The following is a 229294-nucleotide window of genomic DNA, read 5'->3' as shown; positions in this document are numbered from 1 at the left end:
TGGAAACTGGACTTCAGCGGCAAGGCCGAGCCCAACAAGGACTTCTGCGAAGAGGTCAAGAGCGAAGTCAAAGATGGCAAGCAGACCATCACCATCAAGGTCAATGACAAAGCCACCTGGAACGATGGCACACCCATCGACGTGAAGACGTTCCAGAACACCTGGAACATGCTGAAGGGCGAGGACAAGGCCATCGACATCGTCACGGCGGGCAACTATGCCTTCGTTGACTCCGTCAAGGCAGGCGCCAATGACAAGGAAGTCATTGTCACCACCACCCAGCCCGTCTACCCGCTGGACTCACTCTTCTTCGGTCTGATCCACCCCTCCAACAACTCCGCGGAGACCTTCAACACCGGTTTTGCGGGCAACATGCACCCCGAGTGGATGGCCGGCCCGTTCAAGGTGGAGAACTACGACACCACCGCCAAGACCGTCACCATGGTTCCGAATGAGAAATGGTGGGGCCAGAAGCCGGTCCTCGAAAAGGTCATCTGGCGCCAGATGGAGCCGAGCGCAACCATCGCTGCTTTCAAGAACGGTGAAATCGACGCAGCCAACGGCCGCACCCTGGGCCGCTACAAGCAGCTCGAAGGTACCACCAACTCTGAGATCCGCCGCGGCCAGCGCCTGTTCGCCGGTGGCTTGAACCTGAACGCCAAGCGCCCGGCCCTCACCGACGTTGCCGTACGCAAGGCGATCTTCACCGCCGTCGACCGCAAGGCCATCCGCGACGTCCGCTTCAACGGCCTGAACTGGTCCGAAGAGAGCTCGGGCTCCATGATGCTCATGCCGTTCTCCGAGTACTACCAGGACAACTACCCCGTGAAGGACACCGGCGCCGAGGCTGCCAAGAAGGTCCTGACCGACGCTGGCTACGCAGCCAACGACAAGGGCATCATGGCGAAGGACGGCGTCCCCGTCTCCTTCAAGATCACCAACTTCGGTGATGACCCCACCGCAGCGGCAACCACCCAGACCCTGCAGAAGCAGCTCCAGGCCGCCGGCATGGATGTTGGCATCGATCAGCGCGGCGACGCTGACTTCGGCAAGGTTGTTGGCTCCCGCGAGTTCGATGTGACCATCTCCGGTTACACCGTGGGCCCGGATGCTACCGACGCTGTGAAGCAGTACTACGACTCCGAGACCAACGAAAACGGCCTCGGCGACGCTGAACTCGACGCTGAAATCAAGCGTCTCTCGTCCATCGCCGATAACGCCGAGCGCAACAAGGCCGCCATGGAGGTAGAGAAGAAGCACATGGAGAAGTACTTCTCCATGGGCGTCGTGATGAACGGTCCGGAGATCCAGTTCGTGCGCAAGGGTCTGGCCAACTACGGCCCGTCCCTGTTCCAGAGCCTCTCCAACGTTCCGGACTGGACCACCATCGGCTGGGAAAAGGGCGCCAAGAAGTAGCCCCTCAGCTGTAAATTCCCAAGAGTAGTTTCCTGAAGGCCGGGAGCTTCCCTGAACCCGTTGATCGGTTCGCGGAGGTTCCCGGCCTTCGCCGTCCCAACCATCTCTCACATCCCCGGGCGTTCACGCGTACGCTCTCGCAGGTCCCCCGGGCGTTCACGCGTACGCTCGCGCAGATCCCCGGGCGTTCACGCGTACGCTCTCTCACCGGTGATAGAGGGTGCGCGTGAAAGGGCTGTTACGTGAGAGAGGATCGGTAGCCTAGGGTCATGACTTCCCAGCCGATCCGTACCGCCGTTGCAGGTTTTGGCCTTTCGGGCAGCGTCTTTCACGCCCCCTTCATCGCCAGTAATCCCGCCTACGAACTATCCGTCATTGCCACCTCGGACGCCGGCAGGCAGGCGAAAGCAAAGGCGCGCTACCCGCAGGCCGCCATCGTCAACACGCCAGGGGACATCCTGGCCCTCGCTGATCAGTTGGATCTGATCGTCCTGGGCACACCGCCCGCAACGCATTTCCCGCTTGCCAAAGCCGCGCTGGAAGCCGGCCTCGACGTCGTCGTCGATAAGCCGTTCACGGTCCGCAGCACCGAGGGCGAGGAACTGATCCGATTGGCCGCACAACTTGGCCGTGTCCTCACCGTGTATCAAAACCGGCGCTGGGACGGCGACTCGCTCACCGTCAGGAAACTGCTCGACGCCGGGACGCTGGGGACAGTGACCCGGTGTGAGGTGGGCATGGAGCGCTGGGCTCCGGAGATCGCCAAAGCCTGGAAAGCCGGTGCTTCGGCGGAAGACGGTGGTGGCGTACTGTTCGACCTCGGCACCCACGTCCTGGACCTGTGCCTGCAGTTTTTTGGTCCCGCCACAGTCACCTACGCGGAAATCCAGGCGCGCCGTCCCCAGGAATCAGCCGACGACGACGTCTTCCTGGCACTCCAGCACCAGTCGGGCGTTATCAGTCACGTCCGCATCAACCTGACCAGCCACTTGCACGGGCCACGCTTCCGGATTCTGGGTACCGAAGGCGGCTTCGTGAAGTTCGGCAGCGACCCGCAGGAACCCTATGTGCTCGGCGGTGGGCTGCCGACGGATGCCGGGTACGGCGTCGAGCCTGCCGAAAACCACGGCACGCTGGAACTGAACGGGCAGCGCACCGCGGTGGCCACGGAGCGTGGCGCTTACCCCGAGTTTTACCGGATTCTGGCGGACAAACTCGACGACGGCGGCTCGGCCTCCGCGCTTCCCTTGCCGGTGGATCCAGCCGACCCGGTTGCTGTCCTGAAACTCATTGAGCAGACACGGTCTCTGGCATAACGTCAGCGCTGGCCACCACTGCGTAAATGGATTTGAGGTCCTGGTTGCCTTCAGTGGGTTGGCAACTGCCGGTCAGCTGGACAATGTCCGCAGCGGCTTCGTGGTGAACCACCGTCACGGCGGTGAATTGTGCCAGGGGTCCGGCCTGCGGGTGCGTGTAGCGGGCTTCGCGTACGTGCCAATCACGGCCATTGATCACCACCGGCTCTGTGCCCAGCAGAACAGCATCGGGCAACGCATCCAGGAATGAGTCCACGGACGCGGCGATGTCGGCGAGCTGGTAGCCGGGCAAGCGGCGTGACACGGAAATCACCACATTTGCTGTGTAGCGGCCTTCCACGGTGGGGGCCATCAGGGCACCCACCGCGTCCGGAACCACCTGGCGTGTCCAACCTGCGGGCGGATCGAGCTTTATTGCGGGGTAGGCGGGAAAAGCCTCGGAGGGGAAAACCTGGTGCGATGTCATGGGAGCCCTTTCGGAGCACTGTCAGTACAGGAAAGCTATTTGCTGAGGAAGTCGACGAACCCGGTCACGGAATCCACAAAGCCGGACGGGCTGATGGTGATCTGGCCCCCGGCTCCCAGGCCAAGCTCCGCGGTGATCTTGGCACCGGCGCCGAGGGTGAGTCCGTCTTCGTCCATGGAAGCTGTGAAGAAGTGGCTTTCGCCGGCTCCGGCAGCGACTGTTGCGTTGAGGGTCAGGGTCTGGCCCAGGACTTCTACGTAGCGGCTTCCGGTCAGTTCCGCTCCGGCGCCTGCGCTGAACGCCGTTCCGGTGGTCTCGCCGCCTTTGACGGTCACCTCTCCTTCGCCGGCACTGGCCCAGGCCCCTGCCCGTATTTCTCCGCCCTGCCCCAGGGAGAACAGGCCGCCTGCGAAGTCGGTCTTGTTATCCATGGTGAGCTTTTGACCGGCAAAGCCCTCACCACCGGCGGAGAACAGGAACGGGCTGCTGGCGTTGGCGTGGGCACTGGCCTCCACTCCCGTCATCATTCGGGTGGTTGAGGTGTTGGTGACCCATCCGTCGAAGAAGTCCGATCGGGTAGTGGTTACGTTCTCTGCGCCTGCGAATGCTTCGCCCGTGGCGTGGGCGTTGGGAAGTCCCAGCCCGAACGGCACGCTGGCCCCGAACTCACCCTCGGCCCGCGCGCCAACAAAGGTTTCGTTGGTGACAGTGGTTTTGACGGGCCCGAATTCGGACTCCGCCTTCCAGGTCATGTCCCCTCCAGTGGAAGCCTCTCCGGAACCTCCCACCTCGATCCCGCCCGGACCAAGCGAGCCGTGCGTTTCGCCCTTTGCCTGGCTGTCGAAGGAGCCACTGCCTTCCACGGTGACAGGGCCGTAGCTGGTGGGATCAAAAGTGAACCCAAGCCCGTCTGGAGTAAACCTGAAAGGACCGTCCGAGGGCCCTCCCTTGGTTGATCCTCCAGCGCCGCCTGTTGAGGCCTGCTCCTGCTGGTCTGCATTGCGCTTGAGGGCGCGGGCGTTGTCCTTGAGGCAAACCGCTGCGGCACTCAACCGGCCGTGGAGGTCGCTCTGCCACCTGCTGCGGAACTGCTCGGCGTCGTTCCCGCGCCAATACGTTCCGTTCTGAATCATTGCGGTGAGTTGCCGTTGAAGATCCGTGATCTTCTCTGCCTCAGCATCCATCACGGCCGATAGACGACGGAGGTCTCCGACATCTGCGCCAACCAATCCCTGTCCCATTAGGTACCCAGTCCCATCACGTATCCCCTGAGCGTAGTGACATACAAATGCCAGGAAACCAACGGCCCAAGCATTTTCCTGAGCATAGTTGGCTGCAGCCGGCCCGGCCATGGGGACATCTAGCCAGTGTGGACAACTGAGCGGGACGCCGCGCGCTGACAATCAGTTTCTGACAAGGCGTAACCTCGCCGCACCCAAGAACGATGTAAGGGGAGTGCGGGCCACACCCGCGCGCTGATCATCCGGCAGCGACCCAACCGCTGCCGGGGCAATCCCAAGTATTTTGTCGGAGGGTTTTATGTCCTTGTTCACTGTCCTCGCCACCAGCAAAGTCGCCGCGGGCGTCCTGGCCGCCGGAGCTGTAGCTGCCGGTGGAACCGGTGTAGCTGCCTTCAACGGTGCGCTTCCCACCGGAATCCAGCAGACCGCACATGACCTCGTTGGCGCGCCCGCTCCAGTTGACGGCAAGGCCGCTGAAGCAGCTGAGACCGCCCGGACCGCCACCACCAAGGCGACTGACGCCGTCGGGGCCGCGCAGGCAAAGGCGACAAAAGCCGCCGAAGCCGGCCAGGCAAAGGCTGCCGACGCTGTTTCCGCTGCGAACGCCACTGCCAACGAGGCCACATCGCCGGAGACTTTCGGACTGTGCACCGCGTTCCTCAACGGCGGCCTGAACTCTGATGCAAAGGTCCCGGGCTTCGAGTCCCTGACCATTGCTGCTGGCGGGGAAGCGAAAGTGGAGGCGCACTGCGAAGCAGTAGTTGACGCCGGCAAGGCCGCTAATGCGAAGGCGAACGGTTCGGCCCAGGCAGACGCCGACGCCGATGCTTCCGTGACGTCGGTACTCCCGTCAAGGCCGGCGGTACCGGCCGTCCCCGCCAAGCCTGCAGTGCCTGCGACGCCGGACGTGCCGGCCACCCCCGCAGTCCCGGCAAAGCCTGCTGCTCCGGGTCTCCCGTCGCAGGTTCCGAGCGACGTTCCGGCGGCACCGGGCGCGCCCCTCGATTCTGTCCGCTAAACGCGCAGCGGCTACGGTTTAACGGCGGGGTTCCTTGGCTTAGGGCAAGGAACCCCGCCCTCGTAACGCGGGATGGAGGCGTCCACGGGTGCTTGACCCTTTGGCTGACGAATATTTGCAGGCGGATCATGATGACCCCGCGCTGCTCTTTACGGCTGCCTACAACAGCTTCTCCGGGCCGGTCTTCGGCTATCTCCGGGCCCGCGGCGTGGATGATCCCGAAGCCGTTACCCAGGACGTGTTCCTGGCCTTGTATCCAAAGCTTGAAACCCTCCACGGCGGGCTTGAGGGTGCCAAGACGCTGCTGTTCTCCATCGCCCACGCCCGGATGGTGGACCACTACCGCAAACGCGAACGGACGCCTGACTCCACACCTTACGAGTCGGAACTGGATTCGCGGTGTGCGCCGTCGGCGGAAGAGCAAGCCTTCGGACGGGCCTCCGGTTTGGGTGTCACGGAACTCCTGAACGACCTCGCGGACGACTACCGGGAGGTCTTGGCCCTACGCGTCATCGCCGACCTGTCCGTGGAACAAACAGCGGACATCATGGGTAAATCCCAAGGCGCCGTGAAGCAGTTGCAGCGCCGGGCCTTGGGCGCACTAAAGAAACGTGCACAACGAACGAACGGCACATCATGAGCGAACACTTTCCGCCGCGCGGACCCAGACACCAGCAGGCAGCACACCAGCAGGCCGTAGACCGCCTGCTGTCCGACTCCGGTTTGGACGGCGAGGCCGAACTCCGGACAGAACTCCTGGAACTCCGTTCGCTGGCGGACACTGTCCCTGCGCCGTCCGAGGCTGTTCGTGCGCTCATGGTCAGCGGCCAGGTTGCAGCCACCCAGGAAATCACGACGACGGATGGCCCCGTTGCGTCGTCGGGCTCGCCGACGACGGTACTCGCCACGGTTGAAGACCCGGCCCGTGTGGCTGACCCGGCGCCTGCGTCCGATCCGGCGCCTGCCTTCGACCCCCCTGCCGACGAACTTGCTGCGCGGCGGCGGACAAAGCGACGCGCTGCTGTCGCAAGTCTTGTTGTTGTGGTGTCCGTGGCCGGTGGTGCTACTGCTGCGGCCGCGTCCGACGGCGGAATTCCGGGTACCTTCCAGCATCTGGGCGCAGCCATAGGCACCGTTGTCTCACAGCTCGCGCCTGGTCCCGGCAATGCTCCAAAGCAGGATGGCCCGACCGGTGCCACCCCGGCCCCGACTGTTGAGGAAAAGCCTGCAATTCCCGACCGGAACCAGCCCGCCCCGGCACCTGCTTCCCCGAATTCCGGCGGCAACCCCGTCCCGGATTCCCATCAGCCGCCCCGTGGGGGAGCATCGCCTCAACAACCCAAGGACCCGTTACCCCACGAACCTGGGAACGGCGGCATCCCCACGCCGGTCGTCCCCGTAACACCGCCGGGGATCGACCCCTCGGGGATTGATCCGGCCAAGCTCCGACCCTCGGACATCCCTGTGACTGTTCCTACCCATGTGGTTCCCTCGCCGCCGGCCAACCCCGGCATCCCCGCGAAGTGACAGTTAATGCCAATGTTTGACGGAAACATTGGCATTAACTGCCACATTGGCGCGGGTTAAACCACGACGGCGGGGTGCGGCTTCGTGTGGAAGCCTCACCCCGCCGTCGTGCTTGGCGGTTCAGGTTACGCGGTAACCAGGCTGTGCCAGTCGTTGACGAGGGGCAGGTTGTGCGCCTCGGAAACGGAGTGGTGTGCCACGTGGCCTGCGGCGATGTTGAGGCCGGCGGCGAGTGCGGGGTCGCGGTCGAAGGCTGCCTTGACGCCCAGGTTGGCCAGTGCCACGGCGTAGCGCAGGGTGACGTTGGTCAGTGCGTACGTGGAGGTGTTCGGCACGGCACCGGGCATGTTGGCAACGCAGTAGAAGATCGAGTTGTGGACCTTGTACGTCGGTTCCTGGTGCGTGGTGGGGTGCGTGTCCTCGAAGCAGCCGCCCTGGTCTACGGCGATGTCCACCAGGACCGAGCCGGGCTTCATGCGGGCGACGAGCTCGTTGGTGACCAGCTTGGGTGCCTTGGCGCCCGGGATCAGGACGGAGCCGATCACGAGATCTGCGTCGATAACCGACTTCTCGATCTCGTAGGCGTTGGAGGCAACGGTCTTCAGGCGGCCCTGGTAGAGGGCGTCGAGTTCGCGCAGCCGGTTGATGTTGATGTCCATGATGGTGACATCGGCACCGAGGCCCAAGGCCATGGCGGCGGCGTTGGTTCCGGCAACACCTGCGCCGAGGACAACAACCTTGGCCGGACGGACGCCCGGTACGCCGCCCAGGAGGACGCCCTTGCCGCCGGCGGGAGCCATGAGCGAGGAAGCGCCGACCACGACGGACAAGCGGCCTGCTACCTCGGACATCGGGGCGAGCAGGGGCAGGGTGCGGCCTTCCTGCACGGTTTCGTAGGCGATGGCCGTGACGCCGGAGTTGATGAGCTCTGCGGTGAGCTCGGGCTCTGCGGCGAGGTGCAGGTAGGTGAAGAGGATGAGGCCCTTGCGGAAGCGGTGGTATTCGGCCGCGATGGGTTCCTTGACCTTCATGACCATGTCCGCACGGCCCCAGACGTCGTCGGCCTCGTTGACGATTTCAGCGCCGGCGATGGAGTATTCCTCGTCGGTGATGCCCGAGCCGAGGCCTGCGCCGCGTTCAACCAGAACAGTGTGTCCGTGCGTGCGGAATTCGTGGACACCTGCGGCCGTGATGGCTACGCGGAATTCGTTGTTCTTGATTTCTTTGGGGACGCCGATGATCATCTGTGGGCTCCATCGTTAGCGGCCTCTTCGGCCGAAAAATGTGTTGCGGGCTGTGATTCCAGAATAAATCCGGCTGTGAGGCAGGCGACATGGGCTCCAAGGAGGGCGCAAGTAAAACTCCCGGAAATTCAAGGATCTGGTCTGTCGCAGCTCGACATTTGTCGAGCCCTGAAGCGTCAGGTGTCGCCTGCTGTTGGTACGCTTCAGTGATGCAGCAAGACGTGGAACAGATCGTCGAGCGGGTGGCGTTGAAGCTGGGCCGCGGCCTCTCCCTCGAGGACCTCGACGGCGTCCTCCTCGCCTACAGCTCCAACCAATCCCACGCCGACCGCGTCCGCGTGAACTTCCTGTTGAGCAAACGCGTCCCCGGCGACGTCAGCCTCTGGCAACTGTCCCACGGCATCGCCACCGCTGTGCGTCCCGTAGTGGTTCCCGCAAACGAGGAACTGGGGATGTTGGGCCGGGTCTGCGTCCCGCTCCTGGTGCGCGGATTCCGCGTGGGCTACTTGTGGGTCCAGCTGGACCTTGAAGAGCAAAGCGCGACGGCGATACTCGCCGAGTTGCCCGGCGTGCGTGACGAGCTGGACCTGTTGGCGGGGTTGCTCCTTGATTCCAACACGGCAGAGTCGGAGTTCCGGCGCAGGCGTGAACAGGAGTTCCTGGCGGCTTGCAGCGGTGAATCGAATGCCGTGGCTGCCGTGGCCGGGTGGAAGGAAATCCAGGGCCGGGGTCCGTGGCAACTGGTGACCATCCTGGACGCGGAAGGTGCGAGGTCCGACGTCGATCCTCTCGCCGCGACCCTGACCCACCGTTCGGCCGCCCTGCAGTCCACCATCGGTGTCAACGCCGCGTTGTTCAGCGCAGGAACCGAAACGCATTCAGTGGTGCTGTTCCGCGAGTCCGGTGGCCGGGCGGACCATGCGCAGGTGCTGGTGCACTACCAACTGGAACTCGCCAAACGCGCAGGACGGACTGTGGACCGCGTGATCCTGGGCATCAGCGAGCCGTTCCAAGTGATACGTCAACTGGCGGGGGCGTACCGGCAATCGAAGGTTGCGGCGCAGGCGGCAGCTGTGGACAAGCCTCTCGGCGAGCTCGTGGACAGCCGGAACGTGGGTGTCTACCAGCTTTTCGACCGGCTCCTGGCGCCCGGCGGCTGGGACGACACCGGCTCAGTGCACTTCCGGACCCTGGAGGACCAGGACAAGAACGGCGAACTCCTGCCCGTGCTGGAGCTCTTGTATGACAGCGATGGCTCAGTGCAGGACGTCGCGGCCAAACTTCACCTGCACAGGAGCAGCATCTACAACAGGCTGGGACGGATCCGCCAGCTGATCGGTGCTGACCCACTCAGCGGCTCGATCCGCCTCGAACTGCACGCCGCCTTGAAAGCCCGCCGATGGGCCGGCCGGCCAAGGATCTGAGCACTGAACGGGGCACTGAGCGCTGAACAAGGCACTGAACGCGATTGAGGCAGGCCCCCAATGTGGGTGCCTGCCTCAATGAACTGCGCTAAACCGTGCCCGTTACGAGCGCCTCAAGCGCTGGCAGCTCCAACGGCCCAACCGACGCCGGAACGTGGCCGTGCGGCTGCTGCTGCAGTACCGGCTGTGCCATCCGGCGTGGGTGGTGATGCGGGGCAGGCGCGTGCTCATTTGAGGGCGTCCTTTGCTGCGTCAAGGATCTCGTCGAGCGCAGACTGCGTGGGCGCCGGCGTGGACGCGCCGGGCTTGCCCGTTGGCTTGGGCTTGGAGGTCTGGGTAGGGGTTGGTGTTGGCGTGGGCGTCGAGGTAGCCGGAGGGGTGGTGGGTGCCGGGGTGGTCGGCGCAGGCGTGGCCGGCGGCGTAGTGATGGTGTCCGATGGCACGTCGGACGGTGCCGGTGCAGGCGCCGAGGGCGTGGGTACCTGACTGGTGCCCGGTGCCGCAGCGATGGTCGCCGGCACTGCGGATGGGACCCAGACGGGGTCAGCCAAGGAAACCTTAGGCGTGGGAACGGACGACGGCGACACTGGCGCAGGTGCCTCCGGAACCGTGGCCGGTTGGCCGGCCGCTGACGTCGCAGCAGCTGAGGCAGACGGAGAAGATGCCCTGGAGTAGGAAGCACTGGGGGCTGGTGATGCGGAACCCGAATTCCTGTCGGCACCGCTGGCTTCCTGGGCGGGCGCCTCCTGGCCGAAGAACGGCAACTCAAGGGCCTGCCCCACAGTGCCGGCCGTCAGGACCAGGCCGAGCGCGCCTGCCACTACGGCCATACGCTGGCTCATGTGCTTGACCGAAGCCGCCTTCTGCAGGACTGCCTGGGGCTCCCGGCCAAGCGGGGACCCGCCCAGCCCTGATCGTGAACCCTGCCCGGAGCGTGAACCCTGCCCGGAGCGTGAACCAGTGGTGACGCCGGACTGTTCCCTAACGTCCTTTCGGCTTGCCAGGGAAGCCGATGCCGTGGCTGCCGCAGCAACCCGCGCCGGGGATGTGGCGCGAGCCTGCAGAGCAGGTGCAGCCGAGACGGGTACAGGCACTGTGTGGGATTCGGGGGTGGCTTCAGGCGCCGGATCTGCGGACACCAGGGGAATGGCGGCTGTGGCCGGCTCCGGTGTGGTGGGCAGGGGGTTTGCCGGCTGCTTGGGAGCCTGGACGATCGGAATGGCGGCCGTCGGAGGCCCGGGCGTGGTGGATACGCGGGCTTCTGCTTGCGCGGCCCGTTCCCGCTCGGCTGCACGCGCAGCCGCCCGAGTTGTGGGCGTTGCGATGGTGGGGGCCGCCGCAGCGGTGGCGCCCGGCGTCGTGCCTGAAATTTCGGGTGCGGCAGTCCCGGGCGTGCCGGAATCCGGCTGCAGGCTGATATCGGCTCCGCTGGGTTGGGCCCGACGGCGTCCGGTTGGCTTGGTGCGCTCGCCGTCAATTCGGGCGCGGCGCGGCTGATCCATGGTTGGGGACATGGTGGTTGCCTCTCAACGCCTTCGAGGTTAGCTGTCGGGTTCGGACGAGGCCGTCCGGCCGCAGTAGCGGCTTCACCCCAAGGACTTGGAAAAGTCCGGGAACTTGTGGGTCCCCCGCCTCTGCCGCGGGTCTGGCGGATTCCGGAGTGCGGCAGAGCTCGGCGTCATTCCGGAAGCGGCCCAGCGGAGATACGGGTCGCCCTACGACGGTACATGAGCAGGAAAGTAAAGTCACATTAATATAACGGCCGGTAGGTCTCTGCCGGCGGGAGGGCCTTAGCCCTTAGGCTTCGGGGCCGGAGCGGGCGCCGGGAGTTCGTGCTGGATCCTTTGGATCTGGTGGGCCTGGTGCGTTTCCGGTCGGAAGATCTCGTCGGCGATTCCCAGCATCCCGTCGGCTGCGGCACGCCTGACACCCCGGCGGTTCTGCCGGGAAACCCAGTACCAAGCCATGGCCAGGAGGGCGGGAACTCCAAGTACGGCCGCCAACACGGCCAAGATATCCATCGCCTAAGACTAGCTTCGGCGTGCACCGGCAGGTAGACATTGTTTATGGACCTGCCCGTGATGCCACCCGTCTCGCCCATGCTTGCCAAATCCGTCCCCGCCATCCCGGACGTTGGGCACTACGAGCCCAAATGGGACGGCTTCAGGACCATCGTCTTCAAGGACGGGGATGAAATCGTCCTGGGCAGCCGCAACGAGAAGCCCATGACCCGCTATTTCCCTGAACTGGTGGAAGCCCTGCGGAAGAACCTCCCGGACAAATGCGTGATCGACGGCGAGATTGTCCTGATCGAGGGCAACCGGCTTGAGTTCGAGGTCCTGCAGCAACGGATCCATCCCGCGGACAGCCGGGTGAGGATGCTGGCCGAAAAGACTCCGGCGTCGATGGTTGCGTTCGACATCCTTTCCCTCGGCGACGACGATCTGATGGGCAGGCCGTTCTCGGAGCGTCGCGCCATCCTTGAGCGTGCGCTCAAGGCAGCAGAGCCGCCCGTTTACGTCACTCCCGCAGTCACGGACCTGGAGCGTGCGCAGGAGTGGTTCGTGCAATTGGAAGGCGCAGGCCTGGATGGCGTGCTGTCCAAGCCGTTGGATGGGACATACCAGCCCAACAAGCGCGTGATGTTCAAGACCAAGCACGAGCGCACCGCCGACTGCGTGGTGGCCGGATTCAGGTGGCATAAGACCGCTAAGGTCGTGGGGTCCATGCTGTTGGGTCTTTATAACGACGGCGGCAAACTCCAGCACGTCGGGGTGGTTGCCTCCTTCCCCATGGCGAGGAGGGAAAGCCTGGTGGCAGAGCTTGAGCCTTACCAGGTGGACCTCAGCGAGCACCCGTGGGGCGAGTGGGCCAGCCAGGGTGAAGGGGTTGCGGGATCCAGGATGCCGGGCGCCCAAAGCCGGTGGAGCGGAGGCAAGGATTTCTCCTTTGTGCCATTGCGTCCCGAACTGGTGATCGAGGTGGCGTACGACTACATGGAGGGGGACAGGTTCCGGCACACCACCCAGTTCCGCAGGTGGCGGCCGGACCGGACCCCCGAAAGCTGCACGTACTCACAGTTGGAAGAGCCGGTTGCGTACGACCTCGGGGAGATCCTGAGGTTGCCGTAGCTGGCCTGCCTGGCCGTCCCGCTTCGACTGCCGTAGCTGGCCTGCGTAGCCGACCTGCCTGGCCGTCCCCTGGTCGTTCAGCCGTGGCAATGCGTTACTCTTCGTGTCCTTGATCGCTGCTCATGCTGCCCTCGGCCGGCGGGGTTTCTCCCGGCGGCACTCCACCGCCGGGTTCCAGGCCGGTGACGTTCCCATCGAGGGGATCGGGGTTGGCAGAGGCGGCGGGATCGTCGTCCTCGTCCTGGCGCATGTCGGGATCCTCGTGGATGCTGTCGGCGTCGGCGGTCGTGTCGAACGGCCCTGTAGCGCCGGTTGCTCCGAAGCCCTGGGTTTCCTCATTTGAGTCTTTATCAGTCACAATCAGCCCTTTCGTAAGCAAACTTACTAATGCGCTTGCTTTGCCAGCCTAGCCGGGAGGAGCGGACTCAACAAGCAGGCCAAAGCCAGGCGCCGGCGTCGTGCGTTAGAGCATCAGCGCTTAGCGGTGCGGCGTTGTGGCGGCGACGAAACTCCGGATGGCGTCGGCCACGGCTTTGGGTCGCATGTGTTGGGCCACATGGCCGACGCCGGGAATCTCCACCAATCGCCCCTGCGCAACTGCCCTGGAAAGCCGGAGCGACCACTCCGGCCCAGCTACGTGGTCGCGGCTTCCCCGCAGGATCAGGACGGGCACCTTGATGCCGGCGAGCCGCTTCTCCGTGGGGTAACCCATCATGACCGGAAGCTCCGTGAGGTACCACCGCGGACCACACTTGAAGTAATCGGAGATCACAATCCAATTGGACGACGCGCTCTCGCGGAGCAGTCCGTCCAGGAAGAGCGCCAAGGACTGCCGGCGAACGTTCTTGTGCCGGGAATCCACCACCGGCCCCATGAGCACCACCTGCCGTGCCTGCTCAGGCGAGTGCAGCGCCGCTTCGATGGCAAACTGCACGCCCATGGAGTGCCCCACCAATACGTAGGAACTGATGCCGCAGGATGCCAAGGCCCCGGCGATGAAGGCGCCGTAGTCCTCCACGGAGAGCTGCCTCCCGGGCTTCGGAGTCCCGGCGAATCCGGGCAGGTCCAGCGAGTACGTGGGTGCATCCGCTGCCAGGACGGTGTGGAGCCGGGCCAAGTACCGGTGCGAAACTCCGATCCCATGGATCAGGATGTATGCGGGCGCGTCGGGACTGGACACGGGTCCGGTGCCTGCATCAAGCCCGGCGCCGGGAGGCGGTGTTCCCTTGGCCCAGAGGATCCGCCCCTTCAGGCCCAAAACCTCGACGTCGGCAGAGAGCAAAGCCTCCACAGTTGCGTGCGTTTTCATCAAGCCTGCCGCTGCAGGAATACCGGAGCGCCGGGGCCGCTGAGCTCGTCCGTCCCGATCGGGCGGCCGGACACGGCAAGCAGCAGGGCTATGGCTGGTCCTTCAACGGCCGGGCCGTCTCCATGATCGAAAGCTGCGTCAGTGGCCACCAGGCGCCAGCCTTCGGTCACTTCCTTGCCTCCGCCCATCTTGGTGCTGGTCCGCGCTTGGTATTCCAGGGCCGTGGCCACGTGCGCCGCCGGGTAATCGCGGCGCAGCCCCAACGGACGCCGAATGTCTTCGCCGTGGACGAATGCTTCCACCAGCCGGGTAGCCAGACCTGCGGGAGGCCCGGAAGTGCGGGAAACCACTGCCTGGAACTGGGCCAACGTGGTGCCGGGGTCAAGGGTCCGTTCGCGCTCAACTCCCACGGCGTTGTCGCGGTCGAAATCCATCCGGGCGGCAATCAGGCGGCGGATGAAGCCCAGTCGGGTGGTCTTGGCGCTGTCGATCACATGCGCCAGGACGTCATGGACGTCCCAGCCGGGGCAAAGGGATGGCGTCTTCCATTGGAAGGGCTGAAGTGGTTCGAGATCCCGGATCAGTGCACGACGTTCCTCGTGCACCACGGGCCACACGTCGGAGGGTGAGGTCAGGGCCATACCGCTATTGAACCCCATGGTCCGGTCTGCAGCTGCCTCTGTCCCCGGCGGTTCCAGGAAGCCGCGGTTCAGGGAAAACCCGGTCCCGGGAGGGCTTTCGGGAATACCGCAGCGCCCTGCCCAGCCCCACGAGGCTCCAGGCAAGGAACAACGCCATGGCTGCCGTGGCTGTCCATGTCACCGGATAACCGAGGAACGGAGAGGACTGGCAGGAATCGAATTCCCCGGTTCCCACCGCTTGGCCGCAGCCTCCGGTGTACATCCAGATCGTCCCGAGGAGCAGGCCGGTCGGAGCGATGAAAAGGAGCCAAGGCCAAGGGCGGTTCCAGGGCCACTCGGAGTACTTTGCGCTTTTCCCCGACGGCACAGGCTATTCCCTGGTGGCGTCGTCGGATTCGCTGGGGTCTGCCGCCGGCTGCGCAGCCTCAGGCGCGGCGGAAGCGTTGGCGGCGTCCCGGCGTCGTGCGATTTTTGATTCCGTCCACATGGCTACTGCCACGAAGACTGTGCAGGCAAACATGAAGGTTGCCACGAAGTTCAATCCCATGGCAGAGCCCAAGGGTGCGGCAAGGGCCATGGCGGCCAACCCGGCCACGATATGCCACCCCTTGAAATTGCCCACCGATCAAGCGTAACCCCGGCTTTAAGGGGTGCTGGTCCGTTGGCTGGGATCGTTGCTTGATCCTTATCACTCCGCAACCATCAGTCGGCGCTGGAGTCGTTCTCCCCGGGCTGGCCGGCTGCTGCTTCGGAGTGTTTCGCCTTCTGCGTTTCCAGCCACGCCATGATGGCCGCCTGCCGGATCCGTCGGTGCGTCCCGCGGTATTCCACGGGGATTTCGCCGCGATCGGTCATATTGCGCAGGTAGGTATGGGAGATGCCGGCGAGCTCCGCGGCTTGCGAAGTGGTGAGCATTTCCTCCACGCTGCTGACGGTCACGGTTTCGCCGCGGCCCAGCCGCGCAAGGAGGTCGACGACGGCGTCCCTCGCCTCATCGGGGAGGCGGTGGACCGTGCCGTCCACGAACACAGTGATGTCGTTGCTGTCCTGGAGGGAGCGCGCCAGGTTCCGGGCGTCGTCGGCGGGGAGCCCTGCTGTGATGCGGGGAGCTATCAATGCCATGGCAGAAGCCTAGCGTGCGTTGCCGCCCATTTCGGGGGTTCCCTGCTGACCATGCCGTGCGCGCGGCATTGCTGGCAGGGAACCATCGAAACGGGCGGCCCAGGGGCAGTAACGAGCCCCGCTACTCCGCGTCCAGGTCCGTCTCCAGGAGCTTCACCAGTGCGTCCAGCGCAGCGTCGGCACCGTCCCCCTCGGCCCGCAGCACCACGACGTCGCCCTTAGCGGCGCCGAGCGTCATGAGCGAAAGGATGCTGGCGGCATCGAGGGCGTCTTCGGCAGGTTCACCCTGCATGGCAATGGTGACTTCCACGGGCTGTTCGCCGGCGGCCTCGGCAAACAAGGCGGCCGGGCGGGCATGCAGTCCGGAGCGGCTGGCGATGGTGGCTGTGCGTTCGGGCATGGTTTCTCCTTCGACGGAAACAAACAAGAGGTTAGAGGCCGAGCTCTTCGAGCACGGGGAGCTTTGCGCGGACCCAATCGCGGGCCTCAAGAGCACTCGGCGCAGACAAAGCGAGCTGCGCGAGTTCCTGCGCCTGCTCCAACGTCACAGTCTTCAGCACAGTCCCGACCGCCGCCAACGAGCGAGCGGTCATGGACAAGGTGGTGACGCCCAAACCGGTAAGAACGACGGCGAGTGCCGGGTCCGCGGCTGCCTCACCACAGACACCAACGGGCTTCGCATCGCCTTCCCGGCCCGTGCTTTCCTGGGAAGCACCTTCAACAGTGAGCTGCACCAGCCGAAGCACGGCCGGCTGCCACGGCGTGTTGAGCTCGGCGAGGGGGCCGAGTTGGCGGTCGGCGGCCATGGCGTATTGCGTGAGGTCATTGGTTCCCAGCGAGGCAAACCCGACTTCCCGCAACACGGTGGCGGCAGTCAGTGCAGCGGAGGGAACTTCCACCATGACGCCGGGCGTCTGGATTCCAGCGGCGGCACACAGCGAGGCGAAACGTCCGGCTTCGGCAGCCGTGGAGATCATGGGGGCCATGACCCACACATCGGCCTCGGATTCCGAAGCAGCCCGGGCTATTGCCTCCAGCTGGCGTTCCAGGACGCCGGGCGTGGTGAAATCGGTGCGATAGCCGCGTACACCCAGTGCAGGGTTGGGTTCGGTGGCATCGGTGAGGAAGGGGAGGGGTTTGTCGGCGCCGGCGTCGAGGGTGCGCAGGACAACCTTCTTACCCGGGAATGCATCGAAAACGGCCTTGTAGGCTGCCGCTTGCTCATCCACTGACGGCTCGGTGTCGCGTTCCAGGAAGCAGAATTCCGTGCGGAACAGGCCCACTCCCTGGGCACCCAAACCGGCTGCGGCTACGGCATCCTTGGCTCCACCGACGTTGGCGAGCAGCGGCACCAGGTGGCCGTCCGCCGTCGTGCCGTTACCGTCGAAGGCTGCAAGGGTTGCGGACGTTTCCGCCCAGGCCGTAGCGGCAGTGCGGTGCTCTTCGGTGGGCGAGACGGCCACGAAGCCTGCCGCGCCGTCCACGTAGATCTCGGTTCCGTCCGCAATGTCATCAACACCGTGCGCCGCAACCACTGCGGGCAGGCCGAGTGAGCGCGCGATGATGGCTGTGTGGGACTGCGGGCCGCCTCCGGAGGTGACCAGTGCCTGAACCACCGCGGGGTTCAGCGTTGCGGTGTCGGCGGGGGCGAGGTCTTCGGCCACCAGGATGAAAGGCGTGTCCGAGGCAGGGATGCCGGGAGCAGGGACGCCGCGGAGTTCGGCCACGATCCGGGCGCGGACATCCAGGACGTCGGTGGCGCGCTCGGCCATGTAGCCACCAAGGTTGTGCAGCATCTCGGAGACCGAGGCGCCGGCTTCCCAGATGGCCCGCTCAGCCGAGGATCCGGCGTTGATGAGCTTGCTGGCCGATTTCAGGAGCATGGTGTCCTTGGCCATGAGCGCGGTGGCCTCGAGGACGGCTTTGCCGTCGCCCGAAGCGCTGTCCGCACGTGCCTTGAGCTCGTCATGGACGGACTGCGCGGCGGCTTTCAAGCCGGCGACGGCGTCCTCCGGACTGACGTCCGCACCCAACCGCTCGCCCGACGGCGGTTCGCTCACCGGCTTGGGCATCTGGCGGACGGAACCAATGATGCGGCCAGGGCTTACCCCTACTCCTTGGAAATTCTGCACTGAATCCTCTGTTCCTGCTTGTTGGTTCAGGCCCGCCGGCGACGGCACCGGGAGCCTCGAAAACTAGCCTACAAAATTCCTTTGTGAGCCACTTCATATAGCAACGCTATAGGTGCTAGGGTAGCGGTTATGAGTTTCGATGACCAGCTTCCGCCTAAAATTCGGTTGCTTCGCGCAGCTGCCGAGTTGCTGGCGAATTCGGAGGGGTCAGCGGTCTCAACGCGCCAGATCACCAAGCTTGCCGGGGTCACGGCGCCCACGCTCTACCACCACTTCGGAGACAAAGAGGGTTTGTTCGACGCCGTCGTATCAGCCGGATTTGAAGAGTATGTGGCGGGGGAGCGGGATTTTGCACCGTCCGGGGAGCCCTTGGAAGACGTCCGGCGGATGTGGGACAACCACGTCCAGTTCGGGCTGAGCCAACCCCATCTGTATCTGGTGATGTTCGGCAACATCAGGCCGGAAAGCCGCCCAGCGATCGTGGCCGATGCTGAAGCGCTTCTGGAAGAGATGCTGAACAAGGCCGCTATCTCGGGCCAGATCAACGTGCCGCCCCGCGAAGCGGCCCGCAGCATTCTGGCCGCCAACGTGGGCGTCACGCTCATGCTGATCGCTGAACCGGTGGAAGAAAGGAACCTCGAGCTCTCAACGATGACCCGGGATTCCATGATTTTTGCTGTCTCCACGGACACTGCCCGTGGCGCCGCGGCGGACGATTCCGGTAAATCGTCCGTGGTTGTTGCGGCAATCGCCCTGAATGCGGCACTGCAGGCCTCACATTCAGACCAACTTTCCAGCTCTGAATTGAAGCTGTTCCTTGAGTGGCTTCACCGCATTTCCAGCAGCTCCTAAGGCTGTTCTCTCTCGATCTATATCGACTGACCCCGCGCCGCAGCGGGACACACGTTAGGAATTCACATGGCAACAGAGACCGTTGCGAAGCCCCGCACCAGCGCCCGTGTTGGTGTCCAAAAGTTCGGGACATTCCTGTCCGGCATGATCATGCCGAACATTGGTGCCTTCATCGCCTGGGGCCTCATCACAGCCCTGTTCATCGAAAAGGGCTGGATTCCGGTCCCGGAGCTTGGCGGTTATGGGACCAACGCCGAAGGTGTTGCCCACGTGGGCCTTGTGGGCCCCATGGTCAACTACCTGCTTCCGCTCCTGATTGCCTACACCGGCGGCCGGATGGTCTACGACGTTCGCGGCGGCGTGGTGGGTGCCATCGCCACCATGGGCGTGATTGTCGGTACCGGCATCCCCATGTTCATTGGCGCCATGATCATGGGCCCGCTGGGCGGCTGGACCATGAAGAAGATCGACGCCATTTGGGACGGCAAGATCCGGCCCGGTTTTGAGATGCTGGTCAATAACTTCTCTGCCGGTATCTGGGGCGGAATCCTGACCCTGCTCGGGTTCTACGGGCTGACGCCCGTGGTCAAGGCCTTCACGGCCGGCGCCGGCTCCGTGGTCCAGTTCCTGGTGGACAACGGCCTCCTGCCGCTGACCAGCATTTTCATCGAACCTGCCAAGGTCCTCTTCCTCAACAACGCCATCAACCACGGCGTGCTGACTCCGCTGGGCATCCAGCAGTCGCTGGACCAGGGCAAGTCCATCCTGTTCCTGCTCGAGGCCAACCCCGGCCCGGGCCTGGGCATCCTGCTGGCGTACATGTTCTTCGGCCGTGGAGCTGCCCGTGCTTCGGCACCCGGTGCCGCGATCATCCACTTCCTCGGTGGTATCCACGAGATCTACTTCCCGTACGTCCTGATGAAGCCCATCCTCATCCTCGCCGCGATCGGCGGTGGCATGACGGGCATCGCCACCTTGGCCATCACCAACTCCGGACTCGTGGCACCTGCTGCTCCGGGTTCCATCATCGCGGTCATTGCCCAGACCTCCCGCGACAGCTACGTCGGCGTCATCCTGGCGGTTGTCCTGGCCACTGCCGTGTCCTTCCTGATCGCTTCGCTGATTCTGCGGACCTCCAAGAACAAGGGCGAGGATGACCTCTCCGCCGCCACATCCCGCATGGAGGCCATGAAGGGCAAGAAGAGCTCGGTCTCTTCAGCATTGGTAGGCGACAGGGCTGCAGCCCAGGGTGAGGGCACCGTCCTCACCCGCCCGGTTCAAAACATCGTGTTCGCTTGCGACGCCGGCATGGGTTCAAGTGCCATGGGCGCCTCGGTGCTGCGCAACAAGATCAAGGCGGCCGGCTTCCCGGACGTCAAAGTCACCAACTCGGCCATCGCGAACCTCAGCGACAGCTACGACGTTGTGGTCACCCACCAGGACCTGACCGAACGAGCCCAGCCGAGGACGGCCAGTGCCATCCACTACTCGGTGGACAACTTCATGAACAGCCCCGAGTATGACGACATTGTTGAGCTGGTCCGCAGCAGCAACACTGACGCCACAGCGTCAGGCACGACGGCGGAACCCGCCGCCGGGGCACAGCCCACCGAAGCTGCCACAACAGCAGCCCCCGCCCAGGGTGCGCATACCGCTGAACCGGCTGTCGGCGTCGGGGGTCAAGCAAACGGCGCTCAAGCAACAGGCGCTCAAGCTGAAGGCAAAGGTGTCCTGCTTCGCGAAAGCGTGGTCCTGAACGGAACCGCAACGGACCGTGATGCTGCGATCGACGAGGCGGGCAAGCTCCTGCTTGACCGCGGTGCCGTGGATGTGAGCTACGTCCACGCCATGCACGAGCGCGAGGAATCCGTGTCCACATACATGGGCAGCTTCCTGGCGATCCCGCACGGCACCAACGATGCCAAGGAGCACATCAACCACTCGGCCGTGTCCATCATCCGCTACCCGGAGGGCATCGACTGGGGTGGCAAGCAAGTGAAGTTCGTGGTTGGCGTGGCCGGCCTCAACAATGAACACCTCCACATCCTGTCTTCAATCGCCAAGATCTTCACCAACAAGGCCCAGGTGGCCCAGTTGGAGGAAGCAACCACGGTTGATGAAGTGTTGGAGCTGTTCGGAAAGGTCAACGCATAGTGAAGGCAGTCCATTTTGGGGCAGGCAACATCGGGCGTGGCTTCGTGGGGCTGCTGCTTCACGAAGCCGGCTATGAGGTGGTGTTCGCCGATGTCGCGGACGCGCTGATCAGCCAGCTCGCGGCGGCAAGCAGCTATGACGTCCACGAGGTTGGCGAGAACCCGGCGGTCAAGACCGTCACAGGTTTCCGCGCCCTTAACTCGGGTTCGCAGGAAGTCGCCGTTGTGGAGGAAATCTCGACGGCGGATGTGGTCACCACTGCGGTGGGTCCGCACATCCTGAAGTTCGTGGCACCGGTGATCGCCAGGGGACTGGCCGCCCGTTCCCCGGAGTTGCCGCCATTGCAGGTCATGGCCTGCGAGAACGCCATTAACGCTACGGATCTCCTGCACACGGAAATCCGTGCGGCCTGGGACGACTCCGCGGGCGACTTGGACGCGCTCGCAGTCTTTGCCAACACGGCGGTGGACCGCATTGTCCCCAACCAGGCGCCGGGCCAGGGCCTGGACGTCACCGTGGAGACGTTCTACGAGTGGGTCATTGACCGGACTCCGTTTGGTGGCAACGCGCCGGTGATCCCGGGCGCCACGTTCGTGGACGAGCTTGGTCCATACATTGAGCGCAAGCTGTTCACGGTCAATACCGGCCATGCTTCGGCCGCGTACTTCGGGTACCAGGCCGGGCTTGAGAAGATCTCCGATGCCATGGCGGATCCGTCTGTTGCAGCGAAGGTCCGCGCAGTGCTGGAGGAAACCAAGGAACTGCTGGTTGCCAAGCATGGGTTTGTTGAGGCGGAGCAGGAGGCCTATGTCCAGAAAATCCTTTCCCGCTTCACCAACCCGCATCTGCCGGACACGGTGAACCGCGTGGGCAGGGCGCCCTTGCGGAAGCTCAGCCGGCATGAGCGCTTTGTTGGTCCTGCTGCGGAGTTGGCCGAGCGTGGCGTGACACCGGTGGCACTTCTTGAGGCGATGTCTGCTGCCCTCCGCTTCGACGACGCTAACGACGACGAAGCCGTAGAGCTCGCAAAGCTGCTCTCGGCGCTGGACGCTGCGGCCGCCGTCGAACGCATCACGGAACTGACGGCCTCGCACCCACTGTTCGCTGCCGTCCAGAAGCTCGTGGAGGATCGGCAAGCAGAATCCTGATCCTGACGATCGAAAAGTAACAAAGGCTCTCCAGCGGGAGAAAAACGCGTGACTTCGGTCACTTTCAACCGCTGGAGGGCCTTTCGGTTTTGAAGTTAGCCTCACCTTACTAATAGAGTCAAAAGCAATTAGGCAACACATCTATGACTTATTAGTGAGTGGAGTACCGGCGTGAAAAAGAGGCTGTCGAGCTACATCGGGGCACTGGCTGCAGGCGCTGCCTTGCTGACCGTTACGGCATGTGGAGGCGGGGCGGCGGCGTCTTCCCAGCCCGGGGAAGCCGGCACCATCACGATTGAACACGCCCAAGGCTCCACCTCGAATGTTCCCGTGAACCCGGCCAAGGTGGTCACTTTCGATCTCGGCGTTTTGGATACCATGAACGCGCTCGGCGTGGAGCCCACCGGCGTTCCCGAAGCCAGCTACCCGGAAGCACTCAAGAAGTTCTCCGACGCCAAGTATGCCAAGGTGGGCTCGCTGAAGGAGCCCGATTTCGAAGCCGTCAGCTCCGCAGCTCCGGACCTCATCATCGTCTCCGGCCGCACCGCCGGCGCCTACGAGGAATTGAGCAAGATCGCCCCCACCATCGATCTCTCCGTTGACGCCGCCAAGCCGATGGAAAGCTTCAAGGCCCAGACCGAGAAGCTCGGCAAGATCTTCAAGAAGGAAGACGAAGTCGCCTCCAAGCTTGCAGAGGTAGACAAGAAGGTGGCTGAGACCAAGACCAAGGCCACCTCTGCCGGCAAGGGCCTGATCGTCCTGACCTCCGGTGGCGAAGTCACCGCGTACGGTGCGGGCTCACGCTTCGGCATCATCCACGACGTCCTGGGCGTCCCCACTGCGGCCGACGTCAAGGCCGAGGGCTCCCACGGCGAGGCTGTTTCCTTCGAATACATCAAGGAAACCAACCCGGACATCCTCTACGTCATCAACCGCGATACCGCGATCGGCACCCCCGGCTCCACAGCCAACCCCATCCTGGACAACGAGCTCGTGAAGTCCACCAACGCCGCCAAGAACAACAAGATCGTCAACCTCGATCCCGCCGGTTGGTACATCGTTGGCTACGGCCTGAACAACGTCCAGGCCATGGTCACCGCAGTGGCCGACTCCGTCGCCTGACCTTCCGCTTCACCTGAAATCCTGACGTGACAATTACAGCCGTGCGCCCCACGGCAGCAGCAAGCCGCAACCGGACTGGCGAAACCGCCCGCCTGGTTGCGGCTGCCGTCGTTGTGCTGGTGATTGCGGTTGGCAGTATCTTCGTCGGGGTCAGCGACGTTTCGTTGCCGGCCCTGCTGGCGAACGACGCCGGTGCTTGGGAGATCTTCTGGGTCTCCCGGGTGCCACGCACCTTGGCTGTGGTGCTGGCCGGGATGGCCGTCGCCGTTGCCGGGTTGATCATGCAGCTCATGGCCCGGAACCGCTTTGTTGAGCCGTCCACTGTGGGCACGGTGGAATCGGCCACTCTCGGCATCCTGGTGGTCACCGTGTTTGCCCCGGACTCACCGATTCTGACCAAGATGATCGTGGCATCCGTGTTCGCCGTCCTGGGCACAGCCCTGTTCCTGGCGATCCTCCGGAGGCTTCCGGCCCGGAATACCCTGCTGATTCCGCTGGTGGGCATCATGCTGGGCGGCATCATCGCGGCCGTCACTACGTTCTTCGCCTACCGTTTTGACCTGTTGCAGACGCTCAGCAACTGGATGATCGGCGACTTCTCCGGGGTGCTGCGCGGCCGGTACGAACTGCTGTGGATCGTGGCTGTCCTGGTGTTGGTGGGCCTCCTTGCTGCCGACCGCTTCACCGTGGCCGGCATGGGCCAGGACTTCACCACCAACCTTGGCCTGAACTACGCCCGCACCATGCGGCTCGGCCTGATGATCGTCTCGCTGATCTCGGCGGTTGTTGTTACCACTGTGGGCGCTGTGCCGTTCCTCGGCCTGGTGGTCCCCAACATTGTTTCCCTGCTGTTCGGCGACAATCTCCGCCGTGCCGTTCCCTGGACCGCGCTTTTCGGGGCGGCGTTCGTGCTGGTTTGCGACATCATTGGCCGGACCATTCGGTTCCCCTATGAGGTTCCTGTGGGCATGGTCATGTCCGTCCTGGGTGCCATCTTGTTTCTCTTCCTGCTGTTGAGGAAACGCAATGCCTGAAACTTCCGTGACGCCGGCACCCCTGAAGCCACTCGCGCCCGTTTCTGTGGTGGCCCGCCTGCGCGCAACCGTACGAAGCACCCCGCCGGGACTGGTGATCGCCATCCTGGCGATTGCCGCCGTCGTTCTTGTTGCTGTTTTCCTGACCATCGACCTCAAAGGCAACATCGCGTACATCCTGCCGCGCCGGGCCATCAAGGTCTCAGCGATGCTGCTGGTAGCCGTGGCGGTTGGAGTGTCCACGCTGCTTTTCCAGACCGTGACGGCCAACCGGATCCTGACGCCGTCCATTATGGGCTTCGACTCCCTGTACATCCTGGTGCAAACCGCGCTGGCTTTCATTGCCGGGGCCGCGACGTTGGCCACCGCTCCGTCGACGCTCAAGTTCGGTGTGGAGATCCTGCTGATGGTGGGATTCAGCGCGTTCCTTTACCGGTGGATGTTCACCGGGGCCACGAGGTCCCTGCATCTGCTGTTGCTCGTTGGGATTGTGCTTGGCACGCTGTTCCGTGGTTTCTCCTCGCTGTTGCAGAGGCTCATGGAACCGAGCGAATTCATCATCCTCCAGGACCTGTTCTTCGCCAGCTTCAACAACGTGGACCCGGGGCTGCTGGGTGTTTCCGCGGTGCTGGTTGCGCTGGTATGCGTCGGAGTGTGGCGCATGCGGCACACCTTGGACGTGCTGGCGCTTGGCCGGGAAGTGGCCATCAACGTCGGCGTGGACCACAAGCGCGTGGTGATGCGGGTGTTGCTTGCATGCTCGCTGCTGGTTGCCATCTCCACGGCCCTGGTGGGTCCCGTGACGTTCTTCGGGCTCCTGGTGGTGAGCCTCGGCTATCAGCTCTGCCGTGGTTTCCGGCATGCCTGGCTTCTGCCGATCGTGGTGTTGATCGGTGCCATTGCGTTGGTGGGCGGCCAGTTGCTGCTGGAGCGCGTGTTCGGCTTTGCCACTGCCCTGAGCGTCATCATCGAGTTCACCGGCGGCATCCTCTTCCTTTACCTGTTGCTGAAAGGCTCGCTGAAATGATTACCGTCCGGAACGTGACCAAGCGCTACGGCGGCACCACCGTGCTGGACGATGTGACCTGCGAGATTCCCCGCGGCGGCATCACGTCCATCATCGGCCCCAATGGCGCCGGCAAGTCGACGCTTCTCTCCCTGATCAGCCGGCTGCAGCCCATGGATGCCGGGGGAGTCTCAGTTGCCGGACTGGATGTCACGGCCACCCCCAGTAAGGAACTGGCCAAGACCATGGCCATCCTCCGTCAGGAAAACCACCTGACGATGCGGCTTACCGTGCGCGACCTCGTGGCTTTTGGGCGCTTTCCCCACAGTGGAGGCCGGCCCACCGTGGAGGATCTTGAGCACGTGGACGAGGCGATCCGCCAACTGGACCTCACATCCATGGCCGACAAGTTCGTTGACGAGCTCTCCGGCGGTCAGCGTCAGCGTGCCTACATCGCGATGGTCCTGGCGCAGGACACTGAATACCTGCTGCTGGATGAGCCCCTGAACAACCTGGACATGAAGCACTCGGTGGAGATGATGCGGTTGCTCCGGCGTTTGGCTGACGAACTGGGCAAGACCATCGTGCTGGTGGTCCACGACATCAATTTCGCGTCCTGCTACTCGGACACCATCCTGGCCATGAAGAACGGCAGGCTCATCCATCAGGGCACGCCGTCGGAAATCATGCGCGCGGGGATGCTGCACGACGTCTATGACATTGATATCCGGATTGAGGAGATCGACGGCAACCGCATCGGAGTGTACTTCGCCTGACGGGTTTCTGTCCCTGCTGCAAGAAGAGCGCGACGCCGGCACCCAAGCTGGGTACCGACGTCGGCCTCTGTTTGTTGGAAGTCAGCGCGCCTTAATGTGTTAGCGCGCTGCCACGGTTTCGGCTTCAGCCATCGCCTTCCATTCGGCCACGCGGGCCTGATGCAGGGGCGACCTGCGGACCACTGCGTAAGCGACGCCGAGGATGGCGAACCAGATGGGCGTTACCAGCAGGGCTGTGAGGGTGTCCGGCTGGGTGGTCAGCGCCCAAACCAGGAACGCGAAGAATGCGAAGACAATCCACACCATCGGGATGCCGCCGGGCATCTTGAAGGGTGAGGCCGCGTGCTGCTCGGGGCGGCGTTTGCGGTAAACGAGGTAGCTGGCCAGGATGATCGACCAGACGAACATGAAGCAGACCGCGGAAACGGTGGTCACCATGTCGAAGGCAACTCCAACGTCCTTGCCCGCATAAAGAAGCGCGACGCCGGCCAGCAGCAGGACGCAGGACAGGAACAGGGCGTTCTGGGGTACTTTGCGGCTGGAGAGCCGACCGAAGAGCTTGGGCGCATCGCCGTCGTTGGCCAGGCCGTAAACCATGCGGGACGTGGAGTAGATGCCCGAGTTGGCCGACGACATGGCCGAGGTGAGCACTACGAGGTTGACCACGGTGGCTGCCATTCCCAAACCGGCGAGGGAGAACATGGCGATGAAGGGGCTCTGGCCCGCCTTGAACTCGGTCCAAGGTGTGACCGACATGAGGATGATGAGGGCGCCGACGTAGAAGAGCATGACGCGCAGGGGGATGGCATTGATGGCGCGGGGGAGATTGTGCTCCGGGTTCTTGGTTTCAGCCGCTGCGGTGCCCACCAGTTCAATGCCCACGAAGGCGAACACGGCGATCTGGAAACCGGCCACGAAGCCCATGAATTCCTTGGGGAAGAAGCCGCCATGGCTCCAGAGATTGGTGAAGCTTGCGGTTCCCGCGTTGGACTGGAAGCCGGTGAAAATCATCACCAGGCCCACCACGATCAATGCCACGATGGCAACGATTTTGATCAGGGCGAACCAGAACTCTGTCTCACCGAAGGCCTTCACAGTGGGAAGGTTCAGGAGGAGCAGGATGATGATGGTTGCCAGGCCCGGGATCCAGAGCTGGATTCCCGGCCAAAGTTCGTCGGCGTAGCCCGCGATCGCGATGACGTCCGCCACGCCGGTGACCACCCAGCAGAACCAGTAGGTCCAACCGGTGAAGAAGCCCGCCCACGGGCCCAAGAGGTCGCCCGCGAAGTCGCTGAAGGACTTGTAGTTCAGGTTGGACAGCAGGAGCTGGCCCATGGCCCTCATGACGAAGAACAGCATGAAGCCGATGATCATGTACACAAAGATCACGGACGGGCCGGCGACGGAGATGGTCTTGCCGGAGCCCATGAACAGGCCGGTGCCGATTGCGCCGCCGATTGCCAGGAGCTGGATGTGGCGGTTGCTGAGCGAGCGTGACAGGTGGGGCTCGCTGTCCCTGCTGGAGGCGCGGAGCTGCCCCTGTGTTGTCTGATCGGACATTAGTTCAAGAACCCTTCGAAGGACCCGCCACAATAGTGACGGCCGTTACAAATGTGTTCGATAAAGCTATAGCCAATGCCTGACAAATGGCGAATCGGTCTGCATGGCGAAAGCTCCTCTTGTGGGAAAGAGGAGCTTAGGCCGTGGTTTGGTGCTGTTTCTGATGCTGTTTCTGATGCCGCGGCGCCTAGGCGATCTGGCGCTTGTAGGCTGCCGTGGCAAAGGCGTAGGAGACAACGAGGATCCCGAGGCACCAGGCCAAGGCCACCCAGATGTCGCCACCCACCGGACGCAGGGCGAACAGGTCCTGGATGGTGTTCACGATTGAGGTCACCGGCTGGTTTTCAGCGAACCAGCGCACCGGGCCGGGCATGGTTTCCGTGGGGACGAATGCCGAACTGATGAAAGGCAGGAAGATCAACGGGTAGGAGAATCCTCCCGCCCCGTCCACCGATTTTGCCGAGAGGCCGGCGATGATGGCAATCCACGTCAGCGCCAGGGTGAAGAGTGCCAAAATACCCGCCACGGCCAACCAGTCCAGCACATTGGCCGAGGTGCGGAAACCCATGAGGAGCGCCACCAGGACGATGATCACCAGCGAGAGGCCGTTAGCCACCAGCGAGGTCAGTACGTGGGCCCAAAGAACCGACGAACGTGCGATCGGCATGGACTGGAACCGCTCGAAGATCCCACTCTGCATGTCCGTAAACAAGCGGACGGCCGTGTAAGCGATGCCGGATGCGATCGCAATCAGCATGATGCCCGGGAGCAGGTAGTTGACGTAGTTGTCCGTGTCCGTCCTGATGGCCCCGCCGAAGACGTAGACGAACAGCAGCATCAGAGCGATCGGGGTGATCGCGGTGGTGATGATGGTGTCCACGCTCCGGAAGATGTGCCGCATGGAACGGCCCAGCAGGACAGAGGTGTCTGCGAAGAAGTGGGTGTTCATGACCTGTCCTTTACTGACTCGGGGCTGGCGGCTTGGGTGGCGGTGCCTGTGCCGGTGCCTGCGCTGGTGCTGGCGCCGGTGCCTACCAGTGCCAGGAAGATGTCCTCCAGGCTCGGCTGTTTCTCGACGTATTCGATTTTGGCCGGCGGCAACAGGCGCTTGAGTTCGGCCAGGGTTCCGTTGGCGATGATCCGCCCCTCATGGAGGATGGCAATCCGATCAGCAAGCTGTTCGGCTTCGTCCAGATACTGCGTGGTGAGGAGGACTGTGGTCCCCTGATGGGCGAGATTCTTGACGATCTGCCAGACCTCAAGGCGGGCTTCCGGGTCGAGGCCGGTGGTTGGCTCATCCAGGAAGATCACCTTCGGATCGCCGATCAGGCTCATGGCGATGTCGAGGCGGCGACGCATACCGCCCGAGTACGTTCCCACCTTGCGGGGACCGGCCTCGGTGAGGCTGAACCGGGCCAGCAGGTCATCTGCTATTCCGCCCGGATTCTTCAAGTGCCTGAGTTTCGCCACCAGGATCAGGTTCTCCTTGCCGGAGAGGACTTCATCCACTGCGGCGAACTGACCGGTGAGGCTGATGGACTGCCTCACCTGGAGCGACTCGGCGGCAACGTCAAAGCCTTCGACGGCGGCCGAGCCGGCGTCCGCTTTCAGCAGCGTAGAGAGGATTTTCACCATGGTGGTCTTGCCCGCTCCGTTGGAGCCCAGCAGGGCAAAGATGCTGCCGGGGGCTACCTCGAAATCGACTCCACGGAGTACATGAAGGTCCTTGTAGGACTTTTCGATGCCCTTTACTTGTATTGCCGCAGCAGTCATGATTCCGCTTCTTTCGCCTTGTCGATTGCCTTGTTCAGGCGCTCGCGTTCCTTGTCGATCCAGCGCTTGCCGCCGTACGCCTGGGCGAAGGTTTCGGCGAATTCGATCGGATCTTCGCCCACCATTTCGGTCACCGGCGTGCCTTCAATAGCAGCCCTTTCCCATAGGTCTGCCAGGTCCGTGAACATCTGGACCATGGTGTCGCCGTCGGTGACGCCGCCGTAGTACATCAGGTACCGGTTGAAGGCCGACGCTACGGTCCGGTAGGGCTCGGGCAGTGCATCCATGCGGCCCTTGGCTTGCTTGTACTGCTTCTTCTGCTCGAGTGATCCGGTGACCAGTTCGATCCATTTTGCTGCCATGGTTACTTTCCTTCCTTGCGGAGCTCTTCAATCCGTCCGGACAAGAAGCTCCAGGTGTTCCAGAATTCGTTCAGTTCTTTTTGGCCCTGCGCGTTGAGCGTGTAGACCTTGCGGGGCGGCCCTTTTTCGGACGGACGCTTCTCAACGTCCACTAGCCCCTTTTGCTCGATCCTGACCAGCAGCGCGTACACGGTGCCTTCAGCGATCTCGGTGAATCCCTGCTCACGGAGCAGCGTGGTGATCTCGTATCCATACGCTGCCTTGCCGGTCAGGAGGGCCAGGACTATGCCCTCCAATGTGCCTTTGAGCATCTCTGTCATCTGCTTGCCCATCGGACACCTCCCTCGCTACTCAGTATTACTAGCTACCACTACATAGTAAAACTAAGTACCGGTACTTAGCAACACTGAGTTCTGGAATTATTTTGCCAAGTGGCATGCTGGGGTGGTGACTACTCCATCCGGTACCGTGCCCGCCTTGTTCACCGCGGCCGTCGAGGGTGGAACCTTCACCCTTAGGCGGGCGCATAAAGGCGACCTGCCCCGGATCCTTGAACTGCTGGTGGACGATCAGTTGGGTGCCACCCGCGAAAACACTGAGGATCCAGTGCCCTACCAGCAGGCTTTTGACGCGATCGACGCCGATCCCGCCCACCTTCTGGTGGTGGGCGAACTCGCCGGCGAGGTGGTGGCCACGTTCCAGCTGAGCTACCTACCGGGCTTGTCGCGCAAGGGATCCTGGCGTGCGCAGATCGAAGCCGTCCGGGTGGCTGATGCCCTCCGGGGCCAAGGTGTTGGGGCGCTGATGATCCAGTGGGCCGTTGACCAGGCGCAGGAGCGGGGCTGCTCACTGGTGCAGCTGACCACGGACAAATCGAGGGTAGCGGCGCACCGTTTCTACGAGCGGTTGGGGTTTGTCGCCAGCCATGAGGGCATGAAGCTGACGCTGTGACCATCTGCGGCGCTTGCTTGTTTTCCACTGCTTGCTTTCCATGGTGCCCGTTTCCACACTTGCCCGTTTTCCACAGTGCTTGTTTTCCACATAGGGAGATTCCGCCCTTATGGTGCCGGAGGCCCGCTGGAAGGGTTGGGGCATGGAGAAGATTCGAGAGCGGCAAGGAGTGGACCCCGGTTCAATTGCCTCCGGGGTGGGGAACGAGGCCGGCGAATCGGTGCTCGGCGTCCCGGCCCTCATCGCACTGTTGGGAGGCATTCGTCTTGGTTCTTCCAGCGTTCAGCTGATTGATCAGCTGCGTGGGCTGGAGGACATGAAGTCTGCCATCGCCGGAGTCCAAGCCCGTGCAGCCGTGGCCTTCGACCTCGCTCAACGCCGTGAGCAGGCGCTTGCCGGTGTTCCTTCTTCGGAGCAGGGGCAGAGTTCAGGAGCCCAGATTGCCTTGGCGCGTCGTGAGTCGCCAAGCCGGGGATCCCGTCTCCTTGGCCTGGCGAACGCGCTGGTGACAGAAATGCCACGCACAATGGCCGCCTTGGAATCTGGCCAGCTCAACGAGTGGCGGGCCACTTTGCTTGTCAAAGAGACGGCGTGCCTCTCGGTGGAGGACCGGCGCTCCGTAGACGAGGAGCTCGCCGCTGACATGGGTACTTTCGAGGGCGCCGGCGACAAAGCCATCATCGCTGCCGCGAAAGCCGCCGCCTACCGGCGCGATCCCCGTTCTGTCGCCCAACGCGCAACTCAGGCTGCCACTGGGCGGATGGTCAGCCTCCGGCCGGCACAGGACGCCATGACCTACCTCACGGCACTGCTTCCCGTTGCCCAGGGGGTGGCCATCTGGGCCGCACTCAGTCGAAAAGCCGACTCTTCCCGCTCCGGTGGCGAGTCCCGGACCCGGGCCCAGGTTATGGCAGACGCCCTCGTTGAACGGGTCACAGGGAGGCGTGGTGGGATCGCCGGCGTCGACCTTGAGCTCATCATGACAGACCGCACCCTGTTGCAAGGTGACAGCGAGCCTGCCCGACTCAAGGGCTATGGGATAGTGCCGGCAGCCTGGGCCAGGGCCTTGGTTGGCGCAGGAGAAGCTGCTTCGGAAGCGGTAGGGGAAATGACGCGCGCGGCCAACGAAGGGCATGCAGCGCGGGCCAGTGAGCCGGGTGGCCGTGTGCTGCCACGCCGGACGGCACCCCCGGCCCAAGATGCGGAATTTAATGTGTGGGTCCGCCGCCTCTATACGGCTCCGTCCTCGGGTGAGCTGCTCACCATGGACTCGAAAGCTCGACTGTTCCCGCCGAGACTGAGGCGTTTCGTTGAAGTCCGCGATGACATATGCCGCACGCCCTACTGTGACGCTCCCATCCGGCACATCGATCACGTTGTCCCGTGGCATTCAGGAGGGACCACCACCGTGGGCAATGGCGCCGGGCTCTGTGAAGCCTGCAATCACACCAAGGAAAACCCTGGATGGATGGCAAAGCAGGTGTCCGGAGAAGTTCACACGTTGGAGGTCAGGACGCCCACCGGGCATGGGTATCGTTCATCGGCGCCGCCGCTCCCGGGGCACAGTGGGCCGCAGGGGTCGTAGTTTGATATTTAGGTACCCTAACTGTTAGGCTACCTAAATATGAACTCCTTTGATCCCCGGCTGCTGGAACTCGCGCAGGAATTCCGTGAGTCATTGCGGCTCGGCGTTTACATGTTCCGCCGCCTTGATCCTGAAGGTGACCTTACCGCTGCCCAACTCAGCCTGCTGTCCATGACTTCAGATGGCGGCCTCCGTGTTGGTGATATCGCCAAGAACCTGGGCATCAAAGTTCCCAGTGCTACCGAGCAGATCATCAAGCTCGAGCGTGCCGGCCTGGTCACCAGACAGCAGGATCCCGATGATTCCCGCGCAGTCCAGGTAGTGATCACCGAGGCAGGGACGGCCGCCGTCGGGTTTGCCAACCAGCGGCGCAACGCCATGGTGGCAGAACTGCTCAAAGGCCTTAGCGGCGACGAAATCGAGCATCTCGCCGCAGCATTGCCAGTCATCGCCAAGCTCAACAGTTCATTCCAGAACTGAGTAATCCATCACGACTAGAAAAACCCAGCACACAAGGAGCCATTGAATGTCACGCCAGTTGGCTGACGCTTCAGCAAGCGCCGAAACAACAATCGAAACCACGCTGGAGGCTGAGAAAGCTTCCTTCCTTAAGCAGCCGAAGGCCGTGTGGGCCACAGCGCTCGCGGCCGTCTTCGCGTTTATGGGCATCGGGCTCGTGGACCCCATCCTGCCCGCGATCGCCAAGAACCTTGAAGCGTCCACCAGCGAGGTATCCCTTCTCTTCACCAGTTACTTCCTGGTGACAGCCATTGCCATGCTGATCAGCGGCTTTGTCTCCTCAAGGATCGGCGGCAAGAAGACCCTGTTGATCGGGTTGGCCATCATCGTGGTGTTCGCGTCGTTGTCGGGGCTCTCCGGAAGCGTTGAACAATTGGTGGGCTTCCGCGCAGGGTGGGGTCTCGGCAACGCCCTGTTCGTGGCCACGGCCCTTGCCGTGATCGTTGGTGTAGCCAGCGGTGGGACCGGCACGGCCATCATCCTCTATGAAGCAGCCCTGGGCCTTGGCATCTCACTCGGCCCATTGCTGGGTGCGCTCCTTGGCGGCTGGCAGTGGAGGGCGCCCTTCTTCGGTACGGCAGTCCTCATGGCCGCTGCATTCATCGCCCTGCTGGCATTGTTGCCAAAAACGCCCGCTCCGGCCAAGAAGTCCCGTCTCCGGGATCCGCTCCTGGCGCTTGGACATAAGGGCCTTCGCACCACCGCAGCCAGCGCGCTTTTCTATAACTACGGCTTCTTCACCATCCTCGCTTTCACGCCCTTCATCCTGGGCATGGATGCCTACGGTATCGGGGGCGTGTTCTTTGGCTGGGGTGTGGCCGTGGCCGTCTTCTCGGTATTCGTTGCTCCCGTTCTGCAGAAGCGCTTCGGTGCTGTGAAGGTCCTGACGGGTACGTTGGCTGCCCTCATGCTCGACCTCGTGGGGTTGGGACTGGCCGCAGGGCACTCGGTGACTGCCGTCGTCGTGTTCGTCATCGTGGCCGGTGCCCTGCTGGGCATCAACAACACGGTCTACACAGAACTTGCCATGGGTGTCTCAGACTCACCGCGACCTGTTGCTTCCGCAGGCTACAACTTTGTGCGCTGGATGGGTGGAGCTTTGGCCCCGTTCGCTGCGGCGCAGCTCGGCGAGCACTTCGGACCCCAGGTTCCTTTCTTTGCCGGCGCTGTTGCCATGGTCATCGCCATCCTCATCGCTTTTGGAGGGCGGGCATACCTGAAATCGCACGAGCCGCACTTGGTGTGAGCACTGCGGTGAGGCCCTGCATCCCAAGCAGAACTTAGAACATAACCCCTTAAACAAAACGAAGCCCGGCGGAATCAATCCGCCGGGCTTCGTTTGCGCTACTTTGGTTCGTCGGAGGCTACCGGCAGCGGAGCAACAGGCGCCCCTTTGGGAACGAACAGTGTCTCGGCTTGCTCCAGGGACATGCCGTTGGTCTCGGGAACCTTGAACATCACGAAGAAGAACGACGCCGCCGCGAATGCCGCGTACATGGCGTACGTCAGTGGCAGCGAACCAGCCGCCATGATGGGGAAGCTAAGGGTGATGGCGAAGTTGGCGATCCACTGCGCAGCGGCCGCCAGGCCCAGGGCGCGGGCGCGAATGCGGGACGGGAAGATCTCGCCCAACAGAACCCATACGAGCGGACCCCATGAGGCGCCAAAGCTGATCACAAATACGTTGGCGGCCACCAAGGCAACAGGGCCCCAGGCGCCGGGAAGGGTGATTTCCGATCCCGTCCCGGTCGCAGACGAGAAAGCCAGCGCCATGACGCCAAGTGAAACGGCCATGCCGATGGATCCGGTGAGCAGGATGGGCCGTCGTCCGATGCGGTCTACCAGTGCGATGGCTACGAGAGTTACCAGGATATTGGTGACGGACGTGGCCACAGAGATGGTGAGTGAGTCCTTTTCCTGGAACCCGACAGCCTTCCACAGGGTGGTGGAGTAATAGAAGATGACGTTGATTCCAACGAACTGCTGCAAAACGGAAAGGATAATGCCGATCCAGACCACAGGCAGCAGGCCGAATCGGTTGCCACGCAAGGAGCCCTTCTTGGTGGACAACTTTTCCTGCTGGATGGATTCGCGGATCTCGCGGATGTGCCGTTCTATGTCGTCACCGGGGATGAGCTTGTTGAAGATGGTGCGGGCTTGGTCTTCCTTACCGTTGAGTACCAGGAAGTGAGGGGACTCGGGCAAGCGGAAGGCGATCCATCCGTACACTGCTGCAGGTACGGCGCAGGCGATGAACATCCAGCGCCACGCCTCGATGCCGAACCACAACATACCTCCCGCACCGCCGGCCGAGTTCGCCAGCACTGCATCGGAGAGGAGTGCGGCAAAAATACCGGTGGTGATCGCAAGCTGCTGGAGTGAAGCCAAGCGGCCGCGGACGTGTCGGGGCGAGATCTCGGAGATATAGGCGGGAGCAATGACAGAGGCGAGGCCGATGCCCAGGCCGCCGACGAGCCGCCAGAAGATCAGGTCCCACACGCTGAAGGCAAGGCCTGTGCCGATGGCGCTCACCAAGAAGAGCAGGGCGCCGATCTTCATGGCCGGGATGCGTCCGTAGCGGTCGGCAATCTTGCCGGCAAAGTAGGCACCGGCAGCACAGCCCAGCAGTGCGACAGCTACAGCAAATCCGGTCAGGGCCTCGCTCATGACGAATTCGTCCGCCATCGCATCAACGGCACCGTTGACCACAGAAGAATCGAAACCGAAGAGGAAGCCGCCCACCGCGCCGGCGACGGCCAGGCCGATCACCTTCCGTGAAACTGGGGGCGCGCCTTCGGTGCTGGAACTGGACATGGGTCTCCCTTGGGGAACGGTGGTGTGGGAGCGAAGTGCGGGACGTCGTCGGCTGTCCGACAGGGACGCCGGTGCACTCGCGCTACACAGTGTGGCACGTCATATCGCCACAGTTCCAGTCAAGTGACGGACGCTACATGCATTCAGGTTGTGAACACAACTGCGCCTGTTCGGCAGCTGAGAGCCGGCTGGGAGCCGACTGCAGCTCTTCGCCAAGGGAGGCAGCGAGCCCGTCGTGTAAGTACTTGAACGCAGAAGGGGTGCGACAAGCCAGGTGTGAAGACGGCAGGCAGCCCGAGGGCTGCCTGCCGTTGACTTCAGCACCGGAAAAGGCGCCGAGGGTAAATCGCTTTTAGTTTTGCTAGTGCGCCGGTACTGAATCCTTGGCTGCGGCCTTGGGATCCGTGAGCTTCTTGTTGGGCAACGCGAAGCTAATCAGGAACGCAATGATCATGAGACCAGCGGCTGTCAGCATGACCACATCGATGGCCTGCGCGAAGCCTTCCGTGATTGGCCGGGTGAGTGTGCTGTTCGCCGAGTGGAGCCAACTGGTGTCGTTCAGCGAATCGTTGTTGGCGCCGTTCTTGAAGAAGTCAAAGAGCTTGGCGTTGGCGGGGTCCGAAGCCACGGCAGGGTCACGCATGACCGCCTGGTAGTCCGGGCTGGCTGCTGCGGTCTTCATGCCGTCGGCGATCTTGTCAGCCGCGGTGCTGAACAGCATCGAGATGAACACGGCTGTGCCTACCGCGCCGCCCATGGAGCGGAAGAACGCAGCCGTGGAGGTGCCAACGCCCATGTCCTTCGGCGGAACGGAGACCTGCATGGCGAGCGTCAGGGGCTGCATGCAGAAGCCCAATCCGACGCCGAAGAATACAGCGATCAGGCCGGGGACCCACAAGCCTGTATCGACTCCCAGGACCAGCCCCATGACGGTAGCCGCGCCGGCCAGGATAGCCGTGCCCAGGATCGGGAAGATCCTGTAAACACCCGACGACGAGATGGTGCGGCCGGCAGAGATGGACCCGAACAGGATGCCCACAGTAAAGGTGATCATCATCAGGCCAGCCTCGGTGGGCGTGAGGCCCTTGACCAGCTGCAAGTACATGGGAAGCATGGCGATGGCGCCGAACATGCCGATGCCGATGATGAAGTTCAGCAGGGAAGAGAGCCCAAACGTGGTGTTCTTGAAGAGCCGCAACGGGATCAGCGCGTAGTCTCCGGCACGCTTCTCAGCGAGCAGGAATGACACGATGCCGATGACGCCCAGTCCGTAGCAGAGCCACGATCCGGCGGATGACCAACCCCAGGTCCGGCCCTGTTCTGCCACCAACAGCAGCGGAACAATAGCCAACGTAATTGCGGCAGCACCCCAGTAGTCGATCTTTTGCTTTACATGCCTAGCCGGCAGGTGCAGATACATGAAGACCACTACAAGGGCAGCCAGCCCGATGGGCAGGTTAATGAAGAACACCCAGCGCCAGCCGTCGAAGCCGAGGATATTGGAGGATCCTGCGAAGGCACCGCCGATCACCGGGCCGAGCACGGAAGAAATGCCGAACACCGACATGAAGTAGCCCTGGTACTTGGCCCTGTCCTTCAAAGCAACGATGTCGCCGATGATGGTCAACGCCAAGGCGAGCAAACCACCGGCGCCGAGTCCCTGGATGCCGCGGGCAATCGCCAACTCGGTCATGGAGTGGACCGATCCCGCGTAAAGGGAGCCTGCCAGGAAGATGACGATAGCCACGAGGTACAGCGGGCGACGACCGAAGATGTCGCTCAGCTTTCCGTATAGGGGCGTGCTCACTGTTGAAGTGATCAAGTACGCCGTGGTTGCCCATGCCTGAAGCGAAAGGCCATCGAGGTCGTTGGCAATGGTGTAGATGGACGTGGACACGATGGTCTGATCCAGCGAGGACAGGAACATGCCGAGCATGAGTCCCACCATGACGGTGAGTGTCTGACGATGGGTCAAGACCTCACCGGCGGCCCGAACGGGCGTGGTTTTGGACATATCTTCTCCAGAGGTGGCAGAAAAGTGGATTAAGCAGGATAGTTGCTTTCAGTAACTATCTTACTGCCAGGTTGATTCCCGCTGGGAGAATATTTCTTCAACTTTCCCTCTAAGTCGGAGACCGCGGAAGAGTCAGCGCTCGATCAGGATGCCGTCCGGATCGCAGTAGATCATCACGCCGGGTTGGATGCGGACGCGATCAATGATCAGCTCCACGTCCACCTCTCCAACGCCTGTCTTGGCACTCTTCTTGGGGTTGCTACCCAGTGCCTTGACGCCCAGTGGCAGGCGGGCGATGGCTTCCCGATCCCTGATGGCCCCGTTGATCACTACGCCGGACCAGCCGTTTTCTACAGCACTGGCGGCGATGAGGTCCCCCATAAGCGCCGTGCGGAGTGAAGCCTGGCCGTCAATGACCAGCACGGCCCCTTCGCCGGGGGTATTGAGGACGGTCTTCACCAAGGCATTGTCTTCGAAGCACCGGATAGTGCGCACCGGGCCACTGAAGTGGGTATGGCCACCCAGGTTCTGGAACTGGACCGCTATGGACTCCAGTTCCTCTCCGCGCTCGTCGTAGAGATCGGCTGTATTTACTTGATCACTCACGGTGCTTCTCCTCAATCGCTGTGAGGCCACACTAACGCTCCCCCGGGGGCTAAAGCAGGGCTTTACAGGCCTATGTGGATAAAGAGCCCGACGGCGACCCAGTGACGCTTTGCCGCGTTAGGCTGAATCCGAACATCCAAAATGAGGGGGAACCTGCCATGAGCTTGTCCGACTTGCCGGGTCCGGTGCCGGATCCTGCCGTCGTCCGTGGCGGTACCACTACGGCGCTTGCCGAACCAGTGGTACCAGTGCGGCCGCTCTGGGTCACAGGAGTGGTGCTGGTCAACCTCGGCATCAACGCTGCATTCTTCGGCCCCCTGCAGGTTCTGCTGGGCCAGCAGGCAGCCCACTTTGATGATGGCCAGAAGGAAGCGATCCTGGCATTGGTCACTGGCTGTGGTGCGGCAGTTTCCATGGTGGCAAACCCCTTGTTCGGCGCCTTCAGCGACCGCACTACTTCACGCTTCGGCCGCCGTGTGCCCTGGGTCCTGATGGGTGCCATCCTTGGAGCAGTCGCGCTGGTTGCCCTTGCAGGGGCTCCCAACGTTGCCGTCATGACATTGCTTTGGTGCCTGGTGCAGGCCGGAGCCAACGCCATGTACTCGGCAATTACGGCGGCCGTGCCGGACCGGGTTCCGGTTCCCCAGCGCGGAACCGTTGGCGGTTTGGCGGCCATGGGCCAGACAGTAGGTATCCTCGTCGGCGCAGTGATCGCTGCCGTCGTCGCAGGTAACTTCGCTGCTGGTTACTGGGTGTGCGCAGCAGCGCTGCTGGCCGGCGTCGTGCTTTATCTTTTCAAGAGCGATGACCAACCCCTGTCGCCAGGCGACCGCTCCGCGTTCAAGCTGGCTGAATTCCTCAAGGGCTTCTGGGTTTCGCCCAAACGTTATCCGGACTTCGCCTGGGCGTGGCTGACCAGGTTGTTGGTCAGTACGGGCAACCACATGGTCACGCTGTATCTGCTCTTCTTCCTCAGCGATGCTGTACATCTGGAGGAGACCGAGGGTATCAAGCCTGAGTTCGGCGTTCTCATTCTCACCGGCCTGTATGCAGTCACCGTCATCATCACCAGCGTTGTGGGTGGGCGGTTGAGCGACAGGATGGGCAAGCGGAAACCTTTGGTCATCGCCTCATCCGTCATCATCGCTGCAGCGTCGCTGATCCTCGCTTTTGCTCCCACTTGGATCGGCGGACTTGCCGGTGCGGCGGTGCTGGGAATCGGGTTCGGAGCCTACCTCGCCGTGGACTTCGCGCTGATCACACAGGTCCTGCCGACAGCATTGGACCGGGGCCGGGACCTGGGCATCATCAACATCGCGAACTCGCTGCCCCAAGTGATAGCCCCATTGATTGCGTTCCCATTTGTGGCTTACTGGGGCGGCTACATCTCGCTGTACGTAGCCGCCGCAGTCATCGGGCTTTTGGGTGCCGTGTTCGTGGTGAAGATCAAGAGCGTGGATTAGGCCTAGAACACGGCGGTGAAGCCACCCCAACCCCAGCCGACCGTGGATTGTCCATACCATCGGATCCAAGGTTGACCGCTGTTCAAGTAGTCGGAGCCTTTGCTGTAGTACATAGTGAGTCGTCCTGCGGTGTCGACGCTGTAAACATCCACGTTGCCGTCACCGTTGAAGTCGCCCGCCGAACCCACAAACGGGAAATCACCAAATCCCCAGCCAATGTCCGAAGTGCTGCCGTCCAACCGGCCACTCCGGCTCGCCTCGCGAAGCCTGAGGTAGCCATAATTGCGGGAGACGATCCCGAGGTTGTTCTTCCCGCCGAAGTGGCCCACGGTAAAGACCGGATCATTGTTAATCCAGTAGGTGTCCACGCCGTAGGCCTGAAGGAATCCGCCGTGGCCGTTGCCAGGGTAGAGGATGGCTTGATGCCATTGATCCACCACTATGAGGTCGTTACTTCCGTCTCCGTTGAAGTCTCCCGCAGCAGAGACGGTCTTGAAGCCCTGCCAGCCCTGGCCGATCTGGAATGACTTCTTCCAGCCACCTGTCCCGTTGCCTTGGTAGAGGAAAAGTCTTCCCTGGGAGTCACGACCTATGACATCCACGGTGCCGTCACCGTCAAAGTCGCCGGGAGAGAACAAGATATTGAAGACGTTCCATCCGGTACCAAGTATTTGGGCTGAACGCCAATTGCCCCGGCCATCAGTGGGATACAGAAGGAGTCGGCCCGCGGCGTCGCGGGCAAAGATATCCAAAGTGTCATCGCCATTGAATCCCCGGGCCCGGGGTTTCGCCGCAATTCGCAGCGGATAGTCTGCTTGCAGGGTGAGCCGGGATTCGGCGTCGTAGGAGACAGTGACAAAAACGGCGATCACGCGGCCGAGGTCCGCAGCTGTGGCCCGATATGTTGAGCCGGTGGCTCCGGGGACGGTTTGACCGTCCCGGGTCCATCTATAAGAGAAGGACGGCGTGCCACCCGCCGGAACAACAAATGGAGCGTACCCGCCTAGCTCCGCCTTCAGGAGGCCACCAACTGTGGGATCGCCATTGAGCTGCGGTTGTCCCATGTAAACCGGCCGGACCGCAGCCGAAAGCGCAGTCGATGCGCGGTCACCGGCATTCAAGGCGAGCGCAGCCTGGGCAGGGGCAGCGAGCATAGGAGCAGACATGACCGCTGCCAGCACCGTTGCGGTCACCATGCGCAGGAAACGCTGCTGGCGGCTGGCCTTGGACAGTGGAAGGGCAAGTGCAAGGTTCAAGATTCCCCCCGGGGACGGATAGTCGGTAAACGGGTTTAGAACACGGCGGTCAAGTAGCCCCAGCCGGTTCCGGGCTCTTGAGTTTGGCGGTAGTAGCTATATTGTTCCGTGGTCATTTGCTCGGTTTTGAAGACACCTTGGTCGGTGACGCTAAAGAAGTAATTAAAGCGATCGGACGAGTTGAAGCCGCCCAGACCGCCCATGAAAAGACTGGAGGCGTAGTTCCCCTGCAATACCTTCGAAGATAGCCAGCCCCCCTTGCCATCCGGGTAGTAGGCGAGCAGCCTGCCGTCCGTTGCGCGCCCAAGGAAGTCCGAGACGCCGTCTCCGTTGAAGTCGCCAGGGGTGAACACCTTGTTGAAGCCCTGCCATCCCTGACCCACCTGTGCCGCAGCCAGCCACCCGCCTCGTCCGTTGCCTGGGTAAAGGAAGAGCCGTCCTTGGGTGTCGCGGGCCAGGACGTCGCTGGTGCCGTCACCGTTGAAGTCACTGGCGGGGATGATTTCACTGAAACCGGCCCACCCGGTTCCAATGACCGAGGAACCAAGCCAGCCCCCGCGCCCGTCTCCCCGGTATAGCCATAGCTGTCCCGACTTGTCGCGGGCCATAACGTCCATGGCGCCGTCCCCGTCGAAGTCGCCAGGAGAAACCAATGAAGTGAAGCTTCCCCATCCCCAGCCCACGTCCTTGCTTCCGTTCTGGAAGGTGCCGTAAGAGCCACCGGAGAAGAGGGTGAGAGTCCCATTAGGTTTCCTGGTGAAAACATCGGGCTTCGCATCACCGTCGAAGTCCCTCATCAACGACTGGTACCTTACGGGCACCGGGTTGCCGCTGGGGGATATTCCTACAATGCTTCCGTCGTAACTGATGATCGCCGCGACCCCGAGTTGTTTGCCTGCGTCCGAGGGTTTAGGTGTGTACGTGGCTCCCGTCGCTCCAGGGATAGCTTCGGTATAGTTCAGCAGCCACTGATAGGTCACAGTCGGCTTAGCACCCGCTGGCAACCCTTGAATGGTGGTCGGGTCAAATACAGCCTTTGAGGTTGCCTTAACAGCGGGGAAGCCAACGATGGAGGGGCTTGCGGCCGATGCCAGGAAGAACGGCCTGCTCTCTACAGTTTCGGCATGATGGCCTTGCACCAATGCGGTCAGTTTCAGGGTCAGGCCCGAGCCCGTGCCGGCGAGGCCCCGGCTGACGTTGAACCAGCCGTTTATCCCCTCATAGGAACTGTCGAGGACACCGTCGCGGTACCAACTGAATACGTAGGAGGTAGGCTGGACCGCCCACGCCCCGTAGCCGACTTCATAATTCCATCTGTCAAACCCCGAGCCCTTCTGGATTCCAAGGGTTGGAAGCGAGATGTTGCTGTTCGGTGCCAGCTTCTTGACTGGATTGCTCACAGTGAAGTCAAGCGTTTCCCACGAAACGGGCAACTTGTAAGTGCCCGTGAAGTTCCGGGAGTAAGTCCACGACTCCGAACCGTAGGTGACACGGACCTCTTGGAGTTTGTGTGGTCCGTCGAAGAACGCATCTCCCGTGACTGTCAGCGAAGCTGTTGCGTTCAAAGTTCCGGCAGCCGGCGTTCCGGACCATTCGACGTCGTGTTTCGTCACCAACGATTCGTCCGAATAGGTGAAAACCACTCGCTGAGCCCGCTGTGACAGGGTGAAGTTGATCTGCACTTTGGCTCCTGGAACCACGGAGGCCGGAGACAGGGGCTTAATAGAGGTAAACAGCGGCACTGGCTCCTCGGCGGCGGCCGCCGGAGCAGCCGTCAGTGCAACTGTGGGTACAAGCATGGCTGCTGACATGGCCAATCCCATCAGCAGGGCAAGTAGCCGGCGCACTGTGCGCTTTCGTCCAGGCATGGCTGCCTTGGTTGTGATCAATTGGTCCCCCGGGGATGTGAAGTGAATATCAGCATGAGGTCGTTGCCTAGAAGACAGCAGTGAATGCATTCCAGCCCCAGCCAATGGTGGCCTGACGCTTCAATGCGATATGGCCTAAGCCATAGAACATGGTCAATCGCCCATCCGGGTGAATCCCGTACACCTCCGGGACCCCATCGCTGTCAAAATCCCCGGGTGCTCCGATGCGGCTGAAAGTCTCCCAGCCGTGGCCTGCGTAGGCACTGAAGGCATTCGGAGTCCAACTGTTGTCGTAGAAGTATCCGTTGCCGGATCCGCCGTAGGCTCTGAGCTCCCCGCGGTTGTCACGGGCAAAAATTGATCGTGACGACGGTGAGACAAAAGTATCGAACTCGCTCCAACCACCACTAAGCGTGTAGGGGGTCAGGAAGCCACCACGTCCGTTCCCGGGATACATCACCATCGTGTTCGAAGCATCCCGGGCAATCAGGTCTGCGGTGCCGTCACCGTTGAAGTCGCCCGGCGCCACGATATCCTTCATGCCACCCCAGCCTTGGCCGATCTGGAACGAGCGCAGCCAGCCACCCTGTCCGTTGCCTTGGTAGAGGTAGAGTCGCCCTGCTCCATCGCGCGCAATGACGTCCACGTTGCCATCCCCGTCAAAGTCGCCCGGTGAAAGAAGGGAGTTGAACCCGTTCCAGCCCTGACCTATTTTCTGCGCTGTCAGCCAGCCGCCTTGTCCATTGCTGGGATAAAGCCAGAGATTGCCGCCACCATCCCTGGCGAAGATATCCCCTGTGCCGTCCCCGTTAAAACCCTTTCCCCGCGTTTTATTTGCGAGTGTGCCAACCAGGTCCACCACCGAGCTGCCTGCAGAGCCGGCGTCGAACCGGGCAGTGACTCCGGCTGTGATGATGGTGCCCTTGTCGGCAAGGCTCGGTCTGTAATCCCGGGACGTCGCGCCAGGAATTGGGGTCCCGTTGCGCTTCCAGACATAGGTGTAGCTCGCTTGTCCTCCAACAGGGTCCACGCTGGCGGGGCCATGGTCCAGCCAAAGATGGCCTCCCACGGACGCATCACCGGTGATGTGCAGGTTCAATATCGAGACGTTTCGGGGCATCGGCCCGAAAGCATGGGTAGCGGCAGCCGTAGGCAGGTAGCCCGGGGCCCGTACCAACATGTTCGCCCAGATCATGTTTGCGGGATCGGAATACATGTTGGACTGGTACTCATCTTCGATTTCGTAATCGATGGGGGAACCGTTCCGGTACCACTGGAAGTTTGAAAAGGTTGGTTCGGCCGGCCAGGTGCCCCGTTGGATGCGGAGGACGGTGTTGGGAACCAGATCCCCCGATATACTCGGCGCTACCGTTGGGACCAGCTTCTGGAGTACCTTCGCTGGGTTGTTCACTGTGAAGTCACCGGTAGAAAGTGCCGCCCGCGCGGCGGTTCCTAACGGAACGGTCGAGGTCCGCTCCAGTGAGCCGTCACGTATGTAGCTGTCTTTAGCTAAACCGTCGAAGTAGGAAACCTCCACGCGCTCCAGGGTGTACTTACCGGATGCTTGGGCAGCAGTGACCGCTCCGGTAGCCGTGACGGTCTGGGGGCCCGGGGCGGGATTGCCTGCCCACGCGAGTTCAAAAGTAGTGACTTCGGAAGCGTCGCGGTAGATCAGCCGGACCGCCTGGGCAAGTTGGGAAAGCTTGACCTGGACTCCTGCAGTCTGTCCTGGGGCGAAGGTGGACTTTGCCGGCACCAAAGAGACAGGCACCGACGCCAGGTAGGGCAACATCGGGTTCTTGATCTTGAAGTCCTGTGTTGCTGGATCACCGAAGGGGGAGGTTCCTGTGCCAGGTGGGTAGACACTTCCGCCTCGGTAATAGACCTGCGACGCCCCTACGGTGGTGATCACCTGGACGTAGCTGACCTCGATCGTGCCATTGGGCCAAGAGGAGGCTGCAGCGACGCCCGCCACCGTGCCTGCTCTGGCACCCGCGGGAGCGGTCCACGCAAGAGTGTGCGTTCCCGCAGTACTCCGAAGCCCCACCTCAACGCGCTTGACCGCCACGGAAGTCGTGAAGTTGAAACTGACTGGCGCGCCGGCGTCGACCGTTGCAGGGGAGGTCCGCGCAAAAGTCGAGAGGACAGGCGTGGCCGCCACGGCGGGCGAAATGGGGGTCAAGACGACGAATGCCAACGTAAAAACCAGCGCCATGAGGAGCGCTCGCACCACCGAAGACGCAGCACGAAAGCGCAGAGCAGAATGAGACCCCAAAATTCCCCCAATTGGTGCAGACCAGAGCGGCCTGTCGAGGCCAATTGAGATGAGGATACAGCCCGGCCCCGCCGGGTACAGCTATTGGGATTGGATTATCGTTATTCGCTCAAATGTGTCGTGCGTCAAACCCCAAACTCAACCAATTTCGGCTTAGAACACCGCAGTGAACCCGCCCCAGCCCCAACCCACAACGCCGGCACCTTTCCAGCTGCCGCTGCCGTTGCCGTAGTACATGTTCAGTTGGCCGGCGGAGTCGATGGCCCAGACGTCGTTGACGCCGTCGCCATTGAAGTCGCCCGCACCGCCGATGCGCGGCATGACGTTCCAGCCGGTGCCGATGGCCCGCGCGGTGGTCCAGCCGCCGCTGCCGTTCCCGCCGTAGAGCCTGAGGTTGCCGGCACTGTCGCGGCCCATGACGTCGGGGTTGCCGTCGCCGTCGAAGTCGCCGGGGGAGAAGACCTGGCTGAGGGCATCCCAGCCTTGGCCCACTGCGCCCGGGGAACGGAAGCCGCCGGACCCGTTGCCGGGGTAGAGGACCAAAGCTCCTGCCGGTGTGCGTGCCAGGAGGTCGTTGGCGCCGTCTCCTGAGAAGTCACCTGCAGCGATGACGGAGTCGAAGACGTCCCAACCCCACCCGACTGCCTTGCGGGGAAGCCATCCGCCGGTACCGTTGCCCGGATAGAGGAAGAGCGTGCCTGCATCGTCGCGTGCCAGGACGTCGTTGAACCCGTCCCCGTTGAAGTCGCCGGCGTTGAGCACAAGATCGAAGACGTCCCAGCCGTATCCGATCGTTTTCGCCGTTTGCCAGCGTCCGGCGCCGTCCGTCGGGTACAGCAGAAGGTTCGCCGCGGCGTTCCGGGCGAACAGGTCAAAGGAGGTACCGGCGTCGAAACCTGCAGTGTGGGCCTTGTTCCGCACCACGGTCCGGCTGTACACGGTGAAGGGCCGCGTGGCAGTGGCCGGATTCCCGGCCTGGACCAGCGCACGGAAGCCGACGACGGCGCCACGGTCTGCCGCGGTCAACGTATAGGTTTTGGCGGTGGCCCCGTTAATGGGGGTACCGTTCCGCACCCATTCGTACTTGACGCTGGCGGTGCCGCCGGCTGTTCCGGTGGAGACGCTGGCCTCGTTGAAGACACCCGTGAGTTTCTCGCCGACGGTCAGCTTGCCCTGGAGCGTGGGGGCAGTGGCGGTGATGGGGGAGGTGGGCGTGAGCGGCAGGGAGGATGCCGATACAGCCCGGTAGCCTGCGCGGGTGGCTGTGACCCGCACGGACAGTGTCTGGTCCAGGTCGGCTTCGGCTACCCGGTAGCTGTTGGCGGTGGCGCCGGAGATGGGTTGGCCGTTCCGCAGCCACTGGTAGGCGAATCCTGTGGGAGGGTAGGTCCACGCGCCGTTGTCCGTGGTGAGAACCTGGTCGTAGCGGGCCACCCCGGATACCACTGGCGGCTTGGTGTTGGGGTTGTCCACGAGCGGGAATCCGGGGTTGTTGACGGCGAAGTCAACGCCGTCCAGGGCCCCCGGCCGCTGTGTCGGTGCTTCGAGGCCTTGGCTGATGGAGAGGATGTTGCCATCGCGGCCATAGCGCACGGAGCCCTGCCCGGCGGGAAGCACAATATTGACGCTGAGGAGCTTGTACCGGCCGGTTCGTTTAAAGGCACTTCCGTTGACCGGAACTTTGGCCTGTGCACTGTAGGGTCCTGGCGCCTGGCTGGTGGGGCCGTACAGGATGGCCTGCTCCAACGTGTCCTCGTTGACGTAGGCGAATCCCACTTCCTGGGCCGGCCCGCTGAGGGTGAAGGACAGGGAGATGATATTGCCGGGAACCACGGTTGCCGGTGATGTCCGCGTTACGACGGTGGGGAGGGGTGCCGGACCTGCTGCACGGGCACCCGGCGGCGGAACCGCTATGGCAAGGGCGGCGCACAGGAGTCCTGCCAGCAGGAGATGGAAACCACGCCGCATGGGGTGCTGTGAAGAAAGAACGGCAGAACGAAGTGTCATGGAATCCCCCAATCCTTAGAAGACTGCGTTGAACCCGCCCCAGCCCCAGCCGATGGCAGCGGCACCGTTCCAGCCGCCGTCGCCGTCACCGTAGTAGGCGAGCAGTTGACCCGAGCCGTCCACGGCGTAGACGTCTACGTTGCCGTTGCCGTCAATGTCGCCGGCCGCGCCGATGGTGGACATGGCGCCCCAGCCCTGGCCAACCACGGTCATGCCGGCCCAGCCGCCTGCCCCGTTGCCTTTGTAGAGGCGCAAGGCCCCGGCGGCGTCCCGTGCCAGGATGTCGACGTTGTGGTCGCCATTGAAGTCGCCGGGGGTGATGATGTTGTTGACGGCGTTCCAGCCGCTGCCCACCACGGAACGGCTGAGCCAGCCGCCCTTGCCGTTGCCCGGGTAGAGGTACAGGAGGCCGCTGGAGTCGCGGGCCAGGACGTCGTTGGTGCCGTCACCGTTGAAGTCGCCCGGTGCAACGATCGAGGTGAAGGCGTTCCAGCCGCTGCCTGCCTGGCGGCCGGCGAGGAAACCGCCGTCGCCGTTTCCTGCATAGAGGAAAAGGTTGCCTGCGGAGTCCTTGGCAAGAATGTCGTTGGCCCCGTCACCGGTGAAGTCACCAGGGGAGACCACGGTTCCAAAGCCGTTCCAGCCCGGCCCAACGGTGCGCGGGGCTTCCCAGGCATTGTTCAGGCGCGGATACATCATCAGGGTGCCGTCGGTGCGTCGGGCGAGCAGTTCGTAGGCGCCCCGCCCCGTGAAGCCGTTAGCCCTGTTGGAAGCGGAGATCGGGGCGGTCTCTTCGCTGGAGACTTCCAGCGGCTCGCACCCGTTCTGGCTGGCCACCACGTGGGCGGCGATGGTCTTGCCGCGATCGGATTCATCGAGCGTGTAAGTCCACCATGCCGGGTGGTCCTGGGCCCGAACGCCGTCGCGGGTCCAGTAAATGCCGTAGTCCGGGCCTGCGGCGGCGCCGCAACCACGGTAGGAGGCGGGGTCGATCTCAAGCGTGAGCGTTGAGCCGACAAACGGCGCTCCATGAATTACGGGATCCGAAGGGTCCATGGTTGCCATGGCTGGTGCCGGCGCGAAGGCGATTGCGGCGACGACCGCCGCTGCTATGCCAGCCACAACCCGGCGCACACCTGACGTAGGGCGCGTTGGTGCGTTCATGATGTCCTCCCCAGACTTTATGCGGCCAATTCTACCGCGGCTGGGATTTCTCTAGAAGATGGCTGTGAAAGCGCCCCAACCATTACCGACGACCTCGGAGGTCCGCCATCCTGTCCGCCCGTTGCCGTAGTAGATCACCAAACGGCCTTGCTGGTCCACGCCGTAGACATCGTTGAAACCGTCGTTGTCGAAGTCGCCGGCGGCACCCGCTGCTTTCAGCGCGTTCCATCCAACCCCGATCAGCCATGACCTGGTCCAGCCGCCGGCGCCATTGCCCCCATAGAAGTAGAGGTAACCGCTGCGGTCACGTGCCAGCACGTCCACGTTGCCATCGCCGTTGAAGTCTCCAGGGGTCAGCAGCGCGTCCATCATTTGCCAGCCCTGCCCGACGGCGGTCCTCGCCAACCAGCCTCCGGCGCCATTTCCCGGGTAGAGATACAGGGCGCCGCCCGGTTCACGGGCCAGGACGTCATTGTTGCCATCGCCGTTGAAGTCGCCGGGGCTGACGATGGTGTCGAAGACGTTCCATCCCTTGCCGATGGTTTGGGCCGGTTTCCAGCCGCCGGTTCCATCCCCGGCGTAAAGGTACAGGGTTCCCGCAGCGTCCCGTGCGATCACATCGCCCTTGCCGTCCCCGTCGAAGTCGCCCGGGGAGAACGTCAGGTTGAAGATGTTCCAGCCCCAGCCAACCGTCCGCGCCGCCTCCCAAGCGGTGCCCTTGCGGCCGTAAAGCTGCAACGCGCCGTCGGTGCCGCGGGCCAGCAGCTCATAGCTCCTGCCCGTGAACCCGGCTGCCCGGTTGGCCGCGCCGACGGGTTTGGTTTCGTCGCTGTGCAACGATTCGCCGCCGCAGGCCGTCTTGCTGGCGGTCACGTGGGCAGCCATCCGGGCGCCGGTGTCGTCGGGCTGGAGGGCATAGGTCCGTGCCGTCTCGCCGGCCACCAGGAATCCGTCCCGGGTCCAGTAGATCGTGAAGTCAGGGCCTTTCCCGCCCCCGCATCCGTAGAACGTGTACGGGCCGATGTCGGCGGTCAGCTTCTCGCCGACGAACGCTTTTCCGCTGAGGACGGGATCGGGACCGCTGTTTTGGGCGGCCGACGCCGGCAGGGGACCAAGTGCCATGGCCGCCACAGCGGCGGTCAGCAGCGCCGCTGCCATCCGGCGTCGAAATGTCCCCATATGTGCGTTCCTCCCGTGTGCGTGCCCGGTTGGGCTCCAGACCTGCATGCAGTGTATGTGCGTGGAGTGCCAATGGGCGGGAGCGGCGTGGGGGCTTTCGTGGGTGCCGGGCTCTCAGGAAACGATCATTTAGCTCCCGTATCATTGATGCGATCGGCCAGCCGCGGGTCCTTGACCCCAGCCGGCCGTTTCCTTGTCAGCCTGCCAGGAGATCGCCGGAAATGCCCGCCTCAAACTCACTGGAACCGTATTCCCTTGACCTGACCTCGGGGTTGCCCCGTATGGCTGCCGCGCCTACCACCCCGCGGCAGCAGCTGCGCTATGCCCGCATCCTGAAAACGGCGGAAGGGTTTGCCCAGCGGCAGTTTGATACCTTGAGCCTCTCCGACGTCGCGGCCCGGGCTGACATCCCCCTTGGCACGCTCTACCGCTACTTTCCCTCAACAGCCCATCTGATGCTGGCCGTGTACAGGCAGCAGTTGCGGGAGCTCCGGGATGGCGTCCGTCGCCGCGAAGGCAAAGGGCATGCGCTGGCCGGTTTGATGATGGAGATCTTCCACCTGAGGGTCATGCAGCCCGGTGTGGAGCACTGCCTCATCCGTCCTGCCGGCAAGGACGATGACACGGCGCAGCTTTTGCGGGAGATTGATGCGCTGTCCGAGGAAGTGGTGGGCTCGCTCAGCAAGGACCCCGGCAAGGACTCCGTGCGTGCCCGTATCCTGCTGCACCTGGTCAGCGGGTTGGTCCAAGCGGTGCGGTGCCGTCGCCTCTCCCTTTTTGAGGCTGAGAAGGATCTGAAGAAAGCCTGTTCCCTGCTGACCGGCGAATGAGGTCCGGCGCCTGCTGGTCTAGACCGGAGGTGCCAAGAACACGCTTTTTCGCATGACGTAGATCACATTTTGCGCTGGTTGAACGTTTTACTCTCGAATCGTCTCTCTTGGTATTGAATCTTGTACCCCTTCACGCTCCCTAGGCTGGAAACACCGAAGCGGCTAGCAGCCCCCTATCTGCAGAAGCAACGCCGGACCAGCCATCCTTGGTCCGCAACAGCAGTTCTGTTCCTGCCCGAACCATGCCGTGGGTCCACGGCTAGCCTGAGGAGACAAAGACGTGTCCATCGAGACAATTGCTACAGACAACGACGCCCTGGTACTGACCGAAGAAGAGATCTTCGCAGCCCACGAAGGCGGCAAGCTGACCATCTCCAGCACCGTACCGCTGAACAACAAGCGCGATCTTTCCATCGCCTACACCCCCGGAGTTGCCCAGGTCAGCCGGGCGATCCACGCAAATCCCGAGCTTGCCCGCACCCACACTTGGGCCGAGCGCCTGGTTGTTGTGGTCAGCGATGGCACCGCAGTTCTTGGCCTTGGCAACATTGGCCCGAGCGCCTCCCTTCCGGTCATGGAAGGCAAGTCCGCCCTGTTCAAGTCCTTCGGGGACCTCGACTCCATTCCGCTGGTGCTCAACACCACCAACGTGGACGAGATCATCGAAACCCTCGTCCGCCTGCGCCCCAGCTTCGGCGCCGTGAACCTCGAGGACATTTCGGCTCCGCGCTGCTTCGAACTCGAAGAGCGGCTCATCGAAGCCCTCGACTGCCCGGTCATGCACGATGACCAGCATGGCACTGCCGTCGTTGTTCTCGCAGCCCTGACCAACGCCGCCAAGGTCACGCAGCGCGAACTCGCCGGGCTCAAGGTTGTGGTGTCCGGCGCAGGTGCCGCGGGCATCGCCATTGCCGAGATTCTTCTTGCTGTTGGCGTCAAGGACGTCATCCTGCTCGACTCCAAGGGCGTGGTCAACGCTGACCGTGCAGACCTCGTGGCCGATCCCGGCAGCGTCAAGGCCCGCATGGCACAGCGCACCAACCCCCGTGGCGTCATCGGTGGCCCGGGTGAGGGACTGACGGGTGCCGACGTGTTTGTTGGTGTTTCCTCCTCCAAGCTGGACGAAGAACACTTGAAGCTCATGAACGATCAGTCGATCGTGTTCGCCCTGTCCAACCCGGACCCGGAAGTGCTTCCCGAGGTCGCCCGGAAGTACGCAGCCGTTGTTGCCACCGGCCGCAGCGACTTCCCGAACCAGATCAACAACGTGCTGGCCTTCCCCGGCATTTTCCGCGGCGCACTCGATGCCCGGGCCCGCCGCATCACGCCCGCCATGAAGATCGCCGCTGCCAACGCCATCGCTGAGCTGGCCGCGGAAGACCTCTCCGCCGATTACATCGTGCCGAGCCCGCTGGATGCCCGCGTGGCACCGGCGGTCACCGCGGCGGTTGCGGCCGCCGTCGCAGAATAGCGTTACTGGGTAGCGGCTACTACTGCTGGACCGACGACGGCGACGCCTCCCGTGCTGGGGAGCGTCGCCGTCGTTTGTGGTTAATGGGTGCGGAAGCAACCCGGGGTCACTACTGCGCCCCTGGGCGTTACTGCACCCCTGGGCGTGTCAAGGGGGCCACAAGTGACCCCGCGTTGCTGCTCATAGACTGGTGGACATGAATGCCGAACTTATCGTGACCATCCTGTGCGGCCTGGCCATTGCGGTAGGTGTTGCCGGGACCATCATTCCTGTACTCCCGGGCAGTATCCTCATCGGCGCGAGCCTGCTGGCCTGGGCCATTTGGGGTGGTGCAGGTCCGGTTGGCTGGGTGATCTTTGCCATCGGAATGTTGTTCGTGGTGGCGGGCATGGCAGCAAGTGCCGTACTTACCGGTCGGAAACTGAAGCAGCATGGCATCCCCAACCGGTCAGTGCTGATCGGCGTGGTGTTGGGCGTGGTGGGCATGTTCGTGATTCCCGTGGTGGGGCTCTTTGTGGGCTTCGCCGTCGGCCTCCTCCTCAGCGAGGTCCAGCGGACCCGCGACTTCCGCACTGCCGTCCGCTCAAGCGGCGCAGCGCTCAAAGCCACTGGTATTGGCATCCTGGTGGAGTTCGGGCTGGCGTGTGCCGCGGCGAGTACCTGGATCATCGGCGTCTGGATCAACGCCGTGAACGGCTAAGGCCGGTTGGCCCCTCCAGGCCTCTAAAACGCGTCACGGGATGGCAAAAGATGACAATCCCGGGCTCCGGGATTGTCATCTTTTGCCATCTGGGCGTGAAGCAGGGGAGCTAGTGACGGGCCGGGGCTCCAAGCGGGACCTGGACCCGTGCGGGGCGGAAGCTTGCGCCGGCGCCGGGGAACAGCGGGATGTCGATCCGTGCGTGCGTGTGGATTTCCTGCACGGTGTCCATGGTGTGTTGGGCAATGGAAGCCAGTGTGGTGACCCACATGCCGTCCAAATCCTTGACCCGCTCCATCAACTGTTCCAAGGCAACGGCACGGGATGGCCGGCCTGAGATGAACGGGTGGTTGGTCAGGACGAAGCAGCTTCCCTGCGAATGGTGGGCCTGTGCCTCCAAGGTCCACATTTCCAAGGCCTTGGCCGGGCTCTCGATGACCCCGCTGCCGGTGACTCCGGGGTAGAACCCGTACTGCTCCCAGTCATCGAGCGCCCAGTCCACGGGAATCTCCACGATGTCCCGGGAGTCATCCTCGGCCACCGACATGCGGTAGGGGGCGTCGCCGTCGAGCAGGCTTGAGTCGTAGAGGAAGCCGCGGTCCGCCAGCAGTGCCGGGGACTGCCAGTTCAGCTCCCACCAGGGCGCCCGGTAACCAACGGGCCGGACGCCCGCAACCTTCGCCAGGGCCTCGAGGCCCCGGTCAAGGTAGCTGGCTTCAGTGGCGGCGTCGATGCCCTGCATGGGCTCGTGAAGGTAGCCGTGGTGCGCGATCTCATGCCCGCCATCGGCGATCCTGCGTACGACGTCCGGGTAGCTTTCCGCCGTGAAGCCGGGAATGAAGAACGTTGCCTTGATGTCCTGGCGGTCAAGGATCTGAAGCAAACGCGGCACGGCAATCTTGGGACCGTATGACTGGTGGCTCATGAGGGACATGCGCTTGGTGCTGGAGGGATCATGGGCGATGGTGCAGGACTCGGCATCGACGTCGAAGGTGAAGGACGCAGCTGCCCGGTAGCCCTCGGGCCAGGTGATCGGGTGGAGCGAATCAGCGAAAGCGGGCTGGTTCATGCTGTGGTCCTTTCGGGAACTGCGGGTGCGGGTGCCGCCGGATCGGTGGCGACGGGGTCTGTGACGACGGGCATCGTGGCGGCGTCCGTGGCGGCGGGCGCCGTGGCGGAGACGTGGTTGGACTCGGCCAGGAGGTATTTCTTGTGGGCCCGTGGGCCGAGGATTGCGTAGGCGGCCGCGCTGGTGAGTCCGCCGGCCAGCCAGGAGAGGTCCCAGCCGCCCAGGGCCACGGCGATGGGTCCCTGCATGGCGGGAACAAGGCCGTACATGAACAACCAGGTGGAGAAGATGCCTACCAGCAGCGAGACGATTCCGGCCCAGTTGATGACGGGCAAGCGGCGTGTTCCTACTGGATCAAAGAGGCGGTCAACCTTGGCGGGCCAACGCTTTTCCAGCCAGAAGTAGTGGACCAGCATGACCCCGCCCCACGCCGCAACCCAGGCAACCAGACCGATCAGCCAGGCATCGAGTACGGCAGCGAAGTCCTCTTGGAAGATGAAGAACACGACGGCGATGAGCGAGAAGGCGCCCACGAACAGGTTCAGCTTTCGGCGGCTGATCTTGATGTCCAGGGCCTGTGTCGCCACGGAAAAGGTGTAGATGTTCAGGATGTTGGTGGCGATGGGGCCGTGCAGCACCATGAGCAGGACAGGCAGGGCCATGACGCCGAAGTTCTGGACGATCAGTTTTCCGGGGTCGATTTCGCCGCTGTTGGTGGCAAGGCTGGCACCGAGGACACCGAGCCACACCACCGGGATGAACTGGCCCAGGACCGAGGCAAGGTAGACCTTGCGCTTGGGAACGGAGGTGCTGACGAAGCGGGAGTAGTCGGCGGCGTAGGTGAACCAGGTGATTCCCCAGCCGATTCCGATGGCCGTCATCACAGCGCTCATGGCGGCAATGCGCTCGGAGCCTTCCAGGATGTTGCCGGCCGGTCCTGCGTAGCCCCAGTCGATCTTCATGCCGAACCAGGCCACGCAGGACATGACCGCCAGGATGATGATGGTGGGCGGGACGGTCCATTTTTCAAAGGCCGCTATGGCTTTGTAGCCGAACCAGGCGATGGCAACCTGTGCTGCCATGATGGCCGTGGCCACGCCGATCTTCCAAGCGTAATTCTTGGCGTCGGGATCCACCCAGCCAAGGGTGCCAAAGAGGGCCATGACCAGATCCAGGATGATCCAGGTGTTCACTGCGCACCAGCCGATCACCAGGAGGGCCTGGATGGCGGCCGGCAGGTAGTTGCCGCGGCGGCCAAAGGCGGCGCGGGCCAATACCATTCCGGTGGCGCCGGTCTTTTGGCCAAGGAGGACGAAGCAGCCGAACAGCAGCATGCCGATCAGGTTTCCCAGGACCAGCACAATCACTGTGTCAGCGAAGCCGAGGCCCAGATGGATGCCAAGGGCGCCGAGCACCCAGTTGATGGGGGCAAGGTTGGCGCCCGCCCAGATCCAGAACTGTCCGGATACTTTGCGCGTACGTTCTGCTTCGGGAATTGGTTGAAGCCAGGCTTCGCTGTCATGGGCCGGCTCCGTTGCCGGTTTTGACAGCGCTGGACTGGAAGGCGAAGGGGAGAGGTTGTCTTGCATGGGAGAGCCTCCGTGTATGAAAGGGACTCCTTCAGCGTATGTGCCTCAAATCACAGCGACAAGATACGATGTGTCTAAACAAATCCTCGAACACCGTACGGAGTGTCATGTCAATCCTGCTGGGTGCCGCTTTGGAGTACGAAAGCCTGAAAGCCGCTGATCCACGGCTGCTCAATCAGGTTCCGGAAGCCATGAACCGCGCGGTCCGCTGGGTCCACTCCAGCGAGGTCCTGGACATCGCCCCGCTCCTCAGTGGCGGTGAGTTGTTGTTGAGCGGTGGGCAGGCGATCGCAGGCGTAGCCCCTGAACGGCAGGCAGACTATGTCCGTGAACTGGCGGCCCGGGGGATTGCGGCGCTTGCGTTGGAAACCGGTCCTGCACTTCCGGAAATACCCGTCACCATGCTGGAGATAGCCGAGGCCGCCAGCCTGCCGGTCATCGAGTTGCGTCAGGTTGTCCCTTTTGTGGGGGTGATGCAGGAGATCAACTCGCTCCTGGTCAGTGAATCCGTGGAGCACCTGCAGCGCGGTGACCAAGCCAGCCATGCCATGGCCGCTGAACTTGCCCATGGTGGCGGGCTCGACCAACTCCTGGCTGTCCTGTCCGAAAAGACGGGCGCCGGCGTGCGCCTGGTCTCCCCGTCGGGGCTTACGCTGGGCGCTGCCGGCGGCGCGTTTCCGGCCGGCACCTCTCCCCTTGACGGCCGGGGCGCCTCTGCCCTCAACGGCCAGGGCACTGTCGCCACGGTGGACGTGCCGGTCCGCGGCGTTCTGGCGGCGCGTCTGGAACTGCACATATACGACGGCGTTGATGGTGGCCTCGCGCGGGTGGCCGGCGAGCGATCCGTGGACATCCTCGGCTTGGCGTTGTTGCAACGGATGCCGCCAGGGCTGAAGGAGTTGGCGGGCATTGAGCTCATGCGTGCCATCAATTCGGGGAGCCAGCGCTGGCAGCTGCAGCAACTCGGGCCGGCGTCGGGATTTCCTGTTAACGGCGCAGTGGCCGCAGTGGTGATCCGCTCAACGGGTGCGGGGCATTTGCGCCCGGCAGTGGATGCGCTGCTCCGCACCTGCGTGACGCACAGTGCGAGCTATGCCAACAATGCTGAGCTGATGGCCCTGGCCGCTTTAAGCGATGGAGCAGCCACGCGCCGTTTCCTTGTGGACGCACTGCGTGAGCTGGAAGTACCGGCCGGTTCGGTGGTGGCCGTGGGGCCGTTGGGTTCCGGAATCGATGATGCGCCGTGGTCCCTGGCCGAAGCGCGGCGGGCCCTGGACCTGCACCCCATAGCGGGGGAGGTGGTGGATGCTGAGACGTTGGCTGTTGAGCTCCTTGCGGAGGAATCGCTGGACCCGGCCACGCGGGAAGGGTTCGTGCAGCGGCAGCTGGGTGCCGTCGTCGAGCATGACCGCCTGAAGAAGTCCGAACTGATGCTGACGCTGGCCGTTTGGTTGGATACCGGCTGCAACACTGCCCAGGCCGCACGTGAGCTGCACTTAGAGCGGCAGTCCTTGCATCACCGGCTCCAGCGGATTTTTGAGTTGTGTGGCGGTGATCCACGGGGAACGGGACGGTTGGCTGCACTGCACCTGGCAACCCGGCTGGCTCGTTTGTAGGGCCCCCGTTAAACGCCAATTCGATGGTTCCCTGCACACGGTGCCGTTCGCAACGGCGCATACGCAGGGAACCATCGAAATGGTTGCTTTGCAGAGCCCTACTTCAACACGATCGTCCTGTTCCCATTCAGGATGATCCGCCCCTCGCAGTGCCAGCGAACGGCGTTGCTGAGGGCCTTGCATTCGGTGTCCCGGCCGGCGGCTACGAGATCGTCCGGCCCGAACGTGTGGTCCACTTCCACTACCTGCTGGGCGATGATGGGACCTTCGTCCAACTCGCCGTTGACGTAGTGGGCGGTGGCGCCCACAGTTTTCACCCCACGCGCGTAGGCCTGGTGGTAGGGCTTGGCGCCCTTGAAACTGGGCAGGAACGAGTGGTGGATGTTGATCGCGCGGCCGTCCAGCTTGCGGGCGAGGTCGTCGCTGAGAACTTGCATGTACCGGGCCAGGACAATGAGTTCCACGTCCAGTTCATCGATGATCTCCAGCAGGCGCCCCTCGGCAGCCGGCTTGGTAGCGGCGGTGACAGGAACGTGGAAGAACGGAATCCCGTGCCATTCCGCCAGGCCCTGGTGGTCGGTGTGGTTGGACACCACGCCCACCACGTTGATGGGCAGCTCGCCGATTCTTGCCCGGAACAGGAGGTCGTTCAGGCAGTGCCCGAACTTGGAGACCATGATCAACACGCGTCGCTTGTAGCCTTGGCGCTCCAGCTCCCAGTTCATGCTGTATTTCTTCCCCACCGGGGCGAAAGCTGTCCGCAATGCATCAACTGTCGAGGTGTCGCCGGACGAAGCGAAGTGCACCCGCATGAAGAAGTGGCCTTCGGCGCGGTCGCCGAACTGCTTGTTGTCGATGATGTCGCAGCCGTGCTCCAGCAGGAAGCCGGACACCGCGTGCACGATTCCCGGTCCTTCGGGGCAGTCGAGGGTGAGGACGTGTTCCACTGTGGTCTCAGGTGAGGAGACGGAAGTGGTTTCGGTTTGTATGGCAGTCATGGCTAGCACTCCACTACGTTGACGGCGAGGCCTCCACGGGAGGTCTCCTTGTACTTGGATTTCATGTCTGCGCCGGTCTCGCGCATGGTCTTGATGGCTTTGTCCAGCGATACTTTGTGGCTGCCATCGCCATGCAGGGCAAGGCGCGCGGCATTGATGGCCTTGACGCTGGCGATCGCATTGCGTTCGATGCAGGGAATCTGCACCAGCCCGCCCACGGGATCGCACGTGAGGCCGAGGTTGTGTTCGATGCCCACTTCAGCGGCATTCTCCACTTGCTCCGGCGTTCCACCCAGGACTTCGCAGAGCCCGGCGGCGGCCATCGAGCAGGCGGAGCCCACCTCGCCCTGGCAGCCCACTTCGGCGCCGGAGATGGAGGCGTTGATTTTGAACAGGATTCCGACGGCGGCCGCCGCCAGCAGGAACCGCACGACACCGTCGTCGTTGGCTCCCGGAACAAACTTGGTGTAATAGTGCAGCACGGCGGGCACAATCCCGGCGGCACCATTGGTGGGCGCGGTGACAATCCTGCCGCCCGCGGCGTTTTCCTCGTTCACGGCCAAGGCGAAGAGGTTGACCCATTCCATGGCCAGGAGGGGGTCCGCTGAACTTGCTCCGTTCAGCTCGGCGTCCGTCTCGGAAAGCTTCTTGAACAACGACGGCGCCCGTCGCCTGACCTTCAGGCCTCCCGGCAGGATTCCCTCGGCAGAGCAGCCGTTCTCCACGCATTCCTGCATGACAGCCCAAATGCTGAGCAGCCGTTCGCGGAGCTCGTCCTCAGTGCGCCAGACGAGTTCGTTGGCCAGCATGATGTCCGAGATCGACTTGCCTTCCCGGACGCAGATGGCCAGCAACTCGTCCGCCGTGGTGAAGGGGTAGGGCAGGACGGTGTCATCGGCTACTACTTTGTCGGCTCCGGAGACGTCCCCGTCCACCACGAAGCCGCCCCCGATGGAGTAGTAGCTGCGTTCCCGGAGCACGGTGCCCGTGTGGTCCAGGGCGCGGAAGGTCATGCCGTTGGGGTGGGCCGGCAACGACTTGCGGCGGTGCAGGACCACGTCCTCGTCCCAGTTGAAGTCCACCCGGTGGTTGCCGCCCAGCCGGAGTTCGGCGTCGAGGGCCGCGGCGGCCACCTGGTCATCGGCTGTGTGGGTGTTCACGGTTTCGGGTGAGTGGCCTTGCAGCCCCAGAATCACGGCTTTGTCTGAGCCGTGGCCCCGGCCGGTGGCGCCCAGGGAGCCGAAAAGCTCAGCCTGGACGCGCACCGTAGCCGGGAGCTGGCCGGAGGATTCAAGTCCGTCCGTGAACTGTTTTGCCGCGCGCATGGGGCCGACCGTGTGGGAAGAGGACGGCCCGATGCCAACAGAAAACAGGTCAAGCACACTCAGTGCCATCAGGGGACCTCTGGGGAGGCGTACTCCCGCATGGCGTCAAGGAGCCAGCGTCCCAGGAAGTCGGCAAAGGAAGCCCGGGGAAAGATCCGGTAGGACTCCTCCGAGGTCTTCCAGAGCATCACCGGAATGTGCGCGAGTTCAGTGGAGACGGCGGTTCCGGCCCTGAAGACGCGGGGGTGCAGGTCCAAGGCGCAGGTCTTCTCCAGCACTGCCCGGGCGTGGCTGCCGGAGAGCTCGAACGTGGTGCGGTTGGCGGACAGGTCCACCACCTGGCCTGCGTCGTTGCCCAATGCCGAGGTCAAGTCGCTGACCAGGGAACCACCCAGGGAATCGTGTGCTTCCTCCGGAGCTACCACCAGGAACTCGGTGGGGCCAAGCCATAGCGCGTTCACGGAACCGGCCCCCGTCACCTCACCGCAGGTGGCCGGCAAGCCGCCGGTCACGGACGCAACCCGGGTACCGGCGTCGGACGCTGGGTGAACCCGGACGCCCACCATGGTTTGGTACGGGATTTCGGTGAGAGTCACCGTGCCCGGCACGGAGCCGGAAGTGAAAGCGTCAGCCAGGTGTTGGGCCGGACTGCGGCGGGCACCCCGGACGCGGTTGACGTGTGCGGTTTCTGCTGGTGTTGCTGTTTCAGCCATCTTTGCGGGTCCCTTCAGCATCGAAAAGTACGGTTTCGCCAACAACCACGTCCACCAATTGGTCTCCCAGCGAGGCCACCAGGGTCTCGCCGACGCGGTTGCGGCCGTTTTGAATGAGGGCCAGGGCGAAGGAACGGCCCAGTGCGGCGCTGTGGTAGCTGGAGGTTACAAATCCCTCCATGGGGACGGGTCCGTTAGCCGGGTTGACCGGGATGCCCTTTTCCACCAGCTGCGTGCCTTCGGGCAACCGCAGCGAGTGGTCCACGGGAAGGACGCTCACCAGGTGCTTGCGGTCCTCGCGGCTTGCATCCTGCCGGAGGTAGGAGCGCTTGCCGATGAAGTCCTTGGCCTTGGAGACAATCCAATCCATGCCGGCGTCCTGCGGGGTGACCGTGCCATCGGTGTCCTGCCCCACGATCGGGTAGCCCTTCTCGGCGCGGAGGACGTGCATGGTTTCGGTGCCGTACGGGGTGATGTTGAACTCGGCACCTGCGGCGGCAACTGCTTCCCAGGTGTTGAGGCCGTACCAGGACGGGATGTTGATTTCATAGGCCAGTTCACCGGAGAAGGAGATCCGGCAAACGCGTGCCTGCACTCCGGACGCCAGGGTGGTCTCGCGGAACGTCATGAACGGGAAGTTTTCGGCATCCAGGCCACCGTTTTCGGCGAGCTGGGGAGCAACCTTCGCGATCACGGCGCGGGATTTCGGGCCGACGACGGCAATGGTGCTCCATTGTTCGGTGACGGACGTGCAGACCACATCGAGCTCGGGCCACTCCGTCTGGTGCCACTCTTCCAACCAGTCCAGCACCTTGGCTGCGCCGCCGGTGGTGGTGGTCATGAAGTAGCGGTCATCGTCCAGGCGCAGGGTCACGCCGTCGTCGAAGATCATGCCGTCCAAGGTGCACATGACGCCGTAGCGGGCGGATCCCGGGGCGAGCTTCTTGAACGCGTTGGTGTAAACCCGGTTCAGGAATTCTCCGGCGTCCTTGCCACGGATCTCGATCTTGCCCAGGGTGGTGGCGTCCATGAAGCCCACGGAGTCGCGGACGGCTGCGCATTCACGCAGGACGGCCGTGTCCATGTCTTCGCTGCCCTGCGGGTAGTACCAGGGGCGCTTCCACTGTCCAACATCTTCGAACAATGCGCCCTGGGCAACGTGCCACGGGTGGATGGAGGTGACGCGGGCGGGATCGAACAGTTCCCCACGCTGGCGGCCGGCCAATGCTGCGAAGGCCACGGGCGTGAACGGAGCACGGTATGCCGTGGTTCCGATCTCGCCAACACCGGGGATATTCTCTGCTCCGCCGAACTTCAGGGCTGCGGCGATCACACCGATTGCGTTGACGCCGGAGGTCTTGCCCTGATCATTGGCCGTGCTGATGGAGGTGTACCGCTTGACGTGCTCCACGGACCGCATGCCTGCGCCGGTGGAGCGGAGGACGTCGGCTACGGACTGGTCGCGCTGGAAGTCAACGAAGTGGTAGTGCCATTCGCCGGGCTCACCTGTTTGGCCGGGAACCAGCCACAGCTGGCGGCTCGGAGCGCTTGCCTTGGGTGCCTGGAGCTCCAACGGAGTGGTTTCGGATTCAAAGCCGGCGGCGATGGATGCTGCCGCTCCCGCCGAGATGCCCTCTGCCAGGCAGTCCTGGAGTTCAAAGCTGCCACGGCCTGCGCCCACAACCTGTTGGTCACGAACGGGAGCGGCGGGGATGAACGCTGCGAGCTCGTCATCCCAACGCAGCTTGCCCTGGCGCTGGCTGTGGAGGTGGACCACAGGGCTCCAACCACCGGAAACTGCAAGGAGATCGGCAGCCAGCTGTTCGACGCCCGAGGTGAGTTCGCCGTCGTCGTTGATACTGCGGACGGTCACCCCATTCAGGCGGCCGTTTTCATCCGCGGACGTATCAGCCACGGCGCTGCCGATCAGGACCCGGATACCGGACTCGACGGCGGCGGCGGCCTTCGCGCTGATCTGCGGACGGGCATCGACGACGGCGGCAACCGCCACGCCTGCTGCCTGCAGGTCCGCAGCCAGGGCGTAAGTGGAATCGTTCGTGGTGCTGATGACCACGCGCGAACCGGCTGCCACGGCGTAACGGTTGAGGTAGGTGCGGGCCGCTGAGGCGAGCATGATGCCGGGGCGGTCGTTGTTCTCGAACACCAGCGGACGCTCATGGGCGCCGGGAGCCAGGACAACCTGCTTGGCACGGATGTGCCAAATACGCTGGCGGGAGACGCCCGAAGCTGCCGGAACGCTCAGGTGGTCCGTGCGGTTCTGGGCGGCGATGAAGTAGTTGGAATCGTAGGAACCGAACGCAGTGGTGCGGTTCAGCACCGTGCATTCGCCGGCCGACACCAGCTCGGCTTCAACGTCGGCAACCCATTCCAGGGCCGGCTTGCCTTCGATCTGCTCTGCGAGTTCCGGGGCCGTGGAACCGGACAGCAGGGAGCCGCCAAGTTCAGGCTGATCGTCAATGAGGATGACGCGGGCACCGGTGCGGACAGCTTCGCGGGCTGCTGCCAGGCCGGCAACTCCGCCGCCAACTACCAGGACGTCGGTGTGGACGTACTTCTTGTCGTACTCGGCCTTGTCCTCGTTGGGATCCAGTTTGCCCAGTCCGGAGAGGAGCTCAATGTTCATGCCATCCACCAAGGAAACTGCGGTGGCCGGAAGCATGGACTCGGCAACGTGTCCGCGGAAACGGGGAGCGATCTTGACCAAGGCGTTGGACTCTTCCACGCCTGCGGCCATGATGCCGCGGGGGCGGTCCTCGTACAGGGAGTTGCCGGCGTTGATGTGGCCGTTGGCCAGAAGCGCCGAAGCGACGGTGTCACCCGGGTGGCCGGTGAATTCCCGGCCGTCCACCGTGAAGCGCCAGGAGATGCTGCGATCGATGCGTCCGCCGGTGGCGAGGCGTGCGTTCTTGCTGGTCACTTCTAGACTCCTTCCGAGGAGGTGGGTGCTGTGGAGCCGGAGATGGGGACGCCGGTGGTTGGGGCTCCGGGGGCGAGGCCGGGTTCGGTTTGGCCGAATTCCCCGGTCTGGGTGAACTCACCCGGCTGGGTGGTTTCACTCTTGCTGGTCCCGGCGCTTGGGATGTCCGGGCGGGCCTGGCCCATCCCGTAAATGGAGTGGATCTCGTAGCTCACGGTGTCGCGGAGCATGTTGAACCACTGACGGCAGCCGGTGCTGTGGACCCAGCGCTCGGCGAAGGTTCCCTTGGTGTTCTCACGGTAGAACAGGTATTCAGCCCATTCGCGGTCCGTGAGGTCGTTGGGGCTTTCGGGGTAGGCAACGTGTGCTTGGCCGCCGTAGTGGAATTCGGTTTCGTCGCGTGGCCCGCAGTTGGGGCATGAAATGAGGAGCATGTCTTGTCCTGTCCTGTCCTGGGTGGGCGCTAGTGGGCCACGGCTGCGGCGCCGTGTTCGTCGATCAAGGCGCCGGTCTCGAAGCGTTCCAGAGCAAAGGGCTTGTTCAGCTTGTGGGGTGCACCCGTTGCAATGGTGTGCGCGAAGGTCAGGCCCGCGGCCGGGGTGCCCTTGAAGCCGCCGGTTCCCCAACCACAGTTGACGAACATGTTCTCCACCGGGGACAGACCAACGATCGGCGAGGCATCCAAGGTGGTGTCCACGATGCCGCCCCAGGTCCGGAGCACATGGGCCCGGGCGAAGATCGGGAAGAGCTCCACGGCTGCTGCCATCTGCTCCTCGATCACATGGAATGAGCCACGCTGGCCGTAGCCGTTGTAGGAGTCGACGCCGGCGCCCATCACCAGTTCGCCCTTGTGGGCCTGGGAGACGTACACGTGGACGTGGTTGGACATGACCACCGTGGGGTGGACAGGTTCGTGAAGCTCGGACACCAAAGCCTGGAGCGGGTGGCTCTGGATCGGCAGGCGGAAGCCGGCCATTTCTGCCAGGACCGAGCTGTGCCCGGCGGCGCAGAGGCCCACCTTTTCGGTGTTGATGGTGCCGCGGGTGGTCTTGACGCCGGTGACCCGGTTGCCGTCCTTGATGAAGCCGGTGACTTCGCAGTTCTGGATGATGTCCACACCGAGTTCGTCGCACTTGCGGGCGAAGGCCCAGGCCACGTGGTCGTGCTTGGCGATGCCTGCACGCGGCTGGTACGTGGCGCCCATGACGGGGTAGCGGATGTTGTCGCTGATGTTCAGGATGGGGCAGAGTTCCTTGACCTGCTGCGGGTCCAGCCATTCTGCGTCCACGCCGTTGAGGCGGTTGGCTCCTACGCGGCGAACGCTTTCGCGGACGTCACCCAGGGTGTGTGCCAGGTTCATCACGCCGCGCTGGCTGAACAGGAAGTCGTACTCCAGCTCTTCCGGGAGGATCTCCCAGAGCTTGAGGGCGTGCTCGTAAATGGCAGCGCTCTCGTCCCAGAGGTAGTTGGAACGGATGATGGTGGTGTTGCGGGCCATGTTTCCACCGGCCAGCCAACCCTTTTCCAGGATGGCGATGTTGGTCATGCCGTGGTTTTTCGCCAGGAAGTACGCAGTGGCCAGGCCATGCCCGCCACCACCCACAATCACGGCGTCATAGCTTTTCTTCGGGTCCGGGTTACGCCAGAGGAAGTCCGGGTGTTCGGGGAGGTGGTCGGCACTCACTGGGCTGCTCCAATCAGTTCTGTTTCGTTTACGGCGCCATTGCCGTTGTTGTTCAGGTGGGGGTAAAGCGGGAACTTCTCCGCCAGGGCGGTTACGCGGCGGCGGAGCTCGACGGCGGTGGTTTCGTCCAGGGACACGTCGGCTTCGGTGCGGGCTGCTTCGGTGCCTGCCTCAGTGCCTGCTTTCGTGCCGTCGGCTTGGGTGCCGCTGTTCGCTGCGGCGATCAACGCCGTCGCAATGATGTCCGAGACTTCAGTGAAGTCCTCGGCACCGAAACCGCGGGCGGCGAGGGCGGGAGTGCCGATGCGCAGGCCGGAGGAAACCATGGGCGGGCGGGGGTCGAAGGGGACGGCATTGCGGTTGACTGTGATGCCGATCCGGTGCAGGGTGTCTTCTGCCTGCTGGCCGTTAAGGACGGAGTTGCGGAGGTCGGCCAGCACCAGGTGGACGTCGGTTCCGCCGCTGACAACGGAGATGCCGGCTGCAGCAACGTCGTCCTGGAGGAGGCGCTGGGCCAGGATCTTGGAGCCTTCAAGGACGCGGACCTGGCGTTCCTGGAATTCCGGCTCGGATGCCATCTTGAAAGCCACGGCCTTCGCGGCGATGACGTGCTCCAACGGACCGCCCTGCTGGCCCGGGAAGACGGCAGAGTCAACCTTCTTGGCGATGTCGGCGTCGTTGGTCAGGATCACACCGCCGCGGGGACCGCCGAGGGTCTTGTGGGTGGTGCTGGTGACGATGTGGGCGTGCGGCACCGGGCTCGGGTGGAGCCCTGCAGCGACGAGACCCGCGAAGTGGGCCATGTCCACCATCAGGTAGGCGCCCACCAGGTCCGCGATCCGGCGGAATTCAGCGAAGTCCAACTGGCGGGAGTAGGCCGACCAGCCGGCGACGATCAGTTGGGGCTTGCTCTCAAGTGCCAGGCGTTCAACTTCAGCCATGTCCACGGTGTGGGTGTCCTCGCGGACGCCATAGGGAACAACTTTGTACAACTTGCCGGAGAAGTTGATGCGCATGCCGTGGGTCAGGTGGCCGCCGTGGGCGAGGTTCAGGCCCATGATGGTGTCGCCCGGGGTGATCAGTGCGTGCATGGCCGAGGCATTGGCCTGGGCTCCGGAGTGGGGCTGGACGTTGGCGAACTCCGCGCCAAAGAGTGCCTTCAGACGATCAATGGCGAGCTGTTCGATCACATCAACGTGTTCGCAGCCGCCGTAGTAGCGCTTGCCGGGGTAGCCTTCGGCGTACTTGTTGGTCAGCACCGAGCCCTGGGCCTCCATGACGGCCGTGGGAGCGAAGTTCTCAGAGGCGATCATTTCCAGCGTGGACTGCTGGCGGATGAGTTCCTGGGCGATCGCCTGATCAACCTCCGGGTCCGCCTGTGCAAGCGGGCGGATCAGCGGTTCAACCATGGTGTTCTCCTTCAAAAGCTTGGCTAGTGGCCGACTGTTAGGCAACTGATATATTAGAACTATTGCCATAGTATGTTGGAGATCACATAGTCGTCAACAGGTCCGCCGTAACTCATCCATCAGGCTGGGAGTGCGACTACCGGGAGAGAGCAATGAGCGCAGCACTGGAAGCACTGGAATCAGCTCCACAGGGTACGTCCCTCGCGGAGAACGCCTACCTGCTGTTGCGCGACAGGCTCATCATGCTGGACATCAAGCCGGGCGACCCCATCAATGATGGCCAAATAGCCGCTGAGCTAGGCATTGGACGCACCCCTGTGCGCGAGGCCATCAAGCGCCTCGAAAGCGACCACCTCGTGGTGTCTTACCCCCGGCGAGGCACGTTCGCCACCGGCGTGGACATCACCCAGCTCGCCGAAGTCTCCGAAATCCGCGAGCTCCTGGAACCCCTGGCCTCCCGGAAAGCCGCCCGCATGGCCAGCCCTGCCATGCGCTCCGAACTGAGGGCCGTCGCTGCCGCCATTCGTGATCTCGAAGGCCAGGAGAATTCCTCGCAGGAACTCATGCGCTACGACATCCAGGTCCACAGGCTCATCTACAAAGCCTCCGCCAACGCCCACCTCGAAGACGTCCTGATCCGGTACGACAACCTCGCCACCCGAATCTGGTGCCACATGCTCGAGAAGATGCCCTCCGTCTCCGGCCACATCTCCGAGCACGCCGACCTCCTCACGGCCATAGCCGACGGCGACGAAGACCGCGCCGCCGACCTCGCCCTGCACCACGTAGTGAGCTTCGAAGAGACCATCCGCAAGGTCCTCTAAGCCCTCCTGCCCCACCCCCGACGCTCTTTCACATCCCCTTGGCTTGAGCGCGTCGCTCGCTCACTTCCCCCTGGCCTGAGCGCGATCTTCTCTCGTATCGCCCGATGGTGGCGTCATCCTCTGCGCGCTCGCTCGTTCCTCGCTTGGACGCGCGCTGCCGGATAACCCCACCCCCGACGCTCTTTCACATCCCCCTGGCTTGAGCGTGTCGCTCTCTCACATCCCCCTGGCTTGAGCGTGATCTTCTCTCGTGTCGCCCGGTGGGGGCGTCATCCTCTTCGCGCTCGCTCGTTCCTCGCTTGGACGCGCGCTGCCGGATAACCCCACCCCCTCCCGACGCTCTTTCACATCCCCTTGGCTTGGGCCCGACGCTCTTTCACATCCCATGGGCTTGAAAGCGCCGCCGACTGGACGGGGAATCCGCACTTCGTTTGCCCGCGGCCTTTCTACCGCGATCTCAAGGCGTGAGTCGGGCCGACCTTGGTGTCCGTACTGGAGACCCTTCGCGGTCAACTTTCTTCAAGGAAGTGAGAGGGCGACGCGGGGAAGGGGCGGGGGATGTGAGAGAGCGACGCGGGGAAGGGGCGGGGGATGTGAGAGAGCGACGCGGGGAAGGGGTGGGGGATGTGAGAGAGCGATCCCGTGGAGGGCGGGGGATGTGAGAGGGCGGCGCGGGGAAGGGGCGGGGGATGTGAGAGGGCGGCGCGGGGAAGGGGTGGGGGATGTGAGAGAGCGACGCGGGGAAGGGGTGGGGGATGTGAGAGAGCGATCCCGTGGAGGGCGGGGGATGTGAGAGAGCGACGCGGGGAAGGGGTGGGGATGTGAGCGAGCGATTCCGTGGAGGCCGGGGGATGTGAGAGAGCGATTCCATGGAGGGCGGGGGATGTGAGAGAGCGACATGGGGAAGCGGCGGGGATGTGAGAGAGCGATCCCGTGGAGGCCGGGGGATGTGAGAGAGCGACGGGTATTGAGCCGCTTCTGGCGCAACTGGGTCGCTGTGAATGCAACTTTGGGAATGTGGACCAGGGTGGCGATCAGATATCCAGGGACTCGCAGAACTCCGAAAGTAAAGTTTCCCCCGCCTCTTGACCGTGGCGCCGCTCACACATACTCTGGTGCAACAGCGTTGCGTTGAATGCAACCCCAATGATTTTGGTGGACACATGAGCAATGAATCCTCTGTGGCAGCCGAGCAAGGCACCTCATCCGCCTCCGGCTCCAACCACATCCCAGGCCCCAACACTTCAGTCAGCAAGGACACTCGACGGCGAGTGGTCACTGCCAGCTTCATCGGCAACTTTGTTGAGTGGTTCGACTACGCCGTCTACGGCTACTTGGCCGGCATCATCTCCACGGTCTTCTTCCCGGAGTCAGACCGGCAGACGGCCCTGCTTGCGACGTTCGGTGTCTTCGCCATCAGCTTCTTCGTGAGGCCCCTCGGCGGCTTCGTCTGGGGCCACATCGGCGATCGACTGGGACGAAAGCAGGCGCTGTCCCTCTCGATCGTGTTGATGTCGGTAGCCACTTTCTGCATCGCACTGATCCCGGGCTACGCCACCATCGGCGTGATGGCCCCTGTCCTGCTCCTCCTCGTACGCGTGGTTCAAGGATTCTCCGCTGCGGGGGAGTACGCCGGGGCGTCCGCTTTCCTGGTGGAGTATGCGCCGGCGAACCGCCGCGGACTGTATGCCGCCGTCGTGCCTGCAAGCACCGCAGCGGGACTGTTGCTGGGCTCCTTGCTGGCCGCCCTGCTGACTTCAGTACTCAGCGCGGAGCAGCTCAACGAGTGGGGCTGGCGGTTGCCGTTCCTGCTCGCCGCGCCCATGGGCCTGATCGGAAGGTACATCCGCACAAAACTGGAGGACACGCCGGCCTTCCGTGAACTCGCTGCCAAGGACAACAACGTCAAGGCACCGGCCCTGGCAATGTTCAGGACCTATCGGAAGCAGCTCATCATCGCCACGGGCGCTGTGTTGCTGAACGCCGTCGGCTTCTACGTGATCCTCAGCTATATGCCCACGTACCTGTCGGAGGAGTTGGGCTTCGGCGCCACGGAGTCGTTCCTGGCCACCACCATTGCCCTGGCCAGCTACATCGGGTTCATCTTCCTGACGGGCATCGCCTCGGACAAATTCGGCCGCAAACGCATGCTGATCACTGCATCGGTCCTCTTCATCCTGCTGACGGTGCCGGCGTTCATGCTCCTGGACACCCGCAATTTCCTGGTCATTGTCCTTGTGCAGATCCTGCTGGGCGGCATGCTCACCCTCAACGACGGCACGCTGCCCAGCTTCCTCGCCGAACTCTTCCCCACGAAGGTCCGGTACACGGGCTTCGCCGTCAGCTTCAACCTCTCCAATGCCCTGTTCGGCGGCACCGCTCCGTTCATGGCCACCCTCCTGATCGGCATGACCGCCAGCAAACTGGCCCCCGGCTGGTACCTCGTGGCCGCCGCCATAGTTTCCCTCATCGCAGTCCTGTTCGCTACGGAGACTTCCAAGAAGCCTCTGCTGCAGGACTAGTACAACCCACCCATTGAAAGGAACCACCATGACCATCACGCAGAACGAGGCCGTCAACGATGTCGCCAAGCTCGAGCGCACCAAAGTCCTCAACAACGGCGAAAAGGTCTCGCTGACCTTCTCCGACGCCGAGTTTGAACGCCGCCTCAGCGGCCTGCGCAGCATCATGGCCGAGAAAGACCTCGACGCCGTGGTCCTCACCAGCTACCACTCCATCAAGTACTACTCCGACTTCCTCTTCACCTACTTTGGCCGCTCCTACGGCATGGTGGTTACCAAGGACGACACGGTCACCATTACGGCAAATATCGACGCCGGGATGCCTTGGCGCCGCAGCTACGGCGACAACCTGGTGTACACGGACTGGCGCCGTGACAACTACATCCACGCCATCCAGGAAGTTCTGCGGACCCGCGGGATCAACCCGCGCCGTATCGGCGTCGAAGATGATTCGCTGCCGCTGGACAACCGCAACAAGATCCAGGCTGCCTTCTCCGGAGCAACGCTGGTGGACGTGGCGCAGGCTGCCATGCGGCAGAGGATGATCAAGTCGGCCGAGGAAATCGCGGTGATCAAGCACGGTGCCCGCATCGGTGACCTCGGTGGAGAAGCCATCCGCAACGCCATCACAGCCGGCATCACCGAGTATGAGGTTGCCCTGATCGGCACAGAAGCGATGGTGCACGAGATCGCCCGGACGTTCCCGGACTCCGAAATCCGCGACACCTGGGTGTGGTTCCAGTCCGGCATCAACACTGACGGCGCCCACAACTGGGCCACCACGCGCAAAATCCAGGAACACGACATCCTGTCGCTGAACTGCTTCCCCATGACCAGCGGTTACTACACCGCATTGGAACGGACCCTGTTCTACGGTGAACCGGACGCCCGTTCCTTGGAACTGTGGAACATCAACGTGGAGGTCCACAAGCGCGGCCTCGAACTCATCAAGCCCGGAGCCGTCTGCAAGGACATCGCCGCCGAGCTCAACGAGATCTACGTCAGCCACGGGCTCCTGGCCAATCGGACGTTCGGCTACGGCCACTCGTTCGGCGTGCTGAGCCACTACTACGGCCGTGAAGCTGGATTGGAACTCCGCGAGGACATCGACACCGTCCTGGAACCGGGCATGGTGGTTTCCATGGAACCGATGATCACCGTGCTGGACGGCCAGCCGGGTGCCGGCGGTTACCGCGAGCACGACATCCTGGTGGTGGGCGATGACGGCGCCGAGAACATCACCAAGTTCCCGTTCGGCCCTGAGTACAACATCATCGGAGCCTAGTGACCCGGCCGGTGGACACAGCGTGGTGTCCACCGGCCTTGGCCCTGTCCGAGGGATTGTCTCCAATCGAAATATAGTGAACCCATGACCCCCACTGAATCCGGCGAAACTCCTGAGAGCAGCAACAGCAACGGCAATGGTGACAGCAAAAGCACGTCGGTGATCGTCAATGCCATTGCAGTGCTGAGGAGTTTCACTGCTGAGGAGCCTCTCCTTGGAGTCACCGAAATCGCGGGGCGCATTGGTCTTCACAAGAGCACTGTCTCCCGCATGCTGGCGACGCTGGAACAGGAAAACCTGGTAGAGCGCGACGTCGATTCGCGCAGGTTCCGCTTGGGGCTGGGGATGATCGCCATGGCGGGCCCCCTCCTGGCGGAACTCGAAGAGCGCCGCGTGGCCTACCCCGTGCTGCGCGAACTTACAGAACGCACGGGGGAGACGAGCGCGCTCATGGTGTGGAACGGCAACGAGTCCATGTGCGTTGAGCAGATCCCCAGCCGGCACCAGGTCAAGCACTTGGCTCCGTTGGGTGCCCGCTACAACGAGGCCCTGAGTTCATCGGTGCAGGTGTTCCTCGGCGCGGAGGACAAAGATCGTGTGCGGCAGCTCCTGCGCAGCGGGTCGATCACCCTTCCAGGCCTGGACGGGGATGCCATTGAGGCGTACCTGGCCAGGGTTGAGGAATCCGTGGAGCGCGGCTGGGCAGTGAACTTTGGGGAGACGTCCATTGAAGAAGTCGGAGTGGCATCGCCCGTTTATGACCATCGTGGAGACATTGTGGCCTCGGTCCTGATTCCGGCTCCCAAGTTCCGGGTTTCCCAGGACACCTTGGACAGCCTTGGTGAAGCCTGTTCCGCAGCAGCAGCAAAGGTCACAACGCGGCTGGGTGGGCGCGCCCCGCGCTAAGGCGGGTACCCGCCGTCGAGCGCTTAAAACGCGCGCCGACATGGCAGCTGGTGACAATCCGGAGCGCAAACAATGCCCTTAATTGGCACCTAGGCGAGGCGCGGAATTCCTGGAGGATGATTGTGCTGGCTTTAAGGTGGAGATCGCCGGCGGAATCGGGTTTTGGTCCGATTCGCATCTAAGCCGTGGATACCCTGACTGGCATGGAACGAACACTGAGAGTTGTCCGGCATTGGGGCGCCCCCGCGGCGGCTGCCATCTTCTTTGTGCTGTGGTGTGTGGGGGAAGCTGGCCGGATGGGGCCGTGGCCGGGCTTCTATTGGCCAGGCGCCATACCGCTGCTTGTAATGACGGCAGCGATAGGAACTGCGACGTGGAAGCCCTACCTTTCTCTTGGATTGACGGCTGTCCTGCTGGTGGGACAACTCGTGCACATCGTCCCGGCCATGTTGTCAAACCATTGGGCGATCTACCTGGGGTCCTTTGTATCACTTGGGTTCATCATGTGGACGGGCAATAAGAGGCAGAGAATCCTGGCCGTCTCCGCTAATGTCCTCTTCGTTTTGGTCATGACCTACATGATGATCTCCGCCCGCTACGGCGACGGAGTTGGTTGGTTCAGGCCGATGTATTTGGGAGATGGTTTCGCTCTGCGGAACTACGGCGGGCAATTGTCGAGCGTTTTGTTGCTCGTTGCCGCCGCTTGCGGCACGCTCGGCATCCTTGCAGCCCTGTATGAAGACCGCCGGGCATTGTCCAAGGCGCAGGTGCTCACCCAGGCCAGCCTTAAGGAAACAGAAATCGAACTGGTCATTGAGCAGGAACGCACTCGGATCGCCCGCGATCTGCATGATGTCCTGGCTCATTCATTGGCAGTCATTACGGCCCAGGCTGATGGCACGCGGTATCTGAGCAAAGGTCAGCCGAAGCCTGTCCTGGACGCGTTGGAGAACATCGCCGTATCAGCCAGGCACGCATTGGTTGATGCCCAACGCGTCATCGAAGGCGTTAGGGACGATGGCATGGTTGCCCCACAACCCTTGATCAGCGACGTCGGACCGCTGATGGAACGCATGCGTCAGGGCAGCCTTGAGATTGAGCACAGTGAGAGCGGTGTACCCGTTGAACTGGGAGCAGGTCAGCAGCTGGCAGTGTTCAGAATCGTCCAGGAATGTCTCACCAACGCACTGAAGCATGGCGGCCGGGGAACCGCCGTGCGGGTGCATTTCGATTGGAGCGGCCCAGGGCTGACACTTCATGCTTCCTCCACGCTGCCGGCGTCCGTTCCGTTGGGGGAAACGGACGCCGGGCAGGCCAAGGAACGGTATGGACGAGGCGTTCCCGGTATGCGGGAGCGCGCGCATCTCGCCGGTGGTTGGCTGACTGTGGGCCCGGATGGCGAGCAGTTTCGGGTAACTGCCTTTCTTCCCTATGGAACCGCGAGTCTGCAGCCTACCTCCCATCCATCCGAGGCATTGACGGATCTGGGAGCACGGACCCCGGCGGGAGGAGCTGGTGGCCTTGGCTGAATCACCTACGCCGATCTCCGTGGCGCTGGTTGACGACCAGCCCTTGTTCCGGGCCGGTATCCGGATGTTGGTTCAAAGCCAGCCGGACATGCTGCTGGCGTGGGAGGCTGGCGACGGCAGCGAGGCGGTGGCGCGCGCCACAGAGCAGCCGCCTGACGTCTTGCTCATGGATCTCCGTATGCCGGTGATGGATGGGGTAACTGCCACCAAGCACCTCTGGGATGCTGCGTTGCGTGACGGGTTGGAGAAGCCGAAAATCATCGCCTTGACCACTTTCAACCGTGACCAGGCTGTGGTTGAGGCCGTCCAAGCGGGCGCAAGCGGGTATCTGCTAAAAAGCGCCGAACCGGAGTTTCTGTTGGCGGCTATCAGGACCGTTTATTCCGGGTACTCGGTCATCGCGCCAGGATCCGTGCATGACCTGTTTCAGCATGCTGCCCGGACAGTGCCGGTTGCGGGGCCGGATCTTTCCGTCCTGGCTCCTTTGTCTGTGCGCGAGCGGGAGGTCTTCCTCTTGGCAGCCAAGGGTTTGAGCAACGGTGCCATGGCAGAAAGCTTGTTCGTATCCGAGGCTACGGTCAAAACGCATCTGCGCAGTGTCCTCACAAAACTGGGCGTCGGGACGCGGCTTCAACTCGTGTCATTCGCTTACGAGCACCGGCTGCTCGGATAGCCGGGTACCCGCCGTCGAGCGCTTAAAACGCGCGCCGACATGGCAGTTGGTGACAATCCGGAGCGCAAACATTGCCATTAAGTGGCACCTGGGCGAGGCGGTGGCGAACAAAAAACGGCGGCCGTCCCCTCTGGGGAGGCGGTCGCCGTCGTTGATTCACCAAGGTGCGTGGAACCGTTACATCCTCCGTCGCGTCGTGGTTGTTTCGTCCATGGCATCCCTGCCCAGCCAAGCACCCAAGCCGATCATGGCAACACCGAGGATCAGGTGGAGCCAGTTGTCGGCGGTGTTGAACGGGACAAAGTTGGCGCCTGTTTCCTGGTTGATGACCAGGCCATAGATCCAAAGAACGATGTACACGGCGCCACCGCCCAACAGGAACAGGCGGGCCATGCGTGCGTTCCTTGCCATGGCCAAGCCGGCCACGCCAAACAGCAGGTGAACGATGTTGTGGAGTACGGACACTTGGAAGACTCCAAGCAGCATGGCGCCGGATTCATGTCCTGCAAAGGTCATGGCGCCGAAATTGGTGGTGATCCCCGGGATAAAGCCCAGGACGCCTACCAGCAGAAATACAATGCCAACGCCCATGGCGGTGTTGCGTAGCGTCAACCCCATCATGTGGTGGTGTTCGGCGGGGTGCGAAGCGGTGGTCATCAAGTCCTCCCTTTCACGCGGTTACCCGGCTCTTCTCATGGAGAGCCGACCTGCGGCAAGGGGTGTCGCAAAACCTTGCCGACGCCGCCATAATACTCCTGAAATGCCTCCGATAGCAGGGGATGTGCCCAGTTCAGCGGCGGTTAGCATGGGGTTATGAGCCAAGCTCCCAACGGCCGCGTGCACACGATTTTCCATGACACCCGGGACCTCACGCCTTTCCGCGAGGGTTACGTCCGTACCCCGGTTCGCGGGCTCACGGACGGCGTGAACGACGTACTTTCCGGGGTGCTGGGTGGGCGGGACCACGCGCGGTTGACTGTAACCGGCAATGTCCCGCGGTTGAGGATGCTCTCTTCCAAAACGGCCAAGGCGATGCACGACGCCGTGTTTACGTCCACGGAACCGGATCGCCTCCTGGCTTTCGGCCGCATGAACCCTGGATGGGCCGGCCTGTGCCACGTGATGGCGGGCTTGCTTGCTTACAAACACGGCGGGTTCCTGCGGGCTTCCGAGCTGCTGCAGCGCGGATTAACAACAAGGATCGACGACGACGCCAGCCAGTTCTCGGCTATCTACCTTGGGCAGGTGGTCACCAAGGTCGAGGTGGCTGAACGGATTGAGGTTCCGGTTTTGTTCAGCGAGGAATCGGTGTTCCTGGCGCTGGCCCATTGCTTGCGGGAGATGGGAATGACCGAGGCGGCGTTGGAAGCTGTGGTGACGTTGCCGCCGTCGTTGCCTTCTGCGTTGGCGCGCTGCACTGCGGCGTTTTCGTTGGAACGACACCGTGACGTGGTGCTGTGGACGGAAGGTTTGTTGAATACCGACGACCTCTCGGCGGCGCTCCTGTTGATCCGTGCCCGTTCGCAGCGCGCGAGGGGCGACTTCGAGGCCGCCCAAGCCGCGTTGAAGGAAGTCCTCCGGCGCCGAAAGACCAACTTGGCTTTGAAGAATGATGCTTTGACGGACCGCGCGCTCCTGGCGCTGGACCAAGGTCGCCGCACGTTGACTCCGCGGTCCAAGCGTCCGGCCCCGCCAGCGGAGCTGGAGACCTTGGAAGTTATCCGCAAGGACGCGGAGATGCGGCGTCTTTGGGAAAACGACTTCAGGCAACTGGGCGGCGAATAGAAAACCATTGTGCCTGCGGGGGTAGAAGCGTATTCTCTTAATCAACCAAGCAGTTGATCAATGTTTTGGTTGATTATGGAAGACGGTACGGCGATGGAACACGATGCTCAGGGGACAGAAACCCTGGACAAAGCCTTCATGGCGCTGGCAGATCCGGTGCGACGGGCCATTGTGGCCCGGCTGTCCCGGGGCGAGGCCACCGTCAATGAGCTTGCGGAACCTTTCGCCATCACCAAGCAGGCGGTTTCCAAGCACATTCAGGTCCTGGAAAACGCAGGACTGGTAACCCGCTCCCGCGATGCTCAACGGCGGCCCGTTCACCTGGACGCGGCAGCCTTGGAGCGCCTGACGGCATGGATCGACCAGTACCGACTGATTGCCGAGTCACGCTTCCGGCAGTTGGACGAGTTGCTGGGTACCTCCCCAAAGGCCGGCACCCACCCGGAAAAATGAACGAACAGCAATGAAGGAAGAACCCTCATGAGCAATCCAACAACGATCACTGCCAACGAAGGCGTCCCGTTCGTGGACACGGTCCGCGAATTCGATGCCCCGGTCAGCGCAGTTTTCAAAGCCCACGTAGACCCGGATCTCTTGGCCAAGTGGTTGGGCCCCCGCAGCACGCAGACGAAAATTACCGAGTACAACGCAACCACTGGCGGAAGCTGGCGCTACGAAAGCGGCGATGACAACGGCATGTACGGCTTCCGCGGTGTTTTCCACACCGTTGAATCCGATGCCCTGATCATCCAGACCGTCGAATTCGAGGGCGCACCCAACCAGGTGGTCATCAGCACCACCACGTTCGAGGAAATCGATGGCAGGACCCGGATGTCTGCCCACGAGGTCTACCCTTCGGTGGAAGCCCGCGACATGGCCGTGGCAACCGGGATGGACTACGGCGTGATCGAAGGATACGAGCGCCTGGACGAACTGCTCGCAGGTTAGCTGTTTGCCGCTTGTATCTGCAGCAGCAGTGGGAAGAGTTGCTCCGACAACAGCACTGTCCCGAGTCCGATCATGATGATCCCGCTGACCAGGGTTACAACCCGCGCGGCGCCGGGCCGGGAAGCCAGCAGCTTCCGGGACGTCAACGCCACAGCGGTGTACACCACCGCGGCCAGGATCACGAAGGTCAGGCCCAGCAAGCCTGACTGGACCGGAACGGGCAGTGCTGCCTCAGGGCTGACGAACTGCGGTACCAGCGCAACGAAGAACAGCAGGCCTTTGGGGTTAATGCCGCTGGTGCCCATGCCTTGGAAGAACGTGCGGAGCTGGTTTCCGGACTGTACGACGCCGGCTTCCGCACTGAAACTCGCGCCTCGCCATGAGCGCATGGTGGAGACGCCGAGATACAACAAGTAGCCCGCGCCGGCGATGGTCAGCCACCCCAGAAGGCCCGGAACTCCGGCCAGCAGGGCCGCCAGGCCTGCCACCATGAGCAAGGTGTGGATGACATATCCACTGCACAGGCCTGCGACGGCGGGGACGAAGCTGCGTTGCTTGAGTCCTGCCGAAATGGAATAGGCCCAGTCGACGCCTGGCGTGCAGGCCAGGCTGACGGCGACAACCATGAAGGCCAGGAACAGCTGCGGATTCACGTTTTCCCTCCAGGGCTAGATGCTGGGAAAACTCTAGGCAAAAACGGTCGATAAGTGCTCTTGTTTTTAGCTCGTCGTGCGCTGTTCTGAGTAAGATTATTGCGTGATTGATGGAATCGACAGAAGTATTTTGCGCCACCTCAAAGAGGATGGCCGAATGACGGCCACAGCCCTTGCCTCGCAGGTGGGTTTGACGGTTGCACCGTGCCATCGGAGGCTCCGGGACCTGGAGTCATCGGGCGTGATCCGGGGCTACCGTGCGGACATTGATCCGGCGGCGCTGGGGCTGGGATTCGAGGCCATCGTGTTTGTCACGCTCAAACAAGTGGAGCGCACCATCATGGCGGAGTTTGAGGATCGCGTTACGGCCAGCCCCAACATTGTGGAAGCCCAGCGGCTTTTCGGATCCCCTGACTATCTGCTCAAGGTCATCGCGGCCGACCTTCCGGCCTACCAGCATTTCTACGACGAGGAACTGGCGGCTCTCCCTGCCGTGGAGCGGCTGACGTCCACGTTGGTGATGAAGAACCTGAAAACCAACATCGGCCCACCCGTCTAGTCCCGGGCTGCCTGCCGGCTATTGAGCCAACAACCCGGTGGTCCGGTAAGGAATCACTTCGCGGAGGAACATGCTGGTGGACGTCCGGACAATTCCAGGGCACAGGCGAATTTCCTCGGAGACCCGGTATAGATCGTCCGGGCTCTTAGCCACCACCCTGATGATGAGGTCCGTATCCCCGGCCGGGGCATGGCATTCGAGGACTTCCGGGATCTCCCGGAGTGCGGCGATCGCTTCGTTCAAGTGGCTTTGGTCCAGCTCAGCGCTGACTGCCGCCGCTACGCCACGGCCCAGGGCCGAGGGCAGGACACGGCTGCTGTTGGGCCGCAGAGCTCCGGCCGCCGTCATCCGTTCCAAGCGGGATTGCACGGTACCGCGGGCGAGGTGGAGTTTCTGGGCCAACACCATGATGGGCACCCGGGGATCTTCATCGAGGGCAGCCAGGATTCGTCGGTCCGTTGCGTCGAGTTCCTGCAAAGTGACCACTTCCTGTCCAAGTATTCCGTGCTGACTGGTCAGATCGACCAATCTTTTCATTGTCCGTTGCACCAACTGTATGCGTTCTGCTCAAATGGTGACAACGAAGCAGGGCAAGGCTACCGCCGGACCCCGCAGGCACCAGGCATCCGGAACACCACCCGGTTCCCTGCATACGTTTCCCGCAAGGAAGCCGCCGCTGATTGACTCTTGTTCACAGCATTGTCATTCTGCACTCGCCCGTATCGTGCGGGCAGCACAGTAAGAGCCCCTGAGCCACCGGATCGTTGCGGTAGCTGAGGGGCTCTTGCGTTGCCGGGCGTCCGCCGCGTATAGCCGGGCGCCCGCCTTGCGTTGCCGGGCACCGGCCAGGCGTTAGCGGGCACCCGCCAGGATCGGCCGGCGCATAGGCTTGGACCATGACTTCAGCTGGCCGTTTCGCCCCGAGCCCTTCGGGCGAACTGCACGTCGGCAACCTCCGAACGGCCATTCTTGCCTGGCTGTTCGCGAAGTCCAGCGGCAGGGATTTCCTCTTGCGGGTGGAGGACCTTGACCGTGCCCGGTCCGGCGCGGAGGCGGAGCAGCTCCGCGATCTGGAGGCAATCGGCGTCAGTTGGGACGCCGCCGTCGTACGCCAGACTGAGCGCGCGGCGCTCTACGACGCAGCGATTGCGCGCCTTACCGCTGATGGCCGCACCTACGAATGCTTCTGTACCCGCCGGGAAATCCAGGAAGCGCCGTCCGCGCCCCATGCGCCGCAGGGCGCGTATCCGGGGACGTGCCGGCGGTTGTCGATTGCGGAACGGGAGATCCGGCGCGCGTCACGTCCGGCGTCGATCCGCTTGCGGGCGGACGTTTTGGAGTGGGCTGTTGAGGACCAGTTGCAGGGTAATTATGTGGGGGTCGTGGACGACTTTGTGCTGCGCCGGAATGACGGAGTGACCGCCTACAACCTGGCGGTGGTGGTGGATGATGCCGCCCAGGGGATCGACCAGGTGGTGCGCGGCGACGACCTCCTTCCGTCCACCCCTCGGCAGGCCTATTTGGCGACACTCTTGGGCGTGCAGATCCCCGAATACGCCCACGTTCCGCTGGTGGTGAACCACGACGGCGTGAGGCTGGCGAAGCGCGACGGCGCTGTCACGCTGGGTGACCTCGCCGCCGTCGGAATCCCTGCCGAACGGGTACGTCACCTGATCCTTGAATCACTGGGCCTGCCCGCGGGAACCCTTGCGCAGGTCCTGCCGCACTTCGATCCCCGGAAGCTGCCCAGGGACCCTTGGGTGTGGAAAACTCCCCGGCCCTGAGCTGCCCACCACGTAGGCTGTCTGGATGCATGCACAGGTGATCGCCCCAGGATTTGAACCCGTTGCCGAGCTCTTCGGCCGCTTCCTCGATCAGGACGCGGACTATTCTGCGCAGGTGGCGGCATACCACCGCGGGGTCAAAGTACTCGACCTCAGCGGCGGTCCCCACATCCGCCCCGACTCAGTCACGGGTGTTTTCTCCTGCTCCAAAGGCATGGCCGGGCTGGTGATGGCGTTGCTCGTCCAGGACGGCCAGCTGGATCTTGACGCTGAGGTGGTCAAGTATTGGCCGGAATTTGGAGTAGAGGGCAAGACGTCGATCACCGTGGCGCAGCTCCTCTCGCATCAGGCAGGGCTGCTGGGAGTCGAAGGGGGACTGACGCTGGACGAGGTCAATAACTCCGAGCTCGCAGCGGAAAAGCTCGCCGGACTGGCACCCTTGTGGAAACCTGGCGCAGCGTTCGGATACCACGCGCTGACCATCGGGATCTTCATGGAAGAGCTCTGCCGCCGCATCACCGGCTCAACCCTTCAGGATGTCTTTGAACAGCGGATCCGGGCTGTGACCGGGGCCCACTTTTTCCTGGGCCTGCCCGAGGCCGAAGAAGACCGCTTCGCACCCTTCCGTTGGGCGGCCGATCCTTCCTGGCCCTGGGTGGATCCAGCCAGCCATTTTGGGTTGGCGGCCAATTCTGCGGTGGGTGACATATTGGACCTGCCGAACATCCGGGAAGTGCGGGCTGCCGGGCTGAGTTCGGCCGCCGGCGTGGCCAGTGCCGAGGGCATGGCGAGGATTTACGCTGCTGCGCTGACGGGCTTGGCCGGCTCCGGGGATCCCGTGCCCCTCCTGACTGAAGAGACCATCCGGACTATGTCCGCCGAACAGGTCTTCGGGATCGACCGCGTCTTTGGTGAGGCAGGCTGCTTCGCAACGGTGTTCATGAAGTCCCACGCGCGGATGCCGTTCGGCAGCTACCGCGCGTTCGGGCACGACGGCGCCAGCGCATCTTTGGGGTTCGCGGACCCTGTCTATGAACTCGGCTTTGGGTACGTCCCGCAGCAGGCGGAGCCCGGGGGAGTGGGGTGCCGCAACTTCCAGCTCAGCTCCGCCGTACGGGAAGTCATCGCAGGGCTTCCGGCGTAGATGTGGATTAGCAGGGTTCGGGGGAGTTGGGCTGCCTAATCGAGCTGCGCCGCAGGGACGCCGGCGGCCATCCCTGCCCAGAGGGTGTCGGTGGCAGCCATGACCACGTCCTCCACGGAGTTGCCGTCCAGATGTCCGCCGGCCGCGAGGAGGGCTGTGCCGTGGAGGCTGACGAAGCACACCATGGCCAGCGTTTCCGTGTTGCCCGGAGCCAGGGCGCCGGCCTGCTGGGCCTCGGCGATCAGTGCCTGGGCAACCTGTATGCCTTGAGCGCCGGTGTTCCGCAGTTCCTCGCTGGAGTCCGGGTGGTGCTTGGTGGAGTACATGACCGTCAACAGGGCAGGGTGCTGAACGGCGAAGTCCACGTAGGACTTCCCAACACTGACGAAACGGCTGTGGAGGTCGTCGCCGGACCGGGCGGCGTCCTGAATGAGGCTGTTCATCGACTCGAAACCGGCCAGCGCCACGGCGTCGATGAGGGCTTGCTTATCGCGGAAGTGCTTGGCCGGGGCACCGTGGCTGACGTTGACGTCCCTGGCCAGCTGCCGCAGCGAGAGTCCCTCCACGCCGGCTTCTTCGATGGTGACCATGGCGCGTTCCAGGAGGGCTTCCCGGAGTTTTCCATGGTGGTAGGGCTGGTCAGTCATGCCACAAGTCTAAGCCAATGTAGTCATTGACAACAAAGTAGTCGCTGCCTACCATGTAGGCAGCGACTACATCAGTCTCCGACTCAACCGAAACGGGAATCCGCCATGACCATGACCTACGCAGGTACAACTGCCCTCATTACCGGCGCCAGCTCCGGACTGGGCGCTGAGTTCGCCGGACAATTCGCCGCACGGGGCTCCAACCTTGTCCTGGTAGCCAGGCGCGCATACCGTATGGAGGAGTTGGCTCAGGACCTGCGCTCGCGGCACGGCGTCACCGTGACAGTGCTCCCGTTGGACCTGGGCCGGGCAGGCGTGGGCCGGGAGCTTTTGAGCGAACTCTCCAGCCGCGGAATCACCGTGGACACTCTGATCAACAATGCCGGTTTCGCTACCCACGGCCCGCTGGCCGAGGAAGATCCGGACGTCATTGCGTCCGAGATTTCCCTGAACGTGGCGGCCCTCGTGGACATCACCCGGGCCTTCCTCCCAGGCCTGCTCGCCTCCGGGAAGGGTGCTCTGGTGAACATCGCCAGCACCGCAGCCTTCCAACCCATTCCAGGCATGGCCGTTTACGGCGCCACCAAGGCCTTCGTCCTGAGCTTCACTGAGGCCGTCGCCCACGAAACCAAGAACTCCGGACTCAGTGTCCTGGCCCTTTGCCCCGGTGCGACACGTACTGAGTTCTTCGAGGTCCTCGGTGGTGAATCCGCGGCAGTTGGCAAGATGCAGACCCCTGAGCAGGTGGTCGGCACTGCGCTCAAGGCACTCGATCGCAAGGACACGCCAGGCAGCGTGGTCTCGGGCTGGGTCAACAGGGTGACCGCCGGGTTCGCCCAGCGCATGCCGAGGGCTGTTACCGTCGCCATCGCCGCCCGCGCCGTACAGGACTGGTAGTCCGGGGCACTTGGCACGTACGTCTCCGTCACACCGGATAGCCTGAAGGGAGGACCGATCCCCGTCGGTCCCTCTTCAAGCCGGAGGCCAGCATGACCGAACCACGCTTCACCGTAGAAACAGCCCAGGTCCTGGCGGAGGTGGCCCACAACCGGCAAAAGGACAAGCTCAAGCGCCCGTACCGCGAGCATGTGCTGGCAGTGGGCGATGCCCTGGCCGACTTTGACGACGACATCCAGATCGCCGGCTACCTCCACGATATTGCCGAGGACACCCCCATCACCCGGCAGGCACTGCTGGACATGGGAGTGTCCCAGCGGGCTGTGGACATCATTGAACGCGTCACCCGGCGCTTCCATGACGACCCGGATGATTACGACGCCGGCATCCGTTACGTCGCGGAGGACCACGACGCCACGTTGGTGAAAATCGCGGACAACGCCCACAATTCCCTGCCGGAAAGGGTCAAGGCACTTGCGGAGAAGTGGCCGGACAAACCGCCGGTAACCCGCTACGCCGATGCCCGCCCTGTGTTGTACACGGCCGTTCCCCGCGAAGAAGTCCGGATGATCCTGGAGCGGATCAACCCTCACCTGCTCCGCGAATTGGATGAGATCGCTCCCGAGTAGCCCGCGCCCTCAGTTGTGGGGCCCGTTGTGCATGCTTTGTGCGGGGCTAAGGCTGCTAAGCGGGCCTCGCAACGCAGGGGTGGTGGGTTGTGGGGCCCGTTGTGCATGGTTTGCGCGGGGCTAAGGGTGGTTAGTGGGCCTCGCAACGCAGGGGTGGTGGGTTGTGGGGCCCGTTGTGCATGGTTTGCGCGGGGTTTTGGGTGGTTAGTGGGCCTCGCAACGCAGGGCAAACCTCACCCGGCAGCAGTTTCCAGCCGACGGAGAGCCGCTGCCCGGCCTTTGTGCCCGCGTCGTTCGTCGTACGCGATCGACAGGCCAAGGACCACCATCATCTCCAGCATGCAGATCGGCACGGAGGCTCCTGCTGCAGCCATGGCAACGCTTGCGGCCAAGCCCACGAGCACCAGGGCGGTGCCCCAAAGCTGTTCCCGGTCGCGGCCGAGCATGATGCTGTAAAGAGTGGTCAACGAGGCTTTAAAGAGAATGACCGGGATGGCAATGGACGCCACGGCAGCGGCCGCAGGAATGTGGGTTTCATGATCAATGAAGTACGCCGCAACATGCAGTCCTGCGCCGGTGGCGGCAATGGCAGCGAAGATCGGCATGTGCCCGTAGCCGAACACCCATGAGCGGTGCCGCTGGACGTGCAGGGCGGGACCAGCCGGCAGGATGAAATAGATCCACCACATGGCGAAGGCCAGTCCAGTGCCGCTGAGTCCAACCAAGGCCGCATCCATGGACCACTGATGCGTTGCCACAATCGCCCGCAGGGTTTCGATGGCGCCGATCAGGCATTCACCGAGGGCGATGATGGCCAGCAGGCCGTACCTTTCCGCGATGTGGTGTGCATGCCAAGGTGTCCGGATCTTCCGTTCTGCAAAGTAGGGGGCTGCCATTTCCAGGATGAACAGCGGAGCTGCCATCAGGAAGTTGGTCAGGACGTTCGCATCGACCACAAGAACAGCAACCCACCCGATTTGGACGATCGACACGTACTTCGCGTAGCGCAGGCAGGTTTCCCGGCGTTCGGGGTCCTGGCGCGCAGCCCGCAACCATTGGAAGATCAGTGCCACCCGCATGACGATGTAGCCGAGCACCATGGTGACGTTGTCCACGTGCTGGCCTTCGATAATGGAGTGGAACACCGGCTCGATGCCCATGGCCAGAATGAGGACGCCCACCATCTGCACCATAGTGACCACGCGGAACACCCAGTCATCGGTGTCGTAGGCGCTGGCAAACCAGGTGAAGTTGATCCACGCCCAGATCACCGCAAACATGGCGAAGGAGAAGGCCAAGAGCCCTGGCCAGAAGTGTGCCTCAGCCACGGCATGGGCGAACTGGTTTCCGGCAACACCGAAAGCGATGACGAAGGTCAGGTCGAAGAAAAGCTCCAGCGGGGTTGCCGTGCGGTGCTTTTCATGGGGATCACGGCCGCCCATGCGGGACAGGGCATGGCGAAGGGGATTCGAGGACATGGCTCAAAGATTACCGCTGCCCCTGCCTCTACGCCGAGATCGCTGAAATGCGTCGAGATCACCGGCAAGTTTCCAGCGGCCCCGCAGCGTTCCCGCGAACTCGGGCAAAAGGGAAACTAGACGCGCCCCAATGCGTCGAGATCACTGGGAAGTTTCCAGCGGCCCCGCAGCGTTCCCGCGAACTCGGGCAAAGGGAAACTAAACGCGGCCCAACACGTCGATGTCTTCGAGGAAGTCCTGGTGCACTTCGGCGCTGACAGTGGTCCGGGTATCGGCAATCGCGTCGAGATAGTCCTGGGTAACGGGCCCCTTACGTGTGTTGGCCCCGACCCCGGACCCAACCCCTGCCCCGGGCCCAACCTCTGCCCCGGACCCAGCCCCACCCCCGGCCGAACCGCTCGAAGCAGCACCGTCGTCGTATACGGCTTTTTCCAGTGCCCGCTGGGAGGCGCTGCGGGCCGCGAACTCGATGTCCGCGGGAGAGAAGCCCTCGGTCCGTTCCACCAACTGGGCGATATCCACCGAGTCCACCACCGTTGCGGGGATGAACCGTTGCCACATGGCTTCACGGGCGTGGACATCAGGAAGGCCGATGGGGATGACGTAGTCGAACCTGCCGTGGCGCAGGAACGCGGTGTCGAGGGCGCGGATGAAGTTGGTGGCACACACCAGCAAGCGGCCGGGCTGTTCACGGAAGGCCGGGATGATCTTGAGGAGCTCGTTGGTGACGCCCTGCAACGGCGACGGCGGATCACCGGCACGCTGGGACGCGATTTCTTCCACCTCGTCGATGAACACCACGGCGTGTTCCAGCTCGGCAATTTCCAGGAAGGTCTCCCGCAGTGCGCCCGCGAGTCCCTTGGGGTCGGCGGCCAGGCGCGACGGGAAGACTTCCACGAACGGCCACTCCAGCCGCGACGCGATGGCCTTGGCAAACGTGGTTTTTCCCGTACCCGGAGGCCCGAACAGCACCACGGCGCGCGGGGGCACCACGCCATATTCGTCGGCGAGGTCGGCCTCGGCCAAGGGCAGGACCAGCCGGCGTTCCAGCAGTTCCTTCTCGCGGCGCATGCCGGCCACGTTCTCCCAGAGATCGCGGGCAAGGATGCGCCCGCCCAAGAGCCCCAATGCTCCGAGTTCCTGCCGCTGCACGGGGATGGTCCGTTCGAAATATCGCAGGTTCTTCTTGACCACGAATCCCCGGCCCAGGAAAGCTTCCACGCGCGTTTCGGTCTCCGGCATGAGTGCCGAGAGTTTGTTGAGACCGTGCGGAGCCATGCGGTTCTCGACGGCGGACAGCAGCGAGGTGCCGATGCCGCGGCCCCGGAACTCGGTGAGCGTGGCCAGGAAGACGATCCAGCCTTGGTCGTGTGCGGCCCGTCCGACGGCGGCACCCACCACTTGCTCGCCCTGGACCGCAACCACCGCATGGTCCTTCTCGCAGGACGCCAGGACTTCGGACAACGCGTATACCGGTTCCACGCCGTCGGCCTTGAGGGACTCCCAGAGGTGCAGGATGCCGTCGAGGTCGGAGGAATGGAAGTCCCTGATGCGCCAGTTGCTCATGGGTGATGCTCCTGAGGTTGCTAAGTGAGTCGCCGTTGATCTCTAGGAGTGAGCATAGGCGAACCACCGCTGCAGGAGGTTGCGGGTCCGTTGCGTTACGAAACGTCCTACTGAACGCCGCCCTACTGAACGGGACGCAGCCGCAGGCCCTGCATGCCGCCGTCGACCGCCAGTGAGGTTCCCGAGGTCGAACCGGACAGAGGGCTGGCAAGGTACGCGACGGCGCCGGCCACCTCTGCGGCATCCACCAGCCTGCCGTGGGGCTGCCGGGCGGTGAGGGCGGCGCGCTCGGCGGCAGGGTCGGCAGCGGAGTCGAACAACCGTCCCACCCACGGGGTGTCCGCGGTGCCGGGGTTCACGCAGTTGACCCGGATGCCTTCACGGATGTGGTCGGCCGCCATCGCGAGCGTCAGGGACAGCACCGCACCCTTCGACGCCGAGTACAGCGCACGCTGCGGCAACCCCGCCGTTGCCGCGATGGAGCAGGTGTTCACGATCGCGGCTGCCGGCGACTCACGTAGATAGGGCAACGCGGCGCGGCTGACACGGGCGATTCCCACTACGTTGACGTTGAGGACACGCAGCCACTCGGCGTCGTCGTTCGCAGCGATGTCACCTTGGGCGCCGATGCCTGCGTTGTTGACCACGATGTCCAGACGGCCGAAATGCTTAAGGACAGTTTCGACGGCGGCGCGCACCGACGCGTCATCGGCCACGTCACACTGGACAGCCAAGTGGGGGCTGGTTTCCGGTGCGAGGTCCAGGACGGCCACCTTCGCACCGCCGGATGCGAGGCGGTCCGCGATGGCCGCCCCGATTCCGGAGGCACCGCCGGTTACCAAGGCTGCGAGACCCTCAAATTCGTTGCCCACGGCCATGTACCTAGGCGTTGGTTCCGGCGAAGGAAGCGGCGCCGCCCTGGACTGCCGTGCGCGTTGTGGCCCGGAAGTACTCCTGGCGCTGGCGTCCCAAGCCATCAATTTCCAGTTCCACCACGTCACCGGGCTGGATGAAGGGGAACCGCCCGGACATGGCCACTCCTTCGGGCGTGCCGGTGATGATGACGTCGCCGGGCTCCAGGACCATGTACTGGCTGAGGTGGTGGACGATCGTGGCGGGGTCGAAAATCATGTCCGAGGTACTGGAATCCTGGCGCGGCGCACCGTTGACCAAGGTCTGGAGGCGCAAATTGCCGGCATCGATGTCAGAGGCCGGAACCAGCCACGGGCCCAGGGGAGTGGAGCCGGGGAGGGATTTTCCCTTGGTCCACTGTCCCGCGGCCCCGGGGATTTGGTATTCGCGCTCGGAGAGGTCGTTGGCCACTGCGTAGCCGGCGATGCAGCCCCCGGCTTCTTCGGAGGAGGAAAGGTATGACGCTTCCTGGCCGATCACGATCGCCAATTCCACCTCCCAGTCGTACTTTTCCGACGACGGCGGGATGGGCGCGGCGTCGAATGGTCCGGCGATGGTGTTGGTGGGCTTGAGGAAGACCACGGGAACCTCGGGTGGCGTCGCCCCGGATTCGGCGGCGTGGGCGGTGTAGTTCAGGCCGACGGCCACCACTGCGCCCGGGCGGGCAACCGGGGCACCGATGCGCAGGCCCTCGGGGGAGATTTCGGGAAGTTCGCCGTTATCAAGGGCTTGGCGGGTGCGCTCGATACCGTCCGTGGCGAGGAAAGCGCCGTCGATGTCCTGCGTCAAGGGCGTGAGGCTGAAGTACTTTTCAGCACCCTGGGCGTCCTGGGCGATGACGGCCGGTTGTTCGTTTCCGGCCGTGCCCAGCCTGGCGAATTTCAAGGTCATGGCTTCCTCCGTGTTCGGGACTAACATCCGAGCTCTAGTGTGGTGTTTTCCCCCATAATACGGAAATGTGACCCATTGACAAGGGAGACATCGGATGTTTAGGCTCGGTGAAGAATCGTGACGCACTTTCAGGAGCCGCATGAGCACCATTACCGCCGTGGATACGTTCGATATCCGCTTCCCCACATCCCTTGAGCTGGACGGCTCTGACGCCATGAATCCGGACCCTGATTACTCCGCGGCCTATCTGATCATTGGCACGGACGCAGAGGACGGGCATGAGGGCCACGGCTTCGTGTTCACCATTGGACGCGGCAACGAGGTCGAAACGGCGGCAATCAACGCCCTTCGGGATCACCTCCTCGGCGCTGATGTTGAGGATCTGCTCGCTGACATGGGCGCCACGTGGAAGCTGCTGGCCCACGATTCGCAGCTGCGTTGGCTGGGGCCGGAGAAGGGTGTGATGCACATGGCGATCGGCGCCGTGGTCAATGCCCTCTGGGATCTGAAGGCCAAACGTGCCGGGCTGCCCCTCTGGGAGTTACTCGCAGGAATGAGCCCGGAAGAGCTCGTGGCACTGGTGGACTTCCGGTATCTCACCGACGCCCTCACTCCCGGGGAAGCGCTGGACATCCTGCGGACCGCCGAACCCGGCAGGGAAGCGCGGAAAGCGGCACTTCGGGCCGAAGGCTACCCCGCCTACACCACGACGCCGGGCTGGCTGGGATACAGCGACGCGAAACTGACGCGGCTGGCCAAGGAAGCTGTGGCCGACGGTTTCACCCAGATCAAGTTGAAGGTGGGTGCTTCCCTGGAGGACGACATACGCCGCGTCAAGGCTGCCCGCGCAGCCGTTGGCCCGGATATCAAGATCGCCGTGGACGCCAACCAGCGCTGGGACGTCCAGGAAGCCATCGAGTGGATGGCCCACCTGGCCCCCTATGACATTGCCTGGATCGAGGAGCCCACCAGCCCGGACGACATCCTGGGCCACGCCGCCATCGCCCGCGGTGTAGCCCCGATTCCCGTGGCCACCGGAGAGCACGTCCAGAACCGGGTGGTGTTCAAACAGATGTTGCAGGCAGGGTCCCTCCAGGTCCTGCAGATCGACGCCGCCCGCGTAGCAGGAGTCAACGAGAACATCGCCATCCTCCTGCTCGCCGCAAAATTCGGGGTCAGGGTGTGTCCGCACGCCGGGGGTGTTGGACTGTGCGAGGCGGTGCAGCACCTGTCGATGTTCGACTTCGTTGCCCTGTCCGGCAGCAAGGAAGGCCGGACCATCGAGTTCGTGGACCACCTCCATGAACACTTCCTCACACCTGTGGACGTCCACGACGGCGCTTACTGGCCGCCGTCGAACCCTGGCGCCGGAAACGAAATGCTCCGTGAAACACTGGCCGCGTACAGCTTTCCGAACGGCCCCGTATGGAAGGAATCCCGTTGATCCAGCACGCACCCTGGTTCGAGGAGGCACGCTTTGGCATGTTCGTGCATTGGGGCATCTATGCCCTGCCGGCACGCCACGAGTGGGTGATGAACAAGGAGGAAACAACGGTGGAGGAGTACGCCAAGTACTTCCGCCGTTTTGATCCGGACCTCTACGATCCCCGGGAATGGGCCCGGGCTGCACGTAACGCCGGAATGAAATACGTGGTCCTCACCACCAAGCACCACGACGGCTTCTGCTTGTGGGATTCCGCCCTGACGGACTACAAAGCCACCAATACTCCCGCGGGCCGGGATTTGATCGCCCCTTATGTGGAGGCACTCCGGGACGAAGGGCTGAAGGTCGGTTTCTACCACTCCCTCATCGACTGGCACCACCCCGACTTCACCGTGGACGGGGTACATCCCCAACGCAACGCGGCCGACGTCGAAAGCTTGAATGCAGGCCGGGATATGGACCGCTACCGCGAGTACCTGCATGGCCAGGTGCGCGAGCTCCTGAGTAACTACGGCACCATCGACTACCTGTTCTTCGACTTCTCCTACACAGGCGGACACCACGAAGAATATTGGGGAGGGAAAGGACGGAAAGACTGGGACTCCGAGGCCCTGCTTGCCATGGTGCGGGACCTCCAACCCACCATTGTGGTCAACGACCGGTTGGAAATCCCGGGAGACCTTGTCACGCCCGAGCAGTACCAGCCCGCCGGCCCCATGATGGTCGACGGCGAACCCGTCACCTGGGAGGCCTGCCAGACGTTGAACGGCAGCTGGGGTTATGACAGGGACAACCTGAACTACAAGCCCGTTGACCTGCTGATCCGCATGCTGGTGGATGGTGTCTCCAAGGGCGGCAACCTGTTGCTCAACGTAGGCCCCACTGGGAGGGGGAACCTGGACCCGAGGGCGCTGGATTCGCTGGAGGGCATCGGGGAATGGATGAAGCTGCACTCGCGTGCCATCTACGGTGCCGGCGCCTCGACCTTCACAGCGCCCACGGACACCCGCTACACGCAGCGCGGCGACAGGCTGTACGTCCACCTCTTTGCCTGGCCGTTCGAGTACGTCCACCTGCCCGGCCTCGCCGGCAAGGTGGAATATGCCCAGCTGCTCAATGACGCCTCTGAGGTGTTCCTGCGGGAACTGGACCCCGCGCAGCAGGCCATGAACATGACACCCGGCGGCCAGCCACCCGGGACGCTGACCATCAAGCTGCCCGTCCAAAAACCCGACGTCGCCGTGCCCGTGCTGGAACTGTTCCTCAAGCCATCTGCCAGCGGGGCGGAGGCCGTCCATGGCTGACAGCATCGCGCTTCACACCAAGCTCAAGCCAGGAACTGAAGCGGAGTATGCCGACGCACACGCGCACATCCCGTCCGAGCTGGTGGCGGCCCTCAAAGAAGCCGGTGTGACGAACTGGCGGATCTGGCGCAGCGGACTCGATCTCTTCCATGTGGTGGATGTCGAAAACTACCAGGCCATGCGGCATGCGCTCGCCGAGCACCCCGCCAATGTGCCGTGGCAGGCCCGGATGGCTGAACTTTTGGAGGTCCAGGACGATTACTCAGGGGAGGATGCGGGTATCCAGAAGGTATGGGAGCTGCCATGAACTCACTTGACCCCCGCACACCGCCGTTGAGCCTCGGCAGGCTTGGCTTCGGCGGTGCAGGCATAGGAAACCTGTACCGGGCCATCCCGGACGGGCAAGCGCTCGCCACGGTTCTCGCCGCGTGGGATGCCGGCATCCGCTACTTCGACACCGCGCCGCACTATGGGCTGGGACTCTCCGAACAAAGGCTTGGCGCGGTCCTCCGGGATAAGCCGCGGGATGAATTTGTCATCTCCACCAAAGTGGGCCGTGTGTTGGAACCGGATTCCGGCGGCGGCCAGGACCCCGAGGGCTTCGACGTTCCGGCTACCAGCCGACGCGTGTGGGACTTCTCCGAGGGCGGCATCCGGCGCAGCATCGAGGACTCCCTGGAACGGCTGGGCCTGGGCCACGTTGACATCGCCTACCTGCACGACCCCGATGTCCACGATCTCCAAGCCGGCATTTCCGAAGCCTTGCCTGTGCTCGAAAAGCTGCGGGCCGAAGGGCTGGTCAAGGCCATAGGTGTGGGCATCAACTCCGCAGAAGCGGCCCTGGAATGCGTCGAAGCTGCCGATCTGGACCTCGTGATGCTGGCAGGCCGCTACACCTTGCTTGAGCAGCCCGACGTTCCGCTGCTTGACCGCTGCCTGGAGCGAAGCACCGGCGTCGTCAGCGTTGGTGCCTACAACTCCGGCCTCCTGGCCCGGCCCGACGTCCCCGAAGACGCCCACTACAACTACGATCAGGCGCCGCCGGAGGTGCTGGAGCGGGCGCGGGCGCTCGCGGCCCTCTGCCGCGACTTCGGTGTGGAACTTCCGACGGCGGCACTCCAGTTCCCCCTGCGGCACCCCGCCGTGGTGAACGTGACAGCCGGTGCCACCTCCCCTGAACAGGTGGCCACCAACGCAGCACGCATGGAGGCGCCCGTGCCCGGGGAGCTCTGGGCAGCCTTGGAGGAACGCCGGGCGTGATTGACTCGCACCTGCACGTGTGGACCCTGGACACCTTTGTTACCGGGGGAGTGCGCCCCTATGGATGGCTGGGGCCGCAGCACGGTGCGCTCTTCCGGAGTTTCGGCGAGGACGAGGCGCGTGAGAGGTTGGAGGCAGCCGGGGTCCGGGGAGCGGTGCTGGTCCAGGCCGACGATACCGTTGCCGACACCGAGAGTATGTTGGCTGTGGCGTCGCGGAACCCCTGGGTTCTCGGCGTGGTGGGTTGGATCCGCCTGGACGCGCCATCCGAAGCCGCAGCGCAGTTGCACCGCTTCACGGCCCACCCGGTTTTCAAGGGAGTGCGGCACCTGATCCACGATGATCCCCGAAGCGACTTCCTGGATCTTCCGAATGTTCGGGAGTCCCTGGCATTGCTGGCCCGGCGGGGGCTTACCTTCGACATCCCCGATGCCTTCCCACGGCATCTGGGTTCCGCTGTTCGTCTGGCCCGTGAGATGCCGGAATTGACGGTCGTGCTGGATCACTTAGGGAAGCCGCCGCTGGCTGATCCTGGGCTTATGGAGTCCTGGAACGCCGACTTCCGGGCGCTGGGGCGGGAACCGAATTCGGTGGCCAAACTTTCCGGGCTGCATTTGCCGGGCGTTGAGTACACGGCGGATGCGTTGCGCCCACTCTTCGAATCAGCGTTGGAGGTTTTCGGGCCCCAGCGTTTGATGATCGGCTGCGACTGGCCAGTCAGCACCCTCGGGGCTCCTTATGGCAGGACGCTGGAGGTGCTGCTGGAGCTGGTGTCTTCACTGAGCCCGGCGGAGCAGGATGCCGTGCTGGAAGGGACTGCCATTCGAACTTACGGCTTGGCAGCAACGCCTTTGGCCGATGGTTAGAGGGCCTGCCGCAGCCAGTTCTCCACGCCGCTGATGTGTACCGTCACCAGTGCCCGGACCAGCTCAGCATCTCCCCGTTCCAAGGCGTCCGCAATCGCGTGATGCTCGGCCAAGGTATGCGCCACGGCCTTTTCCTGTGTCAGCCCGCGCCAGATCCGTGCCCGGACCGTGCTGCTGGAAAGGGCCTCCAGGAGGCTTCCGAGGTAGTCGTTTCCGGCGGCTTCGGTGATGATGCTGTGAAACTCCAGGTCATGGGCAACGAGTTCCTCGACTTCGGTGTTCTCGTCGATGCCGTCCATGGTGCTTCGCAGGGCCAGGAGCTCGCCGTGGGTGATTTTTCCCGCCGCCAAATGTGCCGTGGCCGGTTCCAGGATTCGTCGGACCTCAAAGAGTTCCAGGATGGACCGGTCTTGGTGCAGGTCCACCACGAATGCCACGGCCTCATTGAGCAGCTTCGCGTCGAGGCTGGTCACGTAGGTGCCGTCGCCGCGGCGCACGTCCAGCACGCGGATCAGTTCGAGCGCCTTCACCGCCTCGCGCAGGGAACTCCGCGACAGGCCGAGCCGCTCGCTCAGTTCCTTCTCCGGCGGAAGACGATCGCCGGCTTTGAGTTCTCCGCGGATCAGCATGTCTTTGATCTTGCTGATCGCCTCGTCTGTGACAGCCATGGACCAATAGTAGTCACGAATGATCCGATGTCTGCCTTCGCCGCGACCCCACCCACCTGAGTCGCAGTTGAGGCGGTTTTGAGCGCTGGGAACTACGTCATCTGCTAGTTGGTTGCGGACGTTAACGCCCGACGGCGGCACCTGGGTTCCGATTGCTACGGAACCGGCGGTGCCGCCGTCGTGCGCTGTTTGGTACGGCTGTTACTTGTCGCCGCCGGGAAGCGGGCGGTTGGCGATGACCGGCGCGCTGCCGGTGTAGCCGTCGCGGGTGGCTGCAAGCTCATGGATCTGCTTGCGGCACAGGAACCAACCCCAGACCATGAGCCCGCAGGCGATGGCGGTGACCAGCATGGTCAGCGGGGATTCAATGAACACCATAATCAGCACGCCGAGCAGGAAGACCAAGGACAGCCAACCTGTGTACGGAGCACCGAACAACCGGAAGGAGGGGCGTTTCACCCAGCCCTTGTCCGACCAGCGCTTCAGCTGCATCTGGCAGAGGACGATGGTGGCCCAGGTGACGATGATGCCCACGGATGCGACGTTGAGGACGATTTCGAAGGCGTCGGACGGGACCAGGTAGTTCAGCGGAACACCGAGCAGGGAAACGCCGGCGGTGATGGCGATGCCACCGTAAGGGACACCTGCCTTGTTCATGCGCTGGGCGAACTTGGGGGCAGAACCGGCTACGGACATGGAGCGGAGGATACGGCCGGTGGAGTAGAGGCCGGCGTTCAGTGACGACAACGCGGCCGTCAGCACCACGAGGTTCATGATCACATCCACGCCCTCCACGCCAATGGAACCGAAGAACGTCACGAACGGGCTGACGCCCTTCTCGTAAGAGGTGTAGGGGAGCAGCAGTGCCAGCAGGATGACCGAGCCAACGTAGAAGACGGCGATGCGGAAGACCACGGAGTTGATGGCCTTGGGCATGATCTTTTCCGGGTTGGCGGTTTCACCGGCAGCGGTACCCACGAGCTCGATCGAGGCGTAAGCGAAGAGCACGCCCTGCATCAGGATGATCATGGGCAGGATGCCGTTCGGGAAGATGCCGCCGTTATCGGAGATGAGGCTGAAGCCGACTTCCTGGCCCTCCACAGGGGTGCCGAAGATGACGAAGTAGGTGCCCACAAGGAGGAACGCCACCAGTGCGGCCACCTTGATCAAAGCGAACCAGAACTCCATTTCGCCGAAGACCTTCACGGAAACCAGGTTCAGGCAGAGGACCACTACCAGGGCAATGAGCGCCCAGGCCCACTGCGGAACGGCGCCCATCCAAGCGATGTACTTGCCGAAGAAGTTCATGTACAGGGCCACTGCGGTGATATCGACAATGGTGGTGGTGGCCCAGTTGATCCAGTAGAACCAGCCGGAAATGAAGGCAGCCTTCTCGCCGTAGAACTCACGGGCGTAGGAGACGAACGATCCCGACGAGGGGCGGTGCAGCACCAGTTCGCCCAGTGCGCGGAGGATCAGGAAAGCGAAGAAGCCACAGACGGCGTAGGCGATGACGAGCGACGGACCGGCCGCGTTCAGCCGGCCACCGGCGCCCAGGAACAGGCCGGTACCGATTGCGCCGCCGATCGCGATCATCTGGATCTGGCGGGGCTTGAGGTCCTTGTGGTAGCCGGAGTCCTCTTTGTGGAGGGCTTTCTCGCTGGCGTGCGACTGGGCCGGGACCGTGTGGTCCGTGATGGGGTTGGTCATTGGAATCCTTAGGAGTGTCCTGTTGGGGGGTGTCCTTGGCGTGTCCGGCTCGGGGGATCCGGGCACACGGAACAGCGCCTCGTGGGGGTATGCCTCATCGGGCGGAACGGCTGACTGTAGCCGTTGGCTTACTGGCCAGTTTCGGCCTATTTGCTCAGATTTGCCAGACGTTCAGGGCTGAGCAGTTCCTCAAGCTGGGCGGCGGTCAAGAGACCATGTTCCAGCACGAGTTCTGCCACACCCTTGCCTGTTGCCAGCGCCTCCTGGGCGATAGCGGTGGCGGAGGCGTAACCGATATGGGGGTTCAATGCCGTGACAAGACCGATCGACTGCTCCACGGTAAGCCGTAGCCGTTCGGTGTTTGCGGTAATGCCCCGGACGCAGCGTGCCGTAAGGGTGCGGCACGCTGCTTCCAGGTGGGAGATGCTCTTGTGCAGGCTGTGCACAATGATCGGTTCGAAGGCGTTCAGCTGAAGCTGGCCCGCCTCCGCGGCCATGGTGACGGTGACATCGTTGCCGATGACTTCGTAGGCCACCTGGCTGACCACTTCCGGGATCACCGGATTGATCTTTCCGGGCATGATCGACGAACCGGACTGAACGGCCGGAAGGTTGATCTCGCCCAAACCCGCACGCGGTCCGGAGGACAGCAGGCGGAGGTCGTTGCAAATCTTGGAAAGCTTCACTGCCACGCGCTTCAGGACGCCGGACAGGTGCACGAAGGCGCCAACATCCTGGGTGGCCTCAATGAGGTCCGCGGCAGTGAGCAAGGGAAGGCCGGTGATCTCTGCCAAATGGCGGCAGGCGGCTTCGGCGTATCCGGCCGGGGCATTCAGTCCCGTGCCGATGGCTGTCGCGCCGAGGTTGATCTCGTGGATCAGCATGTGGGACTCGTCCAGGCGTGCACGGTCCTCGCCAATGGTCACGGCGTAGCCGCCGAACTCCTGGCCCAAGGTCATCGGAACAGCGTCCTGCAGCTGGGTGCGTCCCATTTTCACGACGGTCCGGAACTCCCGGCCCTTCTCGGCAAAGGCCAACTCGAGTTCCTCGAGGGCTTCAAGGAGTTCCTTTACGGAGAAGATCGTGGCGAGGTTCACCGCCGTCGGGTAGACGTCGTTGGTGGACTGGCTCAGGTTCACGTGGTCATTGGGGTGCAACTTGGAGTAATCGCCCTTGGGGTGGCCAAGGATCTCCAGGGCGCGGTTAGCGATGACCTCGTTGGCGTTCATGTTGGAACTGGTTCCCGCGCCGCCCTGGATGACATCCACCATGAACTGCTCGTGGAGCATGCCGTCCATGACGTCCTGGCAAGCCTGCACAATGGCATCCGCCTTTTCGGCGTCAAGCAGGCCAAGCTCATGGTTGGTGCGGGCCGCAGCCTGCTTCACCGCGGCCAGGCCCCTGACCAGGTGCTTGTTGGTGGAGAGAGGCTGCCCTGTGATGGGGAAGTTCTCAATGGCACGGAGGGTATGGACGCCCCAGTAGGCATCCGCAGGTACATCGCGGTCGCCCAGAAGGTCGTGTTCGGAACGGAGGGGGATCGCCTGATCGACGGTGGTCATAGCTGTCCTTGGTTTAGTTGCTGAAAATGTGGGCTGCGCGGATCTCGCCGACCGGAAGGCCGCCGCCCAGCACAGGTGGGCTCTGAAGCGTGTCCAAGCTGCCGCCGTCGACGCCCAACCGGCGAAGGACCTCAACGGTGACGGGCATGCGGGCGCGGTCGCCGCCATCGGAAATCTTGACGGCCACGCCGGTGCCGTCCGGCAGGCCCACCAGCTGGAGGCCTTCAAAGCCGTCCTTCGCGAGCAGGCCGGGAACGGCGCGCATGAGGGCGGTGACGTCCCGGCCTTCGCCGGCCACCATCTCCGGGAACCGGCGCATGGCGTGGGCAACCTTGCCTTCGTTGGTGTTTTCGTCCGCGGCGGCGATGCGGCCGTAGGCGCGGGCCATGCCATGCAGGGAGTGGGCGAAGAGCGGTGTCCCGCAGCCGTCCGTGCTGACCGCAGCGGCTTCCTCACCGGTAAGTTCCGTGATGGTTTCCCGCACCAGGACCTGCAAAGGGTGCTCGGGGTGCAAGTATCCCTCCACAGGCCAGCCGTTGATGACGCAGACCGCCGTCATTGAAGCGTGCTTGCCGGAGCAATTCTGCGCAATCTGCGTGGGGCCGTTGCCGGCGCGGAGCCATTCTTCGCGTTCAGCCACGCCGTAAGGGAGGTCCGTGCTGTTGCCCAGGTTTGATTCGTTGAGGCCATGCAGCTTCAGGATTTCCTCGGCGCCGCTGCGGTGCATCTGCGCGCCGGAGTGGCTGGCCGCGGTGAGCGCCAGGAGATTTTGCGGGATGTCCAGGCCGGCCTTGAGCAGGGCTACAGCCTGCAACGGCTTCAGGCTCGACCGCGGGTACATCGGGGCGTCCGGTTCGCCGGCTTCAAGCGCCGTGCTGTTATCTGCGGTGAGCGCGATCAGCGATCCGTAGTGGATGCTCTCCACCAGGCCGTCGCGGGTCAGTTCGACGAGGGGGACGTGGTGGGGCGTCTTTGCCGCCAGTTCCGGCTGGCTGGCGGTTGTTGCGGGGGCGGGCATGGTGTCCTTTGGGTGGGTCATTTGCTGAGGATCCTGTCCAGTGCAACGCTGACGGCCTGCAGGTGGGCGGCCATCGCTTTGCTTGCGGCTTCGGAGTCGCCGGCCTCGATCGCGTTGAGCACGGCGACGTGCTCTTCGTCGGAGCGGTGTTGGCGGTCAGCGACGAGGTTCAGGGTTTCGGACTGGTGCGCCAGGGCTTCGCGGATGTCCGAGACGACGCTGGCGAATACCCGGTTTCCGCTGGCGCGGGCTACGGCGGAGTGGAAGCTTGCGTCCAGGTTCACCCAGGCTTCGGGATCGGTCTCGTTGAGCATTTCCTGGACGATGTCCTTGAGGTGCTCAAGTTCCTCGTCCGTCCTTCTTTGCGCGGCAAGTCCGGCTGCGGGGATTTCGATATGGGGACGTGCTTCGTTGAGGTCGCGTGCACTGTACTGACCCAAGGTAAGGTCATTAGCAACCTTGTTGGCCACAATAAACGTGCCCTTGCCCGTTTTGGTCACTGTGAGGCCCAAGGTGTTGCAGGATCGCAGTGCTTCCCGGATGACCGAGCGGCTCACGCCGTACTGGCCCGCGAGCGTAGCTTCCGAGCTCAGCTTGGTGCCGATATCGAACTGCCCGCCCTCGATGGCTCGCCGGAGTGCCGCGAAGACCGCTTCCGCTGCGGAAATGCGTGAGATGGGCATGTGCCCACCTTGGGGATCTTGCTGTCCGGCTGTCCGGCTGTCTGACAGGTTCACGCTTCGAATATGGCACGGGTCACAAGGGGCTGTCAACGCTGAAAGGCTTGCTTCAGGGTTTGGGGGCCGACGGCGGCAGTTGCCGCTGGCGTTCAGCTCACCTTCGCCCGGTTCTCCATGGAGCGGAGGATGCTGATCAAGTGCCGATCGAACTGGAGGGCCAGCCTCTCGTACAGGCGCAATTTCGACAACCTGTCGCCGTACGGCAACTTTTCGAAAAGTCGCCGTACGGCGACTTTGGTAGTTGATGCCTGCCGCGACGGCTGCCTCGTGTGGTTGGTTTAGCCTGAAGAATTGGCACAAGGCGATGTCTTTCCGGGAGCTTGACACAATGGACCATGCTCTTCACCAAAAAGTCGCTCATGCAGGACGGGTTCACCGGCTTCAGACCGCTCGACGAACTCGATCCCATGAGGATTCCCCAAGGCCCCGGCATCTTCGCCATCCTGTGCCCCGCGGATTTCGACCCCGTGTTCCTCAGCAAGAGCACCGCAGGCACGTTCAAGAAAAAGGACCCTTCGCTCAAGCGTGAAGCGTTGGAAACCGAGTGGATAGCGGAAGCTGCCGTACTTTACCTGGGCAAAGCCAGCGCCGGCAGCCAAGGTAACCGGGGGCTGCGCAAACAGATCCAGGAGTTCATGGATTACGGCCGCGGACGTCCCACTGTTGTCTGGGACGCGCGGCTCATCTGGCAGCTGCGTGATGCTCTGGACCTCATTGTTGCGTGGAAGGAACTCCCCGCCTCCGAGCTGAACGCGGCCGAGGCTGCCTACCATTCCGACTTCGTGGCGGCCCACGGGCGGCTTCCGTTCGCCAACCTCGTCCAGGCCCGTCCCAAGAAGTAGCGAACAAGGCTCGACGGCGTCAGGCGAGTGCCGCCGTCGGCCTCCCACTCGCTGGGCGTTCGGCGCATAATGGCAACCATGACGGCCAGCAACCCCACTGGAAGCAAACCGCATGGACCTCGCATCACGGTTGAGGTACCCGTTCTCCGTATCGGCGCGGGGCCAGCTGACTATGACGGCTTATCCCGGTATGTGGATTCGCTCCGAAATCCGCCGGGACTGCACCTGACCCTGCTCCACGTTGGAATACTCGATGAACTTGGCAAGGACATCGCAGCCTGGACCAAGGGTTTGTCGTCACCTGCACAGACGCTTCCGGAGATCGCCAGTTGGTTGACCGAACTGCCGGTGTTGCAGGGCTTTCTGGGGAAGGCGGAAAAGTTGATCCCTTTGGGCGGTGGCCGCCTGATGGGGCTCGAGGTGGATGTGCCACAGGAAGTGCACGACTATCAGGCACTTTTGGTGCAAGGGCTCCACAAACTTCTGGACGACCTGGGCCTGGACAACATTGACGACTTCATCCTGAGCTCACCGGCGCTGGGCTACAGGTCGCCCCGCTGGTTGCCTCACGTCGCCGTCGGCAAAGCCCGGACACGGCACGAACCTGAGATGGAGATTGCGCCCGTTGCCATCGAGTTTGGCGATTCCCGAATCCGGAACCGGCAGGTACTGCCCTCGGCAAAGTGAAGTGTTGTTGGTAGGTGACGCACGGGAAGTTCTACAGCCGGTAAAATACGAGGTGTCTCCCGTTTCCTACCTGAGGACTTCCATGCAGCCCCGCACTTTGTTCCGCACTGTAGCTTTTGCCGAGGCCGTGACTTGGACGCTGCTGCTGATCGGGTTGTTCCTTAAGTACGTCACGCGCACCACCGACGTCGGAGTGAGCATCGCTGGAGGCATTCACGGCTTCGTGTTCCTTTGCTACGCCGCGACGGCAGCTTTCACCTGGATCAACCAGAAGTGGTCAACACGAACCGGCCTCCTTGCCATTGGTTCAGCCGTGATCCCGTACGCCACCATTCCCATGGAGAAGTCGCTGGACCGCCGTGGCCTCCTCGCAGGCGACTGGCGCTTGGCCGTTGGGGGAGATTCGCCTCAAGGTGGGTTCGAGAAAGCCCAGGCGTGGGTCCTGCGAAACCCTATTTTGGCCGTCGTTGTCACGTTGGTGGCTGTGGGTGTCGTGTTCAGCTTCCTGTTGTTCATGGGTCCTCCAGGTACCTGGTTCTCCTAGAATTCAGCCATCGGAAAGCACCGTTCTTCGGAACTGGTGCTTTCTTCTTTTTGGCGTGCCCGTTCCGTGGGCCGCCGCCACCCACTTTTCCGTGGGCCGCCGCCACCCACTTTGAGTCTTGAATGGCACGACGCGCCATCTGCACAGTGTGTCGATGGGCTGTTCGCCTTCGAAGTGGGTGTTTGCGGTTCGTGATGCGGGCAAAGGCTCAGGTGAGTCGCCACCTATTTCGGGTCTGCGCCGGGGCAGCCCCAGGAGTTGGGGTTTTCCTGGCAGGTGTCGGCGACGAGTGCTCTTTCTGTTTTCCAAACTTGGATGTTTTCGGCTGGTGTGGTGAGGTTCAGGGTTCCGTTGATGGGTAGGGGTGGGCCGTTGTTGACGGAGTAGGTGCCGGTGAAGCTGGTGGTGAGGGTGGCCTGGTAGTTGCCGGTTTCTGTGTAGCTGTGGCTGGTGCGTGTTTGGGTGTTGAGCCATTCGGTTTCCGGGATGGAGTATCCGGCTGCTGGTGTTGGTCCGAGGGTGGTGCCGTCACCGAAGGCGTAGGTGTAGTTGGCCGGTGTTGCGGTGAGGTGGACTGCTTGGCCGAGGATGCTGACGTTGAAGTCTTGCTCGCTGGCGGTGGTGTAGAAGTTGGTGGGTGCGCCTTTGAGGGTGTGGGGGAAGGGTTGGGCTTGGAGGGTTCCGGGGTTGATGGGTAGTTGTTGGAAGTCGTTGAGGATCCGGGCTGCGATGTTGGCCAGGACGTTCTCGGGTTGGGGGTCGTAGAGGCAGGTGGGTCCGGTGACGGGGATCCAGTCGGTCCAGCCTGGGTTGGTGATGGCTTTGGGGGCTTCCTTCCAGATGACCGGGGTGCCTGCTTCGGTGTTGGCTTCGGTGGCGGGGCATTCGAGGGCATCGCATCCGGGGTCCTTGGTGTCGGGCCCATCGGCGCGGCAGTGGGTGTCGGCCATGTACTGGCTGGGATCCTCAGCGGCGGCTGCATCCGTGCCCAGAACTGTGGAGGGTATGCCTGTGACTGGATCGATGATGAACGTCGCATTGACCACAATCGATCGGTCGCGGAATCCGGTTCCTGGACTCGGTACGGGGGAAGCCCACGAACCTCCAGCCCCGAGGACCGACGCGATGACTAGCAAAAGGCCTCCCGTCAAAGGGAGGGCACGGGACTTCATCTGATGACGCCAAGATCCGTTGTTGCCCACGAACCGTCACTGAAAACACCATAGAAAGCAGCGGCGTCGTTTGTGGCGGCCGTCGGTTCTCGGCCATTTGTACCATCGGGGTTCATATAGATGATCTGCTGCTGAAGGACCTGAACTTTCGCTGGTTGCGACACCGCTGATGGTTGCCAAAGAACTTCAACTACTGGTGTTCGATACTGTCCGCCGACAAGCCACCGGCCGTCCGTGTAGTTTGTAGCGACCCCTGCCACGAGATCCATGCAGAGCACGCAACTCTCACTGGACAATTCCTTCGCTCTTGCAGAGTCACCGGTTTCGTACGCGTAGCTAAGCAGCTGGAACCAGTACCCAATAAACGCCTCCAACCCCGCCTTCGAGTTTTCCTTCGCCAACTCCGGCATCACGGGAACGGGCACATTTTCAGCCTTCCCCTTCGCATCCGCGGGCTTGTACACGGCGGGCGCTGAAGGAGTAGCCGAAGCGGTCGGGACCGGAGCGCTGGTGGCGGGCGACGCCGTCGTCGAGTTTGATTCGGACGGTTGCGTGCTGGGTGCGGGGCCGCCCTGACAGCCACTCAGAAGCACCGCCATAGTCAGAGCCATGACCGCCGTCCAAGGCCGGACAGAAGAAAAAGTGGCAGACGAAAGGCATGACATGACAGGCTCCCCAGCAGCTGTTTGGCGTTGTGCCGGTCAGTCTAGGTCGGGAGGGAAGCCAGATTCACGTCAGAAATTGCGGCTTGTGGATAAGTGCCCCGCCGCGGTCGGATATCTCCCTATCCCCGGAGCTTGTCCATATCCCTGCGGTCCTTCTTGGTGGGCCGTCCGGCGCCGCGGTCGCGTTGGGGCAGCCCGAGCTTAGGCGCAACAGGGCGTGGGGGAGTGTGGTCGGTGAAGCAGTGTGAGGCGGCTTCGGCGCCGACACGCTTCGCGATGAGTCGCCGCACTTCGAGGATCCGTTCCCAGCCCGATTCACGGACCCGGATGGTGTCGCCGATGATCACGCTCTGTGATGCCTTGACCGGGTTTCCGTTGATGCGGATGTGGCCGGCACGGCAGGCAGCGGTGGCGGCCGAGCGGGTCTTGTAGGCACGTATCGCCCAAAGCCAGGCGTCGACTCGGACGTTTGCCGGTGAAGATGACGGGATACTCATGATTGGGAAGAGTCTAACCGGGCCTCGCAAGCCCTGCGGGAACGCAAGAAGCAGCGAGGTCGTGGGAGGCCGGCCAAAACCCCCGGAAAGTTACGGCGATCCCGCAGCATTCCGGCGATCTCGACGATCTCAAGGAGACGGGACGAGGCGGAGCGGGCGCGGCGCAGCTTGGAGACCCAGCTACCGCACCGTAACCTCAACCACCTGCGCCATGTTGTTCCCGATGCCCTGGTAATTCCACACCTGCTCCGTGGGCTGCAGCGCGCCGGACGTATCCATCGCCCGGCACCGCAGTACGTGCTCACCTGGACCCGCGACCCACACCATGGACCACGACCTCCACGCGAAATCACCCAAGGGCGGATCCACATGGGCAGGCATCCACTCGCCGTCGATCCCCACCTCCACCCGTTCAACCTCGCCGTGCCCGGACCACGCGCGGCCGTGCAGCATGACCGGACCGGCGTCCACAATCCGGCGTCGGGTGAAGAATTCCGGAATCCCGGGAGGGATCATGAGCGAACGGACACGGATGTGAGTCACGGGCAGCCCGGGACCGTCGGGACCTTGCAGGTAGTGATAGGCAACAGCCTGTTGGAATCCCGTGAACCGCGACGTCACGGCCTCGATCGACGTCAACCATTTCACACTTGCCATCCCGTACCAGCCGGGCACCAACAGGCGGAGGGGGAACCCATGCTGCATCGGCAAGGGATGTCCGTTCATGGCATAGACCAGCATGACTTCGGGATGCATCGCCTCGGCCACAGACAGGCTGCGCGCATAGGGCTCTTCGACGCCGCCCTGGACTCCGGCGTCCGCACCCGTAAAGACAAGTTCGACGGCGTCACTCGCCAAACCTGCCTCCTCCAGCAGGGGTGCCAAGGGAGTTCCGGTCCACTCGGCCGTACCCACTGCACCCATGACCCACGGTTGGCTTAGCGGACGCGGTTGCAGGAGGGAGCGGCCATTTCCAGCGCACTCAAGCGTTACGGGAATGGTGACGGCGGGTCTGGCCTTGATGTCGTCCAGGCTCAGCTCAAAGCTGCGGTCAACAGCCCCACCCAGCCTCAACCGCCAGGTGTCGACGGAAACGTGGGGGATGTCGAAATGGATGAGCAGGTAGTGGAGCCCGGCCGGCGTGATGTCGTCGTGCAGGGCCTCCAACGGCATGGAATGGTTGCGGCCGGAGAGTTGAAGTTCCTCCGGGGTCAGGGGACCCTCGGTCGGCTGACCGGCGGTGGCGGCTTTCGCAGCCCTTTGCTTGACATGGTGCTTGGACATGGGACGGCGGCGTTCTACTGGAAGCTAAACGCTGCGGAGTGCCGCAGCACTTAGGACAAGGATCACGCCGCTGCCCAAGCCCGTCAATAGCCTGTTGTGAGGCCCGCTCTGCGCCATAAGGGAAGACCAAAGCGCGCAAAGCGGGCCTCGCAACGCAATGGTGGCTACCGGCGTCGCAGTTCCGGGTACTCAAGGTGTGGGGCAACAGTGCCGGCGTCGCGCTCCAGGAAGTTGACCGCCGGGGCAACGATGTCGTCAATTTCGTCAAGGATCGACTCGCTCAACACCACGTCCGCAGCCTTCAGGTAGTCCGTCAGGTGGTCCTCGGTACGGGGCCCGATCACCACGCTCGTCACCGCCGGGTGGTTCAGCGCGAAGGCCACGGCAAGCTGGATGAGGGTCAGACCATGCCGGGCTGCGAGCTGAGCCAAGGCGTCCGCCGCATGCAGTTTGCCTTGATTAAAGGGCGCATTTACGTCGAAACGGCCCGGAAGTGCGCCCGATCGGGAGCTTTCAGGCTGCCCCGCACCCACCCGGTATCCGCCGGCCAGCCACCCGCCGTCGAGCGGTCCGTAACTCAAAACCCCGACGCCGTACTGCTGGGTGATGGGGAAAACATCACGTTCGTTGGCACGCACCAAAAGCGAATAGGGAACCTGGTCAACCACGGGCGGGGTCAGATGGTTGGTGTTCGCGATCCACTGCGCCTCCACAAGCTGGGCCGGACTGAACACGGACGTGCCGTAGTAGAGGATCTTGCCTTGCCGGATGAGGTCGTTGAGCGCAGTGATGGTCTCCAGGAGATCGGTGTTGTAGTCCGGACGGTGCGCCTGATAGAGATCGATCCTGTCCGTGTTCAACCGCCGCAAGCTGTCCTCCACAGCCCGGACGATCCACCGGCGGGAGTTGCCCGCATGCGCCGGGTTGGACCCCATCTGTCCGTGGAACTTGGTGGCGAGGAAGACGTCGTCACGCCGGCTGTGGATGGCCTGGCCAACCACGGTTTCTGCCTCTCCCTGGGAGTAGATGTCCGCGGTGTCGACGCTCGTGATGCCAGCATCCAGTGCCGCCTTGATGATACGGATGCTCTCTGCGGGACCCGTGGGTGCGGCGCCGGTGCCGAAGTTCAGGGTGCCCAGCGTGAGCGGGCTGATCAGGGCGCCAGTGCGTCCAAGCGTTCGTAGCTCGTTGAGGCTCATGTCGGCTTCCTGTGGTGGGGCTGTGCTGATGGGGCGGTCCTGACGTCCAGGCATTGGCCGTGGACCGGATGTTCAATCGAGGCTACACACGGCCGCCGGAGGCATAAACGCAAGCGGTAGAACTTCTTCGTTTTTCGTCTTGCGAGGTAATGGAAGAGGCCTTACTTCGCGATATTTCTTGACACGCGGCAACACAAATGTCTTTCGGATCAACAAATATTGCCGTTCCCGGAAGCAGGTGAATTATGGGAAAGGAACTCAGGCAACGCGATAGGGGAGACCGGAATGACTCAGACCACAGTGGAAGAAACGGCGGCCATCAAGGCGGCCTTTGCGCAATTCCCGTCAGGAGTTGCGGCGTTCAGCGCGATGGTGGATTTCACTCCGGAAGCCCTGGTGGCATCGTCCTTCACCGTGGGGGTTTCCCTGGAGCCGCCGCTGGTGATGTTCGCCGTGCAGAACTCTTCCACGACGTGGCCCAAGCTGCGCCAGGCCAGACGCCTGGGTGTATCAGTGCTCGCCGAGGGCCAGGAAGCTGCGGCACTGCAGTTGGCCTCGAAAACGCGGGACCGTTTCGCCGGGCTGGCCACAAGCGTGGGTGATTCAGGCGCCGTCCTGATTGATGGCGCCGTGCTGGGCTTTGAATGCGAAGTCGTTTCGGAGACGCCCGCCGGTGATCACGCGATCGTCGTCCTGGAGGTCAAGGCCACCACCATCAACCTCGAATCGAAGCCATTGATCTACCACGGCGCAACGTTCCGGCAGTTGGCGGCCTAGTACCTGGCGGCCCAGTATCGGGCTGCCAGGCTTCTGGCTGTCTGGCTTCCGCTAGGAGTTGCGGCTGGCGCTGCTGAGCGAACCTTTTCGGATCGGGCTCGGAGACTTCCCATTTTTGGAAGTGTTCGGGCCCGACTTCTTTGCGTCGCTGCCGGAGCCGTTGGACGCGCCGTTGCCGGAGGCGTTCTTGGAGGCGCCGCCGCTGCCGGAGCTGTTGGACGCGCCGTTGCCGGCACCGTTCTTGGACGCGCCGCCGGTCCCGCCGGAGCTTGTCCCGCCGCCGTTGTCGCCTACGCCGTTCCGGCTGTTGCCTCCGCCGTTGTCGCCTACGCCGTTCCGGCTGTTGCCTCCGCCGTTCCCGCCACCCGGCTTTGCCGACGCATCCGGGCTGTTCGGGCCCTGTTTTGCGTCACTGGACGACGGCGTTGGCTCACCGATGTCCCGGACGGTCACCTTGATGGCCGGCGGCTGTCCTGCCTGCGCGCGGGCAGCTGCACGCCGGTCCGCCTCGGCCACAGCGTCAGCCCAGTCCTTGGCCAGAACAGGCGGTTCCTTGGTGGCTGCCACAACGATCGGATGGTGTGCGGTCTGGTGTTCGACCACTGACTTGACCTCTGCCGGTTTGGGCAGGTTGCGCGGGTCTACCTTGTCTTTCCACGCGCCGTCCTTAAGCCCAGCCGCCGTACCCGAGAGCCGGCGTCGAACGCCTCCAAGGAGGTCCCGCTTCGGGGCCGCTGGTTCGGGGGCCGCAGCAGGTTCTTTGGCTGGTTTTTCTGCCGACGCCGACGGCGCTTCAGCCGACCCAACCGGCGCTTCAGCAGGCCGTACCGGAGCTGCGGCGGACCCCGCAGGGACGGCAGTGGCCCGGGCCGGGGTGGCAGCCGGTGCGAGTGTTGCCGCAGCCTGCACCCGATCTGTGGAACCCGTTTCCAAGTAGGCCAGGTCATCGAGCGGAGAATCAGCAACCGCCGGGGTATCGCCGCCGGTCACAGGATCGGGAACACGGGCGGGTCGCGGGGGCAACTGAACGATGCGTGTGGTTTCCTTTTTCGGGAAAATACCCACCATCGCCAGGAGAATAATCGACAGCAACCGCCCCACCCCGGCGACCACCAGAGTGATGATAATGATCAACCCGAGACCCAGGAACATCAGGACAGCGAGTCCCAGTGTTCCTAAATAGGTCAAGTTGATGGCGAGTGTTGTCGGATCCTCCACGTAGCCTCCCCTGGCTGTCGTTTTGTGATGCGCGCATTGCCCACCCAGCTTGCGTATCCAGCCTACGGTCCAGCACCGACGGAATCACGCGCCGCCCCCTACTCTGGCGGGGTTGTTTCAAAGCTGTTATACGGCGTGGGAAAATATGTTGCCCAGCTCTCATTTACTGCCTCAGATTGGGACCTTGTGACCCCTGATACCACCCGGCTCCGCAACGGCGCTTGTCCCTGCCTTTCGGGCGACCAGTACGACGATTGCTGTGCCCGTTTCCACCGCGGTGATGCCGATGCGCCCACAGCGGAGCAACTCATGCGTTCGAGGTATTCGGCGTTCGTGGTCCTTGATCCCGCTTACCTGCTGCGCACCTGGCATGCTTCAACCAGGCCGCAATCCATGGACCTCGATGAGGACATGCAGTGGCGGAGGCTGGACATTCTCTCTACAGATAAGGGCGGCCCCCTGGACAACTCCGGCACTGTGGAGTTCGCCGCTCATTACAGGCTCGACGGCGAACGCGGAGTCCAGCGCGAAGCCAGCCGTTTTGTTCGGGAAGGCAAGCGCTGGTTCTACGTGGATGGTGACGTCCGCTAGGAAGTTACCTGTAGTTGCGGTGCAGGTTCTCCTTGGTTGAAGCGCCGGGCGAGGCGTCGCCGATCCATGGCCCGGTGCCTTCGGACTGGTCCAAAACTCCGGCCTCCAGCCAGGCGTAGTCTCCGGCGAGGACTTTGCGCGAGAGCCCGTGGTCGCCGTCGTCAGTGTTCCTCCACAGCTGGTCAAAGTACTCATCCACCCGCACCCGCGCTTGTTCACAGAAGGCCTCGGCCAGTTCAAACGCCGTGGCACCCTGTTCCGGGTGCTTGCGCAGCAGCATTTCAGCGCGCGAGCAGCAGGCTGCCATTGCGAACAGCTCAGCGCCGATGTCCACGATCCGGCCCAGGAATGCCTGCTTGTGTTCAAGCTTCGCCTGCCACCGGCCCATGCCGTAGAAGGTTTGCCGCGCCAACCGGCGGGAGGACCTCTCGACGAACCGCAGCTGCTTGGCCAGGCGCCCAAACTCCGCGTAGGACCGCGGATCCATTCCAGCGCCGGCTACGAGCTTCGGCAGCCATTTCGCATAGAAACCTGAGGCCCCGACGGCGGCCCTCGCCTTGTCCTGCAAGCTCGCATCCGCTGAGGCGAGGTCGCCCGCGGCTGCAAGGTGTGCGTCAACTGCTTCGCGGGCGATCAGGAGTTTCATGATCTCGCTGGAACCTTCGAAGATCCGGTTGATGCGGAGGTCCCTGAGCAGCTGCTCGGCGGGGACGGCACGCTCGCCCCGGGCTTCCAGGGAGTCGGCGGTTTCGAAGCCCCGGCCGCCACGGATCTGGACCAGTTCATCGGCGATCCGGCAGCTCAGCTCGGTGGACCACAGCTTGGCCAGCGCAGCCTCGATCCGCACGTCCTTCTGCCCTGCGTCCGCCATCTCGGCGGACAGTTCAAAAACGGCTTCCAAGGCAAAAGTGGTGGCGGCGATGAAAGCGATCTTCTTTCCAACCGCTTCGTGTTGGCCAACCGGGCGTCCCCATTGGGTCCGTGCGTTGGACCATTCGCGGGAGATTTTCAGGCTCCACTTTCCCGCGGCAACGCAGAGGCCGGGGATGGAAAGCCGTCCCGTATTAAGGGTGGTGAGGGCGATCTTGAGTCCTTGGCCTTCGCGGCCGAGCCGGTTGGCGGCAGGGACCCGGACTTGGTGGAAGCGGGTTACCCCGTTCTCGATCCCGCGCAGCCCCATGAAGGCGTTGCGGTTCTCCACAGTGATCCCGGGGGAGTCCATCTCCACAACGAATGCCGAGATGCCGCCCTTATGCTCGGTGCCATCAGCATCGGTGTGTGCGGGGACCCTGGCCATGACCACCACCAGTTCGGCGATCACCCCGTTGGTGGTCCACAGTTTCACGCCGTCCAGAACGTAAGACCCGCCGTCGTCGGACAATACGGCAGTGGCGCCCATCCGCGCGGGGTCGCTGCCGACGTCGGGCTCTGTCAGGAGGAAAGCGGTGATGGCGCCGGCGGCGCAACGCGGCAGGTATTCCTGCTTCTGTTCGCTCGTGCCGAATTCTTTGACCGGCTCCGGCACTCCGATGGACTGGTGGGCGGAAATCAGCGCGCCCAGGCTCGGATGCACGGATCCCAAAAGGGCCAAAGCGCGCCCGTAATAGACCAAGGACAGGCCGAGGCCCCCGTACTCGCGGGGGATCTTCATGCCGAAAACGCCCAGGTCCGCGAGGCCTTTGAGGTACTCGTCAGGAATCCTTGCGTCCCGTTCAATAACGCGGCCGGACATGGTTTTGGCCAACGTGAGCAACCGGCCCATGAATTCCTCGCCCCGCTCTACATCGTCCCCCTTGGCTTGTGGCCACGGGTGGATGAGGCTGAGGTCAAAGCTGCCCAGGTACAGGCCTTTGGCGAAGCTGGGCCGGTTCCATTCGGTTTCACGCGCGGCTTCGGCGACGGCGCGGGCTTCTTCTGCGGTGGCGTTGACGCTTGCTGCGGCGAGACTGTTGTCAGTGGCGGACGTCATGGGATAACTCCTCTAGCCGGTTATGCCGGATGGAGCCAGGGTCCGCCTCGGGTGGGAACCCTTCAGCTGTCCCTCAATGCTACCCGCGGGTAGCTACCCGTGCCAGTGGAAATTTGGGGCTGGAATTCGGCCGGAATTTCCACTTGTCCGGCGTGGTGGACCAAACGGTCCCACGCAAAGTTAATGCCATGGACGAGGCCGCCGAGGACGCCTTTGACGGCGTACCAAACCATGCCCATTGCGCCGATAAGAACGATTGTTGCCATAGCTGCTGCAGCGATGAATGCCACCAAAAGCGCAGCGAAAAACAGTGTTCCAATAACTACGTATGTGCCTGTTTCCAGCGCAGTGAAATCGAAATCCATGGTTCCCCCCGGAGCGACGGTGCGTGGGTCGGCGCGGCGTGGCTGCGTCGATGCTCTGACACTAGGGCGCCAGCTACGTTCCGGCCAGAGCGGAAACGTGGCGTGGCCGCGTTGATATGGGATCGAAACCATACCGCACGGTAGGTTACGAAATGGTTGCGGTGGGGAGGCTCCGACGCTCTGCGTTAACCTTGTACGGGGCAGTTTTCGCTGCCAGCCAGGTTTCGCAGCAGCTGAAGGAGAGTAATTGTCCCGTTCAGCCATGTCTTCCGCCGATGCAATCAGTGCAAGGCTCCGTGACCTCGAACAGCTGACCAAGGGGCCGGCGTGGGCCCTGACGCGTTCGGCGCCGTGGGTGATCGCGGTGCTGCAGGCCTCCTTCACCCGCACCCGTCCGCAGCTTCCGCTCGAAGAGTTCCATGCCGACGTCGACGCTTTCCTTGAGCAACTCCGGCGCCAGGACCCGGCGTTGGGCGGCCAACAGAACGGCAAGCTGTTCGGTGATGAATGGACCCGGAAGCAATTCCTGACCCGCCGGAACCAGTCGGGCCAGATCGTTTACGAAGTCACCGAGCCAGCGGCCCGTGTCCTGGCGTTCCTCGACAGCCTGTCCAGCGAACGTTCAACCTTGAATGGATCACGGCTTGGCACTTTGCTGGGTGACGTGGAGAAGCTCGCCAACGAGACCAACCCGGACCAAAGCGCGCGGCTGGAGGCCTTGGAAGAAGAAATCCAAGAGCGGCAGCAGCTGGTGGAGGACATCAGCTCCGGCGAGTTCGATGGCCTCCTGGACGATGAAGAGGCGGTGGAAGCTGCCGGCAACATCCTTGACCTTGCCGCCAGCCTGCCCGCTGACTACAAGAAAATGCGCGACCGCATCGAAGAACTGGTGGGCGAACTCCGGAACCAGATCATCGAGGAATCCCTGAGCAAGGGCGCCACGATGGCCCAGGTCCTGGAAGCCGACAAGCGGTTGCGGCAAAGCCCTGAGGGACGCACCTTCCGGTCCTTCACCGCTTTCCTGGAGGACCCGCAGCAGCAGTTGCGGTTCCGTTCGGCGATCGGCGAGGTGCTGAGCCGGCAGTTTGCAGACGACCTCACCCCGGAAGACCGCGAAACCCTGAAGAACCTGGTGGCCGAACTGCGCACCCAGCACAGCCAGATCCAGCGGATTTACGGCAAGCTTTCCGAAAGCCTGAACACCTACATCCAAAGCGACGACGTCCGGCAATCGGTCAGCCTCCGCAAAGTACTTGCCGAAGCCGAGCAAGCGATCCGCTCCTTGCCGTACGAGCGCGACCGGCCCGGCCTGGTTCCCGGACCTGTGCTGTTCAACGCCGGATTCGAATCGCTGGCCATGGTCAAACTCTTCGATCCCGACGAATTTGCCACACCCCCGCGCCTTGCCGACCCCATCGCTTTCAGCGACTCGGACCGGGTCCGGTCCGCACGAACCGGAAAAGCCAAGCCTGCCGTGGTCCGGGCGGCAATGGCGGGATCCGCTACCTTGGCCGAGGCATGGGAGAACCTCCCCGCTGAGGAACGGCACATCAACACTGTGCGCACCCTGCTCTCCATGGCGCTCCAGACGGGTGCGGCCTTCGATCGCGCCGCCTGGGAACACATCGACTTCGAACAAATCGACGGCAGTACCCGCACTGCGTACCTGCCGGTCGTTACGCTGAATGAGGATTCTGATGACTGAGGAAATCACGACGCCGGAACCCGCCGTTGAGGAAACCACGACGCCGGAACCCGCCGTTGAGGAAACCACGACGCCGGAACCCGCCCAGGCGGTTGAGGTCACCACGGAGGGGACCAAGGACGCGGCGGAGGCTGTGGAGCCGGCGACAGAGGCTGCTGAACCTGCGGCGGATCCAGCTGCAGACATCAGTCACGCGGACCCATTCCGGGTCACGCCGCGGGACTCCTTTGTTGACGGGGCTGCCCTGTTCCCTGGTGACACCGGTGTGCTCCCCATGAAGGTCCGCCATGCTCTGGTGAAGCTCCTCAAAGGCCCTTACATCGACGGCGGCCGTGACGAAAAACTGTGGACCACGCTCTTGGACAACCAGCTGATCCTCCGCAGCCGGCTCTCCGAGCTGTTCCTCACTCTCCAGCTCGATCACGACCGCAAGATTGCAGTCCTCCGCCCAGTCGACCCCGAAATCATCGGTGCCGGTTCCCGGTCAAGCATCCTTCGGCAGCAGCGGGCCCTGAGCCGTGTGGAGACCATCGTCCTGCTGCGCCTGCGGCTCCTGCTGGACCGCCATGTCACAGCCCAGACAGATCCGACCATCACCCGTGAAGAGATCTCCGACCTCGTGGCCAACTACACCCCTGCCGGCCAACAAGATGCCCTCCGGGACTCCGACGTCGTAACCCGGACCATCACCAAACTCCTGGCCCGCCAACTTCTCCTCCCCACCCCGCTGGATGACAGCTACACCATCAGCAACGCCCTCCCACTGGCCCTTCCTTTCGAGAACATCGGCGACATCCCGGCCCAGATCGAGGCACTGATAGCAGTAGCAGCGGACGAGTCCGGAACAGAACCCCTCCTGGACCTCGACCCCTCTGACGCCAACCACCCCGCCCCTATAGGTGACGAGCTGGACGACGATTCCGAAGGTGACGGGTCCGCAGAGGTGAGCGCCGACGTCGAGCGTTCTTCGGATGAAATCGGAGATGCCGATGAAGTCGGGAACGGCACGAGCGGCGATGCCGGAGACATGCGGCAGCATGCGTCTAAGCGAGGTACGAGCGAGCATGGAGAGCATGTGTCCGGTACCGCCGCGGACGCAACCACGACTGACGGGATCACCAAGTGACGATCGCAAGCATGCTCCCCCTCGGCGAACTCACCAACCCGGGCCAGATGCGGTTGGCGCTCGTCCAGGTGGTCAACTGGGGCACGTTCCATGGCGCGCACACCATGCACGTGGACCGCAAGGGCACCCTGCTCACAGGCAACTCGGGCGTCGGTAAGTCGACTCTCTTTGATGCGATGCTGCGCGTTTTCGATGCCCGTCCGCGCTCGAATGAGGCTGCCGCCCAGCGCTCCGGCGGTGCTGTGGAGGACAAGAGGACCACGTTCACCTACATGCGCGGCAAGGTTGGCGACAAGGCCGTGGGGGACAGCTCGGCCAGTGCCTTCCAGCGCCCTGGTGCCACCTGGTCCGCCGTCGCGCTGACGTTTGATAACGCAGCCGGCACGAAGGTAACGGTGTCGGCGCTGTTCGACCTTCCCAAAAATGGCACTGAGTCCAGTGTCGGGCGTTTCTACGTGATCGACAGCAAGCCGTTGGATCTTGAGGCCATTGAGGGGATTGCGCAGAAGCGGTTTACCAAGGGCGCGCTGGAGTCGATTTTCCCTGAAGGCCAGGTCTTCGACGTGCATAAGGCGTTCGCCGAGCGCTTCCGCAGGCTGCTGGGCATCAACTCCGACCAGGCGCTGCCGCTGCTTCGCGTGATCCAGGCCGGCAAGGGCTTGGGCGGAAGCGTCAATACGTTCTTCCGTGACCAGGTGCTTGACGCCCCGGCGACTCTGGCCGCCGCTGATGACGTGGTGGAGGAGTTCAGCAACCTGATGTCCATCCGGCAGCGGCTGGAAGATGTCCGTCAGCAGCGGGACCAGCTTGCTCCGGTTCCCGGGCTGAACAAGGAATACGCGCAGGCATTGCTGGACGCGAACCGGCTCCGGGAGTTGGCGGGCGAGGAGTTTGAGGCTTACAAGCAGCAGCTCGCAGTGACTGTGCATGCAAAGACGCTGGCCCGGTTTAAGGAGCTCGCGCAGTCCAAGGCGCAGGAACTCGCCGCGGAGCGCACCGTCCGCGACGCCCTGGCCAAGGAGCTTCGCGATCTCGAGCTGGATTACAACAACCGCGGCGGCAACGCGATTTCGGCCATTGAACAGTCGCTGGAGAACGCCCGCGTTGGCCTTAAGCTGCGCCAGCAAGTTGAGGATTCGGCCCGGAAGGCGCTGGCCGACGCCGGGTTGAACCTTGAGTGGTCCGCCGAGGGCTGGGACCAGGCCCATGAGCAGGCAGCAGCTCGATCGGCAGAGTTGAAGGACGATTCGGAGGCCCTGAAGGAGCTCCGTTTCGAGGCCTTCGACGGCCATGCCACCAAGAAGCGGGAGCTTGCCGCGGCCCAGCAGGAACTCTTGTCGCTCCGCTCGCGCAAGTCCCTGCTGCCGCCGTCGAGCATCGAAAACCGTGCCGCCATCGCCGCCGCAACAGGCGTCCCGGAAGAGCGGATGCCGTTTGGCGGTGAGCTGATCGACCTCGCCGAGGGGCAGGACCAGTGGCGCCCGGCGGCTGAGCGTGCCCTCCGCAACCTTGCCACCACGTTGCTGGTTCCGGGCGAGCACTTCGCCGCAGTTACCCGGTACTTGAACGACAACTCCGTCCGTGGCGCTCTCCGCGCAGTGGATGTGTCCAAGCCGCTCGCCGGTGGCGCGCTGGCTGTGGAGGACGTGTCCGACGGCGACCTCCTGACAAAGTTGAGCATCCTCACCTCGGGCGCCAATGCCGACGCCGGGGAATGGATCCGCGAGCGGATCGCCGTGGACTTCGCGTACCCGTGCGTCGAGGATCCCGACCAGCTGGCCGGGATGGACAAGGGCCTGAGCCTGGGTGGCGTGGTCAAGCGCAACCGGCACACCGTGGAGAAAGACGACCGTTTCACCAGCCGCCAGGACTACGTCCTCGGGTTCGATAACGCCTCCAAACTCGAGTTGGTGGCCGCACGGGTGGGCGAGCTGGAAAACGAGCTGGTCAAGGCTGCCGAACTGGCCCAGAGCCGCGAGGATTCGCATCAGGGCATGGCCCGCCAGCTCGAGGCGTTGCGCCGGGTGGCCGAAGACGAACGGCCGTGGGAGCAGGTCTCCGCAGCGGTGGCCGCGGACGAACTGGCCCGCATTGAGCAGCGGCTGACGGACGCCTTGGCCGCGCAGGCCGACCTGGAGCCACTCCGTGCAAACATCGAGGCCGTGCGGGAAAAGCACCAGTCCTCCACAGGGTCGGCCGCCGTGTTGCAGAGCGAATACAAAGCGCTGGACCACAAAATGACCACAGCGGACGGCCTGCTCGATGCCGCGAGGTTGAAGCTGGAGCAAACACCGCCGTCGGCCTCCACCATCACCGCGCTGGAACCCTACTTTGACGGCGTCGCTGATGTCTCCGAGCTGTACGAGCTCGACAACCTGGCCAACAGCGTCCGCAACAAGTTGCTCGACGAGCTTCATGCCGCTGAATCGCGCGGACAGGCAACCGCCGAGCGGCTGACTCGCATGTTCGAGGCGTTCGTCCGCGACTGGGGAAGTGCCATCAGCGCCGACCACGGTACATCGATCGGAGCAGCCGGCGACTTCGAGTCCCGGTATCACGCGATCGTCAGCGACGGACTGCCCGCCCAAGAGGCCGAGTTCCGGTTGTTCTTCAACCAGCGCACCCACGAGTCGTTCAGTACGCTCCTGCACTTGCTGGATGAGGAACGGCGCAGTATCACCAGCCGCATCCTGCCCCTGAACGGCATCCTGTCCCAGGTTAATTTCCACGAGGGCAGCTTCCTGGAACTGGACATCAAGCAGACGCTTCCGGCCACGGCCAAGCAGTTCAAGGACGCGATCCAGAACGCGCTGAAGGCAAAGCACACCCGGCCGTCCCGGGGGGCTGCTCCAGCGGCGGAAGTGGACGACGACGCCGAGCTCACCGCCCGCTACAAGTCCTTGGAAACCCTGGTGAAGCGCCTCGGATCGCAAACGCCCGAGGACCGCCGCTGGCGGGCCGAGGTGCTGGACGTTCGTGGGCACCTGTTTATCCAGTGCAAGGAGCACCGCGAGGTAGCTTCAAAGGCGGGCAAGGCCCCCGGTAAAGCCGGCACCGGCAAGGCAACCAAAAAGAAGACCGAAGTGTTCATGCACGCCGATACCGGTTCCATGTCCGGGGGTGAGCGCCAGCGATTCACGGCGTTCATCATGGCCGCTGCCCTGAGCTACCAGTTGGGCATCGCCGAGCAAGGGTTCACCACCTACGGAACCGTAATGATGGACGAAGCGTTCGTGTTGGCTTCGGAGGAATTCGCGGGCGCCGGCATCAAGGCGCTTCACGAGTTCGGGTTCCAGCTGTTGCTGGCGGCTCCGGAAAACGTGATCGACCTGTCCCGGCACCTTGGATCCGTTACCGAGATCCTCCGGGACAAGCGCACCAACCGCTCGGGCGTGCTGACAGCTCCCGTCATCGCCGGTCCGGGCGAACCGGGCGCGTGGCGCTCCGAAGCCAACCCTGTGGACATCGTCCTCCGGTAACAGCAACGCGGGGTCACTTGTGGCCCCTCGGGGAGTGCGAAAGGGCCATTAGTGACCCCGCGTTGCTTCAGGTCCTACTTCGCGCGGACGCGGTCCAGGAACTGTTCGGTCCGGGCTTCCAGCCCTGCGATTTGTCGAACAACGACGGCGGCCGGGTCCGGGTTGATCTCGTTGGCGGGCGGTTCCTTGCGCACGTTGGCGCTGCAACCGAACTCGGCGCAGATCAGGGTTCCCACGGTGTTCCCGTCCTTGCCGGATTGTCCGGCCTTCTTGGCAACCCACAGGTAGACGTCATCCTTGGAGAAGACATCGCGGCACAGTTCGCACAGCACCACGCGCCTCTTTCCGGATCCACCTTCGGGGGCACGGAGCATGATCCCGGTGAGCTTTCCCCGGTGCTGAACCACGAGGTACCCGCGCTGGGGCATCTTTTCGTCCTGCCAACCCAGGAACTCCAGGTTGTCCCAATTGATGGTTTCAAAGTCGCGGGGGAGATTGAGCTTGGCCGCCTCGGAGCGACTTGCATTGATGAAGGATGAGCGGATCTGTTGGGCAGTAATTTTCTGCATGGCAATGCTTCTTTCGGAAATGGTCGACGTCCGCGCGGAGTTTGGGCGCGCGGGAAATGGCAGAAGTCGTCGGTCATCCGGGAAGGCAGGCGCAACAAAGGGACCCCGAAATTCGTGGTGTCCGGGAGATGAGCCTAGGAAGATACCGACGGGCGGGGGAGTGCCAAGCAGGCCAAAGCGGCCACCTCGCCAACCATGGCTGCGGCAACTGAAACAGTGCGCACGCTCATCCCCTCGTTCGATTCCTTTGGAAGCGGTAGTCCGCTGCCGCTATCTTCCCAAAACCCGAGGGGAGATGTCCACTGAGTGAGGGTTGGGCTGAAGGGCGGGTGATGTGAGCGAGGGTTGGGCTGAAGGGCGGGGGATGTGAGCGAGGGTGTGATCTGCATCCCATTTTGCCCACGAGGTGGATTACGTGACGCAAACGTTTCTTAATTATCCAGAGGGTAGGCTAGCCTTACTTAGGTTCGCATCACTTACCTAAGGAGTACCGTGGCATCCCTTCTCCCACGCCGCGCCCTGCTGAAAACTGCAGGTACCGCGACGGCCGCCCTGGCCGCCGTCGCCCTTTCACTCACTGGCTGCTCCACAGGCCCGGCAACCACATCGCCGGCATCCGAGCAGGCTGAGTCCGCTGCTTTCCCGGTGACCATCAAGAACGTCTTTGGTGAGACCACCATCAAGGAACAGCCCAAGCGCGTAGTCACCGTCTCGTGGGTCAATGATGACGTCGCGATCGCCCTGGGCGTTGTCCCGGTTGGCGTTCCCAAGAACGAGTGGGGCAACAATGACAAGGGCTCCACCCCTTGGAAGGACGCTGCACTGGAGAAGCTCGGCGCCGGCTTTGGTACCGACAAGGCTCCGGTCCAGTATTCCGAGGCAGACGGCATCAACTTCACCGAGATCGCCAAGCTCAGCCCCGACGTCATCCTGGCCGCGTACTCTGGCCTGGAAGAGGCTGACTACAAGAAGCTCAGCGAAATCGCCCCCGTTGTGGCGCAGCCGGAGTTGTCCTACGGTACGCCGTGGCAGGAAAGCACCACCATCATCGGCAAGGCACTGGGCAAGGAAGCCGAAGCCAAGAAGCTGGTGGAGGACACCGAAGCCACCATCAAGGACAAGGTCTCCAAGTACCCGCAGATCAAGGACAAGACCTTCATCTACGGCAACCTCGAGCCTGCCAAGGGTGACGGTGCCAACGTGTACACCGCCATCGACAACCGCCCCCGCTTCCTCTCCGAAATCGGCATGAAGCTGGCACCGGTCGTCACGGAAAACACCAAGTCGAAGACGGAATTCTTCATCCCGTGGTCCGCTGAGAAGGCCAACGAGCTCGAATCGGACATCTTCGTGACCTGGGTTCCGGACGCCACCACCGCCGACGCCGTCAAGGCCGATCCTCTGCTGGGCCAGATCCCGGCGATCAAGAAGGGCGGCCTGGTTGCCGATTCGGACCAGACCCTGACGCTCTCCATCTCCGCTTCTTCGCCGCTGAGCCTGCCGTGGGCACTGGATACCTTCCTGCCGAAGCTGGGTAGCGCAGCGGAAGCCGTGAGCAAGTAACACCATGAAAATGAGTACGACGACGGCACTCCAGGGGCGGGGCAGCGGCACTTTGGTGCCGGCTGGCCCTGGAGGCACCCCTGGCGCTTCGGCATCCGGAGGGGGAACCGGGACTCGCCGCAGCGAAGGCAACCGCAGCGCAGGCAAGCGCACCGCCTGGTTGCTGGTGGCCGTCGTCGTACTCGCCGCAGTCTGCGCCGCATCCCTGGCGGTCGGCGCCCGAGGGCTTCCCCTTAATACTGTGTGGGAAGCCCTCACCAACTTCAATCCGGCCGACGGCAACCACGCTGTGGTGATCGCACGGATTCCGCGGACGATACTGGGCCTCCTTGCCGGGGCAGCGCTCGGCCTGGCCGGGGCTGCCATGCAGGGCGTGGCCCGCAACCCGTTGGCTGATCCGGGCATCCTGGGCCTGAACGCCGGCGCGGCCCTGGCTGTGGTTGTCGGCATTTACGTCTTTGGTATCGGCTCCTTGACCGGCTACATCTGGTTCGCTTTCATCGGGGCCGCAGTGGCCGCCGTCGTGGTTTATGCCGTGGCGTCTTTGGGACGTGACGGTGCGACGCCGGTCAAGCTCGCCCTGGCGGGCGCAGCGCTGAGCGCCGGCCTGGTTTCCCTGACGAACGTGATTCTGGTTTCCAGCCAGGACACCCTGGACCGCTTCCGTTTCTGGCAGGTGGGCAGCATTGGTGGGCGTGACTGGTCCGTGCTGCTGCCTGCCCTGCCCTTCCTGGCCGTTGGCGCGATCATCGTCCTTGGCGGCGGGCGCATCCTGAACAGCCTGGCCCTGGGTGACGACATTGCCCGCGGCTTGGGCCAAAACGTTGTCCTGGCCCGTGCCATCACGGCGCTGGGGATTGTGCTGTTGTGTGGCTCGGCCACTGCTTTGGCTGGTCCCATTGGCTTCGTAGGCTTGGTGGTTCCGCACGCCGTCCGCTTGTTGACCGGGCCGGATTACCGGTGGATCCTGCCGTTTTCCCTGGTGTCGGCTCCCATCCTGCTCATCACCGCCGACGTCATTGGCCGCGTGATCCTTCTTCCGGGCGAAGTTCCGGCCGGCATTATGACTGCGATCGTGGGGGCGCCGGTGTTTGTCTGGCTCATCCGCCGTGGAAAGGGGGCAGGGCTGTGACCGTCCTTAAATCCGCCCCCGAGCTGGCACTTAATGACAATGTTTCCCCCAAACACCCTCATAAAATGCCACTTTGGCGAGTGCTGAGCCCCACGTTCTTCCTCGCGCTGGCACTCGTGGCAATGTTCGCCGTCTACGTGCTCCTGGGCAGCTACACGGTGACCATCCCGGACTTCTTCACCATTGTGATCAACCACCTCACCGGTGGCGAAAAGATCCCCGGTGCCAGTTTCATCGTCATGGAGCACAAACTGCCCAGGGCGATGGTTGGCACCATGATCGGCGTGGCTTTCGGGCTCGCCGGTGCACTCTTCCAGACCATGCTGCGCAACCCCTTGGCCAGCCCGGACATCATCGGCATCAGCTCAGGTGCCAGCGCGGCAGCTGTGACGGCAATCGTGATTTTCGGCGCCTCCGGAGCCGTTGTTTCCGGTGCTGCGCTGATCGGAGCGCTTGGTGTCGCGGCCATCATCTACGCGATCTCCCGCAGCGGTTCGGGCGCGGGTGGAGGGAACCGCGGAAACGCGGCAGGCAACCGCCTCATACTTGCCGGCGTGGGCATCGCCGCCGCCCTTCACGCAGTGGTCAACTTCCTGATGACCCGGGCGGACGTCCGCACTGCCGCCGACGCCCTCATCTGGCTCAACGGCTCGCTGAATACCGCTACCTGGGACCGCGTGGGCGTCCTGACGGTCTCGCTGCTGGTCCTCATCCCGGCCGTGATCGCCCTGGCTGGCCCGTTGCGCATCCTCGAACTCGGTGACGACGCCGCCGCCGGCCTGGGAATCCGGGTCAACGCCACGCGGCTGGGACTGGTACTGACCGCCGTCGGGCTTGCCGCCGTCGCAACCGCTGCCGCCGGCCCGGTAGCGTTCGTCGCATTCCTGGCCGGACCGATCGCCCGCCGCATCGTCCGCAAACCCAGCCTTCCGGCGTCGGCCCTTACCGGTGCGCTGATCGTGTTGCTCGCCGACTTCCTTGCCTCCAACATCGCCCCCGTCATCCTCGACGGAACCGTCCTCCCTGTCGGCGTCATCACCGGCGCCCTGGGTGCACCCTTCCTGCTGTGGCTGCTGGTCACATCGAACCGAAAGGAGGCCTGAGATGGCCGTCCTTAATGCCAAGGACCTCACGCTCCAATACGAGGCACGCAAGGTAGTAGAGGGACTCTGCACCGAGATCCCCGAAGGCAAAGTGACCATGATCGTAGGTGCAAACGCCTGCGGCAAGTCCACTCTCCTGCGGGGTTTGTCGCGGCTCCTCAAACCCGCCGGCGGCGCCGTGACCCTCGACGGCAAGGACATCCACACCCGTCCCGCCCGCGAACTTGCCCGGACGCTCGGCCTCCTTCCGCAGCATCCCACTGCCCCGGACGGCATTACCGTGCGGGACCTCGTGGGGCGTGGACGGTACCCCCACCAAGGCTTCTTCCGCAGCTGGTCAGCCGCCGACGACGCCGCGGTGCAGCGCGCGCTGGACGCAACGGACACGCTGGAACTCGCTGAGCGGAGCATCGACGAACTCTCCGGCGGACAACGCCAGCGCGTATGGATTGCCATGGCTCTTGCCCAGGAGACCGAGGTCCTGCTGCTGGACGAGCCCACGACCTACCTTGACCTTGCCCACCAAGTGGAAGTCCTGGACCTCATTACCGACCTCAACCGCAGCCGCGGCACCACAGTGGCGATCGTGCTCCACGACCTCAACCTCGCCGCCCGCTACGCCGATCACGTCATCGCCATGAAGGGCGGATGCATCGTTGCCGAAGGTCCGGCCCCCGTCGTGGTCACCGAGGAACTCGTTTTCAACGTGTTCGGCCTCGAATCCCGGGTGGTGATGGACCCCATCTCAGGCACACCTTTGATCGTCCCTATCGGACGCCACCACGCACGCACCGCTTCAACCAACGAACTGGAGATCGCTTCATGAGTGCACAACCCACGAAGGCAACAACGAGTGCCGTGGAGCCCATGACCCTCGCCTTCGACGTCACCGTAACGGCGGTGCAGGAGCTGAGCCCGAACTTCCGCCGCATCACCTTTGGCGGTTACTCGCTGCGGGGATTCGGCGTCGCCGGGGACACCCTGGACCTGCGCGTGAAGCTGATGATTCCCTCCTTCGACGCTTCCGGCAACGCCATTCCCTTGCCTCCCTTCAGGATGGAAGAAGCAGGCTGGTACCAGGAATGGTTGGCCATGGATCCCTCCATCCGAGGTGACATGCGTACCTACACCGTCCGCTCCGAGCGCCTTGACGCTGTGTACCCGGAGATCGACATCGACTTCGTCATGCACTTCGACGACGCCGGAAACGGCGGACCCGCCGCCAACTGGGCCCTTGCGGCCAAACCCGGGGACGCACTGACCATCATCGGCCCCAACAACCGTGCTGCGCAGTGCACCACGGCCGGTGCCTACGGTGGCATCGAATGGCGTCCCGGCATGGCCCAGCGCGTGCTTCTCGCCGGCGATGAAACAGCTGTCCCCGCCATCAGTGCCATCCTTGAAAGCCTGCCCGCCGACATGACCGGCCATGCCTTCCTTGAAGTGCCGGAAGCCGGCGACTTCCAGGACATCTCCACGGCAGCCGACATCGAAATCACCTGGCTAGCCCGCGGCGCAGCCATCGGACGCTCGCGTCCCCACGGCGAACTCCTCAAAGAAGCCGTGGCCAAGGCCGTGCCCGTGCCCGGTTGGGTAGGCATCAAGGGCGCAGGCACCGCCGCCGGACCCGAGCCCGAAGACGTCAACGTGGACCAGGACATCCTCTGGGAAACCCCCCAGCGCATGGACGCAGCAGCCATCGAAGCGTCCAAGAATCCCACCTTGCCCGCTGGTGCCTTGCCGTTCTACGCGTGGATCGCCGGCGAAGCGTTCGTGATCAAGGAAATGCGGCGGTATTTGGTGCGCGACGTTGGTATTGACCGGAAGCAGGTTGCTTTCATGGGCTACTGGCGCCGAGGCAAAGCGGAGGGCTAAGCCGAGTCTGCATCCTCTGAGGGTTATAGGGCCGGAGTCGCAGCGGCGGGTGCGCTGTGGGCGGGTCCGCCGTGCCGGGTCCGCTGTGGGCGCGTCCGTCGTGGGCGGGGCCGCCGAAGCGGCGGTTTTGCCGTCGCTTAGACACGCCCCAGAGGTGGCGGTACGGTCGCTGGGCGACCTCCCCGCCACGATGGGGCGCGATGCGCTCCTTTGCAAAACCGTCGCTGCGGCTCGTGCGCACCTCACCTTTCGACGCTCTCTCACTTCCCCCTTGCTTGGCGCCGACGCTCTATCTCTTCCCCCGTGCTTGGGGGCGACGCTCTTTCACTTCCCCCGTGTTTGGGGGCGACGCTCTATCACTTCTCCTGTGATAGCGGCCGACGCTCTATCACTTCCCCCTTGGCTTGTTCACTTGGGGTTGGCTCTGGCGTAACCGGGGGCCGGTAGCTTCGGTGGGGTGCGGGAGGAATCCGGGGTTGGGAGCAGGGCTCGACGGCGGTTTGTCGCCCTCGGTGACTCCTTCACCGAGGGCGTGGGGGACCCGAGCAAAGTCCTGCCGAACGGGGTGCGCGGATGGGCCGACCGGGTGGCCGAGAAGTTGGCTAAGGCGCAGCCCGGCTGGGAGTACGCCAATCTGGCTGTGCGCAGTAAGAGGCTCCGGCACGTCATCGATGAACAACTCGAACCGGCGCTTGCCATGGAGCCAACGCTCATCACGCTTTACGCCGGCGGCAACGACATCCTCGATTTTGGCACCGACATGGACGCACTCCTCAGAGACTATGAGTCGCTGGTTGCCCGGTTGAGCGAAACCGGTGCCACCTTGGTCCTCTTCACGGGGTTCGACGTCAAGGTTTCGGCGGTCCTGGAGCCCTTCAAGAAGCGCAACACCCTTTACAACCAAAGGGTTCGTGAGATCGCCGCCACTTACGGCGCAGTCCTTGTGGACTATTGGTGCTTCGATGCCTACAAGGACTCGCGGATGTGGGCCCCGGACCGGCTCCACATGTCCAAGGCGGGCCACAAATATTTGGCCGCCCAGGTTTTGGACCACCTCAACGTCCCACACAAGATCTCCCCAAAGGAGTGGGATCCGCCCACCCGCATTTCCGTCCGTGAATGGGAACGGAAGCAGCGACGCTGGGTCAACGACTGGGTGGTCCCGCTGTTCGGCCGGAAACTGCGCGGGGTCACCCTAGGCGACACACTGAGCCCGCGCTGGCCCCACCCCGTCGAGGTCCCGCGGAAGGGCGGCTTGAAAAAGCTCATGGAAGAGGCCACCGAGTGACGGAGCAGACCAAGTGAGGGAGCAGACCCAATGACGGAACAGACCAAGTGACGGACCAGCTCAGGTTTGTCGCCCTCGGAGACTCGTTTACCGAAGGCGTAGGCGACCCCGACCCCAGGCTTCCCAACAACTGCCGGGGCTGGGCAGACAGGGTGGCCGAAGAACTGGCGCGGCAGGACCAATCCGTCCGATACTCCAACCTGGCCATCCGCGGCCGCCGGCTCCAACAGATCATTGACGAACAAATCGATCCTGCGCTGGCCATGAAACCCACACTTGTCAGCTTCTATGCCGGCGGCAATGACCTGCTCATGGCAAGGCCCAACCTGAGCAGGCTCATCCGGACTTATGAGGATGCAGTGCAGAGGATCGTGGCCAGTGGAGCCACGGTCCTGCTGTTTACGGGTTACAACGTTCCTCTTTCGCCCTTGCTGGAGCCGCTCAAGGTCCGCACGGCAACCTACAACCGCAGCATTCGGCGCATCGCGGCTGAATACGGAACGTTGCTGGTGGATTACTGGTGCTTTGAGAAGTTCCAGGATCAGCGGATGTGGGCCCCGGACCGATTGCACATGTCCACTCCGGGCCACAGCTATATGGCCAAAAAAGTCCTCGAGGTCCTTGGTTCGCCTCACTCGCTCGAGACACCTGTGCTCGCAGCTCCCCGTCCGCGGACCTTTACGGAAAACATCGCCGACGACGCCGCTTGGCTGAGGCGCGACGTCGGGCCTTGGTTATCACGCCGGCTTCGCGGCGTATCCAGCGGCGATCACGTGGGCGCGCGGTGGCCTGACCTCATGCCGGTGGTGCTACCCGAGCGGCTGGGGATGGCCGATGCGAAAGCGCGGGTCCCTCAGCTGTCCAGCAGGTTCTCGTAGCCTTCCGCCACGCTGGTTGCCGTGAATTCGATGATCTCAAATTCGGCTACACCGTTGCTGTAGAACGGGTCCTGCGCCAGGGAAGCATCCAGGGTTGCCCGGTCCACTTTGGACAGCAGCACGCCGCCCGTGGCTGGGACGCGACGTCCGGACGCAAGGAAGACACCGGCGTCGAACGCGTCCTTAAGCCAGGCCATATGGCCCTGGCGGTGGAAGTCGACGATTTCGTCGGGAACTTTGTAGGTCAGTGAGACTACGAACATGCCGTCAGCCTATCGGTTGGGCCCGAGCGCGGACCTAAGGAAGCTGTGAATTCTCCTAAGATGGGTTCATGACTCAACCCCGCTGGCTGAACGCCGACGAACGCCGTGCCTGGCTGGCCCTGCTGAGCATCAACACCTTGCTTCCCTCGGCGTTGGACACCCAGCTTCAGTCGGCCGGCAAACTGTCCCTTTTTGACTACAACGTGTTGGCAATGCTCTCCGAAACGGAGGGCCGGTACCTTCCCATGAGCGAACTTGCCGCGCGTACGAGTGCCTCCCTGTCGCGCTTGTCCCACGTGGTGACCAAGTTGCAGAAACGTGGCTGGGTGGAGCGGCAGGCGCATCCCGGTGACGCCCGGGTGACCGTTGCGCACCTCACCGAAGCCGGCATGGCAACGATCGTCGACCTCGCACCGGGACATGTGGAATCCGTGCGGACCCTGATGCTGGATTCCCTGACGCCGGACGACGTGGCGGACCTCGCCCGGATCGGTGAGAAAATTGTGGCCCGCCTGGACAACAACCACTGGATCCTCCGTGACTCGTGACCCGCTCCAGCGGTGCTTTGTAGCCCCGGACGTTGAAGTGGCAGACTGACGGCATGGATTTTTCTGCCCGTTACGTTGCCCTGGGGGACTCGTTCACTGAGGGTGTCGGAGACGACGATCCCGGCCGTCCCAACGGTGTCCGCGGCTGGGCTGATGTCCTGGCCGGACAGTTGGCCCGCACCAACGAGGACTTCGGGTACGCCAACCTCGCCATTCGCGGCCGGAAGCTCCGCCAGATCATGGCTGAACAGGTGGATGCCGCCGTCGCCATGAAACCTACGTTGGTGACCCTTTACGCAGGGGCGAACGACATCCTTCGGCCCAAGATCGATATTGACTCGCTTCTTGAGGAGTACGACGCCGGTATCGCCAAGTTAAGCGCGACGGGCGCCACCGTGGTCCTCTTCACGGGCTTTGACGCCAAGGGCTCGAAAGTCTTCAGCGCCATGCGTGGCCGCACCGCGATCTACAACGAACTGGTCCGCGAAATCGCCGAGGACCACGGAGCCTTGCTGGTGGATTACTGGCGCTTTGACGAGTACGACGACTGGCGCCTCTGGGGAGAGGACCGGATGCACATGTCCACCGCCGGCCACGTGAACATGGCAAGGCGGGTGCTCGATGTCCTGGAGCACGAGCACGCGATCGAGGTGCCGGAACTTGCGCCCATCCGTTTGGCCAACCGGGTGGAAACGTTGAAGGCCAATGCCCGGTGGGTCAAGGAATCTGCGGCTCCCTGGGTATCGCGCCGCCTGCGGGGAGTATCTTCCGGGGACAGCCTCAGCCCCAAGTACCCCGAACTCATCCGGCCGCTTTAGGACCCCAGTGCTTTTGGCCTCGCTTCCTCAAGGCCGCGGACGGCTTACGCCGCGGCCCGAAACTCCGGCGTGGCCAGCAAAGTCCCGTCGGAGTTGACCGCAAGCACGCCCACGCCCCATCTTTCAACGGCTTGATCCAACGTCCGCGTGCCGCCTGCCACGATTGCAGTCGCCAACACGTCGGCTGTCACAATATCCGCTGCCGCGACTGAGACCTGGATGAACCCGGACCTGTTCCCGCCGACGGCCCAAATGTGGTGGCCCCGTTCCGCCGAGCCCGAAGTAGCCAGGGCGTTTGCCGATTCCAACGGGAAGGCGCCCAGCAGAGCCCGTCGATCCAGCGGATCCACAATCCCGGTGAGCCATGGCTCCTGTGTGGCGTGTCCAGGGTGTCCGCTGACCAGCACATCCCCGCCGGCGTTCAAGCACCAGTTGTGCAGCCCCAGCGCACCCAGGGATAGAGCCGCTTCGCGGGCAGCGTGGGCTTTCACGATTCCCGAGAGGTCCAAAATGCCGTCCGGACGTTCTGCGCTGAAAGCACCCTCTGTCGCCAAACGCCATTCCGAGGCCTCGGCGTAAAGGTCCTGCATACTCCCGGATGCGTAAGCCAATGTGAGTTCACCACGGGCCAGCCTGCTCGCTTCGGAAGCGGGCCGGTACAGGCTGAATGTGCGGTCCAACTCGGTGAAAACTCCCTGAACAACCTCGACGGCGGACTCCAATTCGTCCTGCGCGGCATCGGCCCAGGTGCTGCCCGCCACCGTCAGGCTCACCACAGTGCCCATGCTGCGGAACGTCCGCGCACGCAGCTGTTTTCCGCTAGAAGTTGGCTGCATCGAGGGCTGCCTGGAGGGAAGTGAGGTAGGCGTCGCTGGTCACTGTGGCCCCGCCGATGGTCTGGACATTGGCTGACTGGGCTTGAAGGACTTCGGACCGCAGCACCGGGGCTGCACGGCTGCTGATCTGGGCTGACTTCCGTTCCGCATCAGTGAGCTGCAACGCCGTGACCTCAGTGATCCTGCCGTCCTGGATTGTCACCTGGACCTGGACTGTACCGAAGCGTGTCTGGACTGACGCGCCGTCGTACGTGGCCGCCGTCGTGCTGGTTCCTTGATTGCCGGTGCCGGTGCTGCCGGTGCCGCTGCCGCCGCTGTTGCCGCCGGCGCTGCTGCCGGTGCCGCTACCGCCGCTGTTGCCGCCGGCGCTGCTGCCTGTATTTCCACTGCCGCCGCTGCCTGTGTTTCCGGAGCCGTCGCCGCTGGCGCCGCCTGTGATGGAACTGCTGCTCAGGCTGGTGGTGGTCGCCGTGCCGGTTTCGGCCACGTGCGCGCCGGACTGCCACCCGGCAAGGAGGATGCCCGCCGACGCAACCGCGGTTGCCAGTGCTGCCCGTATTCTCACCAGTCAAACCTTTCGTAGTGGAGTTGCTCTGCGGGGACGCCGGCCGCTTGCACGTCCCGGATGAGGGAATCGGCCCAAAGGGTTGGACCACAGACGTACACATCGGCGTCCGCGATTCCGGGGACGTAGGAGGTGAGCGTGAACCCGGACTGGACGGCCGGTTCAGGAAGCCACGAGTGGTGCCCCGCGGATCGAGGACCGGTCAGATGGTGGAGCGTTGCGCCCCGTGCCTGGCAAAGGGCCATGATTTCGTGGCCGAGGAAGAGCTCGGATTCGTCGTGGCCGCGAAGCAGGACCGTTGCGCTGCCCGGTTCGAAGGGGGTTGACTCCAGCAGAGACCGCAAGGGGGTGATGCCAATGCCTGCACCGATCATCACCACTTTGTTCCTGGACCGCGCGGCGGTGCTGAAGAGTCCGTAGGGTCCTTCAACAGCTACCTTGGTGCCGGGCTTGATCTGGGCGAGCCGGGCAGAGCCGTCGCCGAGGTTTCGGACGGTGATCCGCAACTTCCCCGGAGCCGTGGCCGATCCGGGAAATGGTTCCGCGGACAGGCTGAACGGGTGCGGCTGCCACCAGTGGCCCGATGCCAGGAAGCGCCAGAAGAAAAAGCGACCACCTGTACCGGACAACCGCCCAAGGTTGCGGCCGGTCATCTCGATGCTGAAAACGTCCGCGGAAACGCGGACCACCCGGCTGACGGTGAGCTGATGCCGGAAACTGGAGGCCAGCGGTTGGTACACCCGGTAGAAGAGGAGGGCTGCGCCGGTAAAGACGCAGAGCGCCAGCCAATACCAGCGCTGCCAGGTGCCCTCGGCGAAGAGCCCGCCGACGCTGAACTGGTGGGGGATTGCCGTTCCCACTGCGGCATAGGTCAGCAGGTGTATCGCGTACCAGAACTCGTATGGGTACTTGCGGCGGACCGCAACCAGCGACGAAACCACCACTGCGATGAAGAGTGCCATGGAGACGAATGCAAGCCACATGTCTGGGACGCTGGTCCACAGCGACACCGCCTCACTGAGTGGGTCCAGTCCTTCAGCTGCGCCGTATCCGATCACCAGCAGCAGCCCGTGTGCCAACAGCAGATAAAGGGCGGGCTTGCCCAGCTTCTTATGCACTTCCAGCGCGCGATCGTGGCCTATGGCGTTGTCGACAAACGGGATCCGGGCCGCCAACAAGAGCATCAGCAACACAAGGTCCATGCCAATCAGGCCGGCCATGATGCCCAACCCGGTCATGGTTCCCGCGAACGAGGAGAACCCGTCGGCGCCGCCGTCGGCCAACCACAGTGCCACCGCCGCAGCACCTGAAGACCATGCAAGGAAACCCAGGATATCGGCCCGGGCCAGCCGCCGACGTGCTTGGGGACGGAAGCGCTCGACGGCGGTCTGCGCCTTCCGCGGGACCGGCACCTGGGTGCCTTCCGTCGTCGATTTCGGGGTCAGTAGCGAGGTCATGTCCTAAGACTCGCCCCGCATCCTTTCGTTCTGCTGTGAAAGAGCTATAAGAGGCGTATGATGCCGGATTGGTCTTAATTTGGCCTGACCCGTAGAATAGTTAGGCGCTAGGTAGTGCGGTTCGTGTGCAATTGCTCCGGTTGTTGGTGACTGTCGGTTTTCCCGACATCCCGGTGGCCGGTAGTTAGGGGCTCAAGTTGCGTGCATTCCTGTATTCGCCCGGTATCCCAGGACCTGTTCCAGTGTTCATCACTGTCCGGCCCTGAGGCCAACCTTCTTCGCCGCACTTGCTGCGGAAACTACCGAAATGGTTTGGACCCGGATGCGGACGCTGCCTGTCGCACGGTAACGCAGGAACATCTGCACGCCGTTACATTCAATCTTTGGAGGAGAGTCATGGCAGCACACTGCCAAGTGACCGGAGCCGAGCCGGGCTTTGGACACAGCATTTCGCACTCGCACCGTCGCAACAAGCGCCGGTTCGATCCGAACATTCAGAAGAAGCGCTACTGGGTTCCGTCCCTGCGCCGTAATGTCACGCTGACCCTGTCAGCCCGTGGCATCAAGACCATCGACGTACGCGGCATCGACTCAGTCGTTGCTGACATCCTGGCACGAGGAGTAAAGCTCTAATGGCAAAGGACAAGGACGTACGTCCGATCATCAAGCTGAAGTCCACCGCGGGCACGGGTTACACCTACGTAACCCGCAAGAACCGTCGTAACGACCCGGACCGTCTGGTCCTGAAGAAGTACGACCCCAAGATCCGCCAGCACGTCGAATTCCGAGAGGAGCGCTAAACACATGGCAAAGAAGTCAAAGATTGCTCGCAACGAGCAGCGCAAGGTCATTGTTGAGCGTTACGCTGCCAAGCGTCTCGAACTGAAGAAGACCCTGGTTGACCCCAACGCGACTGACGAAGCACGCGAAGCTGCCCGCCTCGGCCTGCAGAAGCTGCCCCGCAACGCCTCCCCGATCCGTCTGCGTAACCGCGACCAGATCGACGGCCGTCCCCGTGGCACGCTCCAGAAGTTCGGTATCTCCCGTGTTCGCTTCCGCGACATGGCTCACCGTGGTGAGCTCCCGGGCATCACCAAGTCTTCCTGGTAATCACGAAGCCCTGAAAAGGCCGGCAACCGTTATGGTTGCCGGCCTTTTTTGCGTTTAAGCGCGTGTTCGCGGGGGGTTGGTTGCTGGTTGGGGCGGCGGAGTGGCGAGTGGGTGTGGTTGCTGGTTGGGCGGGGGAGTTGTGGCTGGGCTGCTGGTTGCGGGTTGGTGCGGCGGTCGTCCTCGGCGCGCTGCTCCTTCGTCGCTTTGACGCGCGCTGCCGGACGACCGCCGCCCCTTCCGACGCTCTCGCACTTCCCCCGGGGTTGGGGGCGGATCCTCTCTCAGGTCCCCCGGGGTTGGGGCCGGATCCTCTCTCAGGTCCCCCGGGGTTGGGCCGGATCCTCTCTCACGTCCCCTGGGTTGCGGGGTGGCTGTTGGCTGGGCGGGTCTTCCTTGGTGCGCTTGGTCGTTGCTCCTTTGGATGCGCGCTGCCGGACGACCGCCGCCCCTTCCGACGCTCTCGCACTTCCCCCGGGGTTGGGATTGATCGCTCTCTCACTTCCCCCTGGGTTGGGGCCGGATCCTCTCTCACGTCCCCCGGGGTTGCCGCCGGATCCTCTCTCACGTCCCCCTGGGTTGCCGGGTGGCTGTTGGCTGGGCGGGGGGTCTTCCTTGAGCGCGCGCTGCCGGATGCCCTTCGACGCTCTTTCACTTCCCCCGGGTTTGGGGCCGCATCCTCTCTCAGGTCCCCCCGGGTTGGGGGTGGCTGTTGGTTGGATGGGGGTCTTCCTTGGTGCCCTTGGTCGTTCTTCCTTTGGGCGCGCGCTGCCGGGTGACCTCCGACGCTCTTTCACTTCCCCGGGGGTTGGGGCCGGATCCTCTCTCACGTCCCCCGGGTTGCGGGAGTGGGGTTTGGGGTCGCTTGGGTTTGTGATGGGCTTCACTTGGGTTGTTTTGGGCGGATTCTGCTTTGTTTGAGGGGTTTGTGGGTCCTTTTGGCCTGTGTTGGCGCGGGTTTTGGTTGATGTTGGGGGTGATTTGTGCCGGTGCCCGTGGGCGTGTAATGTCTTCTGAGTCGCCGCGAGTGAGACAGCTTGGAGCTGGGAACCGCGGAGGCCGAACCCCTTTTGATAACAGCCTGAAAAATGGTGCGCTTCCGGGCGTGCTTGTGTCGGGTGGGGCCGGAGACTGGACCGGAAATCGCGGAAACGTTGATTTGCGAAGTTCTGGTTGATCGGGTAAGTTTGAAAAGTTGCTCCGGAGCGATCCTGGACCCTGGTGGGTGTGGGTGGTGCCGGTAGTGTCTGTTGTTTGAGAACTCAATAGTGTGCCAAGTTTGTTGATGCCGATTGTTTTATTGATTGGTTGAAATTATGGCCGGATTGCTGCGCACCCCCGTGTGTGGTGGTCTGGTTTTCAGCTGGTTTCGAATTTTGTGCAGCCGCGTCCTGTCGTTATTTCCGGTGGGTGTGGTTGTGTCTGTTTGATTTGTTTTACTTCAACGGAGAGTTTGATCCTGGCTCAGGATGAACGCTGGCGGCGTGCTTAACACATGCAAGTCGAACGATGATCCCAGCTTGCTGGGGGATTAGTGGCGAACGGGTGAGTAACACGTGAGTAACCTGCCCTTGACTCTGGGATAAGCCTGGGAAACTGGGTCTAATACCGGATATGACTCCTCATCGCATGGTGGGGGGTGGAAAGCTTTTGTGGTTTTGGATGGACTCGCGGCCTATCAGCTTGTTGGTGGGGTAATGGCCTACCAAGGCGACGACGGGTAGCCGGCCTGAGAGGGTGACCGGCCACACTGGGACTGAGACACGGCCCAGACTCCTACGGGAGGCAGCAGTGGGGAATATTGCACAATGGGCGCAAGCCTGATGCAGCGACGCCGCGTGAGGGATGACGGCCTTCGGGTTGTAAACCTCTTTCAGTAGGGAAGAAGCGAAAGTGACGGTACCTGCAGAAGAAGCGCCGGCTAACTACGTGCCAGCAGCCGCGGTAATACGTAGGGCGCAAGCGTTATCCGGAATTATTGGGCGTAAAGAGCTCGTAGGCGGTTTGTCGCGTCTGCTGTGAAAGACCGGGGCTCAACTCCGGTTCTGCAGTGGGTACGGGCAGACTAGAGTGCAGTAGGGGAGACTGGAATTCCTGGTGTAGCGGTGAAATGCGCAGATATCAGGAGGAACACCGATGGCGAAGGCAGGTCTCTGGGCTGTAACTGACGCTGAGGAGCGAAAGCATGGGGAGCGAACAGGATTAGATACCCTGGTAGTCCATGCCGTAAACGTTGGGCACTAGGTGTGGGGGACATTCCACGTTTTCCGCGCCGTAGCTAACGCATTAAGTGCCCCGCCTGGGGAGTACGGCCGCAAGGCTAAAACTCAAAGGAATTGACGGGGGCCCGCACAAGCGGCGGAGCATGCGGATTAATTCGATGCAACGCGAAGAACCTTACCAAGGCTTGACATGAACCGGTAATACCTGGAAACAGGTGCCCCGCTTGCGGTCGGTTTACAGGTGGTGCATGGTTGTCGTCAGCTCGTGTCGTGAGATGTTGGGTTAAGTCCCGCAACGAGCGCAACCCTCGTTCTATGTTGCCAGCGCGTTATGGCGGGGACTCATAGGAGACTGCCGGGGTCAACTCGGAGGAAGGTGGGGACGACGTCAAATCATCATGCCCCTTATGTCTTGGGCTTCACGCATGCTACAATGGCCGGTACAAAGGGTTGCGATACTGTGAGGTGGAGCTAATCCCAAAAAGCCGGTCTCAGTTCGGATTGGGGTCTGCAACTCGACCCCATGAAGTCGGAGTCGCTAGTAATCGCAGATCAGCAACGCTGCGGTGAATACGTTCCCGGGCCTTGTACACACCGCCCGTCAAGTCACGAAAGTTGGTAACACCCGAAGCCGGTGGCCTAACCCTTGTGGGGGGAGCCGTCGAAGGTGGGACCGGCGATTGGGACTAAGTCGTAACAAGGTAGCCGTACCGGAAGGTGCGGCTGGATCACCTCCTTTCTAAGGAGCTGCTAGCAGTCGTGTTGTTTGCCTGCATGGGTGGATGACGGGTTGCCAGTGTTGCCCATTGCGCAGGCGTTTGTTCTGCGGTGGGTGCTCATGGGTGGAATATCAACAAATCATTTTTTTGGCATGGCCTTTGCTGGTTGTGTCCTGGTGTTAGTACGGCATCTTGTGTCCTCTTTTGGGGGGTGTGGGGTGTGTGGAACGCTGCTGGGGCGTGGTTGGTGGGTTGTGTTTGGCGCACTGTTGGGTCCTGAGGCAACAGGACCTTTTTGCAGCAATGCAGGGGGGCATCTTCTGGTGTTTCTTTTGTTCCTGCTTCCGGTTTTCCTTGTCTGTTTGTCATGGTCCGTGCACGTTGGTGTGTGGGTTGTGGTGGGTGGGGGGCTGGTTGATGGGGTTGTTGTTTGAGAACTACATAGTGGACGCGAGCATCTGAAACATGCACGGTGGCTGATTATCCTTTTGTCCTTCCCTTTGGGGTGGGTGGGGGTGGTTGGTGTGTGTGTTTCTACAGCAATTTCTTATGAATGAACCTGGCCCTTGTGGTCGTGGTTCTCTCGAGTAAGTTTATTGATCTTGTGTGGTCAAGTTTTTAAGGGCACACGGTGGATGCCTTGGCATTAGGAGCCGAAGAAGGACGTAGGAATCTGCGATAAGCCTGGGGGAGTTGATAACCGAGCGTTGATCCCAGGATGTCCGAATGGGGAAACCCCGCACAACGCTGTGAGGTGATTGTGTGACCCGCATCTGAACACATAGGGTGCGTGGGGGGAACGCGGGGAAGTGAAACATCTCAGTACCCGCAGGAAGAGAAAACAATAGTGATTCCGTTAGTAGTGGCGAGCGAACGCGGATCAGGCTAAACCGTTTCCATGTGTGATAGCCGGCGGGCGTTGCATGGGCGGGGTTGTGGGACTTTCCGTTCTGGTTCTGCCGGACCAGTGGGGTGATGTGCGTGCATAGGTGAACGGTCTTGAAAGGCCGGCCAGAGAGGGTGTGAGCCCCGTAACCGTAATGTTGTGTGCAGCCTGGAGAGTATCCCAAGTAGCACGGGGCCCGAGAAATCCCGTGCGAATCTGTCAGGACCACCTGATAAGCCTAAATACTTCCTAATGACCGATAGCGGACCAGTACCGTGAGGGAAAGGTGAAAAGTACCCCGGGAGGGGAGTGAAACAGTACCTGAAACCGTGTGCTTACAATCCGTCGGAGCCAGTCTGATTCTGGTGACGGCGTGCCTTTTGAAGAATGAGCCTGCGAGTTAGTGTTACGTCGCGAGGTTAACCCGTGTGGGGTAGCCGTAGCGAAAGCGAGTCTGAATAGGGCGAGTGTAGTGGCGTGATCTAGACCCGAAGCGGAGTGATCTACCCATGGCCAGGTTGAAGCGACGGTAAGACGTCGTGGAGGACCGAACCCACTTCAGTTGAAAATGGAGGGGATGAGCTGTGGGTAGGGGTGAAAGGCCAATCAAACTCCGTGATAGCTGGTTCTCCCCGAAATGCATTTAGGTGCAGCGTTGCGTGTTTCTTGCCGGAGGTAGAGCTACTGGATGGCCGATGGGCCCTACAAGGTTACTGACGTCAGCCAAACTCCGAATGCCGGTAAGTGAGAGCGCAGCAGTGAGACTGTGGGGGATAAGCTTCATAGTCGAGAGGGAAACAGCCCAGACCACCAACTAAGGCCCCTAAGCGTGTGCTAAGTGGGAAAGGATGTGGAGTTGCGAAGACAACCAGGAGGTTGGCTTAGAAGCAGCCATCCTTGAAAGAGTGCGTAATAGCTCACTGGTCAAGTGATTCCGCGCCGACAATGTAGCGGGGCTCAAGTACACCGCCGAAGTTGTGGATTTCACACATTGCCCTAGCCTTCGTGGTTCAGGGGTGTGGAGTGGTAGGGGAGCGTCGTGTGGGCAGTGAAGTCGCGGTGTAAACCAGCGGTGGAGCCTACACGAGTGAGAATGCAGGCATGAGTAGCGAAAGACGGGTGAGAAACCCGTCCGCCGAATGATCAAGGGTTCCAGGGTCAAGCTAATCTGCCCTGGGTAAGTCGGGACCTAAGGCGAGGCCGACAGGCGTAGTCGATGGACAACGGGTTGATATTCCCGTACCGGCGAAAAACCGCCCATGCCAAGCGGGGGATACTAACCGCCCGGAGCCTGCCCGCTCACCCTTGTGGTGTTGTGGGTTTTGGCCGAGCGCGGGACCTGATCCTGGGAGGTAAGCGTATTAACAGGTGTGACGCAGGAAGGTAGCCGGGCCGGGCGATGGTTGCCCCGGTCTAAGGATGTAGGGTCAGGGATAGGCAAATCCGTTCCTGTGTGCTTCGAGCACGTGCCTGAGATCTGATGGGACTCCCGTAAGGGGGGATCCGGTGATCCTATGCTGCCAAGAAAAGCATCGACGCGAGGTTTTAGCCGCCCGTACCCCAAACCGACACAGGTGATCAGGTAGAGAATACCAAGGCGATCGAGAGAATTATGGTTAAGGAACTCGGCAAAATGCCCCCGTAACTTCGGGAGAAGGGGGGCCTGCCCCGTGATGGAGACTTGCTCTCCGTGAGCGGGTGTGGGCCGCAGAGACCAGGGGGAAGCGACTGTTTACTAAAAACACAGGTCCGTGCGAAGTCGCAAGACGATGTATACGGACTGACTCCTGCCCGGTGCTGGAAGGTTAAGAGGACCGGTTAGCCACTTCGGTGGCGAAGCTGAGAATTTAAGCCCCAGTAAACGGCGGTGGTAACTATAACCATCCTAAGGTAGCGAAATTCCTTGTCGGGTAAGTTCCGACCTGCACGAATGGAGTAACGACTTCCCCGCTGTCTCAACCATAAACTCGGCGAAATTGCAGTACGAGTAAAGATGCTCGTTACGCGCAGCAGGACGGAAAGACCCCGAGACCTTTACTATAGTTTGGTATTGGTGTTCGGAGTGGCTTGTGTAGGATAGGTGGGAGACGTTGAAACCCGGACGCCAGTTCGGGTGGAGTCATCGTTGAAATACCACTCTGGTCACTTTGGACATCTAACTTCGGCCCGTGATCCGGGTCAGGGACAGTGCCTGATGGGTAGTTTAACTGGGGCGGTTGCCTCCTAAAAAGTAACGGAGGCGCCCAAAGGTTCCCTCAGCCTGGTTGGCAATCAGGTGTCGAGTGTAAGTGCACAAGGGAGCTTGACTGTGAGAGAGACATCTCAAGCAGGGACGAAAGTCGGGACTAGTGATCCGGCGGTACATTGTGGAATGGCCGTCGCTCAACGGATAAAAGGTACCTCGGGGATAACAGGCTGATCTTGCCCAAGAGTCCATATCGACGGCATGGTTTGGCACCTCGATGTCGGCTCGTCGCATCCTGGGGCTGGAGTAGGTCCCAAGGGTTGGGCTGTTCGCCCATTAAAGCGGTACGCGAGCTGGGTTTAGAACGTCGTGAGACAGTTCGGTCCCTATCCGCTGCGCGCGCAGGAAATTTGAGAAGGGCTGTCCTTAGTACGAGAGGACCGGGACGGACGAACCTCTGGTGTGTCAGTTGTACTGCCAAGTGCATCGCTGATTAGCTACGTTCGGATGGGATAACCGCTGAAAGCATCTAAGCGGGAAGCTCGCTTCAAGATGAGATTTCCATACACATTATGTGTGAGAGGCCCCCAGCCAGACCACTGGGTTGATAGGCCGGATGTGGAAGCGAGGACTAAAGACTCGTGAAGCTGACCGGTACTAATAGGCCAACAACTTACACCACACAACACACTGCACGCGTCCACTATGTGGTTCCCGAACAACAACCGTTCACAGGAACCAAACAACTGAATAACAACCAAGCACCACAGTTGTAACCACAAACTTCCCACCCAGGACAACCACACCCCCAACACAGGGTGTCCGGTCAGTCCGGGACGGGTAAAAAGGTTACGGCGGTCATAGCGTGGGGGAAACGCCCGGTCCCATTCCGAACCCGGAAGCTAAGACCCACAGCGCCGATGGTACTGCACCCGGGAGGGTGTGGGAGAGTAGGACACCGCCGGACACACATTAGGCAAGAGCCCCGACCACAGGTCGGGGCTCTTCCCCATTTAACCACCACAACACGGACCACCCGTTTCACGGACCGCCCCGCTCTGACCCTCCAAGCGGCGCCATGTCTGATCGTCGTGGCTTCATCACTACGTCGCCGCGCGCCAAGGCGAAGGGCAGGCGATCGAAGACGATTCGGATCTCGACGATGAGACCGTCCCGCAGTCGATACAGCTCCGCACCTGGCGCGGTCGGAACAAAGTGATTTGCTGTGTCATACATGAGGATCGCTTCGTCGTTGCTGCCATAGGCTGCGTAGAGAGTAGAGCTCGTAAGCGATTCGGCAAAGGGCTCCATAAATGCCCGGACCTCGGCCTGGCCGGTCATGGTGCCTGCGGGAGCGTAGCAGCTGACATCCGCGGCCAGGTACTGCACTGCCGAGTTCATATCGCCGGATGTCCAGGCGCGGTGGTACGCAATTGCGATCTCGAGGGCTCCGTCAGGTTCAGTGGACATGGTGTGGTTCCTTTCAAAGTTGCTGACCCCCGTATAGACACCAGAGTTCAGTTGATCGGAACGCTGATGGGGGAGGCATGCCAAGATTGAAGCGTGATGTCACCTGAATTGGAGGCTGCCAGGGCCGGCGATGAGCTGGCCTTCGCTTCCCTTGTCGGGCCGTATCGCCGGGAGCTTCATCTGCACTGCTATAGGATCACGGGCTCTTTTGACGAGGCGGACGACGTACTGCAGGAGGCTTTGCTTGCTGCGTGGCGGGGCTTGCCGGAATTTGCCGGCCGCTCGTCTTTGCGCACCTGGCTGTATCGAATTGCCACCAATCGTGCGCTCAATTCTGTAAGGGATAGAAGCCGGCGGCCCCGCACTGCCCCTTTGCCTCCTTTCGAGCCACCGGATCCCTCCGGCAGTTTTGATTTAGCTCACTTGCAGCCGTACCCCGATGCGTTGGTCGACCAGGTTGATCCGGCTGTGCAGGCTGTCCATCGGGAGACCATTCAGCTCGCATTCGTTGTCGCCCTTCAAAGGATGCCGCCGCGTCAAGCCGCGGTGCTGCTGCTTTGCGATGTGCTGGAGTTCACGATTGCTGAAGCTGCAGAGTTGCTTTCGATAGGTGCAACAGCGGCGAAAGGTCTCCTGCAGCGGGCCCGGTCCACCCGGCCTTCCTCTTCCCAGGTATCCAGCGAAGAGGACCAGCAGGATATTGCCCGCAGATTTGCGGATGCTTTCTCCCGCGATGACATTGATGCAGTCCTCGAGCTCCTTACCGATCAGTGCTGGTTGGCCATGCCTCCTGCCTCTGAGTGCTACGTGGGACGGGATGCGGTGGGGCGATTCCTGCGTGCGAGTGCTGATGGGCGGCCCGGCGGACCGTACACTTTGGCAGCAGTCCGGGCGGGTGGCAGGCCGGCGTTCGTCTGTTACCTGGAGGACAGGGCCAGGGGGTTGGTGGTCATTGAACCGTCTCCCGGGGCAGACAAGATCGATTCCATCATGCGGTTCCTCGACGATGGGCTGCACCGGCATTTTGAAATGCCTGAAACCTCGGAGTGACAGGCCCCCGGCGGGTTGGTGGGGGTTGGTGTTCGACGGCGGTTTGGTGGGGGTTGTGGGGGTGGTTGGGTGTGGGTGGGGTGGTGTGTGGGGGTGGATTTGCGTTGGGGGTTGGGGGCGTGTATTGTTTTCTGAGTCGCCGGGTGCGAAACGGAAAGCCGGAAGGTGTGTACGGTTCGGTAGGCGGCCAAAAATAACTCTTCTTTTCCAATGGCCCTGTTGGGTGCGCTGCTTTGTGTGGTGTGCTGTGGGTGATGTTTTGGGGGGTCTGTTGTTTGAGAACTCAATAGTGTGCCAAGTTTGTTGATGCCGATTGTTTTATTGATTGGTTGAAATTATGGCCGGATTGCTGCGCACCCCCGTGTGTGGTGGTCTGGTTTTCAGCTGGTTTCGAATTTTGTGCAGCCGCGTCCTGTCGTTATTTCCGGTGGGTGTGGTTGTGTCTGTTTGATTTGTTTTACTTCAACGGAGAGTTTGATCCTGGCTCAGGATGAACGCTGGCGGCGTGCTTAACACATGCAAGTCGAACGATGATCCCAGCTTGCTGGGGGATTAGTGGCGAACGGGTGAGTAACACGTGAGTAACCTGCCCTTGACTCTGGGATAAGCCTGGGAAACTGGGTCTAATACCGGATATGACTCCTCATCGCATGGTGGGGGGTGGAAAGCTTTTGTGGTTTTGGATGGACTCGCGGCCTATCAGCTTGTTGGTGGGGTAATGGCCCACCAAGGCGACGACGGGTAGCCGGCCTGAGAGGGTGACCGGCCACACTGGGACTGAGACACGGCCCAGACTCCTACGGGAGGCAGCAGTGGGGAATATTGCACAATGGGCGCAAGCCTGATGCAGCGACGCCGCGTGAGGGATGACGGCCTTCGGGTTGTAAACCTCTTTCAGTAGGGAAGAAGCGAAAGTGACGGTACCTGCAGAAGAAGCGCCGGCTAACTACGTGCCAGCAGCCGCGGTAATACGTAGGGCGCAAGCGTTATCCGGAATTATTGGGCGTAAAGAGCTCGTAGGCGGTTTGTCGCGTCTGCTGTGAAAGACCGGGGCTCAACTCCGGTTCTGCAGTGGGTACGGGCAGACTAGAGTGCAGTAGGGGAGACTGGAATTCCTGGTGTAGCGGTGAAATGCGCAGATATCAGGAGGAACACCGATGGCGAAGGCAGGTCTCTGGGCTGTAACTGACGCTGAGGAGCGAAAGCATGGGGAGCGAACAGGATTAGATACCCTGGTAGTCCATGCCGTAAACGTTGGGCACTAGGTGTGGGGGACATTCCACGTTTTCCGCGCCGTAGCTAACGCATTAAGTGCCCCGCCTGGGGAGTACGGCCGCAAGGCTAAAACTCAAAGGAATTGACGGGGGCCCGCACAAGCGGCGGAGCATGCGGATTAATTCGATGCAACGCGAAGAACCTTACCAAGGCTTGACATGAACCGGTAATACCTGGAAACAGGTGCCCCGCTTGCGGTCGGTTTACAGGTGGTGCATGGTTGTCGTCAGCTCGTGTCGTGAGATGTTGGGTTAAGTCCCGCAACGAGCGCAACCCTCGTTCTATGTTGCCAGCGCGTTATGGCGGGGACTCATAGGAGACTGCCGGGGTCAACTCGGAGGAAGGTGGGGACGACGTCAAATCATCATGCCCCTTATGTCTTGGGCTTCACGCATGCTACAATGGCCGGTACAAAGGGTTGCGATACTGTGAGGTGGAGCTAATCCCAAAAAGCCGGTCTCAGTTCGGATTGGGGTCTGCAACTCGACCCCATGAAGTCGGAGTCGCTAGTAATCGCAGATCAGCAACGCTGCGGTGAATACGTTCCCGGGCCTTGTACACACCGCCCGTCAAGTCACGAAAGTTGGTAACACCCGAAGCCGGTGGCCTAACCCTTGTGGGGGGAGCCGTCGAAGGTGGGACCGGCGATTGGGACTAAGTCGTAACAAGGTAGCCGTACCGGAAGGTGCGGCTGGATCACCTCCTTTCTAAGGAGCTGCTAGCAGTCGTGTTGTTTGCCTGCATGGGTGGATGACGGGTTGCCAGTGTTGCCCATTGCGCAGGCGTTTGTTCTGCGGTGGGTGCTCATGGGTGGAATATCAACAAATCATTTTTTGGCATGGCCTTTGCTGGTTGTGTCCTGGTGTTAGTACGGCATCTTGTGTCCTTCTTTTGGGGGGTGTGGGGTGTGTGGAACGCTGCTGGGGCGTGGTTGGTGGGTTGTGTTTGGCGCACTGTTGGGTCCTGAGGCAACAGGACCTTTTTGCAGCAATGCAGGGGGGCATCTTCTGGTGTTTCTTTTGTTCCTGCTTCCGGTTTTCCTTGTCTGTTTGTCATGGTCCGTGCATGTTGGTGTGTGGGTTGTGGTGGGTGGGGGGCTGGTTGATGGGGTTGTTGTTTGAGAACTACATAGTGGACGCGAGCATCTGAAACATGCACGGTGGCTGATTATCCTTTTGTCCTTCCCTTTTTTGGGTGGGTGGGGGTGGTTGGTGTGTGTGTTTCTACAGCAATTTCTTATGAATGAACCTGGCCCTTGTGGTCGTGGTTCTCTCGAGTAAGTTTTTGATCTTGTGTGGTCAAGTTTTTAAGGGCACACGGTGGATGCCTTGGCATTAGGAGCCGAAGAAGGACGTAGGAATCTGCGATAAGCCTGGGGGAGTTGATAACCGAGCGTTGATCCCAGGATGTCCGAATGGGGAAACCCCGCACAACGCTGTGAGGTGATTGTGTGACCCGCATCTGAACACATAGGGTGCGTGGGGGGAACGCGGGGAAGTGAAACATCTCAGTACCCGCAGGAAGAGAAAACAATAGTGATTCCGTTAGTAGTGGCGAGCGAACGCGGATCAGGCTAAACCGTTTCCATGTGTGATAGCCGGCGGGCGTTGCATGGGCGGGGTTGTGGGACTTTCCGTTCTGGTTCTGCCGGACCAGTGGGGTGATGTGCGTGCATAGGTGAACGGTCTTGAAAGGCCGGCCAGAGAGGGTGTGAGCCCCGTAACCGTAATGTTGTGTGCAGCCTGGAGAGTATCCCAAGTAGCACGGGGCCCGAGAAATCCCGTGCGAATCTGTCAGGACCACCTGATAAGCCTAAATACTTCCTAATGACCGATAGCGGACCAGTACCGTGAGGGAAAGGTGAAAAGTACCCCGGGAGGGGAGTGAAACAGTACCTGAAACCGTGTGCTTACAATCCGTCGGAGCCAGTCTGATTCTGGTGACGGCGTGCCTTTTGAAGAATGAGCCTGCGAGTTAGTGTTACGTCGCGAGGTTAACCCGTGTGGGGTAGCCGTAGCGAAAGCGAGTCTGAATAGGGCGAGTGTAGTGGCGTGATCTAGACCCGAAGCGGAGTGATCTACCCATGGCCAGGTTGAAGCGACGGTAAGACGTCGTGGAGGACCGAACCCACTTCAGTTGAAAATGGAGGGGATGAGCTGTGGGTAGGGGTGAAAGGCCAATCAAACTCCGTGATAGCTGGTTCTCCCCGAAATGCATTTAGGTGCAGCGTTGCGTGTTTCTTGCCGGAGGTAGAGCTACTGGATGGCCGATGGGCCCTACAAGGTTACTGACGTCAGCCAAACTCCGAATGCCGGTAAGTGAGAGCGCAGCAGTGAGACTGTGGGGGATAAGCTTCATAGTCGAGAGGGAAACAGCCCAGACCACCAACTAAGGCCCCTAAGCGTGTGCTAAGTGGGAAAGGATGTGGAGTTGCGAAGACAACCAGGAGGTTGGCTTAGAAGCAGCCATCCTTGAAAGAGTGCGTAATAGCTCACTGGTCAAGTGATTCCGCGCCGACAATGTAGCGGGGCTCAAGTACACCGCCGAAGTTGTGGATTTCACACATTGCCCTAGCCTTCGTGGTTCAGGGGTGTGGAGTGGTAGGGGAGCGTCGTGTGGGCAGTGAAGTCGCGGTGTAAACCAGCGGTGGAGCCTACACGAGTGAGAATGCAGGCATGAGTAGCGAAAGACGGGTGAGAAACCCGTCCGCCGAATGATCAAGGGTTCCAGGGTCAAGCTAATCTGCCCTGGGTAAGTCGGGACCTAAGGCGAGGCCGACAGGCGTAGTCGATGGACAACGGGTTGATATTCCCGTACCGGCGAAAAACCGCCCATGCCAAGCGGGGGATACTAACCGCCCGGAGCCTGCCCGCTCACCCTTGTGGTGTTGTGGGTTTTGGCCGAGCGCGGGACCTGATCCTGGGAGGTAAGCGTATTAACAGGTGTGACGCAGGAAGGTAGCCGGGCCGGGCGATGGTTGCCCCGGTCTAAGGATGTAGGGTCAGGGATAGGCAAATCCGTTCCTGTGTGCTTCGAGCACGTGCCTGAGATCTGATGGGACTCCCGTAAGGGGGGATCCGGTGATCCTATGCTGCCAAGAAAAGCATCGACGCGAGGTTTTAGCCGCCCGTACCCCAAACCGACACAGGTGATCAGGTAGAGAATACCAAGGCGATCGAGAGAATTATGGTTAAGGAACTCGGCAAAATGCCCCCGTAACTTCGGGAGAAGGGGGGCCTGCCCCGTGATGGAGACTTGCTCTCCGTGAGCGGGTGTGGGCCGCAGAGACCAGGGGGAAGCGACTGTTTACTAAAAACACAGGTCCGTGCGAAGTCGCAAGACGATGTATACGGACTGACTCCTGCCCGGTGCTGGAAGGTTAAGAGGACCGGTTAGCCACTTCGGTGGCGAAGCTGAGAATTTAAGCCCCAGTAAACGGCGGTGGTAACTATAACCATCCTAAGGTAGCGAAATTCCTTGTCGGGTAAGTTCCGACCTGCACGAATGGAGTAACGACTTCCCCGCTGTCTCAACCATAAACTCGGCGAAATTGCAGTACGAGTAAAGATGCTCGTTACGCGCAGCAGGACGGAAAGACCCCGAGACCTTTACTATAGTTTGGTATTGGTGTTCGGAGTGGCTTGTGTAGGATAGGTGGGAGACGTTGAAACCCGGACGCCAGTTCGGGTGGAGTCATCGTTGAAATACCACTCTGGTCACTTTGGACATCTAACTTCGGCCCGTGATCCGGGTCAGGGACAGTGCCTGATGGGTAGTTTAACTGGGGCGGTTGCCTCCTAAAAAGTAACGGAGGCGCCCAAAGGTTCCCTCAGCCTGGTTGGCAATCAGGTGTCGAGTGTAAGTGCACAAGGGAGCTTGACTGTGAGAGAGACATCTCAAGCAGGGACGAAAGTCGGGACTAGTGATCCGGCGGTACATTGTGGAATGGCCGTCGCTCAACGGATAAAAGGTACCTCGGGGATAACAGGCTGATCTTGCCCAAGAGTCCATATCGACGGCATGGTTTGGCACCTCGATGTCGGCTCGTCGCATCCTGGGGCTGGAGTAGGTCCCAAGGGTTGGGCTGTTCGCCCATTAAAGCGGTACGCGAGCTGGGTTTAGAACGTCGTGAGACAGTTCGGTCCCTATCCGCTGCGCGCGCAGGAAATTTGAGAAGGGCTGTCCTTAGTACGAGAGGACCGGGACGGACGAACCTCTGGTGTGTCAGTTGTACTGCCAAGTGCATCGCTGATTAGCTACGTTCGGATGGGATAACCGCTGAAAGCATCTAAGCGGGAAGCTCGCTTCAAGATGAGATTTCCATACACATTATGTGTGAGAGGCCCCCAGCCAGACCACTGGGTTGATAGGCCGGATGTGGAAGCGAGGACTAAAGACTCGTGAAGCTGACCGGTACTAATAGGCCAACAACTTACACCACACAACACACTGCACGCGTCCACTATGTGGTTCCCGAACAACAACCGTTCACAGGAACCAAACAACTGAATAACAACCAAGCACCACAGTTGTAACCACAAACTTCCCACCCAGGACAACCACACCCCCAACACAGGGTGTCCGGCCAGTCCGGGACGGGTAAAAAGGTTACGGCGGTCATAGCGTGGGGGAAACGCCCGGTCCCATTCCGAACCCGGAAGCTAAGACCCACAGCGCCGATGGTACTGCACCCGGGAGGGTGTGGGAGAGTAGGACACCGCCGGACAACCATTAAGGCAAGAGCCCCGACCACAGGTCGGGGCTCTTCCCCTTTAACCACCACAACACCAGCCAGGCACTACATCAAGCACCGGCTGGGCCACGCAGTAATCATTCTGCGTGGCCTCCATAAATTGGAGGACGGCCGGCCCGGGCCTTCTCTAGGCCCAGAACCCTGCCAGGCGCGCCGCCAAGGCCTTGCCCTGCAGGTAGCCAGCTGTGGCTGCGGCAGGCCTGAGGGACAGGTCCATGGCATTGACGCCGAACAAGTGCTCGGAATCAGCGTCCGGGAAGACCGTCTCTACCATGCTGCCCGCTAAGCGCAGCGTTTCAACCTGGCCAGCGAGATGCATGCCCCATGCCTTCGGCGTCCGGGTGCGTCCGCCGAAGGGAGCCAGCACGAGGACTCTTCCATGGCCGGCAGCCAAGTCAGCGTTCTCAGCGTTGGTACGGTAGCCGCCGTCGATGTACTGGTTATTGCCTATGCTGTAGGCAAAACCGCTGGCACAACTGGCTGCCACAGCGTCGACCAGGTCCACACCGCTCCCGCGGTGGAAAACCACGGGGTCGCCCGTTCGGGCATCGACTGCGGTCAGGAGGATGGACTGTTCCGGCCATTCCTTGCTGGGGAGCCGGGTTGCGACCGTGGCCCGCCACCGGTCGCTGGACCCCTCCATGGCTTCGGCCATCTCGATTGCTGCTGCGCCCAACCTCCGGCGCATATCCGCCATGTCTGTGGAATCGTTCATGATGTTGCTGGTTCGTTGCATGTGGTCCACTACGGGTTTGGCCCCGGCACCAACCGGTCCCGATCCCACAGTGCCCCCGCGTTGCTGCGTCGGAGCTTCGACTATCGCATTGAAAAGTCCGATTGGCGTTGCGCCGGCCAACTGGGCGGCTGCTGTGGAACCGGCAGAAGTGCCAACGGTCACGTCGGCCCTGGTGACATCCAGCCCCGCCTCCAGAAGACCTGCAATGACCCCAATCAGCCATGCATTGCCTGTGGATCCACCGCCCCCGAGGACCAGGGCACGCTTTTCATTGCTGGAATTCCGGGTCAGCGGTCCGGCATCGGCCCCCGGACGGGACTCGGCGGGCTGGGATTCCGCGGGTTGGGAAAGGGCTGACAGCAAGTGCCCCGCCGTCTTGGGTGCCGCCGTCGGGTTCCCGTACTGGGACGAAGAAGGTGAAGTATTCATGGGAGTGCCTTTCGCGAAATGCGGGTTAAGGCGCTCCTGATGGCGACTGGTTCAGCCGCGGGATCGTGGACTGGAGGGAGCGCCCACTATTGGTACAGCGTTCATGGGTCCCACCTCCTGTCAAAAGTTCACGATCAACCGAAAACTACCACCCTGGAGATGCAGGCGCAATTGGCAGGACTACTGCCGGTAGAGTCTGGGGATGAATCTGACAAGAAGGGTGTCCACAAGGGTGGTCGGGGGAAGCGGTGAAGAGCTGCACTTACGCCAGCTTGAGCTGTCCGACGCCCCGGAAATGGCCGCTGCCTACGTGCGCAACCGCAGCCATTTGGCTCCTTGGGAGCCAGTCCGCACTGAAGAGTTTTTCACGGTGAAGGGTCAGGAAACTGTCTTGCGGGCCAAGGTGGAGCACTCTACAGCCGGTCGCGAAGTGTCGTGGGTCATCATCGGCAGCCGTGGTATCCAGGGGGCGATCACGCTCACGGGCATTGTTCGCGGCCCTTTCCAGAGTGCCAACCTGGGCTACTGGATCGATGCGGAATGCGTCGGCAGGGGCCACGCATCGGCTTCGGTGGCCGCCGTCGTATCGATGGCCGATGAGGAGCTTGGTCTTCATAGGATCCAAGCCGCCACGTTGCTTCACAACGCAGGTTCCCAGGCAGTGCTGCGGCGGTCCGGCTTTGAGAAGATCGGCGTTGCGCGGTCCTACCTTCAGATTGCGGGAGGGTGGCAGGACCACGTTCTGTTCCAGCGCATCCTGTCCTGACGGGGCACACTGCGGGGCCGGCCGGGGCCCTAGGGTACGCCAAGGGCGTAAAGCACCCCTAAAAACCGCGAAAATCCGGTGATTTTGGTCAAAAAGGCGCGGAAACACGCGGAATTTGCTGGCCATGTCAGCCCAAGCTGGTAAGTTTTCGAACAGTGGCTTGCTCGCATTCCGCTTGAAAGCTCAAAAACGTATGAGTCCAGGAGGACGTAAATGGCTAAGAACCGTAGTGAACTCGTTGCAGAGGTAGCAGGCAAGGCTGGCACCAGCCAGGCAGCAGTCAACTCCGTGCTCGATGCACTGTTCGAAGTTTTCGAGACTTCTGTCGCCGCTGGCGAAAAGATCACCATCCCGGGCTGGCTCGCAGTTGAGCGCACCGACCGTGCAGCCCGCACCGGTCGCAACCCGCAGACCGGCGAGACCATCCAGATCGCAGCCGGCCACAGCGTCAAGCTGACCGCTGGCTCCAAGCTGAAGGCTGCTGTCGCCAAGAAGAAGTAATTACTCTTCGGCGAACGCCTTGAAGGGACGGCAACCTGCTGGTTGCCGTCCCTTCTGTTTTCCACATAGCGTCCTGCATCCACATAGCACCCTCCCGATTCGCAGCCCGGCGACAGGTAGCGGACAATGGATGAGTGCCATCAGCAAGAAATTCCGCAACTGCCCCTTCGCCTGTTCCCAAGCCGGGAGCACCAGGAGGCACTACAGTCGCGGGGATTTCCCTGCCATGGCAACTTGCTGGTCTGGCCGCGCTGTTCCTGACGCTGGCCGCAGCTTTGATCTACTCCGGTGCCTCGGCAGCCAGGCAGGTCTCGGACCCGGGCGAATTGGTCCGCTGGGGCCTTCCATTTGCGAAGGCCATACATAACGTCTCCGTGGCTACCGTGGTTGGCGGTTTGATCTTCGCCGTCGGAATCCTGCCCAAGAACATCGGTGGGTCGCGCTCCCGTGAGAAGGATGCCGACGCACCCGAACATCCCGCCTTTGCCCGGGCCCTTGCTGTGGCCGCCGCTGCAGGAGCCGTGTGGACGTTGTCGGCCGTGGCAGTACTCGTCCTGACGTATGCGGATGTAGCGGGCCAGGGCCTGTCCGGCGATGCTGAATTCACCCGGTCCTTGGTGTACTTCATGACGGACATCGAGACGGGTAAGGCCTGGCTTGCCGTCACCATCATCGCCGCAGTGGTTACCACGGCCCTCTTTGGTGTCAGGTCCTTGACCGGGCTGGCGTTCACCCTGTTGCTGGCACTGATTGGCCTCATTCCGACAGCGTTGATCGGGCACTCATCGAGTTCCAGTGATCATGAAGGTGCCATCAACTCGCTGGGACTCCACTTGGTGGGAGTGTCCACGTGGGTGGGCGGCATCATCATGCTGGCGGTCCTCTCCGGCATCCTGACAGGTTCCCGCAGCAAGGGAATGCCGGACATCACCGAACAAACCCTGCGGCGCTTCTCGGCCCTGGCCGGCTTCGCCTTCGTCCTGGTCTTTGCATCCGGTGTCATCAATGCCGCCATCCGCGTGACGAACCCCGCGGACCTGTTCGGCTCCCCGTATGGGCAGCTCATCGTAGCCAAGTCCCTCGCCACGCTGGTCCTGGGCGGCATCGGCTTCATGCACCGGCAGTGGGTTATCCCGCAGCTCGGCAAAAACGGTTCCCTGTCCGCCCGCCGCGTGCTGTGGCAGTTGGTTCTCGTTGAGCTGCTGGTGATGGGCGCGACGTCGGGACTTGCCGTTGCGCTCGGACGCTCAGCTCCGCCGCAGCCAACCACCTATGCCCCTGACGCCTCGCCGTCGTTCATCCTCTCCGGCTATGAGCTCCCACCCGAGCTCACTCCGGAACGCTGGCTGACCGAATGGCGCTTCGATTGGCTATGGGTTGGAGTGGCGTTGTTCGGTGCCGTCTCCTACATCATGGGCATCATCAAGGTCCGCAAACGTGGAGACAAGTGGTCCTGGTTCCGGGCCGTGAACTGGTTCATCGGCTTGGTGGTTCTGACCTACATCACCTCCGGTCCCCCCGCCGTGTATGGCCGCGTGCTGTTCTCGGCGCACATGGTGGATCACATGGCGTTGACCATGGTGGCCCCCATCTTCCTGGTCCTTGGTGCGCCGGTAACCTTGGCCTTGCGCGCACTGCCCGCCCGGGGTGAAGGAACGCACGGCTCACGCGGCCTCAGGGAATGGCTGCTGCTGTTTGTGCACTCCCGGTTCTCGCAGATCGTGACGCACCCGTTGTTCGCAGCAGCCAACTTTGCGGGTTCAATCGTCCTTTTCTACTACTCCGACCTCTTCGGCCTGGCTATGCGCGAGCATGTGGGCCATGAGCTCATGAATGTGCACTTCCTCCTCACCGGCTATATCTTCGTGCTAAGCATGATCGGCAGCGATCCCCTTCCGCGCCGCGCGCCCTACCCGATGCGCCTGCTCCTCCTGCTGGCCACCATGGGCTTCCATGCATTCTTCGGCGTGGCCATCATGGGTGGTACCGGCCTGCTGGCCGCTGACTACTTTGGGAACCTGGGCAGGGCCTGGGGGCCGTCGGCCATTGGGGACCAGCAGTTGGGCGGTGCAGTTGCCTGGGGCATCGGCGAAGTACCCACACTGCTGGTAGCGATCGGAGTGGCGGTGATGTGGTCGCGTTCGGACGAACGGGAAACCCGCCGTGTTGACCGTGCTGCGGACAGGAATAATGACGCAGACCTGAGCGCTTACAACGATATGTTTGCCCGGCTCGCCGACCGAGATGCCAAGATGGCAAGCCGCACTGCCCAGACCTCCAAGCCAGGTCAACCGTCCAGGTTGGCCCAGCACGAAGGCGAAGCCGCCGAAAGCAGCGCCGCCGGACGCACCACCACAGACCCTGCCGGACGCACGACCGCCGAACGCACCAGTGGAGGCGCTGCCGGACGCACGGCCGCCGAAAGCAGCACTGCCCAAACCTCCAAGCCAGGTCAACCATCCAGGTTAGCCCAGCACGAAGGCGAAGCTGCCGGACGCACGGCCGCCGAAAGCAGCACCGCCGAACGCACCAGTGGAGGCGCTGCCGGACGTACGACCGCCGAAAGCAGCACTGCCGAACGCACCACCACAGACCCTGCCGGGCAGACTGAACCAAACACCAAGCTGGAAGGACGCTGATGAGCGAAACCGTACGCACCCAACTCCGGGTCCGGGCCTCCGAACTGGAGGGCCGCGGCTGGCTCAACACGGGCGGCAAATCCTTGGACCTCGAGTCTTTGCGCGGCAAGATCGTGCTGCTCGACTTCTGGACCTTCTGCTGCATCAACTGCCTGCATGTGCTGGACGAGCTGCGCCCGCTTGAAGAAAAGTACTCGGACGTCCTGGTGACTGTAGGCGTGCACTCGCCCAAGTTCGAACACGAAGCGGATCCTGTGGCGCTGGCATCGGCCGTTGAACGGTACGAAATCCACCACCCGGTCCTTGACGATCCTGAGCTCGCAACGTGGAAGGCCTACACGGCCCGCGCGTGGCCCACCCTGGTTGTTGTGGACCCCGAGGGCTACATCGTTGCCCACCTTTCCGGCGAGGGCCACGCGGACGGACTCGCCGTTCTGCTCGAGGAACTCGTTGCCGAGCACGAAGCCAAGGGCACCCTGCACCGGGGCAACGGCCCGTATGTGGCTCCTGAGCCGACATCGGGCACTCTGCGTTTTCCAGGTAAGGCCACCCAGCTGTCCAACGGCAACTACTTGGTAGTGGACTCAGGACACCACCGCTTGGTGGAGCTCCGCCCCGACCTTGAAACCGTGGAGCGCGTCATCGGTTCCGGGACCAAGGGCTACCTGGATGGCCAAGCGGAGATCGCACAGTTCAACGAGCCGCAAGGCATCGCGCTGCTCCCCTCGGAGCTGGCCTGGAAGCTTGGTTATGACGCCGTCGTTGCGGACACCGTCAACCACAGACTCCGCGGTGTGACGCTCAGCTCGGGGTACGTGCAGACCGTTGCAGGCAACGGTGTACAGCGGTTGCTCGACGCCGGTCCTGCCCGCGTGACCGATGCCGGAGCCGGCACTTGGTCGGAACACCACGACGCCGGCCCGGCTGACTTCGCTGCCGACTCGATCGATGTCGGGGCGCTGGGTCTCGGAACGGACGTTTCACTTTCCTCACCGTGGGACGTGGTGTGGAGCGAAAAGCTGCAGCGGGTGGTCATCGCGATGGCCGGTACCCACCAGATCTTCGCTTTCGACCCCCTCACCAACGCGGTCTCCATCCTTGCCGGTTCCGGGCTGGAGGGGCTGCTGGACGGCAAGGCAGAGGAAGCCTGGTTTGCCCAGTCGTCCGGCCTGGCCATCGACGCAGACGGCAACATCTGGGTGGCTGACTCGGAAACTTCGTCCTTGCGCCGCCTGGTCCTCAGCGAATCCGGAGTGACAGTGGAAACCGCTGTCGGCAAGGGTCTGTTCGACTTCGGGTTCCGTGACGGCGACGCCGGCGAGGCCCGCTTGCAGCACCCGCTCGGCGTTACAGTCCTCCCGGATGGTTCCGTGGCCATCGCCGACACTTACAACGGGGCTGTTCGCCGGTACGATCCCGCAACCAAGTCTGTGTCCACTTTGGCGAGGGGCCTCGCTGAGCCGAGCGACGTCGTCGTTGTCCAGGTTGAAGGCAGCGAGCCACTGCTCGTAGTGGTGGAGTCCAACAAACACCAACTGGTGCTGGTCCCGATTCCCAAGGAAGCCCAGCAGGTGGATGAGGGCGCATCGCAGACGCACCGCCCCAAGAGCCCGGTGACTCCGGGGAACCTGCAGCTTGCAGTCCGGTTCAAGGCTCCCACGGGCCAGAAGCTCGACGACCGTTGGGGCGATCCCACACAGCTGAAGATTTCGTCCACCCCGCCGGAGCTGCTGGTGTCCGGTGGAGGCACATCAGTGGGTTTGCTGCGCACACTGGAATTGTCTGCCGACGTTCCCGAGGGCATCCTTCACATCACCGCCCGCGCGGCGGCATGTGATGGGCCCGAAACCGAAGACGGTGAAATTCCCGACCACGCAGCCTGCCACCTTTACCAGCAGGACTGGGGCATTCCGGTAGTCCTTCAGGCCGATGGTGAGTCGGAGTTGGTGCTGGACCTCCGCGGCATGGACTAAGCCACACCCATTGAATGGCCCGGGCAACCTCTTAGGAGAATGCCCGGGCCATTTTTATGCCGTGGGTGACGTCAAAAGTGGGCCGGTCCCTATCTTTGCGTTATCCACATAGCCTGGTTCGGCCCTGCCGCCCCGGCAGCCGAAGAAGCACGCTGGAGGGATGAAACCCGAGGATGCCTTACGACGCTTGGGCGGCGTTGCATTGACGCGGCAGCTGCAGGCTCAGGGCTCCAGCGACGCTGCCCTACGAGCGGCATTGCGAGTGGGAAGCGTCGTGCGCGTCGAAAGGGGAGTGCTGCGTCTCCCGAGCGCGGATCCGACACTTGTAGCAGCAGTCAAAAGTAGGTCGCTGCTTACCTGCGCATCAGCTGCGAGCCGCTATGAACTGTGGTTGCTGCACAAACCCGCCGTGCCACACTACTGGCAAAGCAACGGCCGCCGTACGGCCGGGTGTGTCAGCCACCGCCTGTCACTGTCCCAGCCTCGAGCGATCGAGCCGTATGTGGCCCTGCCGGATGTCCTCCTGCACGCACTTCTCTGTTTGCCTCCGCTGGAAGCGCTGGTCATGGTGGAGAGTGCATTCACCCGCGGCGACATCGGGCTCGGCTATCTTCGCCGTCATCTACCAGGCAACCGGGGCGGGCGGGCCCGTGAGGTTCTGGCCAAAGTGGACCGGGGTGCGGGGTCCCTCTTGGAAACCCTGGCACGCGTTCTCTTCCGGGACGTAGGCATCCGCACTGAGACTCAGGTGTGGATAGAAGGCGTAGGAACCGTCGACTTTCTCCTTGAAGGATTCCTCATAGTCGAGCTCGACGGCATTGCTTTCCATCTGGAGTCGCGCCAGTTCAAGAAGGACCGCAGGCGGGACAACGAAGCAATCAGGCAAGGAATGCTGGTGCTGAGGTTCTTCTATGAAGACGTGGTGTACGCCCCGGAGAAAATGCTCGGGCAAGTGCGTGAAGTTCTACTGCGTGGGCCGGCCCGGATGTGGTCGAAGTAGCCCATTTTAGGGCGGCTCTCATGTCATCACAGGCAGTGATTGCGGGACTTAGGGGTGGAAAACTGGGCCAGTCCGGCGGCAAGGCCCAGAAATCAGAACGTCAGCATCGGTGTGACCGTCACGGTATCTCCGCCGACGTCCAGTTGGGTGGTGAAACTGAAGTCGTGCTCCACGTTGAGGTCGTTGACATAGCCGGTGAACAGGTTGATCTCCCGCGCGGTGAGAGTGGCCTTGCCGTTGAGGGGTGCCACTACCCACTTGCCGCCGAAGGGTTCGATGGTGATCTTGGGGTACTCGGTGATGGCCCACTTGATGGTCCCGTCCACCACGCGGGCGTTGCTGACATGGTAGAACGGGCAATCGGGCTGGAGCCGTTGCTGCTCTGTAGCCTGGGCAGCGCAGGTGTCCAGGAACTCCCTGACCTTCCCGGCTACTGCTTCGTTCATGGCCTTCGTCGACCGCGTCTGCAGGTTCAGGGGCGCCTGGCCGCCGTCGCGCGTTGATACCAGGGCGGAGGTGGGCGGCGCTTCAAAGAACGTCCCGTTCAGGCTGGCCTCATATTTGCCGGGGAAGAACACGGCGAACGTGTTGCGGCCGTTGGGCATATTGACCGGCACGCCGTTCAGGGTGGCCTCGCTGGCGTTAACCACGGTGACGTCGATGGTGGGCAGCGTGGTGGGCACAAACGCCCATTTGGCGAAGAACAACCATTGCGTCCCGGTCCGCTCCATCAGGAACTCGGTGCGGAGCTTGCTGCCGTCCAAGGTGTAATCGACCGGGACGGCTACGCGGTTGTTGCCCCGTGATTCCGGGTTTCCCACTTTGACGTCGGACATTTTGGAAGCGGCAGTCTGCAAGGCTGTGCCGTCCAGCATCGCAGCGTTGGACGTGGGTACTTTGGCGCGGAGGAGACCCAGCGCTTCTTCGCCTTCGCCCTTTTGCAGCGCCGTCAGATACTCCTTGACGGGCTGTTGGGGGCTGGCCACTGATGAGCTCACCAGGTTGATGCATACGATGGCCCCGGCGGCAGCAAGCATCAGACCGAGCAGCCACCCGGCTGCGGTCTTGACGAATGCTTGACTCAACTGCACGCCCTTTACGTTACCTGCCACGGCAGCGAACACTGCGCAGGAAGACATCGGAATGACTTATGTCCACCGATTGGAGAAGGCTCGACGGCGGGCTTCCGCAGCTGTTGCTGCCGCCCGCCGTCGTGTTTGTGTCAGTCAGGCAGGACTAGCGGCGACGCCGTGAAGAGGTCCCGAAGACTCCGCGCATGAGGTCGCGGCCCAGCTGCGTGCCCATGGACCGGACCATGCTCTTGAGCCCGCCACCGAGCGCCCCTCCGAGGGCGCCGGCGATGTCGCCGAACATGCCATCCTGTGGTGCGGGAGCCTGCTGCGGAACCGGTGCGGGTGCCGGCGGTGCAGGGAACGACTCGGGCTGCGGGCTCCGGGAGCTTGGACGGCCGAGGATTTCTTCCTCGATCCGGCGCGCTTCGGCGTCGATGTCGGACTGGGAAGTGCCGGCGGTTCCGGAGCTGGAAGAGGAGGGCACCGGCGGCAAACCGGGTGCTGCATCTCCGGTGGGAACGGCGGCCTTGCCCGTGAGTTTTTCGTAAGCGGAGAGGTTGTCCACGGCAGTGCCGTATTTTGCCAGCAGGGAGGACGCGGCCACGGTCCCTTGGATGAGGTCGTCAGTGCTGGGACCCATCACGGACTCGGGAGCGCGGAGCCGGGTCAAGGCAACAGGGGTGGGGGCGCCCTTCTCGTTCATCACGGTAACAACGGCCTCGCCGATACCTGCCGAGGTGAGTGTCTCCTCGAGGTCGTAATCGCTGACAGGGAAGGTGGACACCGTGGCTTTCAAGGCCTTGGCGTCCTCAGGGGTGAAGGCCCGCAGTGCGTGCTGGATGCGGTTGGCCAGCTGGCCGAGGACGTCGGCCGGAACATCCTTGGGTGTCTGGGTGACGAAGAAGATGCCCACACCCTTGGACCGAATGAGCCTGACGGTGGTGGTGATGGCCTCAAGGAAAGCCTTGGAGGCACCGTTGAACAGCAAGTGGGCCTCGTCCAGGAAAAAGACCAGCTTCGGCTTGGCCAGGTCCCCGGCCTCGGGAAGGTCTTCGAAGAGGTCGGCCAGGAGCCACATCAGGAAGGTGGAGAACAGCAACGGCTTGGTCTGCAGCGTGGGCAGTTCCAGGCAGCTGATGACGCCGCGGCCATCGGGCGCTGTGCGGAGGAGCTCTGCGGTGTCGAACTCAGGCTCGCCAAAGAACTTCTCCATGCCCTGCGCCTCAAGGGTGACCAGCTCGCGCAGGATCACGCCCGCTGTGGCCTTGGACAGTCCGCCAAGGTTGGCAAGTTCAGCCTTGCCCTCGTCCGAGGTCAGGAACTGGATGACAGCCCGCAGGTCCTTGAGATCGATCAGTTCCAGGTTGTTTTGGTCCGCGAAATGGAAGATCAGTTGGAGGCTGGATTCCTGGGTGTCGTTGAGGTCCATGATGCGCGAGAGCAGGATGGGCCCGAACGAGGTGATGGTGGCGCGGACGGGAATGCCGTGGCCGTCGCCACCGAGCGAGAGGAACTCCACCGGGAAGTTCTTGGCCTGCCAGTCCTGCCCCAACGCGGAGGTACGGGCTGTCAGCTTCTCACTGCCGGTGGCCGGTGTGGCCAATCCGGAGAGATCACCCTTGATGTCCGCGAGGAAAACCGGAACGCCCGCCGTCGACAACTGTTCGGCAATCATGTGCAGCGTGACCGTCTTGCCGGTGCCGGTGGCGCCTGCCACCAGCCCGTGCCTGTTCATCATGGCCAGCGGAAGCCGGACCTGGGCCTCTTTGTGGACTTCGCCGTCCACGATCGCCGCCCCCAGCTCGATGGTGGCACCTTCAAGGGTGTACCCCTGCTGGATGGTGGCGAGTTTTTCGGCAGTTGTTGCGGTGGATTTGTTGGCCATGCGCATAGCTTAGCTCTGCACGGGAAGATCCTTGCTGAAGGCCAAGTGCTTGATGTCTTCGGGGTCGGCGTCGAGGTCGAACAACGCTTTGTAGCCCGTGGCGAGGTAGAGGTTTTTTGCCTCCGGCTGGCGGGGCCCGGTGGTGAGGTACAGCTTCCGGTAGCCCCGGCGTCGTGCTTCATTTTCCAGTTCCGTCAGCACCAGCCGTGCCAGGCCGCGGCGGCGATGGGCAGAATGCGTCCAGATCCGCTTCAGTTCCGCGGTGTGTTCGTCGTAGCGCCGGAACGCGCCGCCTGCCACGGACTCGCCGTTTTCCTGGATGATGACCAATGCGCCATGCGGGGCTTCAAACTCCTCGGCCGGGTAACGGTTCAGTTCCTCCGCAGCCCCTTCACTGCTGAACAGATCGCCGTAGCGGGTGTTGTATTCCACGGCGAGCTCGTCCAGGAGGGGGCGGACGCGGGGATCGCGCATGGGGAGCCGGAGTACGGTAAGGCCCGACGTCGGCAGGGTTGGCGTTGTGGTCATGTCAGGCCTTTCGTAGGTGGAACCCAAGCAGGTGGCAGTTAGTGTCGTTTTGAGGTCTCTCATAACGACATTAACTGCGACTCAGTTGGGCGGGCGGCAGCAACCGTGGACAGGATCCTCCGCGCCAGGGCGTCGTTCTCCCGGAAGGGTGCCGCGTTGGTGTTGGGCCGGGCGAACGCTCCAGCACCCCAACCCGACGTCCACGGTCCCACTGCGAACAAACCCTCCCGGGGAGTACCAACAGGAGAGAGGACCTGGTGATTCCCGGAGACCAGCAGTTTTCCTGTGGAATGGGTGCCCTCGGAGGTGAGGAGGCGTTGTTCGGTTCCCCCTCCGGAGTGGTGCAGGTCAGCCAGGGCAGGATTCGCGGAACGCTCCACCGAGGCCGACGGCAGCCGCGCCTCAACGTAGGCGGACGCGTCAACCACTACGGGCGACTGGAACGATCCGGCCACGAACCTGCCAAGGGAGTCATCGGCACGGACCCACATCCCCGGGCCCAGGAACTTGAGGAAACCGGCCCGGTGCAGTGCCAGCATCTCGCGGAGGCGGTGCGACGGCGGACCGGAGTCCACAAAGCTGAAGAAGCCATGCCACCAGCCGTGGATCGCCTGCTGGGACCGGGCGTTGAGCCGTTCCTGCGGGACGAGGCGCCCGAGGTCCATGTACACGAAAAGCAGGGCGGTAAAGAGGGCCAGGGTCTCGGAATGGTCGGGACTGGTCCGGAGGTCAAGATCGCGCTGGATGTAGGCGGCCACGGAGCGCTGGACAGTTTCGTGGTCGGCAAAAGCGCAGCCGCTCAGGGGGTGGTCGAGCTTTTCGAGGTCCAAACGCAGCGCAGGATCCGGCACGGAGAAGGCCACCAGTTCCTCACGGTCGCTGCTGTACCAATCAACGGCGTCGAACCTCACCTCGAAGCTGGCCCAGGACCCGAGCACCCGTTCCGGGTAGCCCGTGAAGAGCTCGCGGTAGTAGGCGTAACCGGCGTCCTTGGCGATCAGCGGCCACAGGTGTGCCCGGAAATCGAGTTCCTGGTTCACGGCGAGCAGGGCGTCAATGGCTTCTGCCGTGAAGTAGCGCGGGCGGGCGATCGGTTCGCCGCGCAGGGTGGAGGAGATCTTGGAGTGGTACGGCACTCCGCGCCGCGATCCTGCCCAGACGCGCGGTTCAGCGCCGGAGGGCACGTAGTCCAGGTTGCCGTCGGGCCTTTCTTCGAAGCGTCCGCCCCGGCCCTGGAACAACAGCACCAGCAGGTCCACGAACGCCAGGCCCATGCCGGCGACGATCACGTCCTGCCCTGCTTCGATCGCGGAGTAGTCCACATCGGTGGTGTACGACGGCGCCGCATGGAACCCTCCGTGCTTGGCCGCGAATTCGCTGAGCCGGACGGATTCGGGGTCGGGCTGGGAATCTGTGTGGCCAAGGGCGTAAACCACGACGTCGGCAACCACCTCGGCACCGGAGGCCAACCGCACGCGGTGCGTACCGTCGTCAGGCCCGGCAACCGGTACGGCAGCAGTCGGGACGCCCGGGGCGCCGCCAGTCGGTACGGCAGGAGTCGGTACGCCCGGGACACCACCAGTCGGGCCGCCCGGGACACCACCGGCCGGGACGCCCGGGACGCCGTCAGCGCGGCCATCCGCGGAAGAGCGCTCGACGCCGGTCGCCGTGTCGCGATGCACCGTTACGGTCACGTCAGGGCCAAGCGAGGACACAGCCCGCCGGAAGAACCACTCAAGATATTTGGTCTGCAGTTGCCGGGTGGGAAAGGACGCGGGGGTCAGCGAGCGGAGCTGGTCGAGCAGGTGTGGTTCGAACGCGGGGACGTCCCTGATGCTGCCATCGAGCACGCCCGCTGCCCAGGTGGAGAGCCCGGGGCCCTCAACCGAAGGACCGTCGCAGGCCACTGAGGCGTCCGTGAACATGGTGACGTCCGCCGCTGTGGAATTCAACAGCAGGCCGGGATCCTGGTCGTAGCGCCAGATCCTCCCGGAGCCCGGTTGGTGGGGCTCGATGACGTGGATTTCCAGCGGCCCGGCGAACAGTGCGGGACGGTTGGCGGCGAGCCGTTCCAGGACGCCGGCCGTGCGCGGGCCGCCGCCAATGAAGGCGATGGCTGGGACTCGTGACGGCATGGGATCTCCTGAAAAGCAGTGGTTTGGTGATGCCCAATCTAGGGACGTTGGGGCGCCGGGGTCGAGGCGGTGGTAACGGCCGTTCACTACGCGTCACGTCACGTTAAGGCGCGCAAAGAAGGGACTCATATGGCTCCCGATGACAGTGATTGTGACGTTGTGAGAACCCTTGAGAAGCCGCGCGAAGTCCAGTGAAGAAGTGCAAATTCCCGCCTTGCTGCCGGGTTTGGCGCGCCCATAGATTGGCAGCCATCCGATAGAGAAACAACCGATCTGAAATGAGGTGGCGCATGAGTGCAATCGCACCGCCTGCCACGGCGGAAACCTCACCGCCCACCCCGGACTACTCCGGGTACCAGCTGGTCCCGGCCCGTCACCCGTGGCGTTGGGTGGGCACCGTAGTGGTAGCTGCCGGCGTGGCAGCCATTGCGTGGTCTTTGGTCACGAACCCCCGCTGGGAGTGGGGTGTGGTGGCCGAGTGGTTCACAGCGCAATCAGTAGTCAACGGACTGATCGAGACTCTCAAGCTGACGGCCATTTCCGGAGTCCTCGGCTTTGTCCTCGGTTTCATCCTGGCCCTGATGCGCTTGTCGGCTTCGCCGCTGCTGGTCTCGGTGTCCTGGACGTTCTCCTGGATTTTCCGCTCCACGCCGCTGCTGGTCCAGCTCCTCCTTTGGTACAACCTGGGCTACCTGTACGAGAAAATCAGCCTGGGCATTCCCTTTACGGACGTCCGCTTCTTTGAGGCCCAGACCACCACGCTCATCAGCCAGTTCGCCGCCGCAGTTCTGGGCCTGACGTTGAACCAGGCTGCCTACTCCGCCGAAATCATCCGCGGCGGCATCCTTTCCGTGGACCAGGGCCAGCTTGAAGCAGCCTCGGCTCTGGGCATCCCGGCGTGGAAACGCTCCACCAGGATCGTGCTGCCCCAGGCCATGCGTGCCATCCTGCCCAACGCCTTCAACGAAATCATTGGACTGGTCAAGGGCACCTCGATTGTTTACGTCCTGGCCTATTCCGAGCTCTTCTACACGGTCCAGGTCATCTACAACCGCACCCAGCAGGTGCTGCCGCTGCTCCTGGTGGCCACGCTTTGGTACGTGGTCATCACCTCGGTCCTGAGCGTTTTCCAGTACTACATCGAACGCCACTTCTCCAAGGGCGCCCTGCGGACCCTGCCGCTCACGCCGTTGCAGAAGGCCCGGAAGTTCTTCACCACCCACGGCGCCGCCTCTCCCACGAAGGAATCCCGATGACCACCGTCTTCTCTTCCTCCGAAGCGGCTGCTGCCGCCCACCTCGCTGAAGCGACGCCGGCCAAGGAGCCGGAAACTCCCCAAGGAGAACGCACGACGCCGGCCCGGCCCGCCGCGGCGCGCGCCACACCAGCTGTGACACGTGGCCAGGTGGACATCGCCAACGTCCGGAAATCCTTCGGTGCAACCGAAGTCCTCAAAGGCGTTTCCTTGTCCGTCCCGCCGGGAGGCGTGGCCGTGATCGTGGGGCCTTCGGGTTCGGGAAAGTCCACCCTGCTGCGCACCATCAACCACTTGGAAAAGGTCGACGGCGGTTACATCACCATCGACGGCGAGCTGGTGGGCTACGAAGTCCGTGGCAACAAACTCCACGAACTGCGGGAGAAGGACATCCTCAAGCAGCGCACCCACATTGGCATGGTGTTCCAGAGCTTCAACCTGTTCCCGCACCTCACTGCTTTGGAGAACGTCATTGAGGCGCCCATCGTGGCCCAGAAGCGCTCCAAGGCCGAAGCCCGGAAGCGCGGCCTGGAACTCCTGGACCGGGTGGGCCTGAAGGATCGCGCCGACGCCTACCCCCGCCAGCTTTCCGGCGGCCAACAGCAACGAGTGGCGATCGCCAGGGCGCTGGCACTGGATCCCAAGATCCTCCTCTTCGATGAGCCGACGTCGGCCTTGGATCCGGAGCTCGTCAACGAGGTCCTGGACGTCATCCGCGAACTCGCCAAGTCCGGCACCACCCTGATTGTGGTCACGCACGAGATGGGCTTTGCCCGGGACGTCGCGGACACCGTGGTCTTCATGGACCAGGGACAGATTGTGGAGTCCGGCACACCCCAGGACATTTTCGCGAACCCCCGCGAGGAACGTACGCGCAGCTTCTTCTCCAAAGTCATCGAACCAGCTTTCAACATCTAGGACACCCCATGCTTCGCATCACCCGCAGATCCGCCGCCACCACCAAAAGCAAGCTGCTGGCACTGGCTGTACTCCCCGCCGTCGTGCTTCCCGTGCTGGCCGGGTGCTCCGATCCTGGAGCGTCGGCAGCCAAGCCGGAGTCCGAGGCTGCCAAGAATGGCGTGGTCTACAACACGTCTGTGGACCAGAACCGGATCCGCGGTGAAAAGGACGCTGCTGCTGCCTCGAAGGTTCCTGCAGCAATCGCCAAGGACGGCAAGCTCACGGTAGCCACCACCGCCGGTTCCATCCCGTTGTCCTTCCACGCCACCGATGACAAGACGCCGATCGGCGTTGAAGTGGACATTGCCCAGTTGGTGGCTGACAAGCTCGGGCTGGAGCTGGACCTGCAGGTGACGTCGTGGGAGAACTGGCCGCTGAAGACCCAATCCGGGGACTTCGAGGCCGTCTTCTCCAACGTGGGCATCAACGCAGCCCGCGTGAAGCTGTTCGACTTCTCCACCTACCGCGCCGCGTACATGGGGTTCGAAGCGAAGAAGAGCTCCAGCTACGACATCAAGGGATCGGATGACATTTCCGGCCTGAAGATTTCCGTGGGCTCAGGCACCAACCAGGAGAAGATCCTGCTGGCTTGGAACAAGGAGCTTGAGGACAAGGGGAAGGCCCCGGCCACGTTGCAGTACTACTCCTCGGACGCAGACACCATCCTGGCGCTCTCCTCTGGCCGCACGGACCTGAACCTGGGACCGTACCCGTCGGTGACGTATCGCGAGAACACCCGTGACGACCTCAAGGTTGTGGGCAAGGTCAACGCCGGCTGGCCCGCCGAAACGCTGGTTGCTGCAACCACCCTGAAGGGCAACGGCCTGGCCCCGGCCATCACCGATGCCTTGAACTCCACCATCAAGGAGGGCTCCTACGGCAAGGTCCTGGAACGCTGGGGCCTGTCCGAGGAAGCCATCCCCGAATCCAAGACCGTCACCGAAGCCACCTTTGTTACGCCGGCGGGGACCACCAAATGAAGTTCCAGGTCCTGGACATCATTCCCCACCTGAAAAACCCGGTGACAGGGGAGATTGTTTCCACTGCCGAACGCCTGAACCAGGTAGTGGAGACAGCCCGCCGGGCGGAGGAGCTCGGCTTCGACAGCTTCTCGGTGGGTGAACGCCACGCCGGCGAGTTTGTCTCTTCATCCCCGACGACGGTCCTCGCCGCCATTGCCGCGGTCACCCGCCGCATCCGCCTCCAAACCGGGGTCACCGTGCTCTCCGTGCTGGACCCGGTGCGCGTGGCCGAGGACTACGCCACCATCGACCAGCTGAGCCGCGGCCGCCTGGAACTGGTGATCGGCAAGGGCAATGAAGTGCTGCAGTACCCGCTTTTTGGGCTGTCGCTGGACGATCAATGGGACCTGCTGGCCGAAAAGTACGCCCTGCTGCGTGCGCTCTGGCGCAAGGAAAGCGTCACCTGGTCAGGCCGCTTCAGGTCCGCGCTCACCGAACCGACCACGACGACGCCACGCCCCTTTGCGGGCTCACCCCGGATTTGGCACGGCTCGGCTACAACCCTCACATCCGCTGCGCTCGCCGCTAAGTGGGGAGATCCGCTGTTCACCGCCAACGCCATCCAACCGCGGGAGAACTACAAGGTCCTGATCGACCACTACCGCGAAGAGTATGAGCGCCACGGGCACGATCCCCGGCACCAGTATCTGGGATCGGGCAGTGGAGCAGGTGGTGTCTTCATAGCGGACACCACCCAGGAAGCCATCCGCCAGTACGGGCCCGTCTATGAAGGCCTGACCGCCGGCCGGAACGTCCCAGGCAACAACTCACCTTTCCGGGACATCCAGCACGCCGTTGCCGAGGGGCCGGCGCTGGTTGGCAGCCCGGAGCAGGTCATCGAGAAAATCCTTAGCTACCACTCGCTGTACCAGCATGATCTCCAGTCGATCTCCCTGCCCACCACGTTGCCCTTTGAACAGCAGCTCGAGATCCTTGAACGCTTCGCCCTGGAAGTCATTCCGGCCGTCCGGGCTGCTGCCCCGAGCAGCTTGTGGGAATCCAGCGACCCCTTCGGCGGACGACCGGAATTCGCCGGCGCCACCGAGCCGGACGCCGCAGCAACAGTCACAGCAGACCACGCCTTTAATAGGAGCGATACCGCCTATGTCTACGCACACTGAAGCAGCAACAGCCCTCGAGTCGTTCAACCAGGAATGGCAGGACTGGCACGCCGCCCACGAGCAGCACCGCGCCCACCCGCATGGCTTCCTCGCAGTCACGCACCTGCACTGGCTCAGCAGCGAGGCGACCCGGCTGGAAGGTGCGCCGGGCACTTGGAGTGTGGACGCCGACGTCGTGCGTGTTGTCCTGAAACCGGGCGAAAGCCTGCAGCAGGACGGCGTTGAACTGAACACCGATCCGGGCACGACGCTTGAGCTTGGCCCCATCCAGGAGCGCGGCGGCATCAACCTGGTCTCCGGCGAAACCGTCATTGAGGTGGCCAAACGCGGAGGCGAGTACATTGTGCGGCCGCGGAACCCGTCCAACGCCCTCCTCCAGGAGTACCAGGGGACACCCGCCTACGCTCCCAATGCAGCGTTCGCCGTGGCTGGTACCTTCGTCCCGTTCGAGGCTCCGCGCCCCACTACCGTGGGGGCCGCCGTCGAGGGCATCCACCACGTCTACGAAGCTCCCGGTGAGATCCGTTTCAAACTGGCAGGCGAGGAGCTCGCGCTGACGGCGTTCAACGGATACGCGCCAGGATCACTGTCCGTGCTGTTTACCGACCAAACCTCCGGCAAAACCACGTACGCGGCCAACCGCTCGCTGTCCGTGGTTCCCGCCGCTGATGGCTCCGTGGAGCTCGACTTCAACCGCGCCGTGAACCTTCCCTGCGCCTACACCGACCTAGCCACCTGCCCGTTGCCGCCTGCCGAAAACCGGCTTCCCGTGGCGATCGAGGCCGGCGAAAAGATTCCCTACGAACGTCAGGACCAAAAGTGAGTTCCTCCGAAGAAGATAGGGCCGGATTCCTGGCCATTGAACTCGACGGTGCGGGGTATGAAAACCTTGCCGCCGCCGTCCTCTCGGCGGAGTCCGCCGGTTTCCACGTGGCAACCTTCAAGGACACTCCGGAGGCTGGACGCGCCAACGCCTTGCAGCGCGCGGCCTTTGCCGGGCCGGTATCCCGGACCATTGCGGTGGTCCCCGAGGTAGACACCGTCTATACCGAACCGTTCCATGTCTCCACGCAGCTCGCCAGCCTGGACTATGTCTCCGGTGGGCGTGCCGGGTGGATCGTCACCGCAGCGGAATCACCCGAAGCTGCCGCCGCCGTCGGACGCTCCTTTGTCCAGGGCGGGTCACTGACCCAGGAAGCCGCCGCCTCCATCGAGGTCAGCCGCCGGTTGTGGGACTCGTGGGAGGATGACGCCGTGATCCGCGACGTCGCCACCGGAAGATACATCGACGTGGACAAGCTGCACTACGCCGATTTCGAAACGCCTGCGGACTTCACAGGCCCCGCTTACTCGGTGAAGGGTCCGTCCATCATCCCCAGGCCCCTCCAAGGGCAGCTGCCCGTGCTCGCGGCGGCATCCCTGGTGGGCGAAGGCCTGGTGCCGGCCGAAGCAGTGGACGCTGTACTGGTTACCGCGCCGACACCGGAGCTGCTCAGCGCCGAGATCCGCGACGTGCGCGCACGGCTTGGCGCTTCAGTAGCGGTTGTCGCAGAGCTCGACGTCGTCCTGGACGCTCGCGGGCAGGCGGCGGAGTCGCGCGTGGTGACACCCCGGGAAAGCGGCCTTGCGCGTTTTGTTGGATCGGCCGCCGGCCTCACCGAACTGCTCGACTCACTTCTCCAGGAAGCCGACGGCGTCCGTCTCCACCCGGCTGTCCTCACCGTGGAACTGGAAGAACTGTCCCGGCTGGTACTTCCGGAGCTCCGCCGCCGAGGTTCCCTCAGGGCGCCCGTCCAGGACGGCACCTTCCGCGGGCTGCTGGGCCTGCCGAAGGCGGAAAACCGCTACTCAACCACTGCCGCGGCTGCCATTGCCGCCGGAAAGTAGGAGACCACCATGACCCGCGATATTTTCCAGCCCAGCGGCCGGATCCAGTTCGGCATTTTCTTCCAAGGTGTTAACTCCGGCACCATCTGGAAGGCTCCCCAGGCGGGATCGCAGACGGACTTCGAGTCCTTCCGCCACATCGCCCAGACCGCCGAGCGAGGCAAGTTCGCAGCTTTCTTCCTCGGTGAAGGCCTCCGCCTGCGCGAACACCTCGGGCGTCCGCACGCACTGGATGTGGTGGGCCGGCCAGACGCCCAGACCATGCTGGCCGCCCTCGCCGCGGTCACCAGCAACATCGGCCTGGTGGCCACCCAGAACACCACCTACAACGACCCTGCAGACCTGGCGCACCGCTTGTCCTCCCTTGACCTGATCTCCGGTGGCCGGGCCGCGTGGAACATTGTCACCACGGACAACGCCTGGACCGGTGCCAACTTCCGCCGCGGCGGATACCTGGACCACGCCGACCGTTACAGGCATGCCGAAGCGTTCGTCGAAACCGCCAAACGGATCTGGGATTCATGGGAAACCTCGTCCGGACCGGCCCGGCCGGTCCTGCACGAAGGACAGCACTACACCGTTGATGTCACACCGCGGCTGCCGCGCAGCGCCCAGTACCGCCCCGTGCTTTTCCAGGCCGGCGATTCCCCGGACGGCCGCGATTTCGCAGCCCGCCAGGCGGATGTGATCTTCTCCGCCCACCCCAAGTTCGATGACGCCGTGGAGTTCCGCCGCGACATCGTGGCACGCTCCATCGCAGCCGGGCGTGGAGCCAATGCCGTGCAGATCATGCCCGCCAGCGAGTTCATCCTTGCCGCCACCGATCAGGAAGCCCAGGAAAAGAAGGCCTGGGTCCGCAGCCTGCAGATCGGGCCGCAGCAGGCCATTGCCTATCTGGAACAGTTTTGGGGCCGGGAGCTTTCCTCCTACGATCCCGATGGTCCCCTTCCGGAGATCGACCCCGTGGTGGAGGAAACCTCCGAGACCCGAGGCAGCGGCTTCCACGGCGCCAAGGCCCGCCAACTCGCTGACCAGTGGAGGGCGGAGGCCAAGGACAAGGGCCTGTCCATCCGCCAGTTCGTCACGTCCAAGACGGCACGGATCGACTCCACGTTCACCGGTTCCTACACCGCCGTGGCAGACCACCTCGCAGAATATGCCCGGGTTGGCGCGGTGGATGGCTTCAACATTTCACCGTGGCTCATCCCCACCGGAATCGACGACATCGTGAACCACCTGGTACCCGAACTCCAGGAACGCGGCGTCTACCCCACCGAATACCGTGGCACTACGCTCCGGGGAAACCTGGGGTTGGAGACGCCGGTCCGTGCCGAAGACGTGGTGCACGTCCCATGAGCACGGCCCGCCTTCTGCAGTTCTGGCGGCGCTGGTTTGGTTTCACGCCGGGCCAGCGCCGCAGGGCGCCCGACGACGGCGGGCCGGGTTCCGCCGTCGTCGACCCTTCGCGCGGGACCGTACATATTCAGCTGACAGTGATGGGGCAGCCGCTGTAGCACCCGGGGCTTAGAGCAGTTCCTTGAACACGTTCCAGCCCCGGCCGACAGGGCCGTATGGGCCGTAGAGGCCAGTGGCGGAAGCGCCGGTGATGTAGCTCAAAAGGTCGCCGTTGGCGGCGACGGCCGAGAGTTCGTTGTATTTCGAGTGGCTGGAACTACCAATTCCGGCTACCTCGGTGAACGCCTCCCACCCCGGGCCGAGGGACGCCGGATCCTCCCAGCCGCCCTCGCCGTCAGTGGGGTACTGGTGCAGGAAACCGTCCTGGTCGCGTCCGAAGATGTCCACGGCACCATCGGCATTCATGTCGCCGCCGGTGATGATCTTGTTCATGACCTGCCAGCCCCAGCCCACCTGTTCGCGGGGGAGCCAGCCACCTTCGCTGTCGCCAGGGTAGAGGAAGAGGCCGCCTGCGGTGTCCCGTGCCAGAACGTCATTGGTGCCATCGCCGTTGAAGTCGCCCGGGCCCACGATGGAATTGAAGACGTTCCAGCCTTGGCCCACCTGTTGCCTGTCGAGCCAACCGCCCTCGCCATCGCCGGGGTAGAGGAAGAGCTTGCCTGCTGCATCGCGGCCGAGGAGATCGTTGAAGCCATCGCCGTCGAAATCGCCGGGGGAGAAGACGATGTCAAAGACGTTCCAGCCCTGGCCTACCTGCTGTGGCTCGTCCCAGGAACCCCAATATGCGGGGCAGGGGCCCTCGCAGGCGCCCTTGTAATAGGTGTATGTCCGCGGGTACAGGATGAGCCGGCCATCGTGCGTCCGCGCGAGGGGCTCAAAGTTGCCCCGCCCGGTCCAGCCCATGGCCCTGCTGGAGGCCTTCACCGGCAAGGTTTCCGAACTCAGCTGCGTGCCGGTTGGGCAGCCCTGGTTTCCCGGGGTGAGGGGATGGACCCGCATGGATATCCGGCTGCCCTGGTCCTCGGGCAGGATCCGAAGAGTTTCCCCTTGCCGATCCTCCGGAAGCGGATCGCCGTCGCGCAACCACTCCAAGGTGATGCCGTCACCCGAGCCGTCCGGATTCCGGCAGCCCCAGTAGCTGTAGTCGTACTGGCGGCGCAGCTCGGCACCCACGTAGGCGGCGCCGTCGATGATTGGCGTTGGCTGAGTTGGCTGAGTTGGCTGCGGTAGCTGCGTGTCCGCGGTTGCGGGTGGTGCCTCCGTGGCGAGCAGCCCCGCCGCGATCAGTCCCGCGGCCAGCAGACCGGCCGCCATGGCCTTGGCCGGCACCAGTGGATACCTCTTCTTGAGCGCTTTGGTTTTGAGCGCTTTGTTGGGCGCTTTGGTGCGCGCTCGAACGTTCCCCATGATGTTCCCCCCGGAAGCGGCATTGACGTGCGTAGGTTGTGCTGAGGCTACCGCACTTGGGGTGGGGCAGTCAGGAGGCTCGAGTGATCACCATCAGTCGGAACAACCCGCCCACAGATCAGGACGACCGCCTACTGATGCCCCGTAGGCTCAATTGTCCATACAGCGTCTGGACAATTGAGTCCAAGGTGGCTGTCGGTGGCTCGCATTCTGCATGCCGAGTTCCCGGAGATGAAAGGCCTTTCGCCGCGCAATACCCAGTACATGACAACGTTCGCCGGAGCCTGGCAACGCAGCCCAATTGCGCAACAAGCTGTTGCGCAATTGCCGTGGGGCCACGCCACTGTCCTGCTGGACAAGTTGGACATACGGGAAAAACGCACTACCTACGCTGCGGCGGCCGTCCAATACGGGTGGTCCAGGAATGTCCTGCTGAACATGATCATGAACCGGACCCTGGAAAGGACCGGAGCAGCTCTGTCCAACTTCGCGCACCAGCTTGTTGCGCAAGACTCCGAGCTCGCCCAACAAATCGCGAAGGACCCCTACAACTTCGAATTCCTGGGCTTGTCGGGGGAAGGTCGGAGTTCTGAAGTGTCCCAGCGCTCTTGAGACCCTTGGCAGCTGATGCCGAACGCCTTGCCGATTTCGTCTCAGGACACGCCTTCGGTCCTTGCCGCGGCCACGGCTTCATCGAGTTTTGCTTCGATCTCTTGGAGGTTCCGTCCGAGGGCAGCCATGGTGTGCAGTTGCAGGTCCGGGGCGATGTGCCGGAACCATCGTTCCTGAAATAACAGTTCAAAGTCGTCGCGATGACTGACGTAGCTGAGGTCGTCACTCGTTGAGACGCCGGCCTTCACCAGTGCCGCGCGGGCAGAAGTCCTCACCGAGGAAGCCCGCACCCAGGCCGAACAATAAGCCTCCGAAGCGAACGACCTCATCGGTCGGGGCCGCCTTGGCCACGAGCTCGCCGACGTCCTGGACCAGGACGCGAAAGAACCCTCACCATAGAGTCGGATCCCACGGACGGCAAAATTTCAGAAGTCGCCACCGCAACAGGTGCTTGACCAGGAAACTTCAGATGACTCGTCTGTGGCTTTGTCGCCGGGTCAGGACGATGCGCGGTTAAAAGTGGTTGTCCCTCACGGATTGAGGCAGAGCCATTGGTCGTCCTGGGTTGCTCACCTGTGAGGTTTCCATTGCGGCGGATTTACGGTTGGTCGCTAACGTCATAAATCGGCGCGTGCCGACAGTCGAGACGAGCATATAGGAAGGCGAAACATAGAGTACTCCCTGTTGTCTAAATGGAAATGGGGAAGTACTTTGCAGTTCAAGCGTTCCGCTGGGGTCTTTGTCTCCGGCGTATTTTTGTCCATTACTGGGTGGGTTGTCGGTTCTATAGGTGCGATGGCAGCGACGGCCTCGATTAGGCCTACGCTCTACGGGAGCAGCGGGCCTAACGGCGTAGCCATGACCTTTGCAATTTTGGGCTTCCTCTGCGGCCTTATCGGCACAATCATGATGTACGTGGCCGCCCATAGGGCCCTAGTGAAGATCGACGCACTTCAGGTGCAGGCGCCGGCCGAGACTCCCGCACCTGCTGTCGGGGCTTCCTCCGAGTAGCCGAATCGGAAGCCCCTGGAGACTATGTCTCAGGGGCTTCCAAACATCTGCCAGTTCAGACTTCGGCGCACGCGCCCTTGGGCACGGAGGGGTGTCCGAAGAGGACGAAGTGGGTTCCGTCTTTTTCTTTAACTGCAATATAACTGGGCTGGTAGAGCTGAACTGCGGACTCGCAGATTGCTATGGCAGTCTGTGCTTCCTCACTGCCTTGCGCTCCGCGTGGGTCGCTGAGTGCGGTGTCGATGCTAAGCCTGCCCGGTTCCGGCTCGGTCACTGCGGTGACTCTCTCGGCCCAGGCCGCAGAGGCGTTAGCTGTTTTGAAGGCCGCAGTCTTGTCGGCTTCGGCAGATGTGGGAGGGACAGTCTCTGCGGCTGCTGCCGGCTCGCTGCTCTCTGTCGTCAGTTCAGGCATGCTTGATGTGGACCCTGGTTGGGTTGCGGGTGAAGAACATCCCGCGAGCAGCAGGCCCGCAACGGCGAGTGGGATGCGTTTCCTATTCAATGTTGTCCAATGTCCGGAGGCGCGCAAAGGCGATGGCCCCCGGCGGTGAGACGTCAGGGAACGGAGAATCACCGCCTTGCTGCCGTACGCACAGACCTCACCTTACCCATGGATGAAAGAACCGGTTGAAGGGTGCAGTACCCCTTACGGTTAGAGTGGCGGAGAGATCCCGATCGTGTCGCAAAAACCCAGAGAGAATTTTTCCGTCGCCTCATAAGGACTGGACTCAAACCTGTTGATCAATTCGTGCGGATTCGGAGATCACTCCGCTGAATCGGCGACGCACGTTTCCTCAGCGGCTTGGACCGCCGAGGCCCGAAACACCTTGAGCCTAAGAAAGCTCTCCCGGGTTGGTTCCTCGATGTACGGACGAGTCATTACTGAACTCGTCCCAGGGTCTGGTCCTGCCTAGGCGTAACGTCCGTGGTGGAATGGACCGTGGAAAAGACGCTGACCGAACTTAGAACCGGGATTGAATCCCTCAATGGGCCGTACCGCGAAGTGGTTGACCAGCTGAGTATGGAGGATCCCGAGGTCCATGCGCGCGTTAGAGACGTAATACTCATTTGGGCCGAAGCTCTCGGCCCGGACTACGAGTTTCTTTCAACTTATGAAAGCTCAGTCCTGGTAGACACGAAGTCCATCAAGGCTCACGACAACGATGTTGAGCAACTGAGGGCCGCCCTAACGCAGCGTGACTCGAAGAATATTGTGATCTGGAGTGGATACCTACTAAATACGCTCAAGAGATACGTCTCCAAGGTTGAACGGGTATCCATGGACCATGCCAGTAGGAATGGGCATATCCCAGAAGCAGCTTTGAAAGCACGGGATGATTCTCGGAGGGCCTCGTTGCTTGAAGCTCGGATTGAACAAGCGGAGATGTCCCAGGAGCTTCGTGCCGGCCTATTGTACGCACGGACGACGGTCAAGGAACTTGAAGCGGCGGCGGTAAGCGCGCGAACCGCCGCTGGCTTCGTATCGGGAGCGAAGCTAACAGACAGGTTCGAGAAGTTATCGAAGTATCACCTTCGGTCGGCGCTTCTGTTTCGCTGCCTGACGGTTGCTGGCGTCGCTCTCGGTATCGTGGGGAGCTTTGTTCTGGGGTTCGTGCCAGGGGCCTCTCATGGAGGAACAACGACAACAGGAGATGCGATTATCCGAATTTCGCTTCTGGGCGCAGTTCTGGGTTTGGCGACCTATTTCGGCAGGCAAGCCGCATATCATCGCGACCTTGGCACCTGGGCCAGGACTATCAAAGAGCAGCTACTAACTTTTGACGGCTACGTCGAGCCTTTGACGGATGTCGATCTTCGGAACCATTTGCGAGCGGCCTTTGCTTCAAGGGTGTTCGGTTCCTCCCCAGATTCCAAGGAAGACGCTGGAGTGTCGCTGAGCTCAAACTTCATGAGCGAACTACTGGCCGCTGTCGGTAAGTCCGCAGCCAAGCCCTAGATCCCCTGTTCGTCAGACCAGAAGAAGAAGGGCATCACGTGGAAACGTGACGCCCTTCTGCGGTGCTGGAAATCGGATTGCAGATGCATGTCGTAAATCGCTGCAGCCATGTTCGCCAGCTGCACCATTAGCGCAGCCTGCGCCGCTGTCTTGTTCTTACTCGATGCCGCCAGGAACAACATCGCGGTGCCGGCAATGGACGGCAGGGCAACCGCTTTGCTGTGCTGGCGAGGTGCACGCAATTGCGCAGTGCGGGACAACTCCGCGGCGGTTTCGGCCAGCGGTCCAGGTGTGGTTTCGAGACTTTCGCCGGTTGACCCGCCCTTTCTGGAGCCCACGTCAAAGCAACACTCGATCACCGCAGTCGACGCTCCAACAAACCCCCTCCTACGAGAAAGGCTAGGGCCACCGAGAAGGGTTTGGGGCGACCATGAAAACATCCACCGGGTCCTCGTTTTCGAGCACGAAGCCATGCCGCTCATACAGGTGGCGTGCGGGGCTGCCCTGGAGCACGTTCAACCGGAACGGGCGCTCGTCCACGGAGGCCGCCATGACGTGCCGCAGCACCTGGCCGCCGAGCCCCTTTCCTTGGTGCGCCGGGGCCAGGTAGAAGTGTTCGATCCATTGCGAGTCCGGCTCGGGACGAACCGCAATGACGCCAGCGTCCACGCCGTCGCTGTGGATGATGGACGTGTGCTCCGGCTGGAACCCGTTCAGGAAGCGCTCGCGGACCCGCACAGGATCGAAACGCTCCAACCGTTCCAGGTCCGGGCGCATCACCACTGCCCGGAGTTCTGCTATCCAGGCAGCGTCCGAGGCGACGGCGGGGCGGAGGGCAAAGTCTGCAGGCATGTCTCAAGCCTATGCTGTGGAGTCGGTCAGGAGGCCTTTGCAAACCATAGGATGAAACGGACGGAAAGGTGCAGCCACGATGGTCACACGCGAAGAAGTAGAAGCAGCGTACTCACGCACAGCGGGCTGGGTCCGACACACGCCCTTGGCTGAAAGCGGCGATCAGGAGCCGTACCACCTGTGGTTCAAATGCGAGTACATGCAGCACACAGGCTCCTTCAAAGCCCGTGGCGCGTTCAATCGCCTGCTCACGGCCCAGGAAAGCGGCGAGCTGGACCCCGGGGTTGGCATTGTGGTGGCATCCGGCGGGAACGCGGGCCTCGCCAACGCCTATGCGGCGGCGAAACTCGGCGTTCCGGCAACGGTGTTCGTCCCGGAATCAGCGCCGGCCAACAAAGTCCACAAGCTCTATGCCATAGGCGCCACGGTGGTCCAGGGCGGTGCCGAGTACGCCGAAGCCTATGCCGCTGCCATCCGGTTCGCTGAGGAGAAGGGTGCGGTCTATTGCCACGCCTACGATCAGCCGGAGATCGTGGCCGGTGCGGGCGGGGTCGGGCTTGAGCTGCTTGATGAACTGCCCGACGTCGACACCATCGTCGTTGCTGTTGGCGGCGGTGGCCTGATGGGCGGCATCGCAGCTGCGGCCGAGGGCCGGGCACGGGTTGTGGGCGTCGAACCTGAAACTGTTCCCACACTGCACACGGCACTGGCCAAGGGCGAGCCTGTGGACGTAGCTGTTTCCGGGATCGCGGCTGATTCCCTCGGTGCCCGCCGGATCGGGGAGATCGGTTTCGGGGTTGCCCGCCGCACCGGTGTCCACAGCGTCCTGGTCACGGACGAGGACATCATCGAGGCTCGTCGCGCGCTTTGGGAAAAGCACCGGATCGTGGTGGAGCACGGTGCGGCGGCGGCCTATGCTGCGTTGCTTTCAGGAGCGTACAAGCCGGACGACGGCGAAACCGTTGCCGTCATCCTGTGCGGGGCCAACACGGACCCCGCCCACTTCTAACCGCACCCAAGCAGGCAGCAGCAAACGCTCCATTGAGCGGCGCGGAATCATATGGTCATTGCGGCATGTGCTGCCACCTGCTTGGGCCAGGGGCGCAAGAATCCCCGCCGGGGGATGTCCGGCGGGGATTCGGCGTCGGCAGGTCTGCCCTGCCATAGCAGTTCCTACTTTTTGGGCAGGCCTGCCGGGTTCAGTTCGGATGCGGGAATGGCCTCGGATGAAAGGCCCCAGCGGTCCAGGATCTTGGCGTAGCTGCCATCCTTGATGAGGGTGTTGAGCGCGGCTTGGGCCGCCACAGCCAAGCCGTTGCCCTTCTGGGTAGTGAACGCGATCTCGGCCTTCAGCGGCCAACCACCTTCCACCGTTCCCACTTCCTTGGTCTTGCCGTCCTTGGCTGCCTTGTAGGCTGCCGAAGCATTGGGGCCGAAGGTGAGGTCCGCGCGTCCTGACTGGAGGGCGAGCTGGGAGGCGGAGTCGTCGTCGTAATACTGGAAATCAACCGGCTTCAAGCCGTTCTTCTTGTTCTCCTCGTCCCAGCGCACCAGGATGGCTTCCTGGTTGGTGCCCGAGCCCACAATGATGCGCTTGCCGGCCACGTCCTTGGCTTCCTTGACCTCGCCGATGTCCGAGTCGGCCTTGGCATAGAAGCCCAGGAGGTCGTTGCGGTATGTGGCGAAGTCGAACTTCTCCTTGCGTGCCTCGGTGACGGTGACGTTGGAGAGAACAGCCTCGTACTTGCCGGACTCCACACCAAGAGGCCAGTCGGCCCACGCTACCGGCAGGACCTCAACCTCAAGGCCCAGGGTCTCGCCCACGGCGTAGGCAATATCCACTTCGTTTCCAATGAGGGTCTTGTTGTCCGTGGCGAACGTGCTGAGCGGGGGAGTGCCGCCGGTGGTCACCACGGTCAGCTTGCCATCGGCCTTGATGGCGTCAGGAACCAGAGCGGCCGCAGCCGGGTCCACTGAGACCTTGATGCGGTCCTGCTGCGGCGTCAGGTTGAACTCTTTGGCGCTTGACGAGCTGGATGAAGCGCCCGTGCTTGCCGATCCTTGCGAAGCGGACGCGCCCGTAGCCGCCGTCGCTCCCGGGTCAGAGCAGGCCGCGAGTCCGAGTAAAGCGGTGGCGGCCAGCGCCGCGGTGACGCCGGTTTTGGCTGCAAAACGTGCCATTGGTTCTCCTTGGGTTCGTCCTGGTCGTCGCGACAGGGCGGTCTGATGCGTACTTGTGGCTGCAACTATCCGGCAGCCCTGCGAGCCAGGTCAAAGCACTCTGAAACGCTGGGATACAGGGGTTCATGGCGGTTAATCGGGCGTCGAACGGGGTCACAAATGCGTTCGGAAAAGGCGCGGAAACCACTGCGCGACGCAACTCACAGAAATAACCCGGGTGCCGCCGTCGTTGTCGCTTAAGTGCCCGGCAATCAACCGTGCGGGCACCGAAACGTACCGAAAGGCCTTCCTGTGACTGTTCCTCTTTCCATCCTCGACCTGGCAACCATCGGCAAGGGCCAGACGGTGGCGGAAAGCCTCGCGGGCAGCGTGGCCATGGCACAGAAGGCCGAAGAGCTGGGATATCGCCGCGTTTGGTATGCCGAGCACCACAACATGTCCGCGATTGCCTCCTCGGCCACCAGCGTGCTGATCGCCCATGTTGCCGCGCACACCAATACCATCCGGCTCGGGGCCGGTGGCGTCATGCTGCCCAACCATTCACCGCTGACCATCGCCGAGCAGTTCGGCACATTGGAGACCCTGCACCCGGGGAGGATCGACCTCGGCCTGGGTCGCGCGCCGGGCAGCGACCAGAACACCATGCGCGCACTGCGCCGGGACCACACGTCCTCGGACAGGTTCCCGCAGGATGTCCTGGAACTTCAGGGCTACCTTACTGGCCCCACCCGCATCCAGGGTGTTGAGGCGACGCCGGGCAAGGGCACCAACGTGCCGCTGTACATCCTGGGCTCCTCGCTGTTCGGCGCCCAGCTGGCCGCGCAGTTCGGGCTTCCCTACGCGTTTGCTTCACACTTTGCCCCGGCGGCCCTGCAGGACGCTGTTGCCATCTACCGACGCGAGTTCAAGCCGTCGGAACAGTTGTCCGAGCCGCATGTCATTGCAGGCGTTAATGTCACTGCCGCGGACTCCAATGCAGAGGCGCAGGCCATCCATCTCGCGGTGAAGCGCGCCCGTGTGTCGCTGTTCTTCGGCGGCGGCCGCGAATTCACGGACGATGAAGCGGACATGGTGCTTGACTCCCCGCAGGGCCAGCACATCGCCCAGATGATGAAGTTCTCCGCTGTTGGAACCAAGGACGTGGTGCGCGACTACCTTGACGAGTTTGCGACGTTCGCGGACGCCGACGAACTGATCGTGGCGCATCAGAGCATCGGGACCGAAGAGCGCCTGCGGTCGGTGGAACTCGTGGCAGAGGTTGCCGGGCTGGTGAGCGCGTAGGCGCACCGTGAGACCAAACGCATAAATCCAAGGAAAGGTTTACGCGTTTGCAACCTACTAGGTAGTCAAGCGAAACCGTCCGGGCGGAGACTGTAGTTATCCGCTTCGGAAGGGTCTGCCATGCCTACGCACTTGAACCAATCAGTTGCCGATTCCGCGCTGCTGATGAAATCGCTCCCGCTTGGCCTGCTCCGAACGGTGCTCCAATCCGATGCGGAGAACGGCATCACCCCGCAGTTGTTCGCAGAGCTGAGGGTCCTTGCCCGGGTTCCTGGTTTGCTGGTGGCCTGTAACTATGGCGGCACCCTCTGTTCGGCGGAGGGGGTTTCCACGGAGACCTTGCCCCTGGACAGCGCGGCCGTGGCACTCCGTGCGCTGGCCGCCCTGCCGAACACCCACACGGCCATCATCTCCGGCAGGTCCCTCAGGGACCTGGCGGCGGTGTCCAGGTTGCCCGCGGAAGTCCACCTGGTGGGCTCCCACGGGATGGAGTTCGATATGGGGTACGCCTACACGCTCTCCCTTGCCACCGAGCAACTGCTTCAACAGGTGGCCACAGCCCTGACCGAAGCCGTGGGTTTCGAGAAGGGCATCAGTGTTGTCCGCAAACCGGTTGGCGTCGCCGTGCATACCCGGCCGGCAACAGCTGAAGTGGTGGACCGGGTAATTTTCGCCGCGCAGAAGATCGCCATCGAGTTTGGCCTCTACTTCATCATCGACGGCACGGTATTGGACCTGACGGTCGAGGAGCCGGCCAAGGGACAAGCCTTGGAACAGTTGCGTTCGAGGCTCGGGGTCAGTGCCGCCCTGTACGCGGGCGATGCCGAGAGCGACGAGAAAGCGCTCGCCACCCTGCGAGGCCCCGATCTTGGCCTGCACGTTGGAGCAGGGGATACGACGGCGGAGCACACCATCCCGGATCCGGAATCCTTTGCGCGGGTCCTGGCTTTGCTGTTCGAACTGCGCCGGGCGTGGTTGTTCGGCGAGGACGCGGTAGGCCTGGAACGGCATTCGATGATCGGCAATGGAAGCTCCACGGCGTTGCTCACCCCGGACGCAAAGGTCTGCTGGATGAGCCACCCGTTGCCTGATTCCGGCTCGCTGTTTGCGCACATCCTGGGCGGTGACCCCGCAGGCCACTTCAGCATAGAACCCGTGAAGCCGTCCCCGGTGCTGGCACAACGCTATGTGGATAACACCATGATCGTAGAGACCCGGTGGGCGGACGTCACGGTCACCGACTATCTGGAACCGGCCCCGGAGGGAATCACCAGCCTGGTCCGGGTCCTGTCCGGAACAGGTCAGGCCCGCGTGGTCTTCGCACCACGCCCCGACTACGCCAATGCGCCTTTCAACATGGAGATCCGCGGCGATGAGGTGCATATCATCGGAACCTCGGATCCGATCATCCTCACTGCACCGGGCGTGGCCTTCACCATCACCAGCGACTCAAAATATGCCACGGCAACGGCCGAGGTCTCCCTCAGTGCAGGGCCTGTGGTCCTGAACATGCGGTGCGGGGATACTGAGCCGCCTCCCGCAGACCCGGCTGGTGAACCCCAGCGGCGTACCGCCGTCGGGCAGGCAGCGCGTGACTGGGTCAAAGCACTTCAGCTGCCCACCATCAAGACTTCGCTGGTGCGTCGTTCCGCCCTGGTGCTGAAGTCGCTGGTACACGAGCCCACCGGAGCCGTGCTGGCCGCACCCACCACGTCCCTCCCGGAAGGAATTGGCGGCACACGCAACTGGGACTACCGGTATTGCTGGCTGAGGGACGGGTCCATGACGGTGAACTCGCTGGTGTCACTGGGGTCCACGGCCGAAGCCGACGGGTTCTTGGGATGGCTGGGCCGGATCCTGGAAAACGCGCCGGGCCCGGAGTGGCTGCATCCCCTGTATTCAGTGACCGGGGCGCCGCTCTCCACGGAGGCGATCGTGGAAAGCCTGCCCGGCTACGCGGGCTCCAGGCCGGTGCGGATTGGCAACGCGGCGGACCACCAGGTCCAGCTGGACGTGTTTGGACCCATCGCGGACCTGATCCATGATCTCGCCGAGCGGCGTGCATTCCTTCCTGACGAGCACTGGTTCCTCATGGAGCAGATGGCGCACGCCGTCCTGGCCCGGTGGCACGAGCCGGACCATGGAATCTGGGAAGCCCGACGGCCGCCCCGGCACCATGTGTACACCAAGGTCATGTGTTGGGTGACGCTGGACCGGGCGCTCCGGGCCGCTGCTTTGCATGGCAGGGTGGCGCATGCGGACTGGGCTTCCACTGCCCACACCATCCGGGAGGAAGTGCTTCAGGAAGGCTGGGATTCCTCCGCCGCGTCCTACACGGTGGCCTATGACAGCCCGGACCTTGACGCCGCTGTCCTGCATATCGGATTGTCCGGACTCCTGGACGCCCAGGACCAGCGCTTCCTGGATACCGTGACTGCCGTGGAGCGCGAACTGCGGGTGGGGCCCACCGTTTTCCGGTACAGGTACGACGACGGCCTGCCGGGCTTGGAGGGCGGCTTCCACATCTGCACCACGTGGCTGATTGAGGCCTACCTTGCAGTGGGCCGGCTGGATGATGCGTTGGAGCTGTTCAACCAGTTGGTGGCGTTGTTTGGTCCCACGGGGCTCCTGCCCGAAGAGTACGATCCCGGCACGGAAACCCATCTGGGCAACCATCCCCAGGCGTACTCGCACTTGGGCTTCATCCGCTGTGCGCAACTCCTGGACCACTATTTGGCCAGCGCGGACGTGGAGTAGCCCAAGTGTCCGTACCAGTCGTTGTACTTCCACGTTGCCGTGAACGTTACCCAGGTTTTGCCGGCATCCGGCGCATCGCCGACGCCCTCGTATTTGACGGCTAGGTGAGCAGCAGCGCCACAGCGATCATGGCGGGAACGGCCACGATGGTGGTGATCAGCACGGTGTCCTTGGCTACGGTGATTCCTGCTTGGTACCGGTTGGCCGCGACGAAGACGTTTTGGGCAGTGGGCAGCGCCGAAGTCACCACCACGGCGAAGAGGGCGTGTCCCTCCATCCCCAACGCAAAGCGGGCAAAAACGTACGCGATCAGTGGATGGACTATGAGTTTGAAGCCGCTGGCCAGCAGGGTGTCCAGTCTCCGCCCGGCTTCCTTCTGCAGGGGTTTGGAGCCGTTGAGGCTCATGCCGAAGGCCATCAGCATGGCGGGAATCGCGGCACCCCCAATTAAGTGGATGGGTTCCAGGATGAGTGTCGGCACCTGAAAGCCGGTCCCCGCTACCAGCAGGCCGAGCGCAGAGCCCACGATCATGGGGTTCCTGACGATCATCAGCAGGAAGCGCAGGGGAGTGGTGCGGTGCGAGCTGGTGCTGGCGTCCAGGGCCATCAGGTACATCGGCGTGAAGAATGCGAGCTGGAAGATCAGCAGGGGCGCCACATAGCTCGCGTCGCCCAGGACAAACACGGCGATGGGGATGCCGAGGTTGGCTGAGTTGGCCAGGGAAGCGCTCATGGAGGACATGAGGGCTTCGGGCATGGCCCGTTTCAGCCAGAACTTCACGATCAGGAAGAACAACAAGCCGGTGAGTACTGCGCCCACGGCGGTGACCAGGAGCGGCGCGGCGAAGACGTCATGCAGCTTGGCCTTGCTCAACGTTTCGAACAGGAGGGCAGGGCTGGCAACGAAGAATGTCAGCGAGCTCAGCACCGACCGCGCGTTCTCGCCCAGGATGTTGCGCCGTCCAACGAACATGCCCACCAGAATGATGGCCCACACTACGAAGAACCCGGACAGGACGCCAATCATGGCGTTGTGCGGGCGGAGGGCTGTTGGGTCACGAAAGACAGCTTAACCATAAACAGGATCTGAGTAAGCGTTTTCTCGCGAGGGTTCCGTCATGCGGACGGGAAGGTTCTTGTGCAGCAGGTGACCCTAAGCGGTGGTCCTGGGCGCCCGTATCTGTAGACAAACGTGCTCGACGTCGGCGCCTGGCTTGAGTGTCGACGTCGGCCGTTAGTTTGTGCCCGGCGTCCCGGTGGTTCCGTTTGCGGGCTCGAGTGCGGTTATCAGCCGGGCCACCTGATGAACGGCGGCCCTGATTCGGGCAGGGTCGCTCATGGTGACGAATTGAAGCATGAGGCCGTCGAGCGCCGCGAAGATGGCAAGCGCAGCTTCGTTGCCCGTATCCAGTCCGCGACGGGTCAGCGCCTCTTCAACCGTGCTGACGTAGCTTGCGTAGAGCCGCTCAACCAGCGTGCGGATCTGCGGGTTGCGTCTTGACTCGAGGACCATTTCGAACTGGAACAACTGAAGCTCGGGTTCGGCGGAAACGGTGGCGATGAGCGAATCGGCAAAGTTCCCGTCGGGTTCGGCGAGCCCCGAGAGGCCGGTTTCCTGGATTGATCGTTGCACCGACCACTCCATGGTGGCGGCCAGAAGCCCTTCCATGGACCCGAAGTGATGGGTGATCAAGGCGTGGTTGACGCCGGCGCGGGCGGCAACTGATCTGTAGCTCGCTCCGCGCAGGCCCTTTTCTGCCACAACGTCCAGCACGGCAGAAAGCAGCGCATCCCTGCCGTCCCCGTAGGGCAACTTGCGCGCTTCCTGGCTCATAAGGCGAGTCTAGCGGCGAAGAAATCGGAGGAGCGAACCCATTGACACTTCAAACTATACAAACGTATAGTTTGAAATGTGGTCCGGATCACCCCCTGCCACCCAGAGCAGCTTCAGCCTCGCCGCCCGGACGTTCGTCCTTCAGCCGCAAGGCTCCCTATCCCTCCGCACTGGCGACGGCGCCAGTGCATTCCGGAAAGAACAGCCTCATGAACGAATCCAGTCAGACCTCGGCACAGGCGGGCACCCAAAGCACAGGTTCCGCGGACGGTCCCTACGGCGAAAGTCCCGCGGCCGGGGTAGTCCGGCTCAGGGCCAACAAGCTTGGCGTTGTTGCCGTAGCCTTCTTCGCCATTGCCGCAGCCGCACCCATGGCGGCTGTTGTGGGAGCCAGCCCCGTCATCTTCTCGGCGAGCGGCCCCGGAACCCCTGTGATCTATGTGATCGCTGCCCTTTTGGTGGCCCTGTTCTCCGTGGGCTATTTGAGGATGAGCCAACACATCACCAACGCCGGCGGTTTCGTGGCCTACATCGCCAAAGGCTTGGGCAACAAATGGGCCACAGGAGGCGCGGGGATTGCCATCCTGACCTACCTCAGCCTGCAAATCGGCCTGTGGTCGCAGTTCGGAGTCTTCGCCCGGCAACTCGTGGAAAGCCTCACGGGAATAGGACTGCCGGTCTATTTCTGGATCGTCGCACTGTTGGCGTTGACCACCTTCCTGACCATGAAGGGCGTGGATGCCAGCCTCAAGGTGCTGGGAGTGCTCATCCTTGGTGAAACGCTGGTGGTTGCCGCCCTTGTTGGCTCCCTTGTTATCCAAAAGGGGCTGGGGATCTTCACGTTCGCAGGGTTCACGGGAGAGAACATTTTTGGGCCAGGCCTGGGCATCTCGTTGCTGTTCGCCTTCGCCTGCTTCACCAGCTTCGAAGCCACGGTGGTCTTCGCGGAAGAAGCCAAAGAACCGCGGCGTACCATCCCACGAGCCGCCTACCTTGTCATCGCATTCATCGGCGTCTTCTACATGGTTTCCACGTGGGCCATCAGCGGTGCCGTGGGCATCGAGGGGATCCAGGCGATAGCCACCGAAAACCCCTCCGGAATGATCTTCGATCTTGCAGAGTCCAGCGCGGGTGCCTGGCTAAGCATTGCCATGCAGGTGCTGGTTGTGACGAGCTTCATCGCGATGCTTCTGGGGCTGTCCAATATGTTTTCCCGGTACCTGTTCGCACTGGGCAGGGCGGGCGCACTCCCGGCCAAGCTGTCCTCAGTTTCCAAATCGGGGGCACCATCGCTTGCAGGGCTGGTCAACTCCCTGGTTGTCCTGGCCATCATCAGCGCTTTTCTGCTGGCCGGTGCTGACCCGATCGCCACCGTCTTTGCCTGGTTTGTGGCCTTGGGAACGGCAGGCTTTATTTCCATCCTGCTGCTGACGTCCGCCGCGATACTGGTGTATTTCGCCAGATCCGCAACCAGGGACAACGTGTGGGTCACGGTAATTGCTCCAGCTCTCTCATTCCTGGCGTTCATCGTTGTGGGCTACCTGACCCTGGACAACTATGACGTCCTCCTGGGTGGTGCAGGAGGGGTTGCCCGATGGCTCCTCCTGGGCATCCCGCTCATCTTTATGGCCGGCCTGATTCGGGGAATGCGCAGGCCCGCCATCAACTACGCTGCGGAAATTCTCTGAGCGCAACTCTCCGCGTAAACCAACTGCCTGAAACAAGCAAAGGACCCATCACATGACCACCACCGAAGTCCAGGATTACGTTCCCGAGGAAGAATGGCCGCCGGTTTCCACCATGCTGGACGGCTTCGGGGACCAGACACTGCCTGCTTCCCCCGCGCTGGCGAGCACAAAAATCGCCCTTGAGGCAGCTGATGGAACGACCATCGAGTACAGCTTCCTCACTGCGTCACAACTTACGTGGACCGAGGGCACTGCCAGCGGGACCGCTGATTACAAGGCCATTGAAGCCCGCCCGGGAATCTTCATCATCGACTTTGTCCGTGGGCAGGGCCACCTGGGCGGCGACGGCAGTGCCCAAGGCGGCGACGGCGGTGCCCAAGGCGGCGGCCAGGATACCAACGCCGAAAACGTCACCATTATTCTCGACCGATCCACAGATGCAGTGACCACTGCGGTATCCCGTTTTGTCACTGTTGACGGCAAAGTCCGCGGAACTACTGACTTCACGCATTCCAACGCCGGCGGACAGCCCACTGTGCACCAGCGGTCCTCGGAACTCGTGGGCAAGCGCATCTTCTACCGCTACAGCGACGTCGAGTCCTACGAGCACATCTACCTGAATCAAGGGACTTTCACCTGGCATTGCGTGCGGGGCGGGGAAGCGGGACTTGCTGACACTGACCGTTGCATGACCTGGGCCGTTACAGATGACCTGTACATCTTCTTCTGGACAGAACAGGTGATGACTGTTGAAGCCGTGCTCCTGATAGATCTGCGTGAGCAGCGTTCCATTGGGCGGATGTTCGGCTGGGACAATCCCTCCGCCCAACCGGTGAGCCTCCCCTTCAATTCCAGGCTCAGCGTCCTGAACAGCACGGCCTACCCGCAAGACACCCACAAACACTGAACACCCCGCAACTACTGACAGGAGCAACACTATGTCCCAGGTCTTCCATGCCCAGCTTGACCACGCAGCGTTCGAACCGTTTGCGTTGGGATCTGTCCAGTGGCTCAGGCGTGCAGGTGCGAACGGAAACGAAACGCTGAGCGGCGGGATCTGGAAAGTCTCTCCGGAAGAAGCCCCGGAACCCTTCGACCTGCCCATCGACCAGGACGAAACGATCTACATCGTCTCCGGCCACCTCCGCATCGAGGTCAAGGACGGGCACATCCTTGAGCTGATGGAAGGTTCCATGGCCTCCCTCTCCAAGGGGGCAATGACCCGCTGGACAGTCCTGGAGCCAACCATCGAATTCTTCGTTTACAGCTAAGGCAAGGACAGAGTGGAAACCTCCGACGTCATAGTTATAGGTGCCGGCTTTGCCGGGCTCACGGCTGCAAGGGAACTCTCACGCAGCGGCCACGCCACCATCGTGTTGGAAGCGAAGGACCGTATTGCCGGACGAACCCATCTGGCGGAACGCCTTGGCCGGAACCTGGAGCTCGGGGGAACCTGGGTTCACTGGACCCAGCCCTACGTTTGGGCGGAAATGGGGCGGTACGGGATCAAGGCCTTACCGGGACCGGAGTTCACCAAGGCCCTCTGGACCCTGGGCGGCCAGCGGCACGAAGGATCACCTGAGCGCTTGATGGAATTGCTGGACGGGCCAAACAGGTTGCTGTTGGCTGACTCACGACGCTATTTCCCCATGCCGTGGCAGCCCTTGGATAACCCCGATGTGGCGGACATCGACGGTATTACGCTGTCGGAAGCCATCGACCGCCTGGGTCTCCCTGAAGATCAGCGCCGGCTCTTGAGGTCCTTCTGGACGCTGAATTTCAACGGCAGGCTGGACGAGGCCGCCTACACCCAGGCGTTGCGCTGGTGCGCAGTTGCCAGTGGGGACTGGCAGCTCATGTTCGAAGCCTGTGCCAGCCTTAAGATCGACGGCGGCACCCGCCGCCTAGCCGAGGCGATCCTTGCAGACTCATCGGCCCAGCTGCGGCTGAAGCAGCGGGTGGTGTCCGTCGAGCAGGACGCCGGGGGAGTCCTGGTGGCAACTGAAGCTGGAGAACAGTACCGAGCCCGCCAGGTCATCCTCGCACTGCCGCTCAGCGTACTGAACGGCATCGACGTCCACCCACCGTTGTCGCCCGGAAAGAGGGAGGCGGCTGTAAGGGGACAAGCCGGCCGCGGCGCCAAACTGTGGATCAAGGTGGACGGCCGGCAGGAAAGGTTCGTGGCGTTCGGGCCCGAAACGGCAGCCCTGAACTTCGTCCAAGCCGAGTACATCGATCAGGACACCACTATCTTGGTCTGTTTTGGTCCCGAAGCCGGTGCTGTGGACGTCGACGACGTCGCTGGGGCACAAGCACACCTGGACGCCGTTATCCCGGGATTGACAGTGCTCGAAGTCGCCGGGCATGACTGGGTATCCGATGAATATGCACGATCCACTTGGCCCATGCATTACACGGGCTACCTCACCCGGCATCTGGCCGAGCTCCAGAGGCCCGAGGGGAGGATCCGTCTCGCCGGTTCGGATTTCGCCAATGGATGGGGGGGCTTCATCGACGGCGCCATCGAAAGCGGCTTCGATGCTGCCCGCCAGGTGGCATCCGCACTCACCAGTGACACGCGCCCACCCCTGCTGGCTCCTGCTCCCGTGGGCTAAAGCAGCCCGCAAAAAGTTCGACGTCGGCACTCACCTGAGTGCCGACGTCGAGCGCTGCTTGTGGAGCCTGTTGTGGAGCCTTAGCTGAGGTGCGCCGCGTTGCTGAGCGCGTGCGGCGGACGCATGAGCCCGGGGGTGTGGCCCTCGGCGGGGTCGTTGCCGAGCTGCAGGATCTTGTTGTCCTTGCCCACGTGGACCACCTTGGGCTCGTAGGCCCTGGCTTCCTCCGTGGTCATTTCCGCGTAGGTGATGAGGATGACGGTGTCCCCAACGTGGACCATGTGGGCGGCGGCACCGTTGATGCCGATGACGCCGGAACCGCGCTCGCCGGCGATGGTGTACGTTTCCAGGCGGGCGCCGTTGGTGACGTCAACAATGGAGACGAGTTCACCGGGGAGGATGTCGGCCGCGTCCAGGAGGTCCAGGTCTACGGTGACGGAACCGACGTAGTGGAGGTCGGCATGGGTGACCGTTGCGCGGTGGATCTTGGACTTGAACATTGTGCGGATCATAGTGCCACCAGTTTAGCGCGGCACCCTCATCCGGCGCTGTGACGTACCAGACGTTCGCGTTCAGGCTAACGCCCTCGCAAGGCCTTGGCGGCAGCCATCGGCTGAGGAGGTCCCTTCCGGGCCGGCGATCCACTGCGCTTCTTCAGGGAGGAAGGCCGCAGCATTGCTGTTCAGCCACTTCGGGGGCAAATCGAACTCCTGTTCCATGGCAGCGGCCACTTCATCCACAGCCTCCCGGGGGGAGTATCGCGCGTCAATATCACCGGTCGCGCGGTCCAAGATGCCATGGAGCAGGAGCGCGGCGCCACCCACTATTTGGATATTCAAGGTGATCCCGCGTGCTTCCAGTCGGGCTTCCACTTCGCGAAGCAGTTCAACTACGTCGTCACGCCGGAACTCGAACACCGTCAAATCGTGGCCAAATCTCTCTCACGGATCCAAACGTTCATGGCAGCGATCTCAGTAGGGGTCTCACGACGGATGAGATCCTTCATCCTGTCGCTGACCGGATGAAGTTTCTCGGCCAGGAAGACAGGTTGCGATGACGCCTTGGCGTTCACTGCCCACTTTGGGACGGGGGAGCTGGTTTTGGCTGAAACCCACCGAGTAACCGCGCCAAGCGCAGCCCGGTAGGCGTCGTCGTCGAAGGACGGGGCGGTCGGCATGAGTGCCCGGCCCGCGGCGAGCGAAGAGTTAGTGTATTCGCCCAGTAGTCGAATGGCGTAGTGGTAGTCACCCTCGGCGAGAGTGCGCGCGAAGTCTCCCATGAATTCACGGTCCTCCGAATCGTTAGGAGTTATTTCCAGGCCAAGGACCCGCATTGCCTCGAGGGCCAGCCCAAAAGATGCTCCGTCCTTGCCTGATTCCAGATCCACCACGAACTTTCGGGAAGCCCCAATGACGTCGGCCAAGGCTTGCTGAGTGTAGCCACGGTCTTTCCGGCGCTCGCGAATGGCTTGGCCGATAGCCTTGGTGCTCATGTCCATAAGGACAGTATGACACCGTTCGGTTACATTTTGCCTTGATTGCGATAGAAGGTTGGCTCTACCTGGTTGGCCACCCCTCACAGCCCAACGCGTGCACCGCTAAATTCGTAGCGTTCCAAGCTGGTGCCCGCCGCAACCAACTGGCGCAGCTCGGCCAGCCCACCGGCCACTACCCCTGCTGCGCGGGCCTGGACCAGGACATTGCCTTGCGCCGTTCCCTCAACGGGCCCGGCGATCACGGGCTTGCCGGTGGCGTCAGCCGTGAGCTGGCACAGGAGCCTGTTCTGCGAACCGCCCCCCACAATGTGCACCACTCCGGTGTTGCGGCCGGTGAGCCGTTCGGCATCAGCCAAGGTCCGGGCGTACCCGGCCGCGAGGCTGTCCATGATGCAACGCACGACGGCGGCGGGCCGGTCCGGGAGTACGGCGCCGGTGTTGCGCACGGCTGCCCGGATGCGATCAGGCATGTTGTCCGGAGCAGTGAAAGCAGGATCATCGGCATTGATCTGCGGACCACCGGCAGGAAGCGCTGCCGCCGAGTCGAGCAAGGCCGGGAGTGCTTGGGTATAACCCTCCGCGGCCCACGCACGCTGGCATTCGCTGAGCAACCACAAGCCACCCACATTGCGGAGATAGCGGATGGTGCCATCAACGCCGCGTTCGTTGGTGAAGTTGGCCTTGCGACTCGCTTCCGTGAGGACGGGCCGGTCCAGCTCCACACCCACCAAGGACCAGGTGCCGGAGGAGATGTATGCGAAGTCTTCAAGCCCTGCGGGGACAGCTGCCACTGCAGACGCCGTGTCATGCGACCCCACGGCAACCACTGTGGTGTCGGCGGACAAACCCGTTTGTTCCAGGATTCCCGGCAGGAGCCTGCCTACGGTTTCACCGGGCTGGATGAGCGGCGGGAAGATGTCCCGGGGCAGTCCGAGTGCGTCCATGAATTCAGTGGCCCACTCACCGGCAACGGCATCAAACAGGCCCGTAGTGGACGCGTTGGTGGCTTCAGTCCGCCGCTCGCCCGTCAGCAGGAAGGCGATAAGGTCCGGGATCAGGAGGGCTTGCACCCCGTCCAGCTTTGGTTCCGCTGCGAGTTGGTACAGGGTGTTGAACTGCAAGTACTGCAGACCTGTGACGGCGTACAGCTTCTCCGGGGAAATGAGCGCATGGACCCGTTCCACCGTGGCCCGGCTGCGCTCGTCCCGGTAGCTGTGCGGTTGCGCCGTGAGTTCACCGGCGTCGTTCACCAGACCGTAGTCAACGGCCCAGGTGTCGACGCCGATGCTGACGATGCTCTCGCCGTTCGTGGCCGCTGTGGCAGCGGCCGCCGCCAAGCCCTTGAGTACCTCGGCGAACAGGGCGTCGAAGTCCCAGCGGAGGCCGCCGTCGAGCTCCACCACTCCGTTGGGGAAGCGGTGGATCGTCTCGAGCGACACCCCGGACGCCGCCGAAACGCGGCCCAACATGACGCGGCCGGAGGATGCGCCAATGTCGATGGCGGCAAAGACTGTGTTCTGGGCAGACACCGCCCCGGCGTGTGCCGGGGCGGTGCTCGCGGTGGTTCCGTTGTTCACTGACAGTCCTAGCGGAGGAACGCTGCCGCGACGCCGGCGTCCACTGGGATGTGGAGGCCGGTGGTGTGGGACAGTTCGTTGCTGGTAAGCACGGACGCGGCGTTGGCCACGTGCTCCGGGAGGACCTCGCGCTTGAGGAGCGTGCGCTGGGCGTAGTACTTGCCCAGTTCCTGCTCGTCCACGCCGTAGACCGCCGCACGCTTGGCGCCCCAGCCGCCGGCGAAGATGCCGGAGCCGCGGACCACGCCGTCGGGGTTGATGCCGTTGACGCGGATGCCGTGGTCGCCCAGTTCGGCGGCGAGCAGGCGGACCTGGTGGGCTTGGTCAGCCTTGGTGGCCGAGTACGCGATGTTGTTGGGGCCGGCGAACACGGAGTTCTTGGAGGAGATGTAGATGATGTCTCCGCCCAGGCCCTGATCGATCATGACCTTGGCTGCGGCTTTGGACACCAGGAACGAACCCTTGGCCATGACGTTGTGCTGGAGGTCCCAGTCCTTCTCCGTGGTTTCCAGCAACGGCTTGGAGATGGACAGGCCGGCGTTGTTGACCACCAGGTCCAGGCCGCCGAACGCGAGCACGGCCTCCTGGATTGCGGCTGCGATCTGGGCCTCGTCGGTCACGTCAGCCTGGACGCCGATGGCGACGTCGGAACCGCCCAGTTCCTCGGCTACCTTTTGTGCGTTCTCAAGGTTGAGGTCAGCAATAACGACGCACGCGCCGTCGGACGCCAAACGGGTGGCGATCGCCTTGCCAATGCCCGACGCCGCACCGGTCACCAGTGCGATGCGTGTGGCGTGCGACTTGGGCTTGGGCATGCGGGCGAGCTTGGCTTCTTCCAACGCCCAGTACTCGATGCGGAATTTCTCCGATTCCTCGATGGGGGCGTAGGTGGAGATGGCCTCGGCGCCGCGCATCACGTTGATGGCGTTGATGTAGAATTCGCCGGCCACGCGTGCGGTCTGCTTGTCCTTGCCGAAGGAGAACATGCCAACGCCGGGGACCAGTACGATCGCCGGGTCAGCACCGCGGAGCGCCGGGCTGTTCTCGTCGGCGTGGCGGTCGTAGTAGGCCTGGTAGTCCTCGCGGTACGCGGCGTGCAGCTCCTTCAAGCGGTTGACGGAGTCTTCGATCGAGGCGTCAGCCGGCAGGTCCAGGACCAGCGGCTTGACCTTGGTGCGCAGGAAGTGGTCCGGGCAGGAGGTTCCCAGGGCGCCCAGGCGCGGGTGCTCCGCGGATTCAAGGAATTCAAGCACGACGCCGTCATCACTGAAGTGCCCCAGCTGCGGCTTGTCCGTGGAGGCCAGGCCGCGGATCACAGGTGCGAGGGCAGCTGCCTTGGCGCGGCGCTCAGCTTCGGGGAGGGCGCTGTAGCCGGGGAGTTTGGCGCCGAAGGGCTCGGCCTTGCCGTTGTCCTTGATGTAGTTCTCGGCCTGGTCGATGATCCAGAGCGAGTTGGCCTCGGCCTCTTCGCTGGTGTCACCCCAGGCGGTGATGCCATGGCCACCCAGGATGGTGCCGATGGCCTGCGGGTTGGCTTCCTTGATGGCAGCGATGTCCAGGCCCAACTGGAAACCGGGACGACGCCACGGAACCCAGACCACTTTGTCGCCGAACACCTTGGAGGTCAGGGCCTCGCCGTCCACCGCCGTCGCGATCGCGATGCCCGAGTCCGGGTGCAGGTGGTCAACGTGTGCAGCGTCAACCAGGCCGTGCATGGCGGTGTCGATCGACGGCGCAGCGCCGCCCTTGCCGTGGAGGCAGTAATCGAACGCGGCTACCATTTCGTCTTCACGCTCGACGCCGGGGTAAACGGACTTCAGTGCCTGCAGCCGGTCCAGCCGGAGTACTGCCAGGTTCCCGGCTTTCAGGGTGCCGAGGTCGCCGCCGGAGCCCTTGACCCAGAGCAGTTCGACGTCCTGGCCGGTGACGGGGTCCTTCTCGGTGCCTTTGGCGGAGGTGTTGCCGCCGGCGAAGTTGGTGTTCCGTTTGTCCGCGCCGAGGCGGTTGGAACGGGAGATCAGCTCTTCAACAGTGTTTGTCTTGTTCTGCGTTGTCATGCTTATGCGCCCCATCCCGCTTGCTGGCCGCCAGCGCGGTCCTCGTTGATCTTCTTCTGGTATCCGCTGGCCTTGTATGCGGCCATGGGATCGGCGGGGAGGCCGCGGGATTCGCGCCACTCGGCCAGGACCGGGCGGACATCTGTGTAGAAGGCATCGTTGAAGATGCCGTTGGCGGCCAGGACATCGCCGGCACGCTGGGCTTCGGACAGTGCTGCAGTGTCCACCAGGAGCGCACGGGCGGTCATTTCCTGGACGTTCAGGACCGAGCGGATCTGCCCGGGGATCTTCTCTTCCAGGTTGTGGCACTGGTCAAGCATCAGGGCCACACCTGAATCCTTGCCGAAACCGCCACCGCGGATGACCTCATGCATGATGCGGAACAGCTGGAACGGATCAGCGGCGCCAACAATGAGGTCATCGTCAGCATAGAAACGTGAGTTGAAGTCGAAGGAACCCAGCTTGCCGAGGCGCAGGAGCTGCATCACGATGAACTCGATGTTGGTGCCCGGAGCATGGTGGCCCGTGTCCAGGCAGACAAACGCCTTCTCACCCAGGGCCAGGGTTTGCGCGTAGGAAGTACCCCAGTCCGGAACATCGGTGTGATAGAAAGCGGGCTCGAAGAACTTGTACTCGAGGACCAGGCGCTGCTCATCGCCGAGGCCTGCGTAGATTTCCTGTAGTGACTCGGCAAGGCGGTCCTGGCGGCCACGGATATCGTCCTGGCCAGGGTAGTTGGTGCCGTCAGCCAGCCAGATCTTCAGGTCCTTGGAACCCGTGGCGTGCATGATCTCGATGCATTCCAGGTGGTGGTCGATGGCACGGCGGCGCACGGACTCGTTGGAGGAGGTCAGGGAGCCGAACTTGTACTCGTCATCCTGGAAGGTGTTGGAGTTGATGGTGCCCAGGCCAACCCCCAGTCCTGCGGCGTACTCGCGGAGGGCTGCGTAGTCATCCACCTTGTCCCACGGAATGTGCAGGGCCACGGTGGGTGCCAGCCCGGTGAGTTCGTGGACCTTGGCGGCGTCGGCGATTTTTTCCTGGACGGTGCGCGGAGTACCCGGAGTGCCGAAGACCTTGAACCGGGTCCCGGAATTTCCGTAGGCCCAGGACGGCACTTCAATGGCCAGTTCCCCTAGACGGCCCAGGGCCGATTCTGTGGTGTTCATGCTTGTTCCTTTTGGTATTCGTGTGCTGGGTCTTTGTCTATGTGTGCGGTGCCGGCGGCATCTGTGACGCTGCCCGCGGCGGCAAGCTGGTCTTCGAGGTTGAAAACTTCCTCGACGATTTCGAAGCCCTGGTCCGGAGGGACGTCGCTGTTGGCGAAGAGGGTGGCCATTTCGGCCTGCCAGCGGGCATTGACCTCTGTCACCGCCATGCGGGCTTGGGCGGCTTGGTAGTCATCGCACTCGAGATAACCGATCAATTGGCCGTCAGGAGCGAGGAACAGTGAGTAGTTGTTCCACCCCGCGTTTTTCAGTGCTGACAGCATCTCCGGCCATACGTTGGCATGGCGTTGCTTGTACTCGGCCATCAGTTCCGGTTGGACTGAGGAGCGGAAACAAACCCTCATGTGCGGTTCTCCAGGGTTACTCGTCTTTGAATCGTTTCATTTGTTACGATTCAAATTACCCTCGGAAACGCGGGGGTGTCAAGGCGTTTCCAGCACATTGACGTCAGCCAACGGAGATCGGAAAGCATGTCCCAGACAGCCAGCATCAAAGACGTTGCAACCCACGCCCAAGTAGCAGTGGGCACTGTTTCCAATGTGCTGAATTATCCGGACAGGGTTTCCCAGAGGACAAAGGAACGCGTCCTCAAATCCATTGCAGAACTCGGGTTTGTCCGCAATGACGCCGCCCGCCAGCTCCGCGCCGGCCAGAGCCGGACCATCGGGCTGATCGTGCTGGACGTCGGAAACCCCTTCTTCTCCTCGGTAGCCCGTGCCGCAGAGGACGCTGCCACCGCACTCGGAAGCGTGGTGCTGGTGGGTGACAGCGGACAGGACGCCTCCCGCGAAGCGCACTACATGGACCTCTTCCAGGAGCAACGCGTCCAAGGGTTGCTCCTTTCCCCCGTAGGCGATGTGGCGGAGCGGATCGATACTCTGCGCGAACGGGGCGTGCCCACCGTTCTGGTGGACGAACTTGCAGACACCGACCGCTGCAGCTCAGTCTCCGTGGATGACCAGGAAGGCGGTTATCTCGCGGCCAAGCACCTGCTGGACCTGGGCCGCCGTCGTCTGGCCTTTGTTGGTACGCCGTCGATCCGCCAGGTCGCGAGCCGACTCAAGGGCGCGCAGCGTGCTGTGGCCGAGGTATCCGGGGCCAGTGTTGAGGTTCTGGATTCTGCGGGCCAGACCGTTCTGGCCGGCAGGCAAGTGGGCAACAGCCTGGTGGAACGCGCCCCGGAGCTCCGGCCTGAAGCCGTGTTCTGCTCCAACGACCTCCTGGCGCTCGGCGTCATGCAGTCGCTGACCATGTTGCGGACGGTTCGGATCCCGGAGGACATTGCGCTCATTGGCTATGACGACATCGATTTCGCCATCTCGGCAGTGGTCCCGCTCTCGTCCATCCGCCAGCCCACCGAGGCCCTGGGCCGCACAGCGATCGAGCTGCTCGCGGAAGAACAGGAGAGCGGCGGCACCAAGCACCGGGCCGTGGTGTTCACGCCCGAACTGGTGGTCCGCCAAAGCACTGCCGGCGCACCCAACTAAGTAAGTTGGGGGTGCAGGCGGTGCTCCCTGGGCGCAGGCCTAGCCTCGCTTGACTGTTACGTCCAGCGGAAGCGGTGCCGGGACATCGATCGGCCACCGCCCGTTGGTGGCGATCCGGGACAGGTTCCGTTCACCATCAGGGTGGTCGATATCCACGGGAATGAGCACCGTGTTCCGATCACCGATCTGGGTTGCCTTGGCGCTCAGGTGGGCAGCTTCCGTTGCCGCAACCAGATCGAAATGGGGTTCCCATTCGGCAGTGGTAACCACCAGGCGTAGTTCCTCGGTGGGCATATATCCCTCTCCGATCGACCAAATGAGGCGGACAACGTAGTCGATGAGAAGGTCGCCGCGTTCGACGCTGTAGCCGGGCTCGATCTCAAACTCCACTGCGTAGCCGGTGTTGCCTTTGACGTTTGGCTTTTCCCCTCCGGAAAAGCCGGTGACGGTGATTCCAGGCACCGCTTCCAAGGCTTCCCGGGCTTCTGCGCGAGTCTGTCCTGCTTCAGAGTCATGTGGCACAGTGCTGCACGAACTCAGCGCCAACATGCCCACAACTGCCACGCCAATGAGTTTCCTGAATCCGGTCTGCACGCCATTCCCCATAACTTCAACTTCTCATAGATCGAGGTGAAGAACTCTCCTCATGAATGGAGTGGAGTCGTGGCAGCTTTCATGACGGTGGCTACAGGGCGTAGATGCTCCAGGACGCGGTGTGCTCCGCGCCCGGTTCCAGCCGGATCAAGTCCGTCCCGCTGTTGAAGGCGTCCGGTGGGCACGTCATGGGTTCCACAGCCAGGCCCAGGCGGTTGGGCAGGGGTGCCGGCTTGTCAGCGGTATGGATCTGCAGCCAAGGGCAGCTTTGGTCCCAGGACATTCCGACGCCGGTGCCCGCCGGGTCCCGCAGCGACAGCTGCGCCAGCCCGCCGTCGAACGTTATTCCGGTGAAGGCGTGGTCGATCTCGGTGCTGCCGATGGTGCGCGCTGAACGGAAGTCGAAGGGATGGCCCTCAACCCCCGCCAAGCCCACGGGCAAGAGCCGATCCGGGGTGACTTCCAGGAACGAGTCCGCGCCAAATTCCAGGACCCACTCATCCAGCGGCGAGGAGCCGGCCACCAGGTACGGGTGCGGGCACACGCCGTAAGGAGCAGCGACGTCGGCAGCGTTGCGGGCCGTAACGGAGGTGTGAAGTCCGGATTCGTCCAGGGTGAACCGAGCCTCAAGCTCCAGGACGAAAGGGTAACCTGCCGTCGGACCCACCGTGCACGTCAAGGTGAGCGAGCCGGCGTCGGACTCCTTCAGCGTCCAGTCGAGCGGGAAAGCGAGCCCGTGCAGGGCAGTTGCGCGCTCGTGTTCATTGAGGGGCACGTGGTGCTCGACGTCGTCGAAGGTGTACGTGCCGTCTGCGATCCTGTTGGGCCACGGCGCGGCAATGATGCCACGGTAGTCCGGGATCGGGCCACCTTCGGTGAAGGGGACAATGAGGTCACGGTCCTCGAACCGGAAGACGCGCAGCGCGGCCGCGCGGGCGGTCACGATTGCTGTGTAACCGCCCGCACTCAGCGTAAATTCAGTGCTCACAGGCCGCCGGCCAGTTTGTAGTACGCGGCGTTCCAGTTGAGTTCCTTCTTGAACTGTTTGATGGTGGTGCCTTCGTCGATGGTGAGGAGTTCGGTCTTGGCGATTTCGGCGAAGTCCTCGAACACCTCAAGGCCCACCTGCGTGGACAATACCGTATGGTGGGCGGCGCCCGCAGTGAGCCACGCGGCCGCCGAAGTGGCGAAGTCGGGCTTCGGTTCCCACAGTGCGCGGGCAACCGGCAGGTTGGGAAGCGGCTGGTCGAGATCGACGACGTCCACCACATTGGCGACCAGGCGGAACCGGTCACGCATGTCCGAGAGCGCAACAACAATGCCCGGGCCCGCGTCGGTGTCGAACACCATGCGGACGGGGTCTTCCTTGCCGCCAATGCCCAGCGGGTGGATCTCTACGCGGGGCTTCGAGGCGGTCAGGGACGGGCAAACCTCCAGCATGTGCGCACCCAGGATCTTCTCGCTGCCCGGTTCCAGGTGGTAGGTGTAATCCTCCATCAGCGACGCACCGCCGGGCAGGTCACCGCCCATGACCTTGGCAGCGCGGACCAGGATGGCGGTCTTCCAGTCGCCCTCGGCACCGAAGCCGTAACCGTCAGCCATGAGGCGCTGGACGGCCATGCCCGGAAGCTGCCGCAGCTCGCCCAAATCCTCGAAAGAGGTGGTGAACGCTGCAGAACCATTGGCTTCCAGGAAGCTGCGAAGTCCCAGCTCGATCCTGGCGCTGTACCGCAGCGACTCATGGCGGTCACCGCCTGCCTTCAGCTCTTCAGCCACCTCATAAAGGTGCTCGTACTCGGCAACCAAAGCGTCGACGTCGGACTCTTCCGCGCCGTGCACAGCGTCGGCGAGTTCATTGACGGACCAGGTGTTCACTGAGACGCCGAAACGAAGCTCGGCTTCGGTCTTGTCGCCTTCGGTGACGGCGACATTGCGCATGTTGTCGCCGAAGCGGGTCAGCTTCAGCGTGCGGACGGCGGCCCAGCCGGCCGAGGCGCGCTGCCACGCACCAACCTGGCGGGCAACCTCAGGATTGGAAACATGTCCGACGACGGTCTTCCGCGGCACGCCGAGTCGCGACTGGATGTAGCCGAATTCGCGGTCGCCGTGGGCTGCCTGGTTGAGGTTCATGAAGTCGAAATCGATGTCAGCCCATGGCAGGTCCCTGTTGGCCTGGGTGTGAAGGTGCAGCAACGGCTTGCGCAGTGCATCCAAGCCCTGGATCCACATTTTTGCGGGGCTGAAGGTGTGCATCCAGGCCGTCACGCCAATCACGGAGTCATCCGAATTGGCTTCCAGTGCTGTGCGGCGGATTGCGTCGGAATCGGTCAGGACCGGCTTCCACACAAGCTTCACCGGAACGTCGCTGCTGGCATTAAGGGCGTTGGCAATCTCCTGTGACTGCGCAGCGACCTGCTTGAGGACATCCTCGCCGTACAGGTGCTGGCTGCCGGTAAGGAACCAGACCTCGTACTGCCCCAGGGAGGTGGAGTTGGCGGATGTGCTGTTGGCGCTGGGCATTGTGGTGGCTCCTGGTTTTCTGGGTTTCAAGTGGCTTGCGGCGTCCGCGTCAGCGGCCGTAAACGTTCTGGTATCGGTCGAAGAGTGACTCGATCTTGGCTTGGTCGATGGGCAGGGGATCGCCGAGTTGGCGGGAGATGTGGACTGTCCTTGCCACTTCCTCGCACATCACCGCTGCTTTGACGGCGCTGCGGGCGTCCTTGCCTATGGTGAAAGGCCCGTGGTTCTGCATCAGGACCGCCGGGGAGTTGGAGTTTTTCAGGGTCTCCACGATGCCTTGGCCGATGGAGTCGTCCCCGATCAGTGCGAACGGGCCAACGGGGATGGGTCCGCCGAACTCGTCGCCCATCATGGTCAGGACGCAGGGGATTTCCTCGCCGCGGGCAGCCCAGGCGGTGGCATAGGTGGAGTGGGTGTGGACCACGCCGCCTACCTCGGGCATGTGCCGGTAGACATACGCATGCGCGGCTGTGTCCGAGGACGGGGAGAGGTCCGGGTTGCCCCAGTCCACAGTCCCGGCACTTCCGGTGTTGATGCCCCGCACAGGTGTGCCATAAAGATCAGTGACCACCATGAGCTCGGGCGTGAGGTCGTCATAGGAAACGCCCGAAGGCTTGATGACCATGAGGTCGTGCCCGGGGATGCGGCCGGAGACGTTGCCGGCTGTCCAGACCACCAGTTCGTAGCGGGTGAGTTCTGCATGCAGCTCGCAGACTTCCTTGCGGACTTTGGCAATGCTTTCCAGCAGGGCGCTCATGCGGAAGCTCCTTCGAGGGTGCTGGGCTGGGTGGGCTGGGCGGCTTTCTGCTGTGCTGCGTTTTGCTCTGCTGTGTTTTGCTGTCCGCCTTGGATCGCGGCGCGTTGGATGGCCTTCAAGCGGTGCATGACGTTGTTGGTGCCTCGTCCGAAGTAGTCGTGCAGGGTTTTGTATTCCTGGAAGAGGACCTCGTAGGCGGCCACGTTTTCGGGGATGGGGGTGTAGACAGCGCCGGGAGCAGCTGCCATGGACGCCGCTGCTTCACGGATGTCCTTGTACTTACCGGCGGCAACAGCGGCGTGGATGGCCGAGCCCAGCGCAGGACCCTGTTCGGACCCGATGGTGGAGAGCTGCAGGCCGGTGATGTCGGCGTAGACCTGCATCAGGAACTTGTTCTTCAATAGCCCGCCGGCCACGATGAATTCCTTGACCGGAACACCTGAGTCACGGAAGGCGTCAACAATGGTCCGGGTCCCGAAGGCCGTTGCTTCCAGCAACGCCCGGTAGGTGTCTTCAGGCTTGGTGGCCAAGGTCTGGCCCACCACCACGCCGGAAAGTTCGTGGTCAACCAGCACTGAGCGGTTGCCCGAGTGCCAGTCCAGCGCAATGAGTCCGTGCTCGCCGATTGCCTGCTTCTGCGCGAGTTCGGTCAGGTACTCATGGATGCCCAGTCCCTTTTCCGTGGCGGCCTGGTGGTACTCCGGCGGGACACCATGCTTGGTGAACCAGCCAAAAATATCGCCAACGCCGGACTGCCCGGCTTCGTAACCCCAGAGGCCGTCCACGATGCCGCCGTCCACTACCCCGCACATGCCGGGGACTTCGCGGAGCACGTCCCCGTTCATGACGTGGCAGGTGGAGGTGCCCATGATGGCTACGAGCTGCCCGGGTTCAACAGCGTTCGCAGCCGGTGCGCTGACGTGGGCGTCCACGTTGCCCACGGCCACGGCAATTCCTGCCGGAAGCCCCGTCCATGCTGCGGCTTCTTCGGTGAGGTAGCCCGCGGCATCGCCCAATCGGCCGATGGTGTGTTCCAGCTTTTCCGACACGAAGCCCCTGAACTCCGGGTTAAGCGCCGCCAGGAAGTCCTCGGAGGGGTACTTTCCGTCTTGGTAGATGCCCTTGTAGCCCGCGGTGCAGGCGTTGCGGACGTAGCTGCCGCAGAGTTGCCAAACGATCCAGTCGGCGGCTTCAACCCAGTGGTCCATGGCGCCGTAGACTTCGGGATCTTCCTCGAGGAGTTGCAGGCCCTTGGCGAACTCCCACTCCGAGGAGATCAGGCCGCCGTAACGGGGAAGCCAGGACTCGCCCCGTTCCTCAGCCAGCTTGTTGATCCGGTCAGCTTGAGGTTGGGCTGCGTGGTGGCGCCACAGCTTCACGAAAGCGTGGGGCCGGTCCGCGAAGCGTTCCAGTTCGTTCAGCGGCGTGCCGTCTGCCGTCGTCGGAACCATGGTGCAGGCGGTGAAGTCGGTGGCAATGCCAACCACGTTTTCGGGGTTGATTCCGGCATCGGCGACGGCGGCAGGTACAGCATTGCGCAGAACGTCACGGTAGTCGTCAGGGACCTGGAGCGCCCAATCTGCGGGAAGCCGCTGGCCGCTGCCCGGCAGGTTCTCCGACACGACGGCGTGCGGGTACTCGAACACGCCGCTGCCAAGTTCTGCTCCGTCCGATACACGAACCACAACCGCGCGTCCGGACAAGGTGCCATAGTCCACGCCAATGACGAATTGCTCATCCAGCGGGAGGTTTTCAGAAGTATTCATGGGGTCTCCATCCGGCTGGCCAGGGCCTCATTGCCGGGGGTTGGGGTGGAAAAGTGAAGAAGGTCTGATGCAATTGTTAGCGCTCACAACTTTGATGTCAAGAGCGGGAGCGGTGGAACGGGATGCTACCTACTTGGTTGGGGCGAGGGCCGTGGTGGAGCGGACCACCAGGCGCGGTACGACGGCGGCCGCGGAAACGCTGCTGCCATTCTCCAAGCGGTCCAGCAGCAAACGGATGCAGCGCTGGCCGAGCTCTTCGAAGTCCTGCGCCACGGTTGTCAGTGGAGGGATGAAGTAGGCGGACTCTGGCTGGTCATCGAAGCCCACAACGCTGATGTCGCCGGGAACCTGCACGCCTGTCTCATGGAATGCACGCAGCACGCCGAGGGCCATCTGGTCATTGGCCACGAACAGCGCAGTCACGGAACGGTCGGCGGCGACCTTCAAGCCTTCGCGGTAACCGCACTCAGCACTCCAATCGCCCTCGATCAAGGTTCCCGGTTCAAGGCCGGCCTCCGTCAAGGCCTCCTGCCATCCTTCGATGCGGGCTGCAGCATCAATCCAATCGGCGGGGCCGGAGAGGTGGCCGATCCGCTCATGGCCAAGGCTCAAGAGGTGCTCGACGGCCAGCTTGGCGCCCTGCCGCTGGTCAACTGTGGCTCCCGTGAGGTGCTCATCGCCAACAGATCCAACAGCAACCAACGGCACATGGGCAGTGATGTCCTTGAGAACTTCAAATGTCCCCGGGTGCGGAACGGTTACTACGATGCCGTCAACGCCTTGGTCCATGAAATGCGCCATGGCGTCCTTGATGGTCTCCGGCGTCACTTCCCGCAGGCCCGCGACACTGACGAAATAGCCCGCATCCCGGGCCGCAAGCTGGACACCGAGGAGCGTGTGCGAGGGTCCATATTGGGCCATCTCACTGCCCAGAACCCCGATGGTCAGGGAGCGCCGCGTCACCAGGCTGCGTGCCGCCGTGTTCCTGCGGTACCCAAGTTCGGTAATGGCTTGTTCCACGCGCTCGCGGGTCTTGGAACTGACGTTGGGATGGTTGTTCAGCACCCGGGAAACGGTCTGGTGGGAAACTCCCGCTACGCGGGCAACGTCCTCCATGACCGGGGGGCGGGCTGATGCAGATTGATCTGGGCTCACCCTGTCACGATAGAGCACCTGCAGCCGTGATCAGCTCATGGCTGCCTTGGCGGCGTACTGGCGGTACCTCGTCAGGAACGGGGCAGTTCCGTCGGCATCCCGGGGTTTGACGTCCACGCCATCCAAGGGCCACGCGGGCAATTGACCCGTCAGGACGCCGGCTGCCTGGCGGGCAGCTCCGTCAGCAACGTACTCACCAGGTCGGGGCACGAATATCGGCAGGCCAAAGGCCAGGGAGGCAATCTGCTGGACGGCCTCCGACTGCGCTCCTCCACCCACCAGGATGATGCGCTGGGCAGAGACGCCTTGTGCCTGCAGTGCGGCCAACCCGTCCGCCAAGGAACACAGGACGCCTTCTACCGCTGCCCGCGCCAAGTTGGCCGGGGTGTAGTTGGAGACCGTGATGCCGTGGAGGGAACCGGTGGCATCGGGCAGGTTGGGCGTTCGTTCGCCCTCGAAATACGGGACCAGGGTCAGGCCTTCGGCACCTTCCGGAGCGGAAAGGGCCAAGGTGCCGAGCTCGGGCAGGGTGACGCCCAGTAGTCCGGCTGTGGCATCGAAAATTCGGGTCGCGTTGAGGGTGCAGGCAAGGGGAAGGAAGTTGCCCGTGGCATCGGCAAAACCTGCCACCAATCCACTGGCATCCTGTGCGGGGACGTCCGAGACTGCAAACACAGTGCCTGACGTCCCGATGGAAATGACCACATCCCCGACTGCGGCACTCACGCCCAGGCCGGCCGCGGCGTTGTCACCGGCTCCGGGCCCGATCAAAGCACCGCCCGGTGTCTTGCCCGCGGCATCCAAGGGGCCGACAACGACCGGAAGGACGGGAACATGACCGAGCGTGCTCTTGAGCACCTCCGGAAGGTAACCGCCACCGGCAGCTGAGAAATAGCCCGTGCCGGAGGCGTCCGACCTGTCGGTGCGCAGTAGCTCCAGCGATGCCGGGCCGCTGCCCGGACCGTGTCCGGCGATACGCCAGGACAGCCAGTCGTGAGGCAGGCAGACTGCGGCAGTTCGTCGGGCATTCTCCGGTTCGTTCCGGGCCAGCCAGCGTAGCTTGGTGGCAGTCAAGGATGCCACCGGTACGGTTCCGGTGGTGGACGACCAGAACGAGGCTCCGGCAGCGGCATCGCCTTCGCCGGCTTCAAGAATCAGTTCTTCGGCGTCACATGCAGAGCGGGTGTCGTTCCACAGAAGGGCGGGACGGACCACGTTCCCGGACTCGTCGAGGCACACCATGCCGTGCTGCTGACCGCCAACCGATACGGCGTCGACGTCGTCCAGGCCGCCTGCCTCCCTGATGGCTTCCTGGAGGGCCGTCCACCAGTGGTCAGGGTGGACTTCCGTACCCTCTGGATGGGGTGCCCTGCCCTGACGGACCAAGGCACCGGTGACGGAGTCACGGATGACCACTTTGCACGACTGGGTGGAGCTGTCGATCCCGGCTACGAGAGGCATGCGTTGTTCCTTTGGCGAACCGGCGCCGGGCCCTGCAAGGCGAAGCTTGGGGGCCCGGCGCCGGGACTGTGGTGGGTTGGTGTTCTTTAGCGGGCGCCGAGCAGGTGCTCGATGGCCAGCTGGTTGAGGCGGACGAAGGCAAACGAGCGCTCGGCGGCGTGATCGGCGTCGAACGTTTCGAAAGCGCTGGCGTCAGCCAGCAGGTCAGCCGTTGTCTCTCCGGCGTTCAAGGTGGGCTGGCCCAGCTCAAAGACGCCTGAGGTGGCGAGGGCTTCCTGGACTTCCGGATCTGCGCGGAAAGCGAGGGCGCGTTCCTTCAGCAGGAGGTACATGGACATGTTGGACTTGGCCGATTCCCAGACGCCGTCGTAGCCGTCGGTGCGTGACGGCTTGTAGTCGAAGTGGCGGGGACCGTCGTATGTGGGCCCGCCGTTGGGGAAGCCGTTCTCCAGCAGGTCCACGGTGAAGAAGGCGCTGGTGAGATCGCCATGGCCGAAGACCAGGTCCTGGTCGTACTTGATGCCGCGCTGGCCGTTCAAGTCGATGTGGAAGAGCTTGCCTGCCCACAGGGCCTGGGCGATGCCGTGGGTGAAGTTCAGCCCGGCCATCTGCTCGTGGCCCGTCTCCGGGTTGAGGCCTACGATGTCGCCGTGTTCCAGCTGGGCAATGAATGCCAATCCGTGGCCAACCGTGGGGAGGAAGATGTCGCCGCGGGGTTCGTTCGGCTTCGGCTCAAGTGCGATCCGGAGGTCGTAGCCCTTTTCCTTGATGTAACCGGCGGCGGTGTCCACGCCTTCCTTCATGCGGTCCAGCGCTGCCGACAGGTCCTTGGAGCCGTCGTATTCGCTGCCTTCGCGGCCGCCCCACATGACGAATGTTTCGGCACCAAGCTCGGCTGCGAGGTCGATGTTGCGCAGGATCTTGCTCAGGGCGAAGCGGCGGATGGAGCGATCATTCGAGGTGAAGCCGCCGTCCTTGAAGACCGGGTGGCTGAACAGGTTGGTGGTGACCATCGGCGTCTTCAGGCCGGTCTCGGCCAGGGCGGACTTGAAGTTCTTCAGGATGAGGTCGCGCTCGGAAGTGGTGGCATCAAAGGGAATCAGGTCATTGTCGTGGAAAGTGATGCCGTAGGCGCCAAGTTCACTGAGCTTGTGCACTGCTTCCACCGGATCCAGGGCCGGCCGGGTAGCAACGCCGAAAGGATCGGCGCCGGTCCAACCGACAGTCCAGAGGCCAAAGGTGAAGCGGTCCTGCGGGGTGGGCTGCGGGGTCATTTTGCTCCTTTGCAAAGCACTGGGGGAGGAGGCCAGGGAAAGCACTCCAATTAGTTTTCAATCTGAACTATATGGGGGATGATGGATCATGGTCAATGGAAGCCAGCAACAATTTTTCAAATCCGCAGGGAGTCCCACGCCAGTGAACGAGTCAGCAGCGCCCGGCCGCGTAGGCGATGTCCGCCGTCGAAATCTTTCGCTGGTTCTGGACTCCATTGCCAGGACCGGCGATGCCAAGCCCAGCCGCGCCCAGCTCGCTGCCGGCACCGGACTGACCAAGGCGGCGGTCTCCAGCCTGGTTGCGGACCTGGTGGAGTCGGGCCTTGTCTCTGAAGTGGGCCTTTACCGGGACGGCGAGCGGGGCAGGCCGGGGCAGGGTCTGGAGCTCAGTTCGCGCCGCGGCGTGGTGGGCATGGAAATCAACGTTGACTACCTGGCAGTGGGATTGGTGGACCTGGGCGGCAACCTCCGCTTCCGTTCCACTGTTGAATCGCGGAACCGGGGCATGGCGCCCGGAGAAGTCATGGAGCGGCTGCGGGTCCTGGTGGCCGAAGCGGTTGCTGCCGCCTCGCAGGACAAGATCGCAATCCTTGGCGGCGGCCTGGCGGTCCCGGGCTTGGTGGATGAGCGGCGGAACACCGTTCTCTCGGCTCCGAACCTGCATTGGGAAAACGAGCAACTGGACCCCGGCTCATTGCTCGAGGGCGCGCCGCTCGGCGTCCGGCTGTCCAATGAGGCCAACAGTGCCGCGCTCGGCGAGCTCTGGTACGGCGGCGGCCCGGCCGACTTCCTCTACGTTTCGGGTGAAGTGGGTGTTGGTGGCGGGGTCATCATTGGTTCGGACCTCTATTTGGGCCCCGGGGGATCTGCGGGCGAATTGGGTCATATTGTGGTCCATCCGGAAGGGCGGGAGTGTTCCTGCGGAGGCGCTGGTTGCCTGGAGACCTTTGCCGGGCAGGAGGCGATCTTCGAGGCAGCCAACATTCCCGAGGGCCCGCTGGGCGACCGCACCGAGCAGCTTCTCGCCGCCTTGGCCGCCCAGGACCCCAACGCCCTGAAAGCAGTCCACGACGCCGGGCGGTACTTGGGCGTCGCGCTCGCCTCCTCGGCCCGCCTAATGGATATTGACTCAGTGGTCCTTGGCGGGCACTTTGCCTTGCTGGCGGAGTGGCTGAGGCCGGCGCTGCTGGCGAGCTTGGAGCGCTATGCGCCGGGTTTGCTGGAGCCGGACAGTTTGAGCGTCTCCAGCCTGGAGCACTCCGGAACCCTCCTCGGGGCTGCCGGACAGGTGATCAGGTCTGTTATTGAGTCGCCGTTCGAGTTCCTTTTGGCGAGCAAGCTGGCCTAAGTGCATCAATCGCCGGCGGTAATTCGGCGCGGGTTCTTTCGCATTATTCATCAGCATGCTTACTATTGATGGGTCAGTTGTTCGCGAAAACCAACCCACGGACGAGTGCCCCATGACTACACAAGACTCAGCCCACACCAGCACTGCCAAGGCGCAGACCGCCCCTTCCCCGGAAGATTCCCGGAAGCCGGACAGTCCCAACGACCTCGCGAAGCCCACTTGGATGTACATCGCCAAGCGGACACTGCGGGAGTTCAGCAAGGACCAGTGCCCCGATGCTGCCGCCGGATTGACGTATTACGCAGTGCTCTCACTTTTTCCCGCGCTGCTGGCGCTGGTCTCCCTGATCGGGCTCTTCGGCGACGCCGGCAAGACCACGTCCACTCTGCTGGACATGGTCCAGCAGTTTGCGCCGGGGCCCGGCGTCGAGGCCATGCGCAAGCCGATCGAGGAACTGACGCAGTCCAACACGGCAGGCTTCGCGCTGGTTTTCGGTGTCCTGGTGGCACTCTGGTCCGCTTCCGGCTACACCACAGCGTTCAGCCGGGCAATGAACAGGGTCTATGAAGTGGACGAGGGCCGCGGATTCGTCAAGCTGCGCGGCACCATGCTCGCCGTCACCATCGTCGCCGTCGTCGGTGCCGCCCTGGCCGCGGCCATGCTTGTCCTCAGCGGGCCTGTTGCAGAAGCGATTGGTGGTGCCATCGGCCTTTCGGAGGCTGCACTGACCGTCTGGAACATCGCCAAATGGCCGGTGCTGATCTTGATCGTGGTGGCGATCATCGCAGTGCTCTACTACTTCACCCCCAACGTCAAGCAGCCCAAATTCCGCTGGATGAGCATGGGTTCCTTCATTGCACTGGTGATCTTCGCGCTGGCATCGCTGGGATTCGGCTTTTACGTGGCCAACTTCAGCAACTACAACAAGACCTACGGAGCCTTGGCCGGGGTCATCATCATGCTCCTCTGGCTCTGGATCCTGAACATGTCCTTGCTGTTCGGAGCAGAGTTTGACGCCGAAATGGAACGCGGGCGCCAGTTGCAGGGCGGAATTGAGGCTGAGGAAAGCATCCAACTGCCGCCGCGCGACACCAAGAGGAGCGACAAGCAGCAGGAAAAAGAGGACTCAGACATCCGGCGAGGCGAGGAAATCCGTCAAGCCCGTGGCGACGAACCGCGGAAGGAACGGTAACGGCAATGGGCAATTCGAGCGCGCGTGCCGACAGTAAGAATGCCGACAGCAAAAACAGGAAGCTCAAGGCCATCCGGAACGGGGACAGCGTACGGATCAGGGGCGAGGTTTTCCGGGTGGATTCCGTGCTGCCCCTGGAAGGAACACGGAATATCAGCCTGGAACTGCAAGCGCCCGACGGCGGATCGGTCACCTTCATCGGCTTGCCGGAGGCAAAGGTCCAGCTCCCTGCGCGAGCCTCCTGAACTGACACCTGGGTAACGGCGGTGCCGAGCATCTTCATTTCCCGTTGAGCAAACCTTCCCGTCCGGCCGCACCCGTGCCATTGTTTCACCATGCAAACGGTGTACGAGGCGGCCGGCGGCGCAGATTTTTTCCTTGCTCTGGCGAAGGCTTGGCACGTCAGGGTGGTGGATGACGAGGTAGTGGGGCATGCCTTCCGGCACGGCGTCCACCCGGAGCACACCCAGCGGTTGGCAGCTTACTGGAGTGAGGCCTTGGGCGGTCCACCGCTGTACTCCGAAAGCTATGGCGATGAGTCCTCAGTGGTGAGGATGCATAGCGGGAACGGCCCCCACGAAGAGATGAACAGCCGGGCGATCACGTGCTTTGACCAGGCGCTGAAGGACGTGGGCGTGGTGGACGATGCGCTTCGCACAGTCCTGCATGACTACTTCGCCTGGGCCACCAACAACTCCATGGCGCGCTATGAGCGCTCATCGGACGACGTCCCGGCCGGACTCAGCCTCACCAAGTGGTCTTGGGACGGTCTCGTGGCCGGCTGAAAGCTCAGCCCCTCAGCGGGAAAGTTCAATCCACGACTCACAGCTGACACACAAACGGGCACCAAAAAGCGGGCCCCCGCCGTGACCGTGGCAGGAACCCGCTTGTTCTTGGAGTGATCCTCCCGCGGAGCTTAGGGCATCCGCGGGAGGATCACGTGTTACGCGAACGGGAGGACGAGCTCCGCGTAGCGCTGCTTCATGGTTTCCAGGACGGTGTCGCCATCGGCATCCCAGATTTCCTGATTGAAGATCTCAACCTCAATGTCGCCCGTGTAACCGGCGTCCCTGACCCAGGTGCCGATCGTGGCGAAGTCAATGACGCCGTCGCCCATCATGCCGCGGGACAACAGTGCGTCCGCAGCGATCGGCAGGTTGAAGTCGCACACCTGGTAGGAGGCGATCCGATTCTCACGGCCGGCGCGGTCGATCTGCGCCTTCAGTTCCGGATCCCACCAGACGTGGAAGGTGTCGACGGCGACGCCAACAGCCTTTGCGTCGTACGGCGCGGCGAGATCCAGTGCCTGGCCAAGGGTGGAGATGAGTGCGCGGTCGGCGGCGTACATGGGGTGCAGGGGTTCCAGCACCAGCCGTACGCCGTTTTCGGAAGCGAAAGGAACGAGTTCCTCGAGGCGGTCGGCCACGCGCTGGCGGGCAGCGACGACGTCCTTCTCACCCGGAGCGAGCCCGCCAACCACCAGGAACAACTCCTGGGTGTCCAGCGCTACTGCTTCGCGGACGGCATCGAAGTTGTCAGCGAGTGCGGCAGCCTGGCCTTCAGCGTCGGCCGCCGTGAGGAATCCGCCGCGGCACAGCGAGGAAACGCGGAGTCCTGCGTCCTTGATGAGCTTGGCCGCCTTGTCCAGACCGGCCTCGGCCACGCGGTCGCGCCATGGGCCGATCGCGGGGATGCCGGCGCGGGCGCAACCATCCACGGCTTCGGCAAGCGTCCACTTCTTGGTGGTGGCGCTGTTCAGGGACAACCGGGAGAAGTCGCTCATGCGCCCACCCCATTGATCCGCAGGAAGTCGGACATCCGGAATGCTGCCAGCGACGGATCCTTCAGCAGGCCGGCCTGGTCCGCCAGCTCAAAGGTCTTTGCCAAGTGCAGGACCGAACGGCCCGAGTGCAGGCCGCCCACCATCTGGAAGCCAGGCTGCTTGCCGTTGAGCCAGGACATGAAGGCGATGCCGGTCTTGTAGTAGAACGTGGGTGCGCTGAAGATGTGCTTTCCCAGCTCACGGGTGGAGTCCAGGATGGCACGCCCTTCGGCGCCTTGGCCGGCGTCGTACTTCTGCAACGCAACCGAAGCGGCCGGGTAGATGGCCGCGAAGATGCCCAACAGGGCGTCCGAGTGGTGCGTGTCGTCGCCGTCGATCAGTTCCGGGTAGTTGAAGTCGTCGCCGGTGTAGAGGCGCACATCAGCAGGCAGCGCCGCGCGGAGGGCAACCTCGTGTGAGGCGTCCAGCAGCGAAACCTTTACGCCGTCTACCTTGTCCGAGTGCTCGCGGATCAGGCTGAGGAACGTTTCGGTGGCCACGGAGACGTGGTCGGAGCCCCAGTATCCGGCCAGTGCGGGATCGAACATGGTGCCGAGCCAGTGCAGGATGACGGGCTGCTCCACTTCCTGCAGGAGCGTCGAGTAGACGTGCAGGTAGTCGTCGGCGCCGTTGGCGACCTTGGCCAGGGCGCGGGATGCCATCAGGATGACCTTGGGACCGGCCTCACTGACGACGGCGATCTGCTCGCGGTAGGCCTCGATCACGGCCTGGATGCCCGCTGCGCCCTCGGGGAGCGCGGCGATGTCCAGCTGGTCGGTGCCTGCGCCGCAGGACACGAGGTCGCGGACTGACTTGCCCGCGATTGCTGCGTTGCCTGCCGAAACAACAGAGGCTGCCTCGGCGCCGGTGCGCTTGATGAGCTGCTGCGTGGCTGCCCAGTCCAGGCCCATGCCGCGCTGTGCGGTGTCCATGGCGTCAGCAACGCCAAGGCCGTAGGACCACAGCTCGTGCCGGTAGGCCAGGGTGGCGTCCCAGTCGAGCTGGGCCGGCGCGCCGGGCGTGTTGTCTGCTGCTACCTCGGGGATGACATGGGCGGCGGCGTAAGCGCGGCGGGCCGTCAAAGGAGCGGTCGGCTTGGCCCAGGAGGTGGCTGCCTGAAGGCGGTACTCGCGGGTGCCGCCGTCGTCTGTGGGAAGAATCAGTGACGTCATTAGAGGGTGATCTCCGGGATGTCGATGGTGCGGCGCTCGGCCGAGGACTGCAGGCCGAGCTCGGCGAGCTGAACGCCGCGGGCTGCGGAGAGGAGGCCGAAGCGGTGCTCGCGGCCTGCGACGACGTCGCGCAGGAATTCTTCCCACTGCAGCTTGAAGCCGTTGTCCAGTTCAGCGTTGGCGGGAACTTCCTGCCACTGGCTGCGGAAGGATTCGGTGACGGGCAGGTCGGGGTTCCAGACGGGCTTGGGGGTGTGGGCGCGCTGCTGCGCAACGCACTTGTTCAAACCGGCGACGGCGGAACCGTGCGTGCCGTCGATCTGGAACTCCACGAGTTCGTCGCGGTAGACGCGGACGGCCCAGGAGGAGTTGATCTGGCCGATGACGTCGTCGCCGCCCGGGGTTTCGAGCTCAAAGATGCCGTAGGAAGCGTCGTCGGCGGTTGCCTTGTATTCCTTGCCGGCCTCGTCCCAACGGGCAGGGATGTGGGTGGCAGTCTTGGCATTGACGCTCTTGACCTTGCCGATGATGCCTTCAAGGACGTAGTTCCAGTGGCAGAACATGTCCGTGGTCATTCCGCCGCCGTCTTCCTTGCGGTAGTTCCAGGACGGACGCTGGGCAGCCTGGACGTCTCCTTCGAAGACCCAGTAGCCGAATTCGCCGCGGATGGAGAGGATGCGGCCGAAGAAGCCTTCATCCACGAGGCGGCGGAGCTTCACCAAGCCGGGGAGGTACAACTTGTCGTGCACAACGCCTGCGGTAACGCCGGCTTCCTTGCCGATCTGTGCCAGTTCAATGGCTTCTTCGAGGGTCTCGGCCGTGGGCTTCTCGGTGAAGATGTGCTTGCCGGCGCGCATGGCCTTCTTCAGGGTGGAGGCGCGGAGGCTGGTCATGGAAGCGTCAAAGATGATGTCCACGGTGGGATCGGCGATGACGGCGTCCAGGTCGGTGGTCCATTCGGAGACCTTGTGGAGCTCGGCCAGTTCGCGGATCTTGGCCTCGTTGCGGCCAACGAGGATCGGCTCAACCTGGACTTTGGTGCCGTCTTCCAAGGTGAAGCCGCCGGCGTCGCGGATGGGGAGGATGGACCGCAGCAGGTGCTGGCGGTAGCCCATACGGCCGGTGATGCCGTTCATGGCGATGCGGATCGTCTTTGTTTCGTAGCCCATGTTTTCTCCAGTGCCTTGTGTGCCGGTCGCGGTGCGGATGCCGGTGCTTGCAGTTCATGTGGGAAAGCGCATTCCCGTTGCATTCGATCATGCACCATGACGCGCCGGATTGGCAAGCGCTTTCCCGAAACTTCCGGAAGACTGACATAATTTCCCTAGCGCCAGTCCCGACGCTTGCAGAAAAGGAGGGCCCCGTGGCCGCCAGCACACTCAGTGAAGTTGCCCGTTTGGCCGGGGTTTCCCTGGCCACCGCATCGAGGGTCCTCAACGGCTCGTCCCGGAAGCCCGCCGAAGACATTGCCGAACGCGTCCGCGAGGCCGCCGACAAGCTCGGCTACGTGCCCAACGCCCAAGCTCAGGCGCTGGCGAAATCGAGCTCGGGCTTAATCGGACTGGTTGTCCACGACATCGCCGATCCGTACTTCTCAGCGATCGCCCGCGGAGTACAGGAAGCTGCCCGCCAGCAGAACCGCATGGTGCTCCTGGCCAGCACCTCCGGGGCTCCTTCTGATGAGAAAGCGGCAGTGGCAGCCTTCGCCGCACGTCGGGCAGACTCAATCGTCATTGCCGGTTCGCGTTCCGTCCGGGCCGAGGACAAGCAGGGAAACATCGAACTTGCCGCCGAGTTGGACCGCTACTGCCGCAACGGCGGACACGTGGGAGTGGTGGGGCATCCGGTGGTTGGTGCGTCCACTACTGAGGGTTACCACGTGGTGAAGGTCCCCAACGAGGAACTTGCTGCCGGCCTCGCAACGGAACTGGCCGAGACTCACGACGGCGCCTTCCTGATCATCGCCGGCCCCGAAGGCCTGTACACCTCCGATGACCGTGTTCGCGGTTTCCAGCGCGGACTCGAGGATGCCGGACGGCCAGCGGCTGAGGTGATCCGCACGGGATTCAACCGTGCCGGAGGATACGACGCCGGGGCGGCACTTGCCGCCCGGATCAAAGCATCCGAAGAACGCCTCTGTATTTTCGCAGTCAATGACGTCATGGCCATTGGTGTCACGGCCGCCCTTCGGCCCGAGGGCGTGTGGATTCCGCGCGACGCCACCATCGCCGGATTCGACGACATCGAAACCCTGCGCGACTTCCGGCCCGCCCTGTCCACGGTGCACCTGCCGCTGGAGGACATTGGTCGTCTGGCTGCCGGAGATCCTGATACCCCTCCGGTCAGCGGCGCGGTCAAGCTCCGCCGCAGTACCGGGACTTCGGCGGCGGAAGCTCCGGTGGAATCGCAGGTATGACGCCGGTCCCGCAGCCCGCGCGCAAACGGGAGCACGGGCGGGTGCCAGCGGAGGTGCCCCGGGCACTCACGGTGATTCCCGCCGTCGAGCGTTCCACCGCCGGGGTAGTTTCCACTCAGGCTGCGCCTGCCATCCTGGTGCTTCCGGGCGGAGGGTATGCAAAGCAGGCTGATCACGAGGCCGAGCCGGTGGCCGAGTGGCTTGCCTCGCTGGGCATCCACGCGTTCGTGTTGCGGTACCGGGTGGCGCCCGATCACCACCCCGCCCCGTTGGAGGACGCCAAGCGGGCCATGTTGTGGATCCGCAGCGGCGGTCATGGCCTGAACGTTGACGCATCCAGGGTGGGCGTTCTCGGGTTTTCCGCTGGCGGGCATCTTGCCGCCACGTTGGCAGTCCAGGTTCCCAGCGGCGATCCTGAACTGGACACCAACGCCGCTGCGCCGGACCTCAGCATTCTCTGCTATCCGGTGATTTCGTTCGTGGACTCGGTTCATCAGGGGTCCGTGGACAACCTGGCCGGCGCGGGCGCCCCGGCTGAGGTCCTGCGGGAGCTTTCAGCCGAGCTGCACGTGACGCCGGCTACACCCCCGGCGTTCCTGTGGCATACCGCCGATGACCACTCCGTCCCCGTCGCCCATAGCTTCGCTTACGCCGGGGAGCTCAGCCGCGCCGGTGTCCCGGTGGAGCTTCATGTCTTTCCGCATGGCATTCACGGTATTGGCCTGGCCCTGGGGACGCCGGGCGCTGATCAGTGGCCGTCACTGTGTGCGTCGTGGCTCGGCCGACGGGGTTGGACCCAACTGTAGGTCTCAGTCCTCGCCCAGGGTGATGGTGTGGAGGAAAGAGGCGTCGTTGATGACGTTTTCCGGAAGATCGTCCTCGACAAATTCCAGCATGATGTCCATGTCCTTGCCGTTTCCCCGCAGGACATCGGTGACGGTCTGCCACAGCAATTTCCGGTGCCGCAGCGGAAAACGTTCAGCAACCGGCCCCCAGGAGAAGCAGTGCACACCCACTACGTGCGGGAGGACTTCATGCAAGGACTCCAGCGCCTGCTGGTCTGAAAGTCCGACGGCGGGCTGCCAGTAGGTGCCGACGTTCGGGTGGTTGACCCGGTTCAGTAACTCGAGGGTGGTTGCGGGGGAGTCCGTGAGCGTATTGCCGTGATACTCAAAGGCGATGGAGACGCCCCGGGCGGCTGCGAGATCCGCAATCCGCTGTGTGTCTTTCACTACTGCGTCCCAGTGCTCTTCGCTGGCGTCGGCCGAGCCAAGTTCTCCTGCCCACACCCGGATCCGCGGTGCACCAAGCCCTGCCGCCAGGTCCAGCGCCCGGTCGAAGTCTCCGAATGCGCCGCAGCGGTAGTACGAGCCGAGGGACAGGGCGGCAAGCCCTGCTGCTTGGGTTGCTTCCTTGGCCTTTGCCGCAGACTCCGCATCGCTGACGTGGACATCGGTGCCCCACTCAATGCCGGCCAGGCCCGCATTCGAGGAAATTCGAACCACATCCTCAATGCCGTGGGAGCGGAGAGTCACGGAACATATGCCAGGTGTGAGGTCAGCCAGCGTGGTGAGGTCGGTCATGCTTACAGGATACCGGGAATGCGCTTACCCGGTAAGGGAAGGTTGATCCAATATCGGCGGATAGGTTCGGTGACACCCAGGTCCGGGCTGAAACTCTCCGGTGGCCGGACGCTTTCAAGAACGCCGCCGCAGGCTTCAATAGTGCGGGCGGACGCCGTGTTGGGCTGCTTGCAGGTCACCATGACGCGTTCCATCCCCAGGGCGCGCGCTTCCTCCAAGGCGCCGTTGAGGGCAAGCTTGGCGAGTCCCCGACCCCTGGCGCTTGGCCGGATTCCATAACCGATATTGCCTCCCACTTCGGTCAGGTACTCATTGGCCAACGAGTGCCTGAGGCTGGCGGAACCCAGATAAGAACTGCCCTCCACCACCCAGATGGTGCTCTGGTTGACCAAGCCTTCGGGAGGTTGGAATTCTTCCAAGGGCATGTGGTGCAGCAGGTTAATCCATTCCGAAAAATCGCTGCGCTGGCGGAGATCCAGGTTATACCTCGCGGCTACGAACGCTGCCGAGCCGTCCTGCTCAAGGGTTCCCCACTCGTCCCAGCTTGCAAGCCACGAGGCATGGAAGCTTGCAGATGGCGGCATGAGCTTGGCGTCAATCATTGGGTGAGCCTACTACGGCAGTAGGTTCAGGCTTCCGATGTCTTGGCCGCTTTCGGTGTTCTGGTCGAGGGGCGGGAAGGGGTCCGTTTCCGGACCTCCCGCAACACGATCTGCTCGGGGCAAACCGTGGAAAGGAAGTCTCCCACCGACAGGGCCAGGCGCTCGCCCACGAGCGAGTAGAGAATACGGTTGGCGTCCCGCCGTTCCGTGACCAGGCCGGCCTGGCGCAGCACGCTCAAGTGTCGGGAAATGGTGGGTCCCGTGGCGTTGAATCGCGCAGCGATTTCCCCTGCGGCCAACTCGCCGTCCTTGAGGTCTTGAAGAATTTGCCGCCTGGTGGGGTGCGCCAACGCTGCGAAGATATCCGATGCTGCATCTGCCATGTTTGCAATATAGCACAATTGCTATATACAGTTTAGCTTAATTGCTAATAAGCGAAGGAGCTAGATCATGCGTGTGGCTATTACCGGCGGTACAGGCTTTGTAGGGCGTCACCTCACAGAACGACTCAATAGGCCGGACACCGTCATCATTTCGCGGCGGACAGGGACCGCAATCACCGACGTCGACGCCTTGACGCAGGCCTTCACGGGTTGCGACGTCGTAGCCCACTGCGCGGGGATCAACCGGGAGATCGGTGAACAGACCTTCCAGCGGGTTCACGTTGAAGGCACCCGCGCAGTCATTGAGGCTGCCCGGAGAGCGGGCGTCCAAAGAATCGTCATGTTGAGCTTCCTTCGCGCCCGTCCGGATTGTGGCTCCGCCTATCACGAGACCAAATGGGCTGCCGAGGAACTCCTGCGGCAGTCCGGCATCGAGCACACGATCCTTAAAGCGGGGATGATCTACGGCAAGGGAGACCACATGGTGGACCACGTGACGCGTGCGGTGCGCAGCTTTCCGGTTTTCGCGACCGTAGGTTATCGGGAGCGGACTGTTCGACCCATACCGGTGGAAGAGGCTGTCAACACCCTGATCGCCGCCCTCGAAGGTCGCGTGCCCACCCCGACCGTCGCTGTTGTCGGAGCCGAAGAGCTTGAACTTGGAGCAGCTGTCCGCAGGATCGCCCGGATGGCGGACGGCCACCCCGTTTACGTCCGCGCCCCCATCTGGTCCATCCGCGCGCTGGCTCAGCTGACAGAATGGACCATGGTGGTTCCCCTCGTCGCAAAAGCCCAAGCGCAGATGCTCGCCGAAGGGGTCAGCGAGCCTTCGCCGTATGCGCCGTGGCTTCCCGTGGAGCTGCGTCCCAGGCTTCCTTTCGACGACGAACGCATCCGGGCCGCCGTACCGGAAGGCCGCTTCGCCCTGGACGACCTTAGGGTAGTGAGGTGGTGGAACGGGCGTAAGGGCCGCATCCGGCCAAGCCGCCCAGCCCGCAGCTAGTTCGACTTGCTCAGTGTCCGTCCCATGATGGCCTGTGTGAGTGCATCGATCACTTCTGCGTTGGCCAGCGGGTTGCGGATCAGGGTGAAATCGACGTCACCTACCGGCGGCAGGCCAAACCGTTGCGTGATCACTTTCAAATCCTCGGGAACCAGCGACGCCGGCATCACGGCAACTCCAATGCCGGCCCGCACGGCCGCCAGCACCCCACTGATCTGCTTGGTGCTGCAGGTGATCCGCCACGTCCGGCCTTCGGCCTCCAGGGCATCGATGGCAAGTTTCCGGCTGAGGCTGGGCGCGGGGTAGGCGATGAGCGGCACTGGCGCCCCCGGCTCCAGCACGGTCTGTTCCACGCCCACCCAGGCGAAGTTGTCGTGGCGGACCACCGTGCCTTCCTTGGCACCGGCCACCCATTTCACGAACACCAGGTCCAGCTGCCCGGCGTTGAGCCGCTTGTACAACTGGTCGCTTTGGCTGACGGTGAGCTCGAGGTTGATCTGCGGATAGAGCTGCCGGAACTCGCGCAGGATCCGTGGAAGGCCCGTGATGGCGAGGTCGTCGGCGGTTCCGAACCGGAGACGTCCGCGCATGGCTGAACCGGAAAAGTACCGTGCCGCGGAATCATGGGCGGCAAGGATGTTTCGGGCAAAACCAGCCATGGCATCGCCGTTGTCAGTGAGCCGCACTTCACGGGTATCCCGGGCGACCAGTACGCGCTTGGCGGCGGCCTCCAGCTTCCGGACGTGCTGGCTGACGGTGGGCTGGGCGAGCCCCAGCCGTTCGGCGGCTTTGGTGAAACTCAGGGTTTCCGCAACGGCCAAAAAGGAGCGGAGCTGGACGGGTTCGAACACGGAACTCCTTTAAGCGCAGGTCAGCGCACGGCCGGAGTACTGCGCCGATGCCCCTTGTCCCGCAGGCACCTCATTGCATTCCGCAATGCTAGTTATAGGCGCAATACGCTTCCATAATTGCTGCTGGCAACCATAGCGTTAAACGCATCCCACCGAAACTCTCGATCCGAGGACTACTTTTGGCACCCCCACCGCCTTCAGCGGCAAACGTCAGCCAGCCCGTCATCGATTCCCTGTCCGCCCGTCCCTTGCCGGACATAAGCCAGCCGGACCAAGGCCAGTTGGACACAAGCCAGCCGGACCCAGGCCACGCGGCCGAAAGCCGCCCCGCCGCAAGCCAGCCGGACAACGTCACCCAGCCGATCGCCGTCGTGAGCGAAAAGCTGCCCTGGCGTCATACTTTCATCTCCCTGAAGGTCCCCAACTTCAGGATCTTCGCAATCGGCCATTTCATCGCCGTGATCGCCATCTGGATGCAGCGCATCGCCCAGGACTGGATGGTGCTCCAACTCTCCGGTTCCGTGACCGCCGTCGGAATTACCGTGGCACTGCAGTTCATGCCGTCGCTTTTCCTGGGACCGTGGGGCGGCATGATTGCCGACCGTTTCGCCAAGCGCAAGATCCTTATCATCTGCCAATCTGCGGCGGCGGTACTGGCCGCTGCGCTGGCGGTGCTGTCCTTGAGCGGCCTTGTCCAGGTCTGGCACGTGTACGTCATTGCCTTGGTTCTGGGCTTCGTCACGGTGCTCGACCAGCCTGCCCGGCAAGTGTTCGTCAATGAGCTGGTCGGCCCTAAGTACTTGCGGAACGCCATCAGCGTCAACTCCACCACCTTCCAATTGGGCGGCCTGATCGGGCCGGCATTGGCGGGTGTTCTGCTCACTGCCGTTGGTGCCGGCTGGGCTTTCGCCGCCAACGCAGTGGCCTGTTGCTCCACCGTGGCCATGCTGCTGATCCTCCGCAAGGACCAGTTGCACCTCAGCCAGCCCACACCCCGAAAGAAGGGGATGCTGCGCGAGGGCCTCAACTACGCCCTCAGCAAGCCCACCATTTACTGGCCCTGGCTGATGGCCGGGTTCGTGGCAGTTTTCGCGATGAGCCTTCCGGTGCTGCTGGCCGCTTTTGCGGACCACGTGTACGACGCCGGTGCCGGAGGCTACGGCCTGCTCAACGCGATGGTTGCGCTCGGTGCACTGACAGGAGCGGTGGCCTCCACCCGGCGTCGTCAACTGCGGTTGAGGTCGGTAGTGATGTCCGCAGGGTTGTACGGTTTGATGCTCTGTGTGTCATCGCTGATGCCGTCCATGGTCTGGTTCAGCGTCACCATGGTCCTTGCCGGATTCTGGTGCCTCATGTTCCTCACCGCGGCCAACCAGATGGTGCAGACCAGCTCCAACATGAGCATCCGCGGCCGCGTCATGAGCCTCTACCTGGTGGTCCTGATCGGTGGGCAGGCTATCGGCGGCCCCATGATGGGATGGCTCGCGGAGCACCTCGGCCCACACTTGGCTGTCCTCATCTCGGGCGGGGTGCCCGCCATCGCTGCTGCGGTAGTCGCCGTCGTCCTGGCCCGAAAGTCATCGCTGCACCTGAAAGTGGACCTGCGCGACAGGCGCCGGGTGCTGAGGATCGTGCAGGAACCTCAGACCGCCTGAGTGCCGGCGGGATCAAAGAGCCCACGGGCCAACGGTGGAAGCGCTGTAACCGTGGAAGCGCTGTGACAACTGAAGCGCTGGAACAACAGAAGAGCTGGACAACAAAAGCGCCCCCGGCAGGACCGGGAGCGCTTTTTGTTGGCCGCTGAGGTGTTTGTCGGCTCAGGCCACAGGCAGGTGCGGGTACTCCGCGGAGCGTCCCTGGAATTCAAGAACGTCCGGGTTGCGGATCACGCCGTCGCGGATTTCGATGGCACGGGAAATGGTCTCGTTGGCGTCCCACCCGGCCGGACCGGCCATCACGGTGTCCAGGAACGGCAGCAGGGCCTCACTGATTTCCCAGCTGGCCGAGTTCCAAAGGTACGACGGGCTGTGGTCCACGGCGTAGTAGTTGACGTGTCCGCCCACGCGGAACATGGGGTCGTCGAACGTGGTGGTGCGGGCCCAGCTGAACCCCATGCCTTCGTCGCAGGAAACGTCCACGATCAAGCTGTCAGCCCGGAAATCCGTCAGGTCCTCCGTGCGGAGGTACGTCAGCGGGGCGTTGGGGTCCTGCAGGGTGCAATTGACCACTATGTCCGCCGCCGCCAGGAACGGCGCCAACGGTTTGCGTCCCTGGTCGGTGATGACTTCGCTGAGGAACGGAGCCTCGTTGTCGTGGTCGAATTGCACGATCCGCACTGAATGGATCGGAGATCCGACGGCGGCGACGCCCCGGTTGGTCAGAACCTGGACGTCGTGGACACCATGGGCATTCAACGCCGTCACGGCACCGCGCGCAGTGGCGCCAAAACCGATGACGACGGCGCTAAGCCGGCGGCCGTAATCGCCGGTGGAGCCCGTGAGCGCCAAGGCATGGAGGACGGAGCAATATCCTGCGAGTTCGTTGTTCTTGTGGAACACGTGCAGGCCAAATCCACCGTCGCCGGCCCAATGGTTCATGGCCTCGAAGGCGATGAGCGTGAGCTTCTTATCGATGGCCAACTGAGTGATGGCCCGGTCCTGGACACAGTGCGGCCAGCCCCACAGCGTTTGGCCATCGCGGAGCTCGGCAAGGTCCTGGGCCTGCGGTTTAGGCAGCAGGATGACATCGCTGGAGGCGATCAACTCCTCGCGTGTACCAAGTCCGCCAACCAGCGCTTCAAGCGCGGTGTCGGAGACACCAAAGCGGTCTCCATAACCATGTTCAAAGCGGAGCTGTTGGCGCAGGGCAGGATCGATGCGTTCCAGGTGCTGTGGGTGGATCGGCAGGCGACGCTCGTTCGGTTTCAGCGAGGTAGCAAGGACGCCGATGCTCAGCTGACCGTTGGGCGCCGTCACTTCTTGCTGCCGGTTGAAGGTTTTGCTGCCTCCGCGGCGGCGGAGCCGGAAGCCCGCTTATCCGCCCGTTTTTCCTTGATGGACTTGCTGGATTTCTTCGATGCGGTTTGGCGCGGTGATTTGTCGCCCATGATGGCTCCCTTAGAGCGGAGCCGAAATGGCTCCTGACTCCTGACCCTACACCTCGGCGGGGGTCACAGTGGCCGCGGTCACCCTCCCTGCCCAGGTGCCAGGCGCGCGGCCCCGGCGGGGCGAGCGTCGTCGTCGGGCCTTCCGCCCGGATACAAAAGCCCGGAACGCGAAAGCTGGGAACGCGAAAGCTCCCGGCGGAAAGCCGCGGGCACGATATCGCCCCGGGACACTTGAGCCCGGATACGAAAGCCCCGGGCGCAAAGCCGCGGGCACGATAACGCCCGGGACACTTCAGCCCCGGGATGTGCGGAAGCCCGGAGTGCAAAAGCTCCCGGCCACGAAAAAGCCCCGGATCCTGGGATCCGGGGCTCTCCTTGAGCGGGCGACGGGAATCGAACCCGCGTATCGAGCTTGGGAAGCTAGCGCTCTACCATTGAGCTACGCCCGCGCTGCCCGGGAGAAATTCGCCCGAGCGAGTCCTAGCTTAGCGCAGTTGAGGGGCAGCTCATGACAAGCGCGTCGGCCGCCTACTTGAACAGTTTCAGTCCGTTCCATCCGGAACCCACCTGGCGGTACGTTGTCCACTGGCCCCGGCCAAGGCCGTAGTTGTAGAGGTTGCCGTCGGCAGTCTGTGCCGTGATGCCGCGGGTGCCCGCGCCGGTCAGCCCGAAGCTCGGGGCCAGCACCCGCATGTACTGCCAGCCCGTGCCCACGGTAGTGGCCGGCCCGTAGAAGCCTGCCCAACCGTCGCCCCGGTAGTTGATGAGGGCCCCGGAGCCCGTCCTCGCCAGGATGTCGTTGGCGCCATCGCCTTCCCAGTCGGCGATGGTCAACTCCATGCCGTTCCAGCCCTTCCCGATGATCTGCGGAGCGCTCAGCGCGCCACCAAAGGTGTTGGGGTAATAGCGCAGGACGCCGTCCGGGAAATAGCCGACGACGCCGGGCCGGCCATGCGCGTGCGTCCACTTACCCACGGTGATGGTCATGCGCTCCCAGCCTCCGTTGCCCACCACTACCTGGTTGGCGAACCCGCCGCCCGGAAGGCCCCGATAGACCCCGAGGACGCCGTTGTTCCATTGCGCCAGGAGATCGTAGACGCCATCAATGTCCCAATCCACCACGAAAGCCTGCTTCAACCCGGTCCAACCCGAACCGATCTGGACGGCGCCTGCATAGCCGCCGGCCGCCGTCGCGGGGTAGCGCAAAAGGCGGCCGGAAGAGTCTGCGGCCACCAGGTCCGCGCCGGACTTGATGCTGGCCGCGGCTGCGGTGTTGCCCGCGAAATAGTGCTCCAACGTGGGGAACCCGCGCCGGTTCATGTCGGTGGCCAGGTCTACGCCCACGTAGCGCAGATGCCAGGGCTCGTAGCTGTACCCGGTGGTGCCCGTGTAGCCGTTGGGGTAGCGGACAATGAAACCGTACTTGTGGGCGTTGGCCGCCACCCACTTGCCCGCGGCTGTATCGCCGAAGCAAGTGCTGAGCCCACAACTGCCGGCAGCGTTGCCGATGTCCATGGCGAGGCCAGTCTGGTGCTCGCTGTAGCCGGGCCGGGCCGAAATGGTATCCGCATAGGCCTGGCCGTAGGCGTTGACGTAGCCCCAGTAAACCTGGGTTTGGGTGGCGTAGGAACGGTAGCCGCTGACGATCGACAACCCGCCGGTACCTGCGTCAGCGGCCCCTTGGAACAAGCCGTTGAGCCAGGCGGCAGCTTCCGCCCGCATGTACTGGCCCGAGCCGCGTGCGTTAATAAGGTCCGACGGCGCGTAGCTCGCCGGATTCAGCGGCCGCGACTTGTTGACCAGGACCGAAAAGCTGGCTGGATCCCCGATGGGATCCACGCTCGGCAAAGGATTGACAGTTGTGGGGACTGCTGTCTTCGCCGGGGTGCTTGCAAGCGGTGGTGCCGCTGTTGCCGGAACCGCTGTGACAACCCCACCAGCCACCGCGACGGCGAGGAAAACAGCGCACGCGGCCACCCGGCGTCGTGCCTTTGAAGCGAAAGTTTGTTGTTTCAGAACCCGCATAATGCCCCCACATCGGTTTAAGCCAGCCTCGGGAACTCTACCCCGTAGCGCCTTGCCCTGTCAGTGGTCACTTTATGAAGGCGCCAGATAACCATTCGGTCAAGGCTCGACCTTTATGTGTGCCCGTTCATGGTCCGCTGACTATTCTGAAGGTGTTAGCTGCTGCGTATGGGGAACCGGGCTAAGACATTCGAACCGTACGCGAAAGAGGTTTCCATGGCATTTGCAGACTACGAAGTGGTGATCAGCCGGGACGCCATGACCGTCTACGGATTCCTCATGGACGGCATGAACAACTCCCTCTGGCGCTCCGGAATCCGCAGCATCTCGCTCCGTTCCGGCATCCGTGGCCAAAAAGGCGCGCTCTACCAGCAGACCCTCAACGGACCCGGCGGCCGGCCCATCGCCGCCGATTTCCAGATCACCGAGGCCAGGCCGGGAGCGGAAGTGCGGTTCGCCGTCGTCGCAGGTCCCGCCCGGCCCACCGGCGGCTACTACCTCAGCACCGAAGGCCAAACAACCCGGCTCCGGTTCGCCCTCGAATACCACCCCAAGGGCCTCCGGAAGCTCATGAACGGCATGATCCAGAAAACCATGGAAAGTGAAGTCGCCCAGCTGGAGCAGCTCAAGACCGTGATGGAGTCCCGCTCGGTGGTGTGAGCGGTTCCGTTGTTGCCCGGCTTTTGGGCGGTGTTGCCCGCCCGGGCTGCCGCCGTGTTGGGCGGCTATTGGGTGTTGGGTGGCTATTGGGCGAGCTTGTAGCCGCTCCACCCGCCACCCACGGCGACCGGCGTCGTCAGCCTTCCCGAGGTGAGGTCCCAGTACTCCAGTACCCCGTTGGTACCCAGTCCCGCGATGCCGGTGGTGTTCGCTCCCGTTACGCCCTTCAGTGAACGCAGACCCGAGTAGTCCGTCCACGCAGCACCCACCACAGGCCGCGCTTCCTGCTTGGGCGTAGCAAGGCCGGTGCCCCGGTACAAGCGCAGGGAACCGTTGGGCTCGACGGTCAGGAGATCCTGGAAGCCATCCGCGTTGTAATCAACCATGCTGAGCCGGATGGCCTTGTTGCCCGCGCCGATCGCTGCCTGGGAACGGATGTACGTCATCCCCGCGTTCTTGTATAACCAGAGACCGCCCGAAGCGTCCATGGCCACAATTTGCGGAAGCCTGTTGTTGGCACACCAGTTGCCCACGGATATGTTCAGGGACTGCCATCCGTGGCCCAAAACCCCTGGCGAGCCGAATCCGCCCGTCTGCCTGCCCGGATACACCAGCAGTGCTCCGTCGGTGCGTTGGGAAATGAGGTCGAAGACGCCGTCGCGGTCCCAGTCACTGACGAACAGTTCCTTGAGCCCGGTGAAACCAATGCCGATCTTGCGGGCCGCGCCGTACTTCGCATTCCCCAGGGAAGGGTAGGAATACACGGTTCCGTCCGCCGCGATGGAGACGAGGTCGGCTGCACTCCTGATGGAGGCGTTGCTGAGGTTCAGGGTGGGCGGCTGGTACTTATCCCCGGGCTGGCACGCTCCAATGGGATCCGCGGGGGGAGTGACAGTTCCGCCCGGTGACGTAGTGGTTCCGGCCGGGAGCGTGGTGTATCCGAAGAAGTTCACTACACCCCAGAGGGTGTAGCGGTTCGGCGTGGTCTGCCAGTTACCGTCCGTGTACGTAATGCCGATGCCCATGACGTTGAACCGGGGATCGCGCAGCAGGGCATCGTGCCCCGGAGAACCCTTCCACCACTCCACCAGCTGCGCAGCATCGCGGTCCCAGCGGACGGCGATGACCTCACCGGCACCATTGTTGGGACTCAGCGCCCGCGGGTCTGTCCAGAAATTGGGTCGGTGCTGGATCACTTCCCGTGTTGCGATGTTGTTCGACCACTCCTGGGCCAGGCCCGCCACTGTGGCGTGATACTTCACCGGGGCCAGACCCAGGGACGCCCGGTAGCTGTTGATCGCGTTGAACACCGTCAGGATCGCGGCGGAATTGCTGTCCGGGAGCAGGGCCAGGGCACCGTTGTCCGGGTTGGTTTCACCGCTGGGGGATTTGCCGGGAAAGGGGGTGGTTGATGGTTCCTGCGTTGGTGTTTGCGTCAGCGTGGGGGCAGGTGTGGCGCTGTCTGTTGGTGTGGCGCTGTCTGTTGGTGTGGCGCTGGGCGCTGGTGTTGCCGAAGCCGGTCCCGACGGCGAAGCCGTGGGAGTTGCCGTTGGGGTTGCCGTCCGAGTGGGGGACGGTGTGGGCGACGTCGGACTGACAGACGGCGTGGGCTCTGGTGTTGGTGTTGGTGCCTGGGTGGATGTCTGGGTCGCCGTCGGTGCCGCTGAGCCGGAGGCAGAAGCCGTGGGGACGGGGCCCATGGCCGGCGCTGTCGGCGCCGGAAGTTCCGAGGATGACGACGGCGATGGTTCAGCAGGACTGGAAACCACAGGATCACTTGGGGCCGGGTTCTCCGGGCCTTCCGTTGACGGACCATCAGGACCCCATGAAGGTCCGATGTTCGGCACCGGCGGTGGCGTCTCAATGACAGGGTCCACGGCAATGGGCCTGGTGGGTACGCTGCTGGGGGATCCTTCCTCCGGGGTGGGAAGAGAGGCGGGGTCGGAGGCCTCCCCGGTGGCGGGGGCGTCGACGGAAGGTGAGGCGTCCGGCGTCGTACTTGACTCAGGTGCCGTTAAACCAGACTCGACGCTGGCGGAGGGGGTGGTGCCGCCGCCGGGACCTGCGTTCGTAGCTGGAAGGATCTGGCTGGAAGCCGCCACGCCAAGGGCCAGCGCCCCGGCCAGCACAATGGAAGCCGGCACTGCCAGTTTTTTCACAATTACCCCGCGAATGCTCGTTGCCCCCAGGTACGGGCGCGGCTCTACATGTCCGGGAACTATAGTCCCACGAGGCCGCCCGGACAATGCATGGGGACTTGGACGCATGGGGTATTTTTGATGCTGTGCTGATCTCTGACCGCGACATACGTGCCGAAATAGACTCCCAACGGATTGTTCTTGAGCCGTACGACCCCGCGATGGTGCAGCCGTCTTCCGTGGACGTCCGGATCGACCGGTTCTTCCGGCTGTTCGACAACCACAAATACGCCCACATCGACCCCGCCGAGGAACAGCCCGAGCTGACCCGGTTGGTTGAAGTTGAAGGCGACGAACCCTTCATCCTGCACCCCGGCGAGTTCGTCCTGGGCTCCACGTATGAAACGGTCAGCCTCGCCGACGACATTGCTGCCCGCCTTGAAGGTAAATCCTCACTGGGCCGGCTCGGACTGCTCACGCACTCCACTGCAGGCTTCATCGACCCCGGATTCTCGGGCCACGTGACGTTGGAACTGTCCAACGTGGCAACCCTGCCCATCAAGCTGTGGCCCGGCATGAAGATCGGCCAGTTGTGCTTCTTCCGGCTGACCTCATCAGCAGAACACCCCTACGGTTCCGGTGAATACGGCAACCGGTACCAGGGCCAGCGCGGCCCCACCGCCAGCCGCAGCCACCAGAACTTCCACCGGACGTCCATCTAACCCGCCCTACCCGCGAGGGGTTAGCTCTCGGCGCTTTGGTGGGTGTCATTCCTCGCGAGGGGTTAGCTCTCGGCACTTTGGTGGGTGTCATTCCTCGCGAGGGGTTAGTTCTCGGCACTTTGGTGGGCGTCATTCCCCGCGAGGGGTTAGCTTTCGGCACTTTGAGTGGGTTTTTCGGTTGAGATCCCGCCCCTCGATGGGGCTGTCGGAGCTCCACTAGTCCTCCACACTGTGGGTAACCTCTCGGGGCCTCCAAGACCATGCCAACAATGGCTGATGAGGATTTCCGCACCACTCCCGATTGAGTTTCTGGGCCGTTCCTTTACGCTTGCCGAGCAACGGGCGGCAGGCATTCCGGATCATCGTGCGTGGAACAGCGATCTCCAGGTGGCCAGCCGGGGAATCCGCGTTCCTTGGGGTGAGGAGCAGGATCTTGCCCATACAGCGAGACTCCTTACCGGGATCAGTGAGGGAGCCATTTGCTGTCGTGAAACGGCTGCCATGCTCTGGGGCTGCCCCCTCCCTTGGGATTCACAGCAGGATTTCCTGCTTCATTTGACGAGGCCCGACGGTGCTTTCCGGCCCCAACGCAAGGGAGTCAAGGGGCATCGGATGGTGTTGGCGAAGTCCGATGTCAGAACCTGGCAAGGGATTCCCCTGACAAGCCCCGCCCGTACATGGCTGGACCTGGCTGCTGTGCTGCCCTTCGAGGACTTGGTCGCAGCCGCCGACCATTTCATCTGCAGGCAAACGAGGAGTTTTGGGCACAATCGGATACCTCTCTGTTCCCTTGACGATCTCAAGGCGCAGGTCTATCGGCATGCCGGCATGCGTGGCATCCGCAAAGCCCGCGCCGCGTTGGAATTGGCGCGGGTGGGGGCTGATTCCGTGCCTGAGACGAGCTTGCGTTTGGCGATCGGCAGGGGCTTCTTACCTGAACCCGTGCTGAGCTACGTGGTACGCGATGGCTCAGGGCGCGAAGTGGCGTGGCCGGATCTCGCCTTTCCAAGCTTCAAAGTGGCAATCAATTACGACGGCGGCCATCACCTTAGCGCCGCGCAGAAGGAATCCGACATCCGAAGGGAAGCCGCGCTTGCAGCAAACGGCTGGATCTCCGTTGTGGTCACAGTGGAGCAGATTCGGGAGCTCGGCTATGACGGTGTCGCGCGTCGGATCCGGGAGTCTTTGATCCGGGGTGGGTGGTCGCCGAGGGGTTAGCTTTCGCCCGTTTGGGTGGGCTTTGGAGTCGAGATGTCGCCCCTCGGCGGAGGGGAGGGGTTGAGATGTCGCCCCTCGGCGGAGGGCAGGGGAGGGGAGGGCGTGGTGAGCTGGCGCCGGCGTTAGGCCGGGGCCCGCTCGGCGGCCCGGGGTGGGGCGCCGGGGGTTCGGCGGAGGGCCTTGACCACCGGTTCCACGAAGCGGGCGGCCAACGGACCCAGGATGGCCATGATGAGGACGTAGGCCGTGGCGAGTGCGGCGAGCTCGTCGGGGACTGCCCCCGAAGCGACGGCCAGGCCAGCGATGACTATGGAGAATTCACCGCGGGCGATCAAGGCTGCTCCAGCACGGAAGCGGCCGGGCATGGCTATACCGGCACGTTTCGCGGCCCAGAACCCGGTCAGCATCTTGGTTGCTGCAGTGACGACGGCCAGGACAAGGGCCCAGCCGAGGACCGGAGGTATGGAAGTGGGGTCGGTGTTGAGTCCGAAAGCTACGAAGAAGATCGCCGCGAAGAGGTCCCTCAACGGTTCGAGGATGCGGGTTGCGTTGTGCGCCGTTGCGCCGGAGATGGCAATGCCCAGCATGAACGCTCCCACGGCTGCTGATACCTGGAGCGCGGAAGCGATGCCGGCAACCAAAAGAGCCAGTCCCAGGACATTCAGCAGGAACACCTCGGAATTCTCGCTATGAACTGCCTGCGAGACCCGGTGTCCGTGCTTGAGCGCGATCACCAGCACCACGGTGACCACGGCAAGGGCTATGCCAACGGTCTGCAGCCCGCCAAGGAAACCCACGCCGGCAAGGATGGCGGTGAGGATGGGCAGGTAGATGGCCATGGCGAGGTCTTCGAAAACGAGGATGGAGAGGACCACGGGGGTTTCGCGGTTGCCGATCCGGCCGAGGTCGGTGATAACCTTGGCCGCGATTCCGGATGAGGAAATGTAGGTGACGCCGCCCATGACGATGGCGCCCACCAGCCCCCATCCGAGGAGGACGGCCAGGCCCGCGCCGGGGAGGAAGTTGAAGACAAAATCCATGACCCCGGCTTGCCAGGATCGCCGCAGGCCGGTGACGAGCTCGGAAGCCGTATATTCCAGTCCGAGCATAAGCAGTAGGAGAATCACGCCGATTTCACCGGAAAGATGCGCGAACTCGTGCATACCGTCCAGTTTGACGAAGCCACCCGCTCCGAAGGCCAACCCACCCACGAGATAGAGGGGGATGGGGGACATTCCGATCCGGCCCGCCAGCCGTGCCAGGAGGCCGAGGCAGAAGACGACGGCCCCCAACTCAACGAGGGCTAGTGCGAGTGGGTCCATCCCGTTCAGCCGTTGCGGAGGATGTCGGCTGCCGAGTCAAGGCCTTCCTGCGTACCGACTGCTACGAGCAAATCACCGGAGTGAAGTACGACGTCGGGTGCAGGCGAAGGGACGACCTCGCCTTCGCGCATGATCGCCACGATGGAGACGCCGCTCCGGGTGCGGACCTGGGCCTTGCCCATGGGCTGGTTCACGAACGGTGAGTCGGGCGTGATGGAGAACTGGCGTGTGACGATGCCCGGGACCTCGCGGTGTGCCTCCGCCAAGCGCATGGCGATGTGCTGGCCGCCGAGGAGGTTTCCCAGGGTTGCGGCTTCATCGGCAGTCAGCGGAATGGAGGCTTGGCAGGTGTCGGGGTCGTCCCAGGTTGAGACGAAAAGCTCGGTTTCGCCTTCACGCAACTCCACTACACCGATACGACGACCAGAGGCAGTGACGAAGTCCTTGCGGATCCCCAGGCCCGGGAGTTCGGTCTCATCCACGTTCATAGTTCCACCCTAGACTGTCCTGAACCGGTCCGGTGCGACCCTCGCACTCCGCCGGTCCTTAGTAGTTAACGCTCGGGGACCACAGCTATTTCCACTTTGGCCGGCGGCTTGACCGGCAGTATCACCAATAGGCCTGCCAGCAGCACCACCATGATTCCCAGAATGCCCCAACGTTGGGCTTCGCCCTCGGCAACCAAGGGCGAGGCGATGGCGATGCACAGGGTAAAGAGTGTGGGTGCAAGGAAGCTGACAGCCCTGCCGGTGGTGGCGTACAGGCCGAAAAGCTCGCCGGCTTCACCGTCCGGTGCAAGCCTTGCCAGGTAGGCCCGCGAGGATGACTGGGCCGGGCCTACGAAGAGGCAGAGCAGAAGCCCGAAGATCCAAAAGGTGTTGCTCGCCGGCCACTCATTGCCCAGGAAGACGTAGTCACCGTTGCCCAGCACCAGAATGAAGGTGCCGGCGATGAGGAGGCCCACCAGCGAAAGGACGATGACGCTTTTGGGTCCGATCCTGTCATCAAGGAATCCGCCAATGATCGCACCCACTGCCGCGACCACGTTGCCGAAGATGGCGAAGAAGATGACTTCCTTGAGTTCGAAACCGAACGTACCGGCTGCGATGACGCCACCGAAAGTGAAGACAGCGGCGAGCCCATCGCGGAAGATCGCGCTGGAGAGAAGGAAGTAGATGGTGTGGGGACTGGTCCGGTAAATGGCCCCGATACGGCGGATCAGCAATTTGTAGGAAGCCAGGAAGCCCAAGGAAGCAGCGGCTTTCTTCACCGGAAGTTCAGGGACCGCGAACATCACTGGCAGGGCAAAGATGAAGAACCAGAGCGCCGAGAAGACTGCTACAAGGCGGATGTTGAGGGAGTCTTCGGTGGAAGCGCCAAACCAGTCGAAGGACGGTTGGACGAACAGTTGGAGAACCAGCAGGAGGGCAACGATTCCACCGAGGTAGCCCATGGCCCAGCCGAACCCGCTGACCTTGCCGATGTTCTTTGGAGTGGAGATCTGCGCCAGCATTGCGTTGTAGTTGACGCCGGCAAACTCAAAGAAAACGTTGCCCAGCGCGATGAGGCAGACGCCCAGCAGAAGGAACTCGGGCCGGGGAAAGACGAAGAAGCAGAGCGCAGTCAGCACAGCCGTGGCCGCGGTATTGACGCCGAGCCAGAGCTTGCGGCGGCCGCCGGCGTCAGAACGTTGCCCGGTGACCGGAGCCAGCAGGGCAATGGCCAGTCCGGCGATGGCCAGGGCCGCCCCGAGGGCCGCGGAGGCAGCGTCCTCACCACCGAAGGCGTTGGACGTGAGGTACACGGTGAAGACGAACGTGGTCATCACCGCGTTGAAGGCCGCTGATCCCCAGTCCCAGGAAGCCCACGCAAGGATTTGGCCCTTCTTGGAGGCGACAGGTCCTGAGGCGAGCTCGGATGTCGGGTGGGAGGCTTCGGGAACTGCGGCCGCGTTCATAGCTCGATGCTATAGCGGAGGGGAGAACGGTGGGCGGATGACAGCCCACTATGTGGAGAACAGGGATTGAAACGTAACCTCAGGGCTGCTTCCCTGGCGAAAAACTGTCCATCCCCCTTGATAAACTAGATGAACTGAACCCAACGTATGACCGCCTGCTCCAACTTTGACAATTCGTTCCTGACTTTGCGGAGAAAACAGTGATCACAGTTCTCGCCATCACCTTTGCAGCGGCAACTGTGGCGCCCTTGATCTTCAGCAAACTCGGCAGAAACGCGTTCTACGTGTTGGCAGCGGTGCCGGCAGCAGCCTTCGTTTGGCTGGTCTTTCAGTACGGGCCCGTATATTCCGGTGGCGGCATAGAAGAACTCCTTCCGTGGATACCCAGCTTGAAGCTGGAGCTGGCCTTCCGCATGGACCCCCTGGCGTGGATCATGTCCTTGTTGATCCTCGGAGTCGGATCGCTGGTGCTGGTCTACTGCGCACGGTACTTCAAGAACGAGGACGCAGACCTCGGCGGCTTCGGCGCCCAATTGTTGGCCTTTGCCGGAGCCATGTTCGGTTTGGTCACCTCCGATGACCTGCTGATGCTGTTCATCTTCTGGGAACTCACCACCATCCTGTCCTACCTGCTGATCGGCTACGCCCGTACCCGTTTGGCAGCCCGCCGCTCGGCGCTGCAGGCGCTGATGGTCACCACTGCCGGCGGCCTGGCGATGCTTGTTGGCCTGATCATCATGGGTCAAGCGGCTGGAACGTACCGCATCTCAGCGATCCTGGACCAAGCGGCCACCCTCATGACCGGACCCATGCAGGGTGCGGTGACGGCCGCCGTCGTACTTGTCCTTGCCGGTGCTGTCACCAAATCGGCGCTGGTCCCGTTCCACTTCTGGCTGCCGGGCGCCATGGCCGCCCCCACCCCGGTCAGTGCGTATCTGCACGCCGCGGCGATGGTGAAGGCGGGCATTTACATTGTGGCGCGGCTGGCTCCGGGCTTTTCCGAGTCGGAATTCTGGCTGCCGGTGGTCCTGGGACTCGGGCTGGCCACCATGCTCGTTGGCGGTTACCGCGCCCTCCGACAGACTGACATCAAACTCATCCTTGCCTATGGAACCGTCAGCCAGCTTGGCTTCCTCACCATGGTGGTGGGGCTTGGACGCCCGGATGCGGCACTTGCCGGGTTGGGGCTGCTCCTTGCACACGGCCTGTTCAAAGCAGCGCTTTTCCTGGTGGTGGGCATCATCGACCACCAGTCCGGGACGCGCGATATCCGTAAGCTATCCGGCGTCTTCCGCTCGTCGAGGGCTTTGGGAGTTGTGGCCGCAATCGCCGCAGCATCGATGGCCGGCGTTCCACCCTTGGCTGGCTTCGTTGCCAAGGAGTCCGTGTTTGAAGCGTTCGTCCATTACGGCACCGGCGAGGATGCTCCCGCATGGGGTGTCTGGATTCTGGTTGGCCTGGTGATCGGATCAATCCTCACGTTCGCCTACAGCGCCCGGTTCATGTGGGGGGCGTTTGCGGTCAAGCCGGGGGTTGAGCCAACGCCGTTCAAGCCCATTAAGCCTGCGTTCCTGGCGGCTCCGGCGATCCTGAGCCTGCTCACCATTGTCTACGGTGTGTGGCCCGCTGCCGTTGACACCTGGATCCAGCCTTATGCGGCGTTGTTCGCCGAGGCCCCGGACGCCGTCGACGCCGGACACTTGGCTTTGTGGCACGGCCTCACCCCTGCGCTGGGGTTGACTGCGGTGACTTTTGCAGCCGGTGCCGCGATGTTCTACGGACGCAACATCGTCTCCCGCGCCCAAAGCCTGGTTCCGGACTGGATTGACGGCGACCGCGCCTACCAGCACACCATCGGAGCCCTGGATGACATCGCGGTCTGGGTCACCGGCCGCACGCAGCGTGGTTCGCTGTATTTCTACTTGACGGTCATCCTCACCGTAGCTTTCGCGGTACCACTCGCGGCTTTGATCGCGGCCAACAAGCCACTGCCGGACGGCATCTACTTCATCGATCCAAACTCTCCGCTGCAGATGGTTGCCGGCGCCGGAATCGTGGTGGGCGCCCTGGCTGCTGTCCGCGCCAACAAGCGCTTCCTTGCGGTGCTGATGGTGTCCGTGACGGGCTACGGCATTGCCCTGATGTTTGCCTTGCAGGGCGCCCCGGACCTTGCACTGA

The 229294-nt window shown here is 62.9% G+C and carries 201 protein-coding genes, 1 tRNA gene, 6 rRNA genes, 3 pseudogenes and 1 riboswitch (2 of these 212 only partly in view); of the genes and pseudogenes, 105 read left to right on the top strand and 106 right to left on the bottom strand.

Features of this window, described 5'->3' with window-relative positions:
• Positions 1-1416 carry the 3' portion of an ABC transporter family substrate-binding protein gene (locus tag LDN85_RS20375; protein ID WP_026543016.1) on the top strand. It extends 312 nt beyond the left edge of the window, so the window shows 1416 of its 1728 coding nt (coding positions 313-1728); its start codon lies off the left edge, out of view; the stop codon is at positions 1414-1416.
• 269 nt (positions 1417-1685) lie between these two features.
• Positions 1686-2732 (top strand): Gfo/Idh/MocA family oxidoreductase, encoded by a 1047-nt coding sequence (locus LDN85_RS20370; protein ID WP_223944028.1) that lies wholly within the window; start codon positions 1686-1688, stop codon positions 2730-2732.
• On the opposite strand, the gene LDN85_RS20365 is transcribed toward LDN85_RS20370, so the two are convergent.
• Complete coding sequence (locus tag LDN85_RS20365) at positions 2704-3198, bottom strand: hypothetical protein (RefSeq protein ID WP_223944026.1); 495 nt, start codon at positions 3196-3198, stop codon at positions 2704-2706. The two genes, LDN85_RS20370 and LDN85_RS20365, sit on opposite strands and share 29 nt — an antisense overlap.
• 35 nt (positions 3199-3233) lie before the next feature.
• Entirely contained in the window at positions 3234-4439 is a 1206-nt protein-coding gene (locus LDN85_RS20360; protein ID WP_139183515.1) for a hypothetical protein, read from the bottom strand.
• A gap of 298 nt (positions 4440-4737) precedes the next feature.
• Between LDN85_RS20360 and LDN85_RS20355 the strand changes: the two genes are divergently transcribed.
• From LDN85_RS20355 to LDN85_RS20345, 3 genes are all read left to right on the top strand, one after another.
• Entirely contained in the window at positions 4738-5457 is a 720-nt protein-coding gene (locus LDN85_RS20355; RefSeq protein ID WP_091553244.1) for a hypothetical protein, read from the top strand.
• An 88-nt stretch (positions 5458-5545) separates the two neighbouring features.
• Positions 5546-6097, top strand: a complete 552-nt coding sequence (locus LDN85_RS20350) for a sigma-70 family RNA polymerase sigma factor (protein WP_026543011.1) — start codon at positions 5546-5548, stop codon at positions 6095-6097.
• On the top strand, positions 6094-6984 hold the full coding sequence (locus LDN85_RS20345) for a hypothetical protein (RefSeq protein ID WP_223944025.1): 891 nt from the start codon (positions 6094-6096) through the stop codon (positions 6982-6984). The genes LDN85_RS20350 and LDN85_RS20345 overlap by 4 nt, the downstream gene beginning before the upstream one ends.
• A 125-nt stretch (positions 6985-7109) precedes the next feature.
• Here the strand turns inward: LDN85_RS20345 and ald are convergent, their stop codons facing one another.
• Entirely contained in the window at positions 7110-8228 is a 1119-nt protein-coding gene (ald, locus tag LDN85_RS20340; RefSeq protein WP_026548484.1) for an alanine dehydrogenase, read from the bottom strand.
• A 206-nt stretch (positions 8229-8434) separates the two neighbouring features.
• Here ald and LDN85_RS20335 point away from each other — a divergent pair, with 206 nt between their 5' ends.
• Positions 8435-9652: a helix-turn-helix domain-containing protein gene (locus LDN85_RS20335; protein WP_223944023.1), complete on the top strand. Its 1218-nt coding sequence runs from the start codon at positions 8435-8437 to the stop codon at positions 9650-9652.
• Between the two features lie 227 nt (positions 9653-9879).
• On the opposite strand, the gene LDN85_RS20330 is transcribed toward LDN85_RS20335, so the two are convergent.
• Together LDN85_RS20330 and LDN85_RS20325 are read right to left on the bottom strand one after the other, a co-directional pair.
• Positions 9880-11166 (bottom strand): hypothetical protein, encoded by a 1287-nt coding sequence (locus LDN85_RS20330; RefSeq protein WP_223944020.1) that lies wholly within the window; start codon positions 11164-11166, stop codon positions 9880-9882.
• Between the two features lie 2 nt (positions 11167-11168).
• Positions 11169-11313, bottom strand: a riboswitch (cyclic di-AMP (ydaO/yuaA leader).
• A gap of 129 nt (positions 11314-11442) precedes the next feature.
• Positions 11443-11673 (bottom strand): hypothetical protein, encoded by a 231-nt coding sequence (locus LDN85_RS20325; RefSeq protein WP_223944018.1) that lies wholly within the window; start codon positions 11671-11673, stop codon positions 11443-11445.
• Positions 11674-11718: 45 nt separating this feature from the next.
• Between LDN85_RS20325 and LDN85_RS20320 the strand changes: the two genes are divergently transcribed.
• A complete protein-coding gene (locus LDN85_RS20320) occupies positions 11719-12783 on the top strand; it encodes an ATP-dependent DNA ligase (protein ID WP_223944016.1) in 1065 nt (354 codons plus the stop codon).
• Positions 12784-12877: 94 nt separating this feature from the next.
• On the opposite strand, the gene LDN85_RS20315 is transcribed toward LDN85_RS20320, so the two are convergent.
• The 7 genes from LDN85_RS20315 to ptsP form a co-directional block, all read right to left on the bottom strand.
• Positions 12878-13141 carry a DUF6480 family protein gene (locus LDN85_RS20315; protein ID WP_026543004.1) on the bottom strand — a complete coding sequence of 88 codons (264 nt, stop codon included), beginning with the start codon at positions 13139-13141 and terminating at the stop codon, positions 12878-12880.
• Between the two features lie 120 nt (positions 13142-13261).
• Positions 13262-14092, bottom strand: a complete 831-nt coding sequence (locus LDN85_RS20310; protein WP_223944015.1) for an alpha/beta hydrolase — start codon at positions 14090-14092, stop codon at positions 13262-13264.
• Positions 14092-14751 (bottom strand): maleylpyruvate isomerase family mycothiol-dependent enzyme, encoded by a 660-nt coding sequence (locus LDN85_RS20305; RefSeq protein ID WP_223944013.1) that lies wholly within the window; start codon positions 14749-14751, stop codon positions 14092-14094. Before LDN85_RS20305 ends, LDN85_RS20310 begins: the two co-directional genes overlap by 1 nt.
• A gap of 352 nt (positions 14752-15103) precedes the next feature.
• Positions 15104-15355: a hypothetical protein gene (locus LDN85_RS20300; protein ID WP_026543000.1), complete on the bottom strand. Its 252-nt coding sequence runs from the start codon at positions 15353-15355 to the stop codon at positions 15104-15106.
• 80 nt (positions 15356-15435) lie between these two features.
• Entirely contained in the window at positions 15436-15855 is a 420-nt protein-coding gene (locus tag LDN85_RS20295; RefSeq protein WP_026542999.1) for a helix-turn-helix domain-containing protein, read from the bottom strand.
• A gap of 121 nt (positions 15856-15976) precedes the next feature.
• Positions 15977-16255 (bottom strand): HPr family phosphocarrier protein, encoded by a 279-nt coding sequence (locus LDN85_RS20290; RefSeq protein ID WP_026542998.1) that lies wholly within the window; start codon positions 16253-16255, stop codon positions 15977-15979.
• 31 nt (positions 16256-16286) lie between these two features.
• On the bottom strand, positions 16287-17987 hold the full coding sequence (gene ptsP, locus LDN85_RS20285) for a phosphoenolpyruvate--protein phosphotransferase (protein WP_223944012.1): 1701 nt from the start codon (positions 17985-17987) through the stop codon (positions 16287-16289).
• Positions 17988-18116: 129 nt separating this feature from the next.
• Between ptsP and LDN85_RS20280 the strand changes: the two genes are divergently transcribed.
• From LDN85_RS20280 to LDN85_RS20250, 7 genes are all read left to right on the top strand, one after another.
• A complete protein-coding gene (locus LDN85_RS20280; RefSeq protein WP_014923084.1) occupies positions 18117-18839 on the top strand; it encodes a TetR/AcrR family transcriptional regulator in 723 nt (240 codons plus the stop codon).
• Positions 18840-18905: 66 nt separating this feature from the next.
• A complete protein-coding gene (locus tag LDN85_RS20275) occupies positions 18906-20993 on the top strand; it encodes a PTS mannitol transporter subunit IICBA (protein ID WP_223944011.1) in 2088 nt (695 codons plus the stop codon).
• Positions 20993-22141 (top strand): mannitol-1-phosphate 5-dehydrogenase, encoded by a 1149-nt coding sequence (locus tag LDN85_RS20270; protein ID WP_026542995.1) that lies wholly within the window; start codon positions 20993-20995, stop codon positions 22139-22141. The genes LDN85_RS20275 and LDN85_RS20270 overlap by 1 nt, the downstream gene beginning before the upstream one ends.
• Before the next feature lie 171 nt (positions 22142-22312).
• A complete protein-coding gene (locus LDN85_RS20265) occupies positions 22313-23263 on the top strand; it encodes a siderophore ABC transporter substrate-binding protein (protein WP_223944009.1) in 951 nt (316 codons plus the stop codon).
• Between the two features lie 26 nt (positions 23264-23289).
• A complete protein-coding gene (locus LDN85_RS20260; RefSeq protein WP_223944008.1) occupies positions 23290-24297 on the top strand; it encodes an ABC transporter permease in 1008 nt (335 codons plus the stop codon).
• A complete protein-coding gene (locus LDN85_RS20255) occupies positions 24290-25324 on the top strand; it encodes an iron chelate uptake ABC transporter family permease subunit (RefSeq protein WP_223944006.1) in 1035 nt (344 codons plus the stop codon). Before LDN85_RS20260 ends, LDN85_RS20255 begins: the two co-directional genes overlap by 8 nt.
• Positions 25321-26079: an ABC transporter ATP-binding protein gene (locus LDN85_RS20250; RefSeq protein ID WP_223944004.1), complete on the top strand. Its 759-nt coding sequence runs from the start codon at positions 25321-25323 to the stop codon at positions 26077-26079. Before LDN85_RS20255 ends, LDN85_RS20250 begins: the two co-directional genes overlap by 4 nt.
• A 99-nt stretch (positions 26080-26178) precedes the next feature.
• Here the strand turns inward: LDN85_RS20250 and cycA are convergent, their stop codons facing one another.
• The 5 genes from cycA to LDN85_RS20225 form a co-directional block, all read right to left on the bottom strand.
• Positions 26179-27639: a D-serine/D-alanine/glycine transporter gene (gene cycA, locus LDN85_RS20245; protein WP_202900208.1), complete on the bottom strand. Its 1461-nt coding sequence runs from the start codon at positions 27637-27639 to the stop codon at positions 26179-26181.
• A gap of 187 nt (positions 27640-27826) precedes the next feature.
• On the bottom strand, positions 27827-28588 hold the full coding sequence (locus tag LDN85_RS20240) for an ABC transporter permease (protein WP_223944003.1): 762 nt from the start codon (positions 28586-28588) through the stop codon (positions 27827-27829).
• The gene (locus LDN85_RS20235) at positions 28585-29412 is read right to left on the bottom strand and encodes an ATP-binding cassette domain-containing protein (RefSeq protein ID WP_223944002.1); all 828 of its coding nucleotides are present in this window, start codon (positions 29410-29412) and stop codon (positions 28585-28587) included. The genes LDN85_RS20240 and LDN85_RS20235 overlap by 4 nt, the downstream gene beginning before the upstream one ends.
• Entirely contained in the window at positions 29409-29774 is a 366-nt protein-coding gene (locus LDN85_RS20230) for a DUF1048 domain-containing protein (protein ID WP_026542987.1), read from the bottom strand. The genes LDN85_RS20235 and LDN85_RS20230 overlap by 4 nt, the downstream gene beginning before the upstream one ends.
• A 2-nt stretch (positions 29775-29776) precedes the next feature.
• Positions 29777-30106 carry a PadR family transcriptional regulator gene (locus LDN85_RS20225; RefSeq protein WP_026542986.1) on the bottom strand — a complete coding sequence of 110 codons (330 nt, stop codon included), beginning with the start codon at positions 30104-30106 and terminating at the stop codon, positions 29777-29779.
• 112 nt (positions 30107-30218) lie between these two features.
• On the opposite strand from LDN85_RS20225, the gene LDN85_RS20220 reads away from it, so the two are divergent.
• The 4 genes from LDN85_RS20220 (at position 30219) to LDN85_RS20205 (ending at position 34075) form a co-directional block, all read left to right on the top strand.
• Positions 30219-30725: a GNAT family N-acetyltransferase gene (locus LDN85_RS20220; RefSeq protein WP_223943997.1), complete on the top strand. Its 507-nt coding sequence runs from the start codon at positions 30219-30221 to the stop codon at positions 30723-30725.
• Positions 30726-30867: 142 nt separating this feature from the next.
• Entirely contained in the window at positions 30868-32310 is a 1443-nt protein-coding gene (locus LDN85_RS20215) for an HNH endonuclease signature motif containing protein (protein ID WP_223943995.1), read from the top strand.
• Positions 32311-32349: 39 nt separating this feature from the next.
• A complete protein-coding gene (locus LDN85_RS20210; RefSeq protein WP_026548469.1) occupies positions 32350-32790 on the top strand; it encodes a MarR family transcriptional regulator in 441 nt (146 codons plus the stop codon).
• Positions 32791-32836: 46 nt separating this feature from the next.
• A complete protein-coding gene (locus tag LDN85_RS20205) occupies positions 32837-34075 on the top strand; it encodes an MFS transporter (RefSeq protein ID WP_223943993.1) in 1239 nt (412 codons plus the stop codon).
• Positions 34076-34173: 98 nt separating this feature from the next.
• Here LDN85_RS20205 and LDN85_RS20200 read toward each other — a convergent pair whose 3' ends face one another.
• From LDN85_RS20200 to rraA, 3 genes are all read right to left on the bottom strand, one after another.
• Complete coding sequence (locus tag LDN85_RS20200; protein ID WP_223943991.1) at positions 34174-35643, bottom strand: sugar porter family MFS transporter; 1470 nt, start codon at positions 35641-35643, stop codon at positions 34174-34176.
• 361 nt (positions 35644-36004) lie between these two features.
• Positions 36005-37657, bottom strand: a complete 1653-nt coding sequence (locus tag LDN85_RS20195; protein ID WP_026548467.1) for an MDR family MFS transporter — start codon at positions 37655-37657, stop codon at positions 36005-36007.
• A 132-nt stretch (positions 37658-37789) separates the two neighbouring features.
• A complete protein-coding gene (gene rraA, locus LDN85_RS20190) occupies positions 37790-38263 on the bottom strand; it encodes a ribonuclease E activity regulator RraA (RefSeq protein WP_223943985.1) in 474 nt (157 codons plus the stop codon).
• Positions 38264-38421: 158 nt separating this feature from the next.
• On the opposite strand from rraA, the gene LDN85_RS20185 reads away from it, so the two are divergent.
• Positions 38422-39726: an MFS transporter gene (locus LDN85_RS20185; protein ID WP_026542979.1), complete on the top strand. Its 1305-nt coding sequence runs from the start codon at positions 38422-38424 to the stop codon at positions 39724-39726.
• Between the two features lie 2 nt (positions 39727-39728).
• Here LDN85_RS20185 and LDN85_RS20180 read toward each other — a convergent pair whose 3' ends face one another.
• The 6 genes from LDN85_RS20180 to LDN85_RS20155 form a co-directional block, all read right to left on the bottom strand.
• Positions 39729-40982: an FG-GAP-like repeat-containing protein gene (locus LDN85_RS20180; protein WP_223943983.1), complete on the bottom strand. Its 1254-nt coding sequence runs from the start codon at positions 40980-40982 to the stop codon at positions 39729-39731.
• 35 nt (positions 40983-41017) lie between these two features.
• Positions 41018-42850 (bottom strand): FG-GAP-like repeat-containing protein, encoded by a 1833-nt coding sequence (locus tag LDN85_RS20175; RefSeq protein ID WP_223943982.1) that lies wholly within the window; start codon positions 42848-42850, stop codon positions 41018-41020.
• A 67-nt stretch (positions 42851-42917) separates the two neighbouring features.
• Positions 42918-45065, bottom strand: a complete 2148-nt coding sequence (locus LDN85_RS20170) for an FG-GAP-like repeat-containing protein (RefSeq protein ID WP_223943981.1) — start codon at positions 45063-45065, stop codon at positions 42918-42920.
• A gap of 213 nt (positions 45066-45278) precedes the next feature.
• The gene (locus LDN85_RS20165) at positions 45279-47132 is read right to left on the bottom strand and encodes an FG-GAP-like repeat-containing protein (protein WP_223943979.1); all 1854 of its coding nucleotides are present in this window, start codon (positions 47130-47132) and stop codon (positions 45279-45281) included.
• Between the two features lie 15 nt (positions 47133-47147).
• Positions 47148-48296, bottom strand: a complete 1149-nt coding sequence (locus tag LDN85_RS20160) for a VCBS repeat-containing protein (protein ID WP_223943978.1) — start codon at positions 48294-48296, stop codon at positions 47148-47150.
• Between the two features lie 51 nt (positions 48297-48347).
• Positions 48348-49475, bottom strand: coding sequence for a VCBS repeat-containing protein (locus tag LDN85_RS20155; protein WP_223943976.1), 1128 nt, complete (start codon positions 49473-49475; stop codon positions 48348-48350).
• A 221-nt stretch (positions 49476-49696) separates the two neighbouring features.
• On the opposite strand from LDN85_RS20155, the gene LDN85_RS20150 reads away from it, so the two are divergent.
• From LDN85_RS20150 to LDN85_RS20140, 3 genes are all read left to right on the top strand, one after another.
• Positions 49697-50305 carry a TetR/AcrR family transcriptional regulator gene (locus LDN85_RS20150; protein WP_026542974.1) on the top strand — a complete coding sequence of 203 codons (609 nt, stop codon included), beginning with the start codon at positions 49697-49699 and terminating at the stop codon, positions 50303-50305.
• Positions 50306-50585: 280 nt separating this feature from the next.
• Positions 50586-51776, top strand: coding sequence for an NADP-dependent malic enzyme (locus tag LDN85_RS20145; protein ID WP_223943975.1), 1191 nt, complete (start codon positions 50586-50588; stop codon positions 51774-51776).
• Between the two features lie 196 nt (positions 51777-51972).
• Positions 51973-52476, top strand: a complete 504-nt coding sequence (locus tag LDN85_RS20140) for a DUF456 domain-containing protein (protein ID WP_091553180.1) — start codon at positions 51973-51975, stop codon at positions 52474-52476.
• Between the two features lie 109 nt (positions 52477-52585).
• On the opposite strand, the gene LDN85_RS20135 is transcribed toward LDN85_RS20140, so the two are convergent.
• Positions 52586-53545 carry a polysaccharide deacetylase gene (locus LDN85_RS20135; protein ID WP_223943974.1) on the bottom strand — a complete coding sequence of 320 codons (960 nt, stop codon included), beginning with the start codon at positions 53543-53545 and terminating at the stop codon, positions 52586-52588.
• Positions 53542-55134 (bottom strand): cytosine permease, encoded by a 1593-nt coding sequence (locus LDN85_RS20130; protein WP_223943973.1) that lies wholly within the window; start codon positions 55132-55134, stop codon positions 53542-53544. The genes LDN85_RS20135 and LDN85_RS20130 overlap by 4 nt, the downstream gene beginning before the upstream one ends.
• A 107-nt stretch (positions 55135-55241) precedes the next feature.
• Between LDN85_RS20130 and LDN85_RS20125 the strand changes: the two genes are divergently transcribed.
• Positions 55242-56750 carry a PucR family transcriptional regulator ligand-binding domain-containing protein gene (locus LDN85_RS20125; protein WP_223943971.1) on the top strand — a complete coding sequence of 503 codons (1509 nt, stop codon included), beginning with the start codon at positions 55242-55244 and terminating at the stop codon, positions 56748-56750.
• Between the two features lie 98 nt (positions 56751-56848).
• Here the strand turns inward: LDN85_RS20125 and purU are convergent, their stop codons facing one another.
• From purU to glyA, 7 genes are read right to left on the bottom strand one after another with little or no spacing between them, the layout of a single operon-like run.
• Positions 56849-57748, bottom strand: coding sequence for a formyltetrahydrofolate deformylase (purU, locus tag LDN85_RS20120; protein WP_026542969.1), 900 nt, complete (start codon positions 57746-57748; stop codon positions 56849-56851).
• Between the two features lie 2 nt (positions 57749-57750).
• Entirely contained in the window at positions 57751-59142 is a 1392-nt protein-coding gene (locus LDN85_RS20115) for an L-serine ammonia-lyase (protein WP_223943970.1), read from the bottom strand.
• Complete coding sequence (locus LDN85_RS20110; protein ID WP_223943969.1) at positions 59142-59786, bottom strand: sarcosine oxidase subunit gamma family protein; 645 nt, start codon at positions 59784-59786, stop codon at positions 59142-59144. The genes LDN85_RS20115 and LDN85_RS20110 overlap by 1 nt, the downstream gene beginning before the upstream one ends.
• Positions 59779-62724 (bottom strand): sarcosine oxidase subunit alpha family protein, encoded by a 2946-nt coding sequence (locus LDN85_RS20105; protein ID WP_223943968.1) that lies wholly within the window; start codon positions 62722-62724, stop codon positions 59779-59781. Before LDN85_RS20105 ends, LDN85_RS20110 begins: the two co-directional genes overlap by 8 nt.
• Before the next feature lie 2 nt (positions 62725-62726).
• Positions 62727-63158, bottom strand: a complete 432-nt coding sequence (locus LDN85_RS20100; protein ID WP_223943967.1) for a sarcosine oxidase subunit delta — start codon at positions 63156-63158, stop codon at positions 62727-62729.
• A gap of 29 nt (positions 63159-63187) precedes the next feature.
• A complete protein-coding gene (locus tag LDN85_RS20095; protein WP_026542964.1) occupies positions 63188-64408 on the bottom strand; it encodes a sarcosine oxidase subunit beta family protein in 1221 nt (406 codons plus the stop codon).
• Positions 64405-65817, bottom strand: a complete 1413-nt coding sequence (gene glyA, locus LDN85_RS20090; protein WP_223943965.1) for a serine hydroxymethyltransferase — start codon at positions 65815-65817, stop codon at positions 64405-64407. Before glyA ends, LDN85_RS20095 begins: the two co-directional genes overlap by 4 nt.
• Before the next feature lie 152 nt (positions 65818-65969).
• Between glyA and LDN85_RS20085 the strand changes: the two genes are divergently transcribed.
• The 6 genes from LDN85_RS20085 (at position 65970) to LDN85_RS20060 (ending at position 73556) form a co-directional block, all read left to right on the top strand.
• Positions 65970-66641, top strand: coding sequence for a GntR family transcriptional regulator (locus LDN85_RS20085; RefSeq protein WP_026542962.1), 672 nt, complete (start codon positions 65970-65972; stop codon positions 66639-66641).
• A 1163-nt stretch (positions 66642-67804) separates the two neighbouring features.
• Positions 67805-69163, top strand: a complete 1359-nt coding sequence (locus tag LDN85_RS20080; RefSeq protein WP_223943963.1) for an MFS transporter — start codon at positions 67805-67807, stop codon at positions 69161-69163.
• 28 nt (positions 69164-69191) lie between these two features.
• Positions 69192-70448, top strand: coding sequence for an aminopeptidase P family protein (locus LDN85_RS20075; protein WP_026548452.1), 1257 nt, complete (start codon positions 69192-69194; stop codon positions 70446-70448).
• Positions 70449-70532: 84 nt separating this feature from the next.
• Positions 70533-71354, top strand: a complete 822-nt coding sequence (locus LDN85_RS20070; protein ID WP_223943962.1) for an IclR family transcriptional regulator — start codon at positions 70533-70535, stop codon at positions 71352-71354.
• Between the two features lie 203 nt (positions 71355-71557).
• Positions 71558-72883, top strand: a complete 1326-nt coding sequence (locus LDN85_RS20065) for a histidine kinase (protein WP_223943961.1) — start codon at positions 71558-71560, stop codon at positions 72881-72883.
• Positions 72876-73556, top strand: coding sequence for a response regulator transcription factor (locus tag LDN85_RS20060; protein ID WP_223943960.1), 681 nt, complete (start codon positions 72876-72878; stop codon positions 73554-73556). Before LDN85_RS20065 ends, LDN85_RS20060 begins: the two co-directional genes overlap by 8 nt.
• Positions 73557-73733: 177 nt before the next feature.
• Here LDN85_RS20060 and LDN85_RS20055 read toward each other — a convergent pair whose 3' ends face one another.
• Positions 73734-74213: a DUF4383 domain-containing protein gene (locus tag LDN85_RS20055; protein ID WP_026542658.1), complete on the bottom strand. Its 480-nt coding sequence runs from the start codon at positions 74211-74213 to the stop codon at positions 73734-73736.
• A gap of 156 nt (positions 74214-74369) precedes the next feature.
• On the opposite strand from LDN85_RS20055, the gene LDN85_RS20050 reads away from it, so the two are divergent.
• From LDN85_RS20050 to LDN85_RS20040, 3 genes are all read left to right on the top strand, one after another.
• Positions 74370-75341, top strand: a complete 972-nt coding sequence (locus LDN85_RS20050; protein ID WP_026548450.1) for a hypothetical protein — start codon at positions 74370-74372, stop codon at positions 75339-75341.
• A gap of 93 nt (positions 75342-75434) precedes the next feature.
• A complete protein-coding gene (locus LDN85_RS20045) occupies positions 75435-75794 on the top strand; it encodes a metalloregulator ArsR/SmtB family transcription factor (RefSeq protein ID WP_026542660.1) in 360 nt (119 codons plus the stop codon).
• Positions 75795-75821: 27 nt separating this feature from the next.
• Positions 75822-76289, top strand: a complete 468-nt coding sequence (locus LDN85_RS20040) for an SRPBCC family protein (RefSeq protein ID WP_223943959.1) — start codon at positions 75822-75824, stop codon at positions 76287-76289.
• Here the strand turns inward: LDN85_RS20040 and LDN85_RS20035 are convergent.
• On the bottom strand, positions 76286-76942 hold the full coding sequence (locus LDN85_RS20035) for a LysE family translocator (RefSeq protein ID WP_223943958.1): 657 nt from the start codon (positions 76940-76942) through the stop codon (positions 76286-76288). The genes LDN85_RS20040 and LDN85_RS20035 overlap by 4 nt on opposite strands.
• Positions 76943-77045: 103 nt before the next feature.
• Between LDN85_RS20035 and LDN85_RS20030 the strand changes: the two genes are divergently transcribed.
• Entirely contained in the window at positions 77046-77501 is a 456-nt protein-coding gene (locus tag LDN85_RS20030; RefSeq protein ID WP_223943956.1) for an Lrp/AsnC family transcriptional regulator, read from the top strand.
• An 18-nt stretch (positions 77502-77519) separates the two neighbouring features.
• Here LDN85_RS20030 and LDN85_RS20025 read toward each other — a convergent pair whose 3' ends face one another.
• Complete coding sequence (locus LDN85_RS20025) at positions 77520-78038, bottom strand: Lrp/AsnC family transcriptional regulator (protein WP_175493477.1); 519 nt, start codon at positions 78036-78038, stop codon at positions 77520-77522.
• A gap of 359 nt (positions 78039-78397) precedes the next feature.
• On the opposite strand from LDN85_RS20025, the gene gluQRS reads away from it, so the two are divergent.
• Together gluQRS and LDN85_RS20015 are read left to right on the top strand one after the other, a co-directional pair.
• The gene (gene gluQRS, locus LDN85_RS20020; RefSeq protein WP_223943955.1) at positions 78398-79285 is read left to right on the top strand and encodes a tRNA glutamyl-Q(34) synthetase GluQRS; all 888 of its coding nucleotides are present in this window, start codon (positions 78398-78400) and stop codon (positions 79283-79285) included.
• Positions 79286-79310: 25 nt separating this feature from the next.
• Positions 79311-80429 carry a serine hydrolase domain-containing protein gene (locus LDN85_RS20015; RefSeq protein ID WP_223943949.1) on the top strand — a complete coding sequence of 373 codons (1119 nt, stop codon included), beginning with the start codon at positions 79311-79313 and terminating at the stop codon, positions 80427-80429.
• A gap of 35 nt (positions 80430-80464) precedes the next feature.
• On the opposite strand, the gene LDN85_RS20010 is transcribed toward LDN85_RS20015, so the two are convergent.
• Entirely contained in the window at positions 80465-81076 is a 612-nt protein-coding gene (locus tag LDN85_RS20010) for a TetR-like C-terminal domain-containing protein (protein ID WP_223943948.1), read from the bottom strand.
• Between the two features lie 105 nt (positions 81077-81181).
• Between LDN85_RS20010 and LDN85_RS20005 the strand changes: the two genes are divergently transcribed.
• Positions 81182-81973 carry an SDR family oxidoreductase gene (locus LDN85_RS20005; RefSeq protein ID WP_223943946.1) on the top strand — a complete coding sequence of 264 codons (792 nt, stop codon included), beginning with the start codon at positions 81182-81184 and terminating at the stop codon, positions 81971-81973.
• 92 nt (positions 81974-82065) lie between these two features.
• The gene (locus tag LDN85_RS20000) at positions 82066-82602 is read left to right on the top strand and encodes an HD domain-containing protein (protein WP_091553143.1); all 537 of its coding nucleotides are present in this window, start codon (positions 82066-82068) and stop codon (positions 82600-82602) included.
• A 233-nt stretch (positions 82603-82835) separates the two neighbouring features.
• On the opposite strand, the gene LDN85_RS19995 is transcribed toward LDN85_RS20000, so the two are convergent.
• The 4 genes from LDN85_RS19995 to LDN85_RS19980 form a co-directional block, all read right to left on the bottom strand.
• Positions 82836-84080 carry a low temperature requirement protein A gene (locus tag LDN85_RS19995; protein WP_026548441.1) on the bottom strand — a complete coding sequence of 415 codons (1245 nt, stop codon included), beginning with the start codon at positions 84078-84080 and terminating at the stop codon, positions 82836-82838.
• A 198-nt stretch (positions 84081-84278) separates the two neighbouring features.
• Positions 84279-85646 carry a GNAT family N-acetyltransferase gene (locus LDN85_RS19990; protein WP_223943945.1) on the bottom strand — a complete coding sequence of 456 codons (1368 nt, stop codon included), beginning with the start codon at positions 85644-85646 and terminating at the stop codon, positions 84279-84281.
• A gap of 122 nt (positions 85647-85768) precedes the next feature.
• On the bottom strand, positions 85769-86524 hold the full coding sequence (locus LDN85_RS19985; protein WP_223943944.1) for an SDR family oxidoreductase: 756 nt from the start codon (positions 86522-86524) through the stop codon (positions 85769-85771).
• A gap of 4 nt (positions 86525-86528) precedes the next feature.
• Positions 86529-87449 (bottom strand): fumarylacetoacetate hydrolase family protein, encoded by a 921-nt coding sequence (locus LDN85_RS19980; protein WP_223943943.1) that lies wholly within the window; start codon positions 87447-87449, stop codon positions 86529-86531.
• 139 nt (positions 87450-87588) lie between these two features.
• Between LDN85_RS19980 and LDN85_RS19975 the strand changes: the two genes are divergently transcribed.
• The 5 genes from LDN85_RS19975 to LDN85_RS19955 are packed head-to-tail and all read left to right on the top strand — an operon-like array spanning position 87589 to position 92323.
• Positions 87589-88893, top strand: a complete 1305-nt coding sequence (locus tag LDN85_RS19975; protein ID WP_223943942.1) for an L-fuconate dehydratase — start codon at positions 87589-87591, stop codon at positions 88891-88893.
• On the top strand, positions 88890-90197 hold the full coding sequence (locus LDN85_RS19970; protein WP_223943941.1) for an alpha-L-fucosidase: 1308 nt from the start codon (positions 88890-88892) through the stop codon (positions 90195-90197). Before LDN85_RS19975 ends, LDN85_RS19970 begins: the two co-directional genes overlap by 4 nt.
• Complete coding sequence (locus LDN85_RS19965) at positions 90190-90504, top strand: L-rhamnose mutarotase (protein ID WP_223943939.1); 315 nt, start codon at positions 90190-90192, stop codon at positions 90502-90504. Before LDN85_RS19970 ends, LDN85_RS19965 begins: the two co-directional genes overlap by 8 nt.
• A complete protein-coding gene (locus tag LDN85_RS19960) occupies positions 90489-91457 on the top strand; it encodes an aldo/keto reductase (protein WP_223943937.1) in 969 nt (322 codons plus the stop codon). The genes LDN85_RS19965 and LDN85_RS19960 overlap by 16 nt, the downstream gene beginning before the upstream one ends.
• A complete protein-coding gene (locus tag LDN85_RS19955) occupies positions 91454-92323 on the top strand; it encodes an amidohydrolase family protein (RefSeq protein WP_223943936.1) in 870 nt (289 codons plus the stop codon). The genes LDN85_RS19960 and LDN85_RS19955 overlap by 4 nt, the downstream gene beginning before the upstream one ends.
• On the opposite strand, the gene LDN85_RS19950 is transcribed toward LDN85_RS19955, so the two are convergent.
• The 5 genes from LDN85_RS19950 to LDN85_RS19930 all read right to left on the bottom strand — a co-directional run bounded on the left by LDN85_RS19950 (position 92320) and on the right by LDN85_RS19930 (position 98018).
• Complete coding sequence (locus LDN85_RS19950; protein WP_223943935.1) at positions 92320-92991, bottom strand: FadR/GntR family transcriptional regulator; 672 nt, start codon at positions 92989-92991, stop codon at positions 92320-92322. The genes LDN85_RS19955 and LDN85_RS19950 overlap by 4 nt on opposite strands.
• A 201-nt stretch (positions 92992-93192) precedes the next feature.
• Positions 93193-94701 carry an amino acid permease gene (locus tag LDN85_RS19945; RefSeq protein ID WP_026542680.1) on the bottom strand — a complete coding sequence of 503 codons (1509 nt, stop codon included), beginning with the start codon at positions 94699-94701 and terminating at the stop codon, positions 93193-93195.
• A 146-nt stretch (positions 94702-94847) separates the two neighbouring features.
• Positions 94848-96263: an aspartate ammonia-lyase gene (aspA, locus tag LDN85_RS19940; protein WP_091553122.1), complete on the bottom strand. Its 1416-nt coding sequence runs from the start codon at positions 96261-96263 to the stop codon at positions 94848-94850.
• Positions 96264-96276: 13 nt separating this feature from the next.
• Positions 96277-97302 (bottom strand): asparaginase, encoded by a 1026-nt coding sequence (locus LDN85_RS19935; RefSeq protein WP_223943934.1) that lies wholly within the window; start codon positions 97300-97302, stop codon positions 96277-96279.
• Complete coding sequence (locus LDN85_RS19930; RefSeq protein ID WP_026542683.1) at positions 97299-98018, bottom strand: FadR/GntR family transcriptional regulator; 720 nt, start codon at positions 98016-98018, stop codon at positions 97299-97301. Before LDN85_RS19930 ends, LDN85_RS19935 begins: the two co-directional genes overlap by 4 nt.
• Positions 98019-98356: 338 nt before the next feature.
• Between LDN85_RS19930 and LDN85_RS19925 the strand changes: the two genes are divergently transcribed.
• The 3 genes from LDN85_RS19925 to LDN85_RS19915 all read left to right on the top strand — a co-directional run bounded on the left by LDN85_RS19925 (position 98357) and on the right by LDN85_RS19915 (position 100094).
• Positions 98357-98863 carry a hypothetical protein gene (locus LDN85_RS19925; RefSeq protein WP_223943932.1) on the top strand — a complete coding sequence of 169 codons (507 nt, stop codon included), beginning with the start codon at positions 98357-98359 and terminating at the stop codon, positions 98861-98863.
• Positions 98864-98941: 78 nt separating this feature from the next.
• The gene (locus LDN85_RS19920; protein WP_223943931.1) at positions 98942-99550 is read left to right on the top strand and encodes a hypothetical protein; all 609 of its coding nucleotides are present in this window, start codon (positions 98942-98944) and stop codon (positions 99548-99550) included.
• Between the two features lie 82 nt (positions 99551-99632).
• Positions 99633-100094: a DUF3817 domain-containing protein gene (locus LDN85_RS19915; RefSeq protein ID WP_223943929.1), complete on the top strand. Its 462-nt coding sequence runs from the start codon at positions 99633-99635 to the stop codon at positions 100092-100094.
• 224 nt (positions 100095-100318) lie between these two features.
• On the opposite strand, the gene LDN85_RS19910 is transcribed toward LDN85_RS19915, so the two are convergent.
• The 6 genes from LDN85_RS19910 to LDN85_RS19885 form a co-directional block, all read right to left on the bottom strand.
• Positions 100319-101140, bottom strand: coding sequence for a PKD domain-containing protein (locus LDN85_RS19910; RefSeq protein ID WP_223943928.1), 822 nt, complete (start codon positions 101138-101140; stop codon positions 100319-100321).
• A 122-nt stretch (positions 101141-101262) separates the two neighbouring features.
• The gene (locus LDN85_RS19905; RefSeq protein WP_245232971.1) at positions 101263-101691 is read right to left on the bottom strand and encodes a DUF6318 family protein; all 429 of its coding nucleotides are present in this window, start codon (positions 101689-101691) and stop codon (positions 101263-101265) included.
• 4 nt (positions 101692-101695) lie between these two features.
• Positions 101696-101926: a hypothetical protein gene (locus tag LDN85_RS19900; RefSeq protein WP_223945512.1), complete on the bottom strand. Its 231-nt coding sequence runs from the start codon at positions 101924-101926 to the stop codon at positions 101696-101698.
• A gap of 124 nt (positions 101927-102050) precedes the next feature.
• Positions 102051-102428, bottom strand: coding sequence for an RNA-binding S4 domain-containing protein (locus LDN85_RS19895; RefSeq protein WP_035761097.1), 378 nt, complete (start codon positions 102426-102428; stop codon positions 102051-102053).
• Positions 102429-102608: 180 nt separating this feature from the next.
• Positions 102609-103712 (bottom strand): sulfite oxidase, encoded by a 1104-nt coding sequence (locus tag LDN85_RS19890; RefSeq protein WP_223943927.1) that lies wholly within the window; start codon positions 103710-103712, stop codon positions 102609-102611.
• 164 nt (positions 103713-103876) lie between these two features.
• Positions 103877-104911, bottom strand: coding sequence for an aldo/keto reductase (locus LDN85_RS19885; RefSeq protein ID WP_026542048.1), 1035 nt, complete (start codon positions 104909-104911; stop codon positions 103877-103879).
• Between the two features lie 285 nt (positions 104912-105196).
• Here LDN85_RS19885 and LDN85_RS19880 point away from each other — a divergent pair, with 285 nt between their 5' ends.
• Positions 105197-105688 (top strand): flavin reductase family protein, encoded by a 492-nt coding sequence (locus LDN85_RS19880; RefSeq protein WP_026542047.1) that lies wholly within the window; start codon positions 105197-105199, stop codon positions 105686-105688.
• Positions 105689-105739: 51 nt separating this feature from the next.
• Here the strand turns inward: LDN85_RS19880 and LDN85_RS19875 are convergent, their stop codons facing one another.
• Complete coding sequence (locus tag LDN85_RS19875) at positions 105740-106906, bottom strand: hypothetical protein (RefSeq protein WP_223943926.1); 1167 nt, start codon at positions 106904-106906, stop codon at positions 105740-105742.
• A gap of 135 nt (positions 106907-107041) precedes the next feature.
• Between LDN85_RS19875 and LDN85_RS19870 the strand changes: the two genes are divergently transcribed.
• On the top strand, positions 107042-107497 hold the full coding sequence (locus tag LDN85_RS19870; RefSeq protein WP_026548425.1) for a YchJ family protein: 456 nt from the start codon (positions 107042-107044) through the stop codon (positions 107495-107497).
• Positions 107498-107501: 4 nt separating this feature from the next.
• Here the strand turns inward: LDN85_RS19870 and LDN85_RS19865 are convergent, their stop codons facing one another.
• Together LDN85_RS19865 and LDN85_RS19860 are read right to left on the bottom strand one after the other, a co-directional pair.
• Positions 107502-109466: an acyl-CoA dehydrogenase family protein gene (locus LDN85_RS19865; RefSeq protein ID WP_223943924.1), complete on the bottom strand. Its 1965-nt coding sequence runs from the start codon at positions 109464-109466 to the stop codon at positions 107502-107504.
• A 62-nt stretch (positions 109467-109528) separates the two neighbouring features.
• Positions 109529-109831: a hypothetical protein gene (locus LDN85_RS19860; RefSeq protein WP_026542043.1), complete on the bottom strand. Its 303-nt coding sequence runs from the start codon at positions 109829-109831 to the stop codon at positions 109529-109531.
• Between the two features lie 247 nt (positions 109832-110078).
• Between LDN85_RS19860 and LDN85_RS19855 the strand changes: the two genes are divergently transcribed.
• The 3 genes and pseudogenes from LDN85_RS19855 to LDN85_RS19845 all read left to right on the top strand — a co-directional run bounded on the left by LDN85_RS19855 (position 110079) and on the right by LDN85_RS19845 (position 116141).
• On the top strand, positions 110079-111536 hold the full coding sequence (locus LDN85_RS19855) for a DUF3375 family protein (RefSeq protein WP_026542042.1): 1458 nt from the start codon (positions 110079-110081) through the stop codon (positions 111534-111536).
• A 184-nt stretch (positions 111537-111720) separates the two neighbouring features.
• Positions 111721-112404, top strand: a pseudogene (locus LDN85_RS19850) (DUF4194 domain-containing protein); the annotation flags it as partial.
• Positions 112405-112658: 254 nt separating this feature from the next.
• Positions 112659-116141: an ATP-binding protein gene (locus LDN85_RS19845; RefSeq protein ID WP_223943923.1), complete on the top strand. Its 3483-nt coding sequence runs from the start codon at positions 112659-112661 to the stop codon at positions 116139-116141.
• Positions 116142-116215: 74 nt separating this feature from the next.
• On the opposite strand, the gene LDN85_RS19840 is transcribed toward LDN85_RS19845, so the two are convergent.
• A complete protein-coding gene (locus LDN85_RS19840; protein WP_223943922.1) occupies positions 116216-116710 on the bottom strand; it encodes an FBP domain-containing protein in 495 nt (164 codons plus the stop codon).
• 492 nt (positions 116711-117202) lie between these two features.
• Between LDN85_RS19840 and LDN85_RS19835 the strand changes: the two genes are divergently transcribed.
• The 7 genes from LDN85_RS19835 (at position 117203) to LDN85_RS19805 (ending at position 124549) form a co-directional block, all read left to right on the top strand.
• Positions 117203-118273, top strand: a complete 1071-nt coding sequence (locus LDN85_RS19835) for an iron-siderophore ABC transporter substrate-binding protein (RefSeq protein ID WP_026542708.1) — start codon at positions 117203-117205, stop codon at positions 118271-118273.
• Between the two features lie 4 nt (positions 118274-118277).
• Positions 118278-119405 carry an iron chelate uptake ABC transporter family permease subunit gene (locus tag LDN85_RS19830; RefSeq protein ID WP_223943921.1) on the top strand — a complete coding sequence of 376 codons (1128 nt, stop codon included), beginning with the start codon at positions 118278-118280 and terminating at the stop codon, positions 119403-119405.
• A gap of 65 nt (positions 119406-119470) precedes the next feature.
• Positions 119471-120508, top strand: a complete 1038-nt coding sequence (locus tag LDN85_RS19825) for an iron chelate uptake ABC transporter family permease subunit (protein ID WP_223943920.1) — start codon at positions 119471-119473, stop codon at positions 120506-120508.
• A gap of 1 nt (position 120509) precedes the next feature.
• Positions 120510-121334 (top strand): ABC transporter ATP-binding protein, encoded by an 825-nt coding sequence (locus tag LDN85_RS19820; protein ID WP_026542711.1) that lies wholly within the window; start codon positions 120510-120512, stop codon positions 121332-121334.
• Entirely contained in the window at positions 121331-122383 is a 1053-nt protein-coding gene (locus LDN85_RS19815; protein WP_026542712.1) for a siderophore-interacting protein, read from the top strand. Before LDN85_RS19820 ends, LDN85_RS19815 begins: the two co-directional genes overlap by 4 nt.
• Positions 122384-122840: 457 nt before the next feature.
• Positions 122841-123671: an SGNH/GDSL hydrolase family protein gene (locus LDN85_RS19810; RefSeq protein ID WP_223943918.1), complete on the top strand. Its 831-nt coding sequence runs from the start codon at positions 122841-122843 to the stop codon at positions 123669-123671.
• A gap of 47 nt (positions 123672-123718) precedes the next feature.
• Positions 123719-124549 carry an SGNH/GDSL hydrolase family protein gene (locus LDN85_RS19805; RefSeq protein ID WP_223943917.1) on the top strand — a complete coding sequence of 277 codons (831 nt, stop codon included), beginning with the start codon at positions 123719-123721 and terminating at the stop codon, positions 124547-124549.
• On the opposite strand, the gene LDN85_RS19800 is transcribed toward LDN85_RS19805, so the two are convergent.
• Entirely contained in the window at positions 124525-124812 is a 288-nt protein-coding gene (locus tag LDN85_RS19800) for a YciI family protein (RefSeq protein WP_223943916.1), read from the bottom strand. The genes LDN85_RS19805 and LDN85_RS19800 overlap by 25 nt on opposite strands.
• Positions 124813-124880: 68 nt before the next feature.
• Here LDN85_RS19800 and LDN85_RS19795 point away from each other — a divergent pair, with 68 nt between their 5' ends.
• Together LDN85_RS19795 and LDN85_RS19790 are read left to right on the top strand one after the other, a co-directional pair.
• Complete coding sequence (locus tag LDN85_RS19795; RefSeq protein WP_026542716.1) at positions 124881-125360, top strand: MarR family transcriptional regulator; 480 nt, start codon at positions 124881-124883, stop codon at positions 125358-125360.
• A 53-nt stretch (positions 125361-125413) separates the two neighbouring features.
• Entirely contained in the window at positions 125414-126178 is a 765-nt protein-coding gene (locus tag LDN85_RS19790; RefSeq protein ID WP_026548416.1) for an SGNH/GDSL hydrolase family protein, read from the top strand.
• 44 nt (positions 126179-126222) lie between these two features.
• Here LDN85_RS19790 and LDN85_RS19785 read toward each other — a convergent pair whose 3' ends face one another.
• Genes LDN85_RS19785 through LDN85_RS19775 form a run of 3 tightly spaced genes read right to left on the bottom strand, consistent with a single transcriptional unit; the run spans position 126223 to position 129036 of the window.
• Positions 126223-127014, bottom strand: coding sequence for an FAD:protein FMN transferase (locus LDN85_RS19785; protein ID WP_223943915.1), 792 nt, complete (start codon positions 127012-127014; stop codon positions 126223-126225).
• A complete protein-coding gene (locus LDN85_RS19780; RefSeq protein ID WP_223943914.1) occupies positions 126998-127579 on the bottom strand; it encodes an FMN-binding protein in 582 nt (193 codons plus the stop codon). The genes LDN85_RS19785 and LDN85_RS19780 overlap by 17 nt, the downstream gene beginning before the upstream one ends.
• Positions 127576-129036 (bottom strand): ferric reductase-like transmembrane domain-containing protein, encoded by a 1461-nt coding sequence (locus tag LDN85_RS19775; protein WP_223943913.1) that lies wholly within the window; start codon positions 129034-129036, stop codon positions 127576-127578. The genes LDN85_RS19780 and LDN85_RS19775 overlap by 4 nt, the downstream gene beginning before the upstream one ends.
• 396 nt (positions 129037-129432) lie before the next feature.
• Between LDN85_RS19775 and rpmB the strand changes: the two genes are divergently transcribed.
• The 6 genes from rpmB (at position 129433) to rrf (LDN85_RS19745) (ending at position 137122) form a co-directional block, all read left to right on the top strand.
• Positions 129433-129669 carry a 50S ribosomal protein L28 gene (gene rpmB / locus LDN85_RS19770; RefSeq protein WP_011776361.1) on the top strand — a complete coding sequence of 79 codons (237 nt, stop codon included), beginning with the start codon at positions 129433-129435 and terminating at the stop codon, positions 129667-129669.
• On the top strand, positions 129669-129836 hold the full coding sequence (gene rpmG / locus LDN85_RS19765; protein WP_003798558.1) for a 50S ribosomal protein L33: 168 nt from the start codon (positions 129669-129671) through the stop codon (positions 129834-129836). The genes rpmB and rpmG overlap by 1 nt, the downstream gene beginning before the upstream one ends.
• Before the next feature lie 4 nt (positions 129837-129840).
• Complete coding sequence (rpsN, locus tag LDN85_RS19760) at positions 129841-130146, top strand: 30S ribosomal protein S14 (RefSeq protein ID WP_011776360.1); 306 nt, start codon at positions 129841-129843, stop codon at positions 130144-130146.
• Between the two features lie 1438 nt (positions 130147-131584).
• Positions 131585-133104 (top strand): 16S ribosomal RNA (locus LDN85_RS19755).
• Between the two features lie 588 nt (positions 133105-133692).
• A 23S ribosomal RNA gene (locus LDN85_RS19750) occupies positions 133693-136837 on the top strand.
• Between the two features lie 168 nt (positions 136838-137005).
• Positions 137006-137122, top strand: a 5S ribosomal RNA gene (gene rrf / locus LDN85_RS19745).
• The 16S, 23S and 5S rRNA genes sit together here, the layout of an rRNA operon.
• Positions 137123-137196: 74 nt before the next feature.
• Here the strand turns inward: rrf (LDN85_RS19745) and LDN85_RS19740 are convergent.
• On the bottom strand, positions 137197-137625 hold the full coding sequence (locus LDN85_RS19740) for a nuclear transport factor 2 family protein (protein ID WP_223943912.1): 429 nt from the start codon (positions 137623-137625) through the stop codon (positions 137197-137199).
• Between the two features lie 96 nt (positions 137626-137721).
• Here LDN85_RS19740 and LDN85_RS19735 point away from each other — a divergent pair, with 96 nt between their 5' ends.
• The 4 genes from LDN85_RS19735 to rrf (LDN85_RS19720) all read left to right on the top strand — a co-directional run bounded on the left by LDN85_RS19735 (position 137722) and on the right by rrf (LDN85_RS19720) (position 144676).
• Positions 137722-138675, top strand: coding sequence for an RNA polymerase subunit sigma-70 (locus tag LDN85_RS19735; protein WP_223945500.1), 954 nt, complete (start codon positions 137722-137724; stop codon positions 138673-138675).
• Positions 138676-139137: 462 nt separating this feature from the next.
• A 16S ribosomal RNA gene (locus tag LDN85_RS19730) occupies positions 139138-140657 on the top strand.
• A gap of 589 nt (positions 140658-141246) precedes the next feature.
• Positions 141247-144391: ribosomal RNA gene (locus LDN85_RS19725) — 23S ribosomal RNA — on the top strand.
• Between the two features lie 168 nt (positions 144392-144559).
• Positions 144560-144676 (top strand): 5S ribosomal RNA (gene rrf / locus LDN85_RS19720).
• A 154-nt stretch (positions 144677-144830) separates the two neighbouring features.
• Here rrf (LDN85_RS19720) and LDN85_RS19715 read toward each other — a convergent pair.
• Positions 144831-145868 carry a patatin-like phospholipase family protein gene (locus LDN85_RS19715; RefSeq protein ID WP_081733458.1) on the bottom strand — a complete coding sequence of 346 codons (1038 nt, stop codon included), beginning with the start codon at positions 145866-145868 and terminating at the stop codon, positions 144831-144833.
• 202 nt (positions 145869-146070) lie between these two features.
• Between LDN85_RS19715 and LDN85_RS19710 the strand changes: the two genes are divergently transcribed.
• The 6 genes and pseudogenes from LDN85_RS19710 (at position 146071) to LDN85_RS19690 (ending at position 152747) form a co-directional block, all read left to right on the top strand.
• Positions 146071-146634 carry a GNAT family N-acetyltransferase gene (locus LDN85_RS19710; RefSeq protein WP_223943911.1) on the top strand — a complete coding sequence of 188 codons (564 nt, stop codon included), beginning with the start codon at positions 146071-146073 and terminating at the stop codon, positions 146632-146634.
• 213 nt (positions 146635-146847) lie between these two features.
• Positions 146848-147135, top strand: coding sequence for an HU family DNA-binding protein (locus LDN85_RS19705; protein ID WP_011776355.1), 288 nt, complete (start codon positions 146848-146850; stop codon positions 147133-147135).
• Between the two features lie 221 nt (positions 147136-147356).
• The gene (locus LDN85_RS19700) at positions 147357-149774 is read left to right on the top strand and encodes a cytochrome c oxidase assembly protein (RefSeq protein ID WP_346347069.1); all 2418 of its coding nucleotides are present in this window, start codon (positions 147357-147359) and stop codon (positions 149772-149774) included.
• Positions 149774-151747 carry an NHL domain-containing thioredoxin family protein gene (locus tag LDN85_RS19695; protein WP_223943909.1) on the top strand — a complete coding sequence of 658 codons (1974 nt, stop codon included), beginning with the start codon at positions 149774-149776 and terminating at the stop codon, positions 151745-151747. Before LDN85_RS19700 ends, LDN85_RS19695 begins: the two co-directional genes overlap by 1 nt.
• A 160-nt stretch (positions 151748-151907) precedes the next feature.
• Positions 151908-151994 (top strand): annotated as a pseudogene (locus LDN85_RS22025) (hypothetical protein); the annotation flags it as partial.
• Between the two features lie 162 nt (positions 151995-152156).
• Positions 152157-152747, top strand: a complete 591-nt coding sequence (locus LDN85_RS19690) for a DUF559 domain-containing protein (RefSeq protein ID WP_223943908.1) — start codon at positions 152157-152159, stop codon at positions 152745-152747.
• Between the two features lie 92 nt (positions 152748-152839).
• Here LDN85_RS19690 and LDN85_RS19685 read toward each other — a convergent pair whose 3' ends face one another.
• From LDN85_RS19685 to LDN85_RS19670, 4 genes are all read right to left on the bottom strand, one after another.
• On the bottom strand, positions 152840-153886 hold the full coding sequence (locus LDN85_RS19685) for a hypothetical protein (protein ID WP_081733459.1): 1047 nt from the start codon (positions 153884-153886) through the stop codon (positions 152840-152842).
• Positions 153887-153983: 97 nt separating this feature from the next.
• Positions 153984-155711: a helicase HerA-like domain-containing protein gene (locus tag LDN85_RS19680; protein WP_223943907.1), complete on the bottom strand. Its 1728-nt coding sequence runs from the start codon at positions 155709-155711 to the stop codon at positions 153984-153986.
• 3 nt (positions 155712-155714) lie between these two features.
• A complete protein-coding gene (locus LDN85_RS19675) occupies positions 155715-156233 on the bottom strand; it encodes a GNAT family N-acetyltransferase (protein ID WP_026547796.1) in 519 nt (172 codons plus the stop codon).
• 59 nt (positions 156234-156292) lie between these two features.
• Positions 156293-158368 (bottom strand): FAD/NAD(P)-binding protein, encoded by a 2076-nt coding sequence (locus LDN85_RS19670; protein WP_223943906.1) that lies wholly within the window; start codon positions 158366-158368, stop codon positions 156293-156295.
• 290 nt (positions 158369-158658) lie between these two features.
• Here LDN85_RS19670 and LDN85_RS19665 point away from each other — a divergent pair, with 290 nt between their 5' ends.
• The 7 genes from LDN85_RS19665 to LDN85_RS19635 are packed head-to-tail and all read left to right on the top strand — an operon-like array spanning position 158659 to position 165969.
• Positions 158659-159624, top strand: a complete 966-nt coding sequence (locus LDN85_RS19665) for an amino acid ABC transporter permease (protein ID WP_026543258.1) — start codon at positions 158659-158661, stop codon at positions 159622-159624.
• Positions 159621-160541: an amino acid ABC transporter ATP-binding protein gene (locus LDN85_RS19660; RefSeq protein ID WP_223943905.1), complete on the top strand. Its 921-nt coding sequence runs from the start codon at positions 159621-159623 to the stop codon at positions 160539-160541. Before LDN85_RS19665 ends, LDN85_RS19660 begins: the two co-directional genes overlap by 4 nt.
• 8 nt (positions 160542-160549) lie before the next feature.
• Complete coding sequence (locus LDN85_RS19655; protein WP_223943904.1) at positions 160550-161563, top strand: ABC transporter substrate-binding protein; 1014 nt, start codon at positions 160550-160552, stop codon at positions 161561-161563.
• Complete coding sequence (locus LDN85_RS19650; RefSeq protein WP_223943903.1) at positions 161560-162726, top strand: LLM class flavin-dependent oxidoreductase; 1167 nt, start codon at positions 161560-161562, stop codon at positions 162724-162726. The genes LDN85_RS19655 and LDN85_RS19650 overlap by 4 nt, the downstream gene beginning before the upstream one ends.
• Positions 162710-163549 carry a DUF1684 domain-containing protein gene (locus LDN85_RS19645; RefSeq protein WP_223943902.1) on the top strand — a complete coding sequence of 280 codons (840 nt, stop codon included), beginning with the start codon at positions 162710-162712 and terminating at the stop codon, positions 163547-163549. Before LDN85_RS19650 ends, LDN85_RS19645 begins: the two co-directional genes overlap by 17 nt.
• The gene (locus LDN85_RS19640; RefSeq protein ID WP_223943901.1) at positions 163546-164613 is read left to right on the top strand and encodes an LLM class flavin-dependent oxidoreductase; all 1068 of its coding nucleotides are present in this window, start codon (positions 163546-163548) and stop codon (positions 164611-164613) included. Before LDN85_RS19645 ends, LDN85_RS19640 begins: the two co-directional genes overlap by 4 nt.
• Before the next feature lie 9 nt (positions 164614-164622).
• On the top strand, positions 164623-165969 hold the full coding sequence (locus LDN85_RS19635) for an NtaA/DmoA family FMN-dependent monooxygenase (RefSeq protein ID WP_223943900.1): 1347 nt from the start codon (positions 164623-164625) through the stop codon (positions 165967-165969).
• A gap of 168 nt (positions 165970-166137) precedes the next feature.
• Here the strand turns inward: LDN85_RS19635 and LDN85_RS19630 are convergent, their stop codons facing one another.
• Positions 166138-167436, bottom strand: coding sequence for a VCBS repeat-containing protein (locus tag LDN85_RS19630; protein WP_223943899.1), 1299 nt, complete (start codon positions 167434-167436; stop codon positions 166138-166140).
• Between the two features lie 198 nt (positions 167437-167634).
• Here LDN85_RS19630 and LDN85_RS19625 point away from each other — a divergent pair.
• A pseudogene (locus tag LDN85_RS19625) lies at positions 167635-168042 on the top strand (DUF1016 N-terminal domain-containing protein); the annotation flags it as partial.
• A gap of 47 nt (positions 168043-168089) precedes the next feature.
• Here the strand turns inward: LDN85_RS19625 and LDN85_RS19620 are convergent.
• On the bottom strand, positions 168090-168323 hold the full coding sequence (locus tag LDN85_RS19620; protein ID WP_223943898.1) for a hypothetical protein: 234 nt from the start codon (positions 168321-168323) through the stop codon (positions 168090-168092).
• A gap of 583 nt (positions 168324-168906) precedes the next feature.
• On the opposite strand from LDN85_RS19620, the gene LDN85_RS19615 reads away from it, so the two are divergent.
• The gene (locus LDN85_RS19615; protein ID WP_155854137.1) at positions 168907-169059 is read left to right on the top strand and encodes a hypothetical protein; all 153 of its coding nucleotides are present in this window, start codon (positions 168907-168909) and stop codon (positions 169057-169059) included.
• Positions 169060-169114: 55 nt separating this feature from the next.
• Here LDN85_RS19615 and LDN85_RS19610 read toward each other — a convergent pair whose 3' ends face one another.
• Complete coding sequence (locus tag LDN85_RS19610) at positions 169115-169471, bottom strand: hypothetical protein (protein WP_026547805.1); 357 nt, start codon at positions 169469-169471, stop codon at positions 169115-169117.
• A gap of 528 nt (positions 169472-169999) precedes the next feature.
• On the opposite strand from LDN85_RS19610, the gene LDN85_RS19605 reads away from it, so the two are divergent.
• Positions 170000-171016 (top strand): hypothetical protein, encoded by a 1017-nt coding sequence (locus tag LDN85_RS19605; protein ID WP_026547806.1) that lies wholly within the window; start codon positions 170000-170002, stop codon positions 171014-171016.
• On the opposite strand, the gene LDN85_RS19600 is transcribed toward LDN85_RS19605, so the two are convergent.
• Both LDN85_RS19600 and LDN85_RS19595 read right to left on the bottom strand, forming a co-directional pair.
• Positions 171013-171354, bottom strand: coding sequence for a hypothetical protein (locus tag LDN85_RS19600; protein WP_223943897.1), 342 nt, complete (start codon positions 171352-171354; stop codon positions 171013-171015). The two genes, LDN85_RS19605 and LDN85_RS19600, sit on opposite strands and share 4 nt — an antisense overlap.
• A 61-nt stretch (positions 171355-171415) precedes the next feature.
• Positions 171416-171868, bottom strand: a complete 453-nt coding sequence (locus LDN85_RS19595; protein ID WP_223943896.1) for a GNAT family N-acetyltransferase — start codon at positions 171866-171868, stop codon at positions 171416-171418.
• Positions 171869-171947: 79 nt separating this feature from the next.
• Here LDN85_RS19595 and LDN85_RS19590 point away from each other — a divergent pair, with 79 nt between their 5' ends.
• Entirely contained in the window at positions 171948-172877 is a 930-nt protein-coding gene (locus LDN85_RS19590) for a threonine/serine dehydratase (protein ID WP_026547808.1), read from the top strand.
• Positions 172878-173041: 164 nt separating this feature from the next.
• Here LDN85_RS19590 and LDN85_RS19585 read toward each other — a convergent pair whose 3' ends face one another.
• The gene (locus LDN85_RS19585) at positions 173042-174049 is read right to left on the bottom strand and encodes an ABC transporter substrate-binding protein (RefSeq protein ID WP_026547809.1); all 1008 of its coding nucleotides are present in this window, start codon (positions 174047-174049) and stop codon (positions 173042-173044) included.
• Between the two features lie 291 nt (positions 174050-174340).
• On the opposite strand from LDN85_RS19585, the gene LDN85_RS19580 reads away from it, so the two are divergent.
• Both LDN85_RS19580 and LDN85_RS19575 read left to right on the top strand, forming a co-directional pair.
• Positions 174341-175330, top strand: a complete 990-nt coding sequence (locus tag LDN85_RS19580) for an LLM class flavin-dependent oxidoreductase (RefSeq protein ID WP_026547810.1) — start codon at positions 174341-174343, stop codon at positions 175328-175330.
• A 120-nt stretch (positions 175331-175450) separates the two neighbouring features.
• Entirely contained in the window at positions 175451-178087 is a 2637-nt protein-coding gene (locus LDN85_RS19575; RefSeq protein WP_223943895.1) for a trehalase-like domain-containing protein, read from the top strand.
• A gap of 100 nt (positions 178088-178187) precedes the next feature.
• Here LDN85_RS19575 and LDN85_RS19570 read toward each other — a convergent pair whose 3' ends face one another.
• Together LDN85_RS19570 and LDN85_RS19565 are read right to left on the bottom strand one after the other, a co-directional pair.
• Positions 178188-179114, bottom strand: a complete 927-nt coding sequence (locus LDN85_RS19570; RefSeq protein ID WP_026543290.1) for an AEC family transporter — start codon at positions 179112-179114, stop codon at positions 178188-178190.
• A gap of 207 nt (positions 179115-179321) precedes the next feature.
• Positions 179322-179921, bottom strand: a complete 600-nt coding sequence (locus LDN85_RS19565; RefSeq protein ID WP_223943894.1) for a TetR family transcriptional regulator — start codon at positions 179919-179921, stop codon at positions 179322-179324.
• A 209-nt stretch (positions 179922-180130) separates the two neighbouring features.
• Here LDN85_RS19565 and LDN85_RS19560 point away from each other — a divergent pair, with 209 nt between their 5' ends.
• Genes LDN85_RS19560 through LDN85_RS19545 form a run of 4 tightly spaced genes read left to right on the top strand, consistent with a single transcriptional unit; the run spans position 180131 to position 184224 of the window.
• A complete protein-coding gene (locus LDN85_RS19560) occupies positions 180131-181609 on the top strand; it encodes an APC family permease (RefSeq protein ID WP_223943893.1) in 1479 nt (492 codons plus the stop codon).
• Between the two features lie 52 nt (positions 181610-181661).
• The gene (locus LDN85_RS19555) at positions 181662-182516 is read left to right on the top strand and encodes a MoaF C-terminal domain-containing protein (protein ID WP_223943892.1); all 855 of its coding nucleotides are present in this window, start codon (positions 181662-181664) and stop codon (positions 182514-182516) included.
• 31 nt (positions 182517-182547) lie between these two features.
• Positions 182548-182880 (top strand): cupin domain-containing protein, encoded by a 333-nt coding sequence (locus LDN85_RS19550; protein ID WP_026543294.1) that lies wholly within the window; start codon positions 182548-182550, stop codon positions 182878-182880.
• Positions 182881-182892: 12 nt separating this feature from the next.
• Positions 182893-184224 carry an NAD(P)/FAD-dependent oxidoreductase gene (locus tag LDN85_RS19545; RefSeq protein WP_223943891.1) on the top strand — a complete coding sequence of 444 codons (1332 nt, stop codon included), beginning with the start codon at positions 182893-182895 and terminating at the stop codon, positions 184222-184224.
• Positions 184225-184304: 80 nt separating this feature from the next.
• Here LDN85_RS19545 and panD read toward each other — a convergent pair whose 3' ends face one another.
• The 7 genes from panD to LDN85_RS19510 all read right to left on the bottom strand — a co-directional run bounded on the left by panD (position 184305) and on the right by LDN85_RS19510 (position 190926).
• On the bottom strand, positions 184305-184736 hold the full coding sequence (gene panD / locus LDN85_RS19540; RefSeq protein WP_026543295.1) for an aspartate 1-decarboxylase: 432 nt from the start codon (positions 184734-184736) through the stop codon (positions 184305-184307).
• Positions 184737-184796: 60 nt separating this feature from the next.
• Complete coding sequence (locus LDN85_RS19535; protein ID WP_081733465.1) at positions 184797-185141, bottom strand: DUF6036 family nucleotidyltransferase; 345 nt, start codon at positions 185139-185141, stop codon at positions 184797-184799.
• 2 nt (positions 185142-185143) lie between these two features.
• The gene (locus LDN85_RS19530; protein ID WP_223943890.1) at positions 185144-185716 is read right to left on the bottom strand and encodes a helix-turn-helix domain-containing protein; all 573 of its coding nucleotides are present in this window, start codon (positions 185714-185716) and stop codon (positions 185144-185146) included.
• Positions 185717-185799: 83 nt separating this feature from the next.
• Positions 185800-187296, bottom strand: coding sequence for a rhamnulokinase family protein (locus LDN85_RS19525; protein WP_223943889.1), 1497 nt, complete (start codon positions 187294-187296; stop codon positions 185800-185802).
• Between the two features lie 8 nt (positions 187297-187304).
• On the bottom strand, positions 187305-189353 hold the full coding sequence (locus tag LDN85_RS19520) for a bifunctional aldolase/short-chain dehydrogenase (RefSeq protein WP_223943888.1): 2049 nt from the start codon (positions 189351-189353) through the stop codon (positions 187305-187307).
• Between the two features lie 2 nt (positions 189354-189355).
• Positions 189356-190522, bottom strand: a complete 1167-nt coding sequence (gene rhaI / locus LDN85_RS19515; RefSeq protein WP_026543299.1) for an L-rhamnose isomerase — start codon at positions 190520-190522, stop codon at positions 189356-189358.
• Entirely contained in the window at positions 190519-190926 is a 408-nt protein-coding gene (locus tag LDN85_RS19510) for an L-rhamnose mutarotase (RefSeq protein WP_091552412.1), read from the bottom strand. The genes rhaI and LDN85_RS19510 overlap by 4 nt, the downstream gene beginning before the upstream one ends.
• A 126-nt stretch (positions 190927-191052) precedes the next feature.
• Here LDN85_RS19510 and LDN85_RS19505 point away from each other — a divergent pair, with 126 nt between their 5' ends.
• Positions 191053-192069 carry a LacI family DNA-binding transcriptional regulator gene (locus LDN85_RS19505; protein WP_223943887.1) on the top strand — a complete coding sequence of 339 codons (1017 nt, stop codon included), beginning with the start codon at positions 191053-191055 and terminating at the stop codon, positions 192067-192069.
• 39 nt (positions 192070-192108) lie between these two features.
• Here LDN85_RS19505 and LDN85_RS19500 read toward each other — a convergent pair whose 3' ends face one another.
• The 8 genes from LDN85_RS19500 to xylA all read right to left on the bottom strand — a co-directional run bounded on the left by LDN85_RS19500 (position 192109) and on the right by xylA (position 201596).
• Positions 192109-192663 carry a hypothetical protein gene (locus tag LDN85_RS19500; RefSeq protein WP_223943886.1) on the bottom strand — a complete coding sequence of 185 codons (555 nt, stop codon included), beginning with the start codon at positions 192661-192663 and terminating at the stop codon, positions 192109-192111.
• A 91-nt stretch (positions 192664-192754) separates the two neighbouring features.
• The gene (locus tag LDN85_RS19495; protein WP_223943885.1) at positions 192755-193651 is read right to left on the bottom strand and encodes an aldose 1-epimerase family protein; all 897 of its coding nucleotides are present in this window, start codon (positions 193649-193651) and stop codon (positions 192755-192757) included.
• The gene (araA, locus tag LDN85_RS19490) at positions 193648-195183 is read right to left on the bottom strand and encodes an L-arabinose isomerase (protein WP_091552408.1); all 1536 of its coding nucleotides are present in this window, start codon (positions 195181-195183) and stop codon (positions 193648-193650) included. Before araA ends, LDN85_RS19495 begins: the two co-directional genes overlap by 4 nt.
• A gap of 49 nt (positions 195184-195232) precedes the next feature.
• Positions 195233-195940 (bottom strand): L-ribulose-5-phosphate 4-epimerase, encoded by a 708-nt coding sequence (locus tag LDN85_RS19485; RefSeq protein WP_026543305.1) that lies wholly within the window; start codon positions 195938-195940, stop codon positions 195233-195235.
• Positions 195937-197706, bottom strand: a complete 1770-nt coding sequence (araB, locus tag LDN85_RS19480) for a ribulokinase (RefSeq protein ID WP_223943884.1) — start codon at positions 197704-197706, stop codon at positions 195937-195939. Before araB ends, LDN85_RS19485 begins: the two co-directional genes overlap by 4 nt.
• Positions 197707-197835: 129 nt before the next feature.
• The gene (locus LDN85_RS19475; protein ID WP_223945499.1) at positions 197836-198822 is read right to left on the bottom strand and encodes a LacI family DNA-binding transcriptional regulator; all 987 of its coding nucleotides are present in this window, start codon (positions 198820-198822) and stop codon (positions 197836-197838) included.
• A 69-nt stretch (positions 198823-198891) separates the two neighbouring features.
• Positions 198892-200322: an FGGY-family carbohydrate kinase gene (locus tag LDN85_RS19470; RefSeq protein ID WP_223943883.1), complete on the bottom strand. Its 1431-nt coding sequence runs from the start codon at positions 200320-200322 to the stop codon at positions 198892-198894.
• An 86-nt stretch (positions 200323-200408) separates the two neighbouring features.
• Positions 200409-201596 (bottom strand): xylose isomerase, encoded by a 1188-nt coding sequence (gene xylA / locus LDN85_RS19465; protein ID WP_223943882.1) that lies wholly within the window; start codon positions 201594-201596, stop codon positions 200409-200411.
• A 142-nt stretch (positions 201597-201738) separates the two neighbouring features.
• On the opposite strand from xylA, the gene LDN85_RS19460 reads away from it, so the two are divergent.
• The 4 genes from LDN85_RS19460 to LDN85_RS19445 all read left to right on the top strand — a co-directional run bounded on the left by LDN85_RS19460 (position 201739) and on the right by LDN85_RS19445 (position 204921).
• Entirely contained in the window at positions 201739-202944 is a 1206-nt protein-coding gene (locus LDN85_RS19460; protein WP_026543310.1) for an ROK family transcriptional regulator, read from the top strand.
• Positions 202945-203056: 112 nt separating this feature from the next.
• The gene (locus LDN85_RS19455) at positions 203057-204136 is read left to right on the top strand and encodes a YihY/virulence factor BrkB family protein (protein ID WP_223943881.1); all 1080 of its coding nucleotides are present in this window, start codon (positions 203057-203059) and stop codon (positions 204134-204136) included.
• A gap of 5 nt (positions 204137-204141) precedes the next feature.
• Positions 204142-204381 carry a hypothetical protein gene (locus LDN85_RS19450; RefSeq protein WP_223943880.1) on the top strand — a complete coding sequence of 80 codons (240 nt, stop codon included), beginning with the start codon at positions 204142-204144 and terminating at the stop codon, positions 204379-204381.
• A 90-nt stretch (positions 204382-204471) separates the two neighbouring features.
• Positions 204472-204921, top strand: coding sequence for a group II truncated hemoglobin (locus tag LDN85_RS19445; protein WP_026547825.1), 450 nt, complete (start codon positions 204472-204474; stop codon positions 204919-204921).
• A 158-nt stretch (positions 204922-205079) separates the two neighbouring features.
• Here LDN85_RS19445 and LDN85_RS19440 read toward each other — a convergent pair whose 3' ends face one another.
• From LDN85_RS19440 to LDN85_RS19430, 3 genes are read right to left on the bottom strand one after another with little or no spacing between them, the layout of a single operon-like run.
• On the bottom strand, positions 205080-205919 hold the full coding sequence (locus tag LDN85_RS19440; RefSeq protein ID WP_091552397.1) for a sugar phosphate isomerase/epimerase family protein: 840 nt from the start codon (positions 205917-205919) through the stop codon (positions 205080-205082).
• Positions 205916-207130: a dihydrodipicolinate synthase family protein gene (locus LDN85_RS19435; protein WP_223943879.1), complete on the bottom strand. Its 1215-nt coding sequence runs from the start codon at positions 207128-207130 to the stop codon at positions 205916-205918. The genes LDN85_RS19440 and LDN85_RS19435 overlap by 4 nt, the downstream gene beginning before the upstream one ends.
• Complete coding sequence (locus LDN85_RS19430) at positions 207130-208299, bottom strand: Gfo/Idh/MocA family oxidoreductase (protein WP_223943878.1); 1170 nt, start codon at positions 208297-208299, stop codon at positions 207130-207132. Before LDN85_RS19430 ends, LDN85_RS19435 begins: the two co-directional genes overlap by 1 nt.
• A 194-nt stretch (positions 208300-208493) precedes the next feature.
• Between LDN85_RS19430 and LDN85_RS19425 the strand changes: the two genes are divergently transcribed.
• Both LDN85_RS19425 and LDN85_RS19420 read left to right on the top strand, forming a co-directional pair.
• Complete coding sequence (locus LDN85_RS19425) at positions 208494-209546, top strand: LacI family DNA-binding transcriptional regulator (protein ID WP_223943877.1); 1053 nt, start codon at positions 208494-208496, stop codon at positions 209544-209546.
• Entirely contained in the window at positions 209543-210352 is an 810-nt protein-coding gene (locus LDN85_RS19420; RefSeq protein ID WP_223943876.1) for an alpha/beta hydrolase, read from the top strand. The genes LDN85_RS19425 and LDN85_RS19420 overlap by 4 nt, the downstream gene beginning before the upstream one ends.
• Positions 210353-210355: 3 nt before the next feature.
• Here LDN85_RS19420 and LDN85_RS19415 read toward each other — a convergent pair whose 3' ends face one another.
• Genes LDN85_RS19415 through LDN85_RS19405 form a run of 3 tightly spaced genes read right to left on the bottom strand, consistent with a single transcriptional unit; the run spans position 210356 to position 212114 of the window.
• Entirely contained in the window at positions 210356-211129 is a 774-nt protein-coding gene (locus tag LDN85_RS19415; protein ID WP_223943875.1) for a TIM barrel protein, read from the bottom strand.
• Positions 211130-211131: 2 nt separating this feature from the next.
• Positions 211132-211731, bottom strand: a complete 600-nt coding sequence (locus LDN85_RS19410) for a GNAT family N-acetyltransferase (protein ID WP_223943874.1) — start codon at positions 211729-211731, stop codon at positions 211132-211134.
• A 26-nt stretch (positions 211732-211757) separates the two neighbouring features.
• Positions 211758-212114 carry a metalloregulator ArsR/SmtB family transcription factor gene (locus LDN85_RS19405; RefSeq protein ID WP_026543320.1) on the bottom strand — a complete coding sequence of 119 codons (357 nt, stop codon included), beginning with the start codon at positions 212112-212114 and terminating at the stop codon, positions 211758-211760.
• Between the two features lie 67 nt (positions 212115-212181).
• On the opposite strand from LDN85_RS19405, the gene LDN85_RS19400 reads away from it, so the two are divergent.
• Entirely contained in the window at positions 212182-213117 is a 936-nt protein-coding gene (locus tag LDN85_RS19400) for an NAD(P)H-binding protein (protein ID WP_223943873.1), read from the top strand.
• Here LDN85_RS19400 and LDN85_RS19395 read toward each other — a convergent pair.
• A complete protein-coding gene (locus LDN85_RS19395; RefSeq protein ID WP_026543322.1) occupies positions 213114-213968 on the bottom strand; it encodes a LysR substrate-binding domain-containing protein in 855 nt (284 codons plus the stop codon). The genes LDN85_RS19400 and LDN85_RS19395 overlap by 4 nt on opposite strands.
• A 179-nt stretch (positions 213969-214147) precedes the next feature.
• Between LDN85_RS19395 and LDN85_RS19390 the strand changes: the two genes are divergently transcribed.
• Complete coding sequence (locus tag LDN85_RS19390; protein ID WP_223943872.1) at positions 214148-215623, top strand: MFS transporter; 1476 nt, start codon at positions 214148-214150, stop codon at positions 215621-215623.
• Between the two features lie 162 nt (positions 215624-215785).
• Here the strand turns inward: LDN85_RS19390 and LDN85_RS19385 are convergent, their stop codons facing one another.
• The 4 genes from LDN85_RS19385 to LDN85_RS19375 all read right to left on the bottom strand — a co-directional run bounded on the left by LDN85_RS19385 (position 215786) and on the right by LDN85_RS19375 (position 219099).
• The gene (locus LDN85_RS19385) at positions 215786-216943 is read right to left on the bottom strand and encodes a N(5)-(carboxyethyl)ornithine synthase (protein WP_026543324.1); all 1158 of its coding nucleotides are present in this window, start codon (positions 216941-216943) and stop codon (positions 215786-215788) included.
• Entirely contained in the window at positions 216940-217074 is a 135-nt protein-coding gene (locus tag LDN85_RS21955; protein ID WP_263422074.1) for a hypothetical protein, read from the bottom strand. The genes LDN85_RS19385 and LDN85_RS21955 overlap by 4 nt, the downstream gene beginning before the upstream one ends.
• 378 nt (positions 217075-217452) lie before the next feature.
• A tRNA-Gly gene (locus LDN85_RS19380) sits at positions 217453-217523 on the bottom strand.
• 79 nt (positions 217524-217602) lie between these two features.
• The gene (locus tag LDN85_RS19375) at positions 217603-219099 is read right to left on the bottom strand and encodes a M15 family metallopeptidase (RefSeq protein ID WP_026543325.1); all 1497 of its coding nucleotides are present in this window, start codon (positions 219097-219099) and stop codon (positions 217603-217605) included.
• Positions 219100-219315: 216 nt separating this feature from the next.
• On the opposite strand from LDN85_RS19375, the gene LDN85_RS19370 reads away from it, so the two are divergent.
• Positions 219316-219759 carry an SRPBCC family protein gene (locus LDN85_RS19370; RefSeq protein WP_026543326.1) on the top strand — a complete coding sequence of 148 codons (444 nt, stop codon included), beginning with the start codon at positions 219316-219318 and terminating at the stop codon, positions 219757-219759.
• An 83-nt stretch (positions 219760-219842) separates the two neighbouring features.
• Here LDN85_RS19370 and LDN85_RS19365 read toward each other — a convergent pair whose 3' ends face one another.
• Entirely contained in the window at positions 219843-221903 is a 2061-nt protein-coding gene (locus tag LDN85_RS19365; protein ID WP_223943871.1) for a CAP domain-containing protein, read from the bottom strand.
• A 140-nt stretch (positions 221904-222043) separates the two neighbouring features.
• On the opposite strand from LDN85_RS19365, the gene dcd reads away from it, so the two are divergent.
• Together dcd and LDN85_RS19355 are read left to right on the top strand one after the other, a co-directional pair.
• Positions 222044-222619, top strand: a complete 576-nt coding sequence (gene dcd / locus LDN85_RS19360; protein WP_011776299.1) for a dCTP deaminase — start codon at positions 222044-222046, stop codon at positions 222617-222619.
• A gap of 276 nt (positions 222620-222895) precedes the next feature.
• Entirely contained in the window at positions 222896-223837 is a 942-nt protein-coding gene (locus LDN85_RS19355; protein WP_223943870.1) for an endonuclease domain-containing protein, read from the top strand.
• A 122-nt stretch (positions 223838-223959) separates the two neighbouring features.
• Here LDN85_RS19355 and LDN85_RS19350 read toward each other — a convergent pair whose 3' ends face one another.
• The 3 genes from LDN85_RS19350 to LDN85_RS19340 form a co-directional block, all read right to left on the bottom strand.
• Positions 223960-225159, bottom strand: a complete 1200-nt coding sequence (locus LDN85_RS19350; protein ID WP_223943869.1) for a cation:proton antiporter — start codon at positions 225157-225159, stop codon at positions 223960-223962.
• A gap of 5 nt (positions 225160-225164) precedes the next feature.
• Positions 225165-225647 (bottom strand): cation:proton antiporter regulatory subunit, encoded by a 483-nt coding sequence (locus LDN85_RS19345; RefSeq protein ID WP_026543330.1) that lies wholly within the window; start codon positions 225645-225647, stop codon positions 225165-225167.
• A 65-nt stretch (positions 225648-225712) separates the two neighbouring features.
• Positions 225713-227116 carry an MFS transporter gene (locus LDN85_RS19340; protein ID WP_223943868.1) on the bottom strand — a complete coding sequence of 468 codons (1404 nt, stop codon included), beginning with the start codon at positions 227114-227116 and terminating at the stop codon, positions 225713-225715.
• 200 nt (positions 227117-227316) lie between these two features.
• Between LDN85_RS19340 and LDN85_RS19335 the strand changes: the two genes are divergently transcribed.
• On the top strand, positions 227317-229294 hold the 5' portion of the coding sequence (locus LDN85_RS19335; protein WP_223943867.1) for a Na+/H+ antiporter subunit A. It continues 1031 nt past the right edge of the window; the window shows 1978 of its 3009 coding nt (coding positions 1-1978); the start codon lies at positions 227317-227319; its stop codon lies off the right edge, out of view.

The sequence above is a fragment of the Arthrobacter sp. StoSoilB20 genome (genome assembly GCF_019977295.1).
Lineage (GTDB): Bacteria > Actinomycetota > Actinomycetes > Actinomycetales > Micrococcaceae > Arthrobacter > Arthrobacter nicotinovorans_A.
Note: the sequence above shows the minus strand (reverse complement) of the source record. Positions and strands in the feature narration are given on the sequence as shown.

Bases quoted from the DNA above. Each gene is read 5' to 3' on its own strand.
- ald (WP_026548484.1), bottom strand. From the start codon at position 8,228: ATGATCATCGGCGTCCCCAAAGAAATCAAGAACAACGAATTCCGCGTA.
- LDN85_RS19510 (WP_091552412.1), bottom strand. From the start codon at position 190,926: ATGAGGGTTTGTTTCCGCTCCTCAGTCCAACCGGAACTGATGGCCGAG.
- LDN85_RS20110 (WP_223943969.1), bottom strand. From the start codon at position 59,786: ATGGCTGAAACAGCAACACCAGCAGAAACCGCACACGTCAACCGCGTC.
- LDN85_RS20065 (WP_223943961.1), top strand. From the start codon at position 71,558: ATGGAACGAACACTGAGAGTTGTCCGGCATTGGGGCGCCCCCGCGGCG.
- LDN85_RS19915 (WP_223943929.1), top strand. From the start codon at position 99,633: ATGCAGCCCCGCACTTTGTTCCGCACTGTAGCTTTTGCCGAGGCCGTG.
- araA (WP_091552408.1), bottom strand. From the start codon at position 195,183: ATGCCCAGCGCCAACAGCACATCCGCCAACTCCACCTCCCTGGGGCAG.
- LDN85_RS19655 (WP_223943904.1), top strand. From the start codon at position 160,550: ATGCTTCGCATCACCCGCAGATCCGCCGCCACCACCAAAAGCAAGCTG.
- LDN85_RS19815 (WP_026542712.1), top strand. From the start codon at position 121,331: ATGAGTGCACAACCCACGAAGGCAACAACGAGTGCCGTGGAGCCCATG.
- LDN85_RS19920 (WP_223943931.1), top strand. From the start codon at position 98,942: ATGACGGCCAGCAACCCCACTGGAAGCAAACCGCATGGACCTCGCATC.
- LDN85_RS19830 (WP_223943921.1), top strand. From the start codon at position 118,278: ATGAAAATGAGTACGACGACGGCACTCCAGGGGCGGGGCAGCGGCACT.
- LDN85_RS19890 (WP_223943927.1), bottom strand. From the start codon at position 103,712: ATGTCCAAGCACCATGTCAAGCAAAGGGCTGCGAAAGCCGCCACCGCC.
- LDN85_RS20365 (WP_223944026.1), bottom strand. From the start codon at position 3,198: ATGACATCGCACCAGGTTTTCCCCTCCGAGGCTTTTCCCGCCTACCCC.
- LDN85_RS20130 (WP_223943973.1), bottom strand. From the start codon at position 55,134: ATGCAAGACAACCTCTCCCCTTCGCCTTCCAGTCCAGCGCTGTCAAAA.
- cycA (WP_202900208.1), bottom strand. From the start codon at position 27,639: ATGTCCGATCAGACAACACAGGGGCAGCTCCGCGCCTCCAGCAGGGAC.
- LDN85_RS19610 (WP_026547805.1), bottom strand. From the start codon at position 169,471: ATGCCTGAACTGACGACAGAGAGCAGCGAGCCGGCAGCAGCCGCAGAG.
- LDN85_RS19925 (WP_223943932.1), top strand. From the start codon at position 98,357: ATGCTCTTCACCAAAAAGTCGCTCATGCAGGACGGGTTCACCGGCTTC.
- LDN85_RS19650 (WP_223943903.1), top strand. From the start codon at position 161,560: ATGAAGTTCCAGGTCCTGGACATCATTCCCCACCTGAAAAACCCGGTG.
- LDN85_RS20070 (WP_223943962.1), top strand. From the start codon at position 70,533: ATGACCCCCACTGAATCCGGCGAAACTCCTGAGAGCAGCAACAGCAAC.
- LDN85_RS19790 (WP_026548416.1), top strand. From the start codon at position 125,414: ATGGATTTTTCTGCCCGTTACGTTGCCCTGGGGGACTCGTTCACTGAG.
- LDN85_RS20355 (WP_091553244.1), top strand. From the start codon at position 4,738: ATGTCCTTGTTCACTGTCCTCGCCACCAGCAAAGTCGCCGCGGGCGTC.
- LDN85_RS20280 (WP_014923084.1), top strand. From the start codon at position 18,117: ATGAGTTTCGATGACCAGCTTCCGCCTAAAATTCGGTTGCTTCGCGCA.
- LDN85_RS19470 (WP_223943883.1), bottom strand. From the start codon at position 200,322: ATGCCTCTCGTAGCCGGGATCGACAGCTCCACCCAGTCGTGCAAAGTG.
- LDN85_RS19965 (WP_223943939.1), top strand. From the start codon at position 90,190: ATGGCTGACAGCATCGCGCTTCACACCAAGCTCAAGCCAGGAACTGAA.
- LDN85_RS19435 (WP_223943879.1), bottom strand. From the start codon at position 207,130: ATGACGTCACTGATTCTTCCCACAGACGACGGCGGCACCCGCGAGTAC.
- LDN85_RS19505 (WP_223943887.1), top strand. From the start codon at position 191,053: ATGTCCCAGACAGCCAGCATCAAAGACGTTGCAACCCACGCCCAAGTA.
- LDN85_RS20205 (WP_223943993.1), top strand. From the start codon at position 32,837: ATGTCACGCCAGTTGGCTGACGCTTCAGCAAGCGCCGAAACAACAATC.
- LDN85_RS19735 (WP_223945500.1), top strand. From the start codon at position 137,722: ATGTCACCTGAATTGGAGGCTGCCAGGGCCGGCGATGAGCTGGCCTTC.
- LDN85_RS20055 (WP_026542658.1), bottom strand. From the start codon at position 74,213: ATGACCACCGCTTCGCACCCCGCCGAACACCACCACATGATGGGGTTG.
- LDN85_RS19590 (WP_026547808.1), top strand. From the start codon at position 171,948: ATGGTCACACGCGAAGAAGTAGAAGCAGCGTACTCACGCACAGCGGGC.
- LDN85_RS20290 (WP_026542998.1), bottom strand. From the start codon at position 16,255: ATGCCCGAACGCACAGCCACCATCGCCAGCCGCTCCGGACTGCATGCC.
- glyA (WP_223943965.1), bottom strand. From the start codon at position 65,817: ATGGTTGAACCGCTGATCCGCCCGCTTGCACAGGCGGACCCGGAGGTT.
- LDN85_RS19825 (WP_223943920.1), top strand. From the start codon at position 119,471: ATGCCACTTTGGCGAGTGCTGAGCCCCACGTTCTTCCTCGCGCTGGCA.
- LDN85_RS19430 (WP_223943878.1), bottom strand. From the start codon at position 208,299: ATGGGCTACGAAACAAAGACGATCCGCATCGCCATGAACGGCATCACC.
- LDN85_RS20050 (WP_026548450.1), top strand. From the start codon at position 74,370: ATGAGCCAAGCTCCCAACGGCCGCGTGCACACGATTTTCCATGACACC.
- rpmG (WP_003798558.1), top strand. From the start codon at position 129,669: ATGGCAAAGGACAAGGACGTACGTCCGATCATCAAGCTGAAGTCCACC.
- LDN85_RS19595 (WP_223943896.1), bottom strand. From the start codon at position 171,868: ATGCCTGCAGACTTTGCCCTCCGCCCCGCCGTCGCCTCGGACGCTGCC.
- LDN85_RS20135 (WP_223943974.1), bottom strand. From the start codon at position 53,545: ATGAACCAGCCCGCTTTCGCTGATTCGCTCCACCCGATCACCTGGCCC.
- LDN85_RS20025 (WP_175493477.1), bottom strand. From the start codon at position 78,038: ATGAAAAGATTGGTCGATCTGACCAGTCAGCACGGAATACTTGGACAG.
- LDN85_RS20040 (WP_223943959.1), top strand. From the start codon at position 75,822: ATGAGCAATCCAACAACGATCACTGCCAACGAAGGCGTCCCGTTCGTG.
- LDN85_RS19740 (WP_223943912.1), bottom strand. From the start codon at position 137,625: ATGTCCACTGAACCTGACGGAGCCCTCGAGATCGCAATTGCGTACCAC.
- LDN85_RS19895 (WP_035761097.1), bottom strand. From the start codon at position 102,428: ATGAGTATCCCGTCATCTTCACCGGCAAACGTCCGAGTCGACGCCTGG.
- LDN85_RS19645 (WP_223943902.1), top strand. From the start codon at position 162,710: ATGTCTACGCACACTGAAGCAGCAACAGCCCTCGAGTCGTTCAACCAG.
- panD (WP_026543295.1), bottom strand. From the start codon at position 184,736: ATGATCCGCACAATGTTCAAGTCCAAGATCCACCGCGCAACGGTCACC.
- LDN85_RS19530 (WP_223943890.1), bottom strand. From the start codon at position 185,716: ATGAGCACCAAGGCTATCGGCCAAGCCATTCGCGAGCGCCGGAAAGAC.
- LDN85_RS19665 (WP_026543258.1), top strand. From the start codon at position 158,659: ATGAGTGCAATCGCACCGCCTGCCACGGCGGAAACCTCACCGCCCACC.
- LDN85_RS20185 (WP_026542979.1), top strand. From the start codon at position 38,422: ATGAGCTTGTCCGACTTGCCGGGTCCGGTGCCGGATCCTGCCGTCGTC.
- LDN85_RS19935 (WP_223943934.1), bottom strand. From the start codon at position 97,302: ATGACCCACCCAAAGGACACCATGCCCGCCCCCGCAACAACCGCCAGC.
- LDN85_RS20310 (WP_223944015.1), bottom strand. From the start codon at position 14,092: ATGAAAACGCACGCAACTGTGGAGGCTTTGCTCTCTGCCGACGTCGAG.
- LDN85_RS19950 (WP_223943935.1), bottom strand. From the start codon at position 92,991: ATGGCTGTCACAGACGAGGCGATCAGCAAGATCAAAGACATGCTGATC.
- LDN85_RS20370 (WP_223944028.1), top strand. From the start codon at position 1,686: ATGACTTCCCAGCCGATCCGTACCGCCGTTGCAGGTTTTGGCCTTTCG.
- LDN85_RS20305 (WP_223944013.1), bottom strand. From the start codon at position 14,751: ATGGGGTTCAATAGCGGTATGGCCCTGACCTCACCCTCCGACGTGTGG.
- rpmB (WP_011776361.1), top strand. From the start codon at position 129,433: ATGGCAGCACACTGCCAAGTGACCGGAGCCGAGCCGGGCTTTGGACAC.
- LDN85_RS19775 (WP_223943913.1), bottom strand. From the start codon at position 129,036: ATGACCTCGCTACTGACCCCGAAATCGACGACGGAAGGCACCCAGGTG.
- purU (WP_026542969.1), bottom strand. From the start codon at position 57,748: ATGACTGCCATACAAACCGAAACCACTTCCGTCTCCTCACCTGAGACC.
- LDN85_RS19440 (WP_091552397.1), bottom strand. From the start codon at position 205,919: ATGAGCGACTTCTCCCGGTTGTCCCTGAACAGCGCCACCACCAAGAAG.
- LDN85_RS20215 (WP_223943995.1), top strand. From the start codon at position 30,868: ATGGAGAAGATTCGAGAGCGGCAAGGAGTGGACCCCGGTTCAATTGCC.
- LDN85_RS19865 (WP_223943924.1), bottom strand. From the start codon at position 109,466: ATGACGTCCGCCACTGACAACAGTCTCGCCGCAGCAAGCGTCAACGCC.
- LDN85_RS19570 (WP_026543290.1), bottom strand. From the start codon at position 179,114: ATGATTGGCGTCCTGTCCGGGTTCTTCGTAGTGTGGGCCATCATTCTG.
- LDN85_RS19375 (WP_026543325.1), bottom strand. From the start codon at position 219,099: ATGCGGGTTCTGAAACAACAAACTTTCGCTTCAAAGGCACGACGCCGG.
- LDN85_RS20005 (WP_223943946.1), top strand. From the start codon at position 81,182: ATGACCATGACCTACGCAGGTACAACTGCCCTCATTACCGGCGCCAGC.
- LDN85_RS20240 (WP_223944003.1), bottom strand. From the start codon at position 28,588: ATGAACACCCACTTCTTCGCAGACACCTCTGTCCTGCTGGGCCGTTCC.
- rhaI (WP_026543299.1), bottom strand. From the start codon at position 190,522: ATGAACACCACAGAATCGGCCCTGGGCCGTCTAGGGGAACTGGCCATT.
- LDN85_RS19710 (WP_223943911.1), top strand. From the start codon at position 146,071: ATGAATCTGACAAGAAGGGTGTCCACAAGGGTGGTCGGGGGAAGCGGT.
- LDN85_RS20080 (WP_223943963.1), top strand. From the start codon at position 67,805: ATGAGCAATGAATCCTCTGTGGCAGCCGAGCAAGGCACCTCATCCGCC.
- LDN85_RS19980 (WP_223943943.1), bottom strand. From the start codon at position 87,449: ATGACCTTGAAATTCGCCAGGCTGGGCACGGCCGGAAACGAACAACCG.
- LDN85_RS20195 (WP_026548467.1), bottom strand. From the start codon at position 37,657: ATGTCCAAAACCACGCCCGTTCGGGCCGCCGGTGAGGTCTTGACCCAT.
- LDN85_RS19975 (WP_223943942.1), top strand. From the start codon at position 87,589: ATGAGCACCATTACCGCCGTGGATACGTTCGATATCCGCTTCCCCACA.
- LDN85_RS20230 (WP_026542987.1), bottom strand. From the start codon at position 29,774: ATGGCAGCAAAATGGATCGAACTGGTCACCGGATCACTCGAGCAGAAG.
- LDN85_RS19575 (WP_223943895.1), top strand. From the start codon at position 175,451: ATGCCTACGCACTTGAACCAATCAGTTGCCGATTCCGCGCTGCTGATG.
- LDN85_RS20345 (WP_223944025.1), top strand. From the start codon at position 6,094: ATGAGCGAACACTTTCCGCCGCGCGGACCCAGACACCAGCAGGCAGCA.
- LDN85_RS19630 (WP_223943899.1), bottom strand. From the start codon at position 167,436: ATGGGGAACGTTCGAGCGCGCACCAAAGCGCCCAACAAAGCGCTCAAA.
- LDN85_RS19800 (WP_223943916.1), bottom strand. From the start codon at position 124,812: ATGTTCGTAGTCTCACTGACCTACAAAGTTCCCGACGAAATCGTCGAC.
- LDN85_RS20075 (WP_026548452.1), top strand. From the start codon at position 69,192: ATGACCATCACGCAGAACGAGGCCGTCAACGATGTCGCCAAGCTCGAG.
- LDN85_RS19550 (WP_026543294.1), top strand. From the start codon at position 182,548: ATGTCCCAGGTCTTCCATGCCCAGCTTGACCACGCAGCGTTCGAACCG.
- LDN85_RS20115 (WP_223943970.1), bottom strand. From the start codon at position 59,142: ATGGCACTGAGTGTGCTTGACCTGTTTTCTGTTGGCATCGGGCCGTCC.
- LDN85_RS19960 (WP_223943937.1), top strand. From the start codon at position 90,489: ATGGGAGCTGCCATGAACTCACTTGACCCCCGCACACCGCCGTTGAGC.
- LDN85_RS19885 (WP_026542048.1), bottom strand. From the start codon at position 104,911: ATGAGCCTCAACGAGCTACGAACGCTTGGACGCACTGGCGCCCTGATC.
- LDN85_RS19565 (WP_223943894.1), bottom strand. From the start codon at position 179,921: ATGAGCCAGGAAGCGCGCAAGTTGCCCTACGGGGACGGCAGGGATGCG.
- aspA (WP_091553122.1), bottom strand. From the start codon at position 96,263: ATGACCACCGTCGATCAGGCGATCCCCCTCCGTTCCGAACACGACCTT.
- LDN85_RS19860 (WP_026542043.1), bottom strand. From the start codon at position 109,831: ATGGATTTCGATTTCACTGCGCTGGAAACAGGCACATACGTAGTTATT.
- LDN85_RS19420 (WP_223943876.1), top strand. From the start codon at position 209,543: ATGACGCCGGTCCCGCAGCCCGCGCGCAAACGGGAGCACGGGCGGGTG.
- LDN85_RS19400 (WP_223943873.1), top strand. From the start codon at position 212,182: ATGCGTGTGGCTATTACCGGCGGTACAGGCTTTGTAGGGCGTCACCTC.
- LDN85_RS20125 (WP_223943971.1), top strand. From the start codon at position 55,242: ATGTCAATCCTGCTGGGTGCCGCTTTGGAGTACGAAAGCCTGAAAGCC.
- LDN85_RS19685 (WP_081733459.1), bottom strand. From the start codon at position 153,886: ATGTCTTCCTGCGCAGTGTTCGCTGCCGTGGCAGGTAACGTAAAGGGC.
- LDN85_RS19990 (WP_223943945.1), bottom strand. From the start codon at position 85,646: ATGAGCAACTGGCGCATCAGGGACTTCCATTCCTCCGACCTCGACGGC.
- LDN85_RS20000 (WP_091553143.1), top strand. From the start codon at position 82,066: ATGACCGAACCACGCTTCACCGTAGAAACAGCCCAGGTCCTGGCGGAG.
- LDN85_RS20015 (WP_223943949.1), top strand. From the start codon at position 79,311: ATGCATGCACAGGTGATCGCCCCAGGATTTGAACCCGTTGCCGAGCTC.
- LDN85_RS20360 (WP_139183515.1), bottom strand. From the start codon at position 4,439: ATGGGACAGGGATTGGTTGGCGCAGATGTCGGAGACCTCCGTCGTCTA.
- LDN85_RS19615 (WP_155854137.1), top strand. From the start codon at position 168,907: ATGACCTTTGCAATTTTGGGCTTCCTCTGCGGCCTTATCGGCACAATC.
- LDN85_RS19585 (WP_026547809.1), bottom strand. From the start codon at position 174,049: ATGGCACGTTTTGCAGCCAAAACCGGCGTCACCGCGGCGCTGGCCGCC.
- LDN85_RS20320 (WP_223944016.1), top strand. From the start codon at position 11,719: ATGGACCTGCCCGTGATGCCACCCGTCTCGCCCATGCTTGCCAAATCC.
- LDN85_RS19985 (WP_223943944.1), bottom strand. From the start codon at position 86,524: ATGGCCGTGGGCAACGAATTTGAGGGTCTCGCAGCCTTGGTAACCGGC.
- LDN85_RS20255 (WP_223944006.1), top strand. From the start codon at position 24,290: ATGCCTGAAACTTCCGTGACGCCGGCACCCCTGAAGCCACTCGCGCCC.
- LDN85_RS19785 (WP_223943915.1), bottom strand. From the start codon at position 127,014: ATGCAGCCAACTTCTAGCGGAAAACAGCTGCGTGCGCGGACGTTCCGC.
- LDN85_RS19350 (WP_223943869.1), bottom strand. From the start codon at position 225,159: ATGGACCCACTCGCACTAGCCCTCGTTGAGTTGGGGGCCGTCGTCTTC.
- LDN85_RS19715 (WP_081733458.1), bottom strand. From the start codon at position 145,868: ATGAATACTTCACCTTCTTCGTCCCAGTACGGGAACCCGACGGCGGCA.
- LDN85_RS19520 (WP_223943888.1), bottom strand. From the start codon at position 189,353: ATGACAACGCAGAACAAGACAAACACTGTTGAAGAGCTGATCTCCCGT.
- LDN85_RS19670 (WP_223943906.1), bottom strand. From the start codon at position 158,368: ATGCCGTCACGAGTCCCAGCCATCGCCTTCATTGGCGGCGGCCCGCGC.
- LDN85_RS20010 (WP_223943948.1), bottom strand. From the start codon at position 81,076: ATGACTGACCAGCCCTACCACCATGGAAAACTCCGGGAAGCCCTCCTG.
- xylA (WP_223943882.1), bottom strand. From the start codon at position 201,596: ATGACCCCGCAGCCCACCCCGCAGGACCGCTTCACCTTTGGCCTCTGG.
- LDN85_RS20165 (WP_223943979.1), bottom strand. From the start codon at position 47,132: ATGACACTTCGTTCTGCCGTTCTTTCTTCACAGCACCCCATGCGGCGT.
- LDN85_RS19705 (WP_011776355.1), top strand. From the start codon at position 146,848: ATGGCTAAGAACCGTAGTGAACTCGTTGCAGAGGTAGCAGGCAAGGCT.
- rpsN (WP_011776360.1), top strand. From the start codon at position 129,841: ATGGCAAAGAAGTCAAAGATTGCTCGCAACGAGCAGCGCAAGGTCATT.
- LDN85_RS20085 (WP_026542962.1), top strand. From the start codon at position 65,970: ATGAGCGCAGCACTGGAAGCACTGGAATCAGCTCCACAGGGTACGTCC.
- LDN85_RS20170 (WP_223943981.1), bottom strand. From the start codon at position 45,065: ATGGCGCTGGTTTTTACGTTGGCATTCGTCGTCTTGACCCCCATTTCG.
- gluQRS (WP_223943955.1), top strand. From the start codon at position 78,398: ATGACTTCAGCTGGCCGTTTCGCCCCGAGCCCTTCGGGCGAACTGCAC.
- LDN85_RS20155 (WP_223943976.1), bottom strand. From the start codon at position 49,475: ATGGGGACATTTCGACGCCGGATGGCAGCGGCGCTGCTGACCGCCGCT.
- LDN85_RS21955 (WP_263422074.1), bottom strand. From the start codon at position 217,074: ATGGGCGACAAATCACCGCGCCAAACCGCATCGAAGAAATCCAGCAAG.
- LDN85_RS20150 (WP_026542974.1), top strand. From the start codon at position 49,697: ATGCCCGCCTCAAACTCACTGGAACCGTATTCCCTTGACCTGACCTCG.
- LDN85_RS20160 (WP_223943978.1), bottom strand. From the start codon at position 48,296: ATGAACGCACCAACGCGCCCTACGTCAGGTGTGCGCCGGGTTGTGGCT.
- LDN85_RS20225 (WP_026542986.1), bottom strand. From the start codon at position 30,106: ATGGGCAAGCAGATGACAGAGATGCTCAAAGGCACATTGGAGGGCATA.
- LDN85_RS19900 (WP_223945512.1), bottom strand. From the start codon at position 101,926: ATGCCTTTCGTCTGCCACTTTTTCTTCTGTCCGGCCTTGGACGGCGGT.
- LDN85_RS20045 (WP_026542660.1), top strand. From the start codon at position 75,435: ATGGAACACGATGCTCAGGGGACAGAAACCCTGGACAAAGCCTTCATG.
- LDN85_RS19635 (WP_223943900.1), top strand. From the start codon at position 164,623: ATGACCCGCGATATTTTCCAGCCCAGCGGCCGGATCCAGTTCGGCATT.
- LDN85_RS19355 (WP_223943870.1), top strand. From the start codon at position 222,896: ATGAGGATTTCCGCACCACTCCCGATTGAGTTTCTGGGCCGTTCCTTT.
- LDN85_RS19945 (WP_026542680.1), bottom strand. From the start codon at position 94,701: ATGACCAACCCCATCACGGACCACACGGTCCCGGCCCAGTCGCACGCC.
- LDN85_RS19560 (WP_223943893.1), top strand. From the start codon at position 180,131: ATGAACGAATCCAGTCAGACCTCGGCACAGGCGGGCACCCAAAGCACA.
- LDN85_RS19675 (WP_026547796.1), bottom strand. From the start codon at position 156,233: ATGACCACAACGCCAACCCTGCCGACGTCGGGCCTTACCGTACTCCGG.
- LDN85_RS20140 (WP_091553180.1), top strand. From the start codon at position 51,973: ATGAATGCCGAACTTATCGTGACCATCCTGTGCGGCCTGGCCATTGCG.
- LDN85_RS20200 (WP_223943991.1), bottom strand. From the start codon at position 35,643: ATGTCCAGTTCCAGCACCGAAGGCGCGCCCCCAGTTTCACGGAAGGTG.
- LDN85_RS19680 (WP_223943907.1), bottom strand. From the start codon at position 155,711: ATGCGCATGGCCAACAAATCCACCGCAACAACTGCCGAAAAACTCGCC.
- LDN85_RS19555 (WP_223943892.1), top strand. From the start codon at position 181,662: ATGACCACCACCGAAGTCCAGGATTACGTTCCCGAGGAAGAATGGCCG.
- LDN85_RS19820 (WP_026542711.1), top strand. From the start codon at position 120,510: ATGGCCGTCCTTAATGCCAAGGACCTCACGCTCCAATACGAGGCACGC.
- LDN85_RS19485 (WP_026543305.1), bottom strand. From the start codon at position 195,940: ATGAGCGCCCTGCTGGAAAGCATTGCCAAAGTCCGCAAGGAAGTCTGC.
- LDN85_RS19445 (WP_026547825.1), top strand. From the start codon at position 204,472: ATGCAAACGGTGTACGAGGCGGCCGGCGGCGCAGATTTTTTCCTTGCT.
- LDN85_RS20330 (WP_223944020.1), bottom strand. From the start codon at position 11,166: ATGTCCCCAACCATGGATCAGCCGCGCCGCGCCCGAATTGACGGCGAG.
- LDN85_RS20275 (WP_223944011.1), top strand. From the start codon at position 18,906: ATGGCAACAGAGACCGTTGCGAAGCCCCGCACCAGCGCCCGTGTTGGT.
- LDN85_RS19345 (WP_026543330.1), bottom strand. From the start codon at position 225,647: ATGAACGTGGATGAGACCGAACTCCCGGGCCTGGGGATCCGCAAGGAC.
- LDN85_RS20295 (WP_026542999.1), bottom strand. From the start codon at position 15,855: ATGGCATTGATAGCTCCCCGCATCACAGCAGGGCTCCCCGCCGACGAC.
- LDN85_RS19415 (WP_223943875.1), bottom strand. From the start codon at position 211,129: ATGACCGACCTCACCACGCTGGCTGACCTCACACCTGGCATATGTTCC.
- LDN85_RS20235 (WP_223944002.1), bottom strand. From the start codon at position 29,412: ATGACTGCTGCGGCAATACAAGTAAAGGGCATCGAAAAGTCCTACAAG.
- LDN85_RS20175 (WP_223943982.1), bottom strand. From the start codon at position 42,850: ATGCCTGGACGAAAGCGCACAGTGCGCCGGCTACTTGCCCTGCTGATG.
- LDN85_RS20210 (WP_026548469.1), top strand. From the start codon at position 32,350: ATGAACTCCTTTGATCCCCGGCTGCTGGAACTCGCGCAGGAATTCCGT.
- LDN85_RS20325 (WP_223944018.1), bottom strand. From the start codon at position 11,673: ATGGATATCTTGGCCGTGTTGGCGGCCGTACTTGGAGTTCCCGCCCTC.
- LDN85_RS20100 (WP_223943967.1), bottom strand. From the start codon at position 63,158: ATGCTCCTCATTTCATGCCCCAACTGCGGGCCACGCGACGAAACCGAA.
- LDN85_RS19695 (WP_223943909.1), top strand. From the start codon at position 149,774: ATGAGCGAAACCGTACGCACCCAACTCCGGGTCCGGGCCTCCGAACTG.
- LDN85_RS19340 (WP_223943868.1), bottom strand. From the start codon at position 227,116: ATGAACGCGGCCGCAGTTCCCGAAGCCTCCCACCCGACATCCGAGCTC.
- LDN85_RS19405 (WP_026543320.1), bottom strand. From the start codon at position 212,114: ATGGCAGATGCAGCATCGGATATCTTCGCAGCGTTGGCGCACCCCACC.
- LDN85_RS19795 (WP_026542716.1), top strand. From the start codon at position 124,881: ATGACTCAACCCCGCTGGCTGAACGCCGACGAACGCCGTGCCTGGCTG.
- LDN85_RS19410 (WP_223943874.1), bottom strand. From the start codon at position 211,731: ATGATTGACGCCAAGCTCATGCCGCCATCTGCAAGCTTCCATGCCTCG.
- LDN85_RS19660 (WP_223943905.1), top strand. From the start codon at position 159,621: ATGACCACCGTCTTCTCTTCCTCCGAAGCGGCTGCTGCCGCCCACCTC.
- LDN85_RS19370 (WP_026543326.1), top strand. From the start codon at position 219,316: ATGGCATTTGCAGACTACGAAGTGGTGATCAGCCGGGACGCCATGACC.
- LDN85_RS19450 (WP_223943880.1), top strand. From the start codon at position 204,142: ATGGGCAATTCGAGCGCGCGTGCCGACAGTAAGAATGCCGACAGCAAA.
- LDN85_RS19995 (WP_026548441.1), bottom strand. From the start codon at position 84,080: ATGTCCTCGAATCCCCTTCGCCATGCCCTGTCCCGCATGGGCGGCCGT.
- araB (WP_223943884.1), bottom strand. From the start codon at position 197,706: ATGAATACTTCTGAAAACCTCCCGCTGGATGAGCAATTCGTCATTGGC.
- LDN85_RS19840 (WP_223943922.1), bottom strand. From the start codon at position 116,710: ATGCAGAAAATTACTGCCCAACAGATCCGCTCATCCTTCATCAATGCA.
- LDN85_RS19475 (WP_223945499.1), bottom strand. From the start codon at position 198,822: ATGGAGGACGTTGCCCGCGTAGCGGGAGTTTCCCACCAGACCGTTTCC.
- LDN85_RS20250 (WP_223944004.1), top strand. From the start codon at position 25,321: ATGATTACCGTCCGGAACGTGACCAAGCGCTACGGCGGCACCACCGTG.
- LDN85_RS19455 (WP_223943881.1), top strand. From the start codon at position 203,057: ATGACTACACAAGACTCAGCCCACACCAGCACTGCCAAGGCGCAGACC.
- LDN85_RS19880 (WP_026542047.1), top strand. From the start codon at position 105,197: ATGACTCAGACCACAGTGGAAGAAACGGCGGCCATCAAGGCGGCCTTT.